The sequence below is a fragment of the Xanthobacter aminoxidans genome, assembly GCF_043193615.1.
GTDB lineage: Bacteria > Pseudomonadota > Alphaproteobacteria > Rhizobiales > Xanthobacteraceae > Xanthobacter > Xanthobacter aminoxidans.
In genome coordinates, this window is the sequence record NZ_JBAFUS010000006.1 from 1 (window position 1) to 178,313 (window position 178,313).

The 178,313-nt window shown below is 68.3% G+C and carries 167 protein-coding genes, 1 tRNA gene and 1 other RNA gene; 84 read left to right on the forward strand and 85 right to left on the reverse strand.

The features are described from left to right. Window positions 1–450 precede the first annotated feature (450 nt). The 7 genes from V5F74_RS22315 to V5F74_RS22345 form a co-directional block, all read right to left on the reverse strand. The gene (locus tag V5F74_RS22315) at window positions 451–1,701 is read right to left on the reverse strand and encodes a cysteine desulfurase (protein WP_394010013.1); all 1,251 of its coding nucleotides are present in this window, start codon (window positions 1,699–1,701) and stop codon (window positions 451–453) included. 3 nt (window positions 1,702–1,704) lie between these two features. Beyond that, window positions 1,705–3,048: a Fe-S cluster assembly protein SufD gene (gene sufD / locus V5F74_RS22320; RefSeq protein ID WP_394010014.1), complete on the reverse strand. Its 1,344-nt coding sequence runs from the start codon at window positions 3,046–3,048 to the stop codon at window positions 1,705–1,707. Then, window positions 3,048–3,956, reverse strand: a complete 909-nt coding sequence (sufC, locus tag V5F74_RS22325) for a Fe-S cluster assembly ATPase SufC (RefSeq protein WP_449361634.1) — start codon at window positions 3,954–3,956, stop codon at window positions 3,048–3,050. The genes sufD and sufC overlap by 1 nt, the downstream gene beginning before the upstream one ends. Continuing rightward, window positions 3,874–5,358, reverse strand: a complete 1,485-nt coding sequence (gene sufB, locus V5F74_RS22330; protein WP_024281077.1) for a Fe-S cluster assembly protein SufB — start codon at window positions 5,356–5,358, stop codon at window positions 3,874–3,876. Before sufB ends, sufC begins: the two co-directional genes overlap by 83 nt. Before the next feature lie 174 nt (window positions 5,359–5,532). Beyond that, window positions 5,533–5,727, reverse strand: coding sequence for a 4Fe-4S binding protein (locus V5F74_RS22335; RefSeq protein WP_029555939.1), 195 nt, complete (start codon window positions 5,725–5,727; stop codon window positions 5,533–5,535). A 288-nt stretch (window positions 5,728–6,015) separates the two neighbouring features. Then, window positions 6,016–7,794: a nif-specific transcriptional activator NifA gene (gene nifA, locus V5F74_RS22340; protein WP_029555940.1), complete on the reverse strand. Its 1,779-nt coding sequence runs from the start codon at window positions 7,792–7,794 to the stop codon at window positions 6,016–6,018. Between the two features lie 344 nt (window positions 7,795–8,138). Then, the gene (locus V5F74_RS22345; RefSeq protein WP_051678847.1) at window positions 8,139–10,478 is read right to left on the reverse strand and encodes a putative bifunctional diguanylate cyclase/phosphodiesterase; all 2,340 of its coding nucleotides are present in this window, start codon (window positions 10,476–10,478) and stop codon (window positions 8,139–8,141) included. A gap of 340 nt (window positions 10,479–10,818) precedes the next feature. Between V5F74_RS22345 and coaBC the strand changes: the two genes are divergently transcribed. The 6 genes from coaBC (at window position 10,819) to V5F74_RS22375 (ending at window position 15,644) form a co-directional block, all read left to right on the forward strand. Beyond that, complete coding sequence (gene coaBC, locus V5F74_RS22350; protein WP_394010015.1) at window positions 10,819–12,036, forward strand: bifunctional phosphopantothenoylcysteine decarboxylase/phosphopantothenate--cysteine ligase CoaBC; 1,218 nt, start codon at window positions 10,819–10,821, stop codon at window positions 12,034–12,036. Further along, on the forward strand, window positions 12,033–12,497 hold the full coding sequence (gene dut, locus V5F74_RS22355) for a dUTP diphosphatase (protein WP_394010016.1): 465 nt from the start codon (window positions 12,033–12,035) through the stop codon (window positions 12,495–12,497). Before coaBC ends, dut begins: the two co-directional genes overlap by 4 nt. A gap of 74 nt (window positions 12,498–12,571) precedes the next feature. After that, window positions 12,572–13,012, forward strand: a complete 441-nt coding sequence (locus tag V5F74_RS22360) for an RrF2 family transcriptional regulator (RefSeq protein ID WP_024281083.1) — start codon at window positions 12,572–12,574, stop codon at window positions 13,010–13,012. A gap of 187 nt (window positions 13,013–13,199) precedes the next feature. Further along, entirely contained in the window at window positions 13,200–14,183 is a 984-nt protein-coding gene (gene cysK / locus V5F74_RS22365) for a cysteine synthase A (RefSeq protein WP_024281084.1), read from the forward strand. Between the two features lie 496 nt (window positions 14,184–14,679). Continuing rightward, a complete protein-coding gene (locus V5F74_RS22370) occupies window positions 14,680–15,063 on the forward strand; it encodes a helix-turn-helix domain-containing protein (RefSeq protein ID WP_394010017.1) in 384 nt (127 codons plus the stop codon). Window positions 15,064–15,065: 2 nt separating this feature from the next. Then, window positions 15,066–15,644, forward strand: coding sequence for a DUF6456 domain-containing protein (locus tag V5F74_RS22375; RefSeq protein ID WP_394010018.1), 579 nt, complete (start codon window positions 15,066–15,068; stop codon window positions 15,642–15,644). A 1-nt stretch (window position 15,645) separates the two neighbouring features. Here V5F74_RS22375 and V5F74_RS22380 read toward each other — a convergent pair whose 3' ends face one another. Further along, window positions 15,646–17,058, reverse strand: coding sequence for a pyridoxal phosphate-dependent decarboxylase family protein (locus tag V5F74_RS22380; RefSeq protein ID WP_394010118.1), 1,413 nt, complete (start codon window positions 17,056–17,058; stop codon window positions 15,646–15,648). Window positions 17,059–17,430: 372 nt separating this feature from the next. Here V5F74_RS22380 and ilvD point away from each other — a divergent pair, with 372 nt between their 5' ends. Beyond that, window positions 17,431–19,284 carry a dihydroxy-acid dehydratase gene (gene ilvD / locus V5F74_RS22385; protein ID WP_394010019.1) on the forward strand — a complete coding sequence of 618 codons (1,854 nt, stop codon included), beginning with the start codon at window positions 17,431–17,433 and terminating at the stop codon, window positions 19,282–19,284. A 48-nt stretch (window positions 19,285–19,332) separates the two neighbouring features. Here the strand turns inward: ilvD and V5F74_RS22390 are convergent, their stop codons facing one another. The 3 genes from V5F74_RS22390 to V5F74_RS22400 form a co-directional block, all read right to left on the reverse strand. After that, window positions 19,333–20,337 (reverse strand): GGDEF domain-containing protein, encoded by a 1,005-nt coding sequence (locus V5F74_RS22390; protein WP_394010020.1) that lies wholly within the window; start codon window positions 20,335–20,337, stop codon window positions 19,333–19,335. A gap of 378 nt (window positions 20,338–20,715) precedes the next feature. After that, window positions 20,716–20,791 (reverse strand) — tRNA-Ala (locus V5F74_RS22395). Window positions 20,792–20,947: 156 nt separating this feature from the next. Then, window positions 20,948–21,343 carry a TIGR02300 family protein gene (locus V5F74_RS22400; protein WP_029555951.1) on the reverse strand — a complete coding sequence of 132 codons (396 nt, stop codon included), beginning with the start codon at window positions 21,341–21,343 and terminating at the stop codon, window positions 20,948–20,950. 193 nt (window positions 21,344–21,536) lie between these two features. On the opposite strand from V5F74_RS22400, the gene aroA reads away from it, so the two are divergent. Continuing rightward, window positions 21,537–22,919: a 3-phosphoshikimate 1-carboxyvinyltransferase gene (aroA, locus tag V5F74_RS22405; protein ID WP_394010021.1), complete on the forward strand. Its 1,383-nt coding sequence runs from the start codon at window positions 21,537–21,539 to the stop codon at window positions 22,917–22,919. Between the two features lie 10 nt (window positions 22,920–22,929). Further along, the gene (cmk, locus tag V5F74_RS22410; RefSeq protein WP_394010022.1) at window positions 22,930–23,550 is read left to right on the forward strand and encodes a (d)CMP kinase; all 621 of its coding nucleotides are present in this window, start codon (window positions 22,930–22,932) and stop codon (window positions 23,548–23,550) included. Here the strand turns inward: cmk and V5F74_RS22415 are convergent. Next, window positions 23,547–24,527: an LLM class flavin-dependent oxidoreductase gene (locus tag V5F74_RS22415; RefSeq protein ID WP_394010023.1), complete on the reverse strand. Its 981-nt coding sequence runs from the start codon at window positions 24,525–24,527 to the stop codon at window positions 23,547–23,549. The genes cmk and V5F74_RS22415 overlap by 4 nt on opposite strands. A 187-nt stretch (window positions 24,528–24,714) precedes the next feature. On the opposite strand from V5F74_RS22415, the gene V5F74_RS22420 reads away from it, so the two are divergent. Next, complete coding sequence (locus tag V5F74_RS22420) at window positions 24,715–25,404, forward strand: fumarylacetoacetate hydrolase family protein (RefSeq protein WP_169124795.1); 690 nt, start codon at window positions 24,715–24,717, stop codon at window positions 25,402–25,404. A gap of 84 nt (window positions 25,405–25,488) precedes the next feature. Here the strand turns inward: V5F74_RS22420 and V5F74_RS22425 are convergent, their stop codons facing one another. Both V5F74_RS22425 and V5F74_RS22430 read right to left on the reverse strand, forming a co-directional pair. Beyond that, the gene (locus V5F74_RS22425; RefSeq protein WP_394010024.1) at window positions 25,489–26,694 is read right to left on the reverse strand and encodes a beta-ketoacyl-[acyl-carrier-protein] synthase family protein; all 1,206 of its coding nucleotides are present in this window, start codon (window positions 26,692–26,694) and stop codon (window positions 25,489–25,491) included. Further along, entirely contained in the window at window positions 26,691–26,978 is a 288-nt protein-coding gene (locus V5F74_RS22430; protein ID WP_024281096.1) for an acyl carrier protein, read from the reverse strand. The genes V5F74_RS22425 and V5F74_RS22430 overlap by 4 nt, the downstream gene beginning before the upstream one ends. A gap of 179 nt (window positions 26,979–27,157) precedes the next feature. Here V5F74_RS22430 and V5F74_RS22435 point away from each other — a divergent pair, with 179 nt between their 5' ends. Then, window positions 27,158–27,361, forward strand: coding sequence for a hypothetical protein (locus V5F74_RS22435; protein WP_394010025.1), 204 nt, complete (start codon window positions 27,158–27,160; stop codon window positions 27,359–27,361). Further along, entirely contained in the window at window positions 27,362–27,979 is a 618-nt protein-coding gene (locus V5F74_RS22440; RefSeq protein ID WP_394010026.1) for a cysteine hydrolase family protein, read from the forward strand. It begins immediately after the preceding gene. 34 nt (window positions 27,980–28,013) lie between these two features. Here the strand turns inward: V5F74_RS22440 and V5F74_RS22445 are convergent, their stop codons facing one another. The 4 genes from V5F74_RS22445 to V5F74_RS22460 all read right to left on the reverse strand — a co-directional run bounded on the left by V5F74_RS22445 (window position 28,014) and on the right by V5F74_RS22460 (window position 34,064). Then, window positions 28,014–29,585: an FAD-dependent monooxygenase gene (locus V5F74_RS22445; RefSeq protein ID WP_394010027.1), complete on the reverse strand. Its 1,572-nt coding sequence runs from the start codon at window positions 29,583–29,585 to the stop codon at window positions 28,014–28,016. A 69-nt stretch (window positions 29,586–29,654) separates the two neighbouring features. After that, window positions 29,655–30,731: an NAD(P)/FAD-dependent oxidoreductase gene (locus V5F74_RS22450; RefSeq protein ID WP_394010028.1), complete on the reverse strand. Its 1,077-nt coding sequence runs from the start codon at window positions 30,729–30,731 to the stop codon at window positions 29,655–29,657. Next, on the reverse strand, window positions 30,728–33,382 hold the full coding sequence (locus tag V5F74_RS22455; protein WP_394010029.1) for a LodA/GoxA family CTQ-dependent oxidase: 2,655 nt from the start codon (window positions 33,380–33,382) through the stop codon (window positions 30,728–30,730). The genes V5F74_RS22450 and V5F74_RS22455 overlap by 4 nt, the downstream gene beginning before the upstream one ends. Window positions 33,383–33,458: 76 nt before the next feature. Next, entirely contained in the window at window positions 33,459–34,064 is a 606-nt protein-coding gene (locus V5F74_RS22460) for a biliverdin-producing heme oxygenase (RefSeq protein WP_394010030.1), read from the reverse strand. A gap of 397 nt (window positions 34,065–34,461) precedes the next feature. Here V5F74_RS22460 and V5F74_RS22465 point away from each other — a divergent pair, with 397 nt between their 5' ends. Both V5F74_RS22465 and V5F74_RS22470 read left to right on the forward strand, forming a co-directional pair. Then, on the forward strand, window positions 34,462–35,055 hold the full coding sequence (locus V5F74_RS22465) for a superoxide dismutase family protein (RefSeq protein WP_374254620.1): 594 nt from the start codon (window positions 34,462–34,464) through the stop codon (window positions 35,053–35,055). Window positions 35,056–35,355: 300 nt separating this feature from the next. Next, complete coding sequence (locus V5F74_RS22470; RefSeq protein ID WP_394010031.1) at window positions 35,356–36,564, forward strand: ABC transporter substrate-binding protein; 1,209 nt, start codon at window positions 35,356–35,358, stop codon at window positions 36,562–36,564. A gap of 25 nt (window positions 36,565–36,589) precedes the next feature. Here V5F74_RS22470 and V5F74_RS22475 read toward each other — a convergent pair whose 3' ends face one another. From V5F74_RS22475 to V5F74_RS22495, 5 genes are all read right to left on the reverse strand, one after another. Continuing rightward, complete coding sequence (locus V5F74_RS22475; protein WP_394010032.1) at window positions 36,590–37,534, reverse strand: DMT family transporter; 945 nt, start codon at window positions 37,532–37,534, stop codon at window positions 36,590–36,592. Between the two features lie 136 nt (window positions 37,535–37,670). Continuing rightward, the gene (locus V5F74_RS22480; RefSeq protein ID WP_394010033.1) at window positions 37,671–39,266 is read right to left on the reverse strand and encodes a PEP/pyruvate-binding domain-containing protein; all 1,596 of its coding nucleotides are present in this window, start codon (window positions 39,264–39,266) and stop codon (window positions 37,671–37,673) included. Then, a complete protein-coding gene (locus tag V5F74_RS22485) occupies window positions 39,263–41,206 on the reverse strand; it encodes a hypothetical protein (RefSeq protein ID WP_029555967.1) in 1,944 nt (647 codons plus the stop codon). Before V5F74_RS22485 ends, V5F74_RS22480 begins: the two co-directional genes overlap by 4 nt. 138 nt (window positions 41,207–41,344) lie before the next feature. Beyond that, window positions 41,345–41,974, reverse strand: a complete 630-nt coding sequence (locus V5F74_RS22490) for a glutathione S-transferase family protein (protein ID WP_029555968.1) — start codon at window positions 41,972–41,974, stop codon at window positions 41,345–41,347. 133 nt (window positions 41,975–42,107) lie between these two features. Further along, entirely contained in the window at window positions 42,108–43,646 is a 1,539-nt protein-coding gene (locus tag V5F74_RS22495; protein WP_394010034.1) for an MFS transporter, read from the reverse strand. 138 nt (window positions 43,647–43,784) lie between these two features. Between V5F74_RS22495 and V5F74_RS22500 the strand changes: the two genes are divergently transcribed. Beyond that, a complete protein-coding gene (locus tag V5F74_RS22500) occupies window positions 43,785–44,696 on the forward strand; it encodes a LysR family transcriptional regulator (protein WP_394010035.1) in 912 nt (303 codons plus the stop codon). Window positions 44,697–44,734: 38 nt separating this feature from the next. Here the strand turns inward: V5F74_RS22500 and V5F74_RS22505 are convergent, their stop codons facing one another. Further along, complete coding sequence (locus V5F74_RS22505; RefSeq protein ID WP_394010036.1) at window positions 44,735–45,508, reverse strand: ferredoxin--NADP reductase; 774 nt, start codon at window positions 45,506–45,508, stop codon at window positions 44,735–44,737. A gap of 192 nt (window positions 45,509–45,700) precedes the next feature. Between V5F74_RS22505 and V5F74_RS22510 the strand changes: the two genes are divergently transcribed. The 6 genes from V5F74_RS22510 (at window position 45,701) to V5F74_RS22535 (ending at window position 52,769) form a co-directional block, all read left to right on the forward strand. Beyond that, window positions 45,701–47,305, forward strand: coding sequence for an acyl CoA:acetate/3-ketoacid CoA transferase (locus V5F74_RS22510; RefSeq protein WP_394010037.1), 1,605 nt, complete (start codon window positions 45,701–45,703; stop codon window positions 47,303–47,305). A 41-nt stretch (window positions 47,306–47,346) separates the two neighbouring features. Then, entirely contained in the window at window positions 47,347–48,030 is a 684-nt protein-coding gene (locus V5F74_RS22515) for a TetR/AcrR family transcriptional regulator (RefSeq protein WP_250165237.1), read from the forward strand. 475 nt (window positions 48,031–48,505) lie between these two features. Next, window positions 48,506–49,981: an oxidoreductase gene (locus V5F74_RS22520; protein ID WP_394010038.1), complete on the forward strand. Its 1,476-nt coding sequence runs from the start codon at window positions 48,506–48,508 to the stop codon at window positions 49,979–49,981. Between the two features lie 60 nt (window positions 49,982–50,041). Continuing rightward, on the forward strand, window positions 50,042–50,950 hold the full coding sequence (locus V5F74_RS22525) for an NAD(P)-dependent oxidoreductase (RefSeq protein WP_394010039.1): 909 nt from the start codon (window positions 50,042–50,044) through the stop codon (window positions 50,948–50,950). Continuing rightward, a complete protein-coding gene (locus tag V5F74_RS22530) occupies window positions 50,947–51,717 on the forward strand; it encodes an enoyl-CoA hydratase/isomerase family protein (RefSeq protein WP_394010040.1) in 771 nt (256 codons plus the stop codon). Before V5F74_RS22525 ends, V5F74_RS22530 begins: the two co-directional genes overlap by 4 nt. Window positions 51,718–51,794: 77 nt before the next feature. Beyond that, a complete protein-coding gene (locus V5F74_RS22535) occupies window positions 51,795–52,769 on the forward strand; it encodes a DUF2971 domain-containing protein (protein WP_394010041.1) in 975 nt (324 codons plus the stop codon). Between the two features lie 135 nt (window positions 52,770–52,904). On the opposite strand, the gene V5F74_RS22540 is transcribed toward V5F74_RS22535, so the two are convergent. From V5F74_RS22540 to V5F74_RS22555, 4 genes are all read right to left on the reverse strand, one after another. Further along, a complete protein-coding gene (locus V5F74_RS22540) occupies window positions 52,905–53,675 on the reverse strand; it encodes a 2-keto-4-pentenoate hydratase (protein WP_394010042.1) in 771 nt (256 codons plus the stop codon). Next, a complete protein-coding gene (locus V5F74_RS22545; protein WP_394010043.1) occupies window positions 53,672–54,475 on the reverse strand; it encodes a shikimate dehydrogenase family protein in 804 nt (267 codons plus the stop codon). The genes V5F74_RS22540 and V5F74_RS22545 overlap by 4 nt, the downstream gene beginning before the upstream one ends. 175 nt (window positions 54,476–54,650) lie before the next feature. Further along, window positions 54,651–55,643: an ABC transporter substrate-binding protein gene (locus tag V5F74_RS22550; protein ID WP_394010044.1), complete on the reverse strand. Its 993-nt coding sequence runs from the start codon at window positions 55,641–55,643 to the stop codon at window positions 54,651–54,653. Between the two features lie 217 nt (window positions 55,644–55,860). Continuing rightward, complete coding sequence (locus tag V5F74_RS22555) at window positions 55,861–56,550, reverse strand: MarR family winged helix-turn-helix transcriptional regulator (RefSeq protein WP_394010045.1); 690 nt, start codon at window positions 56,548–56,550, stop codon at window positions 55,861–55,863. A gap of 349 nt (window positions 56,551–56,899) precedes the next feature. On the opposite strand from V5F74_RS22555, the gene V5F74_RS22560 reads away from it, so the two are divergent. After that, the gene (locus V5F74_RS22560; protein ID WP_394010046.1) at window positions 56,900–57,835 is read left to right on the forward strand and encodes an ABC transporter substrate-binding protein; all 936 of its coding nucleotides are present in this window, start codon (window positions 56,900–56,902) and stop codon (window positions 57,833–57,835) included. Window positions 57,836–57,875: 40 nt separating this feature from the next. Here V5F74_RS22560 and V5F74_RS22565 read toward each other — a convergent pair whose 3' ends face one another. The 13 genes from V5F74_RS22565 to V5F74_RS22625 form a co-directional block, all read right to left on the reverse strand. Further along, a complete protein-coding gene (locus V5F74_RS22565) occupies window positions 57,876–59,285 on the reverse strand; it encodes an amidase (protein WP_394010047.1) in 1,410 nt (469 codons plus the stop codon). Window positions 59,286–59,299: 14 nt separating this feature from the next. Then, window positions 59,300–59,821 (reverse strand): aromatic-ring-hydroxylating dioxygenase subunit beta, encoded by a 522-nt coding sequence (locus V5F74_RS22570; protein ID WP_374254657.1) that lies wholly within the window; start codon window positions 59,819–59,821, stop codon window positions 59,300–59,302. Window positions 59,822–59,833: 12 nt separating this feature from the next. Next, the gene (locus V5F74_RS22575; protein ID WP_394010048.1) at window positions 59,834–62,710 is read right to left on the reverse strand and encodes an FAD-dependent oxidoreductase; all 2,877 of its coding nucleotides are present in this window, start codon (window positions 62,708–62,710) and stop codon (window positions 59,834–59,836) included. An 86-nt stretch (window positions 62,711–62,796) separates the two neighbouring features. Next, on the reverse strand, window positions 62,797–63,933 hold the full coding sequence (locus tag V5F74_RS22580; RefSeq protein WP_394010049.1) for a 2Fe-2S iron-sulfur cluster-binding protein: 1,137 nt from the start codon (window positions 63,931–63,933) through the stop codon (window positions 62,797–62,799). Then, on the reverse strand, window positions 63,930–64,751 hold the full coding sequence (locus V5F74_RS22585; RefSeq protein WP_394010050.1) for an FAD binding domain-containing protein: 822 nt from the start codon (window positions 64,749–64,751) through the stop codon (window positions 63,930–63,932). Before V5F74_RS22585 ends, V5F74_RS22580 begins: the two co-directional genes overlap by 4 nt. Further along, the gene (locus V5F74_RS22590) at window positions 64,748–67,150 is read right to left on the reverse strand and encodes a xanthine dehydrogenase family protein molybdopterin-binding subunit (RefSeq protein ID WP_394010051.1); all 2,403 of its coding nucleotides are present in this window, start codon (window positions 67,148–67,150) and stop codon (window positions 64,748–64,750) included. The genes V5F74_RS22585 and V5F74_RS22590 overlap by 4 nt, the downstream gene beginning before the upstream one ends. A 75-nt stretch (window positions 67,151–67,225) precedes the next feature. Continuing rightward, complete coding sequence (locus V5F74_RS22595) at window positions 67,226–68,314, reverse strand: TRAP transporter substrate-binding protein (protein ID WP_394010052.1); 1,089 nt, start codon at window positions 68,312–68,314, stop codon at window positions 67,226–67,228. A gap of 49 nt (window positions 68,315–68,363) precedes the next feature. Continuing rightward, a complete protein-coding gene (locus V5F74_RS22600; protein WP_394010053.1) occupies window positions 68,364–70,253 on the reverse strand; it encodes a TRAP transporter large permease in 1,890 nt (629 codons plus the stop codon). A 58-nt stretch (window positions 70,254–70,311) separates the two neighbouring features. After that, window positions 70,312–70,920: a TRAP transporter small permease subunit gene (locus tag V5F74_RS22605; RefSeq protein ID WP_394010054.1), complete on the reverse strand. Its 609-nt coding sequence runs from the start codon at window positions 70,918–70,920 to the stop codon at window positions 70,312–70,314. A 70-nt stretch (window positions 70,921–70,990) separates the two neighbouring features. Then, complete coding sequence (gene maiA, locus V5F74_RS22610) at window positions 70,991–71,626, reverse strand: maleylacetoacetate isomerase (RefSeq protein WP_394010055.1); 636 nt, start codon at window positions 71,624–71,626, stop codon at window positions 70,991–70,993. A 99-nt stretch (window positions 71,627–71,725) separates the two neighbouring features. Then, window positions 71,726–72,094: a hypothetical protein gene (locus tag V5F74_RS22615; protein ID WP_024276908.1), complete on the reverse strand. Its 369-nt coding sequence runs from the start codon at window positions 72,092–72,094 to the stop codon at window positions 71,726–71,728. Window positions 72,095–72,495: 401 nt separating this feature from the next. Continuing rightward, window positions 72,496–74,577: an ATP-binding protein gene (locus tag V5F74_RS22620; protein WP_394010056.1), complete on the reverse strand. Its 2,082-nt coding sequence runs from the start codon at window positions 74,575–74,577 to the stop codon at window positions 72,496–72,498. Beyond that, entirely contained in the window at window positions 74,564–74,947 is a 384-nt protein-coding gene (locus tag V5F74_RS22625; protein ID WP_024276906.1) for a response regulator, read from the reverse strand. Before V5F74_RS22625 ends, V5F74_RS22620 begins: the two co-directional genes overlap by 14 nt. A 223-nt stretch (window positions 74,948–75,170) precedes the next feature. Between V5F74_RS22625 and V5F74_RS22630 the strand changes: the two genes are divergently transcribed. Beyond that, window positions 75,171–76,466, forward strand: a complete 1,296-nt coding sequence (locus tag V5F74_RS22630; protein ID WP_394010057.1) for an EAL domain-containing response regulator — start codon at window positions 75,171–75,173, stop codon at window positions 76,464–76,466. 25 nt (window positions 76,467–76,491) lie between these two features. After that, entirely contained in the window at window positions 76,492–77,265 is a 774-nt protein-coding gene (locus tag V5F74_RS22635; protein ID WP_029876590.1) for a response regulator, read from the forward strand. 66 nt (window positions 77,266–77,331) lie between these two features. Here the strand turns inward: V5F74_RS22635 and V5F74_RS22640 are convergent, their stop codons facing one another. The 23 genes from V5F74_RS22640 to V5F74_RS22750 form a co-directional block, all read right to left on the reverse strand. Then, window positions 77,332–79,008 carry a methyl-accepting chemotaxis protein gene (locus V5F74_RS22640; RefSeq protein WP_394010058.1) on the reverse strand — a complete coding sequence of 559 codons (1,677 nt, stop codon included), beginning with the start codon at window positions 79,006–79,008 and terminating at the stop codon, window positions 77,332–77,334. A 122-nt stretch (window positions 79,009–79,130) separates the two neighbouring features. Continuing rightward, window positions 79,131–79,802, reverse strand: coding sequence for a response regulator transcription factor (locus V5F74_RS22645; protein WP_024276902.1), 672 nt, complete (start codon window positions 79,800–79,802; stop codon window positions 79,131–79,133). 323 nt (window positions 79,803–80,125) lie between these two features. Then, a complete protein-coding gene (locus V5F74_RS22650) occupies window positions 80,126–80,971 on the reverse strand; it encodes a CheR family methyltransferase (protein ID WP_038192745.1) in 846 nt (281 codons plus the stop codon). Continuing rightward, window positions 80,968–82,116 carry a protein-glutamate methylesterase/protein-glutamine glutaminase gene (locus V5F74_RS22655; protein ID WP_394010059.1) on the reverse strand — a complete coding sequence of 383 codons (1,149 nt, stop codon included), beginning with the start codon at window positions 82,114–82,116 and terminating at the stop codon, window positions 80,968–80,970. The genes V5F74_RS22650 and V5F74_RS22655 overlap by 4 nt, the downstream gene beginning before the upstream one ends. Further along, the gene (locus V5F74_RS22660; protein ID WP_250165262.1) at window positions 82,116–82,493 is read right to left on the reverse strand and encodes a response regulator; all 378 of its coding nucleotides are present in this window, start codon (window positions 82,491–82,493) and stop codon (window positions 82,116–82,118) included. The genes V5F74_RS22655 and V5F74_RS22660 overlap by 1 nt, the downstream gene beginning before the upstream one ends. Further along, the gene (locus V5F74_RS22665) at window positions 82,494–83,006 is read right to left on the reverse strand and encodes a chemotaxis protein CheW (protein ID WP_024276898.1); all 513 of its coding nucleotides are present in this window, start codon (window positions 83,004–83,006) and stop codon (window positions 82,494–82,496) included. Then, on the reverse strand, window positions 83,003–85,687 hold the full coding sequence (locus V5F74_RS22670; RefSeq protein ID WP_394010060.1) for a hybrid sensor histidine kinase/response regulator: 2,685 nt from the start codon (window positions 85,685–85,687) through the stop codon (window positions 83,003–83,005). Before V5F74_RS22670 ends, V5F74_RS22665 begins: the two co-directional genes overlap by 4 nt. 72 nt (window positions 85,688–85,759) lie before the next feature. After that, window positions 85,760–86,317, reverse strand: coding sequence for a hypothetical protein (locus V5F74_RS22675; RefSeq protein WP_394010061.1), 558 nt, complete (start codon window positions 86,315–86,317; stop codon window positions 85,760–85,762). Continuing rightward, complete coding sequence (locus tag V5F74_RS22680; protein WP_394010062.1) at window positions 86,314–86,712, reverse strand: hypothetical protein; 399 nt, start codon at window positions 86,710–86,712, stop codon at window positions 86,314–86,316. The genes V5F74_RS22675 and V5F74_RS22680 overlap by 4 nt, the downstream gene beginning before the upstream one ends. Further along, complete coding sequence (locus V5F74_RS22685; RefSeq protein ID WP_394010063.1) at window positions 86,709–87,308, reverse strand: rod-binding protein; 600 nt, start codon at window positions 87,306–87,308, stop codon at window positions 86,709–86,711. Before V5F74_RS22685 ends, V5F74_RS22680 begins: the two co-directional genes overlap by 4 nt. A gap of 50 nt (window positions 87,309–87,358) precedes the next feature. Further along, the gene (locus tag V5F74_RS22690) at window positions 87,359–87,760 is read right to left on the reverse strand and encodes a hypothetical protein (protein ID WP_394010064.1); all 402 of its coding nucleotides are present in this window, start codon (window positions 87,758–87,760) and stop codon (window positions 87,359–87,361) included. A 2-nt stretch (window positions 87,761–87,762) separates the two neighbouring features. After that, window positions 87,763–88,533 carry a flagellar biosynthetic protein FliR gene (fliR, locus tag V5F74_RS22695; RefSeq protein ID WP_250165268.1) on the reverse strand — a complete coding sequence of 257 codons (771 nt, stop codon included), beginning with the start codon at window positions 88,531–88,533 and terminating at the stop codon, window positions 87,763–87,765. Continuing rightward, window positions 88,530–90,611 carry a flagellar biosynthesis protein FlhA gene (flhA, locus tag V5F74_RS22700; RefSeq protein WP_394010065.1) on the reverse strand — a complete coding sequence of 694 codons (2,082 nt, stop codon included), beginning with the start codon at window positions 90,609–90,611 and terminating at the stop codon, window positions 88,530–88,532. Before flhA ends, fliR begins: the two co-directional genes overlap by 4 nt. Before the next feature lie 27 nt (window positions 90,612–90,638). After that, a complete protein-coding gene (gene fliQ, locus V5F74_RS22705; protein ID WP_024276890.1) occupies window positions 90,639–90,905 on the reverse strand; it encodes a flagellar biosynthesis protein FliQ in 267 nt (88 codons plus the stop codon). 2 nt (window positions 90,906–90,907) lie between these two features. Then, on the reverse strand, window positions 90,908–91,315 hold the full coding sequence (flgD, locus tag V5F74_RS22710) for a flagellar hook assembly protein FlgD (RefSeq protein WP_394010066.1): 408 nt from the start codon (window positions 91,313–91,315) through the stop codon (window positions 90,908–90,910). Window positions 91,316–91,406: 91 nt separating this feature from the next. Beyond that, window positions 91,407–91,820 (reverse strand): flagellar biosynthesis repressor FlbT, encoded by a 414-nt coding sequence (flbT, locus tag V5F74_RS22715; RefSeq protein WP_029556008.1) that lies wholly within the window; start codon window positions 91,818–91,820, stop codon window positions 91,407–91,409. Beyond that, complete coding sequence (flaF, locus tag V5F74_RS22720; RefSeq protein WP_029556009.1) at window positions 91,817–92,164, reverse strand: flagellar biosynthesis regulator FlaF; 348 nt, start codon at window positions 92,162–92,164, stop codon at window positions 91,817–91,819. Before flaF ends, flbT begins: the two co-directional genes overlap by 4 nt. A 14-nt stretch (window positions 92,165–92,178) precedes the next feature. Beyond that, the gene (locus tag V5F74_RS22725; RefSeq protein WP_394010067.1) at window positions 92,179–93,228 is read right to left on the reverse strand and encodes a flagellar hook-associated family protein; all 1,050 of its coding nucleotides are present in this window, start codon (window positions 93,226–93,228) and stop codon (window positions 92,179–92,181) included. A 3-nt stretch (window positions 93,229–93,231) separates the two neighbouring features. Then, window positions 93,232–94,686 carry a flagellar hook-associated protein FlgK gene (gene flgK / locus V5F74_RS22730; protein WP_394010068.1) on the reverse strand — a complete coding sequence of 485 codons (1,455 nt, stop codon included), beginning with the start codon at window positions 94,684–94,686 and terminating at the stop codon, window positions 93,232–93,234. Window positions 94,687–94,718: 32 nt separating this feature from the next. Then, complete coding sequence (locus V5F74_RS22735; protein WP_394010069.1) at window positions 94,719–95,975, reverse strand: flagellar hook protein FlgE; 1,257 nt, start codon at window positions 95,973–95,975, stop codon at window positions 94,719–94,721. Window positions 95,976–96,080: 105 nt separating this feature from the next. Next, entirely contained in the window at window positions 96,081–97,418 is a 1,338-nt protein-coding gene (gene fliI, locus V5F74_RS22740) for a flagellar protein export ATPase FliI (protein WP_029556013.1), read from the reverse strand. Next, window positions 97,415–98,137, reverse strand: coding sequence for a flagellar basal-body rod protein FlgF (flgF, locus tag V5F74_RS22745; protein ID WP_029556014.1), 723 nt, complete (start codon window positions 98,135–98,137; stop codon window positions 97,415–97,417). Before flgF ends, fliI begins: the two co-directional genes overlap by 4 nt. Before the next feature lies 1 nt (window position 98,138). Continuing rightward, window positions 98,139–98,903, reverse strand: a complete 765-nt coding sequence (locus V5F74_RS22750) for a DUF1217 domain-containing protein (protein ID WP_029556015.1) — start codon at window positions 98,901–98,903, stop codon at window positions 98,139–98,141. A 419-nt stretch (window positions 98,904–99,322) separates the two neighbouring features. Here V5F74_RS22750 and motA point away from each other — a divergent pair, with 419 nt between their 5' ends. The 24 genes from motA (at window position 99,323) to V5F74_RS22870 (ending at window position 120,783) form a co-directional block, all read left to right on the forward strand. Continuing rightward, entirely contained in the window at window positions 99,323–100,210 is an 888-nt protein-coding gene (gene motA / locus V5F74_RS22755) for a flagellar motor stator protein MotA (RefSeq protein ID WP_024276880.1), read from the forward strand. Between the two features lie 3 nt (window positions 100,211–100,213). Further along, window positions 100,214–101,161 carry a flagellar motor switch protein FliM gene (locus V5F74_RS22760; RefSeq protein WP_394010070.1) on the forward strand — a complete coding sequence of 316 codons (948 nt, stop codon included), beginning with the start codon at window positions 100,214–100,216 and terminating at the stop codon, window positions 101,159–101,161. After that, window positions 101,142–101,444 carry a hypothetical protein gene (locus V5F74_RS22765; protein ID WP_250165276.1) on the forward strand — a complete coding sequence of 101 codons (303 nt, stop codon included), beginning with the start codon at window positions 101,142–101,144 and terminating at the stop codon, window positions 101,442–101,444. Before V5F74_RS22760 ends, V5F74_RS22765 begins: the two co-directional genes overlap by 20 nt. 27 nt (window positions 101,445–101,471) lie before the next feature. Continuing rightward, complete coding sequence (gene fliN / locus V5F74_RS22770) at window positions 101,472–101,822, forward strand: flagellar motor switch protein FliN (RefSeq protein WP_394010071.1); 351 nt, start codon at window positions 101,472–101,474, stop codon at window positions 101,820–101,822. A 7-nt stretch (window positions 101,823–101,829) separates the two neighbouring features. Beyond that, the gene (locus V5F74_RS22775) at window positions 101,830–102,852 is read left to right on the forward strand and encodes a flagellar motor switch protein FliG (RefSeq protein WP_029556018.1); all 1,023 of its coding nucleotides are present in this window, start codon (window positions 101,830–101,832) and stop codon (window positions 102,850–102,852) included. A gap of 38 nt (window positions 102,853–102,890) precedes the next feature. After that, the gene (gene flhB, locus V5F74_RS22780) at window positions 102,891–103,967 is read left to right on the forward strand and encodes a flagellar biosynthesis protein FlhB (RefSeq protein ID WP_394010073.1); all 1,077 of its coding nucleotides are present in this window, start codon (window positions 102,891–102,893) and stop codon (window positions 103,965–103,967) included. Further along, window positions 103,954–104,409, forward strand: a complete 456-nt coding sequence (locus V5F74_RS22785; RefSeq protein WP_051678860.1) for a hypothetical protein — start codon at window positions 103,954–103,956, stop codon at window positions 104,407–104,409. Before flhB ends, V5F74_RS22785 begins: the two co-directional genes overlap by 14 nt. A 92-nt stretch (window positions 104,410–104,501) precedes the next feature. Then, window positions 104,502–104,882: a flagellar basal body rod protein FlgB gene (flgB, locus tag V5F74_RS22790; protein ID WP_394010074.1), complete on the forward strand. Its 381-nt coding sequence runs from the start codon at window positions 104,502–104,504 to the stop codon at window positions 104,880–104,882. Further along, window positions 104,879–105,301: a flagellar basal body rod protein FlgC gene (gene flgC / locus V5F74_RS22795; protein WP_029556021.1), complete on the forward strand. Its 423-nt coding sequence runs from the start codon at window positions 104,879–104,881 to the stop codon at window positions 105,299–105,301. The genes flgB and flgC overlap by 4 nt, the downstream gene beginning before the upstream one ends. After that, entirely contained in the window at window positions 105,301–105,627 is a 327-nt protein-coding gene (locus tag V5F74_RS22800; protein ID WP_029556022.1) for a flagellar hook-basal body complex protein FliE, read from the forward strand. Before flgC ends, V5F74_RS22800 begins: the two co-directional genes overlap by 1 nt. A 10-nt stretch (window positions 105,628–105,637) precedes the next feature. Next, the gene (flgG, locus tag V5F74_RS22805) at window positions 105,638–106,426 is read left to right on the forward strand and encodes a flagellar basal-body rod protein FlgG (RefSeq protein ID WP_029556023.1); all 789 of its coding nucleotides are present in this window, start codon (window positions 105,638–105,640) and stop codon (window positions 106,424–106,426) included. A gap of 56 nt (window positions 106,427–106,482) precedes the next feature. Then, the gene (gene flgA, locus V5F74_RS22810; protein ID WP_394010075.1) at window positions 106,483–107,037 is read left to right on the forward strand and encodes a flagellar basal body P-ring formation chaperone FlgA; all 555 of its coding nucleotides are present in this window, start codon (window positions 106,483–106,485) and stop codon (window positions 107,035–107,037) included. Continuing rightward, complete coding sequence (gene flgI, locus V5F74_RS22815; protein ID WP_394010119.1) at window positions 107,034–108,152, forward strand: flagellar basal body P-ring protein FlgI; 1,119 nt, start codon at window positions 107,034–107,036, stop codon at window positions 108,150–108,152. Before flgA ends, flgI begins: the two co-directional genes overlap by 4 nt. A 120-nt stretch (window positions 108,153–108,272) precedes the next feature. After that, a complete protein-coding gene (locus V5F74_RS22820) occupies window positions 108,273–108,965 on the forward strand; it encodes a MotE family protein (protein WP_394010076.1) in 693 nt (230 codons plus the stop codon). Then, window positions 108,965–109,723, forward strand: a complete 759-nt coding sequence (flgH, locus tag V5F74_RS22825) for a flagellar basal body L-ring protein FlgH (protein ID WP_394010077.1) — start codon at window positions 108,965–108,967, stop codon at window positions 109,721–109,723. The genes V5F74_RS22820 and flgH overlap by 1 nt, the downstream gene beginning before the upstream one ends. 4 nt (window positions 109,724–109,727) lie before the next feature. Further along, window positions 109,728–110,237, forward strand: coding sequence for a flagellar basal body-associated FliL family protein (locus tag V5F74_RS22830; protein WP_250165284.1), 510 nt, complete (start codon window positions 109,728–109,730; stop codon window positions 110,235–110,237). A gap of 26 nt (window positions 110,238–110,263) precedes the next feature. Further along, window positions 110,264–111,040: a flagellar type III secretion system pore protein FliP gene (gene fliP, locus V5F74_RS22835; RefSeq protein WP_394010120.1), complete on the forward strand. Its 777-nt coding sequence runs from the start codon at window positions 110,264–110,266 to the stop codon at window positions 111,038–111,040. Window positions 111,041–111,289: 249 nt separating this feature from the next. After that, the gene (locus V5F74_RS22840) at window positions 111,290–112,333 is read left to right on the forward strand and encodes a flagellin N-terminal helical domain-containing protein (RefSeq protein ID WP_029556030.1); all 1,044 of its coding nucleotides are present in this window, start codon (window positions 111,290–111,292) and stop codon (window positions 112,331–112,333) included. A gap of 439 nt (window positions 112,334–112,772) precedes the next feature. Beyond that, window positions 112,773–114,440: a flagellar basal-body MS-ring/collar protein FliF gene (gene fliF / locus V5F74_RS22845; protein WP_394010080.1), complete on the forward strand. Its 1,668-nt coding sequence runs from the start codon at window positions 112,773–112,775 to the stop codon at window positions 114,438–114,440. Further along, complete coding sequence (locus V5F74_RS22850; protein ID WP_394010081.1) at window positions 114,437–115,102, forward strand: hypothetical protein; 666 nt, start codon at window positions 114,437–114,439, stop codon at window positions 115,100–115,102. Before fliF ends, V5F74_RS22850 begins: the two co-directional genes overlap by 4 nt. A gap of 12 nt (window positions 115,103–115,114) precedes the next feature. Continuing rightward, window positions 115,115–116,266: a flagellar motor protein MotB gene (locus tag V5F74_RS22855; RefSeq protein ID WP_394010082.1), complete on the forward strand. Its 1,152-nt coding sequence runs from the start codon at window positions 115,115–115,117 to the stop codon at window positions 116,264–116,266. Window positions 116,267–117,102: 836 nt separating this feature from the next. Beyond that, the gene (locus V5F74_RS22860; RefSeq protein WP_394010083.1) at window positions 117,103–118,578 is read left to right on the forward strand and encodes a chemotaxis protein MotC; all 1,476 of its coding nucleotides are present in this window, start codon (window positions 117,103–117,105) and stop codon (window positions 118,576–118,578) included. After that, complete coding sequence (locus V5F74_RS22865) at window positions 118,575–120,014, forward strand: flagellar hook-length control protein FliK (protein ID WP_394010084.1); 1,440 nt, start codon at window positions 118,575–118,577, stop codon at window positions 120,012–120,014. The genes V5F74_RS22860 and V5F74_RS22865 overlap by 4 nt, the downstream gene beginning before the upstream one ends. Further along, the gene (locus V5F74_RS22870) at window positions 119,962–120,783 is read left to right on the forward strand and encodes a lytic transglycosylase domain-containing protein (RefSeq protein WP_394010085.1); all 822 of its coding nucleotides are present in this window, start codon (window positions 119,962–119,964) and stop codon (window positions 120,781–120,783) included. Before V5F74_RS22865 ends, V5F74_RS22870 begins: the two co-directional genes overlap by 53 nt. 54 nt (window positions 120,784–120,837) lie before the next feature. Here V5F74_RS22870 and V5F74_RS22875 read toward each other — a convergent pair whose 3' ends face one another. Then, entirely contained in the window at window positions 120,838–121,536 is a 699-nt protein-coding gene (locus V5F74_RS22875) for a protein phosphatase CheZ (RefSeq protein WP_394010086.1), read from the reverse strand. Between the two features lie 183 nt (window positions 121,537–121,719). Between V5F74_RS22875 and V5F74_RS22880 the strand changes: the two genes are divergently transcribed. Then, window positions 121,720–122,127 (forward strand): response regulator, encoded by a 408-nt coding sequence (locus tag V5F74_RS22880; RefSeq protein WP_024276855.1) that lies wholly within the window; start codon window positions 121,720–121,722, stop codon window positions 122,125–122,127. 198 nt (window positions 122,128–122,325) lie between these two features. Here the strand turns inward: V5F74_RS22880 and V5F74_RS22885 are convergent, their stop codons facing one another. From V5F74_RS22885 to V5F74_RS22900, 4 genes are all read right to left on the reverse strand, one after another. Beyond that, window positions 122,326–123,453 (reverse strand): CVNH domain-containing protein, encoded by a 1,128-nt coding sequence (locus V5F74_RS22885; protein ID WP_394010087.1) that lies wholly within the window; start codon window positions 123,451–123,453, stop codon window positions 122,326–122,328. A gap of 74 nt (window positions 123,454–123,527) precedes the next feature. Beyond that, on the reverse strand, window positions 123,528–124,499 hold the full coding sequence (locus V5F74_RS22890; RefSeq protein ID WP_038192756.1) for a CVNH domain-containing protein: 972 nt from the start codon (window positions 124,497–124,499) through the stop codon (window positions 123,528–123,530). Between the two features lie 78 nt (window positions 124,500–124,577). Beyond that, window positions 124,578–125,234, reverse strand: coding sequence for a CVNH domain-containing protein (locus V5F74_RS22895; RefSeq protein ID WP_029556040.1), 657 nt, complete (start codon window positions 125,232–125,234; stop codon window positions 124,578–124,580). A 188-nt stretch (window positions 125,235–125,422) separates the two neighbouring features. Further along, on the reverse strand, window positions 125,423–126,583 hold the full coding sequence (locus tag V5F74_RS22900; protein WP_394010088.1) for an acyltransferase family protein: 1,161 nt from the start codon (window positions 126,581–126,583) through the stop codon (window positions 125,423–125,425). Between the two features lie 226 nt (window positions 126,584–126,809). On the opposite strand from V5F74_RS22900, the gene V5F74_RS22905 reads away from it, so the two are divergent. The 5 genes from V5F74_RS22905 (at window position 126,810) to rpoN (ending at window position 132,069) form a co-directional block, all read left to right on the forward strand. Next, the gene (locus V5F74_RS22905; protein WP_024276851.1) at window positions 126,810–127,430 is read left to right on the forward strand and encodes a ribonuclease D; all 621 of its coding nucleotides are present in this window, start codon (window positions 126,810–126,812) and stop codon (window positions 127,428–127,430) included. Between the two features lie 177 nt (window positions 127,431–127,607). Continuing rightward, window positions 127,608–128,507: a hypothetical protein gene (locus V5F74_RS22910; protein WP_394010089.1), complete on the forward strand. Its 900-nt coding sequence runs from the start codon at window positions 127,608–127,610 to the stop codon at window positions 128,505–128,507. Continuing rightward, a complete protein-coding gene (locus tag V5F74_RS22915; protein WP_250165298.1) occupies window positions 128,504–129,160 on the forward strand; it encodes an LptA/OstA family protein in 657 nt (218 codons plus the stop codon). The genes V5F74_RS22910 and V5F74_RS22915 overlap by 4 nt, the downstream gene beginning before the upstream one ends. A gap of 214 nt (window positions 129,161–129,374) precedes the next feature. After that, entirely contained in the window at window positions 129,375–130,466 is a 1,092-nt protein-coding gene (gene lptB, locus V5F74_RS22920; protein ID WP_394010090.1) for an LPS export ABC transporter ATP-binding protein, read from the forward strand. Window positions 130,467–130,503: 37 nt separating this feature from the next. After that, complete coding sequence (rpoN, locus tag V5F74_RS22925; RefSeq protein ID WP_029556045.1) at window positions 130,504–132,069, forward strand: RNA polymerase factor sigma-54; 1,566 nt, start codon at window positions 130,504–130,506, stop codon at window positions 132,067–132,069. A 51-nt stretch (window positions 132,070–132,120) separates the two neighbouring features. Here the strand turns inward: rpoN and V5F74_RS22930 are convergent, their stop codons facing one another. Further along, on the reverse strand, window positions 132,121–132,720 hold the full coding sequence (locus tag V5F74_RS22930) for a glycoside hydrolase family 75 protein (RefSeq protein ID WP_051678864.1): 600 nt from the start codon (window positions 132,718–132,720) through the stop codon (window positions 132,121–132,123). Between the two features lie 310 nt (window positions 132,721–133,030). Between V5F74_RS22930 and V5F74_RS22935 the strand changes: the two genes are divergently transcribed. The 5 genes from V5F74_RS22935 to V5F74_RS22955 all read left to right on the forward strand — a co-directional run bounded on the left by V5F74_RS22935 (window position 133,031) and on the right by V5F74_RS22955 (window position 136,561). After that, window positions 133,031–134,275, forward strand: a complete 1,245-nt coding sequence (locus tag V5F74_RS22935; protein WP_029556047.1) for a DUF2254 domain-containing protein — start codon at window positions 133,031–133,033, stop codon at window positions 134,273–134,275. 238 nt (window positions 134,276–134,513) lie between these two features. Beyond that, window positions 134,514–134,861, forward strand: a complete 348-nt coding sequence (rplU, locus tag V5F74_RS22940) for a 50S ribosomal protein L21 (RefSeq protein WP_029556048.1) — start codon at window positions 134,514–134,516, stop codon at window positions 134,859–134,861. Window positions 134,862–134,882: 21 nt separating this feature from the next. Further along, on the forward strand, window positions 134,883–135,155 hold the full coding sequence (gene rpmA, locus V5F74_RS22945; protein ID WP_024276844.1) for a 50S ribosomal protein L27: 273 nt from the start codon (window positions 134,883–134,885) through the stop codon (window positions 135,153–135,155). A 144-nt stretch (window positions 135,156–135,299) separates the two neighbouring features. Beyond that, window positions 135,300–135,929: a GNAT family N-acetyltransferase gene (locus tag V5F74_RS22950; RefSeq protein WP_029556049.1), complete on the forward strand. Its 630-nt coding sequence runs from the start codon at window positions 135,300–135,302 to the stop codon at window positions 135,927–135,929. A gap of 104 nt (window positions 135,930–136,033) precedes the next feature. Next, window positions 136,034–136,561, forward strand: coding sequence for an RNA pyrophosphohydrolase (locus V5F74_RS22955; RefSeq protein WP_394010091.1), 528 nt, complete (start codon window positions 136,034–136,036; stop codon window positions 136,559–136,561). 3 nt (window positions 136,562–136,564) lie between these two features. Here the strand turns inward: V5F74_RS22955 and V5F74_RS22960 are convergent, their stop codons facing one another. The 13 genes from V5F74_RS22960 to V5F74_RS23020 form a co-directional block, all read right to left on the reverse strand. Further along, window positions 136,565–137,371, reverse strand: coding sequence for a group III truncated hemoglobin (locus V5F74_RS22960; RefSeq protein ID WP_394010092.1), 807 nt, complete (start codon window positions 137,369–137,371; stop codon window positions 136,565–136,567). Beyond that, a complete protein-coding gene (locus V5F74_RS22965; RefSeq protein ID WP_394010093.1) occupies window positions 137,368–137,574 on the reverse strand; it encodes a hypothetical protein in 207 nt (68 codons plus the stop codon). Before V5F74_RS22965 ends, V5F74_RS22960 begins: the two co-directional genes overlap by 4 nt. A 105-nt stretch (window positions 137,575–137,679) precedes the next feature. Next, on the reverse strand, window positions 137,680–139,749 hold the full coding sequence (locus V5F74_RS22970; protein ID WP_394010094.1) for a sensor histidine kinase: 2,070 nt from the start codon (window positions 139,747–139,749) through the stop codon (window positions 137,680–137,682). Beyond that, window positions 139,742–141,139, reverse strand: coding sequence for a sigma-54-dependent transcriptional regulator (locus V5F74_RS22975; protein WP_394010095.1), 1,398 nt, complete (start codon window positions 141,137–141,139; stop codon window positions 139,742–139,744). Before V5F74_RS22975 ends, V5F74_RS22970 begins: the two co-directional genes overlap by 8 nt. Window positions 141,140–141,360: 221 nt before the next feature. Further along, a complete protein-coding gene (locus V5F74_RS22980; RefSeq protein WP_394010096.1) occupies window positions 141,361–143,061 on the reverse strand; it encodes an OFA family MFS transporter in 1,701 nt (566 codons plus the stop codon). Window positions 143,062–143,352: 291 nt separating this feature from the next. Continuing rightward, window positions 143,353–144,189: an amino acid kinase family protein gene (locus tag V5F74_RS22985; protein ID WP_024276836.1), complete on the reverse strand. Its 837-nt coding sequence runs from the start codon at window positions 144,187–144,189 to the stop codon at window positions 143,353–143,355. An 11-nt stretch (window positions 144,190–144,200) separates the two neighbouring features. Next, window positions 144,201–145,013, reverse strand: coding sequence for an amino acid kinase family protein (locus V5F74_RS22990; RefSeq protein WP_250165306.1), 813 nt, complete (start codon window positions 145,011–145,013; stop codon window positions 144,201–144,203). A 308-nt stretch (window positions 145,014–145,321) separates the two neighbouring features. Beyond that, window positions 145,322–146,893, reverse strand: coding sequence for a 2-polyprenylphenol 6-hydroxylase (gene ubiB / locus V5F74_RS22995; RefSeq protein ID WP_394010097.1), 1,572 nt, complete (start codon window positions 146,891–146,893; stop codon window positions 145,322–145,324). A 31-nt stretch (window positions 146,894–146,924) separates the two neighbouring features. Beyond that, window positions 146,925–147,722 carry a bifunctional demethylmenaquinone methyltransferase/2-methoxy-6-polyprenyl-1,4-benzoquinol methylase UbiE gene (ubiE, locus tag V5F74_RS23000; RefSeq protein WP_394010098.1) on the reverse strand — a complete coding sequence of 266 codons (798 nt, stop codon included), beginning with the start codon at window positions 147,720–147,722 and terminating at the stop codon, window positions 146,925–146,927. Between the two features lie 115 nt (window positions 147,723–147,837). Beyond that, complete coding sequence (locus V5F74_RS23005) at window positions 147,838–148,044, reverse strand: hypothetical protein (RefSeq protein WP_029556059.1); 207 nt, start codon at window positions 148,042–148,044, stop codon at window positions 147,838–147,840. Window positions 148,045–148,266: 222 nt separating this feature from the next. Continuing rightward, on the reverse strand, window positions 148,267–151,776 hold the full coding sequence (locus V5F74_RS23010; RefSeq protein WP_374252120.1) for a PAS domain-containing hybrid sensor histidine kinase/response regulator: 3,510 nt from the start codon (window positions 151,774–151,776) through the stop codon (window positions 148,267–148,269). 106 nt (window positions 151,777–151,882) lie between these two features. Continuing rightward, on the reverse strand, window positions 151,883–152,584 hold the full coding sequence (locus V5F74_RS23015) for an alpha/beta hydrolase (protein WP_394010099.1): 702 nt from the start codon (window positions 152,582–152,584) through the stop codon (window positions 151,883–151,885). A gap of 70 nt (window positions 152,585–152,654) precedes the next feature. Beyond that, window positions 152,655–153,152, reverse strand: a complete 498-nt coding sequence (locus V5F74_RS23020) for a MarR family winged helix-turn-helix transcriptional regulator (protein ID WP_394010100.1) — start codon at window positions 153,150–153,152, stop codon at window positions 152,655–152,657. 136 nt (window positions 153,153–153,288) lie between these two features. Between V5F74_RS23020 and V5F74_RS23025 the strand changes: the two genes are divergently transcribed. Next, complete coding sequence (locus tag V5F74_RS23025) at window positions 153,289–153,717, forward strand: organic hydroperoxide resistance protein (protein ID WP_394010101.1); 429 nt, start codon at window positions 153,289–153,291, stop codon at window positions 153,715–153,717. A 139-nt stretch (window positions 153,718–153,856) separates the two neighbouring features. Here the strand turns inward: V5F74_RS23025 and ffs are convergent. Beyond that, window positions 153,857–153,955: signal recognition particle sRNA small type (gene ffs, locus V5F74_RS23030), an RNA gene on the reverse strand. Between the two features lie 130 nt (window positions 153,956–154,085). Between ffs and V5F74_RS23035 the strand changes: the two genes are divergently transcribed. The 19 genes from V5F74_RS23035 (at window position 154,086) to V5F74_RS23125 (ending at window position 174,654) form a co-directional block, all read left to right on the forward strand. Then, a complete protein-coding gene (locus V5F74_RS23035; protein WP_394010103.1) occupies window positions 154,086–156,536 on the forward strand; it encodes an SIR2 family protein in 2,451 nt (816 codons plus the stop codon). 215 nt (window positions 156,537–156,751) lie between these two features. Further along, entirely contained in the window at window positions 156,752–157,858 is a 1,107-nt protein-coding gene (locus V5F74_RS23040; protein WP_250165313.1) for a hydrogenase small subunit, read from the forward strand. Continuing rightward, entirely contained in the window at window positions 157,855–159,669 is a 1,815-nt protein-coding gene (locus tag V5F74_RS23045) for a nickel-dependent hydrogenase large subunit (RefSeq protein ID WP_394010104.1), read from the forward strand. The genes V5F74_RS23040 and V5F74_RS23045 overlap by 4 nt, the downstream gene beginning before the upstream one ends. A gap of 12 nt (window positions 159,670–159,681) precedes the next feature. Further along, window positions 159,682–160,434, forward strand: a complete 753-nt coding sequence (cybH, locus tag V5F74_RS23050; RefSeq protein ID WP_029556066.1) for a Ni/Fe-hydrogenase, b-type cytochrome subunit — start codon at window positions 159,682–159,684, stop codon at window positions 160,432–160,434. A 415-nt stretch (window positions 160,435–160,849) separates the two neighbouring features. Continuing rightward, window positions 160,850–161,476: a HyaD/HybD family hydrogenase maturation endopeptidase gene (locus V5F74_RS23055; protein WP_029556067.1), complete on the forward strand. Its 627-nt coding sequence runs from the start codon at window positions 160,850–160,852 to the stop codon at window positions 161,474–161,476. A 2-nt stretch (window positions 161,477–161,478) separates the two neighbouring features. Next, entirely contained in the window at window positions 161,479–161,811 is a 333-nt protein-coding gene (locus V5F74_RS23060) for a HypC/HybG/HupF family hydrogenase formation chaperone (protein WP_029556068.1), read from the forward strand. Then, window positions 161,811–162,215 carry a thioredoxin domain-containing protein gene (locus V5F74_RS23065; RefSeq protein WP_029556069.1) on the forward strand — a complete coding sequence of 135 codons (405 nt, stop codon included), beginning with the start codon at window positions 161,811–161,813 and terminating at the stop codon, window positions 162,213–162,215. Before V5F74_RS23060 ends, V5F74_RS23065 begins: the two co-directional genes overlap by 1 nt. A 12-nt stretch (window positions 162,216–162,227) precedes the next feature. Further along, window positions 162,228–163,079, forward strand: a complete 852-nt coding sequence (locus tag V5F74_RS23070) for a hydrogenase expression/formation protein (protein ID WP_394010105.1) — start codon at window positions 162,228–162,230, stop codon at window positions 163,077–163,079. Window positions 163,080–163,087: 8 nt separating this feature from the next. After that, window positions 163,088–163,963: a [NiFe]-hydrogenase assembly chaperone HybE gene (locus V5F74_RS23075; RefSeq protein ID WP_038192763.1), complete on the forward strand. Its 876-nt coding sequence runs from the start codon at window positions 163,088–163,090 to the stop codon at window positions 163,961–163,963. Continuing rightward, window positions 163,960–164,922, forward strand: coding sequence for a hypothetical protein (locus tag V5F74_RS23080; RefSeq protein WP_394010106.1), 963 nt, complete (start codon window positions 163,960–163,962; stop codon window positions 164,920–164,922). Before V5F74_RS23075 ends, V5F74_RS23080 begins: the two co-directional genes overlap by 4 nt. Beyond that, window positions 164,915–165,256, forward strand: a complete 342-nt coding sequence (gene hypA / locus V5F74_RS23085; protein ID WP_029556074.1) for a hydrogenase maturation nickel metallochaperone HypA — start codon at window positions 164,915–164,917, stop codon at window positions 165,254–165,256. Before V5F74_RS23080 ends, hypA begins: the two co-directional genes overlap by 8 nt. Continuing rightward, the gene (gene hypB, locus V5F74_RS23090; protein ID WP_029556075.1) at window positions 165,256–166,248 is read left to right on the forward strand and encodes a hydrogenase nickel incorporation protein HypB; all 993 of its coding nucleotides are present in this window, start codon (window positions 165,256–165,258) and stop codon (window positions 166,246–166,248) included. The genes hypA and hypB overlap by 1 nt, the downstream gene beginning before the upstream one ends. Beyond that, window positions 166,245–167,720 (forward strand): sigma-54-dependent transcriptional regulator, encoded by a 1,476-nt coding sequence (locus V5F74_RS23095; RefSeq protein WP_394010107.1) that lies wholly within the window; start codon window positions 166,245–166,247, stop codon window positions 167,718–167,720. Before hypB ends, V5F74_RS23095 begins: the two co-directional genes overlap by 4 nt. Before the next feature lie 198 nt (window positions 167,721–167,918). Next, the gene (locus V5F74_RS23100; RefSeq protein WP_394010108.1) at window positions 167,919–168,218 is read left to right on the forward strand and encodes a HypC/HybG/HupF family hydrogenase formation chaperone; all 300 of its coding nucleotides are present in this window, start codon (window positions 167,919–167,921) and stop codon (window positions 168,216–168,218) included. 10 nt (window positions 168,219–168,228) lie between these two features. Continuing rightward, complete coding sequence (gene hypD / locus V5F74_RS23105; protein WP_394010109.1) at window positions 168,229–169,353, forward strand: hydrogenase formation protein HypD; 1,125 nt, start codon at window positions 168,229–168,231, stop codon at window positions 169,351–169,353. Next, on the forward strand, window positions 169,350–170,420 hold the full coding sequence (gene hypE, locus V5F74_RS23110; protein WP_029556079.1) for a hydrogenase expression/formation protein HypE: 1,071 nt from the start codon (window positions 169,350–169,352) through the stop codon (window positions 170,418–170,420). Before hypD ends, hypE begins: the two co-directional genes overlap by 4 nt. Before the next feature lie 36 nt (window positions 170,421–170,456). Beyond that, entirely contained in the window at window positions 170,457–171,056 is a 600-nt protein-coding gene (locus V5F74_RS23115; RefSeq protein WP_394010110.1) for a HupE/UreJ family protein, read from the forward strand. Between the two features lie 149 nt (window positions 171,057–171,205). Further along, the gene (locus V5F74_RS23120) at window positions 171,206–172,186 is read left to right on the forward strand and encodes a phosphotransferase enzyme family protein (RefSeq protein WP_394010111.1); all 981 of its coding nucleotides are present in this window, start codon (window positions 171,206–171,208) and stop codon (window positions 172,184–172,186) included. 98 nt (window positions 172,187–172,284) lie between these two features. After that, window positions 172,285–174,654 carry a Tex family protein gene (locus tag V5F74_RS23125; RefSeq protein WP_394010112.1) on the forward strand — a complete coding sequence of 790 codons (2,370 nt, stop codon included), beginning with the start codon at window positions 172,285–172,287 and terminating at the stop codon, window positions 174,652–174,654. 60 nt (window positions 174,655–174,714) lie between these two features. Here V5F74_RS23125 and V5F74_RS23130 read toward each other — a convergent pair whose 3' ends face one another. Next, complete coding sequence (locus tag V5F74_RS23130) at window positions 174,715–175,014, reverse strand: hypothetical protein (RefSeq protein WP_394010113.1); 300 nt, start codon at window positions 175,012–175,014, stop codon at window positions 174,715–174,717. 304 nt (window positions 175,015–175,318) lie between these two features. On the opposite strand from V5F74_RS23130, the gene V5F74_RS23135 reads away from it, so the two are divergent. From V5F74_RS23135 to V5F74_RS23155, 5 genes are all read left to right on the forward strand, one after another. Continuing rightward, window positions 175,319–175,765, forward strand: coding sequence for a host attachment protein (locus V5F74_RS23135; RefSeq protein ID WP_394010114.1), 447 nt, complete (start codon window positions 175,319–175,321; stop codon window positions 175,763–175,765). A 125-nt stretch (window positions 175,766–175,890) separates the two neighbouring features. Further along, window positions 175,891–176,397, forward strand: a complete 507-nt coding sequence (locus V5F74_RS23140; protein WP_394010115.1) for a TspO/MBR family protein — start codon at window positions 175,891–175,893, stop codon at window positions 176,395–176,397. Window positions 176,398–176,416: 19 nt separating this feature from the next. Next, entirely contained in the window at window positions 176,417–176,611 is a 195-nt protein-coding gene (locus tag V5F74_RS23145; RefSeq protein ID WP_029556086.1) for a twin transmembrane helix small protein, read from the forward strand. A gap of 5 nt (window positions 176,612–176,616) precedes the next feature. Then, window positions 176,617–177,210 (forward strand): cob(I)yrinic acid a,c-diamide adenosyltransferase, encoded by a 594-nt coding sequence (locus V5F74_RS23150; protein ID WP_394010116.1) that lies wholly within the window; start codon window positions 176,617–176,619, stop codon window positions 177,208–177,210. Between the two features lie 225 nt (window positions 177,211–177,435). Then, complete coding sequence (locus V5F74_RS23155) at window positions 177,436–178,182, forward strand: rhomboid family intramembrane serine protease (protein ID WP_394010117.1); 747 nt, start codon at window positions 177,436–177,438, stop codon at window positions 178,180–178,182. The last annotated feature ends 131 nt before the right edge of the window (window positions 178,183–178,313 follow it).

The following is a 178,313-nucleotide window of genomic DNA, read 5'->3' on the forward strand; positions in this document are numbered from 1 at the left end:
ACCTTCAAACGAGGATTCGGTGGTCTCCGGACCGCTGCGGGGCACGCAGACGGGCCCGGGGACGTTGCACTCCGGCGCGGATGCGGACGGGGCCCTTCCGGAGCCCACCAGCCAGCAGCCTGGCGCCTGACAGAGGAGTAGCAACGAGTGTGCCAGCGATTTTTCGGATTTTTTATCTCATAAAATCAATATGTTACGGCGTTCCGACGGGCATGTTCAGAACCCGACACACCCGTTTTGGCGGCCGACATGCCAGTTTAGGGCTGTTTGAAACAGGACACTGCCAGCCCCGCCCATACCCCCTGTCGAAAGCCGACAATCACCGTTCCGGGCCGCGTGTCGCATTTTCGACCTTGCCCCTCGACAGGAGCACCCCAACGCAAAACGGGCCGGCAAAGCCGACCCGTTGCAGTCCACAAAACCGAGAACCCGCGCCCGTCGGCGCCGGCGTCAGCCGATCAGCTCCTGCGCCTTGCTCAGGGCCGCGACGAAGCGGTCCACTTCCTCGCGGGTGTTGTAGAGGCCGAACGAGGCGCGGCAGGTGGCCGCGACGCCGAACCGCTCCAGCAGCGGCATGGCGCAATGGGTGCCCGCACGCACCGCGATGCCGTCATTGTCGATCAGCGTCGCGAAGTCGTGGGCATGGGCACCGGCGATCTCGAACGAGATGATGGCGCCCTTCTCCTTGGCGGTGCCGATGATGCGCACCGAGTTCAGCTCGCCCAGCCGCTCCTGCGCATAGCGGCACAGCTCGTTCTCGTGGGCACGGATGCGCGCCTTGCCGATGGACTGGATGTAGTCCAGCGCGGCCCCGAGCCCCGCGGCCTGCACGATGGCCGGCGTGCCCGCCTCGAACCGATGGGGCGGATCGCCATAGGTGACCGAATCCTGCCGCACCACCCGGATCATCTCGCCGCCGCCGTTGAAGGGCGGCATGGCCTCGAGATGCTCATACTTGCCGTAGAGCGCGCCGATGCCCGTGGGGCCATAGAGCTTGTGGCCGGTGATGATGTAGAAGTCGCAGTCGATGTCCTGCACGTCCACGTCGAGATGGACCGCGCCCTGGGAGCCGTCCACCAGCACGGGGATGCCGCGCGCATGGGCGATCTTCACCACCTCCTTCACCGGGACGGCGGTACCCAGCACGTTGGACATCTGGGTGATGGCCACCAGCTTGGTGCGGTCCGTGAGCAGCTTCTCGAATTCGTCGAGGAGGAAGTTGCCCTCGTCGTCCACCGGCGCCCACTTCAGCACCGCGCCCTGGTTCTCACGCAGGAAGTGCCACGGCACGATGTTGGCGTGGTGCTCCATGATGGAGAGGACGATCTCGTCGCCCGCCTTGATGCGCGTCTTGCCGAAAGTGGCGGCGACGAGGTTGATCGCCTCCGTGGCGCTGCGGGTGAAGATGATCTCTTCCGGCCGCGCGGCGTTGAGGAAGCGCTGCACCGCATGGCGGCCGCCCTCATAGGCCTCGGTCGCCGCATTGGCGAGATAGTGCAGGCCGCGGTGCACGTTGGCATATTCGGAGGTGTAGACCTGCTGGATGCGGTCGAGCACCGCCTTCGGCTTCTGGGCCGAGGCGCCGTTGTCGAGATAGACCAGCGGCTTGCCGTTGACCTTGAGGTCGAGGATCGGAAAATCCTCGCGCACGCGCATCACATCGTAGGAACCGTTCGAGACCGCGGGGTGAAGAGCGGTCATGGTTCACTCCCGTCCCAGCAGCCAGGCGCGCGTCGCCTCGGCGAGGGCGGTGCGGATGCCCTCCTCGCCGATGGCGTCGATCACCTCGCCGACGAAGGCCTGGATCAGGAGCGCCTCGGCCTCCTTGGCGGGGATGCCGCGGGCCATGAGATAGAACTTGATCTGCTGGTCGAGCGTGCCGGTGGTGCAGCCATGGCCGCACTGCACGTCGTCGGCGAAGATCTCCAGCTCGGGCTTGTTGCAGGATTCCGCCGTCTCGGTCAGCAGCAGCGCGCGGCTGAGCATCCGGGCGTCGGTCTTCTGCGCCGCCTGGCGCACGGCGATCTTGCCCTGGAAGATATCCTGCGAGGCGCCGTCCAACACCGCGCGGAAGGACTCCCGGCTCTCGCCGGCCGGCGCCGCGTGATCGACGGAGAGCATGGTGTCGGCGTGCTGCTTGCCCGCGAGCAGGCTCACGCCGCCCATGTGGGCCTTCACGTTCTCACCCGCGAGATGCAGCAGAAGCTGGTTGCGCACCACGGCGCCGCCGGTGGTGAAGAAGGTGTTGGAGAAGCTCGCATCGGCCGCCACTTTCGCCAGCATGGTGGCGAGATGCACGGCGTCGCTGCCTTCGGTCGTCACCTTGACGCGCTCGAAGGTCGCGCCCGCGCCCACCACCAGCTCCAGCGCCGTATTGACCTGATAGGCGATGCCCGCAGGCCCTTCGTGGCTCTCGACGAGGGAAAGGCGGGCGCCATCTTCCACCACCACCAGCGAGCGGGTGAAGGCGGCGACCGGGGTCTCGGCCGTGGTCACGAACACCAGCTCCACCGGCCGCGTGACAGCTGCGCCTGCGGCCACATGCACCACCACGCCGTCGCCCATGAGCGCGGTGTTGAGGGCGAGCACGGCATCCGAAGAGGCAACGGTGCGGCCGAGGTAGCTCGCCGGAAGGCCGGCGGGATCAGCCAGCGCATCCGCCATGGAGGCGATGGTGAGGCCGGGCTCCAGATCCGCAAGGTCCGACAGCTCCGGCACGAAGGTGCCGTTCGCCACCACGAGGCGGCGGAAGCCGAGCGTCGAGAACAGGCTGCCGGCAGCCACCGCCTTCGCCTTGGCATCCGCATCCGGCAGCGGCGCGAGGGGCTTGGCGTCGCGCATCAGGGCGCGCAGGTCGGTGTATTTCCAGCTTTCCACCCGGCGGTGCGGCAGGCCCGCATCGGCGAAGGTGTCGAAGGCCGCGGTGCGCTGGGCCGCAACGTCGGGGCCACCGGGCAGGCTGGCGCGAACGGCGGCGAAGGTCTCGGCCAGCGCCAGTTCGGCGCCGGTCTTCATGGGGCGGACGAGTGCCGGAGCTGCCGTGGCCATCACGCGGCCTCGCTCTGGTACTGGGCGTAGCCGGTGGCCTCGAGCTCCAGCGCCAGCTCCTTGCCGCCGGTGTGGACGATGCGGCCAGCGTTGAACACATGCACCACGTCCGGCACGATGTAATCGAGCAGGCGCTGGTAGTGGGTGATCACCAGCATGGAGCGCTCGGGCGAGCGCAGCGCGTTGACGCCGTTGGAGACCACTTTGAGCGCGTCGATGTCGAGGCCGGAATCCGCCTCGTCCAGCACGCAGAAATAGGGCTCCAGCAGCATCATCTGGAGGGTTTCGTTGCGCTTCTTCTCACCGCCGGAGAAGCCCACATTCACCGGGCGCTTGAGCATGTCGGCGTCGATGCCGAGCGTCTTGCCCAGCTCGCGCACCTTGCGCACCAGCTCGGGGGAGGTCAGCTCCACCTCGCCGCGCTTCTTGCGCTGGCTGTTCACCGCCGTGTGCAGGAACGCCATGTTGGAGACGCCGGGGATTTCCAGCGGATACTGGAAGCAGAGGAACAGGCCCTGCGCCGCGCGCTCGTCGGGCGACAGATCGAGCAGGTTCACACCCCGGAAGATGACCTCGCCGCCGGTGATCTCGTAGCCCGGCTTGCCGGAGAGGACATAGGAGAGGGTGGATTTGCCGGCGCCGTTCGGCCCCATGATGGCGTGCACCTCGCCGGGATTGATGGTGAGGTTCATCCCGTTGATGATCTTGCGCCCCCCAGCGATCTCGGCATGGAGGTCCTTGATTTCGAGAAGGGGAGCCATGGTGAAGATCCTCTGGTTATTGTTGCCCGGCGACGCGACCTGAACACAAGGAACGGAAGGCGCGTCAGCCGACGCTGCCTTCCAGGCTGATGGAAATGAGCTTCTGCGCCTCGACGGCGAACTCCATGGGAAGCTGCTGGAGCACATCCCGGACGAAGCCGTTCACCACGAGCGCGACAGCATCCTCCTGCGAGAGGCCGCGCTGCATGCAGTAGAACAGCATGTCTTCCGAGATCTTCGAGGTGGTCGCCTCGTGCTCGAACTGCGCCGTGGGGTTCTTGGCCTCGATATACGGCACGGTGTGCGCGCCGCAGAGGTCACCGATGAGCAGCGAGTCGCAATTGGTGAAGTTGCGGGCCCCGGCCGCCTTGCGGTGGGCCGAGACGAGGCCGCGATAGGTGTTGTTGGACTTGCCGGCCGAGATGCCCTTGGAAATGATCCGGCTCGTGGTGTTCTTGCCGAGATGGATCATCTTGGTGCCGGAATCCACCTGCTGGCGGCCGTTGGAAATGGCGATGGAATAGAACTCGCCGGAAGACCCCTCACCGCGCAGCACGCAGCTCGGATACTTCCAGGTGATGGCCGAGCCGGTTTCCACCTGCGTCCACGAAATCTTGGAATTCTTGCCGCGGCAGTCGCCGCGCTTGGTCACGAAATTGTAGATGCCGCCCTTGCCCTCGGCATCGCCGGGGTACCAGTTCTGGACGGTGGAATACTTGATCTCGGCATCATCGAGGGCGACCAGTTCCACCACGGCGGCGTGCAGCTGGTTCTCGTCGCGCATGGGCGCGGTGCAGCCTTCGAGATAGGAGACGTAGGAGCCCTTGTCGGCGATGATGAGGGTGCGCTCGAACTGGCCCGTATTCTTCTCGTTGATACGGAAGTAGGTGCTCAGCTCCATCGGGCAGCGCACGCCCGGCGGGATGTAGACGAACGAGCCGTCCGAGAACACCGCCTGGTTCAGCGTCGCATAGTAATTGTCGGTCGCCGGCACCACGCTGCCCAGATACTGCTTCACCAGATCGGGATGCTCGCGCAGGGCCTCGGAGATGGGCATGAAGATCACGCCCGCGGCCTTCAGCTCCTCCTTGAAGGTGGTGGCAACGGACACCGAATCGAACACCGCATCCACGGCGATCTTCGGCCGCTCGCCCTCGGGGATTTCGACGCCGGCGAGAATCACCTGCTCGCGCAGCGGAATTCCGAGCTTTTCATAAGTCTTCAGGATTTCCGGGTCGACCTCGTCGAGGGACTTCGGCGCCTTGAACTTCTTCGGCTGCGAATAATAGTAGAGGTCCTGGAAATCGATCTGCGGGTAGCTGACGCGCGCCCACTCCGGCTCCTGCATGGTGAGCCAGCGGGCGTAGGCGTCGAGGCGCCACTGCAGCATCCACTCCGGCTCTTCCTTCTTGGCCGAGATGAAGCGGATCACCTCTTCGGAAAGGCCCTTCGGCGCCTTCTCGGATTCGATGTTGGTCTCGAATCCGTATTTGTACTGGTCGACGTCGATGGAGCGAACCTGTTCGACTGTGTCCTGTACGGCCGCCATCTGGTCCTCCGTTCAACTGTCAGGCTGCGGCGCCGGGCGCCGCGCGCAGGGGGTGAGGAGCGGAGCCCGGACGGCTCCGATCTCGTATTCGGTGGAGGGAATGCCCGCCGGGACCAGCAGGGATGGGTCCGTGCGGAACCGATCGGGCCGGCATCCCCGCCGCAGCGCCGGGGATCATGCCGGGACGCAGGTATTCTCCACCGGGCAGACCACGGCGCACTGGGGCTTGTCGAAATGCCCCTCGCACTCCGTGCACTTCTTGGGGTCGATCACATACATGTCCCGCTTGAGGCTGATGGCAGCATTCGGGCACTCGAACTCACAGGCACCGCAGACGGTGCACTGGGACGCGACGATCTTGTAGGCCATGGGCTAGCTCCGCACTGTGCAGATTGGCAGGCGCAACCCCTCTTTCAAGCAACGTGCCATCGGGCAATGCTTTGATTTTTAATTGTTATTCTTCTGGGCAGGAGTCATCGACCGCTGTCGTTCACCCGACAAGGTGTCGCAAGTGCTACAGCGCGCGCGTCCTGTGTCCGGGGTGCCGGGCCTGATCGCCGGCCACGTCCAGCCGGCACGACAAAGCCCTCCCCGCCGGGCGGAGAGGGCTTTGTCGGTGCAGGTGCTGCCGGGGCCGAGACCCGCGGCTGAGACCAATCAGAAGCGCTTGATCTCGATGTCGTGCTTCTTGAGAGCGTAGCCGATCTGGCGCGGCGTGAGGCCGAGCAGGCGCGCGGCCTTGGCCTGAACCCAGCCGGCCCGCTCCATCGCATCCACCAGCCGTTCGCGCTCGGACAATTCCTCGTCTGCGTCGGCAGCGCGCACCGGCATGGCCGGGGCGGACACGGGAACCGGTACGGTCAGCGGTGGCAGGCGCGGCACCGTGTTGGAATTGGCCGCCTCGCTACTGATGGCGGAGAGCGGCGGCATCACCGGCAGGGGGATTTCCATGGGGCGGCGCGTCTGCGGCGCATCCGCCGGGCTGCGCCACAGGAGCGCCGACAGGCATTCGTTGTGACGACAGGCGAAGTCGTCGCCGACAATGTTACCGCCCTGCGCCAGGGTGGCGGTCCGCTGCACGCAATTCTCCAGCTCGCGCACATTGCCGGGGAAGCCGCAGCCCATCAGCACGTCCATAGCGTCCTGATTGAAGTGCAGGTCGCGGCCGTTCTCGCGGTTGAAGCGGTCGAGGAATTCGTTGGCCAGGAGCGGGATGTCGCCGCGCCGGTCGCGCAGGGAGGGCACGATCACCGGGATGACGCTGATGCGGTAGTAGAGGTCGGCGCGGAACTCGTTCTTGGCCACCGCCTCCTCGAGGTTCCGGTTGGTGGCGGCGACGACGCGCACGTTCACCTTCAGCGTGTGGCTGCCGCCGACCCGCTCGAATTCCTGCTCCTGCAACACGCGCAGCAGCTTGGCCTGAAAGGCGGGGGAAATCTCGCCGATCTCGTCGAGGAAGAGCGTGCCCTTGTCGGCAAGCTCAAAGCGGCCCTTGCGCGCGCCGACGGCGCCGGTGAAGGCCCCCTTCTCATGGCCGAACAGCTCGGATTCCAGAACGGATTCGGGCAGCGCGGCGCAGTTGAGCTTGATGAACGGCCCCTTGGCGCGGGGCGAGAGCTCGTGGATGGCTTTCGCGATCAATTCCTTGCCGGTGCCCGATTCACCGCGCAGCAGCACGGGCGAATGGGACTTGGCGACGATCATGATCTTGTCGAGCAGGCCGCGGATTTCGCGGCTGTCGCCGATGATGCCGTCCACATAGACGCGCTTGCGCTCGCGGCCGACGGTGGACGGCTTCAGCTCCAACAATTCCTTCTGCAGGCGGCCGCTTTCCGCCATCAGCCGCTCGCGATCACGCGAGACGACGCGATGGAGCTGCACCGTCTGGCCGATGAGGTTCGCCACCATGGTGAGGAAGCGCACATCCGAATCGAGCCGAAACACGGAGCGGCCGTCCCACACACGGTCGATGGTCAGCGTTCCGATGACCCTGGAGGCGACACGGATCGGCACGCCGATGAAGGACACGCGGGTGTCTTCGCTGGCGCCGAGCGCCTGCGCGTCGGCCTCGCTGAAGGCGGGGTGGGAGGCGACGTTCTCGGCGATCAGCGGCACAGCCGTGGCGATCACCTGTCCGATGGCCTTTTCCGGCAGGCGCGCGCGGTAGCGCGCATCGGTGCCTTCGTTCCAGCCGCCGCCGACGGTGATGTCGGGAATGCCGTCATCTTCCAGCAGCGAAATCACGCCATGGCGCATCTGCATGAAGGACGACAGAAGATTAACCACACTCGACAGCGTGGTTTCGAGGCGATTCGGGGCCGTCAGAATCTTCGAGATCTCGTAGATCCCGGTCAGAGCCACGTCGCTCAGTGAAACGAGGGGCACATGATGTCGAGGCTGCTCGCGCTCGATTTGCAACGCTTCCTGCTGAACCATGGTGCTCTCTCCATCACCCCAGGCACCGTCCCCACCCATTTTTGTCTGATTAGCGACACTTTGATTTAGTTTCATTCGCATGTCGTGCCCAAGGTGAGGGCAAGATTTGATGCTTGTTTGAGCACGGCCACGTCAATTGTCGCGTTTGCTGCGACAACTTGGCCATTTGCGGCGGCCATCGGGCGCCTGCTTGTCAGAGAAGGGACGAAATGGCCGTCTCGCCGGCAAAAAGATTTCGCGCTGCGAAATCACCGGCCCTCTACTTGCCGCAACTTTCCTCACAATGCCTTTCGCAGTGCAGCGTAAAGGACAGGGGACCGGCGTCCCCTTCAGTCACCCCACGCTCAGCGCGCCTCGAACAAGGCGAGGCGGGCGGCGGCCGTGTCCGGACGCTCGGCCCGCAGGAGAGCGGTCATCTCGGGCGCGGCGAGCGGGCGGAAGAACAGGAAGCCCTGCGCCAGCTCGCACCCGTTGTCGCGCAGGAACCGGGCCTGTCCCGCCGTCTCCAGCCCCTCGGCCACTACCCGCATGCCGAGCTTGCGGCCAAGCTCGATCACCGCGCAGACGATGGCGGTGTCGAAGGCATCGCGTTCGATGTCCTTCACGAAGCTCTGGTCGATCTTGATGGTATCGATGGGCAATTGCTTGAGGTGGATGAGGCCGGCATAGCCGGTGCCGAAATCGTCGAGGGCCACGCGCACACCCGCGCGGTTCAGCTCGTCGAGGATCGGCGCCACATGGTCGGAGCTGCGCCCGAGGAAGACGGTCTCGGTGATCTCCACGTCGAAATGCGAGGGTTCCACGCCCGCGGCGTGGAATTGGCGCAGCAGGGTGGGCGCGAGGTCGCGGTTGGTAAACTGGGCAGGCGCGAGGTTGATGGCGACGCGGCCGCAATCGTAGCCAAGCTCGATCCAGCTGCGCACGTCGCTCGCCACCCGGCGCACCATGCGCTCGCCGATCAGCACCGCGAGTTCGGGGTCGGAGAGCGCGGCCTCGAAGGCGGAGGGCGAAAGGATGCTGTGCGGCGAGCGCCGCCAGCGCACCAGCGCCTCCACCCCGGCGAGGCGCCCCGTGATGAGCGACACCTTGGGCTGGTAGTAGGGCACGATCTCGTCATCGGCGAGGGCGCCGATCATGGCCCGGTTCAGCGCCACGCGCTCCAGAACGGCCTGTCGCATGGCCGGCGCGTAGACGACCACGCGGTTGCGGCCCTGCTGCTTGGCGGCATAGAGGGCGAGGTCGGCGTCCTTCATCAGCTCGCCATAGGTGCAATCGTGCTCGGGGCAGGCCGCGATGCCGACGCTCGCGCGCGTCGTGAAGTGCCGGCCCGCATGCAGCAGCGGCCGGCGCAGCTCGGAGAGGAGACTCTGGGCGAGGCGCCGGCCGAGCCCTACCGGGTCCGGCCCCTCGACGGCGCAGACGAATTCGTCGCCGCCGAGCCGGGCGATGAGGGCCGGCTGGTCGACGAGGGCGTCGAGCCGGTGCGCCGTCTCCATCAGCACCGCGTCGCCGGCATCGTGGCCCAGGGTGTCGTTGACGTCCTTGAGCCCGTCGAGATCCATCAGCAGCACGCAGATGCCCTGCCCGGGCTTGCGCCGGGCGAGCGCGGCCTCGAGTCCCTCGTGGAAGGCGGCCCGGTTGGGCAGGCCGGTGAGGGCGTCGTGGCTCGCCGCATAGCGCGCCTGCCGCTCGGCGGCGCGGCGGTCGGTGACGTCCACCAGGGCCGCGACGAGATTGGGCGAGGGGCCGGAGGGCGTCACCGCGGCCGCCAGCACCACCTGCCGTTCCTCGCCATCGGCGAGCGTCACCGTGGTTTCGAACTCGGTGGCGATGCCGTCGCGGCGCAGACGGTCGCGAAGCGACTGGGCATCCTTGCCGCCGAGCGCCGCGTCCCACAGGCCGCCGGCATCGGGCAGGTCGAAGGTCCCGCCGTAGAAGCGCCGCGCGGCCTCGTTGGACTTGATGTACCGCCCGTCCTCCAGCCGCGCCACCACCAGGGGAATGGGCACGGCCTCGAAGGTGTTCTCCAGGATGTCCTCGCTGGCGCGCAGCTTCTCGTTCGCCTCCCGCTCCGCCCGCACCACCGACCAGAAGCGCCGCTCCGTGCGGTTGGCACGGCCGGCGACGAGCGCCAGCATGGTGTTGAGCACGGCGACGGCGAGGGCGAGGCCCACCGCCATCTGCCAGCCTGTCGAACGGTCGAGATAGCCGAACAGCAACAGGGCGCTCGCCCCGAAGCCGCTGGAGACGAGCCAGCCGAACGGCAGGGGAACGGCCAGATAGAAGACCGTCGGCAGCAGCATCACCACGAACAGGGCGAGGTCGCTGTGCGAACTCACCAGCACCGCGATGGCCGCCGATATGCCCCAGAGCCAGACGAGGTAGATGGCGGTCATCCGTCCCGGCGTGGTCGCGACCTGAACCGCCACCAGGCAGAGCAGCGACAGCGCGACGACCACGAAGCGCGCACTCACCGCCACCACGAAATGCCCGGTCCCGGCGAATCGCCAGTCGCTCAGCAGGAACAAAGCGTTGAGAATCACAGAGGCGGCGAACAGGAAACGCCCGTGGCGCCGGGCCTCTTCCAGGCAGGCGGCACGGAACTGCTGCTCCGTGGCCGGATCGACGAACTCGCCGCCAAACGCGCTGAGACGAGCGTCCCCAACGCCTCCAGCCCCGTCCAAGTTCCCGACCTGCCCCGTGATACCTCTCATGTGACAGATTCTAATGGTCAATTCCGCCCTGCGCCAGCACGCGAGGCGCGCGGGCGGCGGGTAATCGTACCGCCGGTCACGATTTTCTTCGCGCGTTTCTTTACATTCCCACGGCTCGACAGGTCGGAGACGCCGGGAATGTAATTTCGGGTAGCGATACACCCCGCAACTACTCTGGGCTGCACGGATCAGAATTCGCACCTGGATGCCTCCGCGGGCTCCCGTTCGGGAGCAGGGCGCGTTGCATGGCGACCATTGCGTGCTGTACTGCGGCAGGACGACGCCGGGAGCGACGCCAAGGGAGCCGCCGATGCTGAAGGACAAGCGCATCCTCCTCCTCATCGGGGGTGGCATTGCCGCGTACAAGTGCCTCGAGCTGGCGCGCCGCCTGAAGGAGCGCGGCGCCACGGTCCGCGCCATCATGACCGAGGCGGCCGGGCGATTCGTGACGCCGCTGTCGGTGGGCGCGATCACCGGCGAGCGGGTGTTCACCGACCTGTTCGATCTGACGGCCGAGCACGACATCGGCCACATTCGGCTGTCGCGGGAGGCGGACCTCCTGGTGGTGGCGCCGGCCACCGCCGATCTTCTGGCCCGCATGGCGCACGGCCTCGGCGACGACCTCGCCACCACCTGCCTGCTCGCCACCGACAAGCCGGTGCTCGTCGCCCCTGCCATGAACCCGCGCATGTGGGCGCATCCCGCCACCCGCCGCAACGTCGCCCAGCTCAAGGCGGACGGGGTTTCGGTGGTCGGTCCCAATTCGGGCGCGATGGCCGAACGCGGTGAGTTCGGCGAGGGCCGCATGGCGGAGCCCATGGAGATCCTCGCCGCCATCGAGGCCCATTTCGACGACGGCGCGTCGCGGCTGCTCGCGGGAAGACGCGTCCTCGTCACCTCCGGCCCGACCCACGAGCCCATCGACCCGGTGCGCTACATCGCCAATCGCTCCTCCGGCAAGCAGGGCCATGCCATCGCCGCAGCGGCCCGCGCCGCCGGCGCCGAGGTGGTGCTGGTCTCCGGCCCGGCCGAGGCGGCGGACCCCGCGGGCGTGCGGGTGATCCACGTGGAGAGCGCCCGCGACATGCTGGCCGCCGTGGAAGAGAACCTGCCGGTGGAAGCCGCCGTCTTCGCCGCGGCGGTCGCCGACTGGCGGGTGGCGGACGCATCGGAGCAGAAGATCAAGAAGGACGGCGGCGGCGCCCCCACCCTGACGCTGGTGGAGAATCCCGACATCCTCGCCTCGGTGTCGCGCCACCACACCCTACGCCCGCGCCTGGTGGTCGGCTTCGCGGCGGAGACCGAGCAGGTGGTGGCCCATGCGCGCGACAAGCGCCTGCGCAAGGGCTGCGACTGGATCGTCGCCAATGACGTGTCCCCCGCCACAGGCATCATGGGGGGCGACAGCAACACCGTGCACCTCGTCACCGCCGCCGGCGTGGAGGACTGGCCCTCGGCCACCAAAGCCGAGGTCGCCCGCCACCTCGTCGCCCGCATCGCCGCCGAACTCTCGGGAACCCATCCGTGACATCGCCTTCCGTGAAGATCCAGCGCCTGCCCCACGCCGCCGGCCTGCCCCTGCCCGCCTATGCAACCCCCGGCGCCGCCGGCATGGACCTCGCCTGCGCGCTCCCGGCCGATGCGCCGCTGCTGCTGGCGCCGGGCGCGCGCGCCGCCATTCCCACCGGCTTCGCCATCGCCCTGCCGGACGGCTACGAGGCGCAGGTGCGGCCGCGCTCGGGCCTCGCCAAGAACCACGGAGTTACCGTGTTGAATGCGCCGGGCACCGTGGATTGCGACTACCGGGGCGAGATCGCCGTGCTGCTCGTCAACCACGGCCGCGAGACCCTGGAAATCAGCCGCGGCATGCGGATCGCGCAGCTTGTCGTGGCGCCTGTCGTTCAAATAATGCTGGAAGAAATCGGAGAATTGAGCGAAACTGCACGCGGTTCCGGTGGTTTTGGATCCACAGGCCTCGGTTCCCCGTGATTTAGCCGTCGGTGGACGGCTGGGAGCAGTTTCACCTTTCGAGACGCCCGCCCTTAAAGGAAGCCGTCCCTCCGATGCCGCGCCTTTCCGACAAGAGCCTCCTCGCCATCGCCGCCGTGGTGGATGTGGCCGTCCATGCCCGTGGCGCACCGGTTGCCGCCAAGGCGCTGGCCGCCCGCCACGGACTCCCCCCCCGCCGGCTGGAGCCGGTGCTGCAGGCCCTCGTCCATGCCGGCGTCCTCAAGGGCGTGCGCGGCCCGCGCGGCGGCTACGAGCTGGCGCGGGAACGCCGCCGGGTCTCCGTGGCCGAGATCGTCCGGGTGGTTGAAGGCGCCGAGGAGGAGAAGGAAATCATCCTGCCGCCGCTGGTGACGGAAGTGGTCCAGCCCGCCGTGGCGGCGGCCGAGGATACGTTCGACACCGCCCTCGACGGCGTGACCCTCGAAGACCTGTGCCGCGCCGCCGACGACAAGGGCCACGGCTCCGAGCACGAGAGGATCGACTTCGCCATCTGAGGCCCGGCCGGACGCGCCGGAATCGACCCGGGTGCAGAAAAGGGGTCTAGTCCGCGAGCCAGAGTTCCCCCGAGGTAGAGCGTTCCCCACCCGCGAGGACAGGCCCCCGCCCTTTGTGCCGGACGCTGCGCGGCGCGCCGGGAGGCCCGCCCGGAGCAGACGAGACAAGACAAGAAGGAGATCGCCCATGGCACAACCCGCCGCCAAGATCGTGTCCTCCGCCCCCCTCGTGGGCCGGGGCAGGGTCTATGATTCCATCACCGAGACCATCGGCAACACGCCGCTGGTGCGGCTCAAGCGGCTGCCCGAGCTGCGCGGGGCCAAGGCGGACATTCTCGCCAAGCTCGAATTCTTCAATCCCATCAACAGCGTGAAAGACCGCATCGGCGTCGCCATGATCGACGCGATGGAAGAGGCCGGCGCGCTCGATGCGGACACCGTGCTGGTGGAGCCGACCTCCGGCAACACGGGCATCGCCCTCGCGTTCGTGGCGGCGGCGCGCGGCTACCGGCTCATCCTGGTCATGCCCGAGAGCATGTCCATCGAGCGCCGCAAGATGCTGACCCTGCTCGGCGCCGAGCTGGTGCTGACCCCCGCCAACCTCGGCATGAAGGGCGCCGTGTCGCGGGCCGAGCAGATCATCGCCGAGATGCCCAAGGCGGTGATGCCCCAGCAGTTCAAGAACAAGGCGAACCCCGAGGTGCACCGTCGCACCACCGCCGAGGAAATCTGGAACGACACCAACGGCAAGGTGGACGCCGTGGTGGCCGGTGTCGGCACCGGCGGCACCATCACCGGCATCGGCCAGGTGCTGAAGCCCCGCAAGGCCTCGCTCAAGATGATCGCGGTGGAGCCGGAGGATTCCCCGGTGCTCTCCGGCGGCCCTCCCGGCCCGCACAAGATCCAGGGCATCGGCGCCGGCTTCGTGCCGGAGGTGCTCGACCGCTCGATCATCGACGAGGTGGTGACGGTGGGCAACCAGACCGCCTTCGACACCGCCCGCGCCCTCGCTCGCTATGAAGGCATTCCCGGCGGCATCTCCTCCGGCGCTGCCGTGGCGGCCGCTTTGGAGCTGGCGGTGCGTGACGACATGGCCGGCAAGACCATCGTCGCCATCGTCCCCTCCTTCGCCGAGCGCTATCTCTCGACCGCGCTGTTCGAAGGCCTCTGAGCCCCGGCCCGCGCCCCGGCACTGGCCGGAGCGCGGGCGCACTCTGCTTTTTGCCCAAGCCGCTGGAGCCGCAGCAGCGCCGCATGGCGGGCCGGATCATAGCCGGCACCCCCGGCCCGCGCCGCCTTTCGTGCCGCGCGCAGCGCCCGTGCGATGCCCGCCGGCCCCTCGCAGAACACATCCAGCCCCCGCATCAGCCGCCCCACCTGCACATCGGCCGCCTCGGCCGCGAAGGCGTGCGCCCGTCTGCCCTTCCCATTCGCACCGGCCATGCCGCTCCTCCCTGATATCGGGCGATGCTGGAACGACACGGGGGACAGGAGGATAAATTCCTATTTCGCTAACATGGCAAAGACCTACCACAATTCAGCTATATGTCTGTTTTGTATGACATTTATTTCTCTGATCCACAAACGTAGGTTGCATTCTCTATCCGCCTCCTCTTGCAAGAGCAGATGATTGATGTAGGAATTTTTACCTACAGTGAGCGTCCCCGATGAGCCCCTTGCCCGCCGCCCCCTCGGTCGCCCGTCCGTCCGCCGGCCCCGTCCGCGCCTCGCGGCGGTGCCGCCCGCCCGGCCCGAAACCCTGCTGCCATCTGGCCGTCGCGGTGGCTGCGGCGGACGCCGGAATGACCGTGGAGGCGCTGCTCTCGCACAGCCGCTCCACGGCGCCGGTGGCGCTGGCGCGTCAGCTCGCCATGTATCTCGCCCATGTGGGGCTCGGCCTGCCCCAGGCGGCGGTGGCGGCGGCGTTCGGGCGGGATCGCTCCACCGTCGCCCATGCCTGCCGGCGCATCGAGGAGTTGCGGGACGCCGCGGCGTTCGACCAGAAGGTCGGCCGGCTGGAAGCCTGCCTGCGCTGGGCGGCGGAGGCGTGACCATGGCGACGGAATCTGCAAGCGAAAGCGACGTGAAATCAGTATCTTCCGCCTGCTCCTCCGGGCGGGGACGGCGCCGGGCGACAGCGAAGCCAGCGGCGGACACGCCCGGCTTCAATCCGGCGGAAAGCCCGCTCGCATGGCTGGCGCGGCGGCAGGGCAAGGACGGCCGGACCATGGTGGATGCGGCCCAGCTTCAGGCGGGCGAACGGCTCCGGGCCGATTTCACCCGGGCCAATCTCACCCCCCGCGTCACCAGCCGCTGGAGCGAGGTGTCGGGGGCCGGCACGCCGGAAGCCTTCACCGACATGGTGCTGGCGGCCAAGCTCCGGGTGTCCCGCGCGCTCACGGCGGTGGGGCCGGAATTGTCCGGCGTCCTGCTGGACGTCTGCTGCTTTCTCAAGGGGTTGGAGACGGTGGAGCGGGAACGCCGATGGCCGGCGCGCACCGCCAAGGTGGTGCTGTGCCTCGCCCTCGACCGCCTCGCCGCCCATTACGGGATCTCCGCCTCCACCACCGGCCGCGACCGGGCGCCGACCCGCGCGTGGCAGGCCCCGGAGGTCGCCGCGGCCGAAAGCTAAGTCAGGACAAGGCCCTGGCCGTATCGCGGATGATCTGGAAGGCGGCGTCCACGTCGCCTTCCGTCGTCTCCATGGCCCCCGCCTGGAAACGGATGGCCAGATGGCCGTCGATGCGGGTGGGAGTGAGATAGAGATCGCCGCCGTCATTGATGGCGGTGAGCATCGCCAGCATGTGGGCGTCGAGGTCGCGCCCGTCGCCGGGGTCGTGGCGGAAGGTGAAGAGGGAGAGCACCGGCGTGCTCGCCAGCGAAAATCCCGGCTCCTGCGCGAGCCGAACTGCGAGCGCCTGAGACCAGCGCACATGGTTGCGCATCATCTCCCTGAGACCGTTAAGTCCATGGGCACGCAAGACAAACCACAGCTTCAGCGCGCGGAAGCGGCGGCCGAGCTGGACTGTCCATTCGCTGTAATTGGTGATGTCGTCGTGGCCGTGGGTCTTCAGATACTCCGGCTGGATGGACAGCGTGCGCAGGTGGTCGTCCACGCTCCTGAGGTAATGGGCGGAGCAGTCGAACTGCACCCCCAGCCATTTGTGCGGGTTGAGGACGATGCTGTCCGCCGCTTCCACCCCCGCCCACAGATCCCGGAACTCCGGGCAGATCATCGCGGTGCCGGCCCAGGCGGCATCCACATGGACGAACAGGCCATGCCGGTGCGCGATTCGGATGAGTTCAGGTGCCGAATCCATCGCGCCAGTGCCGGTTCCACCAATGCACAGCACGAGTCCGGCCGGCCGGTGCCCGGCGGCGAGGTCGGCGGCGATGGCGGCCTCCAGAGCGGCCGGGTCCATGCCCCGCAGCGGACCAGCAGTTGGTATCCGGATGAGGTTGTCATGGCCGATGCCCGACACCCACGCCGCCCGGTCGATGGAGGTATGAACTTCCGCCGAAGCATAAACCCGCAGCCGCTCCCGCCCCGACAGGCCGGTGGCGTTGCCGGTGAAGCCCAGCGCCCGCTCCCGCATGGTGAGGAAGGCGCAGAGGGTGGCGGAGGAGGCGGAATCCTGGATCACGCCGGTGAAGTCCGCCGGCAGGCCCACCGCCTGCCGCAGCCAGTCCAGCGCCACGCCCTCCAGCTCGGTGGCGGCCGGCGAGGTCTGCCACAGCAGGCATTGCGCGCCCATGGCGGAGGACAGCATCTCCGCGATCACGCTGGCGGGGCTGGCGTTGGCGGGGAAGTAGGCGAAGAAGCGCGGGTGCTGCCAGTGGGTCATGCCCGGCACGATGATGCGGCGGAAATCGGCGAAGAGCGCATCCATGGGCTCCGCGTCTTCCGGCGGGCTTTCCGGAAGCTGGGCCGCGATCTCGCCGGGCTTCGTGCGGGCGCGGACGGGCTGGTCCCGCAGCGTCTCGCGATAGTCCGCCGCGAAGGTCGCCGCCTCGTGCGCCCAATGGCGGAAGGTGTCCCCGTCCATCTCCCCGACCATGTCCCGTCCCGTCCTCGTCACGCGCAGAGGGCCGGACATAGCCGACTTCACCGGCGCGGCAAACGCGCGGGTCCGCCGCAGCCGGCTTGAGCGGTGCAGGTGTCCTCCCGCCCCCCTTCCGCCCGACCCTCCCGCCTTCGTGTCCGCCGCGGCCCCTTCTCCGTGCTAGTGTCTCAAGGGAAAGGGCTTTCCCCGGAGGCTCCGGCGCACTAAGACGGCGCGAAAGCTCCGGACGCAGGCGGCTGCCGCCCGCCGACGCGGAGCCCAGAAGACCGCAAGAGACGACCTGACCACAAGACGCGCCCAAGAGACGCAAGACGCGACGCAAAGGCGCGACGCAAGAACGAGGCCCGCGAGGATATGCCCCAGTACCGCTCCCGCACGTCCACCCACGGCCGCAACATGGCCGGCGCCCGCGGCCTGTGGCGCGCCACCGGCATGAAGGACGGCGATTTCGGCAAGCCGATCATCGCGGTGGTGAACTCCTTCACCCAGTTCGTGCCCGGCCACGTGCACCTGAAGGATCTCGGCCAGCTGGTGGCCCGCGAGATCGAGAAGGCCGGCGGCGTCGCCAAGGAATTCAACACCATCGCGGTGGATGACGGCATCGCCATGGGCCATGACGGCATGCTCTATTCGCTGCCGTCGCGCGAGATCATCGCCGACAGCGTGGAGTACATGGTCAACGCGCACTGCGCCGACGCCATGGTCTGCATCTCCAACTGCGACAAGATCACCCCCGGCATGCTGATGGCCGCCATGCGCCTCAACATCCCGGCCGTGTTCGTCTCCGGCGGGCCCATGGAGGCCGGCAAGGTGCTGCTCTCCACCGGCGAGCGGAAGGTGGACCTCATCGACGCCATGATCTCGGCCGCCGACGACAAGGTCTCGGACGCCGACGTGACGGTGATGGAGCGCTCCGCCTGCCCCACCTGCGGCTCCTGCTCCGGCATGTTCACCGCCAATTCCATGAACTGCCTCACCGAGGCGCTGGGCCTCGCGCTGCCCGGCAACGGCTCGGTGCTCGCCACCCATGCCGATCGTGAGCGGCTGTTCGTGGAGGCCGGCCACCTCATCGTCGATCTCGCCCGCCGCTATTACGAGCAGGACGACGCCAGCGTGCTGCCGCGCGCCATTGCCTCGTTCAAGGCGTTCGAGAACGCCATGACGCTGGACATCTCCATGGGCGGCTCCACCAACACGGTGCTGCACCTGCTCGCCGCCGCCAACGAGGGCGAAGTGCCCTTCACCATGGCGGACATCGACCGCCTCTCCCGGCGCGTCCCGGTGCTGTGCAAGGTCGCGCCTGCCGTCGCCAACATCCACATGGAGGACGTGCACCGCGCCGGCGGCATCATGGCCATCCTCGGCGAGCTGGATCGCGGCGGCCTGATCCACACCGATCTGCCCACCGTGCACGCGCCGACCATGGCCGACGCACTGGACCGCTGGGACGTGAAGCGCACCAAGAGCGAGAGCGTCGCCACCTTCTTCCGCGCGGCGCCCGGCGGGGTGCCCACCCAGGTGGCGTTCAGCCAGTCCCGCCGCTGGGACGACCTCGACCTCGACCGCGAGGCCGGCGTCATCCGCGATGTCGAGCACGCCTATTCCAAGGATGGCGGCCTCGCCGTGCTCTACGGCAACATCGCGCTGGACGGCTGCATCGTGAAGACGGCGGGCGTGGACGCCTCCATCCTGAAGTTCACCGGCAAGGCCCGCATCTTCGAGAGCCAGGACGCGGCGGTGGAGGCGATCCTCTCCACCGGGCGCATCCAGCCCGGCGACGTGGTGCTGATCCGCTATGAGGGGCCGCGCGGCGGGCCGGGCATGCAGGAAATGCTCTATCCGACCTCCTACCTGAAGTCGAAGGGCCTCGGGAAGGCGTGCGCGCTGGTCACGGACGGGCGCTTCTCGGGCGGCTCCTCGGGTCTCTCCATCGGCCATTGCTCGCCGGAAGCGGCGGAAGGCGGCGCCATCGGCCTCGTGGAAGAGGGCGACACCATCGAGATCGATATCCCGAGCCGCATCATCCGCGTGGCGGTGTCCGACGAGGTGCTGGCCGAGCGCCGCGCCAAGATGGAAGCCAAGGGCGCCGCCGCCTGGAAGCCGGAGAACCGCAAGCGCGTCGTCTCCCAGGCCCTCCAGGCCTATGCGGCCCTCACCACCTCCGCCGCCCGCGGCGCGGTGCGTGACGTGAACAACATCCGCCGCTGAACGCAAACGGCGGCGGGCCTCCTCCCGCCGCCACCACCGCCGGGCCGATCAGCCCAGGGTGCTGCGGCAATAGAGATCGCGGCCGCCGTCCTTTGCTGCGTAGAGCGCGGCATCCGCCGCCGCGAACAGGTCGGCAAGATTGTCGCCCCGCGCGGTGGCCCCGCCGATGCTCGCCGTCACCCGGCCGCCGGAGGGATGGGGAATGTTCTCCGCCCTCAGCGCCGCCAGCAGCGCGGCCCCCACCGCATCGCAGCCGGCCTCGTCGGTATCGGGCAGGATCACCGCGAATTCCTCGCCGCCATAGCGCGCCGCCGTGTCCTGCGCCCGGGCCGGCTGCCGCGCCAGCATGCCGCCGATGGCGGCCAGCACCGCATCTCCCGCCTGATGGCCCCACAGATCGTTCACCACCTTGAAGTGGTCGACGTCGATCACCAGCAGCGACAGCGGGCCGGCGAGGCGCTGGGCCCGGCGCACCGCGCGCTCCAGCGCCGCGTCGAAGCTGCGCCGGTTGGGCAGGCCGGTGAGGTCATCCACCTGCGATTTGCGCGCAAGATCGAGATTGAGGCGCAGCAGCTCCACTTCGTCGGCCGCCACCGCCGCGAGGTCCAGCAGCGGGCCGAAGTCGAACGCCTCCTGGTCCCGCGCCTCCCGCCCCATCACGCACAGCGAGCCGATGACCAGCTCGGGCGCCACCATCAGCGGCGCCCCCGCATAGAAACGCAGCGGCAGGTGCGCCACGGCGGGATGGCCGGCGAGGCGCGGATCGCACGTCATGTCGCCGATCACCAGCGGCGCGCCGCTCTCCACCATCACGTTGCAGAGGCTGTCGCGGCGGGGGACGCTCGCCGGCACGAGAGCCGACGTGCGCGATTTCTGCCACTGGTGGGTCGCGTCGATGAGGCTGAGGAAGGCGACGTCCGCCCCGTAGAGCCGGCGTGCCAGCCGGGTCAGGCGATCGAATCGCTCGTCCAGCGGGCTATCCATGAGGCCGCATGTCGCAAGGACGGCGAGGCGGTCGGCCTCGTTGGCGGGGGCGGCGGGGGGTGACCACACGGGCTGGACCTCGATCGATGACGCTGGGGCGGGCGGACCGGTCGGCGGCGAAGGTGGGGATAACTCTTGCCGAGGCTGGCAGGTGCCCCCCGCCGGCGCAACGGGCGGGCGAGAGGCACACAGGCGTCCGCACAACCTGGAAGCGTGCCGCCCTTGCAGAACTGGAGACGGCCGGCGCGGGACGGCTGATTCGCGGCGCGGGACATCCGAATCGGACGATGATTCGCGGGCGCGGCGAAGGCGCCTTAAGCAGACACATCGAATCGCGCGCAACGCACCTGATCGCGGGGACGTCCCTGCGGGACCTATGGATGGGATGTCACGGGAGGGAGAAAAACCCGGAAAAGCCTACTTGGTGCTTCAGGCCGGGTAGAAATTTGGTGGAGCCAGGCGGAATCGAACCGCCGACCTCTTGAATGCCATTCAAGCGCTCTCCCAACTGAGCTATGGCCCCACCGGGCCGCGGGCTGCGCACTTTCCGCTCGAACACCAAGGTCGAAAAACCTCGGCAGGAGAGCCAGTTAGCGCGCCGGGAAGTCCCGCGGCGGGGTGCCCGGCGACTCATGTCCGCCGAGCGAGAGCGGCCTTAAAGCACAGGCCGCGTCGGGTATCAAGCCTCTTCGTCGTCTTCGAGGCCCTCACCGATCAGATCGGAGACGTCGTCCCCATCATCTTCGTCTTCTTCGAGGAACGTGTCGTCGTCACCGGCCTCGATGTCGTCGTCCACGTCCACATCGTCACCGACCACCACCTTGGTGGGGGCCGCAGCTTCCTCGTCGGCTTCCTCGAGGCTGATGACCTCGGCCTCGGCCTCCTCGCCATCCGCCTCTTCAGCGACGGCTGCACGCGGCTCGGCGCGGCTGGCGCCGCGAGCTGCGGGTTCAAAATATGACCTCGGATAGGATTCCCCCGTGAACGGCGACACGATGGGGTCCTTGTTGAGGTCGTAAAACTTGCGCCCCGTGACAGGACAGATGCGCTTGGTGCCGAGTTCGGGCTTCGCCACGGCAAAGTTCCTCGGGAGCTGTATAAGGAGCGTGCTCCATTGGCGTTTCGCCCGCGCCCTGTCAAGCGCAGATCGTCATGGCGTCGCAACAGCGTGACGCCGCGGGCGGGGGCGTGCTAGACGACGGCCCGCAACGAACATGCGGCGATCGCCCCGGCCAAGGCCTGCGGCAGACCGCCCGAGCGAGGCAGGAATGGCCCATCCCGAACCCGCAACCGCAGGCGCTGCCGAGGCTCACGGCCACGGCACGGGCGAGGCCCGCCCCGCCACCGGGCGCCGCTCCCCCGCTTTGTCGGGCCGGGTCCGGGTGCCGGGCGACAAGTCGGTCTCCCACCGGGCGCTCATCTTCGGGCTGTTCGCGGAGGGCACCACCCACATCACCGGCCTGCTCGAAGGCGAGGATGTGCTGAATACCGCCAAGGCCTGCGCGGCCCTTGGGGCCTGCGTCACCCGCACCGGCGAGGGCGCCTGGGAGGTGACGGGCACCGGCGGGCGCGGCCTTGCCTCCCCCGCCGCCCCGCTCGATTTCGGCAATTCCGGCACCGGCGTGCGGCTGATGATGGGCGCGGTGGCGGGCCAGCACGTCATCGCCGGCTTCGACGGCGATGCGAGCCTGCGCCGCCGGCCCATGAAGCGCGTGCTCGATCCCCTCGCCCAGATGGGCGTCGAGGTGGTGGCGTCGGCCGAGGGCGGCCGCCTGCCGCTCACCCTGAAGGGCAGCAGCGCGACCAAGGCCATCACCTACGAGACCCCGGTTCCCTCCGCGCAGGTGAAGTCCGCCGTGCTGCTCGCCGGCCTCGGCGCCGAAGGCGAGACGGTGGTGATCGAGCGCGAGGCCACCCGCGACCATACCGAGCGGATGCTGGAGCATTTCGGCGCGGAGATTTCCGTCGAGCCCCACGGCGCCCATGGCCGCCGCATCACGCTGAAGGGCCGGCCCCACCTCGTCGCCGCGCCGGTGGACGTGCCGGCCGACCCCTCCTCCGCCGCCTTCCCGCTGGTGGCGGCGCTGATCGTGCCCGGCTCGGACGTCATCCTCACCGACGTGATGATGAACCCGCTGCGCACCGGCCTCATCACCACCCTCCTCGAGATGGGCGCGGACATCACCGTCGTCGCCGAGCGCACCGAGGGCGGCGAGCGGGTGGCGGACCTCCGGGTGCGCCATTCCCGCCTGAAGGGCGTGGAAGTGCCGCCCGAGCGGGCACCGGCCATGATCGACGAATATCCCGTCCTCGCCGTCGCCGCGGCCTTCGCCGAGGGCACGACGGCCATGCGCGGCCTGTCCGAGCTGCGGGTGAAGGAGAGCGACCGCCTCGCCGCCGTCGCGGCCGGCCTTGCCGCCTGCGGCATCGCCCACGAGGTGAAGGGCGACGACCTGCTCGTCACCGGCGCCGCAACGGTCAAGGGCGGCGGGCCGGTGGAGACCCACATGGACCACCGCATCGCCATGTCCTTCCTGGTGCTGGGGCTTGCCAGCACGGACGGCGTGAGCGTGGACGACGTGGCCTTCATCGCCACCTCCTTCCCCACCTTCATGCCCATGATGCGCGGCCTCGGCGCCGTCATCGACTGACGGGGCGGCCATGGTCATCGCCATCGACGGGCCGGCCGCGTCCGGCAAGGGCACGCTGGCCCGGCGGCTCGCCGCGCATTACGGCCTGCCGCATCTGGACACCGGCCTGCTCTACCGGGCGGTCGGGGCGCGCTGCCTCGCTGACGGCCGCCTCGGCGATGAGGCGGCTTCGGTTAAAGCCGCGCAGAGCCTCGACGTCTCAGTGCTGGACCCGGACGCGCTGCGCACGGCGGAACTGGGCGAGGCGGCATCCGTCGTGGCCGCCCGGCCGGGCGTGCGCGCGGCGCTCCTCGATCTCCAGCGCCGGTTCGCCGGCCAGACGGGCGGCGCGGTGCTGGACGGGCGCGACATCGGCACCGTCATCTGCCCGGACGCGCCCGCCAAGCTGTTCGTCACCGCGCGGCCGGAGGTGCGGGCCGACCGGCGGTTCCGCGAGCTGGTCGGGCGGGGCGAAGAGATCACCTATGACGCGGTGCTGGCGGACATCCTGAAGCGCGACGAGCGCGATTCCGGCCGCTCCAGCGCGCCGCTCCTCAAGGCGGACGACGCCGTGCTACTCGACACCTCCGACCTCGGCATCGAGGCCGCCTTCGCGGCGGCGCTCGCCATCGTCGAGGCGCGCCGGGGCTAGGCGACCGGGAGCTGCGGGCGGATCCGGAGGGCGAACGCCTCCAGGTCCGCCATACGCTTGTCGAAGGCGGGCGCCAGCGGCTTCAGGACCAGCGCACGCGGCGCCAGCCCCCGTTCCAGCGCCGCCACCTGTTCCACCACGTCCGCCTCGGTGCCGATCAGGGAATCCGCGATCATCCGGTCGAGATCGAACCACGGCGCCCAGTCCGGACGCACCTTTTCCGTGGTCGCCTTCATGCGCTCGACGAACGGGGCGAGGAATGCACGCGCCTCCTCCTGCGCCTGCGCCCGGCTGTCGGCGAGGTGGAGGAAGCGCAGCAGGGTGAGGCACCGTCCCGCCTCGGGGGCGGCGGCACGATACTGCCGGACGCTCTCCGCAATGCCGGCGAGGGGAAAGGGCGGCGCCGCCATGATGCCGTAGCCGCGCCGGGCGGCGAGGGCCACCGTCTCGGCCGTCGCCGAGGCGATGTGGATGGGCACGGGCGCCTGAACCGGACGCGGCACCAGCTCAAGGTCGTTGACCTTGAAGAAGGCCCCGTCCCGGGTCACGGGACCGCCATCCAGCAGCGCGGCGACGAGATCGAGCGCTTCCAGCATCCGGCCGCGGCTTTCCTCCCTGGCCACGCCGAAATGCGCCTCGTGCAGGGGAAACGGCCCGCCGCGGGCGACCCCGAGTTCGAGCCGGCCACCGGACAGGATGTCCACGGTTGCCGCGTCCTCGGCCACGCCCACGGGATGGTGCAGCGGCAGCAGCACCGCCGCCGACCCGAGCCGGATGCGCGTGGTGCGGCCGGCGAGATAAGCGAGGATGGCGAGGCAGGAGGGGCTCGCCGCCTGCGGGTTGAAATGATGCTCGGCGATCCATGCTTCCTCGAAGCCGAGCGCCTCCACCCGCTCAACCAGCGCGGTCTGCTCGGCATAGGCGGCGGCATAGTCCTGGCGGGGGTTTTCATAGGTGCAGAAGAGGCCCAGTCGCATGGCAATCCCCGGAGCGGAATGAGCGGGTACCGACCTGCGGCCGGCACCCCGCATGAAATGACGCTATATTAATTTGAATACAGCTTTGGCGCCATGCTCCGGTCCCGCCGACCCGCGCTGCGACGTTTCGCCCTTTTCTCCCCGGCGGCGGCGCCCTATTCAGGACGCCGAAACTCCGGAGCGCCCCATGGCCAGCTACGTCTTCCAGCCCCAGCCCCATCCGCATCTGCCCATCGTCGGCAGCGACGCGGTCTTCCCGGTGCATCGCATCTATTGCGTCGGCCGCAACTTCGCCGACCACGCGGTGGAGATGGGCCACGACCCCAACAAGGAGCCGCCCTTCTTCTTCCAGAAGAATCCGGACACGCTGGTGCGCTCGGGCTCGACCATCTCCTATCCCAAGCTCACCAAGGACCTGCACCACGAGGTGGAGCTGGTGGTGGCGCTGAAGGAAGGCGGCGAGGACATTCCGGTGGAGCGGGCGCTCGACCATGTGTTCGGCTACGGCGTCGGCCTCGACCTGACCCGGCGCGACCTGCAGGGCGAGGCGAAGAAGCTCGGCCGCCCGTGGGAAACCGGCAAGGCCTTCGAGGAGTCCGCCCCCTGCTCGGCCATCCTGCCGGTGGCGACCGCCGGGCACCCCGGCACCGGCCGCATCTTCCTGAAGATCAACGACCGGATGAAGCAGGAAGGCAACCTCAACCAGATGATCTGGAAGGTGCCGGAGATGATCGCGACCCTCTCCACCCTGTTCCGCCTCGCCCCCGGCGACCTCATCTTCGCCGGCACCCCGGCCGGCGTCGGCCCCGTGCACAAGGGTGACGTGCTGGAAGGCGGCGTCGAGGGCGTCGGCGAGATCCGCCTGACGGTGGACTGATCGGCAAGGTCGGTGAACAGGCCCGTGACGTCGTCACGGGCCTCGGCCGGCCGGCGCGGCGCCTGAGCGACCCGCCCGGCGGCTTCAGGCGGCCCTGATCGCGAGCACCGCGTTCAGGCCGCCGAAGGCGAAGGCGTTCACCAGGGCGATTTCCGCCGAGGCCGCCCGTGGCGCGTTGGGCACGCAATCCACGTCACACTCGGGATCGTGCTCGCGGAAATTCAGCGTGGGCGGCAGGAAGCCGTTGCGCATGCCCAGCAGCGCCGCCGTCACGCCCAGCGCCCCCGAGGCGCCGAAGCAGTGGCCGGTCATGGATTTCAGCGACGACACCGGCACCTTGGCCAGCCGGTCGCCCAGCACCGTGCGCAGCGAGGTGGTCTCGGTCTTGTCGTTCAGCACCGTTCCGGTGCCGTGGGCCGCGACATAATCCACCGCGCCGGCATCCAGCCCCGCGTCGTCGAGCGCCGTGGCAATGGCGCGGGCGGTGCTCGAGGCATCGGGCGCCGTGAGGTCCGCGCCATCGGCGGTCATGCCGAAGCCGAGCACCTCACCGAGGATGGTGGCGCCACGGGCGCGCGCCCGCTCCATCTCCTCCAGCACCAGCACGGCCGCGCCTTCACCCAGCACCAGCCCGCTGCGGTCCTTGGAGAACGGGCGGCAGGTGTCGGCCGCCAGCACGCGCAGCGCCTCCCAGCTCTTCACCATGCCGAGCGTCAGCGGGGCCTCGCAGCCGCCGGTCACGGCCATGTCCAGCATCCCGCCGCGGATCATCTGGAAGGCGAGGCCAATGGCGTGGGAGGCGGAGGAGCAGGCCGAGGCGGTGCTGAAGCTCGGACCGGTGATGCGGTAGGCCATGGAAATCTGGCTGGCCGCGGACGAGGGCATGACGCGCGGCACCGTGAAGGGCAGCGGGCGCGTGCCGTCGCGCAGGATGCGCACATAGCCCTCTTCCAGCGTCTGGCAGCCCACCGCCGCGCCGAAGATGACGCCGGCCTTCTGCGGCGATACGCCCTCGGTGGCGCCGGCCGCCTCGGTCATCGCTTCCGCCGCCGCCAGCAGGGCGAACTGGCCGGACCGGTCGATGGTAGAAATCTGCCGCGGATTAAAGTGCGCCTCGGCGGAATAGCCGGGCACCTCCCCGACCACCCGCGTCTTCACCTGATCCTGCGGCACCAGCGTGAGCGGCCCGATACCGCCGCGCCCCTCCTGCAAGGCCGCGAGGTGGGCGGGAATGCCGAGGCCGAGGGCGGAAACGGCACCGATGCCGGTGATGGCGACCCTGCGGCTCATCGGGCCGGCTGCGCTGTGGAAACCTTGCCGCTCCGCGCGTCGATAAGCTGCTCGACGGCTTCGAGCAAGGCGAAGACCTTCACGTCATTGCTTTCCAGCACACCTTGGGACGGCACCTCGATACCAAAGCGTTCCTCGATCTTGAAGATCAGCTCCACCATATCGAGCGACCCGATCCCGAGGTCCGCGACGCTGGTTTCGGCGTCGATGATGGTCGGATCGATGGATGCCTCTTCCGCGATGACCGCGAGGATTTCGGCCCTGCGTCCGCTGAATTCCGCCACGCAACTTCTCCGTACCCGGTCCACGGCGGCGGTGCCGCCGTCACCCCCTCCGGGAGGGGCTAAAATGCACAGCAGCACCGGGGCTGTCCACCTGCCGCCGCGTCGGGAGCCGGAACCCGCCCGCGCGCCGTGCCGTTGAGCCCGACAAGCCCGCCGGTTGCGGGCGGCGAGGAGGCGCCATGACGTTTGAACCGCGACTCGTTTCCGAGGCCGACGCGACCCGCCTCGGCGTCATGCCCGGCTGGTGGGCCCTAGCCCCGGACGGCACGCCCGTCGCTGGCCCCTATCCGAACCAGGAAGCCCCCATCGTCGGCATCGGCAAGCGCGGGGCTGATCAGCCCACGGGCAGGGCCGGCCAGAGCGGCCCGCCGCCGGAGGAATGAATGGGACAGGGCCTGAACCGCGCCATCGGCCCGCGTACGGTGCATCTGTGCGTGGACATGCAGCACTTGTTCGCCCCCGGCGGGCCATGGCCGACGCCGTGGGCGCCGCGCATCCTGCCCGTCATCGTCGAACTGGCGGCCCGCGCGCCCGGGCGCACGCTGTTTTCCCGCTTCATCCCGCCCCATGCGCCCGAGGCCCTGCCCGGAAGCTGGCGCCATCTCTACGGAAAGTGGCGCGAGGTGACGCAGCAGGAGCTGGCGCCGGAGCTTCTGGAACTGGTGCCGGAGCTTAAGCGCTTCACACCGCCGGCGCGGCTCATCGACAAGACGCGCTATTCGGCGTTTTCGTCCCCGACCCTGCTGCCGACGCTCGCCCATCTCGGCGCCGACACGCTGGTGCTTTCAGGCGCGGAGACGGATGTCTGCATCCTCGCCACCCTCTTCGATGCGGTGGACTACGGCTACCGCGTGGTGGTGGCGCGGGATGCGGTCTGCTCGTCCTCCGATGCCGGGCACGACGCGGTGCTGGGCATGCTGTCGCAGCGCCTATCGATGCAGGTGGAAGTGGCGGATGCGCAGGACATCCTCTCCGCCTGGCGCACCGACGCCGCCGCGTAAGGCGGGCCGCCCCCACGGTCGTCCTACGTCCTGATTACCGCCGCAAGCCCAGCTTCAGCCCATAGGCGGTGAGCGCCGTCTCGTGGCCCGAATCGGCCCTCAGGCCCACATGACCATCCGGCCGCACCACCAGCAGGGTGATGCCGGAGATGCCGAGCCGCGCCGCATCGTCGGCCGAGAGGCTGGCGACCCCCGGCCCGCCGCCCGTCACCGCCGCCGCGAAGCTGGCGCCATAAAGGGGGGCGGCGCAGCGCTCGGCCAGCGCATGGTAGAGGCTGGCGAGCGTTTCGCCGCTGGCGCGCTCGCCGCCCAGCAACAGGAGGGTGTGGCCCGTGCGGTTGACGAGATCGTCCAGCATCAGCGCCGCGCCGTCCGCCGTGCCCACCGCGATGCGGTCGGGCAGGCGCTGGCCGGGGGCCAGTCCCGGACCCGCGTCGCCCGCCACGATGGGCGAGGCGGCATAGTCCACATCCAGCTCGGCCTCGGCCACCGCCTCGTGGTGGCGGGTCTGCGGATCGGCGAGCACCTCGCGGATAATGGCATTGCGCGCCTGCCGGTCGGCGGCGTCCTTCAGCATCTGGGCGCTGTCCGCCTCGTCGCCGGAGGCGGTGATGCGCTGGGCCACCGGCCGGCGCTCGGCCTCGTAGCTGTCGAGCAGGGTGTCGGCGCAATGGCCCTGCGCCACCAGAGCCAGCTTCCAGGCGAGATTGAAGGCATCCTGGATGCCGCTGTTCATGCCATGCCCCTGGATGGGGCTGCAGGTGTGGGCGGCATCGCCGGCCAGCAGCAGGCGGCCGGACCGGTAGTGCTGCGCCACCCGCGTGTAGCACTGGAAGCGGACGGGGTTGGCGACATCCACGAAGCGCGAGGCCGGCAGGTAGCGCGCGAGGGTGGCCGACGCGTCCGCCACGAGATCGCTGTCCGGGCCGCTCGGCCGCACATAGGCGCGCCAGCGCTCGCCCGGCAAGGCGGTGAGGATGAGCGGAATCTCGTCCAGAAAGGCGTAGTTGGCCTCGAAGGCGTGGGGGAAGTCGGTGAGGGTAGCGTCGAACACCGCCCACGGCTCTTCGATGGGGTGGCCATCCTGCCCGATGCCGGCGAGGGTGCGCACGGCGCTGCGGTGGCCGTCGCAGCCCACCACCCAGCGGGCCCGGATCACCTTGGTTTCGCCGCCGCTCTCCAGCATGGCGACGACGCCATCACCGTGCGCCTCCAGGTCCACGAGCTTGGTGCCGCGCGTCACCCCGCCACCGAGGCGGACGAGGTAATCGGTGAGGATCTGCTCCGTCACCTCCTCGGAGATGCCGAGATTGAAGCCGTAGCGGCTGCCGGCGAGGCCGAGATCGATCTCGCCCAGCACCGCCCCGTCCGCATGGATGCGGGCGACGCGCTGCTTCACCCCGGCATCGAGCAGGGCGTCGGCAAGGCCGAGGTGGTCGAACACTTCGATGGAGCGCGGATGCACCACGGTGGCGCGGTCCCAGGCCAGCGGCGCGTCGTGGGCGTCGATGATGAGGCTGTCCACGCCCCGCCGCTTCAGCTCGGCACCGAGCAGCAGCCCGGTAGGGCCGGCCCCCACCACCAGGACGGTCACGTCAGGAACCACGGCGTTCTCCCCTTTTCCGGCAATGGAGCACGGCCAAGCTGAAACGCAAAGGGGGGCGGGTCCGGGGGCTCAGGCCTTCCGGGGCTGGCGGCGCCGGGTCCAGAAGGGCGTGTCGCGCCAGCGGGTTTCCATCAGGGCGTAGTGGCGGCCGAGGTCGGCGGTCTCGCCTTGCAGCGTGCGGTAGTCCTCGTCCCAGCCGGCGAAGGCCGAGCCATCCCCGGCCAGTTCATCCGCCACCAGCCCGCCGGCCCGCGCGCCCATGAGGATGGCGGCGGAAATGCCCTGCGAGGACAAGGGATCGAAGGTCATGGCCGCATCCCCCGCCGCGCACCAGCGCGGGCCGTGGAGGATGCGCAAGGCTGCGGTTTCCGCCGGGTAGGTGCGGGGCACGGCCGCGCCGGCCCCCGCCCCCGCGAGGCGCCGCATGTGAAGCGTTTCCGACAGCCGCCGCGCCCATCCGGCGACGCCATCCCCCAGAAGGTCGGCATCGGTGAGGAAGGCGAGGACGCGCCGTCCGCCCGGAAGGGGTGTCGTGTACCACCAGCCGTCCGCCACCGCTTCCACGCTCGTGCCGCGATAGGGGTCGGCATCGGCCAATGTCGCCACCAGCGTCACCTGACGGTCGAAGGCCTCCCGCCCCGAACCCATGTGCCGCGCGACGGCGGCGGCCCGCCCGGTGGCGTCCAGCACGAAGCGCGCGGCGAGGCGCCGGCCGTCCCGCAGCGTGATGTCCCATCCCTCTGGTGCGGCGGCGATGGTCTCCAACCGCCCCGCCGCCAAAGTCGCGCCGGCCGCCTCGGCACGGGCGCGGGCATCGGCATCGAAGCGGGCGCGGTCGAGCAGCCAGCCACCACCGAGGGGATTGGCGAGAAAGTCGGTCTCGATGAGGTCGTCGCTGCCCCAGCACGAGCGGGTGCCGTAGGCGGGAAGGTGACGGCCTTCGTCCAGTAGCCCCGGCCCGAAGGCGGCATCCACCAGCCTCGCCATGCCCGGCGGCAGGCTCTCCCCCGGCCATACCTGGCTGCGTGCATCGTGGAGCAGCACCACCCGCAGCCCCCGCCCCGCCGCGGCGATGGCGGCGGCGGAGCCAGCCGGGCCGGCGCCCGCCACGAGGAGATCGCAGATCATCCCGCGCAGGGGTGTCATCCGATGAAGACGAGGCCGCCTGGATTGGGCAGGCCGTCGGCGAAGTCGGAGACGATGCCCACCTCGCCCTTCAACTCCACCTTCTTGATGAGCCGCCCCCGCGTCTGCGAGGTGAAGAGGTCGCCCTTGAGATTGAACGCCAGCCCGAACGGCATGGTCAGCTCCGCCCCGCGCAGGATGAGCGGGATGGGCGCGCCGAGGGGGTCGAAGCGCTTCACGCCATTGTCCAGCTGGTCCGCCACATAGAGGCGGTAGGAGGTGTCGTAGGCCATCTGGCGGGGATTGCGGAAGCCGGTGAGCCAGTTGAGGTTGATGATCTCGCCGGTGGTCGCATTGATGCGCGCCACCGAGGTGCCGCCCCAGCTCACCAGCAATGCGCCATCCGGCGCGATGATGATGCCGATGGGCGAGACGAGCCCCGCCTCCGGCGGCACCAGCACGCGGCTCTTCCCGTCCGGCGTGATGAGGGAGACGAAGCCCTTCTCCACCCAGTTGGCCACATAGAGATTGCCCTGCCGGTCGGCGGCGATGCCCATGGGCTGGGAGAAGCCCTCCGCGAACAGGGAGACCTCGCCCTTGGGCGTCACCCGCCGCACGTAGCCGGCATTCATGCAGGAGACGTAGAGGTTGCCGTCGAGGTTGCGCGTCATGCCCTCCGGCCGCTCCAGCGGGGCGGACAGGGCCATCACCGTCACACCGCCCTCGGCATCCACGAGGCGCAGGCTGTTGTCGTCGGAATTGGCCACGACAAGGGGAAAGGTCGCCGCCTGCGGATAGAGCGTATTGGCGCCGTAGCTCACATCCGGCTCGCGGGCGAAGCCCACCAGCGTCTCCACCTTCATGCGCGCCGGGAAGGCGCCGTCGCGCGGGCCGGGGCGGTCGGCGACGATTCCGAGGCGGAACCAGTCCTGCGCCATGGCCGCGAGCACCGGCGGGCGGGTCGGCGCGCTGATGAAGCGTTCCCAGTCGAGGCGGCGGGCGAAGGCGGCGCGCCGCTCATCGATGGCGCGGGCGGTGTCCATCACCACTTTGTAGTCCGCCTCCGACAAGACCGTGTTCGGCACCCGCGCCGGCCAGAAGGCGGGCAGCACGGGAGAGATGGACGACTGGTAGCCCGAGCGGCAGCTCGCCCAGTCCGCCTGCCACGGCAGGCCCAGCCACTGGGTGATGCCGCCTGGACCGAGGCGGGAGAGCGGACCCGATTTCGACAGCGCCTCCGGCGAGGTCATGTCCGGGCCGTAGTCGGTGAGGTCCACCGAGCGCGCGGTGGAGGCAAGGCGCATGTCCGCCGTCCAGATCCACGGCACGCGGGCGATCCACGGAAATTCCTGCCCCGGATGGAACGGCCCTCCCACGCACGCCTCCAGCGCCGCGCGGTCCAGCGCCGCCGGCTGGCCGCCGAGGGCGATCCCCTCCAACCGTCCCGCGCGGGCCGGGCGGCCGGGGGTGAAGCGGCCGGCCGCCCAATTGCGCAGATGGGCGTATTGCAGCGGCGTCAGCGTCATCCACTGGCGCGGCTCGATGACATCGGGCGGCAGCACCAGATGATCGCCATAGAGCTGCGGCTCCAGATCCGGCCGCACGTCGGGCGCGGCGGGGTCGCGGAACAAAGCGAGGATCTCCGCGCGGAAAGCCGCATTGGCCGGCGATGCATCCGCGAGGCGGGCGCGGATGGCGGGGCGGGCGAAATCCTTCGCCGATCCGTAGCCGAATTTGGCGAGGAAGCCCGCATTCACCCATTGCAGATCGGACAGGCGGGCGAAGATGGGCCAGACGTGCTCCTCGAACACCGTCGCCGGTGCCTTGCGCTTGCTGGCGGCGACCAGCGTCGCCTCCACCACGTCATGGAGCGTCACGAGGCTGGTCGCGATGGCCGGCGCGTAATTGGGGCCGACACTGATGAGCCAGGCGGGATCGGCGCGGAATTCCCGGCCGCTCAGGCGCACCACGGCATCCACCGGGCCGTCGCCGGTGTCGTCGGCCCAGCCGTCATTGTCGGCATAGCCGCTCATGGGCGGGGCATCGGGGGCGGGATGGCAGCGGCCGGAGGCGGGCATCACCACGAGGCGGCCGTCGGAATCGGTCATCACCTCGCCGAGATTGACCGACTGGCCCTGAAAGGCGCCGCCATCGAGCCGCTGGGGCTTGGCCCCCGGCCCGGTCACGGTGCGCGGCCCGGGCACGATGGCGAGGCTGGCGCGGTCCGCCACCTTGGCGTTGCGGCGGCCGGCGGCGGGCGCGCCGGGCAGGTCGAAGGGAATGTCGATGCCGTACCAGAGCGCCTTGGTATTGGCGACGGTGAGCGTCCAGGACACCTCCGCCTCGCGCGCCGTCACCTCGCCCAGCACGCGGCCCTGCGCATCATAGGCGAAGAGGCGGAAGCGCGCGGCCTGCTTGGCCATGGCGCCGGCCTCGTCCTTGAACGGGCCGACCGGGACCCCGCCCGGCACCTCGGGACCGAAATAGAAGGCATCCTTGCTGTTGCCGACCCGGGCCACGCCGATGGCGGGATGGATGGCGATGCGCGCCACCCGCTTCGGGTCGATCCCGCCCGGTGCGGCCGACGCCTGCGTGGCGCCCGTCACTCCAGCCGAAAGCCCCGCCGAGAGCCCCGCAACGAATGCGCGACGCGACAGCACCCCGTCCCCCATGGCCCCCTCCCGCTTGCGAGCGGCGCGAGACTATGCGGGCCGGGGCGGCGGCGTCCAGAGCTTGGCGGTAGTCGGATCAGCCGAAAGCGGCGCCCACATAGAAGGCGACCCGCGTGAAGGCGGCTTCGGCCCCCTTGGCGGCCCGTGCCTCCTCCCCGGCCGAGAGCGGCACCGCATCCAGCGCAGCGACGAAGGTCTTCCAGTGGAGGCCCCGCCCCTCGGGCGCGGCGGCCAGATGCCGGGCGCCGAAGCGCTCGTCGAGGCCGAGGGCGGCGGCGGCCTTCAGCAGGAAGGCGGCGCCGAGGTTCGATCCCTCAGCCACATAGAGCCAGCCGAGCGCCTCCGGCAGCGGTGCATCCGGGCCGAGCGCGGGGGCATCGCCCGGCGCGGGCACGGGAAGGCCGAGATCGGTGAGATCGGCGGCGATGTCGGCGAGCCGGCGGCGGCCGGGCAGATCGGGCAACAGCGCGCCGAGGGCCGGGCTGTCATAGAGCGCGGCGATATCGCGATGAAACAGATACTGCACCGTGAGGAAGCGGCCATAGCGCTCCCGGCTCTCGAACGGCCGCCCGGCCATGATGGCGCTGTCCAGCCGCTCATGGGCGGCATGGGTGAGGGCCTTCAGCGCCGAGGCACGGCTTTCGGCGCGGGCGGGGGAGCGGTCGAGTTCGGCGGTGGTCATGGCAGCCTCAATATTTGAACTATTCTCGATCAAAACAGATGATCTTGCGTGTCACAGGGGATCATGACCTGTCTAGGTGGATATGCTGCATCCTGCAAGACGCTACGGAAGCGTCTCCATCAAAGTGGGAAAGTCATCGCCGCACACGCGGCGCCACGAAATCGACGGACGCCGCATCATCACATCAGACGGCGGGCGGTGCCAGCTTTGCCATTCGGTGACACCAGCTCCCGAAACGGGAGCTTTGCTGGAAAAATTCCAATCAACATTCGGAACGTTCGCGGCGGGGTGGCGATAGGAGCAGAGGGGCCGGCTGCGGCCCGGTCGAGTTCGCCGCAGCGTTGATGTAGGCTCGTCGCGGAGGCCGGCGCGCCGTCCGGCCCGAGGAGGAACGTCCATGCGTCCGTTCACCAAGTCTGCCCACTCCGTTCGGGCAACGCGCTCCCTTCCCCTTCTCGCCGCGCTCCTCACCGGCCCGCTGCTCATCGCGCCGGCCCTGGCTCAGGCCCCGGCGGCTGCGCCCGCGGCCGTGCCCGCCGCGAAGGTGGTGAAGGCGGACATCATCAACAACGAGGGCAAGACCATCGGCTCCGCCACCGCCACCGGCACCGAGCGCGCCACCATCGTGCGCCTCGCGCTCTCCGCCGGCGCGCTGCCGCCCGGCTGGCACGGCATCCACTTCCATCAGGTGGCCAACTGCACCGACACCGCCAAGTTCCTGGATTCCAAGGGCCACGTGAACCATCACGACAAGGCCCACGGTCTGCTCAATCCCAACGGCCCGGACCAGGGCGACCTGCCCAACATCTATGCCAACGCCGACGGCTCGGTGAACGCCGAGGTGTCCAGCACCACCGGCCTCACCGACAAGGATGGCCTCGGCCAGCCGGGCGGCTTCGCGCTGGTGATCCACGCCAGCCCCGACGACTTCATCACCCAGCCCATCGGCGGCGCCGGCGCGCGCATCGCCTGTGCCGCGTTCAAGCCCTGAGGGCTCTGAATGAGGTTCGTCGGACGGATCGACTGAGACCGCCGTCATGCCCGGGCTTGTCCCGGCCATCCACGCCGGGCCGATCGCAGAATGGCCGGAGGGGGTGCCCGGCCTCACCACGTGGATGGCCGGGACAAGCCCGGCCATGACGGCTCGTGAGAACCCCATCGGGCCCATATTAACATCATATAAATGTGCAACTAAAGAACACACCCCCATTTTTCGATAATTGATTGAACCCCTCGATTTTGTGGTGATACTCCGCGCCCGAATTGCCCCATCCCGCGCGGAGCCCATTTCATGCGCCTGTCCCTGCCTCTGGCCGCCCTCGCGGCAACCCTCCTCTCGCTCCCCGCCCTTGCGGCAGACCCCAAGCCCCTGCGCATCGGCGTGCTGAACGACCAGTCCGGCATCTATGCCGACATGGCCGGACCCGGCTCGGTCATTGCGGCGAAGATGGCGGTGGAGGATTTCGGCGGCAGTGTGCTGGGCCGGCCCATCGAGATCATCGCCGGCGACCACCAGAACAAGCCGGACGTGGGCTCCGCCATCGTCACCCGCTGGATCGACGAGGACGGGGTGGACGTGATCGCCGACATCCCCACCTCCTCCGTGCTGCTGGCGGTGCAGGAGATCGGCCGCACCAAGAACAAGCTGGTGCTGGCCTCAACCGGCGGCTCCTCCGATTTCACCGGCAAGGCCTGCGCGCCCACCGGCATCCACTGGACCTACGACACCTATGCACTGGCCGCCGGCACCGGCGCGTCGCTGGCCAAGGACGGGCCGTGGTTCTTCGTCACCGCCGACTATGCCTTCGGCACGGCGCTGGAGCGCGACACGGCGAAGGCGGTGGTCGCGGGCGGCGGCAAGGTGGTGGGCAGCGTGAAGCACCCGCAGGGCACCGCCGACTTCTCCTCCTTCCTGTTGCAGGGCCAAGGCTCGGGCGCGAAGCTGATCGCCTTCGCCAATGCCGGCAGCGACACGGTGAACGCCATCAAGCAGGCCAACGAGTTCGGCATTCCCCAGTCGGGCATCAAGCTCGCCGGACTCTACCTGCACATCACCGACATCCACGCCATCGGCCTTCAGACCGCGCAGGGGCTCATCCTCACCCAGGGCTTCTACTGGGACCTGAACGACGAGACCCGCGCCTGGTCGAAGCGCTTCTACGAGAAGCACAAGGCCATGCCGACCATGGGACAGGCCGGCACCTATTCGGCCATCCTGCATTACCTGAAGGCGGTGAAGGCCGCCGGCACCACCGACACCGCCACCGTCGCGGCGCAGATGAAGGCGACGCCGGTGGACGATTTCTTCTCCCACGGCGGGCGCATCCGCGAGGACGGCCGCATGGTGCACGACCTCTATCTCTTGCAGGTGAAGACGCCGGCCGAGCAGAAGTATCCGTGGGACTATCTCAAGCTCATCCGCACCATTCCCGGCGACGAGGCGTTCCGCCCGCTGGCCGAAGGCGGCTGCCCGCTGGTGCGCCAGCAGGCGGCGAAGTAGACCGCGCGACGCGCTTCCCCGCCGCCTATCCGCGCCGGGGGAGCGGCCCCCCGCTCGCGAGATACACCCCGATGGTGGCGGCGAAGATGCCCAGCCAGTCCGTGCCGGACGGGTACTCGCCGAGGATGGGGATGGCCATGAGCGCCGCCATCACCGGCACGCAGGCGCCGAAGGCTGCGCCCGCCGAGGCGCCCAAGAGCGCGACGGAGCGAGCGAACAGGAACAGCGAGATCACGGTGGCGAAGACGCCCTGATAGACCGCCTGGAAGATGACATCGCGCAGCGGCGCATCGAACGCGGTGAAGCCGTGCAGCATGCCGTAGAGGGGCAGATAGAGCAGCGCCGAGCCCACCGAGACCACCGCCACCGCATGGAGCGCACCGAGCCCGCTCTTGCGCAGCGCCACCGCATAGCAGGCCCACATGAAGGCGCCGGCCATGCACAGGAGGTGGCCGATGCCCGAGCCCAGCCCGGTGGCCACCGCCCCCACCCCGGCGATCAGCGCCACGCTCGCCAGAATCAGCGCATAGCCTACCTTCCGCTGCACGCTGAACCGCTCGCGCAGGGCCACGGCCGAGATCAGCGCCACGAACAGGGGCATGACGCCGGGAATGAGCACCCCCGCCTCCCCCGCCGGCGTGGTGCGCAGGCCGAAGCCGGCCACCACCGCATAGGGCGCGCCGGCCCCCGCGATCATCACCAGAAGCCGCCACGGCTTGGCCTTGTCGAGCCCCAGCCCGTGGCGCAGCAGCACCGGCAGCAGCACGAGGCCGGCGGTGGCGTAGCGCAGCATGGTCACGTCGTAGACGCCGAGGGACGAGGTGACGCCGAGCCGGGTGATGGACATCCACCCCGCCCAGATGGTGACGCTCGCCAGCCCGAACAGCGCCCCCGCCACATAGCGCGCTGTGGGGATGGTTGCGACCGCCTGCGTGCCCGTCGTCTGTGAAGAAGCCGTGTGCGTACTCATGCTCGCCGCGTGCCTGCCTGACCGGATTCGGGCCCAAGCTACCCCGCGCGATCCATTCAGCCTAATGAGAGTTTGAGCTGCAACCCATGAGGTCCCCTGATGAATGGAGGCCCGCTGATGGATCGGCGCCGAGGCCTCAAGCCGGGGACGGCGCAGCCACGCGCCAGCCATTCACCGCCGCAAGCTCCGCCTCCGGCTCTTCGGACACCACCGCGCGCCGGCCCATGAAGACGCTGCCGGCCTCGCCGTCGAGGGAGAGCCAGTCCCCCTCCCCCAGCGTCTCGGCCCCGAGCCGGGCGCGGCGGGCGGCGGGATCGATGACGAGCGCGGCGCAGCCGACCACGCAGGCCCGGCCGAGCTGACGCGCCACCACGGCGGCATGGGCGGTGCGCCCGCCGACGCTGGTGAGGATACCCGCCGCCAGCGCCAGCGCGGCGATGTCGTCGGTGGCCACGTCCGGCCGCAGCAGGATCACGGGATCGCCCGCCCCGGCAAGGCGGCGGACGCCCTCTTCGTCGAACGCCACCCGGCCGCTCACCGTGCCGGGCGAGGCGGCGACGCCGTGCGCCACCGGCTCCGCAGCGCCGGAAAAGCGGGTGGCGGCGACGGCGGAGAGGTCCACGCCCTCCAGCAGCGCCAGCCCCTCTGCCGGGGTAATGGCGCCTTCCGCCACCATGTCCACGGCGATCTTCAGCGCGGCGCGCGGCGTGCGCTTGGCGGCGCGGGTCTGGAGGAAATAGAGGCGACCTTCCTCGAAGGTGAATTCCACGTCCTGCACATCGCGATAATGCCGCTCCAGCGCCGCGACTCCCTCGGCCAGCGCTGTGGCGACATCGGGGAGCACCGCGCCGAGGCGGTCGAGCCCCACCGGCTGGCGGCGGCCGGAGACCACGTCCTCGCCCTGCGCGTCGAACAGGAGATCGGCATAGAGGCCCGGCGCCCCGCTCGCCGGATTGCGCGAGAAGGCGACGCCCGAGCCCGAGCGCACGCCGGCATTGCCGAACACCATGGCCTGCACCGTCACCGCCGTGCCGGCCAGATGCTCCAGATGGTTCAGTCGGCGATACTCCACCGCCTTAGGCGCCGCCCAGGAACGGAACACCGCCTCAACCGCCTCGGCGAGCTGGTCGCGGGGATCTTCGGGCACGCTCGCGCCGTAGCCGTCGCGGGCAAGGTCCAGATAGCGCGCGGCGAGGCGCTCCAGCGCCTCCGGGTCCAGCCCCTGCTCGCTCAACGCCTGCTCGGCGGCGATGAGATCGCGCTGCACCTGCTCGAACGGCGCGCGGGGCAGGCCGGCCACCACCTCGCACCAGCCCTCGATGAAGCGGCGATGGCAGTCGAAGGCGAGGCGCGGGTTGCCGTGAAGGCGCATGAGGCCGCGCGCGGTCTCGGCGGTCATGCCCACGTCCAGCACGGTCTCCAGCATCCCCGGCATGGACTTCTCCGCGCCGGAGCGCACCGAGACGAGGAGCGGGCGGCGGCGGTCGCCGAAGCGCCGGCCGGTGGCGGCTTCGAGGAAGGCGAGGCCATCCTCCAGCAGGCGCCGCACTTCACCCGCGCGGCGTTCGCCGCACAGGGAAGCGGAGAGCACGAAAGCCGGTGGCACATCGAGCCCCAGCGCATTCATGCGCCAGAGCTGGGCGGCCTTGGAGCCGAAATCATGGGCGGTGAGCGGCGCTTTGGTGCCGCCGGGGCCGATGAAGGCGATGGGGTGCGAGGTTTCGTGCTTCACGGGGCCATCTCCTCCAGCACCGAGGCGCGCAGCGCGAGGGCGGCGCGGGCCAGTTCGTCGGTGGCGCCCTCGATGGCGCGGGCGAGTTCCAGGGTCGCGACCAGCGCCCCGGCATCGGCGGGATCGCTTCCTCCCGGCGTCAGGGCCGCTTCCTGCACCCGGCGATGGGCGGCATCGGCCCGGCGCTCGCCCTCGGTCACGGCGTCGATGGCTTCCAGCGTGTCGGTCACGTCCTCCCGCCGGCCGGCCGAGCCCTCGCTGGCGGCGGCCACTGCCCGCACGAGGTCGGAGCAGCAGACCACCGCGCCGGCCGCGAGATCGCGCAAGGGCGGCACGGCGGTGCCGGGCTTCAGCCGCGCGGCGCTGGCGAGGAAGGCGGCCTCCTCGAACGCATCCACCGCCTGCTCGGCGGCATCCGCCACGGGCAGGAAGCGCCCGCCCTGCCCGAACGGGCCGCTCGCCCGCTCGCGGGCGCCGACGATCTGCCGGTCGGCCTTCTCCTCCAGGCGCTTGGCGCGGCTGCGGAGCGCATCGCGGGCCACATCGGAGAGATCGGCCGGGCCATCGAGCACGCCGGCCACCTCGCTGGCGAGCATGCGGGCGATGCCGAGCTGGCGCAGCACCACGGCCAGCATCTCCTCCTCCACCGAGCCGAAGCTGCGCGCCAGCTCCGCCCGCACCTCGTCGCGGATGAGCCGTGCCGAGCGGCCGGCGGCCAATCCCTCGCTGGCGAGGCGCAGCACCTCGGCGAGGAAGCGCGCCGCGCCCTCGCGCCCCAGCACCCGGTCGAGCCGCGCCCCATAGGGCACCCGCCCCTCGGCGCTGCGGCGCACGGCATCGAACACCAGTTCCGGCCCGCCCATTTCCAGAAACCCGCGATGGCCGATGGCACCGCGCGCCGCCGTGCGCAGCAGGGCGATGGCGGTGGGCTTGTCCACGAAGGTCTGCAACGCCTTGCGCGCCTTGTTCCAGTCGATGAGGAAGACGATGTTGCGGCCCACGGCGGCGAGGAAGCCGTCCAGCGCGTCCGCATCGGTCGCGACGAAGCGGCCGGTGACGAGGTGGAAGGCCGCCCCGCCCGCGATGCCCGCCGCCGTGCGCTCGGCGAGCGGCGTCCAGTCCGCGCCGGCATCCGAGAACAGCGAGATGAAGAACTTGGCGCGGGAGCGGTGCACGTCCGTGTAGGTGACGGTGGCCGCGAGCCCCTCCACGGCGAGGATGATGACATGGGCATCGGTGGTGCCGATGTCGTTCTGGATCACGAGGCGCGCGCCGCTGCGGCTCGCCGTGGTGTCGAGGCCGGGATGGCCGAAGACGAGCCCCCGCGTCTCGCCGAGCCCCGCCATGAAGGCGGCGATGCGCGGCTTGTCCTCTTCCGCGATGCCCAGCGTCCGCGCGCCGGCCACCGTCTCGGCCGAGAGGGCGGCGGAAAGGCGGTTCAGCGCCTTGTGCAAATCCATGACGAGGAGATGCGCGCTGTCCGCCCCGCCGCGTCGGGCGCTGGTCAGGCGCACCAGATCGGCCTCGGAGAGGATGTCGTCCGCCCCTCCGGCGAACGCCGTGCGCAGGGCCGCGAGACGCGCGGCGAAGGTTTCCGCACCCGCGTCGCCGGACGCCTCCAGCGGATCGGCCATGGCGGCGATGTCGTCGAGGATCGCCTGCGTCAGCCGGCCGGCGCCGCTGACCTGATAGCCGCCGCCGTCGATGAACCGAGCGCTGGCGACCACCGCATCGAGCCCGTCCCCCATGAGGCCGGCGGCGCGGGCCTCGGCGTCCAGCGGGCGAAGAGGCGTTGCGGGCGCACGGGCGCGGGCGGCGGCGTCCTGCAAGGCGGTCATACGCAGCTTGGCGCGGTCGTTGGCGGCGAGCGCGCGTTCCAGCCGCGCCGGGAGCAGCAACCCGCCCTCGCCGAGCGCCTCGACGATCAGGGTCTTCTCCATGCTTCCGCCTCCTCGCAACGCACAGCCCGCCGGTGCGCCGGCCACGAGGGCCAGCGCCGGGTGTCGAAAGGCTGTGTGGGACTTTCGGCGGGGGTCAGATACGACGGTTGTCTGACAGTGGGACGACGATGGCCCGGCTCAGGTCCGGTAGCCCTCCTCGGCCAGCACCTGCCGCACCGCGGGGCGGGCGCGCAGGCGCTGGTAGTGGGCCTTCACCTTGGGCGGCAGGGGGATGCCGATGCGGTCGGCCCAGAACTCGTTGTAGAACAGCGCCGCATCGGCGATGGAGAAGCGATCCCCCACGGCGAAGCCCTCGGCCGGCAGGCGCCGCTCCACCACATCGAACCCCTGTGTCACGATCTCCCGGCCGTGGGATGTCACGTCGTCTTTCAGACGTCCGCTGTCTTCCGGCGCGACATAGCGCTCGGCCACGAACACGCGGGTGAAGCCCTCGCCGTGCAGCTGGCCGATGGCGAAATTCATCAGCTCTTCGGCCTGAGCGGCCAGCGCCGGGTCCTCCGGCAGCAGCTTGCCGCGCGGATAGGTGCGGGCGAGCCAGAGGGCAATGGACCTGAAGTCGCACAAGGGTTCGCCACCATCCGGCACCAGGGTCGGGATGGTGCCGCGCGGGTTGATCTTGAGATAGTCGGGACGCAAATGGTCGCCGGCGGGGATGTTGATGATCCACGCCTCGAACGGCAGTTCCAGCGTCTCGAGCAGGATGTGGATGCCCGTGGAGCAGGACCCGGGCGTCATGTAGAATTTCATGGCCATGGCGGAGGCCAAGCAAGAAGCGTGACAGGGCGGGAGCGTCGTTTTCGCCCGTTTTGTTTTGCTGCCCCCTTTCGAGGCCGTCATCGCCCGCGGTGGGAGGGGCGCGCCGGAGCGCAGATCCCGCCCCCTACTTCTCCACGAAAGCCTCCTCGCCCGCTTCGCCCGTCTCCGGCGCCGGCTGGCGGAGCAGCGCGAGAATGACGAGCGCAGAAACCGCCGTGACAGCGATGAGCACGAGGCTCAGATGCTGAAAGGCGACGGCATAGCTCTCGCGGAGCTGCGACGCCGTCAGACCCGGCAGAAGCTCGGATGCGCCGCGAACATCGCCCATCGCCAGCCGCTGCGCGGCCGCGCCTGCGCTCCCATCGCCCGCCGAGACCAAGGCGGCCAGCCGGGCTTTGACGAGACCCGCCAGAATGGCGTTGACGATGGCCAATGCGATGCCCTCTCCCGCCACCCGTGTGGTGCTGAAGATGCCGGTCGCCATGCCGGCGCGCTCCCGGGGGACCACGCTGACGGAAAGCCCATCCATAAGCCCCCAGGGGAAGCCGGTTCCAATGCCGATGAGCAGCATGGGGAGCATTACGGCCATGCCCTTGGCGGCGGGATCGATGCGGCCGAGCCAGAACAGTCCGAGCGCGGCCAGAAGCAGACCCGCACCGGACAGGACACCCGCCGACACCCATCGCACGAGATGGGAGGCCACCAGCGGCACGATCAGCATCGGCGCGGAGAGAGCGATGAGCAGCAGGCCCGCATCGAACGCGGAAAGTCCGCCGACGCCGATGAAGCGCAGGGGCAGCAGCACCAGAAGGACCACGTAGCAATAACAGGTGGCGATGGGCAGAACCTGCACGCCGACAAAGCGGGGATATCGAAAGAGGGAGAGATCCAGCATCGGCCGCGCCGCTCTCGTCTCCACACGAATGAACGCCGCGAGCAGCGCGGCCGCCCCGAGCAGCTCGGACAGGACGATCGGGTGGCCCCAGCCGATCTCCGGCGCTTCGATGACACCATAGGTGAACAGCGTCAGTGTTGCCGTGAAGGTCACGGCCCCCGGCCAGTCGAGGCCAACGGCGTCGGGGTCCCGGCTTTCCCGCATCGTCCGGGCTGTCAGAAGCACGGAGAGCGCGCCGATCAGCGTCCCCGAGAGGAAGATGGCCCGCCAGCCGGACATCCCGATGAGAAAGCCCGCCAGAAGCGGTCCGAAGGCCAGCCCGACACCGAATGTCGTGCCGAGAAAGCTGAACGCCCGCGTCCGCGCGTGCCCCTCGAACTCCTGCGCCAGCGCCGCCGTTCCGCCGGCGAGCGCGGCGGCTGCGGCAAAGCCCTGTCCGCCGCGAAGCAGGTCGAGGATAAGGATGGACGGCGCGAGGCTCAAACCGAGGGAGAGCACCGCGAAGACGATGATGCCCGTCATGAACAGGCGCCGGCGGCCGAACTGGTCGGCGAGGGCGCCCGCCGCCATGAGGGAACTGCCGAACGTCAGCATGAAGGCGTTGGTGATCCAGTTGAGCGCCGTCGGGCTCCCGCCGAGGTCGCCGCCGATGGCCGGGGTGGCCACCGCCCCGCCGGAAAAGCTGAGGGGCAGAACGAGCGCAGCAAGGCAGACCGCCATCAGGATCGATGTCTTGCCGGTGGCGGGGGCAGCGAACGTGGCGGACATGCGGGGCTTTCCGTCTCGGCTTGGACGCGGGCGATGCGGACGCATCAAGCCGCCGGGCCGGAATTATCGCGGAGTGAAAGCGTGATAAATGGCTCCAATGTCCGTTGATTACGGAGGAAAATTCCCCAATATGCGGGCATGGAGAGTTTGAGCGGCATCGCGGCGTTCGTGCAGGCGGCGGAGCATCAGAGCTTCGTGGCGGCGGCCCGTGCGCTCGGCATATCCGCTTCCGCCGTCGGCAAGAGCATCGCCAAGCTGGAAGACAGCGTTGGCGCGCGGCTGTTCCATCGCACCACACGGCGCATCTCGCTCACCGAGGAAGGCGCGGCCTTCCACGAGCGCTGCCGTCGCATTCTGGACGATCTGCGCGACGCCGAGGCGATGCTGTCGGCTGCGACGCGCGCGCCCCGCGGCCGGCTCCGCGTGGGCGTGCCGACGATCGGCTACCGCTTCCTCCTGCCGGTCATCCCGGAATTCCGGCGGCGCTATTCCGACATCGAGCTGGACATCGACTTCAACGATCGCCTCGTCGATGTGGTGGAGGAGGGACTGGATGCGGTGATCCGCAGCGGTCCGCTGACCGATTCCAGCCTGATGTCGCGCCGGCTCGGCCCGTTCCGCTTCGTGCTGTGCGCCTCTCCCGCCTATCTCAAGCGGACCGGCATCCCGCACGCTCCCCCGGATCTGGAACGGCACGATTGCCTTCGCTTCCGCTTCCCGACCTCGGGCAAGCTGCAGACATGGCCCCTCAGGGACGCGGACGGGGTCGATCCCTTCCGTCGTCCCTCGCCCCTGACCTGCAACAACATGGAGGCCCTGCGCGGGGCGGCGATCGCGGGGCTGGGGATCGCCTATATGCCGGAATTTCTGGCGCGGGATGCGGTGGCGGACGGCCTGCTGCACACCGTTCTCGGCGAGCATCTCGCCGATCCCGGGCAATTCAGCATTCTGTGGCCGTCGAACCGTCTGGTGTCGCCACGCCTGCGCGTCTTCATCGATTACATGGCGGAGCGCCTGTTCAGGGACGTGGAACCGCAGACGCCGCGATAGGCCCGCGCGCGCTTCGGCTCATCCCTCCGGGGCGCCGCCTACTTCTCCACGAACGCCTTCTCGATCACATAGTGCCCCGGCTCGGACATGCTGCCCTCGGCGAAGCCCTGCCCATCGAGCAGGCCGCGGATGTCGGCGATCATGGCGGGGCTGCCGCACAGCATCACCCGGTCGTGCTCTTTATCGAGCGGCGGCAGGCCGATGTCGGTGAAGAACTTGCCTGATGTCATCAGGTCGGTGAGGCGGCCCTGGTTGCGGAACGGCTCGCGGGTGACGGTGGGATAATAGATCAGCCGTTCCCGCACCTCCTCGCCGAGGAAGGGATCGTTGGGCAGTTCCTTGGTCAGGTAGTCGGAATAGGCCAGCTCCGCCACCGTGCGGCAGCCGTGGGCCAGCACCACCTTGTCGAAGCGCGCATAGGTGTCGGGATCGCGGATGATGCTGAGGAAGGGCGCGAGCCCCGTGCCGGTGCCGAGCAGATAGAGCGTGCGGCCGGGCAGGAGATTGTCGTGGATGAGGGTGCCCGTGGGCTTCTTCCCCACCAGGATGCGGTCGCCAACCTTCAGGTGCTGGAGGCGCGAGGTGAGCGGGCCGTTCTGAACCTTGATGGAGAAGAATTCCAGCTCCTCGTCATAGTTGGGCGAGACGATGGAATAGGCGCGCACCAGCGGCCGGCCCTCCACCTCCAGCCCGATCATGGTGAACTGGCCGTTGATGAAGCGCAGCGCCGGGCTGCGGGTGGTGCGGAAGCTGAACAGCGTGTCGGTCCAGTGATGGACGCTGAGCACGTCCTGCGTCTCGAAATGGCTCATGGTCGATCCGGTGGCGTTGGGCCGCGCGTCCGCCCTGGAGGCGCGCACAAGGGCGCGCCCGCGCGGCACGGGGCGAATTGACGATGGACGGATCGAGACATATAACTAACTAGTGAGTTAAGCAAGACGGAGCCCCGCGCCTGAAGGCCCGGCGGCCCCGCGGCATGGGCGGAATGGCAGGGGAGGATCGGCATGGCGATGCGCGTTCTGAGCGCGGAGGAAGCCGCGCGGCTGGTGGAGAGTGGCGACACCATCCTCATCGGCGGCTCGGGCGGCGGCCATGCGGTGCCGGACACCCTCATCGCCGCCGTGGCCGAACGCTTCCTCAAAGAGGGTGCGCCGCGCGGCCTCACCACCGTGCATCCCGTGGGCCTCGGCGACCGCAAGACCCGCGGCGTCGGCCACCTCGCCCATGACGGCCTGTTGAAGCGCGTGGTCTGCGGCACACTGGTGGATTCCCCACCGGTGGAGAAGATGGCGCTGGAGGATCGCGTCGAGGCCTACACCCTGCCGCAGGGCGCGCTTTCCCAGCTCACCCGCGAGATGGCCTCCGGCCGGCCCGGCCTCGTCACCCATGTGGGCCTCAACACCTTCATCGACCCGCGCCTCGGCGGCGGGCGACAGAGCCCTTCGGCCACGGAAGACCTGGTAGAGGTGGTGCAGCTCGCCGGCCGGGAATGGCTCTTCTACAAGCCGTTCGTGCCTAACATCGCTTTCCTGCGCGGCACCACGGCGGACGAGGACGGCAACATCTCCATGGAGCAGGAGGCCATCTTCGGCGAGATGATCTCCATGGCGCAGGCGACCAAGCGCGCCGGCGGCATCGTGATCGTGCAGGTGAAGCGCCTCGCCCGGCGCGGCACGCTGAACCCCAAGATGGTGAAGATTCCCGGCATTCTCGTGGATGTGGTGGTGGTCGATCCCGACCAGATGCAGACCTATGTCTCGGACTACAACCCCGCCTATGCCGGCGAGCTGAAGATCCCGCTCTCTGCCATCGCGCCCTTGCCGTTCGACCCGCGCAAGGTCATCGCCCGGCGCGCGGCGCTGGAGCTGTATGAAGGCGCGGTGTGCAACCTCGGCTCCGGCATCTCCACCGGCATTGCCACGGTGGCGGCGGAGGAAGGGTGCCTCGATGCCATCACGCTGACCAACGAACAGGGCCTCATCGGCGGCGCGCCGGCGAGCGGCAACGAGGTGGGCGCCAGCCGCAACTTCCACGCCATGATCGACCAGCCCTACCAGTTCGATTTCTACGACGGCGGCGGCCTCGACATCGCCTTCCTCTCCTTCGCGGAAGTGGATGGTGAGGGCTCGGTGAACGTCTCGCGCTTCTCCGACCGCATCATCGGCCCCGGCGGCTTCATCAACATCTCGCAGAACGCCAAGAAGGTGGTCTTCTCCGGCACCTTCACCTCCGGCGGGCTCGACATGGCTTGGCCGGACGGCAAGACGCTGATCCGCAAGGAGGGGCGCGACTTGAAGTTCGTGGACCGTCTCCAGCAGCTCACCTACAGCGGCGCCTACGCGGCGGGCATCGGGCAGGAGGCGCTTTACGTCACCGAGCGGGCCGTGTTCCGGCGCGGCGCCTCCGGCCGGCTGGAGCTGATCGAGATCGCCCCCGGCATCGACATGGAGCGCGACGTGCTCGCGCACATGGATTTCCGCCCGGACATCGCCGGGGATTTGCGACCCATGGATGCCGCGCTGTTCCTTCCGCAATCGATCGGACTTGAACAGCGGCTCGCCGTGTCGCAACGTTCGCCGCGCGGGCCCGGCGCAAGACTCAGCGCTTGAGCGGGCCCGTTCCTGTCACGCCGCCTGTTCCGGAACCTGCGATGCCCGCATCCCCTCCCGCCCGCAAGGCGGCCCGCGCTTCCACCGCCGCCCCGCAGCGCGAGGCGGCGACGCGGGATGCGGACAAGACGCGGCTGAACATTCTCGAAGCCGCCGAGGCGGAATTCGCCGCCAAGGGCCTCGCCGGGGCGCGGGTGGACGTGGTGGCCGAGGAGGCCGGCGCCAACAAGCGCATGATCTATTATTATTTCGGCAGCAAGGAAGACCTGTATCTGGCGGTGCTGGAGCGCGTCTACACCGACATGCGCGTCGCCGAGGCCGAACTGGCGCTGGAGGCCATGGCCCCGCTCGCGGCCATCACCTGCCTCACCGAATTCAAGTTCGACTATCCCGCCCAGCACCCCCACCTCATCCCGCTGCTCAACAGCGAGAACATGCTGGGGGGCGAGTATCTGCGCCGCTCCCTGCGCCTGCGCGAGATGCAGATTTCCCTCATCGCCCGGCTGGAAGCCATCCTGGCGCGCGGCGCGGCCGACGGCACGCTGCGGCCCGGCATCGATCCGCTGCACCTCTACCTCACCATCTCGGCCATCAGCTATTTCTACTTCTCCAACAACCCCACCCTCTCCACCGCCTTCGGCCGCGACCTCGCGACAGCCGACGAGCGCGCCACGCGGCGCCGGCATGTGGTGGATGTGGTGACGCGGTATATCGAGAGGGTGTGAGAGGGCGTGGAGCCTCGGAGCGTCTGGGTAGAAGCGCCTGCGGTTGTGCAGCTCGGCCTCGTTGACCCCCAAGCCGTCATGGCCGGGCTCGTCCCGGAAGTCGGCTGTTGCCGACTTCCGCCCCTGGGAACGGAACCCGCAAACATGCGGGTTCCGGCCATCCACGTGGACCGGCCGGGAACGCCTTCCACGCATCGTCCCCTCCGCCCGACGTGGATGCCCGTGACAAGCCCGGGCATGACGGCGCCTCAGGGGAAATGCCATCCCTCGATGCCCTAGCGATCTCCCCTCTCCCCTTGCGGGAGAGGGGCACGGCTGGCGCCTCACGCCGCACCGTTGCCACCTGCAATCTCCCCACGCCATCCGCATTGACAGCCCCACCCCACCCATATTAACTAACCAGTTACATAAACAAGAACGCCCGCCGCAAGGCCCGCGCCCAAAACGCCCCGAGAAACACCCCAAGGAGCCCTCCATGAAGTATGGGGATTTCCCGAAGATCACGTCCTTCTCCGGCGTCGCCGGCTTTCGCGCGCATCTCGCCGAGCTGGGCGCGGACATGCCCTGCGACGACATCGTCGCCCACGGCCCCGACCAGCCGCTGGCCGCGCCCCTGACCGTGGACGACATGACCATCGGCAACCGCTTCGCCATCCACCCCATGGAGGGCTGGGACGGCACGCGGGAGGGCGCGCCCACCGAGAACACCATCCGCCGCTGGCGGCGGTTCGGCGAGAGCGGGGCGAAGCTCATCTATGGCGGGGAGGCGGTGGCCGTGCGCCATGACGGGCGCGCCAACCCGCTCCAGCTGGTCATGAGCGAGGCGACCCAATCCGCCATCGCCGGCCTGCGCGAGACGGTGATCGCGGCCCACAAGGAGGCCACCGGCAACGACGACAACCTCGTCATCGGCCTCCAGCTCACCCACTCGGGCCGCTTCTGCAAGCCGAACGACAATCGCAAATTCGAGCAGAAGATCCTCTATCGCCACCCGGTGCTCGACCGGAAGTTCGGCATCCCGGAGGACTATCCGGTGCTGTCGGACGACGATATCTGGCGGCTCATCGACGATTACATCACCGCCGCGAAGCGCGCACAGGCCTGCGGCTTCGATTTCGTGGATTTGAAGCACTGCCACGGCTATCTCGGCCACGAATTCCTCTCCGCCCGCACCCGCCCCGGCGCCTTCGGCGGATCGCTGGAGAACCGCACACGCTTCCTGCGCGAGCTGGCGGCCGGCATCCGCGCCGCCTGCCCGGGGCTGAAGTTCGGCGTTCGCCTCTCGGCCATCGATCTCATCGCCTACCGGCCCGATCCGGCGGCGAGCGTGCCGGGCATCCTCGGCCCCGGCGTGCCGGAAAGCGCGGCCGGCGCCCTGCCCTATGTCTACGGCTTCGGCACCGATGCGGGCGACCCCACGGCCTATGATCTCAACGAGACCTTCGAGGTGTTCGAGGTGCTGCGCGCGCTCGACATCCACCTCGTCAACGTCACCCTCGGCAGCCCCTATTACAATCCGCACCTGACCCGCCCCGCGAGCTATCCGCCCTCCGACGGCTACCAGCCGCCCGAGGACCCGCTGCTGGGCGTGATGCGCCATCTGGAGGTGGTGCGGGCGCTGAAGGCGCGCTTCCCGGACTTCACCCTCATCGGCTCCGGCTATACCTACCTGCAGGAATTCCTGCCCAACGTGGCGCAGGCGGTGGTGCGGCAGGGCTGGACGGATTTTGTCGGCCTCGGCCGCATGGTGCTCTCATATCCCGATCTGCCGCTGGACGTGCTGCACGGCCGGCCCTTCCAGAAGAAGAAGGTGTGCCGCACCTTCTCCGACTGCACGTCCGCGCCGCGCAACGGCATCGTCTCCGGCTGCTATCCGCTGGATGCGTTCTACAAGAAGTCCGAAGAATTCAAGCAGCTCGCGGCAGTGAAGAAGGCGGCGAAGACCGCTTAAAGCGCTCCAGCCCGCGCGGCGCCTGAGCGAAGACCGCTTAAAAACCCTCGGGAGGACACCATGGCGGAGATCGCACCGGGGGCGCGGATCGCCTTCCTCGGCACCGGCATCATGGGCGGCCACATGGCGCGGCGGCTCGCCGGGGCGGGCTTCCGTGTCGCCGCCTGGAACCGTAGCCGGGCGAAGGCGGAGCCGCTGCTCGCCTCCGGCGCCACCCTCGCCGAGACGCCGGAAGAGGCGCTCGAAGGCGCGGAGGCGGCGGTGGTGATGCTCTCCACCGGCGCGGTCATCGACGAGGTGCTGTTTTCCGGCGCGGCGCTCGATGCCCTGAAGCCGGGCGCGGCGCTGGTGGTGATGAGCTCTATCCCCGTCGAGACCTGTCAGGCGCAGGCCGCCCAAGCCGCCGCGCGGGGCATCCGTTACGTGGACGCGCCCGTCTCCGGCGGCGAGGTGGGGGCGCGGGACGGCACCCTCGCCATCCTCGCGGGCGGCGATGAAGCCACCGTCGCAGACCTTGCCCCCCTCTTCGCGCCCATGGGGCGGGCGACGCGCATCGGGCTGGTGGGGACGGGGCAGCTCGCCAAGCTCGCCAACCAGATCATCGTCGGCGCGGCCATGGCCGGCGTCGCGGAAGCCTTCGCCTTCGCCGCCAAAGGCGGGGCGGACCTTAAAAACCTGCGCACGGCGCTGATAGGCGGCTTCGGCGATTCAAAGGTGCTGAACCTCCACGGCGCGCGCATGGCGGCGCGGGATTTCGTGCCCGGCTCCCCGGCGCAATATCAGTTGAAGGACCTGAAGACGGCGCAGGCGCTGGCGGGGGAGATGGGGCTGAGCCTCACTTTGCTCGACACCCTCGCCGGCCTGTTCACGGACATGATGGCCCATGGCGGCACGGACCGCGATGTCTCCGCCATCTTCGAGGAGGTGGAGCGCCGCTCCGCCCGCGTGTGCGAGGGAGAGGGAGCATGAGCGACACCGACGGCGCCATCCGCGTCACCCACGAAGGGGCAGTGGCGCGCCTCGTCATCGACCGGCCGCGCAAGCACAATGCCATCACCCCCGCCATGGCCCGCGACCTCGCGGCGGCCTGCGCGGCGCTGGATGCGGACGATCAAGTGCGCGTGGTGCTGCTCACCGGCGGCGGGGAGAAGGCGTTTTCCGCCGGCTCGGACATGAACGCCCTTGGCGAGATCACCGACCTCTGGGCCTTCCGCAACCGCATCGAATATGCCGCCGTGGTGCGCGACATGAGGAAGCCCGTCATCGCGCTGCTGCGCGGATGGGTGCTGGGCGGGGGGCTGGAGATCGCGCTCGGGGCGGACATCCGCATCGCCGGCACGTCCGCCAAATTCGGCGCGCCGGAGGTGACGCGCGGCTGGGTGGGCGGCGGCGGCGCCTCCCAGATGCTGCCGCGCCTCGTGGGCTACGGGCAGGCCATGCGCCTGCTGCTCTCCGGCGACACCATCGATGCGGCGCGCGCGCTCGCCATCGGCCTTGTGGAGGAGGTGGTGGAAGACGACGCCCTCGACGCGCACGCCACGGCGCTGGCCCAGCGCATCGCCACCTTCAGCCCCCTCGCCACGCAGGCCGTCAAAGCCGCCACCCGCGCCGCCCTCTCCATGCCGCTGGACGCCGGCATCCGCCACGAGAACGAACTGCACGTGATCTGCATGAGCGACCGGGGCCGGCAGGAGGGCATCACGGCGTTTCAGGAGGGGCGGGAGGGGCGGTTTTGAGGGGTGAATAGCAAGGTCACCAGCCGGGGCACATTCGTGCTAGAAGACACTAAATTGGGGCTGAGTTTGGGGGCCACATGCAGCAGACATTCGAAGAGCCGTCGCCTCATCATCCCCCTCAACTACAGACCGCTCTCGGTCAATTCCAAGTCTGGTGTCAAGCACAACTAGCCGAAGAGGAAGAGAAGGACCGCGTCATCGAGCCGCTTTATCAATATACCAGCGCCGCAGGCCTACAGGGCATCCTTGAATCTGAGACAATGTGGTTCACCGATTATCGCCACCTGAACGACCCGAGCGAGGTCTGGCACGGAATGGAGCATGCGCGCGAGATCTTTCAGGCCTCCCGGCAAGGTGCCGACCCTCGCGCGCAGTTTTTTCTTGATTATACTGGCGACCTGTTGTCGCGCGAAAACATCGCGACTTTTGAATTTTTTGTCGCGAGCTTTAGTAGTGCTCGCGATGACCTTGGCCAGTGGCGGGCCTACGGTGACAATGGGCGAGGATTCGCGATCGGCTTCGCGCCCCAGATGTTTGCCCCGGAACCAGCTGAGCCGGGGTTGCCGCCTGAAAAGCACTCATTTGTCGGCCGGGTGCGTTATAAACCGGAGCAGATCATCGATCGGAGCCGTCGCGCTATCCATTATGCGGCAGATCACTTTCTGACGACGGCCGTCAAGAACAGCGAACTGATGAGTGACAAGGCGATCGGCTTGCCATTCACACGGGAGTTGAGTGTCCAGTTGGTAGAGCAGCTAATCTGGCATGCTCTGACATCGAAGCACCACGCTTACGAAAACGAACGCGAAGTACGCATGTTGATGTTAGGCAGTGGCTCCATGCTCAAGGGCGTCACTAAGACCAGGATGCGAGGGAGCGCGGAGTTCGTGCCTTACATCGCGCATGCATGGCCGGTACGCGAGCCCGGCAACCTCGTTGAGGTCGTAGCTGGTCCAGCGGCAAACATTCAGGTCGCCAAGAGTCTGCTGGATATGCGAGGGCTAACGAACGTGATGGTCAACCCTTCAACCATCCCCTATCGGCCGGCCTGAAACGCTGTTCCGACCAGCAGTCACAGGGTCCCGCAGCACATCTCAAGGGCCGAATGCTACTGCATTCGCGAACTGAAAAGGCGGACCTATCGGATACCTCTGGCTTAATCTCCCGGTCGCCAATTTCTTCTCATTTCACCTTACCCCCATCTCCCCCCGCCCCACCGCCCCAAAATCCGCCTCAACCCGTCCCGCCCTTTCCAGCCGCACCGGCATCGTCGCCGTGCCGGTCGTCACGGTCTGTCCGGCCAGCAGGGGCGCGCACAGGGGCTGGGCGTTGGCGAGGTGCTGGACGGCCTTGAGCGGGTCGCCGAGGATGCGGGCGCCACTGCCGGTCTCGATCTCGATGCCGCCGATGTGGAGCGTGACGGGGCCGGCGCGGTCGAGGGCGCGCCAGTCGGTCACCGGCGAGCCGGGGATGAAGGCGCCGTTGCCCATGCTGTCGGCAAGGCGCAGGGCGCCGGGGGCATCCGGGCGCACGCGGCCATCGGCGATCTCGAAGGCGGGGATGAGCGCGGCCACCGCGTCCGCGATCTCCTCCAGCGTGTAGGGCGTTTCGCGCGGGGGCAGGTCGCGGCCCAGCAGGAAGGCGAATTCGCATTCCAGCAGCGGCGCGACGAAGCGGGAGAGTTGCACCTCCGCAGGGGCGGGAAACACCCAGCCGGAGAGCAGCGGGCCGGCGACGGGCCGCGTGCCGCCATAGGCCGCGCGGTCCTCTTCCTTCAGCGCCGTCACCTTCCAGCCGCGAATGTCTTCGCCCGAGAGGCGGACGATCTCCGCCTGCACCTGATAGGCCTCCTCCGGCGTCGCGGGCAGGCGGGCGTCGGCGGGCAGATCGACGAGGCGGCCCTCCTGCCGCGCGGCGTGGAGCAGGCCGGCGAGGCGGGCGGCGTCTTCCGGGCTCATGCGCCCGCCTGCGGCGCGAGGCCGAAATAGGCCATCATCAGATCGCGCTGGCCATCCAGCATGTGCTTGCCCTGGTGGATGGCGCAGCCGCGCGCGGCGGCGGCGTGGAGGAGGGCCGTCGTCTCCGGCTTCATCAGCACCTCGGCGACGAGGGTGGAAGGGTCCGCCTTCTCCACATCGAAGGAGAAGGGATCGTCGGGCTCAAGGCCCAGCGGCGTCGCATTCACCGCCAGATCATGGCCGGAGGGGTCGCGCGTGCCGAATTGCGTCTCGATCTGCGGGTAGGCCGCCTTCACCCGCGCGAGCAGCGCCTGCCCGATGGCCGGCGTGCGATCGAAGATCGTGAGGCGCGCCATGCCCGCCCCCGCCAGCGCGAAGGCAATGGCACTCGCCGCCCCGCCGGCGCCGGCGATGTAGACGGATTTTCCTTTCGGCCCCCAGCCCGCCTTGGCGAGGCCGGCGACGAAGCCGTGGCCATCCAGCATGGTGCCGGTGAAAGCGCCATCCGCCTCCCGCCGCACGGTGTTGACGGCGCCCACTTTATCCCCGTCCCCCACCAGCCGGTCTACAATGCCCGCCACCCGCGCCTTGTGCGGCGCCGTGACGATGAAGCCATCCAGATTGGCGATGGCCTTGAGCCCCGCCAGCGCGGTTTCGAGTTCGTCCGGGCGGATGTGGATGGGCACGCAGACGGCATCGATGCCGTGCTCGGCGAAATAGGCATTGAACACGAGCGGCGTGCGCACATGGCCGACGGGATCGCCGATGATGGCATAGAGGCGGGCGGTGCCGGCGACCATGAGGGCTCCTTTTGGTAACTATCCAGTTAGGTGGTTTTACGCGTGTGGGTTGGGCCGGGCTGGCGACGGCTCGGCCCCCGCGCGCGGCGGGGGCCCTGGCATCATTCGACTGACTCGCTCCCGAACGGCACCGATACCCCTGGTGAAAGGGGGCCTGACAGCACCGATATCGCTGTCAGTTCGGCAGGAAGTCGTTGGTGTAGAACTTTGCACCCTGGGCGGGGTCGAGGTCCACGCCCGAGTATTTTGTGAGTATTTCCAGCGTGCCGGAAATATCCTTGGGGTCCGTCCACAGCGGCGGCTTCTGCTCGGTGAGCGCGGTGTGGAGCAGCGGCAGGGTGACAGTCCAGCTCGCAAGAAGGGTCTCACGTTTACCTGCCTTGGGGTTCACCTTCAGCATGGCGTCTACCGCCGCCTGCGGGTTAGCCTTGGCCTCGGCGATGGACTTCTGCAACGCGCGCAGGAAACGCTTGGCGAGGTCGGGATTCTTCTCCAGAAGATCCGGCCGCACGATGACGGACCCGTTCACCGTGTTGACGCCGAAGTCGGCGAAAAGCATGGCGTAGACAGGCTTCCCGGTGGCTTCCTCGATCAGCGGCTTCTGGTCGTTGATGTTGCCGAGGAGGAAGTCCGCCTGGCCGGAAATCACCGCATTTCGCTTGGTGGCGGCATCACCGGTGATGACCTTCACCTGGCTGTCCTGGATGCCGTTGACCTTCAGAAGTGCCGGCCACAGCTGGGAAAAACTGTCACCTGGTGTATAGACGACAGTTTTTCCGATCATGTCCTTGGGGGTGCGGATGTTCTTGTCCGCGAAACCCTGTACCGCCATGGGGCTTTTCTGCAGCATGATGCCCACGGCCTTGATGGGCGCGCCTTTGACGGCCGCCTTCACCATGGTGCCAAAATCCGCATAGCCGAACGTCGCGGAGCCTGCCGCCACCGCCTGAACGGTCGCACCGGAGCCGCGCCCCTCCTCGACAGAAAGCTCAATGCCCTCGGCGGGGAAGTATCCCTTCTCGATGCCGAGGTAGAAGGGCGCATGCTCGCCGTAATTGTACCAGTTCAGCAGCAGCGTCACTTTGTCCGCCGCCGCGGCCGAAAGGGTGGTGCACAACAGCACCGCCGCCCCACCCAGCCACACGCCAAATTTCGCCTTGAGCGCCATCTTATCCTCCCGCTCCACCCAGCCCGTATGATGTGCGGGCCTTGTCGATTCGCTTCCGCCCCAACGCGTTGGCGCGCATCAGGGCGGGACAGATCTCATCAGCGGGGCAACCCGCCGCGAGTTATCTAACCATATAGTTACGTCCGCTCCGCGACGTGTCAAATGGAGGCGCTCGAAACCGGGAGCGAGCGGCAGCCGCCAGCGGCCCGGCCCTCGCTCACTCCTCTTCCTGACCCCGACGGCGGCGGACCCTGAAATCGACCTTCAGCTCGGCGCGGCTGTAATGATTGTTGCCCTCCACCAGCTGGGTCAGCATGGCGAGGAAGGCGGAGCGATATTCCGGATCGAGCGGCTCCAGCAGGCGCTGCTGGGCGCGAACCATGGCGCCATACATCTCGCCCACCAACGCCCGTCCCTGCTCGGTGAGGAAGGCATTCATGGCGCGCCGGTCCGTCTCCGAGCGCTCACGGCGGACGAGGCCGCGCTCGGAAAGCCGCTCCAGCACATCCGCGACATTGGTGCGGTCGATACCCACCTCGACGCCGATGGTGCGCTGGTCGCTGCCGGAATGCTGAAGCAACGTGGTCATCAGGCCGTACTGCACAGGCGTGATGTTGAAGGCCTTGCACTCCTCCAGGAAGATCGCGGAGTGGATCTGGTGCAGCCGGCGGACGAGATAGCCCGGACGTTCCCAGAGTGGCATGGTCGGGGAGGAAGCATCGCGCAGGGGCGGCATCTCCTGCACCTTTGCATCCATCTCGACCGAGGAGGCGGCCTGCTTCGGCGCCTCTGTCAGCCGCTGTTCCGGGGACGGCTTGGTCTCCTGGATCTTCCGCTCCAAACTCCGCCGACGCGCCGCGTCTCGACCGGGGGCGGACTTTGCGTCCAGGGCGCCGGAAGCCGTCATGTCCTTCCCCTTCAAGGCCTCACCTTCCATCTTCCTCGATCGGCGGCGCGAGACTGCTTTGCGCTGCATGACGCCCTGGCCGGAAGAGATGGGAGCACAACCACCGGCGCGCCGGCAAGCGCCAGCACCTTTTGTCGACTCCCGCTCGGGAAGAGGCTTCCTACCAAGGGCACGTTTCGTGCAGTGTACCACACTGCACCACGCTCGATACGGGCTTTTCCCGTGAGGCAGGAACACGGAAAAACAGCATCAAAAAAGGATCAACCCAATGTTTGGACTGTCTGCCCCGACCCTCCTTGCATCAATTATAGGCTGCATGCTGATTGTATTGCCGGCGCATGCAGCGGATGTGATCCGTGTCCGGCTGGACTGGACGCCATGGGGCAACCATGCCCCCTTCCACCTTGCCGCGAAGAAGGGGCTGTTCGCCGCCAACGGGCTCGACGTGGAGCTGGTGGATGGCAACGGCTCCGTGTCCACCGTGCAGATCGTCGGCAATGGCGAGTACGACGTGGGCCATGCCTCGCTCGCGCCCATGGCCATTGCACGCGCCAAGGGATTGCCGGTGAAGGCCATTGCCGGCTTCGTGCGTCAGAACGACATCGGCCTGCTCGTTCCGAAAGATAGCGGCATCAACGGTCCGGCCGACCTGAAGGGCAAGAAGCTCGCCTTCACCGCGGGCTCGCTGGAGGCACCCTTCATCGATCGCTTCCTGGCGGCGGGCGGCCTGAAGCGCTCGGACGTCGAGCTGGTTGCGGTGGATGCATCCGCAAAAGGCGGCACCTACATGGCCGGGCGCTCGGACGGGGTCTTCTCCACCGTGCCGTTCATCCTACCGGTGGTGAACGCCCAGCGCCCGTCCAACACCATCAATTTCACGACCTACGGTCTGACCTTCCCCAGCTTCGGCCTGTTCGCAACGGAGAAGACCATCGCGGCCAAGGCCGACGCGCTGCGCCGCTTCTCCAGCATCGTTGCCGGCATGTGGACCTACATCATGAACGGGCACGAGGACGAGGCCGTTGCCGCCATCATGGAAGCGCGACCGAACGCCAAGCTCAATCCGGCGATCCTGCGCCAGCAGATCGACGTGCTGAAGGGCTTCGTCTCCACCCCGGCCACCCAGGACAAGCCCATGGGCATCATGGCCGAGGCCGATTGGACGAAGGCTTTGGACGTGCTGGCAGAAGGCGGGCTGGTGCCTGCAGGTCAGGCTGCCCCGAGCTATTTCACCAACGACCTGATCGATACTTCCCTGTCGAGCCGGATCACATCCGGGAAATAGGACGCATCTCCCGCAGCCGGGCGCCCGGCTGCGGGACGTCTCAGACGGAAAGCGCCGCGGCGGGACAGGCCGGCGGGGGCATCTCGGCCGCAAGGCCCGCAGCGGCCGAAAGCAGTGCCATGTCGGCGTTCCACCGTCCCACCAGTTGCACGGCGAGCGGACCGCCATTTTCCTCAAGCCCCACCGGAACGGCGAGCGCGGGATGGCCGGAAAGGTCGAACAGGGACAGGGCCGAAGTCCATTCCGCCCGCAGCGGACCGACCGCCTCGCCGTCGATCACCAGCGGCTCCGAAAGGTCGAAGTCCGCCGCCACCAGCGGGGCTGAGAGGCAGGGGGTGAGGATGAAGTCGTACTGTGCGAACTTCGCCTGAACGCCCCGGAACAACTGGGCGCGGGCCACCTGCGCCCGCATCAGGTCGAGCGCGCTGAAGCCCCGCGCGGCCTCGATTCCGGCCCGCAGCGCCGGCGACAGCCGCGCGAAATCCTCTGCGGAGGTCGAGGCGAAACGCAGCGCCCAGTTGGTCTGCTGCAGGGTGCTCCAGATCGGATCGGGCGCGACGAGGGCGTAGTCCTCCTCGACCACCACTGCGCCGAGCCGCTCCAGTGCGCGCGCAGCCGCCCGGGTCGCCGCCTCGACCTCGCGTGAGACGCGGGCATTGCCGGCGCGCATCCACAGGAGCACGCGGGCACCCTCCAGACCTGGCGCGGCCGGGGCGAGCGGTGGTGCCCGCAGGCTCCAGGGGTCGGCTGGAGACGGACCCGCGATCACCGGCAGCGTCGCCGCGATATCTGCCACGCTGCGGGCGATCAGCCCGAGATGGATGAAGCTGCCGAAGGCATCGGGCACCCGCTCGTGCGGCACGAGGCCGAGGGTGGGCTTGAAGCCATAGGTCCCCGTCGCTGCGGCAGGCAGGCGGCTGGAACAGCCGGCGTCGGTGGCGAGCGACACCGGTGTCACTCCCAGCGCGACGCTCGCTCCGGCACCGGAGGAGGACCCGCCGCAGGTGAGGTCCGGCGCGAAGGGATTGAGCGTCAGGCCCGTAAGGGGCGACGACCCGAGCGGCGAATGGGCGAATTCTGTCGTCGTCGTCTTGCCGATGATGATGGCGCCCGCCGCCCTGAGCCGCGCCACGGCAGCGATGTCCGAAGCCGCGGGCTGAGCCTCGGCGAACAGAAGCGACCCCCAGCGTGTCGGCAGGCCGGCACAGTCCAGAATGTCCTTGACCGTAACCGGCACACCGGTGAGCGGCCCCGGCGTCTTTCCGGCGGCGATGCGGGCGTCCATGTCCGCCGCCGCGGCGCGGGCCCCCGCGCCATCGACGGTGGCGAAGCAGTTGAAGCCGGCCTGCGCCGCCTCCGCACGTGCCAGCGCACCTTCAACCGTTTCCATCACCCGCTGTGTACCGGCAGAATGGGCCGCAGCAAGGCGCGCGACCGCGCTCTCTCCCATGTGACGTTCCATGCTCACACCGGGATGCACAAGGCGTTGTCGATGAGCAGGCTGTCATAGATGCAGATGCGCGAGGCGAGCTTGAGTCCCCCCTCCTCCCGCACGAAGCGATCGATGTAGCGACCCACCTGATGGATGGTGGCGTCCGGCCGGTCGAACAGCACCTGGAACACCACATAGTTCGCGGTTGCGTCGATGCTGCCATCCGCCGCCTCGGCGACCTTCAGATTGCCCACCATGTGCCGCAGATAGCGCGGCGCGAACATGGCGGTCTTCTCCAGCGCGAAGGCGCGGTCGCGGATCATGCCGCGGTTCTCGCAATAGATGAGGCCTACGGGGAGCTTCCGATCGTAGTTCTCGCGCGAGATGATGTTGTAGAAGCCGTTGACGGTGAACATCTCGGCCCAGTCCGCGAGGCGCTGCTCGTCGAGGGCGGAGGCATAGGCCTCGTTGAAGGCCTCCACCTCTGCCTTCAGCAGCAGCGCATCGATGAGATCGTCACGGGAAGGCGCGTTGGCGCTTGAAGGGTTCAGCATGTTCGCGCCTCCTCAGGCGATGCCCATGGCGTCGCGCCAGTGGCGGTACATGGCACGGATGGCCGCTTCCGAAATGAGCGTATCGGCGGTACCCGCCTCGGTGCCGGGATCGAGCTTTACGAGATGCTCGCCGCCCGGCACGCCCAGCATGCCATCCTGCACGAACTTGATGGCCTCGTTGTCCTCCAGCCCCAGGAAGCCGGCCGGCCCCATGAGGTTGCCCTGGCGCAGGCGATGGCGGGTCATCTCCTCGTCGTCGCCCTCGAAGCCGAACATGGTCCATTTCATGATGAATTCGTTCGGACCGGTCGGCACGATGTGACGGATGCCCAGCGTGTTCATCTCCCGCTGCACGATGAGGTTCGGCCAGATGGTCGCCATGGTGACGGACCAGGGGCTGTCGAACTCGTCGATGAAGTCCATGAAGCGCGGCTCCTCAAGGGTCATGCCCTCCTTGTAGGCGCGCATTTCCTTCTTCTTGTCGGCGTCGATGTGGGTGGTGTCCGATTTGGCGGAAGCCATCACCCCGTGCCGGCCCGAAGGGTCCGCCAGCATCAGCGACTTGTTGCCCGCGACGAGCAGGCCGAACGTGACCAGGAAGGTGTGCAGCAGGGTTGCGTGATAGGGGTCCTTGAGGTTCTCGTGATAGAGCTTCCAGTTGCCCGGCAGGCTATGGCGATAATGACCGAGCAGCTTGGGCTTGCGGCCGTCGAAGGTGGCCTCGAACTCCCGCAGCACCTCAGGTCCGAGATACTCGGGAAAGCTCTCCATGCCGTCGGCATAGGAGGCGAAGACGACGCCGCGATGGGTGGTGACGTTGAGCTGCTTCAGGCCATGGTCGGCCGGCTTGAAGTCCTTCGGCATGCCGCCCTTGCCGTCCACCCCACGGCGGAAGGGCACACCCACGAGGTTGCCCTTCAGGTCATAGGACCACTGGTGATAGGGGCAGACGAACTCCTTGGCATTGCCTGACAAATCCCGGCAGAACTCGGCCGCGCGATGGGCACAGCGGTTCTCGAAGACGTGGATCGTGCCATCTTCCGCGCGGGCCACCACCACGGGGGTCGGGCCGACATTGGAGCGGATGAAGTCGCCGGGATTCTCGATCTCGCATTCCAGCGCGACGAAATTCCAGGTGCGGCCGTGGAAGATGCGCTCAACCTCGCGCTGGTACACGGTTTCGTCGGTGTAGACCCAGTCGGGGATGATGGAGAGGCCTTCCTGCGGCCACACATATTTCTTGGCGAACTGGACGTCGGGGCTCGCGCTCATGTCGTCCTCCTCGGGATCGATTGGCGTGGGATTGGTTTCTTGGGGCGCAAGAAGACGCGCGCCGTGGGCGGCAAGGTCGAAGGGGGTGTCGGACGCCAGTTCCGCGCGGGCGGCGCGGATGGCGGCGGCATCGGAGAAGGCGATCACGGCCGTGACGCGGCCGTCGGCGAGGGTGCGGTAGACGGCGCCTGCAGTGCCGTCCGTGCCGGTCAGCGCCACCTCGTCGCCGGTTCCGGGCACGCCCAGCATCTGGATGTTGAGGCCGAACTGGTCGGTCCAGAACCACGGCGCTTTGTCGGCGCGGGCGGTATCGTCACCGGCAATACTGCGGCCCGCAGCGGCGCCCTGTTCCTCGGCATTCTGCCAGCTTTCGAGCCGGCCGCGCCGGCCATTGAGGGGCGCATGATGGAGCGCGCAATCGCCAGCGGCCCATATGCCCTCGACGGTGGTGCGGCCAGCCGAATCCACCACGATGCCCCCCGCAACCTCGCAGCCGGCAAGGGTTGCGAGGTCGGTCTCCGGCACAAGGCCGACACCCACGAGCACGGTGTCGGCGACGATCTCGCCCCTCGTGGTCGCAAGGGCCAGAGCCCCGTCCCGCGCAGTGATGGCCTCCACCGCAACATCGCGTCGGACCTCGACGCCATGGGCTTCGGCAAGCCGCCGGAAGGCCGCGCCGAGGGCAGACGGCAGGAGGCGCGACATCAGCTCGCCCTCGCGCTCCAGCAGCACGACCTTGAGGCCGCGCGCCCGGGCGGCAGAGGCGAGTTCCAATCCGATGAAGCCGCCGCCCACCACCGCGACCGTGCGCGCGGACGCCAGGGACGCCGCAATGGCCTGCGCATCCTCAAGGGTGCGCAGGTGGTGGACGCCCGGCAGATCATCGCCGGGAATACCGAGGCGCCGGGCCGTTCCGCCAGTGGCGATGAGTAGGGCGCCATAGGGAATTTGCGTGTTATCCGAGAGGGTTGCAACCCGCGCCTCCGCATCGACGGCTGTGACGCGTACGCCCGGATGGAAGGTCACGCCCAGCGACGCCACGTCGGCGGGGGGAAGACGGCAGGCGGACGCGCGATCGAAGGCGTCGCCAAGCGCTTCCTTGGACAGCGGGGGCCGCTCATAGGGCAGATGCGGCTCGGCGCCGACCAGGTGGATGGGAGCCGAAAAGCCGGCCGCCCGTGCTGCACGGATGGCCGCGGCGGCGGCCTGCCCGGCCCCGGCGATGACCAGAGGCAGGGCGCTTCCGCCAGTGTTTTCAGCCACTTGAGCCTCTTCCAGCGGTCCGGCATCAGAAGGGCTCTCGCTGGCGCTATCGAGGTCCACGAACACATCGCCGCCCTCTACCTTGGCGGCATAGGTGGCGAGGTCCTGGGTGAGAGGGGCGCAGAGGGCACGGCCGGTGCGGATGTCGAAGACGCCCTGGTGGAGGGGGCATTCGATGGTGCCGTCCTCCACATAGCCGTCCTTCAGGAAGGCCAGCGCGTGGGTGCAGATGCCGTGGGTGGCGTGAACCTCATTTCCCAAACGGAACAAGGCGATAGAGACACCATCCACCTCGACGCCGGTGACGCCGCCGTCGCGCAGCGCGTCGAGTTCCGCCACCTTCCTGAAGCCCATCGCGTCCTCCCACCGTTTCCGGCGATTTTAATCAGTATACTTTGTATTTTCGGGCGACAAGACACCCGGCATTCGCACATTCCACATCAGTTCAGGTGGCGTTCCACCCAGGTTTTCACCCGTTCACACCACGTTGCCAGTACCACTTTGAAAATGCCGGTTGCCGAGAGTCCCGTCGCAGCGGTCGGCGCCTCCCCCTTCAGGGCGGCGGCGAGATTGGCCGCAAACACCCCCGTCAGATGTGAGACGAGATTTTGCACGAGTGCCCCCCGTGAAAACTGGGCGAGGGGGCCGGAGATGCGGTAGCGCAGCGCGAGGTCGATGGCGCTGCCCGTGCCGGCCGGCTTCAGGGCGAAGGTGATCTCGCCATGGGCTCTTGAGCCGGAGCCGCCGTCGCGGCCGGAGCCGACAACGAGGCCCGTGCGGGCGACGTCGTCAAAGGTCACGGTGGCGTCGCCGCCGAAGGCCGCCTTGATGGGGCCGAAGGTGACGACCATGCGGCCCTCCAGCCTCTCCCCGTCGAACGCCGTCACCTCGGCGCCGGGGAGGCAGCGGGCGATGAGATGGATGTCCTTCAGCGCCGGCCAGACGACCTCTGGCGCGGCATCCACCGTGAGGCTCTGGCGGATCTCGCTGCCGCCCGCGCCCACCACCGCTGGCGCCGGGGCCGGGGCCGAGGCGGCCTTCACCGCGGAAGCAGCTGCCACCGGCGCGGGCGCGGCAGCAGCCGCGATGCCGGCCGCCTCTGCCTGCGCGCAAGGAGCCTTTCCGGCGGAGACGGCGCACACGGCGTTCACGATGCCCACATAGCCGGTGCAGCGGCAAAGGTTGCCGCTCAGTTCCTCACGCACGGTGCGCTCGGAGCTTTCCCCGAGGCGGCTGACGATGTCGCGCGAGGAGATGAGCATGCCCGGCGTGCAGAAGCCGCATTGGAGCGCATGATGGACGGAGAAGGCCTCGCGCAGTTCGCCCATCAGCGCATCGCCATCGAACCCCTCGATGGTGCGGATGTCCGCCCCGTCGCAGGCGGCGGCGGAGGCGATGCAGGAGCGCTGGGGCTTGCCATCGATGAGCACGGTGCAGGCGCCGCACACGCCCTGCTCGCAGCCCAAGTGCGTGCCGGTGAGGTTCAGCTCCTCGCGCAGGAAATCGGCGAGATGGGTGCGCGGCTCCACCTGTCGGGAGAGGCGCTGGCCGTTGACGGTGAGGGTGATGGCGTTCATGCGAGCCCCGCATCGCTGAAGGCGCGGTCCACGGCCACCTGATGGAGCGCGCGGAACGCCTCCGGGTGGCCCGCCAGCGCGGCCTCGATTTCGTCGTTGGCGGCGGTGCGTGCCCCCGCGATATCACCGGCCTTCAGCCGCTCCCCAGCCCCGACCAGAACCAGCGACGGCGCCTCCACGGCGCCCGCCACCACGCGGGCAAGACCGCGTCCGGCATCCACCACCACGGCGCCGATGGCCTGGGCGAATTCGCCGGTCTTGCGGCACACCTTGTGGTAGCCCGTCTTCGCTTCGGCGGAGAGCACCGGCACGCGCACGGCGGTGATGATCTCGTCCGTGGCGAGCACGGTGGTGTAGGCCGCCAGCATGAAGTCGGCCATGGCGCAGGCCCGGGTGCCGGAGCGGCCACGAATGAGAAGCGTCGCGTCCAGCACGGTCATGGTGCTGATCCAGTCCGCCGCCGGGTCCGCATGGGCGATGCTTCCGCCGATGGTGCCGCGATTGCGCACGGCGCGATAGGCGATGCCGTGGGCGACGCGGCGCATGAGCCCGCCGGTGACATCCGGCACGACGCCGTCCTCGATCTCCGCATGGGTCCAGCCAGCGCCGATGTCGAGATGGGTCGCGCTGCCTTCCAGCGTGCGCAGCTCGCCCACGCGGCGCAGGTCCACCAGAGCGGCGGGGCGGGCAAGGCGGAGGTTCAGCATCGGCCCCAGCGAGCAGCCGCCGGAGACGGGCTTTGCGCCCTCCCCCGCCAGCACCGAGAGCGCCTGATCGAGGGAGGTCGCGAGGGTGAGGTCGAAGGCTGCGGGCTTCATGCGGCGCTCCGTCCGTTATTCGCGCGACGCGCCTCGGCCAGCGCCGCGAGCACCCGCTCCGGTGTCGCGGGAATCTCGCACAGGGTGGCGCCAAGATCCTTCAGCGCATCGTTGATGGCGTTCACGATCGCCCCCGCCGGGGCGATGGCGCCGCCCTCCCCCACGCCCTTGATGCCGTGGGCGGAAAAGGGCGAGAGCGTTTCCGTGTGGGCGATGCGCACCTTCGGCAGTTCGGTGGGACCGGGCAGCAGATAATCCACGAGGGTGGAGGCGAGCGGCTGGCCTTCGGAATCGTAGGTGCTTTCCTCGAACAGCGCGGTGCCGACGCCCTGGGCGACGCCGCCATAGGCCTGCCCCTCGACGATCATGGGGTTCACCATGCGCCCGCAATCCTCCACCACCACATAGTCGAGGATTTCCGTCGCGCCGGTCTTCACGTCCACCGCCACGAGGGCGGCGTGGGTGGCGTAGGAGAAGAGGCCCGTGTCCACGTCCGGCTTGTAGCCCTCGGTCACTTCGAGGCCGCCGGTGTCCACGCCGTCGGGCAGCACCTCGGGGGTGCGATACCAGGCGCGGGCGATCTCGGCGAAGGTCACGGAGCCGGTCGGCCCGTGGATGGCGCCGCCCTCGAACCGCACCTGATCGGCCGTGCACTGCATGAGATGGGCGGCCAGCGCCTTCACCTTCTCCGCCAGCTTCTGCGCCGCCTTGGACACGGCCCCGCCGGCCATCACCATGCCGCGTGAGGCATAGGCGCCGGTCGAGAACGGCGTGGTGGCGGTGTCGCCCAGCGTCACGCGGATCTGCGCGATGGGAAGGGTGAGAATTTCGCTCGCCACCTGCGCCAGCGTCGTCTCCAGCCCCTGGCCGATGGTGTGGATGCCGGCCTTCACGTCGGCGCTGCCGTCCGGGTTGAGGCGGATGGTGGCCTGCTCGTAGCCCGGCACGAGCGGCGTGCCCCAGGAGGCGAACACCTTGGTGCCGTGGGCGGACTGCTCCGTATAGGTGGAGAAGCCAACGCCGATTCGCCGGCCGTCCATCTCGCCCATCTTCTGCCGGGCGCGGATGGCCTCAAAGCCGATCATCTCGCGGGCGGTGGCCAGCGAGGCGGGATAGTCGCCGCTGTCGTAGAATTTCTTGGTGATGTTCAGGTACGGCATGGCCGCGGCGGGCACGAGATTTTCCGCCCGCACGTCCACCGCCTCGCGGCCCACGGCGGCGGCCACCGCATCGATGGTCAGCTCCATGGCGAAGCACACGCCCGGCCGCGCCACGCCGCGATAGGGCGCGAAGGGCGGCTTGTTGGTGGCCACCGAATAGGTCTTGCAGCGATAGTGGGGCCAGATGTACGGCCCCGGCAGATTGCCGCCGGCCTGCGCCGCCTCAAGGCATGCCGTGAAGGGCCAGACCGAATAGGCGCCCACATTCACCGCAACTTCCGCGTCGAGGGCAAGCAGCTTGCCCCGCGCGTCCGCATAGGCGGTGATGACATATTCATGCTCGCGGGCATTGGCGCCGGCGGTGAGATGCTCGCGCCGGTCCTCGATCCAGCGGAAGGGGCGCTTCAACGTCATCGCCAGCCACGCCACCAGTATTTCTTCGGGCTGGAGCAGGCATTTGTAGCCGAAGCCGCCGCCCACATCCGGCGGGGCGATGCGGATCTGCGCCTCCGGCAGGCCGAGCGTCTCGGCGAGGCCGGCGCGGATCATGTGCGGCACCTGGGTGGAGGTGTTCACCACCAGCGTGTCGTTCTGGAAATCCCACCACGCCACCAGCCCCTTGCCCTCCATGGGGTGCATGCACTGGCGGCCGGTGCGGAAACGCTTCTCCACCTTCACAGCGGCGGTGCGGGCGACCTCCTCGATGCCGCCGGAATCGAAACTGGTTTCCAGGAAGAGGTTGTCGCCCCACGCCTCGTGCAGCAGAGCGGCGCCGGGGGCGCGGCCGCTGTCGCAATCGACGATGGCGGGCAGCTCCTCATAGTCGAAGAGGGTCGCCTCGCAGAGGTCTTCCGCCTCGGCGCGGGTGGGCGCATAGGCCATGGCCACGATGTCGCCGACGAAGCGCACCTTGTCGCGCGCCAGCGGGGGGTGGGCGGAGAGCTTGTAGCCGGGGATGGTGGAGCGGGTGATGATGTCGGCGACATCAGCGCAATCCGCCGAGGTGAACACCTCGCCCTCATGCCCCTGCGGCTTGGTGACTGCGAGGATGCGCGCATGGGCCACCGGGCTGCGCAGGAAGGCCACGTCGCTCATGCCGGGCATGCGGATGTCGCCGGCAAAGCGGCCGCGGCCCATCAGGTGGCGCGCATCCTCCTTGCGGCGGACACGGGCGCCGATGCCTTCGCCGCTGACGGCGGGATGGGCTTCGTGATCCCGAGTCTGTTGGTCGATCGACATGGCATCCCCTCAATCTTGGGCTGGCGGGGCGGCAGAGGCCGCCGCCCCGCATCGTTCAAATCGCGAGGGTTCCGCTCACGGCCACTTGGGCGCGGAGAAGCGGAAGGTGTCGAGGCGGAAGTCTGCCACGCGCATCCAGGAATTGGACTCGTTCAGGAAGGTCTTCCACGGCTCGTAGATCTTCTTGAAATCGGGGTTCGAGGCGGCGAGTTCCGCGAAGGTCTCCAGCGTCGCCTTGTAGACGGCCTCCATCACGGGCTGCGGGAAGGCGCGCAGCTCGACGCCGGCGGCCAGCAGGCGACGCAGCGCCTCCGGGTTCTTGGTGTCGTAGTTCGCGAGCATCATCAGGTTCTGCTCGGTGGCGGCGGTCTCGAAGGCGGCCTTGAAGCCGGGCGGCAGCGCGTCCCAGGCTTCCTTGTTAGCCAGCGTGGTGATCTGGGCGCTGCCCTCCCACCAGCCCGGCGTGTAGTAATACTTGGCCACCTTGTTGAAGCCGAGCTTCTCGTCGTCATAGGGGCCGATCCACTCGGCCGCGTCGATGGTGCCGCGCTCCAGCGAGGGATAGATGTCGCCGGGCGCGATCTGCTGCGGCACCGCGCCGAGCTTGCTCAGGATGCGGCCGCCGAGGCCGGCGATGCGCATCTTCAGGCCCTGAAGATCCTCGACGGTCTTGATCTCCTTGCGATACCAGCCGCCCATCTGCACGCCGGTATTGCCACAGGGGAAGGAGACCATGTTCTCCTTGCCGAACAGCTCCTGGATCAGCGCCTTGCCGCCGCCGTAGTAATACCAGGCGTTCTGCTGGCGGGCATTGGTGCCGAAGGCGATGCCGCCGTCGAAGGCATAGGCCGGATTCTTGCCGGTGAAGAAGGAGGTGAGGGTGTGGGAGCACTCCACCGTCTTGTTCTTGGTGGCGTCGAACACCTGCGTCGCGCCGACGATTTCGCCGCCGGCAAACGGCATCACCTCGAACTTGCCTTCGGTCAGCTCGCCGATGCGCTGGCACATGGCGACGGCCGAGCCGTAGATGGTGTCGAGGCTCTTCGGCCAGCTGGTCGCCATGCGCCACTTCACCGTGGGCTGGCTCTGGGCGATGGCCGGCGCGGCCACCAGGGTGGCGGCGGAGCCGGCGGCGATGTTCGTCAGGAAAGTCCGTCTTTTCATTGTCATTCCCCTTATTTTTGACTGGTCGGCGTCTGTCGGCAAACGGGGGTCAGAGCCCGGCGCCGGGCTTCGGCAAATCGTCGAGGCCGGGCATGGCGGGCAGACCGAGGCCGCTCGCGGGGGCATCGAGGCTGTCGAGCTGGCGCTGGGCGGCGGCGGGGTCGGAGGTGGGGGCCGAGGACTTGTAGTGCATCACCATTCCGGGGAAGGCGGCGATGAGGGCCACCATCACCATCTGGATCACCACGAAGGGAATGGCGCCCCAGTAGATCTGCGCGGACGTCACCGGCTCCATGCGCTTGCCGGTGAGCCGATCGAGATAGGCCGTCTTCGGCGCCACCGAGCGCAGGTAGAACAGCGCGAAACCGAAGGGCGGGTGCATGAAGGAGGTCTGCATGTTCACCCCCAGCATCACGCCCAGCCAGATGAGGTCGATGCCGAGCTTGTCCGCCGCCGGCGCGAGCAGCGGCACCACGATGAACGCCAGCTCGAAGAAATCGAGGAAGAAGGCGAGCAGGAAGATCAGCAGGTTGATGAACAGCAGGAAGCCGATCTGCCCGCCCGGCAGGCCGGTGAGCAGATGCTCCACCCACACATGCCCGTTGATGCCGTAGAAGGTGAGCGAGAACACCCGCGCGCCGACCACGATGAAGATGGCGAAGGCGGAGAGCTTGGCCGTCGTCTGCGTCGCCTGTGTCAGGATGGAGAGGGAGAAGCGCGCCGGGTTCTTCTCCAGCCGGCGCTTCAGCGCCGCGAGCACCATGGCGCCCACGGCACCCATGGCGCCGCCTTCCGTGGGCGTCGCGACGCCGAGGAAGATGGTCCCGAGCACCAGGAAGATGAGCAGCAGCGGCGGCACCATCACGAAGGTGACGCGCTCGGCCATGCGCGAGACCAAAGGCATGCCGGTGAAGCGCTCGACGCCGCCGGCGATGAAGGCATAGAGCGCGCCGGCGGCGATGATGTCCGCCATGAGGCCGACCGTGGGATGCCCGCTCTCGCGCAGCAGCACATAGGCGCCGGCGAAGGCCGCCGTGAGGACGGCGGAGAGCACCAGCCGCCGCGCGCCGAGGAAGCGGTTGAGCAGGGCGGAGACGAGGGCCACCACCACCGCCGTGCAGATGGCGAGGATCGCGTAGTCCGCCCCCGCCTTGATGCCGGTGTCGCGCATCACCACCGTCGCCACGGCGGCGGAATAGGCGACCAGCACGCCGAGCTGCCACACGCCGCGCCCGCCGGACGGCTCGCAGCAGGTGAGCGCCTCGCGCGGCAGGCCGGGCGCCGACTTCGGCGACACGATCGTCACCACGAAGACGAACAACGCGTAGAGGCCGGAGAGGATGAGGCCGGGCAGGAAGGCGCCCTCATACATGTCGCCCACGGAGCGGCCGAGCTGGTCGGCCATCACGATCAGGACCAGCGAGGGCGGGATGATCTGCGCCAGCGTGCCGGAGGCGGCGATGACGCCGGCGGCGAGGCGCCGGTCGTAGCCGTAGCGCAGCATGATGGGCAGGGAGATGAGGCCCATGGAGATGACAGAGGCCGCCACCACGCCGGTGGTCGCGGCGAGCAGCGCGCCGACGAAGATCACCGCATAGGCAAGGCCCCCGCGCACCGTGCCGAACAATTGGCCGATGGTCTCCAGCAGATCTTCCGCCATGCCGGAGCGTTCCAGCACCAGCCCCATGAAGGTGAAGAAGGGGATGGCCAGCAGCACCTCGTTCGCCATGGTGCCGAACACCCGCTCCGGCAGCGCCTGAAGGAGCGGCCAGGACAAAGTAATCGCGTCCGGCGCGTAGGGTGAAAGCTCCACGGCGATGAAGAAGAACAGCAGCCCGTTGGCGGCCAGCGCGAAGGCGACGGGATAGCCCAGCAGCATGAACACGACGAGGGTCGCGAACATGATGGGGGCGAGGTTGTGGGCGATGAACTCGATCATCGGGCGAGACCTTCAGCGAAGCGGGCGTCAGTGCGGGGCGACGAGCAAAGAGGCGCCCTCATGGCCGCATGCCCCCTTCCGAGATCCGCGGGTCCACCTTGGCGAGTTCATGGAGGATGCGCTCCGCCTCGGCCTCGTGCAGGTCTGCCCCCGCCGCCTCGGCAAGGTCGCCGCGCATGATGGCGATGCGCTTGATGAGTTCGCTCACCCCTTGCAGCAGCAGCAGCGCGAAGCCCACGAGGATGAGCGCCTTGGCCGGCCACAGGATGAGCCCGCCCGCATTGGTGGAGGTCTCGCCGGACTTCAGCGAGTCGAACACGAACGGCACCGAGAGCCACACCATCAGGGTCGAAAACACCATCAGGAACAGGACGATGCATGCGATCTCGATGATGTTGGTCAACCGGCGGCTCAGCCGGGAGGCCACGATGTCGATGCGGATGTGCTCGTTGAGCTGGAGCGTCCACGGCGCGCAGAGCATAAAGACCGCGCCGAACAGGTACCATTGCAGTTCCAGCCAGGCGTTGGACGACACGCCGAACATCTTGCGGACCACCGCATTGGCGGCCGAAACGAGGATGGCGACGAAGATGGCCCAGCAGGCCACGCGGCCGACGAAAACATTGAGCGCGTCGATGGAACGCGAGAACGACAATAGAGCTTTCATGCCTCTACTCCCGGGGCAGGGGGACGTGAGTGGCGCGTAACTTTATAACTCGAAAAAGAACTATTCTAATCTAGGCGGCGTCCGCCTGATATTTGGGATGCGTGGACTCGAAGCAATCGAGGGCCATGCAGTTCTCGTAAATGCCCATCACCAGCGGATAGGGCGTCACGTCGCAATTGAAGCGCTGGGCGTTGAACACCTGCGGCACCAGGCAGATGTCCGCCATGCCGGGCACGTCCCCCAGCACGAACCTGCCGCCGAGGCCCCGCGTCGCAAGCGTCGCCTCGAGGCTCTGGAAGCCTTCGGCGATCCAGTGGGCATACCAGGCATTGCGCGCAGCCTCGTCATGGCCGAGGCGATCGAGATGCTTGAGCACCCGCACATTGTTCAGCGGGTGGATGTCGCAGCAGATGGCCTGGCTGAAGGCGCGCACATAGGCCCGCTCGATGGGGTCTTTCGGCAGAAGCGCCGGCTCGGGCCGCGTCTCCTCCAGATATTCCATGATGGCGAGCGACTGGGTGAGCACCAGCGCGCCATCCACGAGGGCGGGGACAAGGCCTTGCGGATTGAGGCGCACGAAGGCGTCGGCCTTGTGCTCCATCTTCGGCAGGCTGATGGCACGCGGCGTCGCGGAGAGCCCCTTGAAGGCCAGCGCGATGCGCACCCTGTAGGAGGCGGACGACCGGAAGAAACCGTAGAGTTCCATTTGCGCACTCTGGAAGTTTTGTTTTTTCTTCACACGCATGGAACGGCGATGGCTTTGCCATCGCCGGAGACCGGGCGGCGAGGCGCCGCCCGTAAAACGTCAGCCGGCGGCCTTGGCGAGAATCTCGTCGGGCGTCGAAGACACGACCTTGGCGTAGCGCGGCACGAACTTGCCGCCAACGATATGGCGGATGAAGGAGGGCTTGATCTCCTCGGCCAGGATCTTGCGGATCTTGGCGTGCTCCTCGATGTCCTTCCACTCGGCGATCAGATAGAAGCGCAGTGGATTTTCTTCATCGCGAAGCAGAACGCCGTCCTTCACCTGCGCCCACGACTTGTGCATGGGATTTCCATCCGAATAGTCGAAGTCCTCGAACTCGCGGATGAACTCCTCCTCCACGCCGGGATTGATGGTGAAGTCGTAGATGTGGAGGTAGTTGCCCTTGGTGGCGAGCGGCTCCTGAGCCATTCCTGTCTCCCTATCGTTCCCTGGAGACGACGCACCCGATCGCAACACGACCTGACGGCGCTTGCTCCTGTGGCGCCCGCCTGCGGCGGACTCCATTAATAGGAGTACACTGATTATTTCGGCCGTCAATGCGCCACGTCAGAATTCCTGCAGAATGGCGCTGATGTGAGCTTATTGCCGGGAAATCGCGCAGATTGCTGCCGCTTTGGTGGTCGGAGGAAATGCATAAATGAGGTGATACTGATTAATTCCGCCCATTTCGATGGTGCAGCGCAGCGCACGGCAAAGCCGCGTCGGGACGGCCGGATCTGCGCGCAGCACCTTCGCGGGGCGGATGGAATGAGCGGCAGTGCCGCGGTGCGGAATGCCCCCCGACGGCCGAGGCGGCCGCGCGCAGGGCCTCAGACCGCCTGCGCCGCCGGCTTCTCCTCGAGCGCGGGAAGCTCGATGGTGAAGACCGCGCCGCCCTCCCCGTTCTCGACGGAGAGCGCGCCGCCATGGTCGCGGATGATGCCGAAGCTCACGGACAGGCCGAGCCCCGTGCCCTTGCCGGGCGGCTTGGTGGTGAAGAAGGGCTGGAAGATGCGCTCCCGCACCTCGTCGGGGATGCCGCCGCCATTGTCTTCCACGCGGATGCGCAGCACGCGGCCCGTCTTGCCGGGCTCGGAGCCGACACTGAGCTGGATGAGGCCGGGGAAGTCCTCGCCGGTGCGGGTGCGACGCTCGACGATGGCGTCGCGGGCATTCTGGATCAGGTTGATGATGACCTGTTCCAGCTGGTCCTGCCGGCACAGCACCTGCGGGATGTCCGACCCCTGCGCGGTCCGGACCTCGACATTGTCGAGGCGCAGATGCGCCCCCACCACCTGCAATGCGCCCTCCACCGCATCGAGCGGCCCGGAAGGCTGGAGGTGCTCGTCGCTCTTGCGGCCGAAGATGCGCATGTGGTCGATGATCCGGCTCATGCGGACGGTCTGCTGCACGATGCGGTCGAGCTTGGAGACGAGGTGCTCCGGCGGCAGCCCCATCTTCATGCCGGTGAGCGCGTTGGACGCGGCAAGGCGGATGACGCCGAGGGGCTGGTTGATCTCGTGGGCAAGGCCGGTCGCCACCTCGCCCAGCGAGGCGAGCTTGGACATCTGGTAGAGCTTGTTCTCCTCCATCCGCCGCTGGGTCTGGTCGACCGCGACGACCACCACCTCCTGGCCACCGGAACCGCCCCTGTCCATGCCCTGCAGGGGTGCGACGACGATCTCCGCCTCCAGGTCGGTCCCGCCATCGGAGAGGTGCTCGGTGATGTGGCGGGGTTCCTTGATGTCGTCGACGAGGTTGCGGAAGCGTCGGCTGCCCAGATAGTTGCGCATGAGGCATCCGAGCGCGCCGTCGGGCGGCGAGCCGATCTCGGTGGCGCCGTCCGGCGTGACATGCATCACCGAGACACCGGGCACCCGGCTGATGGCATCGAGCACATTGGCTTCGCGCAGGCGGGCGAGCGCCTGCACCTCCTGCGCCTCCAGCCGCTTCTGCAGGTTGAGGTAGCTGCCGCCCACTGCGACCATCACCAGGAGGGCGATGGACAGGCCGGCCGCCGTGCTCCAGATCGCCGCCTTGAAGTCCGCCGTCTGGCCGCGGACAAAATCGGTTGAATAGGCGACGGAGACGAGGATCGGATACTTGCCGGATCGCACGGTGTAGCCAACCCGTTCCACGCCGTCGATGGTGCTCGCCTGGTGATAGGTTCCGCCACCATTCTGCATGGCGGCGATGAAGGCTGCGGATTTGGAGATGTCGTCGCCGAAGCTGGTCTTGCTGGTGGCACGGGCGCGGGCGACGCCGTCGGTGCCCATCAGGGCAATCAGCTCGCCCTCCTCGGTGCGCAGCTGCTTGTAGAAGTCGATGAAGTCGCTGATGGCATAGGAGGCGACCACCACGCCGGCGAACTGGCCCTGGGCGTCGCTCAGCGGCCGGGTGAGCTGGATGGTCCATTTCTTGGAGACGCGGCCGAGCACCGGCTTGCTGATGAAGAGCTGCCCCTTCGCCGGGTCCTTGCCCATGTGCACGCGGATATGCTCGCGATCGGAGAGATCCACCTTCTCCGGCCCGGGCGGCGCCAGGCTGGTGGCGACCATGACCCCGTTCTTGTCCGTGACGGCGAGCTGGACCAGCGAGGCGGGGACGTTGAAATCCTTCAGCTGCTCGTAGATCTGGTAGGGAGCGGCGGTGGTGTCGTGGCCGCTGGCGAAGTTCTGCAGCAGGGCGTCGATGGGCTCCACCGCCTGCTCGAAGCTGCGCATCAGCAGCGTCGCCATGCGGTGCGCCGAGATCTCCGCCTTTTCCATCTCGGCCTGGCTGTGCAGCTGGAACAGCACCAGCGCCGCGACGAGCGGAATGACGCCGACGAGGAAAACGAGCCCCCCCAGCATCAGCGTGACGCGGTTGAAGCCCCGGCCGTCCAGGCGTGAGGGGGCGTCAGTTGCGGGCATCGGCGACACCTCCAAGCTCGACCAGGGCCTCGCACAGGGCATCGAAGGCCAGCGGCTTCGGGAAGCAGCGCAGCACGCCGACCTCCCGGGCCCGCGCCATGTCGGCCTCGGCGGCATGGCCCGTCATCATCAGAAAGCGCAGATCGCGGGTGGGGAATCGCCCGAGCATCGTTTCCACCAGGGCGACACCATCCATGTCCGGCATCCGCATGTCGGTGAGCACCACGCGGATATCGGGATCGCGGGAGAGCACATCGAGCGCATCCACGCCACGCCCCACGGAGCAGGTCGACAGGCCGCGAAAGCCAAGCGCCTCGACCAGTTCGTCGAGATATTCCGGTTCGTCATCGACAATGAGAACGTGATTCATCTGCCGTCGGACCTATTCGGACGGTATCAATTGGCGGCTATCGGTGCTGCGCCGCACTCCACGCTTGGCCTGACTTTTCGTCAAGGCCAACTCATTCCGTTTTGGAGCGAAATCCGGATCAGTTGCCGCCTTGCAATGTGACAACCGGAGTGAAATATAAAAGACAAGAGCGGAACGCCTTGGGCAATCTAAAAGATTCGGGCGCCGTGAAAAGAGGTGCTCCATGTCGGCGGAACGCGATCCGGTCAATCATCGTGCCGGACGCGCAAATCTTCGGCGGATTCTCATCCTCGACGATGACGACGCTTTCCGGGAAGACTTAGCGGAATACCTCACATTCGCCGGCCACCAAGTGGATCATACCTCCCAACCGGAGACTTTGACCCCCGCCCGCATGTGCCAGATCGACCTGCTCCTGCTCGATCTAAACATGCCGGGAATCGATGGCGTGGACGTGCTGCGCAATCTCTGTCGCTGCGTGCTGAGCCCTCAAGTGGTCCTCATCAGCGGAAGTGACGTAGATGTGATTGCGGCCGCCGCTGAGGCCGGGCGCATGAGCAACATCCGCATCCTTGGCACGCTGCGCAAGCCGTTCGATCCCGAAGATCTGCTGACTCTCATCGGTGGTGAAGCGGCCCAAGAGTTGGATCGCGCTGCCCCTGGCGGTGCGCCGTCTGAGGCGCAGGTGATCGCCTCCGTGGAAGCTTCTCTCGCAGCCGACACCGTGCCAGTGATGTTCCAGCCCAAGTGCCACCCGGACCACCGCACCTTCGCGGGAGCCGAGGCGCTGCTCGGCGACGTGTGGCCCGGCCTTGGCCGGATCTCGCCGTCTGCCGTGATCGCGGCCGCAACAGTCAATCCCGATCTGATGCGGCGCCTCACGCTTCGCGTGGTCGAGACCGCCGCGCGGGGGGCCGCGGCGTGGCAGGCGGCCGGCCTTCGCGGCCCGGTCAGCATCAACATGCCGCTCGACGTACTCACCGAGCGCCAAGCGTCCAATCTGCTCGCCACCACGGTCCGCAATGCCGGCCTCACCCCCGCGGACGTCATCCTGGAACTGACGGAAGACGCGCTTTACGGCTCCTCCAGCGAGGCCCTGATGGCGCTCGCGCAGATGCGTATGGCGGGATTTGGCATCGCCCTGGACGACGTGGGGCAGCGGCAGAGCGGCCTGCTCCAGCTGGCCCGCCTGCCCATCACCGAGCTGAAGGTCGACCGCGCACTGATCGTGCAGTCCCGCGGCACGGAGAAGTCGCGTAGCATCCTTGAGGCGCTGATCCAGCTCGGCCATCGCCTCGGCCTCAAGGTGGTAGCCGAAGGCATTGAGACCGAAGAGGATTTGTCACGGGTCAAGGCGATGGGGGCCGATCTGGTCCAAGGTTTTTTGATATCGCGCAAACTTGCCCTTGCCGAACTGATTGCGATGTTCAAGGAATGGAACAAACCGGACACCACAACCGGGGACGTCAAGGTCGAGGAAGCCAAACGCGAGGACGCCAAGCCAGATAATGCGCAATGACAGCCCCAAGCATGGCCCAGGCGAAATGGCCGAGCCGCAGGTGCTTCTGGTCGATGACGATCCCGACGTGCTGGAAGAGCTGCACGACGGCCTCTCGATGCTCGGCATTCCCTCGCTCACCGCGACCACAGCCGTGGAAGCGCTGGACCTCGTGCAGCGCAACGATCCCCTGAAGGTGATCGTCACCGATCTGCAGATGCCGCGCATCGACGGCATCGAGCTGCTGCAGAAGCTCTCGGTGCGGCGCCGCAAGCATCCCATGGCCGCCATCGTCATCACCGGCCATGCCTCCCTCGATCGCGCCGTGGGCGCGCTGCGCCTCCAGGCGGTGGACTTCCTCCAGAAGCCGCTCGCCGCCGAGGAGGTGGCCCATGCCATCCAGCGCGCGCTGGCCATCGTCGAGGACGAGGCGCTGGCGGCGAACGGCGAGGACGATCCACCCGCCACCATCGCCCGGCCCAATTACATGAAGGCGCTCGTCGCCGCCCGCGCCGACCGCGACGCCATCTTCCAGGCCGGCCTGTTCTCCGATCCCGCGTGGGAGATGATGCTCGACCTCGCGGTGGCGGAGGCGAGCGCCCGCCCCATCTCCGTCACCAGCCTGTGCATCGCCTCCGGCGCGCCCACCACCACGGCGCTGCGCCGCATCGACGATCTGGAAACGGCGGAGCTGGTGAAGCGCGTGCCGGACGGCCGCGACCGGCGGCGCATCCTGGTGGTGCTGACAGAGCAGGGCCGCGGCCGCATGGAGGCCTTCGTGCGGCGCCAGGCCGACCGCTTCGGCATCAAGCTCGACTGAACGTCATTCCGCAAATGAAAAGGGCCGGTGTCTCCCGACACCGGCCCTTGTTTTGTGCGGCGCGGATCAGGCGGCGCGGAGGGTGGAGACGAAGCTCGTCACCTCGCGCTGGAGATCCTGGGACTGCTCGGAGAGGGCCGAGGAGAGGCTCATGAGCTGGGTCGCGGCGGAGCCGGTCATGCCGGCGGCCTGGCCGACACCACTCATGTTGTTCGTCACCTGCGTGGCGCCCTGCGCCGCGCGATGGGTGTTGGCGGCGATCTCGCTGGTGGCGGCCCGCTGCTCCTCCACCGCACCGGCGATGATGGCGGTAAGGTCGCGCACATTGTTGATGGTGGTCACGATGCTCTGGATCGAGGTCACCGTGGCGGAGGTGGCGTGCTGGATCTCGCCGATCTTCATGGAAATCTCGTCGGTGGCCTTCGCCGTCTGGGCGGCGAGTTCCTTCACCTCGGAGGCGACAACCGCGAAGCCACGGCCCGCATCACCCGCCCGAGCCGCCTCGATGGTGGCGTTGAGGGCGAGGAGGTTGGTCTGCTCGGCGATCTCCTTGATGAGGTTCAGCACCTGCCCGATGGACTGGGCCGCCTCGGAGAGCTGGCGGATGTTCTCGTTGGTGCGCTCGGCTTCCTCGGCCGCCGAGCGGGCGATGACCGCCGAGTTCGACACCTGGTCGCTCATCTCGCGGATGGAGGCGGACAGCTCCTCGGCCGAAGCGGCGACCGTCTGCACGTTGTCCGAGGCCCCCTCGGCGGCAAGCGTCACCGACTGCGCCTGGCGGGACGTCTCCTCCGCCGTGGCGGAGAGATTGCGGGCGGCGTCCGCCACCTCGCCGGACGAGCCGGAGAAGCGCTCCGCGAGGGCCCCCATGCGGCTCTGGAAGGAATTGGCGATGGAGACACGCTCGGCGACGAGCTGCTGCGCCATCTCCTCTTCCTTGCGCTTCTGCTCGGCGCGCAGGTTCTCGGTCTCGACGAGGCCGTCGCGGAACACCTCGAGGGTGCGGGCGATGTCGCCGATCTCGTTCTTGGTCTCGCGGTTCGGCACCTCGGTCTCGAGGGCGCCGCCGGCGATCTTGCCCATGGCGTCGGTGACGCGGTTGAGCGGGCGGGTGATGCCGATGACGATGAAGGCGACGGCGGCAAGGCCGAGCACGATCTGCACGCCGATCGAGACGAGAAGGACGAAGCGCGCCTCATTGTAATCCGCGACGGATGCAGCAGCGGCGGCCTCGGCGGACCGGTCGTTGAGATCAACGTTCTTGTCGAGGCCCGTTATGACCGAATCGAACAATGCAAGGGTCTTGCTCGCCAGATCGACAGCCTCCTCCGTCATACCCGACTGGTGCTTGCCGAGGAATTCCGACTGAGCCTGCGTGTAGTCAGCCCAGTGCACCATCACCGAGTTCCAGAGATTGCGCTCCTCCTGGCTGGAAATAAGCTTCTCATACTCCGTCATCGCCTTCCCGTTTTCGGCGAGGAGGCGTGTCATGCGCGCCTGGAGGGCCGCGCTTTCCTTGGGGTCTGTCACAAGGAGGATGCGCAGGGCCGCAACGCGAATTCGGGTCATCGTATACTTGACTTCGCCCACGGCGCGCACGCTCGGGAGCCAGTTGGTGGTGATTTCCGTCGTATTGTCGTTGAGGTGGCTGAGCTTGGTGAGGGCCAGAACCCCCTGTCCGGCCGCCAGAGCGACCAGGACAAGATAGAGGCCGATCAATGTACTCTTGACGGTCAGACGCATGTTTGTCTCCCCATTTTCGGGTTGTCTCGAACTTGTCTCGGATTTGAAAGACAAAGATCCGTCCCGTCCTAGCCAATCAAGCTTGGTTGTAGCTTGCAATTCTGCGGGACTCTTTCGCCCGCTCAGCCGACGTACTGGTAGCCGAGATAGCGGCGGGCATCGATGACGTCGCGGCCGAGCTTCAGGCGCAGCTTCTTGCGCAGCTTGCTCATGTGGCCCTCGACCACGCTCTCGTCCACGTCCTCGTTGAAGATGCCATAGATGGTGTTGAAGATCTGGGTCTTGGTGACCCGGCGCTTCGAGTTCTTCACGAGATATTCGAGGATGTGCCGCTCGCGGCGCGGCAGGGCCAGCGGCTCGCCGTCGACTTCCGGGTCGCGGCCATCGAAGAACACGCGCAGGCGCTCGTCGAGCGGCATCTGGATGTCACCCGAGCGCACCCGCCGCCACACCGCATCGGCGCGGGCCACGATCTCGCGCACATGGACAGGCTTGCGCACCACGTCGTCGATGCCGGCGGTGAAGAGTTCCAGTGTCTGGGTGAGGGACTTCACGTCCTCCAGCGCGATGATGGGCGCCTTGCTGTGCGAGCGGATGAGGTCGGGATAAGTGATCCGCGCCTCGGACTCCCCGATCAGGAAGCTTTCGACCGCGCCGAGATCCTGGTCCGAGGTGGTCTCGATCCAGTCCCGGAACTCGTTACCCGAGAAGCTCTGCGAAGAAAAACCTTCGCGAGAGAACGCCGACACATAACTTTCCGCAACAGACGCACGCTCATCAACGACCACGTACATGATACCCTCCATCATGTCACAGCATTTCCGCGCAGTCGGCGTCGATGTCTTACTGACTTATTGACGATCCGAACGACACAAAATCCCTATGACGCGGCGGGGGAGCGAGCAATCTGAAGAGAAACGGGTTTGGGAGCGAATTCATTGCCAAATCGGAGTAGCCGCGGGATTTCCGGCCCCGGAAACGCCGAAGCCGGCGGCGGATGCTGGATCCGCGGCGCCGGCTTCGGATTGATCGACCCCTCTTGCTCCGGATTGGCTCCGATCCGGAATGATCCCTCAGCCGCCCGGCGCAAGCTCCGGGTCGCGGGGTCTGGTCCCTGCTACCGCCGGGCGGCGACGATGGTCGCCGGCGCGCGGGTGTGGACGTAGGTGCCGCGGTGGTCCGGCAGCGGGCGGAAGGCATCGCAGATGCCGATGGCCGTCTCCGCCCCGCCGAGCTGGAGGAAGCCGTCGGGCGCGAGCTGGCGCGACATGCGCGCGAGGATGTCGGCCTTGGTGGGCACGTCGAAATAGATCAGCACATTCCGGCACATGATGAGATCGAAGGTGCCGAGCCCGCCGAAGGGGTCGAGCAGGTTGAACTTGCGATACTCGATCATGGCTTTCAGCTGCGGGACGACCTCCCACCAGTCGCCCGACTTCACGAAATACTTGAGCAGTTGCTGCACCGAGAGCCCGCGCTGCACCTCGAACTGGTTGTAGCGCCCGGCCCGCGCCCGCTCCAGAACCTCGCTCGAGATGTCCGTGCCGATGATCTGCACCCGCCGCCCGCCTGTGAGTTCCGGCTTCTCGGCCAGCATCATGGCGATGGAATAGGGTTCCTGCCCCGTCGAGGCGGCGGCGCACCAGATGCGCAGCGTGTGCGTCTTCAGCCGCGCCGCGCACAGGGCCGGCAGGAGCGAGCGGGCCATGTCCTCGAACGGCACCTTGTCGCGGAAGAACAAGGACTCGTTCGTGGTCATCGCCTCCACCACCGCTTCCGCGATGATGGGCGCCTCGTTGCTCTTCAGGATCTCCGCCAGCCGCGCGAAATCGGGAATCGCGAAGCGGTTGAGCAGCGGGATGAGGCGGCTTTCCAGGAGATAGTGCTTGTCGTCGGTGAGGATGAGCCCCGATCTCTCTTTCAGGAACCGGGCGAAGAAGTCGTAGTCCGCGGGGCGGATCATCCGCGCCTCCTGGCAAGCATGGCGATGACCTTGGGACCGATGGCCTGGAGGGGGAGCACCTCGCTGGCGTTGCCTGCGCTGGCGGTGGCGCCGGGCATGCCCCACACCACGCTTGTCTCCTCGTCCTGCACGATGACGCTGCCACCCGCATCGGCGATGATGCCGGCCCCGCGCGCCCCGTCACTGCCCATGCCAGTGAGCACGAGGGCCAACGCGTTGCGGCGGTAGATCTGCGCCACGGTGTCGAACATGGGGTCCACCGCCGGCTTGCAGAAATTCACCGCCGGCCCGTCGGACAGGCGGATGACGGTGCGCGCCCCGTCGCGCTCCAGCAGCATGTGCTTGCCGCCGGGGGCGATATAGATGCGCCCGGCGCACAGCGCCTCGCCATCCTGCCCCTCCGCCGCCTGCCGCCCCGCGGCGCGGGTGACGTGCTCGGCGAGGAGCGCGGTGAAGGTCGGCGGCATGTGCTGGGTGATGACCACCGGGATGCGGTCGATATAGGGCCCGAGCACTGCGAACAGGCGGGTCAGCGCCTGTGGCCCCCCGGTGGAGCTGCCCACCGCGATGAGCGAGACATCGGACACGGAATAGGGTCGCAAGCGGATCGGCCCCCTCGGCTGGCTGGGCAATGCCGCCGCCTGCGGCTGGGTGGAGGGCGGCGGCAGGGCGGCCGCACGGCCGGCTTGCCGCAGCACCTTCAGGCCGAGGCTGCGGACCTTCTCCATCAGCTCGCGCTTGAAGTCGTCGGTGGCAAACGTGCCCTTGGTGGCGTCGGGCTTCGGCAGATAGTCGGCGGCGCCCAGCGTGAGCGCCTTGAGGCTGACCTCGGCGCCACGGCGGGAGAGGGCCGAGGCCACGATGACAGTGGTGTTCCGCCTTTGCCGCAGGATCAGCGGCAGGGCGGTGAGCCCGTCCATCTCCGGCATCTCAAGGTCGAGGATGACCACGTCGGGCTGCACCCGGTCGAGATCGGCCAGCGCCGCCTTCCCGTTGGAGAAGGTGCCGACAAGCTCGAAGGCGGGGTCTTCCGAGAGCCAGCGCGAGACGATGCCGCGCACGAACACGCTGTCGTCCACCACCATCACGCGGATTCGGGCATCCGCGCCCGGCGCGGACGCGGCTGGGGCTGGGGATTGGGGCATCAGTCCACCCTGTCCAGGAGGCCGACGGCCTCGAGCTTCTCGCGCAGGATTTCGGAATCGAAGGGCTTCATGATGTATTCGTCGGCCCCCAGCGAGACGGCGCGGGCGATATGCTCCATGTCGTTCTTGGCGGTGCAGAAGATGACCTTCGGCGTGCGCCCGGCTTCGCTCGACCTGAGCTGTTCGAGCACGGCGAGGCCGTCCGTCACCGGCATGGACCAGTCGAGCAGGATGGCGTCCGGCATGGCGCGGGCGCACATCTCCAGCGCCGGGGCGCCGTCTGCCGCCTCCTCCACGCAGAAGCCGAGATCTTCGAGGATGCCGCGGGCAACCTTGCGGACGACGCTGGAGTCGTCCACCACGAGACAGGTCTTCATTCAAAGCTCCGCGCGTTTGCCGGCATCCTGGCGGGCGACGGCCGAGCCGGCCCGATCGAGCACCAGGTCCACGTTGAGGATCAGCATCAGGTCGCCGGAGAGGCGATGGACGCCGGCGGCCACCTGCGCCCAGCGCGGGTCGAGGTTGGCCGGGTTGGCTTCGCGGCGGGCCGCATCGAGGGACAGCACCTCGCCCACCTCGTCGATGATGAGGCCGAAGGCCTCGCCGTGGTGCTCGATGCCCACCGCCATGGGCGCGCCCTCGGCGTCCGGCAGCGACAGCAGGCGCCGCATGGCCACCATGGTGACGATGCGTCCCCGCAGGTTCAGCACGCCGGCGATCTCGCCGGGGGCGAGCGGCACGCGGGTGATGGATTCCGGCACGAACACCTCGTGCACCAGCGCGATGGGCAGGCCGAACAGCTGCGGCCCGATGCGCACCGTCACGTACTGGACCACATCGTGCGCGGCGGCTTCGGCCGTATCCTTCGTGAGTGGCGTGTGGGCGTTCATGCGGCAATTCCCTGTCGGCCGGTGAATTCCTTCAGCGCGGCGATGAGGCCGGAGCGGTCGAACTTGGCGACGCAATCTGTGAAGCCGACGGCGCGGCCCCGCTCCAGCGCATCGCGGTCCTGCGCGGTGGCGAGCGCGATGATCGGCACCTCGCGGATGCGCGGGTCGCCACGCACGGCGGCGGCGAGGGCGAAGCCGTCCATGTCGGGCAGGTCCACGTCGCTGACGATGGCGTCGAAGCCGTCCTCCGTGCCGAGCCGCGCCAGCGCCTCGCCGCCGGAGGCGCAGGCAGTGACCTCGTAGCCGTTGCCATTGAGCATGGGCGCCAAGAGGTCGCGGTGGAACGGGCTCTCGTCCACCAGGAGCAGGCGCGGCCGCTCGGACGAACGGACCAGGTGGCGGAAGCGCTCGCCGAAGGCCACCTGCACGTAGAAGGCGACGTCGAGAATCTCGGTGGCCTGGCCCGACAGCACCGCCGCGCCGAGCACCTCCGGCATGTTGGAGGGCGACAGCTCCAGGTCAAGCTCGGCCTCCACGATGTCGACGATCTCGTCCACCACGAGGCCCATGACGCGCCCGCCATCGGCGAACACCAGCATGGGCTGGGTGCCGGCAGCCACGCGCTGGACCTCCTCGTTGGCGTAGAGCACCGGGATCAGCGCGCCGCGATACTGCAGCACCGGGTAGCCGTTGACGCGCTCGATGCGCGCCACCTCCAGCTCCTCGATGCGGGTGACGAGGCCGAGCGGCACCGCCTTGAGATCGCGCGAGCCTGCGCGGAACAGCAGCAGGGACGAGCGCTTCTGGCTGGCGCGCGCCTGCCGGCCGGCGCCGTGATGGCTGGTCTCTTCCGCGGCGCCGCCGCGCGCCGCCGCATGCTGGGCAAGGCCAGCGGGATCGAGGATCATGATGACCCGCCCGTCGCCGAGGATGGTGCTGCCCGACACCATGGGCAGCTGGCGCAGGGCCGAGGCCATGGGCTTCACCACGATTTCCTCGGTGTGGGACACCGCCTCCACCACCACGCCGAACGTCTGGTGGCCCACCTTCATCACCACGATGAGCGCCCGTTCCCACAGCGCCTCGTCGCGCCCGTCGCGCTCCGGCGAAAGGCCGAGCAGGGCGCCGAGGCTGACGATGGGCAGGAGGCGATCGCGCAGGCCGAGCACGGGCGAGTTGTTCAGCCAGGTGATCTCATGGTCCGAGCCCGCCTGCACCCGCACCAGTTCCTCCACCGCGCTCTGCGGCAGGGCGAAGCGCTCCCCGGCCGCACGCACGATGAGGGCGGGAACGATGGCGAGCGTCAGCGGGATCTTGATGACGAAGGTGGAGCCCTCGCCCTGCCGCGAGCGCACATCGACGGTGCCGCCGATGGATTCGAGGTTGGAGCGCACCACGTCCATGCCGACGCCCCGGCCGGAGACGTTTGTCACCTTCTGCGCGGTGGAAAGGCCGGCGTGGAAAATGAAGCGAAACACCTGGGAGTCCGGCATCTTCGCCAGCTCGGCCTCGGTGGCGAGGCCGTTCTCCAGCGCCTTCTGCTTGATGCGCGCGACGTCGAGGCCGCGGCCATCGTCGGAAATCTCGACGATGACATGACCGCCCTCGTGATAGGCAGAGAGGCGGATGAGGCCGCGCTCGGACTTGCCCGCGGCGCGGCGCTGCTCGGGCATCTCGAGGCCGTGGTCGGCGGAGTTGCGGACCATGTGGGTGAGCGGGTCCTTGATCTGGTCCAGCACCTGCCGGTCCAGCTCGGTGTCGGCGCCCACCTGCTCCAGCTCGATCTGCTTGCCCAGCTCCTGCGCGAGGTCACGCACGATGCGCGGCAGCTTCTGCCAGGCGTTGCCGATGGGCTGCATGCGCGTGCGCATCACCGCCTCCTGCAGCTCGCCCGTGACGTTGGACAGGCGCTGCAGGGAGACCTTGTATTCCGGCTCGTCGTGGCGACGGGCGATCTCCATCAGCTGGTTGCGGGTCAGCACCAGCTCGGAGACCATGGTCATCAGCTGTTCCAGCACCCCCACATGGACGCGGATGGACTGGGCGGCGACGCCATGGGCCTCGCCCGCCTGAGCCGCACCATGGACGGCCTCCGCGTCGGCCTTGGGCATAGCCGGCGCCGGCTTGGGCGGGGCGGCCTTGGCGACAATCGGGGCGGCGGGCGGGGGCGTGATGGGGTCCACCTTGGTCTCGCGGAAGATGCGATCCAGCTCGTCCAGCGGCAGTTCGCCGGGCAGCAGCGGGCGTTCCAGCGTCTGCGCCGGCTGGGGCGGTGGCGCCGGTGGCGGCGTTGCGGGGGCGTCCACGGCCTCCGCCATGGCTTCGAGGAGGGAGATGAGGTCGCGGTCCTCACCCTCGGGCTCGGAGCCCTCGGTCTCCTCCACATGCTGGAGCAGGAGCTTGATGCGATCGATCGTGGACAGCACCAGCCCCACCGCATCGGTGGTCACGGGCCGGCCCTCGCGGAAGCGGTCCATCAGCGTCTCGGCGGCGTGCGCGAGGGAAGCGAGGCGCGGCAGGCCGATGAAGCCGCAGGTGCCCTTGATGGTGTGCACCAGGCGGAAGATGTTGTTGAGAATCTGCGCGTTGTTCGGGTCCTGCTCGAACTTCACGAGCTCCACGTCGGCGACGTCGAGGCTCTCGCTGGTCTCGGTCAGGAACTCGCGCAAGAGATCATCCATGATCCTGGCTCCGGGGCGATGCGGCGGGGCCGCGGCTGAGGTGGGAAAGGGCGAGGGGGAAGGCACGCATGTTCAGTGCCCGCCCTTCGGCTTGGCGTCGGCCTTGGCACCGTCATCGCCGTGGCCGCCGGATTTGCCGGCCGGCTTCTCGCCCGAGGAACTCGCGACATTGACGCCGACGCCGGTGCGCATATCGGTCTTGTCGATATAGTTGAGGGAATCCACGAGCACCTCGCGGACGACCTCGCCGTTGAGATACGTATTCGTGCTCGTCTTGATGCGGCCGAGCATCTCGGGAAGATTGTACTTGGTGATCTTGCCGCTCTCGATGCGGCCGTTGACATAGATCTCGCTGAAGGCGGCGTTCACCGCGAACACCGTGGGCTCCATGGGCAGCTTGCGCAGCTCGCCCGCGTCGGCGGTGATGACGAACTTCGCCAGCACGTAGCCCTGCAGCTTGCCGTCCACGATCATGGGCACGGTGATGGCCGGCAGGCGGCGATATTCGAGGCCGGCGAGATAGGGTTCCTCGCTCTTGCGCGGCGCACCGGCCGCATACCAGGCGGCGGCATAGCTGGAGCCGAGCCCCACGAGGCAGGCCCACACGCCGATGATGACGAAGCGGATCATGCCCCCGCCCCCGCTCGCGCGGCCTGCGCGGAGTGCGCCGAATAGGTGCCGTCCGACTCCGCCTCGGCCAGCGCCCGGTCGAGGATGGCGCCCACCTCGCGCGCGGCGGCGATGCGCAGGGCGATGACATACTGGTTGCGGTCGAGCTTCGCCTTCAGCCGCGCGAGCCGCCCGGCTGTGGCGGCATCGAGCTGGTCCGGAAGACCACGGGCGACCCGGCTCAGTTCCAGCAAGGCGCGGCTCTTGCGCCGGTTGATCTCCACGAGATCGAGGGCGCCGCGCTCCTCGAAGGCGGCATTCTCCATATCGATGGTCTCTTCCAGCCGGTCGAGGGCGCTGATGAGGGCGACGACCGCCGGCGGGCGGGCGGCATTCAGCTCGCTGTCGAAGCTCATGCCGCCCCTCCCTTCGCCCTGGCGAAGACGGCGGAGGATTCGCCGAGGCGCGCGGCAAGGCCGATGCCGCCGGCGCGGGCGGCCTCCTCGCCCACCTTCTGGGTGAGCAGCGATTTCCAGGTATCTCCGGCCGTGCCGGCGCCGAACATGGAGGATTTCGAGGTGGCGCCCTTGGTGGGCATCATGGTGTCGAGGAACTGGGAGAGCACCATGGCCTCGAACTTCTGGAGCGAGGCGGCGCCAGGGGTCGCGGACTTCTGCGTTCCAGCCAGCGGCGCGGCGCCCGTGGCGCCCCCCGCGTGGTGGGGACCAAGGGCATGGGCGTTCTTCAGCCCCGTGAGGCTGGCGCCGGAGAAGGCGACGCCGGGCGGGATCAGCGCCGCCGCGGCGGCTGCCGCATCCTTGTCGCCTCGGGCCGCCAGTTTTTCAGTCCGCGCAACGGCTTTCGCCTCTGCCACCGTGTCCAGCTCGGTGCGGAACGCGCCATCGGGCGCGGGGGTCAGCGCCTGAAGCTTGCCCATCACCTGCCGCGCGCGGGCGGCATCGGCGGCCTGCATCACGTCGAAGACGAGGTCGGTCGGCGGTGAGATGCCCATGGTGCGGCTTCCATCGAGAACGGTTCGGACGCCACCCTGCCCCGCCATGCTTATGCGAGGCTTGCACGCCCGCTGGAGACGAGGCTCGCCTCGGCGATGGCGTCGGTGGCGGTGCGCTCTTCCTCGGCGCGGGCGAGGCGTCCGGTCCCTTCGGCATGGCGCTCGGCGCGCTTCAGGGTGAAGCTCTCGGCCTTCACCTGATCGGCGGCGGCCACCTCGGCGGCGTGCGCCTGCTGGCGGGCGAGGGCGACGCGCTCCAGCCGCCGCGCCACGTTCTCCAGCATCAGCGGGGCGAAGCGGCCATCGTCGAGGGCGGCCATGAGGTCCGCCGTCTCGCCATCGAGCCTCACCCTCTCGCGCACCGCCTGCCCATGGCGGGTCTCGGCGGCGCGCTTCAACTGGCGCTGCACGGCAACGAGGCGCTCGGCCTTCCTGTGGCGCTCCTTCTCCATGCTCAGCCCGCCTTCAGCCATTGGGAGAAGGCGACGAGAAAGGCCGAGAGCAGCGGCTCCACGCTCACATAGAGCAGCAGCAGCCCGCCGGCGGTGACGAAGGGCGTCGCCACGAAATAGACCGGGATCTGCGGCGTGAACTTGTTGATGAGTCCCACGGCGAAATTCACCATCACCGAATAGAGGATGAACGGCCCGCAGAGCCGCACGGCCACCAGAAACACCGCCGACATCTGGTCCACGAGGTCCACCAGCGCCGGCCGCACGGCGAGGAGGCTGCCCGGCGGCACGCGGGCGAAGCTGTCCACCAGCCCCTTCACCAGCTCCAGATGCAAATCGGCGACGAAGATGAGGGCCGTGGCGGAGAAGACGATGAGGGTGGCGAGGATGGGCAGCTGCTCGTCCTCCTCCACCGACGCGCCCGGCATGGGAGAGACGCCCACCGCCTGGGCGATGAAGCTGGTGGCGAACTGAAGCGCCGTCACATAGAGCCGCGCCAGAAGGCCAATGAGCAGGCCGGTCAGAAGCTCCCCGGCGATCATGAACACGAAATCGCCGGAGCCCGCCGTCCGAACCTTCGGCGCCACCTGATCCAGCACCAGCGGCAGGAAGGCGAAGGAGAGGGCGAGCGCCAGGAACACCCTGACGCGCATGGGAATATGCCGGCCGCCGATGCCCGGCATCAGCATCAGCGCGCCGCCCACCCGGCAGAAGACGAGGAAAGCGGCGAGCACCGCCTCGCGGGCGAGGAGGCTCACGGCGCCGGAAGTCACGAGATGGCACCCAGCGCCTTGATCTCCACCCCGCGGGCGATCTCCACATGGGAGAGCACGGGCAGCGAGGGGAACATGCGCTCCACGATCATCCGCACATAGGGCCGCGCATCCGGCGCGGTGACGAGCACGAAGGGCGCCCCCGCCTTCATGCGCTCGCGCACGGCGGTGGCCGCCTCGGTGCCGAACTGCTCCACGAGGCGCGGATCGATGTCGAACTCGATTACCTCGCCCTTGGCGTCGCGCTTGAGGCTCTGGTGGAAGGCGAGATCCCAGCGGCTGCCGAGGCGCAGCACGTTCAGCACGCCGCCCTCGGCGAGATCACCGCAGATCTGCTGCGCCATGCGCATGCGCACATGCTCCGCCACCTGCTCAGAGCGGCGCGCGTGGGGCACGATCTCCGCCACGGCCTCCAAGATGAGATGCAGGTTGCGGATGGAGACGCGCTCCGCCAGCAACAGCTTCAGCACGGCCTGAAGGCCGGAATAGGAGATCTGCGCCGGGCAGATGTCTTCCACGAGGCGCTTGTATTCGGGATCGAGCCGGTCGATCAGCGACCGCATGCTCTTGTAGGAGAGAAGCTGCGGCAAATTGTTGGCGATGGCCTCGGAGAGGTGGGTGAGGATGACGGTGAGGTTGTCCACCGGCGCGAAGCCCTCGCGCTTCACCTCGGTGGCGTAGGCCTCGGGAATCCACATGGCCTTCATGCCGAAGGCCGGCTCGCGCGCCTCGTCGCCGGGCACGTCCGGCGGCGGCCCGTCGCCCACCACGACCAGCAACTCGCCGATGCGCATCTCCTGCGCCGCCAGCACCGTGCCGTGCATCTTGATCTGGTAGCCCTTGGGCGGCGCGGCGAGGCTCTCCGTCATGCGGATGTCCGGCACCACGAAGCCATAGCGGAGGGCGAACTTGCGCCGCATCTTGCCGAGCCGGTTGCCGAGCTCCGAGGGCGTGCGCAGCACCTGTGTCGCCAGCTGCTTGCCGACGCACACCTCGATCTCGGCGGTCTTCAGCTGCTCCTTGACGGACTCGCGCGCCTCGCGGTCCGCCTGCTGCTTCGCCTCGGCGTCGCGCGCGTCGGCGTCCGCCTTCTGTTTCGCGAGCTGACGCGGCACCGACCAGCCGACAAAGGCCATCATGCCACCGATGAGCGCGAAGGGCAGGAACGGCAGGCCCGGCACGAGAGCCAGGGCGAAGAGGAGGCCAGCGGCCACGAACAGCGCGCGGGGATAGGCGCCGAGCTGGCCCAGCACCGCCTTTTCCGCCCGCCCCCGCGTGCCACCCTTGGAGACGAGGAGGCCGGCCGAAAGCGAAACAATGAGGGCCGGGATCTGCGAGACGAGGCCGTCGCCCACGGACAGGCGGGTGAAGATGTCTGCGGCGTCCGCGATGGGCATCTTGTGCCGGGTGACGCCGATGATGATGCCGCCGAAGATGTTCACCGCGATGGTGATGAGGCTCGCCACCGCCTCGCCGCGCACGAACTTGGAGGCGCCGTCCATGGAGCCGAAGAAGGCGCTTTCCTCCTCCAGCTCGGCGCGGCGGCGCTGGGCCTGCTTGTCGTCGATGAGGCCGGCGTTCAGGTCCGCATCGATCGCCATCTGCTTGCCGGGGATGGCGTCCAGCGTGAAGCGCGCGCCGACCTCCGCGATGCGGGTGGCGCCCTTGGTGATGACGAGGAAATTCACCGTCACCAGGATCAGGAACACCACGATGCCGATGACGAAATCGCCGCTCATCACGAGCTGCGAGAAGCCGTGGATGATGTGGCCCGCCGCGTTCACGCCGTCCGAGCCGTGGGCGAGGATGAGGCGCGTCGTCGCCACCCCGAGGCCGAGGCGCAGCAGCGTCGCGATGAGGAGGACGGTGGGAAAGGCGGAGAATTCGAGCGGCTTGTCGATCCACAGCGCCACCATCAGGATCAGCACCGACAGCGCAATGGAGAGCGCGAGGCCGATGTCGATGAGCGCCGGCGGGATGGGCAGGAAGAGGATGGCGAGGATCCCCACCATGCCCATGGCGAAGCCGATGTCGCGGCGCGAGCCCTGCGCCGGATCGCGCACCGTGATGTCGGACATGGATCAGGCTCCCCCGGAAGCGTGGGCTCAGAAGCCGCTCGATATGCGGCCGTAGATTTCCTCGGTGAAGGCCATGATCTGGGCGCCCATGAAGGAGCCCGTCACCGCCGCCACCACCAGCACCGCGACGATCTTCGGCACGAAGGTGAGGGTGACTTCCTGGATCTGCGTCAGCGCCTGGAACAGCGCGACGAGAATGCCGATGAGCATGGCCGCGGCGACCGCCGGGCCGGCGGCGACAAGGATGGTCCAGATGGCCGAATGGACGATGCCGAGCGCATCCGCCTCGTTCATCTTCAGCTCACCGTCACGCCGGGGCCGATGAGCAGGCTCTTGCCGTTGGAGAGCTGCGCCAGAGGCCCGTCGCTGGTGATTTCCACCGAGGAGACCTTGCCGCTGATGCTGCCGTCTGCGGAGGTCACGGTGTGGCCCAGCGCGAGGTTGGCCGACTGCAAGGCGCTGGCGGCCAGCAGAGATTCCAGCTTCGCATTGCTCGCCACCTGCTGCTCCACCTGGGAGAAGGAGGCGAGCTGGGACATGTAGGCGGTGGAATCCATGGGCTGGGTCGGGTCCTGGTTCTGCAACTGCGCCACCAGGAGCTGGAGGAAGGCGTTGTAGTCGATGCTGTTCGCCTTGCCGGCCGAGGCCGTCTTGCTCGTTGCGGCGCCGCTGGCCGCGGACGCGACGCTCTGGACCTGGGTCATGCTGCGATCTCCTTCTCGCACCCTTCTCGCCCGCGAGGATTGCGCGAGGCCGACCTTGCGGGCGGCCTTGCCGGCAACCGCGCGGAACGCGTCAGGCGACTTTCGGCGGCACGGCGCAGTTCAGGATCGCCTCCTCCAGCGGGAACATGCCCCTGAGCGCCTTCAGCGCCTCGAACGTCCGCCCCTCGCCGACGAGGCGGCCCGCGTCGTCGAGGTTCATCAGGATCGCGGGCTTGGTGAAGGTGGTCATCAGCGATGCCAGCTGGCGGAAGAACAGCCCGCGGGCGGCATCGGCATTCGCCGGGTCCACCAGCAGCGACTGCGCCACGAAATAGAGCTGGCGCAGCGGCGTGGTGGTGTCTTCCGGCTGCATCACGTGGCTCTCCAGCAGGAAGGTCGCGTCGTTGAGCAGTTCCAGCGTCACCTTGCGGTCCACCTGGAAGACGGCGCCGTTGAGGAACAGCTTTTCGCCGGCCTTGAGGGAGATGTGCATGGACTTCATCATTTCAGGCCATCCCGGATCGCACGATTGACGTCGATGAGCATGGGAATGTCGCCGCCCGTGCCGGAGATCAGGCGGTCGCACTCCTGGATCACCCACAGGCCGAGGGAGGCGAGCGTCCCGCGCAGCTCGCGCGGCAGCTCGTTGTTGGCGTCGGCGAGATCGCTGATGAAGAAGCCCCAGAGCTTCTGCAGATAGGCGACCGCCGCCAGCACCTCGCGCGAGCCGGGCTCCGCCTTGGCCGCGAGGGTGAGCAGATTCACCGCCTGGTCGAGGGCGAGGCGTTCACGCTCGCGGTTGAGCGTCGCGGACTCGTCAAGTATTTCCGCGTAGGAAAAACGGTACATCACGCACCCTCATGTCAGATGTAGTTCAGGATGCTCAGCTGCATCACCTTTGACGTGGTCGCGTAGGACATCTGCAACTGCGTCGTCAGGGTGTCGAGGCGGGTCTTCGCCTCGGCGGGGTCGACCCCTTCGAGGACGTTGATCCTCCGGTCGACGAGATCGGACACCTTGGCCAGCGCCTCGTCCGCCGCGTCCACCCGGGACTTGGACACCCCGAGCTGCGCGGACAGTGCAACGACGCCGCTCACGCCCGCGCCGGCGACAGTGGCGGCCTTGTCCAGCACCACCTTGCGGGTCGCCTCCGAGAGGGAGGCCGTGCCAAGCTCCGACACCATGGTGAATGCCATGGCAAGGTTGCGCATGGCTGTCGTGTTGGCCGTGGTGGTGACGGGCACGCGCGCGGTGTCGGAGATCTGGCTGGTCAGCGCCTCGTCCGACGCGCCGGACCAGTTCGCGCCCCACGCGGGATCGGCGAACAGGTCTTTGAAGGCGCCGTCGAGGAAGGACGTCATGTCGGTGGCGGAGATATCCGCCACCTGCGGGTCCGCCTGCGGGTTCGCGGGATCAAGCCCGAACGCGCCGGCGAAGGCCGCGTTCACCGCCGCCTTGGGGCCGGCGGCATAGTCCACCATGGGCTTTTCGGCGCTGTTGATGCCGGCGAACAGGTAGCGCTGCCCGTCCGTGGCATTCAGATGCGCGGTGAAGGCATCGAGCGCCGATTTCGCCTGATCCGCGAGGATAGCGCCGGAGGCATTGCCCGCCTGCCCGGCGAGGATGTCCTTCAGGAACTGGTTGGCGTCGTCCGAGATCTGGGAGAGCGCCACCTGGCTGTGGCCGAGGAGGCTCGAAGCCAGCGCATTGCCCTGCTTCTGCGACAGGATCGCGCCGCGCGCCAGATGCAGCGCCACGCTCTCCCCCGTCGCGATGCCCAGCGTCAGGCCCACGTCCGCCTGCCGGCCGGTGGCGATTTCGGTGGTGGCCTTCGAGATGTCCGATTGCAGCTTCGGCAGCGCCGCGCGGGACGGAGAGGTCCAGGCGAGGGTGGAGATGTAGGTGCTGCGCATGGCTTAGCCGATCATCTGGAAGAGGCTGTCGTAGAGCTGGTTCACCACGCCCATCAGCTTGGACGTGGCCTGATAGCCGCGCTCCAGTTCGAGCTGGCTGGCATATTCGTCGTCGAGGTTCACGCCGGTGGCGGCGGAGAGCGCGTTGGACGCCTGCGCCAGCACCGTCTTCTGGGAATCGAGCCGGGTGTCCGCCGCCTTGCGCGCGCCCTGCAGCCAGCTCACCGAGGCGGTGCCGAAGGAGACGAGGCTCTGGTTGTCGGAGAGTTGCGCCGCGCCGTCATAGGAGCGCGGAGCGTCGAGCGCGGCGGACAGCGCCTTCAGCCGACCGGCGAAGCTCGCGGCGCCCGTGGTGTTGGCGGCGAAGGCCGCGCCGTTCATGCCGCCGTCGCGCAGCAGGCGGATGTCGCCGCCCTGCGCTACGTCCACGGCTGCGTTCACCGCGAGCGTTCCGGCAAGGCCGGGCGCAAGAGCCCCAGGCACGGTGGCGCTGCCCGAAGCGGGCACGAACAGACCGGCGCGAACGTTGCCCGCGCCGTCGGCCTCCTTGAACGCGTCGGTGAGCCCGCGCGCAAGCTCGTCCAGCTGCGTCTGGTAGGTGGAGGCGGCGTCGTCGCGCAATTGGGTGAGACCGGCGATGCGGCCGGTGCGCACCGGCATGGTGGCGTCGCGCCCCGTCACCGACACGCCGTCCACGAACACGCTGCCGCCCTGCGTGTTCGCATCGAGCGTGTGGGCGGGGGTGAAGCCCACCGTGCGGGCGGTGGTCTCGAACAGGGTCGCGCCGCCCTCGGTGTAGATGACGATGTCGTTGTTGGCGCGCGTCACCGTGGAGATGCCGATCTCCTCGGAGAGCCTGGCGAGGATGGAATCGCGGCGGTCCAGCGCATCGGTCATGTCGGCGCCGGCAGCGCTACCCTTCACGATGGCGCTGTTCTCCGCCTCGAACTGGTGGAGCAGATCGTTGACGGTCCCGACCGACGTGGCAATCGCCGCATCCGCATCCGTGCGCACCTGCTGCACGGTGTCCGTGGCGGTGTTGAGGGAGGAGGCGAGATCCTGCGCCGCCGTCACGGCCGCCTGGGCGAGGGTCATGTCGTCCGGTGTGTCGGCGGCGCGGGCGAGGGCATCCTTCAGCGTGCCGAGGCGGGCGACGGGGGAGGTCGGGTCCTGCGGGTCGCCCACGGTCTGGACGAGGCGGCCGAGGCCATCGGCGAGGGCCTGCTGGGCGGCGCTGTCGGAGGTCGCGCCGAGCATCCGCTCGAACAGGGCGCTGCCCGTGGCGCGGGTGATGGAGACCACGCGCACCGAGCCGTCCGCTGCCGTGGTGGTGACCGCGATCTTGCGCGAGGCGGAAGCCTCGCCCGCCCCCGCCACGTTGCGGCTGGACAAGGCGATCTTCGCCGAATTGGCGGCGAGCGAGGACTGCGCCGTGTTGAAGGCGAGGGAAAGGCTCATGATGCACCCGTGCGCGGCGCGGCGGCGTCAGATCAGCGCTTCAGGTTCATCAGCACGTCGAGCAGCTCGGTGCCGGTCTGGAACACCTTGGAATTAGCGGTGTAGTCGCGCTGCGCCACGATCATGCGGGTGAGTTCGGAGGCCATGTCCACGTTGGACTGCTCGGTGGCGCCGGAGAGCAGCGAACCGACGCCGCCCTCGTTGGGAAAGCCGATCTGGATGGCGCCGGAGTCCAGCGTGGTGCTGTAGGCGTTGCCGGTCAGAGGCTCCAGCCGGTCCGGGCTCTGCACGGTGCCCAGCGGAATACGGTAGATGGCGGATTTCCGCCCGTTGGCATCGGTGGCGTAGACGGTGCCGTCCTTGGCGATGGAGAAGTCGGAGATGGGGCTCGGCGCATTGCCGTTCACGCTGGCGGTGAAGGGCGTGTAGGGCGCCGCGAGCTGGGACATGCCGGCGAGATCGAGCGTCAGCGTCGCCCCGTTCGGCACGGCCAGCGAGATGCTGCCGCCGGAGGCGAGCTTGCCGCTGGCGTCGAAGGTCAGCGTCTGGGTGGAAAGCGGGCCGGACGCATAGGGGAAGGTGCCGGTGGCGGGGGCGGCGGCCTGGTCGTAGACCGCAAGCTCCCAGACGCCCGGATTCTCGGCGGTCTTGGTCATGTAGAGATCGAGCGTCACCGCATTGCCGAGGTTGTCGTAGGCGACCAGCGAGGACTTGTCGGTGAAGCTCGCGCCCGCCACGTTGGCGCCGGCGGTGGGGGAGGTGGCGACCGCCGCATTGGACGGCAGGTTGGCCGCGAACGTGCCCTCGGTGGAGGGCGTCGCCGCCAGCTTGGTGTTCTGGAGGTTGATGGGCACGAGGCCGGCCGTGCCGTTCAGCACCACGTTGGGATCCCCCGCGGAGACGTCGTAGCCCATCAGGGTGAGGCCGGCGCTGTTCACGAGGTTGCCGGTGCTGGCATCCACCTGGAACGAGCCCGCGCGGGTCAGCTGGGTCTGGCCAGACGGGTCGTTGACGAGGAAGAAGCCGGAGCCCTGCACGGCGAGATCGGTGGAGGACGAGGTGTAGTTCAGCGCGCCCTGCTGGCTGATGGCGTAGCGCACGTCCGTATTGACCGAGCCGGATTGATATTCCGTGCCGCCGGTCTCCAGCAGCAGCGAGGAGAATTGGGTGTCGGCGCGCTTGTAGCCCGCGGTGCCGGCATTGGCGATGTTGTCGGAGACCGTGCCGAGCAGGTTGGATTGCGCGGTCATCCCCGACACGCTGGTGCGCAGCATTCCGTAAAGGCTCATGGCTCGGTCCTCGTCGCGGTCTGTAAGGGCGCGCCCGCCGGAAGGGGGAGCCTGCGCCAGTGTCATCGCCGCATCTGAGGGCGGATGGCTTGCGCGGGGCTGGACTCAGCTCTTCAGCGCGGCCGCGAGATCGGAAAAGGCGGCAAGGCTCGGCGGATCGCCGGGGTCCTGCCGCAGGGCGTCGTAGATGCGCGGCACGATGGCCACGGCCTGATCCAGCTCGCCGTCGGCGCCGGGCTGGTAGCCGCCCATCAGGCGCAGGTCGCGCGTGTCCTCGAAGCGGGCGATCATGGCCTTGAGCCGCCGCACCAGATCGCGCTCCGGCTCGCTCCACACCTCGCCGGCCAGTCGCGAGATCGAACCGAGCAGGTTGATGGCGGGAAAGCGCCCCTGATCCGCGATGGCCCGGTCGAGCACGATGTGGCCGTCGAGCGTGCCGCGAATGGCGTCGGCGACGGGATCGTTGTGGTCGTCGCCATCCACCAGCACGGAGAAGATGCCGGTGATGGCGCCCTCCCCCTCCATGCCCGGCCCGGCCCGCTCCAGCAGCTTCGGCAGCGTGGAGAAGACACTCGGCGCATAGCCCCGCGCCACCGCCGGCTCGCCCGCCGCCAGCGCCACATCGCGCGCGGCATGGGCGTAGCGGGTGACGGAATCGACGATGAGCAGCACGCTCTCCCCGGCATCGCGGAAATGTTCCGCCACCGCCAGCGCCGCCTGCGGCGCGAGGCGGCGCATCATGGGGCTCTGGTCGGACGTGGAGACGATGACCACCGCCCGGTCGCGGCTGGCGGCGAGCGGGCCTTCCAGAAACTCCCGCACCTCGCGCCCGCGCTCGCCCACCAGCGCCACCACCACCGTATCGAAACCGGCCGAACGCGCGAACATGGAGAGCAGCGTGGACTTGCCTACGCCCGAGCCGGCGAAGATGCCGATGCGCTGGCCCTCGCAGATGGGGGTGAAGATATCCACCGCGCGCACGCCGGTGACGAGCGGCCGATGCACCCGCCCCCGCGCCATGGCGGGCGGCGGCTCGGCATCGAGCGGCATCCGGCACGGGCCATGGGCCAACGGCTCGGACCGGTCCAGCGGCCGGCCCAGCGCATCGATGACGCGGCCCTTCCAGGAACGATCCGGGCGGAGCGCGAGGGGGCCGATGCGGAAGGCCGGCGTGCCGATGCCCACCGACACCCGCTCATCGAACGGCTTCACCACCGCGCCCGTCGGATCGATGCGCACCACCTCGCCAATGCTGGTGCCCGACGCCTGCTCGAAGCCCACCCGCTCGCCCAGCGTGACGAAACTGGAGAGGCCGGAGACCCGCACATGGGTGGGCGCCACCTCCCGCACGATGCCGCCGACGCGGACGATGGGATTGTCCTCCAGCCCGCTCTCCACGGCGTGGCGCAGGCGCTGGAGCGCGTTGACCGGGGGCGCGCTCATCCGGGGCCAAGCTCGCGGATGGTCTGCGAGGTGGAATCTTCGGTCTGCGACACGGCGGAGGCGGCCATCTCGAAGGCGCGCTGGAGGGCAATGAGGCGGGTCATCTCGGTGACGGCATCCACGTTGGCGCCTTCCACGAAGCCCTGCCGCACCACGTTGCGGGTGTAGTCCTGCACCAGCGCGGCGGGCTTGTCCGGCACCACCAGCGCACCGTCGCGGCGCGCGAGCTTCGCGTCCTCCGGGATCAGGAACAGGCCGATGCGGCCGATGGCGCGGCGGTTCTGGGAAATGGAGCCATCTGTGCCGATGCGCACCGTCCCGCCGGTGGGATCGATGACCACCGGCGCGCCGGAGGCATCGAGGATGGGCCGGCCGGAGAGGGTGCGCAATTCGCCCTCCGGGCTCATGCTCATGCGCCCGTCGCGGGTATAGGCGGTGGTGGCACCGTCGCGCACCGCGAACCAGCCCTTGCCCTCCACCGCGATGTCCAGCGGATTGCCGGTGGGGTTGATCGGTCCCGACTTGCGCGAGGTGTAGGTCTCGCCCGTGGAGGTGAAGGACACGCCCTGCCCCCCGGCCCTGGAGACCATCTCCTCGAACCGCACCTCTTCGGCCCGGTAGCCGGCGGTGTTGAGATTGGCCACGTTGTTGGCGATGGTGGTCAGGCGCTTGTCGGCGGCCAGCTGCGCCGAGAGCGAGACGTAGAGACCTGAGCCCATCTCAGCCTCCGTATTTCAGGTTGAGGATGGAGAAGGAGGCCGCGCTCGACGTGCGGACAGAGAAAAGATCGAGCACCGGGGCGGCATCCACGCCCTGCGCCACGTCCCACTTGGCGCTGAAGCGGCGCAGCAGCGCATCGAGCTTCGCCGGCTCCTTCAGGTCCGCGATGTTGAGCTGCGCCTTCACCGCCTTGGCCTGCTTCTCGATGGGGGCGGCCGCCATGGCGTCGGGAAAGTCGTAGATGGTCTTCACCACCTTCCAGAGCGCGGGATCGGCCAGCAGGCCGTAGACGGATTTCACGGCGGGGGCCTGGCGCTGGAAATAGAGCGCGAGCTGCACGCCCTCGTTGCTGGCGCCCTGGTCCGCCTCCAGCGCCTGGCGCACGTAGCGGTCCACCACCTTCTGCCCCGCCTCGGGCGATTGGGTGGCGGCGGCGCCGAGGCCCTTGAAATCGAACACCTTGGCGAAGGCCTTGAAGCGATCGTCGTTGAGCTTGTTGGCGAAGCTCTTGGGATCGGTCACGCCCTCCTTCAGCACCTTGCGCATGTAGCCCTTGGCATAGGCCATGTCCTCGAGGCCGAACGCCTTCATGGCATAGGTGAAGAGCCGGGTATCCTTCAGAAAGCCGTCGATGCTCGTCACCTTGCCGATGTGCTTGAGATAGTAGCCCGATTCGAGCGCCACCGGCTTCTCGGCCGCCTTGGTCGACAAGGAGCGCGTCATGTCGCGCGCCAGCAGGCGGTAGGTGAGGAGCGTGCTTTCCATGGGAGCATCCGCGGGGAACAGGGCGCGCGCGGCGGGAGGCCGGCGGCCAGCCTATTCCGCATGCCCTGCCTTGCGTGAGCCTTGCGGGCTTAAGGCGCTCAATATGTGAGGATTTTCGGGATCAGCCCAGCGCGGACCGGAAGACGTCATCTCTGACACCCCCCGGTCCGGCCACCCCGTGCCGGTCAGGGCTAGGCACGGGATATCGAAGGCTTCGCAACGACCGAACATGCAACCAGAAAGGCCGGCGAGCCAAGACGCGAGTTGTGTAGCATGCACAACCCAAAGAGGGCAGAACAATCCATTCCATTTTGGCGGTGATTATGGAGTGAACGCGGGTCATTGCAAGGATCGACAGAGCACAGCCTCGCACAATCCTCGCCCCCTACCACCGGACACTGGACAGAACGGGGGAAGCCGTGGCCGTCATCATCGGAATCATTTTGGGGTTGGCCGCTACCTTTGGTGGCTTCATGGCCATGGGCGGACACCCGGAGGTGGTGTGGCAGCCGTTCGAGTTCCTCATCATCGGCGGCATCGCCTTTTCCACCTTCATCATCGCCAACCCGTTCTCGGTCATAAAGGACACCGGCTCCGGCATCATGCAGGCGGCCATGGGGACCGGGCCGAAGCGCAAGGATTTCCTCGCCCTCCTCAGCCTCCTCTACGCGCTGATGCGCGACATGCGCCAGAAGCCGCGCAACGAGATCGAAGCGCATATCGACGACCCGGCAAGCTCCGCGCTGTTCGGCCATTTCCCAAGCCTGCTCAAGGACAAGGAACTGACCCAGTACATCTGCGACTACGCCCGTCTCATCCTCATCGGCAACGCCAAGTCGCACGAGATCGAGGCGCTGATGGAGCAGGAGATCTCCACCATCAAGAAGCACAAGACCAAGGCCGCCGGCGCCCTCAGCACGGTGGCGGAAGCGCTGCCCGCGCTCGGCATCTGCGCCGCGGTGCTCGGCATCGTGAAGGCCATGGGCGCCATCGACCAGTCGCCGGAAATCCTCGGCCACTATATCGGCTCGGCGCTCATCGGCACCTTCGTCGGCATCTACTCGTCCTACGCCATCATCTCGCCGCTCGCCGCCAAGGTGAAGAGCACGCGCGAAAAGCAGTGCCAGCCCTTCATCATCACCAAGCAGGCGCTCATCGCCTTCATGAACGGCGCGCTGCCCCCCATCGCGCTGGAGCACGGCCGCAAGACCATTTCCGCCGGCGAGCGCCCCACTATCGACGAGGTGGAGAGCGAGGCCATCCAGGCCGCGCCGTCCGCCAACGGCACCGTGCAGCAGGCGGCCTGAGCCATGAACGCCAAATCCGCCGCCAAATCCGCCGCCAAGCACCACGACATCCGCGACATGCTTTTGGATGCCGCCGGCCTCTCGCTGGACCGGCTGCCCATGCTGCACGTGCTGTTCGACCGCATGGCCACCTTCTGCGCCGACGGGCTCCGGCAGGTGGCGGCCTCGCAGGCCTATTACTCGCTCTCCAGCGTCGAGAGCGGGCGCATCGGCGACGTGCTGGAAGCCTATGAGGGCATGGCCATTGCCGGCATCTTCAATGCCCCGTCATGGGACAGCCAGCTCATCGTCGGCTTCGACCGCGACTTCATCTTCACCATGATCGAGGTGCTGTTCGGCGCCGACGGGTCCGAGCCGCCGGTGGAGGACGAACGCTCCTTCTCCAACATCGAGGGGCGCGTGGCGCAGTTGCTGTTCGAGCAGATGACGAAGGCGCTGAAATCCGCCTTCGCCCTCGTCAGCGACACCAGCTTCCAGTTCGAGCGGCAGGAAACCCGCATGGACTTCGCCGTCATCGGCCGGCGCAACAATCTGGCGGTGACAGCGAAATTCCTGCTCCAGGCGCTGAACCGGGGTGGCGAGATGTTCGTCACCATCCCGCAATCGGCCCTCACGCCGCTGCGCCGCGCGCTCGCCAGCACCAGCCAGGCGGAGACCGGCGGGCGGGACCCGAAATGGGCGCAGAAGATCCGCGACGAGGTGAACCGCACCGAGGTCGAGCTGCGTGCCGTGCTGGACGAGCACGAGGTGACGCTCGGCGACATCGCCGCCCTCAAGGTGGGCCAGATCCTCAAGCTCGACGCCACCCCCGCAAGCCGGGTGAAGCTGGAGAGCGCCGCCCAGCCGCTCTTCTGGTGCCATCTCGGCCAGTCGGACGGCGGCTACGTGGTGCGCCTCGACGAGCAGATCAACCAGCATCAGGACTTCATCGATGACATCCTTCCCCGCTGATCTCATCCTGCTCGCGGCCCTCGTCGTCACCACCGCCTCCGTCGCTTTGCTCAACCGCCGGCTGAAGGCGGTGGACCGGCTGAACGCCGACTACGGCAAGGCGCTGGCGGAGGCCTCCGCCGCCCTCGTCTGCGCCCGCGACGCCCTCGACACCTTCGGCCGCGACGGGCGCGAGGTGCTGGTGCTGCTCGCCGGCCGCATCGACACCGCCCACGAGCTGATCGCCGAGATCGACGCGCGGAAATCCCCCGCGTCCCTGGCCCCTGAACTCAGCGACCGCTGACCGCCCTCTGGAATCCGGATCAAAGCCATGCCCGCTCCCGACATCGAAACCATGACCCCGTCCAGCGCGCTGGACGAAGCCCTTCTGTCCAAGGCCGGCGAGACGCTCGGCTCCGGCGCGGGGCTCGAGACCGTCAAGCGCATCCCGGTGCTGCTGCAGGTGGTGCTCGGCTCGGCCAGCATGCCGGTTTCGAGCCTCCTGAAGCTCAATCGCGGCACCGTCGTGCCCCTCGATCACCGGGTGGGCGAACCGGTGGACGTGGTGGTGAACGGCCGCGTCATCGCCCGCGGCGAGGTGATGGTGGTGGAGGACGACAATTCCCGTTTCGGCGTCTCCCTGACCGAGATCGTCGGCCCCAACGACGCCGACGCCGGCTGAGGCGGCCATGGCGGCTGCGAGCGCGGCGAAGCCGCGTCCCCTCCAGGGCATCGACCGCGTGGCGGCCCTGCTGATGGCCATGGGCACGCCCGCGGCCAACCGCGTGATGAAGCATTTCGAGGCGGACGAAATCCGCCTCATCACCCGCTCCATCGCGTCGCTGAAGCCGGTCAGCACGGCTCAGATCGAGAGCCTCGTCGAGGACTTCGCCAGCAATTTCGCCGGCGGGGCGAACCTCGTCGGCACGGTCGCCGACGTGGAGCGGCTGCTGCAGGGCGTTCTGCCGCCCGAGCAGATCGCCGACATCATGAACGACATCATGGGCGCGGCGAACCAGTCCATCTGGGACCGCATCTCCACGGTCAACGAGAACGTGCTCGCCACCTACGTCGCCAAGGAGCACCCGCAGACCGCGGCGCTGATGCTCTCCAAGGTGAAGCCCGCCTGCGCCGCCAAGGTGCTGAGCTTCATCCCGGAGGACAAGCGCAACGGCATCATGCGCCGCATGCTCACCTTCAAGCCCATCGTGGACGCCACCATGCAGGTCATCGAGCGCACGGTGCACGAGGACTTCATGATGAACTTCTCGCGCAATGCCGGCGCCGACCCGCACGCGCGCATGGCCGACATCATCAACAAGATGGACCGCGACGCCATGGAGACGGTGCTCGCGAGCCTCGCCTCGACGCGCCCGAAATCGGCGGAGATCCTGAAGGGCCTGCTCTTCACCTTCGACGACATCGTGAAGCTGACGCCGCGCGCCCGCACCGCGCTGTTCGACCAGGTGCCCACCGACAAACTGGTGCTGGCGCTGAAGGGCACCGATCCCGAATTCCGCGAGATCATCCTCCAGTCCCTCGGCGCCCGCGTGCGCCGCATGGTGGAGCAGGAGATGGCCGGCAGCGAGCCGGCCCCGGCCAAGGACGTGATGGAGGCCCGCCGCACCGTCACCGACCTCGCCCTCGACATGGCGGGGCGCGGCGAGATCGAGATTTCCTCCGGTACGGAGGAGGACGCCTATGTGCGCTGAGCGCCATGCCCTTCTGACCCCGCCGCTGCGGGGGCGCCATGTCTGAGGAACAGGACAAGGAGAGCAAGACAGAAGAGGCGAGCGAGAAGAAGATTTCCGACGCCGTGGAGAAAGGCAACGTGCCCTTCTCGCGGGAGGCGACGCTGTTCGCCTCGCTCCTCGGCATCCTCGCCATCCTCGCCTTCTTCGTCGCGTCCCCGGTGCGGCTGCTGACCGCCGACCTCTCCCGCCTCATCGACGATCCCGCCGGCTTTCCCATCGCCACCGGCAACGATGCGGTGTCCATCCTGTGGGGGGCGCTGGCGGGGGCCGGGCGCTTCCTGATGCCCATGGTGATCGTGCTGATGCTCGCCGGCCTCGTCGCCTCGGGCTTCCAGAACGTGCCGTCGCTGGTGACCGAGCGCATCCGTCCGCAATGGTCGCGGGTGTCTCCGTCAGCCGGCTTCAAGCGCATCTTCGGGACGCAGGGGCACATCGAGTTCGGCAAGGCGCTGTTCAAGCTGTTCGCCATCGGCGTCGTCGCGGCCCTCGTGCTCTATGCGCAGGAGCATGAGGTGGTGAATGCCATGTTCACCGATCCCCTGCGCCTGCCGGCCGTGCTCCTCGCCCTTGCCATGCGGCTCGTCGCCACCGTGTGCGTCGTCACCATCGGGCTGGTGGCCGCCGACATCGTGTGGTCGCGGGTGAGCTGGAAGACCAACCTGCGCATGACGAAGCAGGAGGTGAAGGACGAGTTCAAGCAGGCCGAGGGCGATCCCATGGTGAAGGCGCGCATCCGCGCCGTCGCCCGCGAGCGCGCCCGCCAGCGCATGATGAACGCCGTGCCCAAGGCCACCGTCGTCATCGCCAACCCGACCCATTACGCCGTCGCCCTACAATACGACCGGCAGACCGGCGGCGCGCCGCTGGTGGTGGCCAAGGGGGTGGACCTCATCGCCCTCAAGATCCGCGAGATCGCGGAGCGCCACGGCGTGCCGGTGATCGAGGACCGTCCGCTCGCCCGCGCCCTGTTCGCGGCGGTGGAGGTGGACCAGTGGATTCCGCAGGACTTCTACCGGCCGGTGGCGAAGATCCTGCACTACATCTATGCGAGGCCGGGCCATGGCGCGAAATGAGTTCCTCCGCCTGCAGCGTCTCGCCGCCCGGCCGAAGATGGAGCGGCTCGCCTGCGAGCGCGTTCTGGCCGGCGCGCTGCGCGAGGTGATGACCGAATTGTTCTTCACCAATGCCGGCCTGCTCATGGCCTATATCCATGCCGGGCAGACCAACATCATCGACGACATCGTCGCCTCCTGCGCCGAGCGCTCGCTGAAGCCGGGCGCGCTGCGCTATGGCGGGCAGGCCATGATCCAGGCCGACTGGGGCGTCGCCCCCACCGTCGCCATGGATATGGAGCTCGGCTGTGCCGACTGCTCGCTCTACTTCCGCATCATCTTCGATGCGGGCACCGTGGGCGTGGAGATGGACAGCATCCTCTACCACGGCGATGAGCCCGCGCCCGATGCCCTGCTCGAACACCTCACGGCGACGCTGGAGGGCGTGCGGCTGAGTGCGTGAGAGGGCGGCCAGCCTCGGGCAAGGTTCGCGCGCTAGGAAACGGTCATCTATCGCCCCTTCCGAAGGCGCGCGAACCATCCGGGGAATGTGCCATGGAGCCCCTGTTCCTGTTCAATCTCGCCTCGCGGCACGCCCAGTGGGCCACGGTGCGGCAGACGGCCATCGCGGGGAACATCGCGAACGCCAACACCCCCGGCTACAAGGCGGTGGACGCCGAGCCCTTCGCCGCCATCCTCGACCGCACGCGCCTCGCCGTCGCCCGCACCTCCGGCAGCCACATGGACGTGGCCGCGGGCGGCATCGGCGCCACCAAGGTCGCACCGCGCGACGGCTGGGATACGTCCCATTCCGGCAACAGCGTGAGCCTCGAGCAGGAGATGCTGAAGGCCGACGAGGTGAACCGCGCCTATTCGCTCAACACCTCCATCGTCCGCTCCTTCCACCGCATGATCCTCGCGAGCGTGAAGTCATGATCGGCGATCCCTTCAAGACCATCACCGGCATCGCCTCGAGCGGCCTCGCGGCGCAGACCCAGCGCATGCGCATCGTCGCCGAGAACATCGCCAATGCGCGCTCCACCGGCACCACGCCGGGTGCCGACCCCTATCGCCGCAAGACGGTGGAGTTCACCCAGGAGCCCGACCGCGCCCTCGGCGCATCGCGGGTGAAGGTGAAGGCCACGAGCGTGGACCGCAGCGCCTTTTCCGTGGAGTTCGACCCCGGCAACCCCGCCGCCGACGCCGAGGGGCGGGTGAAGGTGCCGAACGTCAATCCGCTCGCCGAAATGGCGGATCTGAGGGAGGCCGGCCGCAGCTACCAGGCCAACCTCCAGATGATCAAGCAGGCGCGCTCCATGGTCGCCATGACCATCGATCTGTTGAGGACGCCGTGATGATCGATGCCGTTTCCCTCAATGCGCTGAGCCGCACCACCGCCACGAGCGCCACCACCGCCGCCCGCGCCACCGAGGCGGCGAGCGCCACCCAGAGCGCGGGCAGCATCTCCGACTTCTCCACCATGCTCGCCCGCATGTCGTCGGACGCCGTGGATCAGGTGAAGACGGCGGAGGTGAGCGCCATCTCCGGCATCCACGGAAAGGTCTCCGTGCAGCAGGTGGTGGAGGCGGTGATGTCGGCCGAGCAGACGCTCCAGACCGCCATCGCGGTGCGCGACAAGGTGGTCGCCGCCTACCAGGAAATCAGCCGGATGGCCATCTGAGGAGAGTGACATGAGAGCTTTGGCCATCGCCGCGACCGGCATGTCGGCCCAGCAGACCAATGTGGAGGTGATCGCGAACAACATCGCGAACATCAACACCACCGGCTTCAAGCGCGCCCGCGCCGAGTTCACCGACCTGCTCTATCAGGCCGAGCGCGCCCAGGGCGTGCCCAATCAGGACGGCGCGGAGCCGGTGCCGGAGGGCGCCCTCGTCGGCCTCGGCGTGCGCACCATCGGCATCCGCAACCTGCATCTGCAAGGCCCGCTGGCGCAGACCGGAAACCCGCTCGACCTCGCCCTCAACGGGCGCGGCTGGTTCCAGATCACCAGCCCCTCGGGCGACACGCTCTATACCCGCGCCGGCTCGTTCAACAAGGGTCCGACCGGCCAGCTCGTGACCGCCGACGGCTATGCGCTGAACCCGGCTCTGACCCTGCCGCAGGATGCCAGCAGCATCGTCATCAACGAGAGCGGTCAGGTCTATGCGCAGATCGCCAACCAGACCTCGCCGACGCTGGTGGGCCAGCTGACGCTCGCCACCTTTGCCAACGATTCCGGCCTCGAGCCGCTGGGCGACAATCTCTATCGCGAGACCTCCGCCTCCGGCCAGCCGGTGACGGGTGTGGCCGGCACCACCGGCTTCGGCGCCGTGGTGCAGGGGTATCTGGAAGGCTCCAACGTGGACCCCATCAAGGAGATCACCCAGCTCATCCAGGCCCAGCGGGCCTATGAGATGAACTCCAAGGTGATCCAGGCCGCCGACGACATGGCCGGCGTGGTCTCCAAGGGCATCCGGTGAACGGGGTTGCGGAGATGACTCATCCGCAGCGGCGGGCCGCCCGTAGGAGTGCGTGGTTGCAGGCCGGCATCGCTGCCGGCATTTCGACCATGCTCTGCGCCGTGGCCGCCCCTGCGACGGCGCAGAGCATTTCCTCCCTCGCCCAGCAGGCCGCCGCCGGCCGCGAGGAGGTCGATGCGCCGCGCGCCGCGCCCGTACGCCCGCCGGCCGAGGCCGTGCCGATGGCGCGCATTCCGGTCGCCGCCGTCACCCTCTACCCGGGCGATGTCATCTCCGCCGGCATGCTCGCGCAGCGCGAGGTGTCCGATGCCGTGCTCGACCGCGGCGGCATCGCGCTCCAGTCCTCCGCCGTGGTGGGCAAGTCGGCCCGGCGGGTCATCGCCGCTGGCCAGCCGGTGCCGCTCAATGCGCTGGTGGATGTCACCCTCGTCACCAAGGGCGTCGCCACCCGCATCCAGTTGCGAGAAGGCGGTCTCTCCATCTCGGGCTACGGCATGCCGCTGGACTCCGGCGCGGCGGGCGCGACCATCCGGCTCAAGAACATGGAGTCCGGCCAGATCATCGTCGGCGAGGTGGCGGGCGACGGCACCGTATGGGTGAAGACGCGATGACCCGGCTGATGCTCGCGGCCCTCGCCGCTCTTGTGGCCCTCGTCGTCGCCTTGGCCGGCCCCGCCGCCGCGCAGGCGACGACGCGCATCAAGGACATCTCCTCCATTCAGGGCGTGCGCGACAACCAGCTTGTCGGCTACGGACTCATCATCGGCCTTCAGGGCACCGGCGACACGCTGCGCAACTCGCCCTTCACCGAGCAGGCCATGCAATCCATGCTCGACCGCATGGGCATCAACGTGCAGGGCCTGTCACTGCGCGCCAAGAACGTGGCGGCCGTGGCCGTCACCGCGAACCTGCCCGCCTTCGCCGGCCTCGGCACGCGGATCGACGTGACCATCGCTTCGCTCGGCGATGCGACGTCCCTGCGCGGCGGCACGCTGCTGGTGACCCCGCTCAACGGCGCCGACGGCGTGACCTATGCGGTGGCACAGGGCCAGATCGTGTCCGGCATCCAGATCACCGGGCAGGCGGAGACGCTGAGCCAGGGCGTGCCCACCGCCGGGCGCATCGCCAACGGCGCGCTGGTGGAGCGGCAGATTCCCGGCCAGCTGTCCGAGCTGCCGGAAATCCTCATCGACCTCACCAATCCCGATTTCCGCACCGCCGCTTTGATGGCCGATGTCATCAACGCCTATACCCACGCCCGCTACGGCAAGCGCCTCGCCCGCGAGCGCGATCTGCGCACGGTGGTGGTGCAGCGCCCGCCACATTCCGGCACCGCCCGCTTCATCGCCGAGATCGGCGAGCTGCGCATCACGCCGGACACGCCGGCCAAGGTGGTGGTGGACCAGCGCACGGGCACGGTGGTCATCGGCCGCAACGTGCAGGTCTCCACCTTCGCCGTCACCCAGGGCAATCTCACCGTGCAGGTGACGGAGACGCCCGAGGTGTCGCAGCCCGAGCCCTACACCTTCGGTGAAACGGTGGTGGTGCCACGCACCAACATTCAGGCGGACGAGAGTGGCGGGCCCATCGGCATCGTCCGCGGCACCAATCTCCAGCAATTGGTCAACGGCCTCAACCGCTTCGGGCTGAAGCCCTCGGACATCATCTCCATCCTCCAGGCAGTGAAGACCTCCGGCGCGCTGCAGGCCGAGCTGGTGTTCCAGTGACCGGCGGCGCGGCTGCCATCTCCCGCAAGCGTCGCGCAAGTCTCTCCCCCTAGACCTCGACCATCCAAGGCGCCCGTGCCCCCGCCCGGCGCCGCCCCTCGGGGAAGAGGAGGAGGTTCCATGTCCGTCTCGACGGTCCTCATCGACGCCGCAATCATCTATGCGATCGTCTCGGTCTCGTGCTCGCTGTTCGTGGGCGTTGTCGCGCTCCGGCGCGTGACCTGCACGCGACTTCGCATCCTCGTCGTCTCAGCCCGCCGCCGCAGGGCCGCCCGGGCCAGGAGCGGCACCGCGCTGGCGCTCGCCGCGCTCTGCGGCACCGTCCTGATGCTCCCGGCCGATGGCCGCGCGGAGCCCTCCCCCGCGCCCGATGCCGCCGCCGGCGAGAATGCGGCGCTCTACTGCCGCAACATTGCCGATGCCGCCGCCGACGCCCGCTTCACCCGCCAGCAGGCCGCGCTCGCCGCCATGGAGAAGGAGATCGAGGCCCGCCTCGCCCAGCTCGAGGCCAAGCGCGCCGAATACCAGGAGTGGCTGGCGCGCCGCGAGGCGTTCCTGAAGAAGGCCGACGAGAGCCTCATCGCGGTCGTCTCCCAGATGCGCCCGGACGCCGCCGCCGCCCAGCTCGCGGCCATGAACGAGGACATGGCGGCCGCCGTGCTGGCGCGGCTCTCGCCGCGCGTCGCCAGCGCCATCCTCAACGAGAGCGAGCCGGCCCGCGCGGCCCGCCTCACCTCCACCATGGTGGGCATGGCCCGCCGCGCGCAGGACGCGCGGCCGGACGCCCCCCGCACCGCCGGGCGGCCGGGCTGATGCGCGCCAGAAAGGCCCCTCACGCCATGCGCCCCGCCCCGCAGATCGCCCTCGCGGCGCTTGCCTGCCTCGCCCTCGCCGGCTGCAAGAGCACCTATGACAACCTCGCCACCGGGCCGACGCTGACGCCCGTGGGCTACGGCCTCGACACCGCCAAGCGCGACCCGCTGCCGATGACATTCCAGCAGCCGCAGAAGACCACCTTCCGCTCCACCTGGGACCTCAACCGCTCCCAGAGCATGTATCGCGACCTGCGGGCCGCCAAGGTGGGCGACGTGATCCGCGTCGCCATCGCCATCGACGACAAGGCGCAGTTCGACAACGCCACCGACCGCTCGCGGGAATCGAAAAGCAATCTCGGCTTCGACGCGGCGCTGACCCTCTCCGGCTTCGGCAAGGGCGCAAACGCGGGGGCGGGCTCCGGCAATCTCGACATCAACGGCGACACCAAGACCAAGGGCAAGGGCAACATCGACCGCTCCGAGAAGCTGCGCCTCTCCGTGGCGGTGGTGGTGACGGAGATCCTGCCCGACGGCAATTTCGTCATCCGCGGCTCGCAGGAGATCCTCGTCAACTATGAGGTGCGCGAACTGACCATCGCCGGCATCGTCAACCCGCTGGACGTGTCGTCGACCAACATCATTCCCTACGACAAGATCGCCGAGGCCCGCATCTCCTATGGCGGACGCGGCCGGCTCACGGATGTGCAGCAGCCCGCCTGGGGCCAGCGCATCTATGATGTCGTGACGCCCTGGTGACGTGATGGCCACCGCAGCCCCCGCCAAAGCCCTCGGCCCGAACGGAGCGCCGGAGAAGAAGCCCGGCCTTCTCGTGCCCCTCCTCATCGTCACGCTGCTGGCGCTCGCCGCCGGGGCGGGGCTCGGGCTCCAGCTCGCCGGCACGGTGGAGCAGGCGGTGACGAAGAAGGTCGCCGCCGAACCGGAGAAGAAGCCGGCGCCGCCGCTGCGCCATTCCGGCGACCTGGTGCTGAAGGATCTCAAACCGGTGGTGGTGAACCTGTCCGCGCCCTCCTCCACCTTCATCCGGATCGAGACGGCCATCGTGTTCAAGAACGGCGCGCTGGTGAACCCGGACGTGACCGCCGCCGAGCTGCGCGAGGACATCATGGCCTATATGCGCACCCTGGCGCTCAGCCAGCTCGAAGGCCCGAGCGCGCTCCAGCACCTGCGCGAGGACCTGAACGAGCGCGCCCGCGCCCGCTCCGACGGCAAGGTGGACGAACTGATCCTCTCCACGCTGGTGGTGCAGTGAGGGCGCCCGCGCGCCTGTCGGCGCTGATGTGCGCGCTCGTCGCCGGCCTGCTCCTGTCCGCCGCGCCGGCCCTTGCACAGGGTGCCGCGCAGTTGCCGTCGCTGGAGCAGCTCCTGCCCGAGAGCGGCGGCAGCACGGCGGGGCGGCTCATCCAGATGGTGGCCCTTCTCACGGTGCTGTCGGTGGCGCCGGGGCTGCTCATCATGGTCACGAGCTTCACCCGCTTCGTGATCGCCTTCTCCTTCCTGCGCTCGGGCCTCGGCCTGCCCTCCACGCCGGCCAACCTGGTGCTGGTCTCGCTCTCCCTGTTCATGACCTTCTACGTGATGGGGCCGACCTTCGACCGCGCCTGGCAGGACGGGGTGAAGCCCCTCACCGAGAACCGCATGGGCGAGGAAGAGGCGCTGCAACGCATCGCCGACCCGTTCCGCGACTTCATGCTCACCCATGTGCGCGGCAAAGACCTGAAGCTGTTCGCCGACATCGCCTCCCGCGACAAGCCTGCGGAGGAGGCCGCGCCATCCCCCGCGCCCGCGCCGGAGACGGCGAGCGAAGAAAAGGTGCCCATGCGGGTGCTCATTCCCGCCTTCATGATCTCGGAGCTGCGACGCGGGTTCGAGATCGGCTTCCTGATCGTCCTGCCGTTCCTCATCATCGACATGATCGTCGCGACTTTGGTCATGTCCATGGGCATGATGATGATGCCGCCGGCGGTCATCTCTTTGCCGTTCAAGATCCTGTTCTTCATCCTCATCGACGGCTGGAACCTGCTGGTCGGCGGGCTGATCCGCTCGTTTTTCTGAGAGCACCGAGGCGAGCAAGCCTCGCGCAAGCTTGCCGCTCTAACGTCTCTTCCATGGCAGGTTGACCGGTCCGAGAGGGCCGGGCGCCGGACCCCTAGAGCGAAGAGAACGCGTCATCCGATCTGATTGCGGTGCAATCAGATCGGCGCGTGATCTGCGGGCCGGCCACCAAAGGCATGATGCCGCCCTGCCATGCCGGTGCGAGCCCGGCATGTCCCCCTTCATTCCAAGTCACAGAGGGACATTCCCATGACCAGCCTGATCACCAACAACTCCGCCATGGTCGCCCTGCAGACCCTGCGGACGATCAACTCCAACCTCGACACCACCAACGCCCACGTCTCCACCGGCAAGCGGATCAACTCCGCCAACGACGGCGCGGCCTACTGGTCCATCGCCACCACCCTGACCTCCGACAACGGGGCGCTGGGCGCGGTGAAGGATGCCATGAGCCTCGACAAGAACTCGGTGGATGCGGCCTCCAGCGGCGTCAACGCGGTGGTCGCCTCGCTGGCGAAGATCAAGAACAACCTGACGGCCGCCCTCTCGCCGAACGTCGACCGGGCCAAGCTGCAGACGGAAATCTCGTCCTACGTCAGCGAGATCAAGACCACCGCCGACAACACCGTGATGAACGGCAGCAACTGGCTGTCGGTGGACACCAGCGCCTCGGGCTTCAACGGCACCAAGAACCTGCTGTCGTCCTTCTCGCGGACCGGCGAAACCGTGACGGTGGGCTCCACCTCCATCGACACCGGCTCGTTCACTGTCTACGACGCCTCCACCGCCGGCACCTCCACCGGCACGTCCACGACCCTCGACAAGGCCGTCACGGCCGTGGCGACGGCGGCGAACGTCACCGGCGGCGCCACCGTGACCGTGGACACGACCGCGGGCAGCCTCAAGGGCTTCATGGACACCAAGTACGTCATCGGCGGCACCGCCACGGCCGGCACCGAGTCCATCACGGACTTCGACGTGTCGGACCTCGGCAACACCGACGCGGACCTCGCGAAGATCCAGGCCTATGTGAAGGTCGTGGACGCCACCATGCAGCAGCTGCAGAATGGCGCCACCACGCTCGGCACCACCTCGACCCGGCTCGACTCGCAGCAGACCTTCGCCCAGAGCCTGATCGACCTCAACACCTCGTCCATCGGCACCCTCGTGGATGCCAACATGGAAGAGGAGTCGACCAAGCTGAAGGCCCTGCAGACGCAGCAGCAGCTCGCGGTGCAGTCCCTGTCCATCGCCAACAGCTCTTCGCAGAACGTGATGACCCTGTTCCGCTGATCGCGTCCCCCGCCGCGCCTCCGGGCGCGGCGGTCCGCGCGCCGGCGCCGCTCCCTCCCGCGGCTCTCCGGCGCGCCCTGAGTTTCTGCGTCCCCCCGACGCCCCCCTCGGCCACCTCCGCCCCCGGAGCGTGGCCATTTTTTTGCCCTCTCCCCTCGCGGGAGAGGGTGGATCGCGGCAAAGCCGCGAGACGGGTGAGGGTGCTGGCGCAGCACGAGCGGACGCGGGGATCGCGCCCGGCCTCACCCCTCACCCCCGCCCCCTCTCCCGCAAGGGGAGAGGGGAGACGCAGAGCCCCCGCAACGCCCATGCAAGTTTGACCGTCGAGATTGCCGCCCGAGGCACATGAGCGCGACCGGATCTTCCGGTTGGCGCGTGCCCGGTCCCTGTTCCCGGCCGCGCCCCGCGCGCGCCGGCCGCAATCAGACGAGATCCGCCGATGATCGGCAAAGAGCAGTTGGAGCAACTCTGGCGCAATCTGCGCGACCTCGGCGCGCGCCGCCTGATCGCGCTGGCGCTGATCGCCCTCACGGCGGTGGCTGCCGTGGCGCTCGGCGCCTGGTATCTCGGCCAGCCCGAGCGCGAGCCGCTCTATGCCAACCTCACCCGCGAGGACGTGAACCGCATCGGCGGCGCGCTGAAGGACGCGGGCATCCCGTTCGACGTGAATGCGGACGGCACCACCGTCCTCGTCTCCCATTCCGACACCGCCCGCGCCCGCATGCTGCTGGCGGTGAAGGGCCTGCCGCAGAGCGGCAACACCGGCTACGAATTGTTCAACGATGTCCGCGCCTTCGGCCTCACCTCCTTCATGCAGGAGGTGACGCGGGTGCGCGCGCTGGAGGGCGAGCTCGCCCGCACCATCCAGACCATGAAGGGCATCAAGGCGGCGCGCGTCCACATCGTCCTGCCCGAGCGCGGCTCGTTCCGCCGCGACCAGCAGAGCGCCTCCGCCTCCGTCGTCATCCGCACCGAGACGGCGGAGGACGCCTCCACCGCGCAGGCCATCCGCCATCTCGTCGCCGCCGCCATTCCCGGCCTGAAGATGGACCAGGTGACGGTGCTCAGCACCGAGGGCGCGGTGCTCTCCTCCAGCGAGGACGGCGCCAGCGCCGCCGCCGGCAAGAAGGCCATGCTCCAGCAGCAGGTGAGCCGCGAGACCGAGGAGAAGGTCCGCCGCACACTGGCCCCCTATCTCGGACTCGGCAATTTCGAGGTGCAGGTGTCGGCCCGCCTCGACACCGACCGCGTCACCACCTCCGAGACCACGTTCGATCCCGCCTCCAAGGTGGAGCGCTCCGTGCGGGTGGTGAAGGAGCTGGGCCAGAGCCAGAACAAGACCAAGCAGCCCAACACGTCCGTCCAGCAGAACATCCCCGGCCAGCAGCAGCAGGGCGACGGCGGCACGGATTCCAACGAGAACTCCTCCCGCCGCGAGGAGCTGACCAATTTCGAGGTCTCCACCCGCACCGTGCAGACCGTGCGCGAGGCCTTCGTGGTGCGCGGCCTGTCCATCGCCGTGCTGGTGAACAAGGAGCGCCTCATGGGCGCTGCCGGCGGCGCCGACGCCATTCCGGTGGAGCAGCAGCTCTACGAGGTGGAGCAGCTCGTCGCCTCCGCCTCCGGCTTCGAGAAAGAACGCGGCGACAAGCTGAAGGTCGCGGCGGTCTCCTTCGCCAATGGCGGGGCGGCGCTGGAGCCGGTGCCTCCGCTGCCATGGTCCGAGCTGCTGCTGCGGCAGGCCGGCACCATGATCAATGCCGTCACCATCCTCATCGTCGCCGGCCTGGTGATCTGGTTCGGCCTCAGGCCCGCCGTGCGCGCCATCCTCGCCCGCCCCGAGCGCGACGAGGTGGAGGATGCCGAGGCCATCGAGGCCGCCATGCTGGCAGGCGGCGCGCCGCTCGCTGCCGTCGCCGGCCCCTCCATGGTGCCGGGCGAGGGCGCAGCTGGCGAGCAGGCACCGGGCGCGCTGAGCCTGATCGAGGATCTCACCAGCCGCCTCAACCGCTCGCCGCAGAAGCGGCTGGAGCAGATCGTCGAGTTCGATGAGGAGCAGGTCGCCGCGATCCTGCGCCAGTGGCTGCATCAGGATGCCCGCGTATGAGCACCACCGCGCTTCTCAACCACCTGCCCCATTTCGGCGTCGCGCCGCGCGGACCTGCCAAAGGCTCCGCCCCGGTGAGCGCCGTGCCGCCCGTTCCCGCGATCACGCCCACGCCCGCCTTGCGCCCGCACGAGCAACCCGGCGCCGAGGCCCTCCGCGCGGCGGCCGAGGAGGCCCGCCGTGTGGCGCTGGAGGAGGCGTCCATCGCCCTCGCCGCCTGCGAGCAGCAGCTCGCCGATGCCGAGGCCGCCTTCGCCGCGCGCCTCGAAGAGGAGATCACCGAGGCCCGCGCCCGCTGGTGCGCCGAGGAAAGCGCGCGGCTGGCCGACCTCATCGGCACCGGCCTCGACACAGTGGAAGCGCGCCTCTCCGAAGCGATCGCCGCCGTGCTGCGCCCCTTCGTGAGCGGCGCCGCCCGCGCCCGCGCGCTCGACGAACTGGCCCGGCGGGTACGCGAGCTTCTGCGCGGCGGGGCGGCGGGACCTTCCATCACCATCACCGGCTCGGGCGACCTCGCGGCGGCGCTATCCGCGCGGCTCTCGGACGTGCAGGGCATCGTTCTCGCGGAAGGACCGGCGAGCGACCTTCGCATCACCTGCGACGACAGCGTGCTGGAAACCCAGCTCTCCGGCTGGGCGGCTACCGCCGCCCGCGGCAACTGAGGGGAACGCGCCATGTCCGGCAAGGAGCCCCACGGCGAGATCATCATCGTCAAGCGCCACGACGACGAGGAGCACGAACACCATTCGAGCGCCTGGAAGGTGGCGCATGCCGACTTCATGACGGCGATGATGGCCTTCTTCCTCATCATGTGGCTCATCAACGTCACCGACAAGGATACACGCAAGGCCATCGCCAACTACTTCAACCCGGTGGACCTCGCCTCCAGCATCACCGACGTGCGCGGGCTGAACGATCCCGAGGACACCAAGGCCAAAGGCACGTCTTCCGACGGCGACAAACAATCCAGCCTCAAGAACACCACGGGGCGCGAGACCGGCGCGGGCGATGACCGCCAGCAGGGCGACAAGGAGCGCGCCGCCTTCCGCGATCCTTATGCGGTGCTGAACAAGCTGGCCGGCGATGCCGACGCGCGCCAGGGCGGCACGCCCGACGCCGCCGTCGGCGATACCGGCTCGCCCGGCACGGGCGCCGGCGACGTGAACCGCGATCCGTTCGATCCCACCTATTGGCAGATGTCCACCGGCCGGCAAGCCCGCAATCCGCAGGCCAAGCCCTCCAAGGTGGACCAGCCCTCCGGCCGCCCGGACGCCACCACCGGCGCCGCGAAGCCGGGGGAGGCGGAGAAGGCTCAGGCCGAGAAGGCGCAAGCGGCCGCGGCGCAGGCCGCGGCCGCCGGCAAGGCGGCACGCGATCTGGAAAGCGAGCTGAAGCAGGTGGTCGCCGCCACCGTGGGCACGCCCGGCGCAGCACCGCGCGTGGATGTACGCGCCACGAAGGAAGGTCTCATCGTCGATCTCACCGACGATCTCGACTTCACCATGTTCCCGGTGGGCTCGGCGGTGCCGGACGCCCGCTTCGTACGGGCCATGGGTGAGATCGCCAAGAAGCTCGGCGCGCGGCCGGGCGAAATCGTCATTCGCGGCCACACCGATGCGCGGCCGTTCCGCTCCGACACCTACGACAACTGGCGGCTCTCCAGCGCGCGGGCGCACATGGCGCTCTACATGCTGGTGCGCGGCGGCCTGGACGAGAAGCGCGTGACCGCCATCGAGGGCCTCGCCGACCGCAATCTGAAGAACACTGCCGATCCCAACGCGCCGCAGAACCGGCGCATCGAGATCCTGCTGAAGGCGCCCTCATGACCCGGCCCGGCCTTCTCCTCCTCTTCGCCGGCGCCCTGCTGCTGCCCGGCGCCGCCCGCGCCGAGGACGACGCGGACCCATGGGACGGCCTGCGTGGCGAGACCGCCGCCCCCGCACGCCCCGCCACGGCCAGACCGGCGCCGACGAAGCCGGCCGCACCCAAGCCGGCCACAGCGAAGCCCGCGACGACGACCTCCGGGACCGCGACCCCGGGCACGCCAGCGGCTGCGGCGGCCAACGCCGACAAGCCGGCGCCGAAGCCTGTCGCGCCCAACACGGTCGCACCGAAGCCGGCACCGACGGCGGCCGCCCCCGCGCCAGCGCCGCCTGCCGCAGCTGCCGCCCCGCCCAAGTCCGCCGCGACGCAGAACGCGGCAGCCCCCTCCGGCACCGTGCCGAGGCCCCCCGCAGCCGAAGCAATGAACGGTACCGCCGCCCCGAAACCCGCTGCGCCGCCGCCGGCCCCCAAGCCCGCGTCATCCCCGGCACCGGCCGCGCGTCTGCCGGGCGCAACGTCCCCCGCGCCCCCGGTTGCGTCGGGAACATCCGTCCCGGCTGCGGCACCCAAGCCCACAGCAGCAACCCAACCGGCGGCGACAAAACCTTCAGTCCCATCGAATCCCGTCGCGGCAACCAAACCCGCGACGCTTCCCGTGACACCGCCCGCGACGCCACCTCAGCCCGCACCCAGACGGACGCCCGACACGGCGCCCGGACCGGCCCCACGTCCCGCCGTGGCGCCGTCCGTGTCCGCATCGGCGGTCTCCGCCTATGCCCCCCTTGGGCCTTTCCCTATGCCGCTGCCGCCCCGCCGTCCCCTGCCGTCCGAGCCAGCGGTGCCGATGGCACCTGCGCGGGCTCCGGCCGCTGCGCCGGCTCTAGCGCCGCCCCCCGTCGCGGCGGAGGCGGGCGGAATCCCGGCCGGGACGACGGCTCTCCCCCTCGCCGAGACGACCGGGGCCGGCACGCCCCCGGCTTCCGAGCCCATGGCGCCCATTCCCGAGCCCGTCCCGACCGCCGCTCCCGCCGCCCAAGCCGCAGCGGAATTGGCCGATGACGCCCATCCCGCGCCCGCGCCGGATCAGCCGGCTACCCACGCGGACGCATCCGCGCCCCACGCCACGTCCGCCGAGGCCGCCCCGCCCGCCGGCCGCACCGATATCTATCCCGTCACGCTGGTGCGCCGTCTCCAGCGGTTGCAGGATCTCATCGCCTCCGGCTCCACCGCCGGCATCGCCCAGCAGCGGGCGATGATCACCGAGATGGACGCAGCCTTCGGCGATGCCGATGCCTCCGTCTGGCAGGACCCGGCCAATGCCCGCGCGCTGGTGATGTATTTCCTCGGCGGCGGCAATCCGGCGGTGCTGCGCGGCATCATCCAGCGTGAGCCGCAGCCGAACATCGACGAGAAGCTGCTCACCGGCAGCCTGCTCTATCTGGAGGGCCGGGAGGAACCGGCCCTGCGCCAGCTCGGCGAGATCGACGCCCGCAAGTTGCCCAACGGCATCGGCGGGCAGATCGCCCTCGCCCAGGCGGCGCTCACCGTGCGTAGCGACCCGGCCAAGGCTTCGCGGCTGCTGGAGGTGGCGCGCCTCCTCATGCCCGGCACGCTGGTGGACGAGGCGGCCCTGCGCCGGGCCGTGCTGGTGGCGGCGCAGGCCGGCGACCTCGACCAGTTCGAGCGTCTGTCGGGGCAGTATTTCAGCCGTTTTCGCCATTCCGCCTATGCCGGCAACTTCCGCCAGCGCTTCGCCGCCGCCTTGAGCCGCATGAACGTGCTGGCGACGCCGGACGGCCTTTCACGGCTCGATGCCCTGCTCGCGCCCCTCGACGAAGAGGCCCGGCGCGAGGTGTTCCTGCTGGTGTCACGCTCGGCCATCGTGGAGGGCAAGACCGCGCTCGCCACCACCGCCGCCGAGCGGGCCATGGTGCTGGCCCCGGCCGCGAGTCGCGATGCCGAGCGCGCCCGCGTCTATCTGAGCGCCGCGCAAGCGGTGACGCCGGATCGCTACCAGGCGGCAGAGGCGGCGCTGAAGGCCATCGACCGCGCCCGCCTCGACCCCTCCGACCAGGCGCTGCTGGAGGCCGCGAGCCGCACCGCCGAGCTGATCCGCCGCGCCGATGAAGCACCTTCTCCGGCGCCTTCTCCGGCGCCTTCCCCCTCCCCCACGGCAACCCCGTCCGCTCCCGCGGTCGTCGCCAGCGCCCAGCCGGTGCGGACGGCGGGAACCGAGAAGCCCTCGGCGGCGCTGGCGAAGGCGCAGGCGAAGCTCGGGGAGATCGATACCCTGCTAAAGGATGCGCCGCGATGAGGACCGCCGACCTCGCCTTGGCGGCCTTCGCCCTGCCCCCCGACACCGGCGCCGGCCGCGAGCCCTTGCCGCAGGACGGCCCGCCCTTCGGCGACCTGCTTAGCCTGATGGAGGATGCCCGCCCGGCGCCCCGCCGCGAGGGGGAGGCGCTCCGCGACGATGCAACGGAGCCGCTCCCCGCCGAGCCCCTGCCCCGCCTCCCCACGGCGAGCCTCGACCGGCTGCTCGCGCGCTGCGAACGCCCCGCCCCGGAGCGCGGCGGGATCGACACCGCCCCCGCTCCGCGCCCCGTGCTGGTCCTGCCGCAGCAGGACACACGCCCCATCGACGCCATCGAGACCGAGGCCGAGCCGCCGTCCGACACGACCGCGCCCGAGACACCTCCCCAGCCGGCCGCCATGCCGCTCCTCGCGATATCGCTCGCGCCAATCACGGACGCGAGGGACATGCCGGCCCCGGACATCGCGCCCCGCGCTCAGGCGATGCCGGCTCCCGTTCCGCTGGCGGCACCGGCAGGGTCGGCGGACGCTCCGCCGCCGATGCAACTCGTGGTGCTGCGGCAGGAAACGCATTTCGCGCCGGTGCGCGCCTTCACCCAGCCCGCATCGGCATCTCTGCCGGTGGCGCCAGCCGACACGCAACGCGACGCGGCCACGAGCGAAGCGACAGGCGCACCCGCAGCGGACGCTCCTTCCCCGGACCTCGACCCGCACGACAACCGGATGCCGGTCCGGCCGCTCCCGCCGCGCGCCGCGCCCGACGACACCCAGGGCGACCCGCCCCAACTCCGTCGCATCGCCCCGGACCCGAGCCAGGCGCCCGCCCGGCCCACCGCGCCCGTGGCGGAGCCGCCGAAGCTCCAGCCCGCCCTCAAGGCGGAGGCAGCCCCCACGCTGCCCTTCGCCAGCCTTGCGCAGGTCGGCCGCGCCATCGCGGCGGAGGTGGCGCAGATCGATCCCGCTGCGGCGGGCGCCCCGGCCGGGGGCGCGATCGAGGTCCCGGAGAGCGCTGCCCGGACCGGCCCGGTGCGCGTGCTCGACATCGCGCTTTCACCGGAAACGCTGGGGCGGGTGGTGGTGCACATGCGCCTCACCCCGCACGGCCTCACCGTGCGCCTCAAGGCGGACAACCCGGCCACCGCCGAACTGCTCGCGGCCGACAAGGACCATCTCTCCGCCCTCCTCGGCTCGGCTGGGCTAACCGACGTGGAGCTGGACGTCGGCGGCCCCGTCCTGTCGCAACTCGATGCGCCGGTGCGCAGCCTTGCCGCGATGGAAGGCCCGCCCCCGCAAGAGAGCGCGGACGAGGGACAAGGCGGCGGGCGCGGCAGCACCGACCCCGGCCAGCAGGGTCGCAACGGCCGGCAGGACAGGACATTTCCCGATGACGACGCTGCGCCTTCTTTTGCTGACGAGCCTCGCGCTGGCCCCGGTTGAGGCGCGCTGCGGCGACGCATCCGCCGCGTTCGGCCCCCCCGTCGCCGACGAGACGGGGGATGTGGCGGCCGAACCTCAGCTTCCGATTTCCGCTCCCCCTGCGCCCGCACGGCCCATCTGGGGGGAGCGACGCCCGCCTGAGCCGCGGCAAGCGGCGTCCCAGAAGGCGGAGCCGGCTCCGTCCGTCTCAGGGCAGGCGACGGCTTCCCTCCCAAAGAAGGGCGCCGGCCGAAAGCCCGTCCCGCACGGCATCTGCGAGCGCGAGCTGGCGCGGGCGGCGGCGAAGTATCAGATTCCGTTGCAGATCCTTTACGCCGTCGCGCTCACCGAGAGCGGCACCGGCAGCGGCCTCCAGCCGCTGATGCTGCACATCGAGGGCAAGGATTATCTGCCCGCTTCGCTGCCCGAGGCCCTCGCCATGTTCCGTGCCGCCAACGATCGCGGCGTGAAGCTCATCGACATCGGCTGCATGCAGGTGAACTGGTACTGGCACCGGGAGGAATTCCGGACGCTGGAGGAGATCTTCGATCCGCGTCTCAACGTGGAGCAGGGCGCGCGCTTCCTGAAGGAGCTGCGCCAGCGGCACGGCAGCTGGACCATGGCGGTCGCGCGCTACAATGCCGGGCCGAAGAACACCGTGGGACAGCATCGCTATGTCTGCAAGGTGATGAAGAATCTCGTGGCCGCCGGGGTGGGTGATTGGACCGCCACCTCCGAGGCCTTCTGCGCCGCGCCGCCGGTGCCGCCGGAGGCTGCGCGTACCGAGTGAGGTCTGGCCGGGAGCAGGCGGGATGCGGACCGCACCCCGACTGCCCCACGCGCCTCAGGCGAACAGGCTGTCGATGTCGTCCTGAGAGACCACACCCACGTCGTGCGCCAGCGCCGGCCCGTTGAGGAGGGCCTCGTCGCCTTCGCGAGGGATGATGCGGGCGCCCTGGGCCACGAGATCGGCCCCGCCCCAGATATCGGTCATGCGCGCCACCCGTTCCTCGATGAACAGCAGCAGCTTCACCACCTTGCGGATGCGCTGGCCGGTGATGTCCTGGAAATTGCAGGCCTCGAAGATCTTGGTCGTCTCGTTCTGCATTTCGGTGGCGAGGTCCGCCGCATCGCCGGTGAGCAGGGCGTGCATCTGGATCATCAAGGCATCGACCCGCTCGGCGGAGGTGAGGATGGCTTCGGTCGCCTCCTCCGTGTCGGTGACGACCGCTTCCAGCTCGCTGGTGGCGCGCAGCAGCTTCTCGCCGCGCGCACCTTCGGCGTGCAGGCTCGCGATCTCGTGCTTGGTGTGCTGGATGGCATCCTGGATGGTCTCGATGCCGGCCCACAGCACGTTGCGGTCGCGCTCGCGATCGACGGCGGGATCGCGCGTCTTGAAGCGCGCGATCTCCTCGCGCACCTCGGCGAGCTCGCCGAAAATGCGACGCAGATGGTCGTCGAGGCCATCCACCGCGAAGAGGTCGACGGCGGCGCCGGCGGAACTCGGGGTCTCAATCCTGAAGGGTCGCCGGGCAGCCGACATTAGGGCCTCCTGAAACACGCTATGCTTTCCACTCTCCTATAAATCGTCCCAGATGATTGAGGAAGATGACCCCAATTCTTGGTGCAAGCCTCACACAAGCCCGGGACATCAGAACATCATTCGTCGTTGCGCTCGCCAAATATGGATGGAGCGTGTTCATCGTCCCCGTTTCTGGAGTGTGTCATGGGGGTTGATCTTGGGATGCCCGTCCTTGTGGTGGACGACTACAAGACCATGGTGCGCATCATCCGAAACCTTCTGAAGCAGATCGGCTTCGAGGATGTGGACGAGGCCTCCGATGGCACCGAGGCGCTGGCCAAGCTGAAGGAACGCAGCTACGGCCTCGTCATCTCGGACTGGAACATGGAGCCGATGACCGGCTACGAGCTGCTGAAGCAGGTGCGCGCCGACGGCGCCCTCGGCCAGATCCCGTTCATCATGGTGACGGCGGAAGCCAAGTCCGAGAACGTGATCGCCGCCAAGAAGGCCGGCGTCAGCAACTACATCGTCAAGCCGTTCAACGCCCAGACGCTGAAGGGCAAGATCGACGCGGTGTTCGAGAACCTTGGGGCCGAGGTGGCGGTCGACTGAGCCTTTTAGGCTCGCGATCCGGTCCGCCGGCCGCGCCGCGACGCCAATGGTCGCGGCCGGGATGGCCCCGGAGGTCGTTCACCACCCCGAAGGGATCGTCGACGACCAGGAGGGCCGACGGGCCTGAAGCGCGCTCCCCGCGCCAGACTGCGCGCGCCATGCAATCCAGTCCATGAGACCCGCCGGCGACCTGTCCTGCTACCGACAGGTCAGCCGGCCATTGTCGTTGGCGATGTCGCGGCCGGGGCTGCACCAGGAGACGGCGGTGGTGGCTTCGGACCAGCGGCCGTTGCGGTCCTGGCAGGAGGCCTTCAGCCATCCGGCCACCACGCGGATCTCGCGGCAGCTCGCCATGTAGGAGCCCGGCGGGGGACGGTCGCTGAAGCCGGACGAGCCGCCGCGCGAGCAGCGCAGGTCGCTGTTGTCGTTGTAGATGTCCGCCCCCTGCAGGCATTGCGAGAGCTGGAGCGGCACCGAGGTGCGCCACGTGCCGCCACGGTCCTGGCACATGGCGCGCAGGAAGCCGCCGCTCACCGTCACGTCCCGGCAGGTGGAGCGATAGGAGCCGTAGGGCGCGGGCGTGGTGTTCCATCCCGAGCCGGACGACGCGGAGGACGCGGAGGAGGCGCAGCGCAGGATGCCGTCGTCGTTCACCACCTCGCGATTGCTGCACCAGGAGAGATAGAGCGAGGAGGCGAGCCACGCGCCCCGGCGGCTGAGGCAATTGCCGCGCAGGGTGCCGGACTCGAGCGAGATGTCCCGGCAGGTCTCCTGATAGGAGCCGGGCGGGGGATAGTCGCCCGCATGCTGGGAGGTGAAGGAGCGGCAGGCGAGCCGGCCTTCCACATTGGCGATGTCGGCGCCCAGCGGGCAGCCGGTGAGGGAGAGGCCGGCCTCGCGCCAGTTGCCCCAGCCGTCGCGGCAGGTGGCCGAGAGCCAGCTGCCTTCAAGCCTCAGGTCACGGCAGGACGAGGTGTAGGTGCCGGCCGGCGGGCGCTGGACCACGGGCGGCGGGGCCGGCGGCTGGGGCCGGGGCGGCGGCGACGGGGCGAGCGTCCCGTAGAGCGATCCCGGAGCGGGCGTGTCCTTGCAGATGAGCTGGCCGTTGCGGTTGGCGATGTCGCCGTCGCAGGAGGGGAAGTCGTCGAGGCGCGCCACCACCCATTCCCCCGCGCGGGTGGCGCAGAAGGCGGCGAGATCGCGCCCCCAGCGCACCTGCACCTGCCGGCAGCTCTCCAGATAGCTACCGACCGGAATGTCGCCCGCCGCCGCGGCCGGCGTGGCGGACAGGCACAGCAGGGCTGCCGCCCAAACCCGGAAGTTCATCATGCGGCATCCTTCGCACGAGGATTGAGGATGAGGCGCAGCCCCGTGGGCGGCACCGAACTACCGCACCGAACCTAACGGCATGTCAGGCGCCCGTCCACATTGGCAATGTCGTGGGAGCCGCCCGAGCACCAGCTGGCGAAGGTGCTGCTGTCCTTCCACGTGCCCGATGTACTCTTGCACGAGGCCTTCAGCCAACCGGCGGACATGCTGATATTGCGGCAGGTGGCGCGGTAGGAGCCGGAGGGCAAGGCACTGCCGCCACCACTGCCGCCACCGCTTCCGCCGGTGCCACCCCAGCTTCCGCCGCCCCATTTGTGGTCATCCGGCACGGGCGAGCCTTCCGGCCGGCAGGTGAGGCTGCCGCCTTCATTGCGGATGTCGCGGCCGTGGCCGCACCAGGATGTGGCGAGCGTGGTGGGCACCCAGCTGCCGAAGCTGTTGCGGCAGGTGGCCCGGATGAGCCCGGCGGAATAGCTGATGTCGCGGCAGGACGCGCGGTAGGAGCCCGCCGGGGGCCGATCGCCGCTGAAGCCGGAGCCGCCGCAGGAGAGCCGTCCGTCCTCATAGACGATGCCCTTGCCGGGAATGCAGCCGGCCGGCATCAGGCTCGCATCCCGCCAGCCGCCCCAGTCGTCCCGGCAGGAGGCGCGCAGCCACGGGCCATCCATGCGGATGTTGCGGCAGGACGCCTTATAGGGGCCTGCGGGCACTTGCTGGAACGACGGCGTGGGCGAGGGGGCGATGCCGCCGGGGCCGAGGATGCCCCCGCCGCCGCCGGCCGCGCAGGTCAGCCGCCCGTCCACATTGGCGATATCGCCGCGGCAGGCGGGGAAATTGTCGAGGCGGGTCACCACATCCCGGCCGGCACGGTTCGGGCAGAAGGCCGCGAGGTCGTGCCCGAACCGCACCTGAACCTGCCGGCAGCTGCTGAGATAGCTGCCCGGAGGCACCGACTGCGCCGCGGCGGGCGAGAGGCCCGCCGCCAGCATCAATCCCAGTACCGCCAGCGCCCCGCCCAGCAGCCTGTCAAGCGCCCCCGCCATGGCATCACTCCCCGACCGAATCGATCGGGGCGATGATACCAGTGACGCAGGGTTGGCTCACCTAGCGATAGGTCAACGTCAGAAGCAGGCGAGGTTGCCGTTCTGGTTGGAGATGTCGCGGTAATTGCCGCAATTGTTCATGTTGAGCGCGGTCGGGTTCCAAGAGCCGTTCACCCGCTGGCACTGGGCGCGCAGCACGCCGCCGAGGCCCATGGAGATGTTGCGGCAGGTGCGCATGTAGGAGCCCGGAGGCGGCTGGAGCCGCTGGCGCGAGGGGCAGAACAGCTGGCCGTTCTGGTTCGAGATGTCCGAGCCGGGCTGGCAGGTCAGCGTGTTCAGCACGGAGGGCTGGTAGTTGCCGCCGCGGGTGAGGCAGAAGGCGCTCAGCACGCCGTTGCGGAATTCCACGCGGGTGCAGGTCTGGCGATAGGAGCCGCGCGGACCCACCGCCGGCGGCGGGGGCACCGGGCGGCGCTGGCACCAGAGCTGGCCGTCCTGGTTGGAGATGTCGCCCCGGCAGGACGGGAAATCGTTGAGCCGCGTCACCACCCATTGGCCGTTGCGGGTGGCGCAGAAGGCGGCGAGGTCGGCGCCGTCGCGCACCTGCGCGTCACGGCAGGAGCGCAGGTAGCTGCCGGGCGGCACCGACCGCGCCTCGGCCGCCGTGCTGGCCATCAGGCCAAGCGCCAGAATGAGGCCCGCAAGGCGCAGGCCTGTCGCCAGAAACGAACGCATCTTCTTCCCCCCAGGCTTTCGTAACGTCGAAACGGCGCCGCTTCTAGCACGGCGGACCGCGGCGCGCACCGGGCACGCCGCAGCATCGACAAGGGCCCAACCCGTGGCCTGACAAGGTAAAAAGCGGCCGATGACGCCTCGCGGTCCGTGCGCGGACCCAGGAGGAGCGCCTCAGGCCGGTCGCGCCGTCACTCGGCAGCGGCGCTCGGCTTGAGCACGCGCCCGAGCCGGCGGGCCACGCCCCGTCCATATTCACGCCAGGGATGCTCGATGAAGCGATAGGTGACATCGGCAAGGGCAACGACTACGGCAGCCAGGACAAGGGCGATGCCCGTGCCGATCGCCAGCGAGGTCGCGCCGTCCACATGGGCCGTGAGCGAACCCAGCACGCGCTTGAGGACGGAATCGGTCATAAGCAGAATGAACATGTGGATCATGTAAATGGAGTAGGAGGTCTTCCCCAGATACTGGAACACCCGCGTGTTCAGGATGGTGCAGCCCATGCCCCGATCCAGATGCAGGGACAGGATCAGGAAAACCAGCGGCACCACGGCAATCACGATGGCCGGCCCGCGCAAATAGTGCAGCACAACGAGGAAGGCCAGCACGGCGCAGAACTGGATCGCGGTCAGGGTGCGATCGGACATCTTCTGCATGTAGGCCGCCACCGACCTGCGCGTCATCACCTGATAGCACAGCACTCCGGTCGAGAAGCCCGCGAGACCCCTCAGCAGCGAGGGCAAGCCGTAGGTGGCGTCAGCAATGCCACCAGGAGTGAAAGCCACATAGGTGTAGGCGAGGATCGAGAAGGCGACGATGAACCAGGGCGTCCATTTCCAGCGGAAGGGCTTGAGCGGCACGACAAGGGCAAAGACGATATAGGCCAGCGCTTCGCAGCTGATGCTCCAGCTCGGGGCGTTCCACTCATTCTTGCCAAACGGCCCCCAGGCCTGCACCAGGAATATCGTCGCCATCAGCAGCTCGACGCTGGTGCGCCCGGTGAAGGCAGTGCCGCTCAGCGTGGCGCCGGAAAGGCCGGCCACCAGCCGCGCCAGCTCCTTGAGCAGGAACAGCGCCAGAATGAAAATGTGCAACGGGTAGATTCTGAAAAAGCGCAGCGTCAGAAACCGCTTCATGTCCCGGGTGTCGTCGATCCTCTCCAGATAGGCGGAGGCAATGACAAATCCGGACAACGCAAAGAACAGATCGACGAACAACTCGCCGTAGACGATGGCATCCACATGGAGAAAGATGCTGTTGAACTGCATGTGGTGGATCGCGACCATCAATGCCGCAATGCCACGAAGGCCGTCCAGCGCCTCATAGCGAGACGCAGCCGTTTCCGCCATGTTCCAGCCCTTCCTCTATCGCCTGCAACCATACCGCACCGCACACAATGGGCCAAGCGCCCGGAGCGGGCGGGCGGGGCCGGCCGCGTGCGGTATCTGTCCGGCGTGTCTTCCCTGCACGGCCGGGCAAAGGCAGGCGGGGCAAGGGCATAGCGAGCGGCCCCATCGACAGGCCTGCGCGCCTTCGCTAGAAGCCCAGTCCTGAACGTGGATAAACGATACACTCATGACCATCCGCCTCCATCGCGGCGACCTGCCCGCGGACTTCGTGGCCGCTTCCGTCGTGGCCATCGACACCGAGACCATGGGTCTCGACCCGTTCCGCGACCGGCTGTGCCTCGTGCAGCTCTCCAACGGTGACGGCAGCGCCGACCTGGTGCAGATCCCGCAGGGCGCCGGGCCCGGCAGCGCGCCGAACCTCGTGCGGCTGCTGACCGACCCGAACGTGACCAAGCTGTTCCATTTCGGCCGCTTCGACATCGCCGTGCTCCAGCACACCTTCAAGGTGATGCCGCAGCCGGTGTGGTGCACCAAGATCGCCTCGCGGCTGGTGCGCACCTACACCGACCGGCACGGCCTGAAGGAGCTGCTGCGGGAACTCCTCAACGTGGACATCTCCAAGCAGCAGCAAAGCTCGGACTGGGGCGCCGCCGACCTCTCCGACGCCCAGCTCTCCTATGCCGCCTCGGACGTTCTGTATCTGCACGCGGTGAAGGCCAAGCTGGAGGACATGCTGGCGCGCGAGGGCCGCACCGGGCTCGCCGCCGCCTGCTTCGCCTTCCTGCCGGCCCGTGCCGCCCTCGACCTCTCCGGCTGGGCGGAAGAGGACATCTTCGCCCATTCGTGATCCGGCCCGACGCGAAAAAGCGTTGCGCATGAGAGACTTGGGCACGGCCCTTGCTTCAGGGCGCCATTTCGGACACCTTGGACCCCGCGCGTGGGGCGACGCGCCGGACGCCCGCTTGAGGGGGCGTGCAGCCGAGAACAGGCGCCAGCGGGGCAGGCCCGCCGCCGGAACAGGGCCATGAACCGACACGTGCCGCCACACGATTTCGATGCGCGGGAGGCCGAAGCCTTCACCCCGCCGCCCCCGCCGGACTTCACCAAGGCGCGGCGGCACAGCGCACGCGTGCGCTGGATCAAGCGGCTGGTGCCTGTCACCATCATCGTCGCGGTCCTCGGCATCGGCGCGGTGTCCATCCTGTCCCGGCTGAAGCTCTCCATCGACCTGCCGTTCGACATCGGCCACCTGACCCTGTCGGGCTCGCGCCTGACCATGGAACTGCCCAAGCTCTCCGGCTTCACCGACGACAATCGCGGCTACCGTATTACCGCAAAGACGGCGGTGCAGGATCTCACCCGACCGGACGTGATCGAGCTTTCCGACATCGAGGCGCGCCTGGAGCTGGCCGACAAGGGCTGGGCCAGCGTCAACGCCAAGACCGGCAGCTTCGACACCAAGAAGCAGTTCATCACGCTGGGAGACGGCGTGGACCTCGCCATGAACGGCGGCTACGGCGGCAAGCTGGAAGACGCCGACGTGGACATCAAGGCCGGCACCATCGCCACCGCCCATCCCGTGGTCTTCACCTATCTCGACGGCAAGCTGGTGGCCGACCGGCTGGACGTGACCGACCGCGGCGCCCGCGCCCTGTTCCAGGGCCATGTGCAGCTCGATTTCCGCATGAGCAACCTGCCCGGCCAGAAGCCGGACGGCGCCAACGCGGCGGGAAACAGTGCGGCGGGCGCCAATCCGGCTGCCCCTACCCACGCCGCCGATGCGACGCCCGCTTCCGCCGTCCATGCAGCGCCGGCAGCGCCCGCGACCACCGGAACCATCACCGTTCCGCCTGCGCCCTCTCCCGCGGCCCCGGCGCTGGTGCCGGCGCCCCTTCCCCCGCGACGCCCGGTCCCTGCTCAATGATGTGTCATGCGACGGCCCTCAAGGTCCGCCTCCCGGTTTCGAGCCTCGCACCCGCCTGCATTCTCGCGCTGGCGGCCTTTCTCGTCGCCGGTCCTGCGGCCGCGCAGGCGCCCAGCACCAGCGTGCCCAACGCGCTGCAGGGCTTCGCCCGCAACCGCGACCAGCCCGTGCGCATCAATGCCGACGGGCTGGAGGTGCGCGACAAGGACAAGGTCGCCGTCTTCTCCGGCAACGTGCTGGTGACGCAGGGCGACACCACGCTCCGCTCCAAGGACCTCCTCGTCTATTACGAGGGCTCGATGAACGAGCAGGCCGGCGGCACCCCGCAGACGGGCACCGATCCGGCGCAGAAGGGCCAGATCAAGAAGCTGGAGGCCACCGGCGGCGTGGTGGTGAAGACCAAGGAGCAGACCGCCACCGGCGACAGCGGCGTCTTCGACATGAAGACCAACACCGTCACCATGGTGGGCAAGCCGGTGGTGCTGACCCAGGGCCCCAACGTCATCCGCGGCCAGAAGCTGGTGGTGGATCTCGTCAGCGGCGTGTCCAAGTTCGAGGGCGGCCGGGTGGAGAGCCTCATCGTCCCGGGCAGCCTGAAGGAGGCGGACAAGCCCAAGACCGAACAGGGCGGCCAACAGCCCCCCAAGCGCTGACCGGCCGAGGCGGCCTCGCGGCCGCCTTCTGCAGCCTTCATGCGCCTGTCAAGTTAAATTATTTCTCTTTTGTTTCAATTGACTATTCCCATTTCCGCGAGACCTGCGAACTCTCGCCCCTGAAATCGGCCCGCCTCTTGCATGGAGGCGTTGCATCCCCGGCTGGGACGTTCTAAACCTTCCAATCTGGGGGCCGGGTTTTCCGGAGGTCGCGTTGAACGTCCTGTCCATGTTCGGCAAGTCGAAGTCGGGAGACTCGAAGTCGGGGGGAAAGTCCGTCTCGGGCAGCGCCCGTGGCGAGCAGGATGCGCGCCAGTACGACCCCCGCGACCACGATCCCCGCGAGACGGATGGCATTCCGCTCCCTGCGGGCGATCAGGATTCCCGCGAGTGGGAAGAGGACGATCCGCGCAGCGATGCGGGATATGATGCGGGCTACGAGACGCCCGCCAGCGCCGCGCCGGACCCCCGCCACCGCGCCTACATGCCGCCGGACGCCGCCTATGGCGACGACGCCGATGCGGGCGACGACTATCCCGCATCCTATCCCGGCGACGGACGGGACACGCTGCCCTTCAATTCCACCGGGGCGCTGGCCGCCTTCGGCCTCGCCAAGTCCTATGGCGGGCGCAAGGTGGTGAAGGACGTGAGCATGAACGTCCGCCGCGGCGAGGCCGTGGGCCTGCTCGGCCCCAACGGCGCCGGCAAGACCACCTGCTTCTACATGGTGACGGGCCTGGTGAAGGCCGATGCCGGCCGCATCGAGCTGGACGGCCACGACATCACGCCCCTGCCCATGTATCGCCGCGCCCGCCTCGGCGTCGGCTACCTGCCGCAGGAAGCCTCCATCTTCCGGGGCCTCTCGGTGGAGGACAACATCATGGGCGTCCTCCAGGTGTCGGAGCCCAACCGGGCCCGCCGCCGCGAGGAGACCGAGGCGCTGCTCGAAGAATTCAAGATCACCCATGTGCGCAAGTCGCCCTCCATCGCCCTGTCGGGCGGCGAGCGGCGGCGCCTCGAGATCGCCCGCGCGCTCGCCACCAAGCCGGCCTTCATGCTGCTGGACGAGCCGTTCGCCGGCATCGATCCCATCGCGGTGGGAGACATCCAGGCGCTGGTGCGCCACCTCACCTCGCGCGGCATCGGCGTCCTCATCACCGACCACAATGTGCGCGAGACGCTGGGCCTCATCGACCGCGCCTACATCATCCATTCCGGCGCGGTGCTGATGGAGGGCGATCCGGAAGCCATCGTCTCCAGCCCCGACGTGCGGCGGCTCTATCTGGGCGAGGAGTTCCGCCTGTGAGCACCCGCCGCGCCATGGACATCGGGGGGCCAGCATCATGGCGATGAGCCCCAAGCTGGAGTTCCGGCAGAGCCAGTCGCTGGTGATGACGCCGCAGCTGATGCAGGCCATCAAGCTGCTCCAGCTCTCCAACATGGAGCTGGTGGCCTATGTCGAGGCCGAGCTGGAACGCAACCCGCTGCTGGAGCGCATCACCGAGGGCGAGGCGAGCGGCCCCGAGCCGCAGCCGGAGGTCCGCGAGACCCGCGGCGAGGAGATGGCGCGCGGCGGCCTCGACGGCGAGCCGCCCCCGGCCAGCGACTGGACCGGCCAGGACAACGAACAGAGCCGGGCCGCCATGGAGACCCGCCTCGACACCGACCTCGGCAACGTCTTTCCCGACGACGCCCCCGCCGATCGCGGCACCCCCGGTGGCGGCTCCACCGCCTCCAGCCCCTCCATGGGCGAATGGAGCGGCGGCGGCGAGCGGGGCGACGACTACAATCCCGAAGCCTTCCTGACCGCCGAGACCACGCTGGCCGACCATCTGGAAGCCCAGCTCTCCGTGGCGGTGAGCGATCCCGCCCGGCGGCTCATCGGCATCAATGTCATCGGCCTCATCGACGAGACCGGCTATTTCACCGGCGACCTCGACCTCCTCGCCGGCCAGTTCGGCGTGCCGCGCGACGAGGTGGAAGCCGTCCTGAAGCTCATCCAGACCTTCGAGCCCTCCGGCGTCGGCGCCCGCAACCTCGCCGAATGCCTCGCCATCCAGCTGCGCGAGCGCGACCGCTTCGACCCCGCCATGCAGGCGCTGGTGGCCAACCTCGAACTCCTCGCCCGCCATGACCGCAACGCGCTGAAGCGCATCTGCGGCGTGGACAACGAGGACCTCGCGGACATGATCGGCGAGATCCGCCGGCTCGATCCCAAGCCGGGCCTCGCCTTCGGCTCCGGCGTCGTCCATCCGCTGGTGCCGGACGTCTATGTGCGCCCCGGCGCCGACGGCACCTGGATCGTGGAGCTGAATTCCGAGACGCTGCCGCGGGTTCTGGTGAACCAGAGCTACCACGCCACCGTGGTGAAGCACGCCAAGTCGCAGGAGGAGAAGAGCTTCCTCGCCGACTGCCTGCAGAGCGCGAGCTGGCTCACCCGCTCGCTGGACCAGCGCGCCCGCACCATCCTGAAGGTGGCGAGCGAGATCGTGCGCCAGCAGGACGCCTTCCTGCTGCATGGCGTGCGCTTCCTGCGCCCGCTCAACCTGCGCACGGTGGCGGACGCCATCGGCATGCACGAATCCACCGTCTCGCGCGTGACCTCGAACAAATACATCTCGACCCCGCGCGGCGTGGTGGAGATGAAGTTCTTCTTCTCCTCCGCCATCTCCGCCTCGGGCGGCGGTGAGGCCCATTCGGCGGAATCGGTGCGCCACCGCATCAAGACACTGATCGAGGCCGAGGCGCCGGAGGACGTGCTCTCCGACGACACCTTGGTGCAGAAGCTGAAGGACGATGGCATCGACATCGCCCGCCGCACCGTCGCCAAGTACCGGGAGGGCATGAACATCCCCTCCTCCGTCCAGCGTCGCCGCGAGAAGATGGCCCTGCGCAGCGAGGCGAGCTGAGGGATAGAGCGCCTTGGAGCGCCTCCCGCCTTCCAACATTATTCCTTACGGTCATGCCCGCTGGAGTTCATAGATCGCACCATCGATGATCGCTGCGCTGCCGGGCCACATCTCATAAGTAACCCCCGTGTCGGTGCCGCCTTTTCGGGGCGAACTGGGGATGCCCAGAGCCTTTGCCGCGGCGATCGACAATTCCCCGATGCGGGCCGCTCCGCTGACGTCCGCCACCACCGCGGCGACGCTCTTGCCCTTATACGTGACGAGCGCCCGGCACCCCATCACGATCCCCACCGCCCGCTGGCGCACCAGGGGATTAACGACCACATACGGCACCGTCGCTGCATCGACGTATCGCGTGGGGATGGCGCGGCCCTTCCAGGCATAGGTGGTCTTGGAATAGACGTTGCCGTCATCGTCGGCGAGGGGATGTCCGTCGCCTCTGTCGAACAGAACGTTGTCCCAGGAGCCGCTCGGCCAGCCCGCGTTCTTCAGGGCGTCGAGACCTTTGTCGTCCATCCGATATGCGAACTTGGCGCCGTTCTGGCCATTGGCGCCATCGGCATCAATCGCGCCGCCAGCCTCCCAATGGACTCTCCCGTCCTCGTCCTGAATCACCGAAACGCCGCCGATCCTCGCCAGTTCGATCCGCATCCTCGCCCCCAGGAACAACTATTGATTGCATTTTTAATGATATGCATATCAAAAATTGTGATCAAGGGTTCTAAAGAGGAGAATCTCCTTCATTTTTCGTTCGTTAATGGATGCGAGGACAAGATCCGCCCCCCGCAGCGAGGTGAGCTGAGGCCGGGCCTTCCGCGGGGGGGGGTCCGATTAAAGCGCGGTCGATATCGGAACTTGCGCCCCCCGGCCACGCTTGGTGTCCTATGCAGTGCACCCACCCCCGGCGGCTCCCCCGTCGTCCCGGCCGAATTCCCTGCTTTGACGGGGCGCGGTGACAGCCATGGGCCTTCTCACCGATCGCGTGCGCTTCCGGCTGCGGCGCTGGATTACACGGCTGTGGTTCTGGCCCACCGCCTACAGCCTCACGGCCGTGGCCGTGGTGCTCGTCGCGGCGACCCTGCCATCGGGATACGCGCTGCCGGGCTACCTCACCTTCGCCTCGAACAGCCTTGAGCCAGTGCTCACCGTGCTGGCCTCCAGCATGCTGGCGGTGGTCACGTTCAGCCTGTCCGCCATCGTCTCGGTCCTCTCGGCCGCGGCACAGGCGGCGACGCCGCGCGCGACCTCCCTCCTCATCGAGGACGCGGCCCTCCAGCGCACGCTGAGCGTCTTCGTGGGCGCGTTCCTGTTCTCCATCGTGGCGCTGGTGGGGGGCGTGGGCGGCGTCTATTCCGATGCCGGCCGGCTGCTGCTCTTCGCCGCGACGGTGGTGCTCATCGCCGTCGTCGTCGGCACGCTGCTGCGCTGGATCGACCGGGTGTCGCGGCTCGGGCGCATGGGCGAGATCATCGACCGGACCGAGCAGGCGACCGCGGCGGCGCTGAAGGATTTCGCGCGCCGGCCCGGCCTCGGCGCAACCGTCCGCACCGCACCGCCGCCGGCCGGCTATCCGGTCTTCGCGACGGCCATCGGCTACGTGCAGCATATGGATGTGGGACAGCTTTCGGCGGCTGTGCCGGAAGGCGTGACGTGCCATGTGGCCGTGCGACCGGGCGCCTTCGTCGATCCGGTCCGTCCCCTTGCGGTGTTCGATGCGCCGCCCGACGACGCGCTGGCGGATGCGCTGCGGCAGGCCATCACCATCGGCGACGTCCGCAGCTTCGAGCAGGACCCACGGTTTGGCATGGTGGTGCTCGCGGAGATCGCGTCAAAGGCCCTGTCTCCGGGCGTCAACGACCCCGGCACCGCCATCGACGTGAGCGGGACTCTCACACGGCTGCTCTGGGGCTGGCGTGCGGCCCGCAACCTGCCCTTCCAGGATGCCGTGACGAACGTCACCATTCCCGCGCTGTCGATGGACGACATGCTGGAAGACGCCTTCCGGCCGATTGCCCGCGACGGGGCCGGGCAGGTGGAGGTGGGGCTCAGGCTCGTGGCCGCCCTGGGGTCGCTGGCGCAGATCGATGACCCCGACCTTGCCACCGCCGCCCGCACGCGCCTCGCCGACGTGCTGAAGCGGGCGGACGCCGTCCTGCTGCCCATGGACGCCGACGCGCTGAAACGGGCCGCCGCGGCGATCGTGTGAGGGCTGGAACCGCACGGACCGCAGGCGCTGCGGCGCGGTAGCCGCCGCCAAGGAGCAGGGGGGAGATGGCGGCGGCGTCACGCGGCTTCGCCCCGTCTCGCAAAGGCCAGTGGCGTTGACTTTTCCGGGCGTGGCGTATATCGGACCACCTTCGCGTGGGCCAATGGGCCTGCATCCCGAAAAACCGACCGAAGAAGCCCGTCCTTGAGGCGCGGCTGAACACGAAAGCGAGACAAGAATGTTCGCGGTCATCAAGGCAAACGGCAAGCAGTATCGCGTTGCCGCCGCCGACAAGATCACCATCGACCACCTCGACGCCGAGGTCGGCTCCGTCTTCACCTTCCCGGTGCTGATGCTGAGCGGCGCCTCCGTCGCCATCGGCGCGCCCCATGTGGACGGCGCCACCGTGACCGGCGAGATCGTCGAGCACACCCGCGGCGACAAGGTGATCGCCTTCAAGAAGCGCCGCCGGCAGAATTCCCGCCGCAAGCGTGGCTTCCGCGCCGACCTCACCGTCGTGCGCATCACCGAGATTTCCGGCCTGGGCGAGACCGTCAAGGCCGACGCCGCCGGCGTCGGCGCCTGATCGAGAACGAGGAGAGCAACAATGGCTCATAAAAAGGCAGGCGGCTCGTCCCGTAACGGTCGCGATTCCGACGGTCGTCGTCTTGGCGTGAAGCGCTTCGGCGGCCAGGACGTCATTCCGGGCAACATCATCGTGCGCCAGCGCGGCACCAAATGGCATCCCGGCACGAACGTGGGCATGGGCAAGGACCATACCCTCTTCGCGCTTATCGAAGGCAAAGTGGCCTTCCGCACCAAAGCCAACGACCGCACCTACGTATCGGTCGTTCCTGCCGCCGCCGAGGCGGCCGAATAAACGGCGAGACCTGATAAATGCAGGATCCCGCCGGTCTCGTTGATCCGGTGGGCGCCTGAGCAGGCCTCTCAACGCTCAGACACGAACCGGGGAGACGGGACAACCCTCTCCCCGGTTTTCGTTTGTGCCCTTGAGGAGCCCGCCATGACTTTGTGCGAATCCCAGTCCGGAGTGCCGCTCGCGGAGAGCTGTATCCCCGTCCTCGAAACCGAGCGGCTCGTGCTCCGCGCGCCGCATATCGAGGACGTTGCTGCCGTCGCGGAGCTCGCCAACAACCGCCGGATCGCGGAGATGACCGCGAACCTGCCGTTCCCCTACAAGCCCTCCGACGCCCACGCCTTCGTCGAGACGCTCGCCGCCGTGCCCGATGCCGCCACCTTCGGCGTCTTCCTCAAGGGCGAGGGCCGCATGGCCTTCGCCGGCATGGTCAGCTATGGCCGCCGCCCGCCTGAGCCCGCGCCGGAACTCGGCTACTGGGTCGGCGAAGCCTTCTGGGGCCGCGGCATCGCCACCGAGGCCGTGCGCGCCGTCATCGACTATGCCTTCTCCGAGACCGATGTCTCGCTCCTCCTCGGCTCCGCCCGCGTGGTCAATCCGGCGTCGCGCCGGGTGCTGGAGAAGTGCGGCTTCCAGTGGTCCGGCGTCGGCCTGTGCCGCGTGAAGGCGCTGCGCGCCTCCGTGCCGGTGGACCAGTTCCAGCTGGAGCGGCGCACCTGGGCCTCCATCCGCGCCTGGGGCTCCACCGCCCTTCCCCGGCACCGCGCCGCGCACTGACGCTGCGTCCGGGGGGCCGCCTGCCTGAACTTGCGCCCGCCGCATCTTGCGCGGTGCGGCGGGGCGCGTATCAGGGGGCATGTCATTCCATCAAGGCCGCCGCCATGTCGAAGAAGCACGATAAGCACGACAAGCACGAAGACATGCCCTATCGCCCCTGCGTGGGCCTCGCCGTGTTCAACGCCGCCGGCAAGGTGTTCGTGGGCCGGCGCCTCGGCGGACCGGAGCATGTGGACGCCACCCATTCCTGGCAGATGCCCCAGGGCGGCATCGACAAGGGCGAGGAGCCCTATGCCGCCGCCTTGCGCGAGCTTTACGAGGAAACCTCCATCCGCTCGGTGACCAAGCTGGGCGAAGTGGAGGAGTGGCTCTCCTACGACTTGCCCGGCCGCATCGCCGGCGAGGCCTGGAAAGGCCGCTACCGGGGCCAGACGCAGAAATGGTACGCGCTGCGCTTCACCGGCGCCGATGCCGAGATCAACATCCTTCGTCCGGGCGGCGGCAAGCACAAGCCGGAATTCATGGACTGGCGCTGGGAGGAGATCGACGCGGTGGTCGACCTCATCATCCCCTTCAAGCGCGATGTCTATGTGGAGGTGGTGAAGCAGTTCCGCCGCTTCGCGCAGGGCTGAACCCTACCCGGCCTGCGGGTGCACCCCGTGCGGGTGCGATCCCGGCGCATGAGAGGGGCCGAGGTCGGGCGGGAACAGCCCGGCCTGGAAACAGGTGCTCATGTGCTCCACCTTGGCGATGGCCCGCGCCGCCGCCACCGCGTCCAGCACCTCCACCGCCGTCTCCTTGAACAGCGCCACCCAGCGGGTGAAATGCTCCGGCTTCAGCTGGAGCGGGATGTGCGCGGCGAACGGCATCCCCGAATAGCGCGCCGTGCCGAGCAGGGTGCGGGACCAGAAGTTCTGCACGATCTGGTAATGGCCTTCCCAGTCGGGAATGGCGCGGGCGAAAACCGGGCCGAGCAGCGGGTCGGCGGCCGCGCGGCCGTAGAAGCGTTCCACCAGCCGCTTCAGATCATCCTCGGTGACGGAGAGCGGCGCGCCCGGCTGCTCGTTCAGCCCACCCAGCGCCGCGCCGCGATCTTCCACCAGCGCCGCCAGCTCCGGCGCAGCCGGGGCCTTGCGGTGCGTCACGTTCAGCGGCGGATCGAAGCGGGAGACGATGTCGCGCAGGGTGTGCTGGCGCACCCGCGCCATGGGGCGTTCGAGCACGAACAGGCCGTCCGCAACACCCGCCTCCTTCGGGCTCGCCGCACGGAAGGCGGCCAGCGCCGCCGCCATGTCCTCCCCCTCGCCCACATAGAGCGGCAGGGTCCGCCCGGAGACGGCGCGGGTGAGGATGAAGAGACCGGGGCGGGCCGGCGCAGCCTCGGCGGCGGTGAAGGCATAGCCGGCGAAGTCGGTTGTCGGCCGCTCGGTGACCTCGCTCATGGCTTCTTCTCCGGCACGAGGGCCTCGGCTTCGGCCGCCCCGGCCTCCGGCCGCTCCGTCTCGATCACGCGCAGGGCCGGGCCACCGGGCCGCAGCGGGTTGGCGCGCTTCTGGCCGGTCTTCTGCCATGGCGGCAGGAGGCGGATCGTGGTGCCGGGCACGATGCGCGGCATGATGGGCGTGTTGCCCTTATCCCACTTCATGGCGGGCACCTGCTGGCTATTATATACGAACGGTACGAACGCCCCACCCGCGACGCAAGGGTCCCGGAGCTTTCAGAGTGCTCATTTATCGGGCTCGCCTGAAATTCAGGCGGAATGCGCGCCCTCTTCCACCGCGCTCCCGGCCTCCGGTAGCCAGATGGAGAAGACGGCGCCCGATCCCGGCGGGCTTTCCACCGCCATGGTCCCGCCCGCGCGCTCGATGAGCGTGTAGCTGATGGAGAGGCCGAGCCCGGTGCCGCCCTGCGGCTTGGTGGTGAAGAAGGGGTCGAAGACGCGGCCGATCCGCTCTTCGGGGATGCCCGTGCCGGTGTCCGCCACCTCGATGCCGACGCCCGGCTGCCGCCCGCGCGTCTCGTCCCGCGTGGTGACGGTGAGGGTGCCGCCCTGGGGCATGGCGTGGACGGCGTTGACCATCAGATTGATGAGCACCTGCTGCAATTCCACCCGGTTCATCATCACGAGGCGCGTGGCGCCGTCGGTGCGGGCGACGAGGATCTCGCTGCGGGAGAGCAAATGCTGCACCAGCAGCAGCGCATCGCCCACCACCTCGCCCGGCGCTACCGGATCAAGATGGCCGGCGAATTCGGCGGGGCGCGCGAACTGGAGAAGCTTCGAGACGATCACGTTGATGCGGTGGACCTGCTGGTCGATGAGGTTGAACTCGGTCTTCACCGGCGCCGCCGCGCTCCCCAGTACGTCGCGCGCCACATCCAGATTGCCCTGGATGACCGCCACCGGATTGTTGATCTCGTGGGCGACGCCCGCCGTGATCTCGCCGATGGCGGCGAGCTTCTCGGACATGACGAGCTGGCGCTGGGTGGCGGCCAGCTCGGCGTTGGCGTCTTCCAGCTCGCGGGTGCGCTCGGCGACACGGCGGTCCAACTCCTCGGTCCACCGGCGCAGCTCCGCGTCGCGCTCCTGCAACAGGTCCAGCATGTCGTCGAGATGATGGGCGACGCGGCCGATCTCGTCCGAGGTCGCGGCGACGCCGGTGCGGGCGGACAGGGCGCCGCCCTCCACCGCCGAGATGGTGGCGTTCATCGCCTCCAGCGGCCGGAAGATGGCCGCCGCCCAGCGCAGCAGCACGGGGATCGCCACCATCGCCACCAGCAGGAAGCCCACCGCTACCGCGGCAAGGCTCGCCCGCTTGAGCGCGAGGAACGGCGCTTCCAGAAAGCCCACATAGAGCATGCCGATGCGCTTGCCGTGGCTGTCCACCACCGGCTCGTAGGCCGAGATGTACCAGTCACTGACCACGAAGGCCCGGTCGAGCCACACCCGCCCCTCGCCCAGCACCGCATTGCGCACCTCCTGCGACACGCGGGTGCCCAGCGCCCGCCGCCCCTCGAACAGGCGCACGTTGGTGGAGACGCGCACGTCGTCCACGAACAGGGTGGCGGTGCCGGCCGAGCCCTCCGGCAGGCTGCCGGGGCGGTAGACGAGGTCGTTGATGGTGTCGATGAAGTCGAGGTTCTGGTTGAGCAGCACGCCGCCCACCAGCGCCGCCCGCACGCCCCCCGGCATCTCCACCGGGGTGCCGGACTGCACCACCATGCCCCGGTCCTCCGCCTCCCGGTTCGTCGGAACGGCGCCCGGGGTCGGCACGAGGGCGATATGCGCGCGCGCCGCCAGTCGCGGCGAGAGCCGTTCCAGCTCCTGCGGGCCGAAGATGTCGATCTCGGTGGAGGCGGTGCCAGCGAGCGCCCGGCGCTCCACCGGCCACATCGCGCTCACCTCGCGCGCGGCACCGGCGGGCGCTGCGGCAAGGCTGTGGCCGTCGGCATCGATGAGATAGAGGAAATCGAGCCCCATCGCCTTGCGCCGGGCATCGAGGAACGCGGCGAGCGCCGCGTTGTCGCCGGCCCCGGTGACGCGGGCGAAGGCCACCGAATCCCCCAGCGCGTGCAGCGTCTCGTCGGAGCGCTCGCGCAGCCGGTCGAGATACTGGCGGGCGATGGTGAGGTCGCCGTTCACCTTGGAGATGAGAAGCCGGTCGAACTGCCGGGTCCACCAGGTGACCACCAGCGCCAGCACCGCCGGCAGGATGATGAGGGTGGGCAGAAGAGCGATGGCGAGGAGCCGCATGCGAACCGAGCGCAATCGGGCGAGGACGCCGCGCGGCGCGTCGGTGGTTTTGCGCACCGCTTCAGCCATTCCAGGCCTTCAATTTGCGGTCCAGCGTCTTGCGCGAGACCTTGAGGCGGCGCGCCGCCTCGGCCCGGTTGCCGCCGGCCTCGGCCAGCACCTTCAGCATGTGCGCCTTTTCCACCGCGTCGAGGGCGGAGCCGGGCGCGTCCTCCTCCTCGACGCCCTCGGGCACCACGTCGCGCGGGAAGTCGCCGAGGATCAGCGAGCGCTCGATCACGTTCCGCAGCTCGCGCACATTGCCCGGCCAGGGATAGCGCGTGAGGAAGGCGAGCACCGGCTCGGTGAGGTCGAGGGGCGGCACGCCGAGCCGGGCGCTCAGTTCGGCGATGAACAGATGGGCGAGCGGCGCCACGTCCTCCGGCCGCTCGCGCAGGGGCGCGAGGTGGATGTTCACCACATTGAGCCGGTAATAGAGATCCTGCCGGAAGCGGCCCGCCGCCACCTGCGCGGTGAGGTTGGCATTGGTGGCAGCGACGAGGCGCACGTCCACCGGGACTTCCCGCTCCGCCCCCACCGGGCGGACCTTGCGATCCTCGATCACCCGCAGCAGCTTCGACTGCATGGCGGGCGGCAGCTCACCCACCTCGTCGAGGAAGAGCGTGCCACCCTGGGCATAGAAGAACAGCCCCTCGCGGGAGGAGGCGGCGCCGGTGAAGGCGCCCTTGAGGTGGCCGAACAGCTCGCTCTCGATGATCTCCGGCGCAATGGCCGCGCAATTCACCGGCACGAACGGCTTGGCCGCACGGGCCGAGACGGCGTGCAAAGCGCGGGCGGTAACTTCCTTGCCGGTTCCGGATTCTCCGGTGATGAGCACGGTGGAGGGCATGGGGCCCACGCGCTCGATCATGGCGCGCACGGCGCGGGTCGAAACGCTGTCGCCGGCCATCAGCGGCGCGGCGGCGCCGGGCATGGCCTTCAGCTCGCGGCGGAGCACGAAATTCTCGCGCATCAGCCGGCCGCGATCGAGGCAGCGGGCGATGGCGTTGAGGATCTGGTTGGAACGGAACGGCTTCAGCACGAAATCGGCAGCGCCGGCCCTAAGCGCGGTGATGGCGGTCTCGAGATCCGCGAAGGCGGTGATGAGGATCACGTCGCGGTAGAAGCCGGAGCCGCGCAGCTCTTCCAGCCATTGCAGGCCGGTGCGCCCGGCCATGATGTTGTCGAGGATGATCAGGTCGAACGGCGCCGCCTCCAGGAGCCGCGAGGCGGTGGCGACATCAGGGGCCTCGGCCACGTGGCGGCAGCGAGTCTGGAGCATCCGCACCAGGAAGTTTCGCATGCCCGGCTCGTCGTCCACCACCAGGATGGAGGCGCCGGCGAGGTGGGGGCTGAAGGCGACATCCTCCGACGCCTCGGGCGCGCCCTGTGGGGCGGGGTCGGGGATGGAAGGGGGCATCAGAGGGGGCATCTTGAATCGGCCGTCCGTCTCGGACCCTCGCCGGCACGCGACAAAGGCCGTCCGCGAAAGACGATGGGCGTGACCTCAAGGTCCCCGGCCGCCTCGCCTGCTCTTCCCGGCATCCATTGCGCAAATCAGCCGGCTCCGCAAACCGGAAAAGGGCGTGCCCCGCTGCCCGGAGACCGGGGGCGGGGCACGCAGATCGAGCCGGGAGGGGCTCAGCGGAACAGGATCACCGCCTTCTGCAGGGTGATCCAGATGCCCCATGCCAAAGGCACGCCCACCACCAGCCAGGCGAGCACCACCACGGGCAACGCCGTGGCGCCGCTCGCCACCGGGGTGGAGGAGCGGGTGGAGGCGGCGAGCGGGCCGTCCTTCGCCTCTTCCTCGAAGTCCTCGAAGTCAGCGTGGGTGGCGTCCTCGCGGGCCACCTCGGCGGCCTTCTTCTTCAGCTCGTGGTCCTTCATGTAGAGGTGCTCCGCCACGGGCTTCACCAGAAGGTTCGCGACGAGGCCGACCACGAGCAGGCCGGAAAGGATGTACATGGTCTGGTCGTAGGCCGCCTGCTGGGGAATGCCCGAGGCGATCTGGTATTCGCGCAGATAATTCACCAGCACCGGGCCGATGATGCCGGCGGTGGCCCAGGCGGTCAGCAGCCGCCCGTGGATGGCGCCCACCATGTGGGTGCCGAAGATGTCGGCGAGATAGGCCGGGATGGTGGCGAAGCCGCCGCCATACATGGACAGGATGATGCAGAAGGCGGCGACGAACAGCACCACCGAGCCCATGTGCGCCAGCGAGGGGATCGAGGCGTAGAGAACGAAGCCGAGCACGAAGAACACCGCATAGGTCATCTTCCGCCCGAGCTTGTCGGAGAAGGAGGCCCAGGCGAAGCGTCCGCCGATGTTGCACAGGGAGAGAAGCCCGGTGAAGCCGGCCGCAATGGCGGCGATCTGCGCCTTCTGGCCCGCGTCGAGCTGGGAGAAGGTGAGATCGAGGCCGATGAGCCTGCCGCCGAACACCTCCTGCAGCATGGGCGAGGCCATGCCGATGACGCCGATGCCGGCCGAGACGTTCAGGCAGAGCACCGCCCACAGCAGCCAGAACTGGGGGGTCTTCCACGCCACGTCGAGATGGACATGGCGGTGCGTGACCATGGCGTTGGCCGAGGCGGCCGGCGGGGTCCAGCCCTTGGGCGCCCAGCCTTCGCGCGGCACCCGATAGCCGAGCGCGCCGCCGACCATGAAGACGAAATAGATGGCCGCCATGGCGAGGAAGGTCTGCCACACGCCCACCGAGGTCGGCGAGGCGAAATGCTGCATCAGCATGTTGGCGAGCGGCGCGCCGATCATGGCGCCGCCGCCGAAGCCCATGATGGCCATGCCGGTGGCCATGCCGCGCCGGTCGGGGAACCACTTGATGAGGGTGGAGACCGGCGAGATGTAGCCGAGCCCGAGGCCGATGCCGCCGATGACGCCGGAGCCGATCCACAGCATCCAGATCTGGTGGAGATAGACGCCCAGCGCCGAGATCACGAGGCCGCCGCACCAGCAGAAGGCCGAGACGAGGCCCGCCTTGCGCGGCCCCGCCGTCTCCAGCCAGCCGCCCCAGATGGCGGCGGAGGAGCCGAGCAGGACGAAGAACAGGGTGTACATCCAGCCGAGCTGGGAGATCTGCCAGTCGCAGGAGGTGGCGAAAATGCCGGCGACGAAGCTCATGTCGGCCGGGCAGGCCACGGGCTTGGAGACGCCCACGGCGCGCGACAGCGGCAGCCAGAACACGCTGAAGCCATAGGCCATGCCGATGCACAGATGGATGGCAAGGGCGGCCGGCGGCACGAGCCAGCGGTTGAAGCTGGCGGAGGCGATGGTGCGCTCGCGGCTCAGGAACGGCGGCGGCGCAAAGGTGGTTACGCTCATGTCTCCTCCACAGGTGTTTCCGCGCCAATTGACTTGACGCTTTTCGCGCAGCCGAAGCCGCGCGTGGCCCTGCTCCCTCAGCAAGGGCGGGGCCAACGGGGAGACATTCAGGTTTTCAATGACTTGATAGGAGCAGGCGCATCCGATCTGGACAAAATGTCCATCCCGACGTCCGGCGGCAGGGTCAAAATGGCCATCCGTCTCGGTTTGCGGACGCAAAAAACCCCACGCAGCCGGGGCCGCGCAGGGTCGGTGTCGGGCCATCGTCCCGCCGGGGGCCGAACGGGAAGGTCAGCCCTGCCGGGCGGCCGTGTGGACCAGCGTGCCCACGTGCTCGCCGCGCAAGGCGGCGGTGAGGCGGCCGGGCACGAGGCCGTTCACCACCTGAACCCGCTCGATGTGGCGTGCGGTGGCCATCACCTCGACCAGCGCGCGGTCGAAGGGCAGCGTCGCCGGGCCGTTGGCCTTGGCGAGCTCGGCATAGCTCGTCTCGGGGATCAGCTCGGCCTTGGCCCCGTCCGCGCCGTTGGGATCGGCGGTGAAGACGCCGTCCACGTCCTCGACGATGGTGAGGCCGGCCGCGCCCAGCGCATCAGCGAGCAGGAAGGCGCCGGTGTCGGCCCGGTGGACCGGGAGGCGGCTGCCCGGGAACTCGTGATGGTGATAGGGCGGGAACGCGCTGCCCACCACCGCGCGGGTGGCCGTGAGGTGGATGGCGAGCTGGCTCGCGATGGTCGGGTGCTCGATGTAGGAGACCCCCTCCGGCGCCAGCAGCGAGGCGAGAATGTGGCCGTTCTGGCCGGCCTCGGTGGCGGCGAGCGGGGCGAGCGAGCCCACCGGCAGGCCGAGGTCGAGGCCGACGCCGTAGAGGTGGCGGGCGCGCACCCCGGCGCCGGTGAGGATCAGCAGGCGATGCTCGGGCAGCACCTTGCGGATCTCCTCCACGATGGGAAGGATCGCCGCGGCGCCCTTGTCCATGATGGACCGGCCGCCGATCTTCACCACCTGCAGCCAGGGCAGGAGGCGGATGGGACGCACGCCGGCCACAGGCCGGGTCAGCGCGCCGTCGAGGAGGGTCTGGCTCGCGAGCGGCGAGGCGACGTGCTTGATGGTCGAAGCTTCAGTCATGATCGTGCCTCTCAGCTCGCGGTGATGATGGTGCCGACGTGCTCGCCGGCGAGGGCGCGGGTGAGGTTGCCGGGCACGAGCCCGTTGACCACCTGGACCTCGCGCACATGGCGCGCCTTCTTCAACAGGTCGAGCATGGGGAATTCGAGGATGGAGTCGGCAAGGCCGCGCGAGAGCATCTCGTCCACCGAGATCTTCGGGATGAAGGTGGCGGACTTGTCCGTCTTCGGGTTGGCGGTGAAGAGGCCGTTCTCGTCCTTCACATAGATCATGGCCTTGCAGCCGAACTGCTCCGCGAGGAGGAAGCAGCCCGCGTCCGTGCGATAGGGCGGGATGACGCCAACCGGGGCCGGGCGGGTCCACAGGCCGTAGGGCGGCATGCCCGAGAACACCACGCCGTTCACCTGCTCCAGATAGAGCGGCACGGCCGACATGCCGGCGCCGTCCACCATGGAGATGCCGTGCTTGGCGAGGAGCTGGCCGAGCATGGCGGCGTTCTGGTCCGCTACCGAGGCGCCGAGCTGGGACAGCACGCCGGCCGGCAAATTGAGGCCGGCGGCGATGGAATAGAGGTGGCGCGCGCGGGTGCCGGCGCCGGTGCCGATCAAGAGCTTGTGCTTGGCGCGGGCGGCGACGATCTCGTCCACGAGGGGATAGAGCGCGGCGCGGCCACGATCGATCACGCTCTGGCCGCCGATCTTGATGACGGTGGCATCGGGGAGGATGCGGAAGTCGGCGGAGGCATCCGCCGCCGCCAGAAGCTCCGCGTCCGTCAGCGAGCGCTGCATCAGCAGCGCGTCGAGCTCGGCCGTCGTGTTCGCCATTTGAGAAGTCCTTCTTTGCTGGCCCGTGGACGTCGGCCCGCCGAGGGGCGGTGCGCCGGTCCGGGGCTCCTGACCCTGCGCAAGCAGCCGTTGGACTGCATGCTTGAACGGGACCGGAGCCGTCTTGGGGCCTGACTTAGTTTTGCTTGAAGGACAAAGCAATACGCGAAAAATATGCGAGTTGTTCTCAAGACGGCGCGGAAGCTGCCCCGTCTCCGGGAAGAATTCGCGGTTTCCGGAACGTCCGGAAAGAACGACACGAAACGCAGGAATTCACATCCCGCAAAGGCAGGCTGTCGGTATCCCCGTCAGCCGAGCCAGATGCCGAGCAGCGCCGCGGCAATCACCCACAGGGCCAGATTACCCCAGAAGGCGCGCTTCGCCTCGGCGCGGCCGATGCCTTCCAGCGAGGAGGGCGAGAGGCGGATGCCGTCGCGCGTCGCCTCGTCCAGTTGCTCCACCACGCGCGCGGTGCGGGTGAGGAGGCCGGGCAGGGTCGCGGCGAAATGGCCCATCTCGCCGAGGCCGGAGCCGGCGCGCTTCAACTGGCCGACGGGGCCGAGATTGCCGGCGATCCAGTCTTCCACCACCGGCTTTGCGGTGCGCCACATGTCGAGCTGCGGATCGAGCGAGCGGGCGACGCCCTCCACCACCACCATGGTCTTCTGGAGAAGCAGCAGCTCCGGCCGGGTCTGCATGTCGAACAGGGCCGTCACCTCCAGCAGCAGCGCCAGCAGGCGCGCCATGGAAATCTGGTCGGCGGTGCGCGAGTGGATCGGCTCGCCGATGGCGCGGATGGCGAGGGCGAAGTCGTCCACCGAATGGTGGAAGGGCACGTAGCCCGCCTCGAAATGCACTTCCGCCGTGCGCCGCCAGTTGCGGGTGATGAAGCCGTAGAGGATTTCCGCGAGGAAGCGCCGCTCCTTCACGCCGAGCCGGCCCATGATGCCGCAATCCACCACCACGAGGCGGCCCTGCGCATCCACGAACAGGTTTCCCGGATGCATGTCGGCATGGAAGAAGCCGTCGCGCATGGCCTGCCGCAGGAAGGTCTGCATGACGATGCGGGCGATCTCCTTGGGATCATGCCCGGCGGCGATGATGGCTTCCTTGTCGGAGAGCTTGATGCCGTCGATCCACTCGGTGGTCAGCACCTCGCGGCCGGAGCGGTCCCAGTCCACGCGGGGGACATGAACTTCCGGGTCGTCCTGCGTGTTCTCGGCCAGCTCCGCATAGGCGGCGGCTTCCAGGCGCAGGTCCATCTCCATGGAGACGGAACGGGCCAGCGTGTCCACCACCGTCTCCAACCGCAGGCGGCGGGCCTCGGCGAAATTGTGCTCGGCAAAGGCGGCGATGCGGCGGAAGGTGCCCATGTCGGAGGCGAAGCGGCGGCTGACACCCGGCCGCAGCACCTTCACCGCCACGTCGCGGCGCGCACCGTCCGGCTCGATCACTTCCGCCTTGTGAACCTCGGCGATGGATGCGGCGGCGACGGCCGGGCCGAAGACGGCGAAGACGTCCTTCACCGGCCGCTCGAACGTGTCGGCGACGGTTGCCTCCGCCACGGCCTGCCCGAACGGCGGCATGCGGTCCTGCAGCACCTCAAGGTCGCGCGCCACGGAGGCGCCCACCACGTCCGGCCGTGTGGCGAGGAACTGGCCGAGCTTCACATAGGAGGGGCCGAGCCGCGACAGCGCAGCGGAGAAGCGCTGGCGCCGATCGCCGGCATCCTTGCGGGCAATCAGTTTGGAGATATCGAGCAGCGGGCGCGCCAGCGGCGGCGCGGCGGCCGGCGAGACGAGCGAGAGCACACCCTCGCGGGCGAGCACATAGCCGGCCCGGGCGAGGCGCCAGGCGTCGGCGACGAGAAGGAAGATCATGGCCGAAGCCTCCGGCCGCAGGGAACCGCCATCAGATGCGGAAGCCCGAGTGCAGGGCCACCACGCCCCCGGTCATGCGGGTGAAGGTGACGCGGGCGAACCCCGCCTCCCGCATCATGCCCGCGAACGCTTCCGCGGTGGGGAAGCGGCGGATGGATTCGACGAGATACTGGTAGGGCTCGGCATCCCCGGCCACGCGCTTGCCGATCTCGGGGATCACGCGGAAGGAGAAGGCGTCATAGACCTTGTCCAGCAGCGGCACGTCCACCTTGGAGAATTCCAGCACGAAGGCGCGCCCGCCCGGCTTCAGCACGCGGCGCATCTCGCGCAAGGCGAGATCGATGCGCGGCACGTTGCGGATGCCGAAGGCGATGGTCACGGCATCGAAGCTCATGTCCGGGAAGGGCAGCGCCTCGGCATTCGCCTCCTGGAAGGCGACGCGATCGGCAAGGCCGCGCTTCTGCGCGCGCTCACGGCCCACCGCCAGCATGTCGGTGTTGATGTCGGCGACGATGGCGTCGGTGCCCGGCCCGCCGGCCTCCACCACGCGGAAGGAGACATCGCCGGTGCCGCCGGCGAGGTCGAGCAGGTGGAAGGGTCGCGCGCCCTGCGGCGGGCGCACCTTGGACACCAGCGCATCCTTCCACGCCCGGTGCAGACCACCGGACATGAGATCGTTCATGATGTCGTAGCGCCGCGCCACCTTGTGGAACACATCGTCCACCAGCGCCTGCTTCTCGGCGAGGGGCACCGTGCGATAGCCGAAATGGGTATCCGCCGTGCCGCGTGTCTCTTCGCCTGTTGCCGGGGCGGAATTGAAGTCCGTCATCTTGTTTCTGGCCGCGCGCTGTTGCCGTTCGGGCGCGACCTTATCGGATGATGCTGCACGGCGCCATAAAGCCGGCGTCGCAGCCGGACCGGCCCTATGGGGCCGGCCTCAAGCGTCAGTTGCCCTTCGGGCCGCGGGGGTGCCGGGCGATGCCGGTCACGTCGAATTCGAGTCCAGCCTCGGTGTAGCGGGAATTGGCCGGCGCCTCATCCGCGGCCTTCGAGCCGCGCGAGGAGAAGCTCAGGGGGAAGCGGAGACGGCGCTTGCGGGCGTCGATCTCTTTCCGCAGCGGGAAGACGGGAACGTTGATCGTGATCGTCATAGCCACGCTCCAAAAGTATTCGCGCGTCGAGTTAAGCGTGGAAGTGTTACAAATCTTAACGAGCTGTTAACACTTCCATGCCGCGGAGGCGTGCTTCTATGGCACGCCCCCATAACGCTGGCTGAAGGCGGCGTTTATTGGGCGTTCATGGGGATGAACGAGGGCTTAATCGCGAAGCGCTGGCGCCGTGGCGCAAAGGGCACGCTGGAAGCCGGCGAAAGACTATTCGGCGGCGGCGCGGGCGATGCGCCAGTGGGCGAGGATCGCCCGGAGCGCCGCGGGCTTCAGCGGCTTGTTGAGGATCTCCATGTCCGCCGCGCGGGCCGCGTCGCGCACCTTCTTGGAGCGGTCGGCGGTGATGAGGACGGCGGGTATTTTCCCCAGTTTCCACCTCAGCGACATGATCGCCTCGATGCCGTGGCCACCATCGAGATGGTAGTCCACGAGGGCCACGTCGGGCTTCTTGCGGCGGTGGCGCACCGCCTCAATGGCCCCCTGCGCGTCGGCGGCGGTGATGACGTCGCACCCCCATCCGCTGAGCAGCATCTGCATGCCCTCGAGGATGGTCGGCTCGTTGTCGATGGCGAGGATGGTCAAGCCATCGAGCTGCGCGCCGCGCCGGGCGGGGCTGGGCGCCGCCTCGCGCTCCTCCGGCATGGAGACGGCCACCGGCAGCTCCACCGTGAAGGCCGAGCCCTTGCCGGGGGTGGAGCGGATCGCCACCGGATGTTCCAGCACCCGCGCGATGCGCTCGACGATGGACAGGCCGAGGCCGAGGCCGCGCGCCGCCTTGGCGCCCTGATCGAGGCGCTGGAACTCCTGGAACACCAGCTTGTGCTTGGCGCGCGGAATGCCGACGCCGGTGTCGTAGACCTCCACCCGCAGCTTGCCCCCCACCCGCCGGCAGCCGACGAGGATGCGGCCGCGCTGGGTGTACTTCACCGCGTTGGAGACGAGGTTCTGCAACAGCCGGCGCAGCAGCCGGCGGTCGGAGCGCACGGCCAGCGTGCAGGGCAGGAAGGTGAGTTCGAGGTTCTTCTCCCGCGCCAGCGGGGCAAATTCCGTCTCCAGCGGCTTCAGCACGTCGGCGATGCGGAAGGCGGAGAATTCCGGACGCATGACGCCGCTGTCGAGGCGGGAGATGTCGAGCAGCGCGCCGAGGATCTCCTCCACCGATTCCAGCGAGGCGTCGATGTTGCCGGCAAGCCGCTCCTCCTCCGATCCCTTGGCCCGCTCCACCATGCTGGTGGCGTAGAGCCGGGCGGCGTTGAGCGGCTGGAGGATGTCGTGGCTGGCGGCGGCGAGGAAACGCGTCTTGGAGAGGTTGGCCTCGTCCGCCTCGGCCTTGGCGATCTCCAGCGCGCCGTTGAGGCGCTCCAGCTCCTCGGTGCGCTCGCGCACGCGCCGCTCCAGCGTCTCGTTGGCGCGCTCCAGGGCGAGCGCGGCCTCCACGCTCGCGGTGATGTCGGTGAAGGTCACGGCGATGCCACCGTCCGGCATGGGGTCGGAGCGGGCCTCGATCACCGCGCCGCGCTGGTGCAGGCGCTCGGAGAAATCCGGGTCGGGGCTCACATAGCGCGTGACGCGGCGGGCGATGTCGACGCTGTCCTCGTCGGCCGGTGCGGCGGCGAGGATGTCGGTCAGCGGGACGCCCACCGCGTAGCACTCGCCGGGCAGGTCGAGCATCTGGCCGAACTGGCGGTTCCAGCACACGAGGCGCAGGTCGCGGTCGAACACGGCGATGCCCTGCCGCACATGGTCGATGGCGCTCTGCAGCAGCTCGCGATTGTACTGGATGGCGGCGGAGGCATCGTCCAGCAGCTTCAGGGCCGCCTTGGTGGAGACCGCGCGCTTGCGCAGCAACAGCGACAGCACGAGACGGGAGGAGGCCGCGCCCACCGCCGAGGCGAGCAGGTGCTCGGCGTGGCGCACCATGCCCGCATCCGCCTCGCGGTGGGTGTCGAGCGCGAAGCCGTGCTGACGGGCGTAGCTGTCGAAGGCGGCGCGGGCGCGCTCGGCGCCGAGATAGCGTTCCACCGTCGCCATCAGCTCGCCGAGGGAGACCGAGGAGCGCCAGCGCAGGAAGGCGGGGCGCGCCGGCGGCCGGTCGCCCGTCCCCGCGAACAGGCGGGCCTGCGTGCGCTCGATCTGCGAGGGCCGGGTCAGGAAGGAGACGATGACCAGCGCCAGCGTGTTCAGGCCGAGGCTCCAGGCGACGCCATGGGCGAGCGGCCCCGCGGTGAGGCCGAGCAGCGCCGTGGGGCGCAGCAGGGAGATGCCGAACGGGCCGTTCTGCAGCACGCCGGCGGAGATGAGCCCCGCCTCGGCGAGGCTCGGCAGCATCAGCGTATAGGCCCAGGTGATCCCGCCCACCACGATGCCCGCGATGGCCCCGGCGGCGGTGGCGCGCTGCCAGAGCAGGCCGGCGGCGAAGGCCGGCCCCACCTGCGCGATGGCGGCAAAGGAGAGCAGGCCGATCTGCGCCAGCTGCACCTCGCCGGTGGTGCGGTAATAAAGATAGGCGAGCAGGACGATGGCGAAGATGGAGATGCGCCGCACCATCAGCAGCAGGCCGGTCATGTCCTCGCGCGGCTCGCCCTCGGGCAGGTCCGCCGATCTGGCGGCGCGCCGGCGCAGCAGCAGCGGCATCACCAGGTCGTTGGAGACCATGATGGCGATGGCCACGCACTCCACGATGACCATGGCGGTGGCCGCCGAGAGGCCGCCGACGAAGGCGAGGAGGGCAAGGCTGTCGAAGCCGGCGGCGAGCGGCACGGCGAGCACATAGACATCGCTGTCCACCAGATTGAGCGGAAACAGCGTCATACCCGCCAGCGCCAGCGGCACCACGAACAGGTTGATGAGCACGAGATAGAGCGGGAACAGCCAGCGGGCGCGGCGGATCTCGCTCTCGCCCTTGTTCTCCACCACGGCCACATGGAACTGCCGCGGCATCAGCATGAAGGCGCCGCCGGACAGAATGGTCATGGTGAGCCAGTTCTCCAGCGACAGCCCGCGCTCGAACGGCGCCACCGCGTTCGCCTCCCGCGCCGCGTAGAACAGGGAGAATGGCCCGTCGAAGATGACGAAGGTGACGAGCAGGCCGACCCCCAGGAAGGCCGCGAGCTTCACCAGCGATTCCGTGGCTATGGCCAGCATCAGCCCGTTCTGGTGCTCGGTGGCGTCGGTGTGGCGGGTGCCGAACAGGATGGCGAACGCCGCCATGGCGCAGGCGACGAACAGCGCGAGGTCGCCCACCAGCGTGCCGCGCCCGTGCTCCCCTGCGAAATGACCGAGCAGCGCCACCAGGGAGGCGGAGACCGCCTTCAGCTGCAGCGAGATGTAGGGGATGGCAGCGATGATGGCGACGATGGCCACCAGCGCCGCGATGCCCTGGTTCTTGCCGTAGCGGGCGGCGATGAAGTCGGCGATGGAGGTGATGTTGTTGGCCTTGGCCAGCCGCACCACGCGCAGGAAGAGGGGCGCGCCCACCGTCATCAGGATGATGGGGCCGAGATAGATGGTGAGGAAGTCGAAGCCCTGGGTGGTGGCGAGGCCCACCGAGCCGAAGAACGTCCAGGAGGTGCAGTAGACCGCCAGCGACAGGGAATAGATCATCGGCCGCGGCGTGCGGCCCGCGCCGGGGCGCAGCCGGTCGCCATAGCTCGCGATGGCGAACAGCAGGCCGATATAGGCCAGAGCCACGAAGATGACGACCGAAGCCTGAAGCATGTCCCCCGTCCGGCCTCCCCACACCGGAAACCGCCCGTTCTTGATCTGTTTAGGGGAACCTCATCACTTCGTAGGGGGCTTGTCCAGCGGCTGGATCAAAGCCGGCTCACGGGGTGGCGCCGGCGGGTACAGGTGCGAGGAAGAAGGCGACCGCGAGGCCCACCACCGGCGGCTGCCAAGCGTGGGGGCCGTTATATTCCATATAGGTCACGTCGTAGCCCGCTTCCTTGAGCAGGGCCGCATGGGTCCGGCCGGAGCGCTCCACCGGGATCTGCTCGTCATTCACCCCGTGGGAGATGAAGACGCGGGGCGCCCCGTTCTGGCGCTGGACCGACATGAAGCCCGCCGAGGAGACGATGAGGTGGGTGACGAAATGGCCGTTGGTGAGGCCCAGCGAGAGGGTGTAGCTGCCGCCGTCCGAATGGCCGGCGAGGCAGATTCGGGTGCGGTCGATCTCGAAATGCCGCGCTACCAATGCAAGCGCCGTCTCCAGCCGCTCGCGGTCCGGGCCGTTGCCGGCGATCACGATGTCCCAGGTGGGGAAGACCGATTGCGGCACCAGCAGCAGGAAGCGGTGGGTGAGGGCGTGCTGCTCCATCATGGGCAGGATCTTCTGCGCGCTGCCGCCGCCGCCGTGGAACAGCACCATCAGCGGCACGGGGACGCCCGGCTCCAGCCCCTCCGGCACCACCAGGAGGGCGTCGCGCTCCGCTGACAGGCCGAGGTTGTGATGGCCGGGGGCGAGGGGCGGCAGGTCCGGCGCGGCGGGGGAGAACGTGACGTGGCCGGCGAGATGGGGATCGAGCATGGCGGCCTCCCGGATGTTCTGGTGCTTTCGCATCCGGTGTACCGTATACAAACGCGAAAATGAAGCCGCCTCAGGCCCTTGCGGCCTTCTCCAGCGTCTCGCGCAGCGCCGTCACCTCGCGCTGCAGGCGGACCACGTCCTCGAGGTTCAGGCCGGTGGCGGCGAGGATGCAGGCGGGGATGTGGCGGGCCTTTTCCTTCAATGCCTTGCCCTGGGGGGTGAGCTTCACCCGCACCACCCGTTCGTCGGCTCCGTCGCGGCGGCGGGAGACGTGGCCGAGGGCTTCCAGCCGCTTCAGCAAAGGCGTGAGGGTGCTGGATTCCAGCCCCAGCGCGGTGCCGAGGCTGCCGACGGTGCGGTCGTCCTCGGTCCACAGGCTCACCAGCGCGAGGTATTGCGGATAGGTGAGGCCGAGGGCGTCCAGCAGGGGCTTGTAGACCCGGTTGAAGGCGTGGTTCGCGGCATAGAAGGCGAAACACACCATGTTTTCCACCGGGATCAGCCCGGGTTCAGCAGGTGTCAGCTGGGGTGTCAGTTCAGGTGTCAGTTCGGGTGTTGGTTCGGACATGGCGGGGCCTCGGGCCTGCTCCTCAAATAAATCGCGCACGATAGAATCGCAACCGCTTGACGGCCGCCATCGGCTCGGCTATTTAGATCGTACACGATTTAATCGTTCACGAGTTAATAACCCGCAGGAGAGCCCCATGCCCGTCACCGTCCTCTACTCCACTTCCGCCCGCGCCACCGGTGGCCGCGATGGCCGCTCCGGCACGCTGGACGGCAATCTCGAAGTGAAGCTCGTCACCCCGAAGGAGCTGGGCGGCCCCGGCGGCGAGGGTGTGAACCCCGAGCAGCTGTTCGCCACCGGCTATGCGGCCTGCTTCCTCGGCGCCATGAAGTTCGTGGCCTCGCAGGGCGGCACCGCCAAGGTGCCGGCGGATGCGACCGTCACCGCCACCGTGGGCATCGGCCCGCGCTCGGAAGGCGGCTTCGGCCTGGAGATCGCGCTGGCGGTGGCCCTGCCCGGCGTGGACCGCGCGGACGGCGAGGCGCTCATCGCCAAGGCGCACGAGGTGTGCCCCTATTCCAACGCCACCCGCAACAATATCGACGTGAAGCTCAGCCTCGTCTGATCCCCCTACCCCCTCTGCCCCGGCCCGCCGCCGCTCTCCCACCGGAGGGCGGCGGTATTTTTGTGCCAGCGGACGCAAAAATGCGCACGGGCGCGACGGCCGAGGAGGCCGCGCGCCAGTCGATGCGGTCGATGCATGGGGTGGGAGGCTGGACGAAGACCCGAGACCGGGCTCGTTGGGGCTGCTTCCTTCCGGACCTGACCCGGTTGGCGAGTGGCTCGTCCACCGCCAACCTCCCACGCGCTATATGGCAGGGGGAGGGGTGGGATGCAAGGGGGAGGGGATTGATTTTATCGTGGGTGGACTTGGCTTTGAGCTGAAGCGCGGTATGTTAGAAGCTAACGATTTAAACTCGGCAGCAGGCGATCATGTCATTACCATCGATTTCTGAGGTCGAAGAAGGCAATTCGATCCTTTTCTTGGGAGCCGGCTTTTCTTCTCAGGCAATAAATTTGGCGGGAAATAGAATAAAGACAGTTCAAGAACTCACTGAGTTTCTATTAAAAGAGTCCGGCCAGGATGATCCGAGCGGATTTGATCTGGAATCCGCTGCGGAAGAATACTTAAAATTCCACCATCCGAATGGAGAATCCAAACTTTCTAACATATTGCACAGTAATTTTGTTTCTGAAAATTATACTGAATCCCAGAGAACAATAGTTTGTCAACCGTGGTTTAGAATTTATACCACAAATTACGACGACATTGTTGAGGGAATTTGCAAGGCGCACACTAAGCGCTGCATGTCTCGCGAGATTTTTGATGACGTTTGCGCGCCTTTCCCGGGAGTCTCCCAGCTTATACATATTTACGGAAACATCAGCAGATCCTCTCCGGAGGAGTTCAAGAAAACATTTATTCTCTCAGAAGGGCAAAGAGACAATTCTCCCTTCCTGAAATCCAGATGGATGAGACGATTTCATGATGATGTACTTAGTTCTAAATCAATAATTTTTGTTGGTTTCTCCCTATCGGATATCGATATCAGGCGACTTCTTGGATCTCTCCCGCTCGATACGAAGAAGAAAATTCATTTTATAACCAGCCCCAACCCCAAACCCGCCCTTGTCACACGTCTTAGTAAGTTTGGAAATTTGCATGCCATCGGCTCAGACGCTTTCGCTCAGCACCTCGGGCTGATAAGGCCTGGTCCGCCGATTAAGAGGTCATCTATGGTTCCCCATCAGATGGTGGAAATTGATTTTTCACCACAGATAAGTAAATCTGTATCTGCTGTAGATATCGAGAGATTGCTGCTGACTGGTGAAGTTTTGACCGAAAAATTATCCGAGTCGGACATCTCCGGGAATGCTGGTTCTTATACCATTTCGCGCTTAGAAAGCTCATATATTCGAGCGAGAAACAACGCAACGGGCAAGAGACCCATATTGATACACGGTGATATTGGGAATGGAAAAACCATATTTTCTTTTCATATTGGATATTTGTTCTCAAAGTCTGGGTTTCGCATATTCAAAGTCGTGCGCCAGCCCGAAAATACGGGAGAAATTATATCATTTTTTCAATCCGTCCAAGGGAATGTGCTAGTTATATTTGACGATATCATGAGATTTTCGCGCCTGCCCAGCGACATTATCAATATTGGCCGAGACGATATTATCGTTCTGGCGACCGTTCGGTCCAGCGCCCTAGACACCTCTAGGGATCGCGTTCTATCACGACTTGATAATAGCCCGGTTATCGAAATTGATTTGAACGTCTCCAAACGGTCGGAGTCAGAGAAAATCATTCGATACCTAGACGAAAATGGATTATTTGGATCAGCTTCGCATTTATCCAATACAGAAAAGTTACATATCGTAGAAAGAAAATGTAGTGGCCAGATTCGTGATATAGTATTGACAATTTATCAAACAGGATCTTTACACCAAAAAGTCGAGGATCTTTTAGCCAATATTCGAAACCTAAATAAATCAGAACGGCAGATAATTGGACTCAGCGCAATGCTGGCATTTATCGGATTTGATCATCTATCTAGATTTTCTGATCTTTCAGATTTGACTAATTACGATGGCATACTAGAAGATTTAAGGGACGCTCTTGTCAGAAATGAAATAGCGACAATGGTGCGCGTCGAATCTGGAGATGTCTCGATACGCTCTCCCGCTCTTGCGGAGTTTATACTTCGTCGTGTTTTTGATATGGAGTCGCTATTAGAAATTTCTATGGTTACATTAAATCAAATTGATTTGTACTATAGAGACGATCCAGAATTTGTTTCCCTAGCCAAAGCACTTCTTAAATTTTCCACTTACGGATCGTTTGTAAGAACAGAAAGGCACAACGAAATAATCGATAAATTCTATGCTGACAGTCGCACATTTTCATTTGCTGAAAAAGATCCTCTATTTTGGGTTCAGAGATCAATTTGCTGCATGAATATGAATAATTTTACAACCGCGTTTAAATTCACTGAGACGGCTTATTCTCTCGCTGCTCGTCTTAAATTTTTTGATACATATCAGATTCAGAATCATAATGCGAAATTGATTTTGACTAAATCATTGTATCAGGGCATCAGCAAGGACGGAAAAGATGAGCTACAGGCACTCAACCTTCTCCAATCAGTTTTGAGCCGAAAGTCAGATGATCTATATCACCCTCTATCGGTAATGAGACTGTTCGCCGATATCGCCGATAGATGGAGGGGGGCGATGAGCGGGTCACAAAGAATCGCTCTTAAGGACGCAATAGATCAAGCTACGAAACTTATTGCTCAATTTAGGCAGATTGATCGATTCCGGAATCTGCCAGAACTCAAGCGGCGCCTTGCCAGCGCAAGCTCGTCGCTTAGATAATGCCCAAGCTATTGTCTTGGTCGCAGCCGATAACCCCCTTTCCACCCCACCCCTCAAACCGCTCACCCCCCATCCACCCCCTCTGCCCCGCCGCCGCACCCAACCCCCTGAAATCCCTCGCACTCCCCCTCTGGCACACGCCTTGCTGAAACGGTTCCAATCCCCCGGCCTCGACGCCGGTGGGGAGGACAAGTCAGCCAAGGGGGGACGCCTTTATGGCCCTCGAGACGTTCTATGAGGTCATGCGGCGGCAGGGCATCACCCGCCGTTCGTTCCTGAAATACTGCTCGCTCACGGCGGCGGCCCTCGGCCTCGGGCCGGAGTTCGCGCCGCAGATCGCACAAGCCATGGAGACCAAGCCGCGCACCCCGGTGCTGTGGCTGCATGGGCTGGAATGCACCTGCTGCTCGGAGAGCTTCATCCGCTCGGCGCATCCTCTGGTGAAGGATGTGGTGCTGTCGATGATCTCGCTCGACTATGACGACACCCTCATGGCCTCCGCCGGCCATCAGGCGGAAGCGATCCTCGACGAGGTGATGACCAAGTACAAGGGCAACTACATCCTCGCGGTGGAGGGCAACCCGCCGCTGAACGAGGATGGCATGTATTGCATCATCGGCGGCAAGCCCTTCGTGGACCAATTGAAGAAGGTGGCGAAGGACGCGAAGGCCATCATCTCCTGGGGGTCCTGCGCCTCCTATGGCTGCGTGCAGGCCGCGCGCCCCAACCCCACCCGCGCCACGCCGGTGCATGAGGTGATCTTCGACAAGCCCATCATCAAGGTGCCGGGCTGCCCGCCCATCGCCGAGGTGATGACCGGCGTCATCACCTACATGCTCACCTTCGACCAGCTCCCGGCGCTGGACCGGCAGGGCCGGCCGCTGATGTTCTATTCCCAGCGCATCCACGACAAATGCTATCGCCGGCCGCACTTCGACGCCGGCCAGTATGTGGAGAGCTTCGACGACGAGGGCGCGCGCAAGGGCTATTGCCTCTACAAGGTGGGCTGCAAGGGCCCGACCACCTACAACGCCTGCTCCACCGTGCGCTGGAACGACGGCGTCTCCTTCCCCATCCAGGCCGGCCACGGCTGCATCGGCTGCTCGGAAGACGGCTTCTGGGACAAGGGCTCGTGGTACGCCCGCCTTGCGGACCTCAAGAATTCCGGCTTCGGCATTGAGGCGAATGCCGACCAGGTGGGCCTCGTCGCCGCCGGCGCGGTGGGCGCGGGCGTCGCGGTCCATGCGGCGGTCAGCGCGCTGAAGCGCGCCCAGCACAAGAATACCGACGGCGCGACCAAGACCGAGGGAGGCGAGAAGTGACCATCCAGACGCCGAACGGCTTTTCCCTCGACACTTCAGGCAAGCGCATCGTTGTCGATCCGGTGACGCGCATCGAAGGCCACATGCGCTGCGAGGTGAATGTGGATTCCAACAACATTATCCGCAACGCGGTCTCCACCGGCACCATGTGGCGCGGGCTGGAAGTGATCCTCAAGGGCCGCGACCCGCGCGACGCCTGGGCCTTCGTGGAACGCATCTGCGGCGTGTGCACCGGCTGCCACGCGCTCACCAGCGTGCGCGCGGTGGAGGATGCGCTCCAGATCAAGATCCCCAACAACGCCTTCCTGATCCGCGAGATCATGGCCAAGGTGCTGCAGTGGCACGACCACGTGGTCCACTTCTACCACCTGCACGCGCTGGACTGGGTGAACCCGGTGAACGCGCTCAAGGCGGACCCGAAGGCGACTTCGGTGCTGCAGCAGTCCATCTCGGCGCACTCGAAGTCCTCGCCGGGCTATTTCCGCGACGTGCAGAACCGGCTGAAGAAGTTCGTGGAGAGCGGACAGCTCGGCATCTTCAAGAACGGCTATTGGGACAACCCGGCCTATCTGCTGCCGCCGGAAGCCGACCTGCTGGCGGTGACGCACTATCTGGAGGCGCTCGACTTCCAGAAGGAGATCGTGAAGGTCCACACCATCTTCGGCGGCAAGAACCCGCATCCGAACTATCTCGTCGGCGGCGTGCCCTGCGCCATCAACATGAACGGCGACATGGCCGCCGGCGCCCCGCTCAACATGGAGCGGCTGAACTTCGTGAAGCTGAAGCTTCAGGAAGCCTTCGAGTTCTCGCAGAACGTCTATGTGCCTGATGTGATCGCCATCGCCTCCTTCTATAAAGGCTGGCTCTATGGCGGCGGCCTCTCCGGCCAGAATGTCATGGACTATGGCGACTACGAAGCCATCCAGGGCCAGAAGAAGACCGACCGCCTGCCCGGCGGCGTCATCCTCAACGGCAACTGGAACGAGGTCCGCCCCATCGACCCGCGCGACCCCGCGCAGGTGCAGGAATTCGTGGCGCACTCCTGGTACACCTATGGCGAGGGCAACAACGACAAGGGCCTGCACCCGTGGGACGGCGTGACCGACCCGCAGTACAAGCTCGGCCCCAATGCCAAGGGCACCCGCACCAACATCGAGGCGGTGGACGAGAACGCCAAGTATTCCTGGATCAAGGCGCCGCGCTGGAAGGGCAATGCGGTGGAGGTGGGCCCGCTGGCCCGCTACATCCTCGCCTATGCCCAGGGCGTCGACTATGTGAAGGGGCAGGTGGACGAGGCGCTCGGCACGTTCAACACGCTGGCCGGCACCAACCTCACCGCCAAGCAGGCGCTGCCCACCACCATCGGCCGCACCCTCGCCCGGGCGCTCGAGGCGCATTACTGCGCCAAGATGATGCTGGACGATTTCGACCACCTCATCGCCAACATCAAGGCCGGCGACACCTCCACCGCCAACATGGAGAAGTGGGACCCCGCCACCTGGCCGAAGGAGGCCAAGGGCGTCGGCACCGTCGCCGCCCCGCGCGGCGGCCTCGGCCACTGGATCAAGATCAAGGACGGGCGGATCGAGAACTACCAGTGCGTGGTGCCCACCACCTGGAACGGCGGGCCGCGCGATCCCAAGGGCAATATCGGCGCGTTCGAGGCCTCCCTCATGAACACGCCCATGCAGCGCCCCGAGGAGCCGGTGGAGATCCTGCGCACCCTCCACTCCTTCGACCCGTGCCTCGCCTGCTCCACCCACGTCATGTCCGACGACGGGGCTGAGCTGGCGCGCGTCACCGTGCGCTGAGGGGAGGCGGCCATGACGGATACCTCTCTCTCCGGCGCCGCCCCTCCGGCGGCGCCCACAACCCCGGTCGCGCAGGCGATCGCCGGTGGAAAGAAGCTGACCACCGTCTATGTCTATGAGGCGCCGGTGCGCCTGTGGCACTGGGTGAACGCGCTGTCCATCCTGGTCCTGTGCGTCACCGGCTATCTCATCGGCTCGCCCTTCCCGACCCTCTCGGGCGAGCCGAGTTCCCACTACCTGATGGGCACCATCCGCTTCGTGCACTTCTCGGCGGGCTACATCCTCGCCGTGGGGTTCCTGGGGCGCATCATCTGGGCCTTCTTCGGCAACAAGTACTCGCGGGAGCTGTTCACCTTCCCCTTCTGGCGGAAGAGCTTCTGGAAGGGCTTCTTCACCGAGGTGCAGTGGTATGCCTTCCTGAAACCCCGCCCGCTGAAGTTCGTGGGGCACAATCCGCTGGCGCAGGTGTTCCTGTTCTTCGTGATGGTGCTGGGCCTCGCCTTCATGATCCTCACCGGCTTCGCCCTCTATTCCGAGGGCACGGGGCTCGGCTCGTGGCAGGCCAATCTGTTCGGCTGGGTCATCCCGCTGCTGGGCGGCTCCATGCAGGTGCACACGCTGCATCACCTCGGCATGTGGGTGATCATCGTGTTCATCATCATCCACGTCTATTCGGTGATCCGCGAGGACATCATGTCCCGCCAGTCCATGGTCTCCGCCATCACCAACGGCCACCGCACGTTCCGGGACGACGATCCGGACTGAGCGGCAGCCTCTGCGGGGGCAGAGGGCGGGAGTCGACGAGAAGAGGGCGCGGCTTCGGCTGCGCCCTTTTTCGTGGGCCGGGGCCGGCGCAGGACGGCCGGAGCGCATGGTGCGGCGCATTCCACTTCGCGCTGCACCTGCTAACGATCGTCGCAGGTGGGCACGCGCCCGGACCGGCGAAAACCGATCCCGGATGGCGGAGTATGGAAATCAGAATTCCATTTTTGGTCCAGATCGATCACACTCCTTTCAATATCGGTCGGCAACCCCGCCCCTCCCTCTCTGCCCACTGTTGATCCGAATCAACCGGTTGGCCGGCTTCCAGCCGGGTTGGCACGGTCCTTGATTTAGACGAACTCGAAATCAGACGGCGGCAGACCGTCGTGGGAGGCCATCGCAGGGAGGGCGGCGTCGCATGGACGGCGAACGGATTTGCGCGCGCATTCTGGTGCTCGGCATCGGCAATATCTTGTGGGCCGACGAGGGCTTCGGCGTGCGGGTTCTGGAAACCCTGGACCGCGCCTACACTTTCCCTGAGCCCGTGACGCTGCTCGATGGCGGCACGCAGGGCCTCTACCTCCTGCCCTATCTCGAAGAAGCCGAAGGCGTCGTCATTGTGGACGCGGTGGACTTCGGCTCCCCGCCGGGCACGGTCCATATTCGGGCAGACGCGGATGTACCCGCCGTGCTCGCCGCCCGCAAGGTGAGCCTGCACCAGACCGGCTTCCAGGAAATCCTCGGCCTGCTCGCTCTGCGCGGCCACACGCCGGGCCGCATCGTGCTGGTGGGCGTGCAGCCGGAGGTGCTGGACGATTACGGCGGCGGCCTCACCGCCACCGTCGCCGCGCAGATCGAGCCCGCCGCGCGCAAGGTGCTCGCCATCCTCAAGGACGAGTTCGGCATCGTGCCGGAGCCCCGCGCCGGAGAAGGCTCGCTCGTCACCGCCGCCGTCGCCCGCGCCCCCTACGAGACCGAGCGCCCCAGCGCCGAGGACGCCTGCCGCATCGGCGATGCCCGCGTGCTCGTGCGAGGAGACATCTAGCCATGTGCCTCGGCCTGCCCATGCGCATCGAACGCCTCGAAGGCCCCTACGCGCTCTGCGCGGCCGACGGGCGGCAGGAGCGGGTCGATCTCTCCCTCGTGCCCGAGGCCGGCGTGGGCGATCACATCCTCGTCTTCCAGGGCGCCGCCCGCCGCCGGCTCGATGCGGAGGAGGCCCGCCTCATCACCGAAGCCCTCTCCGGCGTCGCTGCCATCATGGCCGGGGAGGCCGACACCGCCCTTATCGACCGCGCCTTCGCCGATCTCGTGGACCGCGAGCCGGTCCTGCCGCCCCATCTCGCCGCGGCCTATGCCGCCGGCCGAAAGGAAGCCTGATGCCCCCGGTCGCCGCCCCCGATCTCCACCCCCTCGTCCGCCGCCTCAGCGAGGCCGGCGCCTGGCCCTCCGTCGAGACGCTGGAGGATGCCGCCCATCTCGATGCGCGCGACCATCTCCTGTTCCTGCCTTCCCACGGCAAGGCGCATCTGGAGAGCCCTGATATCGCCGTGGTGCTGCCCGAACTGGTGAAGGCGCTGGGCGGACCCGAGGCCATCGGCATCGCCATCGCCGGCCCCAAGGCGGAGACCGCCCTGCGCGACACCCTGAGCCTCGCGCTCCCGGCCATCGTGGTGCTGCGCGCCGGCCAGCCGGTGGGCGCCATCGCCCGCATGCGCGACTGGGACGAATATCTCGACAAGCTCCGCGTGCTGCTCGCCGCCCCCTCCGCCGCCACCCACTGAAGGCTGCCCCAAATGTCTTCGTCCCCCTTCGCCACACAGCCCCCCATCGGCTTCGGCCCCGGCAGCCAGTCCACCGAGGACGAGGGCCTCGCCTATCTCCAGATGCCCTCGGGCATGCGCACCTTCGAGGCGCACCTCATCGAGGTGGAGGACAAGGACCGCTACGCCCCCGCCTTCACCGTGCTGGAAGAGGTGATTGCCGCGCTGGAAAGCTGGCAGCCGGGCGAGAGCCGCATCATCGACCTCGCCCATCTCGACGCCGCCAACCTCGCTCTGGTGGACGAGGCCATGGGCGAGGGCGAGGTGGCGGTGAAGGTGGAGGGACGGGGCGACGTGCGCCCCATGGAAATTCAGGAGGCGACCTTCGCCGGCGTCTGGCGCCTGCGCGGCGCGGCGGGCAGCGACCGCATCGAGATCGGCGCCTTCCCGCGCGGCGCCGTGGTGCGTGCGTTCGGCGGCGGGTCGGGCATCGACCTGTCCGGCCTCGATGTGCCCGCCCCCGGCATCTTCAACGCCCCGGCCCTGCTGGTGGAGATCGACGACCGCGCCCGCAACCGCCAGCCCGGCGACGGCGCCCACGTCATCAACCTCTCCCTCCTGCCACACACGCCGGAAGACCTCGCCATGCTGGACGCGCGCCTCGGCCCCGGCGCGACCACCGTGCTCTCGCGCGGCTACGGCAATTGCCGCATCGACGCGACGGGCACGCGGCACGTCTGGCGGGTGCGCTTCTACAATTCGCAGGACATGCTCATCCTCGACACCATCGAGGTGAGCGAGGTGCCGGAAGTCGCCTGCGCCGCCCGCGAGGACATCGCCGATTCCGCCGAGCGCCTCATCGAGGTGCTGGCGGCCATGAGATGAGGCGAGACATGTCCCAGCACAGCTTCTTCGACGGCTCCTATCTCGGCGATCGCGCGCGGCTTGCCCCCACCGCGCGGCTGGAATGCAAGGTCTGCTGGCACGTCTACGACCCCGCCGAGGGGTGCGAGGCGTGGCAGATTCCGCCCGGCACGCCGTTCAACGCGCTGCCCGATCACTGGCGCTGCCCCGTCTGCGATGGCGCCCGCGATGCCTTCATGGTGCTCGATGGCGGCACGCCCGATCTTCCGGCCGTGATGCGCCCCGCGCTGGTCGATCCGGCGCTGGAGCGGCAATTGGCCGAGGCGCCCGGCCTGTTCGAGGCGGTGTTCCGCGAAATCCATGCGGCGAAGATGAAGGGCGTGCCCTTCGTCAACGGCTCGCTCGGGGTGAAGGCGGTGGGCTTCCGCATCCATGCGGGGCGGGTGATGGGCGTGCTGGTGACGCCCTGGTTCATGAACATCGTGCTCCTGCCCAACGCCACCGACGACTGGTCGCAGCTTCGGACCGGCGAGAAGGAACTGATCGACTTTCCCTCGGGCACCTACGAGTTCCTCGCCGCCAACCGGCCGGAGACCGGGCCCTACAAGGCCTGCTCGCTGTTTTCCCCCATGTTCGATTTCTCCTCCATGCTGCAGGCCGTGGAGACGGCCGAGGCGGTGATGCCCGGCCTGCTCGATGCCGGCAACCGGGAGGACGGCACCCGCACCGGCGAAATCCGCCGCCGGGCTGAGGCGGAAGAGGCCGCGCGCATCGCGGCCGAGACAGCCGCGGCCGCTCCGGAGCCTGAGGCCCCCCGCCGCGAGGCGCCGGCGGAACTCTCCCGCCGCTCGCTCCTCCTCGGCCCGCGCGCCGATGCGGAAGACCTCAGGGACGGTGCGGCATGAACGGCTCCCGCGCGCTCCGCAGCCTCACCCTCACGCCCGATGGGCGCGCGGGCGGCTGGCGCGTGGCGCGGGAGGAGGGGCCGGACCCCGCCGGGACCCTGATCGGCCGCACGCCGGAGGAGGCGGCGCGGCTCGCCCCCCTCGTCTTCAACCTGTGCGGCGCGGCCCACGCCTTCGCCGCCCGCTCCGCCCTCGGCCTGCCGGCCGCCGCCGATGCCTGGACGATGGCGCGGGAGACGGTGCGCGACCACGCGCTCGCTCTGCTCCACACTGTCCCCGTGGCGCTGGGCATGGCACCGGATCGCGCCGCCCTCGCCCTCCTCGCCCGGCCGGACGGCGCCGCCTTCCACGCCGCGCTGGTGGGCGACGCCAGCGATCTCTCCGCTTTCTCCCCCGCCGAGCTGGAGGCGTGGCTCGGCGAAGCGCCCACCCCCACCGCCCGCGCTTTCGCCCGCATCCGCGAGGCTGATCCGGCGGAAGGGCGCGTGCATCTGCCGGAGCTGAGCGCGGACGCCCTCGCCGCCACCCTCGCGCGGCCCCCCGCCGCCATCGGCTCCCACCGCGAAACCGGCGCGCTGGGCCGTGTCGCGGGGACGCCGCTTCTTGCCGCGCTGCTCGCGTCCGAAGGACCGAGCCTGTTCGTGCGCCTCCTCGCCCGGCTGGTGGATGGCCTTGCCCATCTCGCACCGCGCCCCGCCCCTCCCCTTCCGGCCGGCATCGCGCCCGCCGCGCGCGGACTGCTGGGGCATCGGGCGGAGGTGGAGGCGGGGCGCGTCGCCGCCTACCGCATCCTCTCCCCCAGCGCCTGGAACCTCGCCCCCGGCGGGCTTCTGGAGCGGGCCTTCGCCGCCCTCTCGCCCGGCTGGCGGACGCGGTGGCTTGCGCCGCTGCTCGTTTGCGCCATCAATCCCTGCGTGCCCGTCACCCTCTCCTTCGCCACGGAGCCCGCCTATGCATGAGATGGCCGTGTGCGAAAGCCTGCTCTCGGCGATGGAAGAGGCGGCGAAGGCACAGAACTTCTCGCGCGTCACCCGCGTGCGCCTCGCCATCGGCCGCTTCGCCGGCATCGAGGTGGAGGCGCTGCGCTTCGGCTTCGACGTGGTGACGCGGGGATCGCTGGCGGACGGCGCCGAGCTGGTGGTTCTGGAGGAGGAGGGCACCGCCTGGTGCTTCGAGTGCTCCGACACCGTGCCGCTCGCCCACCGGCTCGCCCCCTGCCCGAAGTGCGGCGGGGAACGGCTCCTGCCCAATGGCGGCACGGAGATGAAGATCAAAGACCTGGAGGTGATGTGATGTGCACGGTCTGCGGCTGCAGCGGCGACGGCGCCACCATTTCCGAGGCGCACGGCCATTCCCACGATCATGCCCATTCACATGGTCATGACCATCCGCACACCCACACCCATGCGGACGGCACCACCCACAGCCATGCCCATGGACACGGGCATGACCATGACCACCACCATCATCACCCCGACGATCACCACCACCCCGCGCCCGATGCCGGCACGCTGGACTACGGCGCCGGCCCCGCCCGCGCCCATGCGCCGGGGCTGACGCAGGCGCGCATGGTGGAGATCGAAACCTCCATCCTCGCCAAGAACGACGATTATGCCGGCCGCAACCGCACCCGGCTCGATGCCGCCGGCGTGCTGGCGCTGAACCTCCTCTCCGGCCCCGGCGCCGGCAAGACCACCCTCTTGGTGGAGACGCTGAAGGCGCTGTCCGGCCGTCTCCCCTGCGCGGTCATCGAGGGCGACCAGCAGACCGACAACGACGCCGCCCGCATCCGCGCGGTGGGCACCCCGGCGGTACAGATCAACACCGGCAAGGGCTGCCACCTCGACGCCCACATGGTGGGCCATGCGCTGGAAAAGCTGCCGCTGCCACCCGGCGGCGTGCTGTTCATCGAGAATGTGGGCAACCTCGTCTGCCCCGCCGCCTTCGACCTCGGCGAGACCAAGCGCGTCACGCTCATCTCGGTAGCGGAGGGCGAGGACAAGCCGCTCAAATATCCCGACATCTTCGAGGGGGCCGACCTCGTCCTCATCACCAAGGCCGACCTTGCGCCTTATGTGGATGCGGACATGGCGGTGCTGGAAGCCAACATCCGCCGCATCAATCCCACGGCGGACATCCTCACCACCTCCTCGCGCGGCGAGATCGGGCTCGCCCGCTGGATCGCGTGGCTGGAAGCCGCCCGCGCCGCCCGCCTCAACGACCTTGCGAGCGCCCGCGAGGCCGAGGCCTCGGCCCTGCGCGCGGCGGCAGGAGGGTCGCGATGAACCGGCGCCCGGCCATTCTGGTGGTGGATGACGAGCCGCGCTCGGTGGAGGTCATCGCCCGCGTGCTGGACGAGGAGTTCGACGTCTTCACCGCCCTCAATGCGGAGGAGGCGCGGCGCATCCTCGAAAACGAGTGGATCCAGGTGATCTTCTGCGACCAGCGGATGCCGCAGACTTCCGGCGTCGCACTGCTCACCGAGGTGCGCGAGCGCTGGCCGGACATCCTGCGCATCATCGTCACCGGCTATACCGAGCCGGAGGACATGATCGGCGCCATCAACGATGCCGGCATCTACCAGTTCATCCCCAAGCCCTGGCACCCCGACCAGCTGCTGCTCGCCGCCCGCAATGCCGCGCATCTGTTCCAGCTCCAGCGCGACCATGAGCGGCTGAATCTGGAAATGAAGCTCACCGCCGGCAATGCCGAGGCCCGCCTCGGCGCGCTGGAAGCGCGGGTGAAGCAGAATTTCCACTTCGACACCTTGGTGCGCGCCCCGGGCAGCCCCCTCTCGCAGGTCTGTACCCGCGCCGCGCAGGTGGCGACCTTCGACGTGCCCGTGCTGATCCATGGCGAGACCGGCACCGGCAAGGAGCTGCTGGCCCGCGCCATCCATTATTCCAGCCTGCGCTCGGACCGACCGTTCTTCGCTGTGAACTGCGGGGCGATCCCGGACGAGCTTCTGGAATCCGAGCTGTTCGGCCACAAGAAGGGGTCGTTCACCGGCGCCCACGTGACGCGCATCGGCCTCCTCGACCAGGCCGACGGCGGCACCATCTTCCTCGACGAGATCGGCGACGTCTCCCCTGCCTTCCAGGTGAAGCTGCTGCGCTTCCTGCAGGAGGGCGAGATCCGCCCCGTGGGCTCCAACGAAGCGAAGCGGGTCAACGTCCGCGTGCTCGCCGCCACCCATCGCGACCTCAAGGGCGAGGTGGCCCGCGCCCGTTTCCGCGAGGACCTCTATTATCGCCTCTCGGCCATGGTGCTGACGCTGCCGGCGCTGCGCGAGCGGCGGGCGGACATTCCGGTCCTCGCCCAGAGCGTGCTTGATGCGCTCTCCAGCCAGCACGGCAAGCGCGTGCGCGGCTTCAGCGACGAAACGCTCGCCTGCATGTCCGCCTACGACTGGCCGGGCAACGTGCGCGAATTGCAGAACGAGGTGACGCGCATGCTGGTGCTCACCGAGCGCGACAGCCTCTCCGCCGATCTCCTCTCCCCCCACGTGGTGCGCGCCGCCGCGGCCGAGACGCGGGCACCGGAGACCCTGGCCAATTCCGCCATCGCGCTGCCGGAGAGCGGCCCGCTGAAGGACCGCATCGAGCGCATGGAGGCGACCATCCTCACGGAGACGCTGGTGCGCTGCCGCTGGAACAAGAGCCGCGCGGCGGAGGAGCTTGGCCTCTCCCGCGTCGGCCTGCGCGCCAAGCTCGACCGCTACGGCATCGCCCGTGGCGGCGCGTTCGGCCAGCATTGAGGGGGTGGGGGATGAGGGCAGACATCATTCAGCCCAAACAGGCGTCATGCCCGGCCTTGTGCCGGGCATCCACGTCGGCCCGACTGCGCTCCCTTTTTGTCGTCTGCTCCCAGCCGTTCCACGTGGATGGCCGGGACAAGCCCGGCCATGACGGCCCGTTCTTGAGTTTTCTCCCGCGTTCTCGATAGGAGCCCCGCCATGTGCCTCGGCATTCCCGGACAGATCGTCGCCGTCGCAGATAGCGAGGCCATGCTGTGCGTCGTGGACGTTTCCGGCGTCCGCCGCACCGTGGACGTGGTGTGCGTGGCCGAGCCCGGCGCGCCGCTGGACGACCTCGTCGGCGCCTGGGTGCTGGTCCATGTGGGCTTCGCCATGAGCCGCATCGACGAGGAGGAGGCCGCCGCCACCCTCAAGGTGCTCTCCGAGATCGGCGAGGCGGCGGTCGAGATGGAAGCCCTCACCCAAGGCAGCGTCGAGCTGCTGTCCACCCCGCGCTGAGGAGCCGGACATGCGCTTCGTCGATGAATTCCGCGACCCCGCCCTCGCCGCTGCTCTGGTGAAGGAGATCGGCGCCATCGCTGCGCGGCTGGAGCGCGGGCGGGACAAGCCCTTCGCCATCATGGAAGTGTGCGGCGGGCACACCCACGCCATCTTCCGCTATGGGCTGGAAGGCCTGCTGCCGGACCTTGTGGAATTCGTCCACGGCCCCGGCTGCCCGGTCTGCGTGCTGCCCATGGGGCGGGTGGACGACTGCGTCGCCATCGCCGAGCGGCCGGAGGTCATCTTCACCACCTTCGGCGACGCCATGCGCGTGCCGGGCTCCAGGAAGAGCCTGCTTCAGGCCAAGGCGGACGGCGCCGACGTGCGCATGGTCTATTCGCCGCTGGATGCGCTCACGCTGGCGAAGCGCAATCCCGACCGCGAGGTGGTGTTCTTCGGTCTCGGCTTCGAGACCACCATGCCCTCCACGGCGCTGACCGTGCAGCGGGCGGCGCGCGAGGGCGTGACGAACTTCTCCCTGTTCTGCAATCACATCACCATCATCCCGACGCTCCGCGCCTTGCTGGAGCAGCCGGACCTCGGCATCGACGGCTTCATAGGGCCGGGGCATGTGTCCATGGTCATCGGCACGTCGCCCTATCGTTTCATCGCGGAAGAGTTCGGCCGGCCGCTGGTGGTGTCGGGCTTCGAGCCCATCGACCTCCTGCAATCCCTGCTCATGGTGCTGCGGCAGATCGAGGCCGGAAAGGCGCTCATCGAGAACCAGTATGCCCGCGTGGTGCCGGAGCATGGCAATCCGGCGGCGCTCCGGGCGGTTCAGGAGGTGTATGAGCCGCGCGAGACCTTCGAGTGGCGCGGCCTCGGCTCCATCGCCGGCTCGGGCGTGCGGCTGACGGCGCCCTATGCCGCCTTCGATGCGGAACGGCGCTTCGCCGTGCCTGACATCAAGGTGGCCGATCCCGCCCAGTGCCGCTGCGGCGAGGTGCTCACCGGCGCCGCCAAGCCCTGGGCCTGCCCCGAGTTCGGCAAGGGCTGCACCCCCGAGACGCCGCTCGGCGCGCTGATGGTGTCTTCCGAAGGTTCTTGCGCGGCTTACTATCAATATGGCGGTATACGGGGAGAGGCCGCATGAACATCCCGTTCTCCACCCCGACCGCCGCCCGCCGGCGGCCCATGACGCAGAAGACGGTGACGCTCGCCCATGGCGGCGGCGGCAGCGCCATGCGCGATCTCATCGACGACGTGTTCCTCTCCGCCTTCTCGGGCGAAGGCCGCGCCGCGCCGGAGGATCAAGCCCGCTTCGACCTCGCCGCCCTGATGGCGCGGGGCGACCGGCTCGCCTTCACCACCGACGGCTTCGTGGTGGACCCCCTGTTCTTCCCCGGCGGCGACATCGGCAAGCTCGCCGTGTGCGGCACGGTGAACGACCTCGCGGTGGGCGGAGCGACGCCGGTGGCGCTCTCCTGCGCCATCATCATCGAGGAGGGGCTGGAGGTGGAGACGCTGCGCCGCGTCGTCCGCTCCATGGCGGAGACGGCGCACGCGGCGGGCGTCGCCATCGCCACCGGCGACACCAAGGTCGTGGCGCGGGGCGCCTGCGACAAGCTCTTCATCACCACCACCGGCATCGGCGTCATCCGCGCCGGCCTCGACGTGGGCGTGACCAAGGCGCGGCCGGGCGACAAGGTGATCGTCAACGGCCTGCTCGGCGACCACGGCGCGGCCATCCTCAACGCCCGCGGCGACCTTGCCCTCGACACCGCCATCGAGAGCGACTGCGCGCCGCTCAACGGCCTGATCGACACGCTCATTTCCGCCGCCCCCGGCCTGCGCATGATGCGCGACGCGACGCGCGGCGGCATCGCGGCGGTGGTGAACGAGCTGGCCGAGGCGAGCAAGGTCGGCATCCGCCTCGACGAGCTGAGCCTGCCCATGCGGCCGGAGGTGATGGGCTTCTGCGAGATCCTCGGCCTCGACCCGCTCTATCTCGCCAACGAGGGCAAGATCCTCGCTGTGGTGCCAGCGGAAGAGTCCGACGCCGCGCTCGCCGCGCTGCGCGCCCATCCGCTGGGCCGCGAGGCGGCGGTGATCGGCGAGGTCACGTCCGAGCGGCCCGGCCGGGTCGTCATGAGAACGCGCTTCGGGGGCGAGCGCATCGTCGACATGCTGGTCGGCGATCAACTGCCCCGCATCTGCTGAACCTTTTTCAAACCTTCAAACACCGGGGAGACTTTCATGCACCGCACGATCCGCACCGCAGCCGCCGCTGCTGCCTTGACCCTCCTGCCGCAGCTCGCCTTCGCCCACACCGGCGTCGGCGACGTGCACGGCTTCAGCCACGGCTTCGCCCATCCCCTCGGCGGCCTCGATCACCTGCTCGCCATGGTCACGGTGGGCATCTTCGCCTGGCAGCTGGGCGGGCGCGCCGTGTGGGCGGTGCCGGCCACCTTCGTCGGCCTGATGGCCGTGGGCGGTGCGCTCGGCATCTCCGGCATCGATGTGCCGTTCGTGGAGCTGGGCATCGCCCTGTCGGTGATCGTGCTCGGCGGCGTGGTGGCTTTCGGCGTCAAGGCGCCGCTGGCGGCGGCCATGGCCATGGTCGGCTTCTTCGCCATCTTCCACGGCCACGCCCACGGCGCGGAAATGCCGGCGGATGCCTCTGGCCTCGCCTACGGCCTCGGCTTCATGTCGGCGACGGCCCTCCTCCACCTCGCCGGCCTCGGCCTCGGCATGGCCATCGGCCGCTTCGGCGAGCTGCATGGCGAGAAGTTCGTGCGCGGCGCGGGCGCGGCGGTGGCGGTGGCCGGCGTCGGCATCCTCGCCGGGCTCGTCTAAGCCCGCGCGGCGCCTGAGCGAAAGCCACGAGAAAAGCCCCACGCGGCGCCTGAGCGAAACCAATCGGCACCGGTCGCGGACCGGTGCCGATGGTGTGCGCCCTCCAACATGCTATAGCGCCCATCCGACACGCTTGAGGGGCCGGACGGGTGCTGTACGACGAGGCGTATCTGGCGCGGACCGAAGGACTCGTCCGCGCCCATCTGCCGGACTGGGGCCTGCCGCCGGACGCGGCGCTCCAGCTCCTCTCCATCTCGGAGAACGCCACCTTCCGCGCCACCGCCGGCCCGCAGGACATCGTCGTCCGCGTCTACCGGCCGGGCTATCACGACGCGGCGGAAATCCGCTCGGAGCTGGCCTGGATCGAGGCGCTGCGCGCCGACGGCGTTGTGCCCACCCCCGCCATCATTCCCACGCACGACGGCCGCCTCCTGAATGAGGTGAATGAGGACGGCAGCCTGCGCCGGCTGGCCGCCTTCGGCTTCGTGCCCGGCTTCGAGCCGCAGGAGGGCGCGGACCTCGCCCACTGGTTCACCCGCCTCGGCACCTTCCACGCCCGCCTCCACGCCCATGCCAAGGGCTGGCGGCGGCCGGCGGGCTTCGCCCGGAAGGTGTGGGATTTCGAGAGCATGCTGGGCGACCGCCCACTCTGGGGCGATTTCCGCGCCGCGCAGGGGCTGGATGCGGCCGGCCGCGCGCTGCTGGAGCGCACGGCGCTCGCACTGAGGGACCGCCTTGCCCCACTGACGACGCCCGAGAGCTTCGGCCTGATCCATGCCGACCTGCGCCTCGCCAATTTGCTGGCGGATGGGGACAGCCTGACCCTCATCGATTTTGACGATTGCGGCTTCTCCTGGTACCTCTACGACTTCGCCTCGGCCGTCTCCTTCATGGAGCATTCGCCGCTGGTGCCGACGCTGAAGGCGGCGTGGATGGAGGGCTACCGCTCCCTCGCCCCTTTGCCGGCGGATGCCAACGCGCAGCTCGACGTGTTCGTGATGCTACGCCGGATGCTGCTCACCGCCTGGGTCGCCTCCCACGCCGAGACGCCAACCGCGCAGGCCATGGGCGCGCCCTACACGGCGGGGACGCTGGCGCTGGCCGAGGATTTCCTCGGCCGGCGGGGATAAGGGCACCCGAACGGCTCTTTCCCCAGCCGTAACGTGACATCGCCCCATTGCTCGGCTATGGGCGTCCCCCCGTGTCGCAGGACAGTTGAGGAGACCCCATGGCCGCCGCACCGCAGGGCAACGCAGACGCCATCGCCCGCCTCATCGCCGCCGAGATCAATGCCCGCCCGGCGCAGGTGACGGCCGCCGTCTCCCTCATCGACGAAGGCGCCACCGTTCCCTTCATCGCCCGCTACCGCAAGGAGGTGACGGGCGGCCTCGACGATACCCAGCTGCGCACGCTGGAAGAGCGCCTCTCTTACCTGCGCGAGCTGGAAAGCCGCCGCGCCGCGGTGCTCTCTTCCATCGACGGGCAAGGCAAGCTCTCCGACGAGCTGCGCGGCAAGATCGAGGCGGCCACCACCAAGGCCGAGCTGGAAGACCTCTACCTCCCCTACAAGCCCAAGCGCCGCACCAAGGCGGAAATCGCGCGCGAGAAGGGCCTCGGGCCGCTGGCCGAGGCGATCCTCGCCGACCGCTCCGTCGCCCCGGCGGACCGCGCCGCCGCCTTCCTCAATGAGCAGGTGGCGGACATCAAGGCGGCGCTGGATGGCGCGCGCGACATTCTGGTCGAGACCTTCGCCGAGAATGCCGAGCTGGTGGGCCGCCTGCGCGGACACCTGAAAGCCAATGCCATGCTCAAGGCCAAGGTGGCCGAGGGCAAGGAGGAGGCGGGCGCCAAGTTCCGCGACTATTTCGACCATTCGGAGAAGTGGGCCACCGCTCCCAGCCACCGCGTGCTCGCCATGCTGCGCGGGCGCAACGAGGAGATGCTGACCCTCGACCTCGTGGTGGACGAGGATGCCACCACCCCGGTGAAGCCGGCCGAGCGCATCGTCGCCGAGGCCTACGACATTCCCCTCGCCAACGGCGCGCCGGCGGACGGCTTCCTGCTGGAGGTGGCGCGCTGGGCGTGGCGGGTGAAGCTCTCGCTCCATCTCACCGTGGAGCTGATGGGCGAGATGCGCGAGCGGGCGGAGGAAGAGGCCATCCGCGTCTTCGCCCGCAACCTCAAGGATCTGCTGCTCGCCGCCCCGGCCGGCTCGCGCGCCACCATGGGGCTCGACCCCGGCATCCGCACCGGCGTGAAGGTGGCGGTGGTGGACGGCACGGGCAAGCTCATTGCCACGTCGACCGTCTATCCCTTCCAGCCGCGCAACGACGTGCAGGGCGCCATGGCGGAGCTGGCGCATCTCATCCGCCGGCACAATGTGGAGCTGATCGCCATCGGCAACGGCACGGCGAGCCGCGAGACGGACAAGCTCGCCGCCGACCTCATCGCCGCTTTGCCGCCGGACGCGTCGGGGAAGAAGCCCATCAAGGTGGTGGTGAGCGAGGCCGGCGCCTCGGTCTATTCCGCCTCCGCCACCGCCGCCGCCGAGATGCCTGATATCGACGTGTCCATCCGCGGCGCGGTTTCCATCGCCCGTCGCCTGCAGGACCCGCTGGCGGAGCTGGTGAAGATCGAGCCCAAGGCCATCGGCGTCGGCCAGTACCAGCATGACGTGGATCAGGCCCGCCTCGCGAAAGCCCTCGACGCGGTGGTGGAAGACGCGGTGAACGCCGTGGGCGTGGACCTCAACACCGCCTCCGCCTCCTTGCTCGCCCGCGTGTCCGGCCTCGGCGCCTCGCTGGCGGAGGCCATCGTCGCCCATCGGAATTCCGTGGGCGCGTTCAAGACCCGCAAGGAACTCTTGAAGGTCGCCCGCCTCGGCCCGCGCACCTTCGAGCTGGCCGCCGGCTTCCTGCGCATCCCCGAGGGCGCCGAGCCGCTGGATGCGTCCGCCGTGCATCCGGAAGCCTATGAGGTGGCGAAGAAGATCGTCGCCGCCTGCGGGCGCGACGTGCGCCAGATCATGGGCGATACGGCGGCGCTGAAGGCGCTCGACCCGCGCGCCTTCGTGGACGAGCGTTTCGGCCTGCCCACCGTGCGCGACATCCTCACCGAGCTGGAGAAGCCCGGCCGCGACCCCCGCCCGGCCTTCAAGACCGCCACATTCGCCGAGGGCGTGCACGAGATGAGCGACCTCAAGCCGGGCATGGTGCTGGAAGGCACCGTGACAAACGTCGCCGCCTTCGGCGCCTTCGTGGACATCGGCGTCCATCAGGACGGGCTGGTCCACGTCTCCGCTCTGGCCGACCGCTTCGTGAAGGACCCGCACGAGGTGGTGAAGGCCGGGGACGTGGTGAAGGTGCGCGTGGTGGAAGTGGATGTGAAGCGCAACCGCATCGCCCTCTCCATGCGCAAGGACGATGCCGGCGCCTCCCGCCCCGCGGGCGGCCGTCCGGAGCAGCCGCGCAACGACGGGCGAGGCAACGATTTCCGCCGGCCGCAGCAAGGCAAGCCGGGGGACAAGGGCGGCGACAGGGGCGCTCAGGGCGCCTTCGGCGCGGCGCTGGCCGATGCCATGCGGCGCAAGGGGCAGTAGTCCCAAACGAAAACGGCCGGGCTCAACGCCCGGCCGCATTCAAAAGCACAGACGGATGCGTCAGCGCCGGGCGTGGACCCGCGCGAGCTTCGGCACGAGGCGGGTGAGCCGGGCGCGGCGGCCGGAGGGCGGGCCGTCCTCGTCGTCCATCAGCATCACGGCGAAGCCCATCTGCACGCTGCCGAAGGTGATGCCCAGCGCCACCGTCAGCACCCCGAGGGCCAGAAGCCCGTCCGGCGACTGCGCGAACAGGCTGGCGAGATGCGCCACGTCGAAAGCGACGAGAAGCGCCACGAACAGGGCCGCGACAGCGATGCCGATGGCGGCGTGGCGGAGAAGGAAGCGGACCAGGAACGGCATGGCGGTATCCTCGGTGCGGGGCTGGGCGCTCTGGCTCTACGTCGGCACGGGCGATACGTTGGAACCCTCGGCACCGATCACCGCGCGGATCGCCATCAGCCGCAGACCCTTTCACAAAAGCGTCTCACGCCGTTTCCGGTACGACAAGCGCCAGTCCGTCGACACAAGGTCGCAGAGGCCGGCGGAACGGTTTGTCCCTGGACAAGGCGCCGTCCCTTCCCATGTGACACACAGGCATGGACACCGGCCCCAACGGACGCTCAAGCCGGCGCTTCAGGCGCCCCGCGATCAGGGAGACAGGGACATGACGAAAACCGACAAGATGAACCGCCTCGTGGTGGTGTGCGACGGCGCCAAGGCCGTCCTGCTCGCCGATACCGGCATCCCCCCGGCGCCGCGCCTGTCGGTGATGGAGAGCTTCAGCGAACCCCATCCCGGCACCGCCGCCCTCGGCACGGACCGTCCCGGCCGGGTGCATGAATCCGCCACCGTCGCCCGCAGCGCGGTGGAGACCACCGACTTTCACGCCCAGGCGGAAGCCGCCTTCATCGCCCGCGTCGCCGCAAGGCTCGATGCGCTGGTGGCTACGGGCGAGGCGCCGGCCCGCATCCTGCTCGTCGCCCCGCCCAAGGCGCTGGGCGTGCTGCGGGAGGCGCTGTCTCACCGCGTCAGGCCGCTGGTGGACGGCGAGATCGCCAAGGATCTGGTGAAGCTCCCGGTGGACGAAATCGCCGGCCACATCGCCACCTGAGCCTCCCCGTGAGCCTTGTCACCGTGAGCCTTGGCCCCCGGCGGGCGAAACGATCCACCGGGGGCTGGCGTTCGGATAAGGAGAAGCCGCCGCCCGCATGGCCGGCGGTGAAAAGGTGCTTCCACATGTCCGTGACCTCCCCCCGCTCGCTTTCGCCCTGCGCCGTCTCCCGGCTGCGGCTCGCCGGTTGCCTCGTGCTGATGCTGGCGGTGGGCGCTGTCGGCGGGGCGGTGACCTCTCCGGCCATCCCCGCCTGGTATCAAGGTCTGGTGAAGCCGGGCTGGACGCCGCCCAACGCCGCCTTCCCCATCGTCTGGACGCTGCTCTATCTGATGATGGCGGTGAGCCTCTGGCGGCTGTGGGACAAGGTGCCCCCCTCCTCCGCGCGCACCGTGGCCATCGGCCTGTTCCTGGTGCAGCTGGCGCTCAATTTCATCTGGTCGCCGGTGTTCTTCGGCCTGCACGCCATCCACGCCGGCCTCGTCATCATCATCGGCCTCGTGGTGCTGCTGGCGCTGACGCTGCGCGCCACCTTCCCGCTGGACCGCACGGCCGGCTGGCTGCTGGTGCCCTATCTCGTCTGGGTGTGCTACGCCTCGACGCTCAATGCCGGCATCGCCGTGCTCAACTGAGCGCCGGGAGGAAACGAAGATGGTGCACTGGTCGATCTATCTGTTCATCCCGCTGGCGCTGATGCTGGTGGCCGGGGTGCTCTTCCTCGGCCTGTTCAACTTCGCCTCGGGCGGCTCGCCGCAGCGCTCGCAGAAGCTGATGCAGATGCGCGTGCTGTTCCAGTTCCTCGCCATCATCATCGTGATGGCCACCATCTTCGCCATGGGCCGCTGACGGCCATGGTCAAGCTGAACAAGATCTACACCCGCACCGGCGACGACGGCACCACCGGCCTTGGCACCGGCAGGCGCGTGCCCAAATACGATTTGCGCGTCGAGGCCTATGGCGCGGTGGACGAGACCAACGCCGCCCTCGGCATCGCCCGCCTGCACCTCTCCGGCGAGCCGCTGCTCGATGGCATTCTGGTGCGCATCCAGAACGACCTGTTCGACCTCGGCGCCGACCTCTGCGTGCCCCCCGCCGCCAACGAGGAGCCGGGCGCGAGCCTGCGCATCGTCCCCGCGCAGGTGACGCGGCTGGAAGAGGATATCGACCTCCTCAACGCCGAGCTTTCTCCCCTTACCTCCTTCGTGCTGCCGGCCGGCACCGCCGCATCCGCCCACCTCCATCTCGCCCGCACGGTGTGCCGCCGGGCCGAGCGCATCATGGTCGCATTGTCGCACCAGAGCGAAGGCACCGTGGGAGAGGGCGCGGTGGGCGCGCCGGCGCTGCATTACGTGAACCGGCTCTCGGACCTGCTGTTCGTCGCCGGCCGCTATGCCAACGCCCGCGGGGCGGCGGACGTGCTGTGGGTGCCGGGCAAGAGTCGCTGACGGAGTCGCTGAAGGCGCCGGACCTGACGCCGGCTCCTTGGCCAAGGCGCGGCCCTCCGCGCCAGAGCGCGTCCCCGTTCCGCCGCATCGGAAAAGCGCCCTAGGCTATTGAGCCAACGCATTTTCCTCACGCGGGGCGGTATCCACCCCGCGCGAAAATGCTCTAAGCTCGCCGCCACGGGACAGGACGGCCGCAGGCGGCGGACGGGTCCCCGGGACCGTCTGATGTTCGTTCCGCTTGCCGACACCAATCCCTTGGAGCATGTGCGCCGCCCCTACGTCACCTGGGGGCTGGTGGCGCTGAACGTGTTCGTTTTCGTGGCGCTCCAGCACGGTGCGTTCGGGCCGGTGAGCGAGGCCGGGGTGCTCGGCTTCGGCGCCATCCCCGCCGTGGTCAGCGGCGTCGCCATCCTGCCCGAGGGGTACGAGCGGCTGCCGCCGGCCCTCACCCTCGTCAGCTACATGTTCCTGCATGGCGGATGGCTGCACCTCATCGGCAACATGGCCTTCCTCATGGTGTTCGCCGACAATGTGGAGGACGCCATGGGCCATGCCCGCTTCCTCCTGTTCTACCTGCTATGCGGGGTCATCGCCGGGCTGGTCCATGTGGTGGCCGAGCCGGGCTCGGAGGCGCCGCTGGTGGGGGCGTCCGGGGCGGTGGCCGGGGTGATCGCGGCCTATCTGGTGCTGCACCCGAACATCCGCCTGTGGGCGCTGGTCCTGATGAAGATCCCGCTCCGGGTCCCGGCCTACTGGGCCATCGGCGCCTGGTTCGGCCTTCAGGTATGGCAGATCCTGTCGAGCACGGACCAGGAGACGGCGTGGTGGGCGCACGTGGGCGGCTTCCTCGCCGGTGCCGTTCTGGTGGCGCTGATGCGCCGGCCGGGCGTCGCCCTGTTCGATCGCGATCCCTCCGGCGTGCCAAGCATCCGCGAACAGGGCGTCCGAACGCCGCGCCGGAGCGAGCGTTGACACACTTTCTGGCCCCTCCTACGTTGCCCGCCCGCAAGAAATGCTGCAATGCAGGGATAAGAGCGGAAGTCACGTTTATCGGCGGATTTTACGACCGCCGGTCGAGATTTCGGGAACGGGGAGCGCGTGTC

Coding starts and splice junctions, on each gene's coding strand:
- V5F74_RS22315 (WP_394010013.1), bottom strand. CDS start 1,701: ATGACCGCTCTTCACCCCGCGGTCTCGAACGGTTCCTACGATGTGATG.
- sufD (WP_394010014.1), bottom strand. CDS start 3,048: ATGGCCACGGCAGCTCCGGCACTCGTCCGCCCCATGAAGACCGGCGCC.
- sufC (WP_449361634.1), bottom strand. CDS start 3,956: ATGTGCTCCAGCAGCTTCCCATGGAGTTCGCCGTCGAGGCGCAGAAGC.
- sufB (WP_024281077.1), bottom strand. CDS start 5,358: ATGGCGGCCGTACAGGACACAGTCGAACAGGTTCGCTCCATCGACGTC.
- V5F74_RS22335 (WP_029555939.1), bottom strand. CDS start 5,727: ATGGCCTACAAGATCGTCGCGTCCCAGTGCACCGTCTGCGGTGCCTGT.
- nifA (WP_029555940.1), bottom strand. CDS start 7,794: ATGGTTCAGCAGGAAGCGTTGCAAATCGAGCGCGAGCAGCCTCGACAT.
- coaBC (WP_394010015.1), top strand. CDS start 10,819: ATGCTGAAGGACAAGCGCATCCTCCTCCTCATCGGGGGTGGCATTGCC.
- V5F74_RS22360 (WP_024281083.1), top strand. CDS start 12,572: ATGCCGCGCCTTTCCGACAAGAGCCTCCTCGCCATCGCCGCCGTGGTG.
- cysK (WP_024281084.1), top strand. CDS start 13,200: ATGGCACAACCCGCCGCCAAGATCGTGTCCTCCGCCCCCCTCGTGGGC.
- V5F74_RS22370 (WP_394010017.1), top strand. CDS start 14,680: ATGAGCCCCTTGCCCGCCGCCCCCTCGGTCGCCCGTCCGTCCGCCGGC.
- V5F74_RS22375 (WP_394010018.1), top strand. CDS start 15,066: ATGGCGACGGAATCTGCAAGCGAAAGCGACGTGAAATCAGTATCTTCC.
- V5F74_RS22380 (WP_394010118.1), bottom strand. CDS start 17,058: ATGGACGGGGACACCTTCCGCCATTGGGCGCACGAGGCGGCGACCTTC.
- ilvD (WP_394010019.1), top strand. CDS start 17,431: ATGCCCCAGTACCGCTCCCGCACGTCCACCCACGGCCGCAACATGGCC.
- aroA (WP_394010021.1), top strand. CDS start 21,537: ATGGCCCATCCCGAACCCGCAACCGCAGGCGCTGCCGAGGCTCACGGC.
- cmk (WP_394010022.1), top strand. CDS start 22,930: ATGGTCATCGCCATCGACGGGCCGGCCGCGTCCGGCAAGGGCACGCTG.
- V5F74_RS22415 (WP_394010023.1), bottom strand. CDS start 24,527: ATGCGACTGGGCCTCTTCTGCACCTATGAAAACCCCCGCCAGGACTAT.
- V5F74_RS22420 (WP_169124795.1), top strand. CDS start 24,715: ATGGCCAGCTACGTCTTCCAGCCCCAGCCCCATCCGCATCTGCCCATC.
- V5F74_RS22425 (WP_394010024.1), bottom strand. CDS start 26,694: ATGAGCCGCAGGGTCGCCATCACCGGCATCGGTGCCGTTTCCGCCCTC.
- V5F74_RS22435 (WP_394010025.1), top strand. CDS start 27,158: ATGACGTTTGAACCGCGACTCGTTTCCGAGGCCGACGCGACCCGCCTC.
- V5F74_RS22440 (WP_394010026.1), top strand. CDS start 27,362: ATGGGACAGGGCCTGAACCGCGCCATCGGCCCGCGTACGGTGCATCTG.
- V5F74_RS22450 (WP_394010028.1), bottom strand. CDS start 30,731: ATGACACCCCTGCGCGGGATGATCTGCGATCTCCTCGTGGCGGGCGCC.
- V5F74_RS22455 (WP_394010029.1), bottom strand. CDS start 33,382: ATGGGGGACGGGGTGCTGTCGCGTCGCGCATTCGTTGCGGGGCTCTCG.
- V5F74_RS22460 (WP_394010030.1), bottom strand. CDS start 34,064: ATGACCACCGCCGAACTCGACCGCTCCCCCGCCCGCGCCGAAAGCCGT.
- V5F74_RS22465 (WP_374254620.1), top strand. CDS start 34,462: ATGCGTCCGTTCACCAAGTCTGCCCACTCCGTTCGGGCAACGCGCTCC.
- V5F74_RS22470 (WP_394010031.1), top strand. CDS start 35,356: ATGCGCCTGTCCCTGCCTCTGGCCGCCCTCGCGGCAACCCTCCTCTCG.
- V5F74_RS22475 (WP_394010032.1), bottom strand. CDS start 37,534: ATGAGTACGCACACGGCTTCTTCACAGACGACGGGCACGCAGGCGGTC.
- V5F74_RS22485 (WP_029555967.1), bottom strand. CDS start 41,206: ATGGAGAAGACCCTGATCGTCGAGGCGCTCGGCGAGGGCGGGTTGCTG.
- V5F74_RS22490 (WP_029555968.1), bottom strand. CDS start 41,974: ATGAAATTCTACATGACGCCCGGGTCCTGCTCCACGGGCATCCACATC.
- V5F74_RS22495 (WP_394010034.1), bottom strand. CDS start 43,646: ATGTCCGCCACGTTCGCTGCCCCCGCCACCGGCAAGACATCGATCCTG.
- V5F74_RS22500 (WP_394010035.1), top strand. CDS start 43,785: ATGGAGAGTTTGAGCGGCATCGCGGCGTTCGTGCAGGCGGCGGAGCAT.
- V5F74_RS22505 (WP_394010036.1), bottom strand. CDS start 45,508: ATGAGCCATTTCGAGACGCAGGACGTGCTCAGCGTCCATCACTGGACC.
- V5F74_RS22510 (WP_394010037.1), top strand. CDS start 45,701: ATGGCGATGCGCGTTCTGAGCGCGGAGGAAGCCGCGCGGCTGGTGGAG.
- V5F74_RS22515 (WP_250165237.1), top strand. CDS start 47,347: ATGCCCGCATCCCCTCCCGCCCGCAAGGCGGCCCGCGCTTCCACCGCC.
- V5F74_RS22520 (WP_394010038.1), top strand. CDS start 48,506: ATGAAGTATGGGGATTTCCCGAAGATCACGTCCTTCTCCGGCGTCGCC.
- V5F74_RS22525 (WP_394010039.1), top strand. CDS start 50,042: ATGGCGGAGATCGCACCGGGGGCGCGGATCGCCTTCCTCGGCACCGGC.
- V5F74_RS22530 (WP_394010040.1), top strand. CDS start 50,947: ATGAGCGACACCGACGGCGCCATCCGCGTCACCCACGAAGGGGCAGTG.
- V5F74_RS22535 (WP_394010041.1), top strand. CDS start 51,795: ATGCAGCAGACATTCGAAGAGCCGTCGCCTCATCATCCCCCTCAACTA.
- V5F74_RS22540 (WP_394010042.1), bottom strand. CDS start 53,675: ATGAGCCCGGAAGACGCCGCCCGCCTCGCCGGCCTGCTCCACGCCGCG.
- V5F74_RS22545 (WP_394010043.1), bottom strand. CDS start 54,475: ATGGTCGCCGGCACCGCCCGCCTCTATGCCATCATCGGCGATCCCGTC.
- V5F74_RS22550 (WP_394010044.1), bottom strand. CDS start 55,643: ATGGCGCTCAAGGCGAAATTTGGCGTGTGGCTGGGTGGGGCGGCGGTG.
- V5F74_RS22555 (WP_394010045.1), bottom strand. CDS start 56,550: ATGACGGCTTCCGGCGCCCTGGACGCAAAGTCCGCCCCCGGTCGAGAC.
- V5F74_RS22565 (WP_394010047.1), bottom strand. CDS start 59,285: ATGGGAGAGAGCGCGGTCGCGCGCCTTGCTGCGGCCCATTCTGCCGGT.
- V5F74_RS22570 (WP_374254657.1), bottom strand. CDS start 59,821: ATGCTGAACCCTTCAAGCGCCAACGCGCCTTCCCGTGACGATCTCATC.
- V5F74_RS22575 (WP_394010048.1), bottom strand. CDS start 62,710: ATGGGCTTCAGGAAGGTGGCGGAACTCGACGCGCTGCGCGACGGCGGC.
- V5F74_RS22580 (WP_394010049.1), bottom strand. CDS start 63,933: ATGAACGCCATCACCCTCACCGTCAACGGCCAGCGCCTCTCCCGACAG.
- V5F74_RS22585 (WP_394010050.1), bottom strand. CDS start 64,751: ATGAAGCCCGCAGCCTTCGACCTCACCCTCGCGACCTCCCTCGATCAG.
- V5F74_RS22590 (WP_394010051.1), bottom strand. CDS start 67,150: ATGTCGATCGACCAACAGACTCGGGATCACGAAGCCCATCCCGCCGTC.
- V5F74_RS22595 (WP_394010052.1), bottom strand. CDS start 68,314: ATGAAAAGACGGACTTTCCTGACGAACATCGCCGCCGGCTCCGCCGCC.
- V5F74_RS22600 (WP_394010053.1), bottom strand. CDS start 70,253: ATGATCGAGTTCATCGCCCACAACCTCGCCCCCATCATGTTCGCGACC.
- V5F74_RS22605 (WP_394010054.1), bottom strand. CDS start 70,920: ATGAAAGCTCTATTGTCGTTCTCGCGTTCCATCGACGCGCTCAATGTT.
- maiA (WP_394010055.1), bottom strand. CDS start 71,626: ATGGAACTCTACGGTTTCTTCCGGTCGTCCGCCTCCTACAGGGTGCGC.
- V5F74_RS22615 (WP_024276908.1), bottom strand. CDS start 72,094: ATGGCTCAGGAGCCGCTCGCCACCAAGGGCAACTACCTCCACATCTAC.
- V5F74_RS22620 (WP_394010056.1), bottom strand. CDS start 74,577: ATGCCCGCAACTGACGCCCCCTCACGCCTGGACGGCCGGGGCTTCAAC.
- V5F74_RS22625 (WP_024276906.1), bottom strand. CDS start 74,947: ATGAATCACGTTCTCATTGTCGATGACGAACCGGAATATCTCGACGAA.
- V5F74_RS22630 (WP_394010057.1), top strand. CDS start 75,171: ATGTCGGCGGAACGCGATCCGGTCAATCATCGTGCCGGACGCGCAAAT.
- V5F74_RS22635 (WP_029876590.1), top strand. CDS start 76,492: ATGGCCGAGCCGCAGGTGCTTCTGGTCGATGACGATCCCGACGTGCTG.
- V5F74_RS22640 (WP_394010058.1), bottom strand. CDS start 79,008: ATGCGTCTGACCGTCAAGAGTACATTGATCGGCCTCTATCTTGTCCTG.
- V5F74_RS22645 (WP_024276902.1), bottom strand. CDS start 79,802: ATGTACGTGGTCGTTGATGAGCGTGCGTCTGTTGCGGAAAGTTATGTG.
- V5F74_RS22650 (WP_038192745.1), bottom strand. CDS start 80,971: ATGATCCGCCCCGCGGACTACGACTTCTTCGCCCGGTTCCTGAAAGAG.
- V5F74_RS22655 (WP_394010059.1), bottom strand. CDS start 82,116: ATGCCCCAATCCCCAGCCCCAGCCGCGTCCGCGCCGGGCGCGGATGCC.
- V5F74_RS22660 (WP_250165262.1), bottom strand. CDS start 82,493: ATGAAGACCTGTCTCGTGGTGGACGACTCCAGCGTCGTCCGCAAGGTT.
- V5F74_RS22665 (WP_024276898.1), bottom strand. CDS start 83,006: ATGAACGCCCACACGCCACTCACGAAGGATACGGCCGAAGCCGCCGCG.
- V5F74_RS22670 (WP_394010060.1), bottom strand. CDS start 85,687: ATGGATGATCTCTTGCGCGAGTTCCTGACCGAGACCAGCGAGAGCCTC.
- V5F74_RS22675 (WP_394010061.1), bottom strand. CDS start 86,317: ATGATCCGCTTCGTCATCATCGGCGTGTGGGCCTGCCTCGTGGGGCTC.
- V5F74_RS22680 (WP_394010062.1), bottom strand. CDS start 86,712: ATGAGCTTCGACAGCGAGCTGAATGCCGCCCGCCCGCCGGCGGTCGTC.
- V5F74_RS22685 (WP_394010063.1), bottom strand. CDS start 87,308: ATGGGCATCTCACCGCCGACCGACCTCGTCTTCGACGTGATGCAGGCC.
- V5F74_RS22690 (WP_394010064.1), bottom strand. CDS start 87,760: ATGGAGAAGGAGCGCCACAGGAAGGCCGAGCGCCTCGTTGCCGTGCAG.
- flhA (WP_394010065.1), bottom strand. CDS start 90,611: ATGTCCGACATCACGGTGCGCGATCCGGCGCAGGGCTCGCGCCGCGAC.
- fliQ (WP_024276890.1), bottom strand. CDS start 90,905: ATGAACGAGGCGGATGCGCTCGGCATCGTCCATTCGGCCATCTGGACC.
- flgD (WP_394010066.1), bottom strand. CDS start 91,315: ATGACCCAGGTCCAGAGCGTCGCGTCCGCGGCCAGCGGCGCCGCAACG.
- flbT (WP_029556008.1), bottom strand. CDS start 91,820: ATGATGAAGTCCATGCACATCTCCCTCAAGGCCGGCGAAAAGCTGTTC.
- flaF (WP_029556009.1), bottom strand. CDS start 92,164: ATGTACCGTTTTTCCTACGCGGAAATACTTGACGAGTCCGCGACGCTC.
- V5F74_RS22725 (WP_394010067.1), bottom strand. CDS start 93,228: ATGCGCAGCACCTACATCTCCACCCTCGCCTGGACCTCTCCGTCCCGC.
- flgK (WP_394010068.1), bottom strand. CDS start 94,686: ATGAGCCTTTCCCTCGCCTTCAACACGGCGCAGTCCTCGCTCGCCGCC.
- V5F74_RS22735 (WP_394010069.1), bottom strand. CDS start 95,975: ATGAGCCTTTACGGAATGCTGCGCACCAGCGTGTCGGGGATGACCGCG.
- fliI (WP_029556013.1), bottom strand. CDS start 97,418: ATGAGCGCGCCCCCGGTCAACGCGCTCCAGCGCCTGCGCCACGCCGTG.
- flgF (WP_029556014.1), bottom strand. CDS start 98,137: ATGGGCTCAGGTCTCTACGTCTCGCTCTCGGCGCAGCTGGCCGCCGAC.
- V5F74_RS22750 (WP_029556015.1), bottom strand. CDS start 98,903: ATGGAAAGCACGCTCCTCACCTACCGCCTGCTGGCGCGCGACATGACG.
- V5F74_RS22760 (WP_394010070.1), top strand. CDS start 100,214: ATGAACGCCAAATCCGCCGCCAAATCCGCCGCCAAGCACCACGACATC.
- V5F74_RS22765 (WP_250165276.1), top strand. CDS start 101,142: ATGACATCCTTCCCCGCTGATCTCATCCTGCTCGCGGCCCTCGTCGTC.
- fliN (WP_394010071.1), top strand. CDS start 101,472: ATGCCCGCTCCCGACATCGAAACCATGACCCCGTCCAGCGCGCTGGAC.
- V5F74_RS22775 (WP_029556018.1), top strand. CDS start 101,830: ATGGCGGCTGCGAGCGCGGCGAAGCCGCGTCCCCTCCAGGGCATCGAC.
- flhB (WP_394010073.1), top strand. CDS start 102,891: ATGTCTGAGGAACAGGACAAGGAGAGCAAGACAGAAGAGGCGAGCGAG.
- V5F74_RS22785 (WP_051678860.1), top strand. CDS start 103,954: ATGGCGCGAAATGAGTTCCTCCGCCTGCAGCGTCTCGCCGCCCGGCCG.
- flgB (WP_394010074.1), top strand. CDS start 104,502: ATGGAGCCCCTGTTCCTGTTCAATCTCGCCTCGCGGCACGCCCAGTGG.
- flgC (WP_029556021.1), top strand. CDS start 104,879: ATGATCGGCGATCCCTTCAAGACCATCACCGGCATCGCCTCGAGCGGC.
- V5F74_RS22800 (WP_029556022.1), top strand. CDS start 105,301: ATGATCGATGCCGTTTCCCTCAATGCGCTGAGCCGCACCACCGCCACG.
- flgG (WP_029556023.1), top strand. CDS start 105,638: ATGAGAGCTTTGGCCATCGCCGCGACCGGCATGTCGGCCCAGCAGACC.
- flgI (WP_394010119.1), top strand. CDS start 107,034: ATGACCCGGCTGATGCTCGCGGCCCTCGCCGCTCTTGTGGCCCTCGTC.
- V5F74_RS22820 (WP_394010076.1), top strand. CDS start 108,273: ATGTCCGTCTCGACGGTCCTCATCGACGCCGCAATCATCTATGCGATC.
- flgH (WP_394010077.1), top strand. CDS start 108,965: ATGCGCGCCAGAAAGGCCCCTCACGCCATGCGCCCCGCCCCGCAGATC.
- V5F74_RS22830 (WP_250165284.1), top strand. CDS start 109,728: ATGGCCACCGCAGCCCCCGCCAAAGCCCTCGGCCCGAACGGAGCGCCG.
- fliP (WP_394010120.1), top strand. CDS start 110,264: ATGTGCGCGCTCGTCGCCGGCCTGCTCCTGTCCGCCGCGCCGGCCCTT.
- V5F74_RS22840 (WP_029556030.1), top strand. CDS start 111,290: ATGACCAGCCTGATCACCAACAACTCCGCCATGGTCGCCCTGCAGACC.
- fliF (WP_394010080.1), top strand. CDS start 112,773: ATGATCGGCAAAGAGCAGTTGGAGCAACTCTGGCGCAATCTGCGCGAC.
- V5F74_RS22850 (WP_394010081.1), top strand. CDS start 114,437: ATGAGCACCACCGCGCTTCTCAACCACCTGCCCCATTTCGGCGTCGCG.
- V5F74_RS22855 (WP_394010082.1), top strand. CDS start 115,115: ATGTCCGGCAAGGAGCCCCACGGCGAGATCATCATCGTCAAGCGCCAC.
- V5F74_RS22865 (WP_394010084.1), top strand. CDS start 118,575: ATGAGGACCGCCGACCTCGCCTTGGCGGCCTTCGCCCTGCCCCCCGAC.
- V5F74_RS22870 (WP_394010085.1), top strand. CDS start 119,962: ATGACGACGCTGCGCCTTCTTTTGCTGACGAGCCTCGCGCTGGCCCCG.
- V5F74_RS22875 (WP_394010086.1), bottom strand. CDS start 121,536: ATGTCGGCTGCCCGGCGACCCTTCAGGATTGAGACCCCGAGTTCCGCC.
- V5F74_RS22880 (WP_024276855.1), top strand. CDS start 121,720: ATGGGGGTTGATCTTGGGATGCCCGTCCTTGTGGTGGACGACTACAAG.
- V5F74_RS22885 (WP_394010087.1), bottom strand. CDS start 123,453: ATGAACTTCCGGGTTTGGGCGGCAGCCCTGCTGTGCCTGTCCGCCACG.
- V5F74_RS22890 (WP_038192756.1), bottom strand. CDS start 124,499: ATGGCGGGGGCGCTTGACAGGCTGCTGGGCGGGGCGCTGGCGGTACTG.
- V5F74_RS22895 (WP_029556040.1), bottom strand. CDS start 125,234: ATGCGTTCGTTTCTGGCGACAGGCCTGCGCCTTGCGGGCCTCATTCTG.
- V5F74_RS22900 (WP_394010088.1), bottom strand. CDS start 126,583: ATGGCGGAAACGGCTGCGTCTCGCTATGAGGCGCTGGACGGCCTTCGT.
- V5F74_RS22905 (WP_024276851.1), top strand. CDS start 126,810: ATGACCATCCGCCTCCATCGCGGCGACCTGCCCGCGGACTTCGTGGCC.
- V5F74_RS22910 (WP_394010089.1), top strand. CDS start 127,608: ATGAACCGACACGTGCCGCCACACGATTTCGATGCGCGGGAGGCCGAA.
- V5F74_RS22915 (WP_250165298.1), top strand. CDS start 128,504: ATGATGTGTCATGCGACGGCCCTCAAGGTCCGCCTCCCGGTTTCGAGC.
- rpoN (WP_029556045.1), top strand. CDS start 130,504: ATGGCGATGAGCCCCAAGCTGGAGTTCCGGCAGAGCCAGTCGCTGGTG.
- V5F74_RS22930 (WP_051678864.1), bottom strand. CDS start 132,720: ATGCGGATCGAACTGGCGAGGATCGGCGGCGTTTCGGTGATTCAGGAC.
- V5F74_RS22935 (WP_029556047.1), top strand. CDS start 133,031: ATGGGCCTTCTCACCGATCGCGTGCGCTTCCGGCTGCGGCGCTGGATT.
- rplU (WP_029556048.1), top strand. CDS start 134,514: ATGTTCGCGGTCATCAAGGCAAACGGCAAGCAGTATCGCGTTGCCGCC.
- rpmA (WP_024276844.1), top strand. CDS start 134,883: ATGGCTCATAAAAAGGCAGGCGGCTCGTCCCGTAACGGTCGCGATTCC.
- V5F74_RS22950 (WP_029556049.1), top strand. CDS start 135,300: ATGACTTTGTGCGAATCCCAGTCCGGAGTGCCGCTCGCGGAGAGCTGT.
- V5F74_RS22955 (WP_394010091.1), top strand. CDS start 136,034: ATGTCGAAGAAGCACGATAAGCACGACAAGCACGAAGACATGCCCTAT.
- V5F74_RS22960 (WP_394010092.1), bottom strand. CDS start 137,371: ATGAGCGAGGTCACCGAGCGGCCGACAACCGACTTCGCCGGCTATGCC.
- V5F74_RS22965 (WP_394010093.1), bottom strand. CDS start 137,574: ATGAAGTGGGATAAGGGCAACACGCCCATCATGCCGCGCATCGTGCCC.
- V5F74_RS22970 (WP_394010094.1), bottom strand. CDS start 139,749: ATGGCTGAAGCGGTGCGCAAAACCACCGACGCGCCGCGCGGCGTCCTC.
- V5F74_RS22975 (WP_394010095.1), bottom strand. CDS start 141,139: ATGCCCCCTTCCATCCCCGACCCCGCCCCACAGGGCGCGCCCGAGGCG.
- V5F74_RS22980 (WP_394010096.1), bottom strand. CDS start 143,061: ATGAGCGTAACCACCTTTGCGCCGCCGCCGTTCCTGAGCCGCGAGCGC.
- V5F74_RS22985 (WP_024276836.1), bottom strand. CDS start 144,189: ATGACTGAAGCTTCGACCATCAAGCACGTCGCCTCGCCGCTCGCGAGC.
- V5F74_RS22990 (WP_250165306.1), bottom strand. CDS start 145,013: ATGGCGAACACGACGGCCGAGCTCGACGCGCTGCTGATGCAGCGCTCG.
- ubiB (WP_394010097.1), bottom strand. CDS start 146,893: ATGATCTTCCTTCTCGTCGCCGACGCCTGGCGCCTCGCCCGGGCCGGC.
- ubiE (WP_394010098.1), bottom strand. CDS start 147,722: ATGACGGACTTCAATTCCGCCCCGGCAACAGGCGAAGAGACACGCGGC.
- V5F74_RS23005 (WP_029556059.1), bottom strand. CDS start 148,044: ATGACGATCACGATCAACGTTCCCGTCTTCCCGCTGCGGAAAGAGATC.
- V5F74_RS23010 (WP_374252120.1), bottom strand. CDS start 151,776: ATGCTTCAGGCTTCGGTCGTCATCTTCGTGGCTCTGGCCTATATCGGC.
- V5F74_RS23015 (WP_394010099.1), bottom strand. CDS start 152,584: ATGCTCGATCCCCATCTCGCCGGCCACGTCACGTTCTCCCCCGCCGCG.
- V5F74_RS23020 (WP_394010100.1), bottom strand. CDS start 153,152: ATGTCCGAACCAACACCCGAACTGACACCTGAACTGACACCCCAGCTG.
- V5F74_RS23025 (WP_394010101.1), top strand. CDS start 153,289: ATGCCCGTCACCGTCCTCTACTCCACTTCCGCCCGCGCCACCGGTGGC.
- V5F74_RS23035 (WP_394010103.1), top strand. CDS start 154,086: ATGTCATTACCATCGATTTCTGAGGTCGAAGAAGGCAATTCGATCCTT.
- V5F74_RS23040 (WP_250165313.1), top strand. CDS start 156,752: ATGGCCCTCGAGACGTTCTATGAGGTCATGCGGCGGCAGGGCATCACC.
- cybH (WP_029556066.1), top strand. CDS start 159,682: ATGACGGATACCTCTCTCTCCGGCGCCGCCCCTCCGGCGGCGCCCACA.
- V5F74_RS23055 (WP_029556067.1), top strand. CDS start 160,850: ATGGACGGCGAACGGATTTGCGCGCGCATTCTGGTGCTCGGCATCGGC.
- V5F74_RS23060 (WP_029556068.1), top strand. CDS start 161,479: ATGTGCCTCGGCCTGCCCATGCGCATCGAACGCCTCGAAGGCCCCTAC.
- V5F74_RS23065 (WP_029556069.1), top strand. CDS start 161,811: ATGCCCCCGGTCGCCGCCCCCGATCTCCACCCCCTCGTCCGCCGCCTC.
- V5F74_RS23070 (WP_394010105.1), top strand. CDS start 162,228: ATGTCTTCGTCCCCCTTCGCCACACAGCCCCCCATCGGCTTCGGCCCC.
- V5F74_RS23075 (WP_038192763.1), top strand. CDS start 163,088: ATGTCCCAGCACAGCTTCTTCGACGGCTCCTATCTCGGCGATCGCGCG.
- V5F74_RS23080 (WP_394010106.1), top strand. CDS start 163,960: ATGAACGGCTCCCGCGCGCTCCGCAGCCTCACCCTCACGCCCGATGGG.
- hypA (WP_029556074.1), top strand. CDS start 164,915: ATGCATGAGATGGCCGTGTGCGAAAGCCTGCTCTCGGCGATGGAAGAG.
- hypB (WP_029556075.1), top strand. CDS start 165,256: ATGTGCACGGTCTGCGGCTGCAGCGGCGACGGCGCCACCATTTCCGAG.
- V5F74_RS23095 (WP_394010107.1), top strand. CDS start 166,245: ATGAACCGGCGCCCGGCCATTCTGGTGGTGGATGACGAGCCGCGCTCG.
- V5F74_RS23100 (WP_394010108.1), top strand. CDS start 167,919: ATGTGCCTCGGCATTCCCGGACAGATCGTCGCCGTCGCAGATAGCGAG.
- hypD (WP_394010109.1), top strand. CDS start 168,229: ATGCGCTTCGTCGATGAATTCCGCGACCCCGCCCTCGCCGCTGCTCTG.
- hypE (WP_029556079.1), top strand. CDS start 169,350: ATGAACATCCCGTTCTCCACCCCGACCGCCGCCCGCCGGCGGCCCATG.
- V5F74_RS23115 (WP_394010110.1), top strand. CDS start 170,457: ATGCACCGCACGATCCGCACCGCAGCCGCCGCTGCTGCCTTGACCCTC.
- V5F74_RS23125 (WP_394010112.1), top strand. CDS start 172,285: ATGGCCGCCGCACCGCAGGGCAACGCAGACGCCATCGCCCGCCTCATC.
- V5F74_RS23130 (WP_394010113.1), bottom strand. CDS start 175,014: ATGCCGTTCCTGGTCCGCTTCCTTCTCCGCCACGCCGCCATCGGCATC.
- V5F74_RS23135 (WP_394010114.1), top strand. CDS start 175,319: ATGACGAAAACCGACAAGATGAACCGCCTCGTGGTGGTGTGCGACGGC.
- V5F74_RS23140 (WP_394010115.1), top strand. CDS start 175,891: ATGTCCGTGACCTCCCCCCGCTCGCTTTCGCCCTGCGCCGTCTCCCGG.
- V5F74_RS23145 (WP_029556086.1), top strand. CDS start 176,417: ATGGTGCACTGGTCGATCTATCTGTTCATCCCGCTGGCGCTGATGCTG.
- V5F74_RS23150 (WP_394010116.1), top strand. CDS start 176,617: ATGGTCAAGCTGAACAAGATCTACACCCGCACCGGCGACGACGGCACC.
- V5F74_RS23155 (WP_394010117.1), top strand. CDS start 177,436: ATGTTCGTTCCGCTTGCCGACACCAATCCCTTGGAGCATGTGCGCCGC.